The organism is Zwartia vadi, from assembly GCF_030410375.1.
GTDB classification, from domain to species: Bacteria; Pseudomonadota; Gammaproteobacteria; order Burkholderiales; family Burkholderiaceae_B; genus Zwartia; species Zwartia vadi.
In genome coordinates, this window is the sequence record NZ_JAUHHE010000001.1 from 1 (window position 1) to 228,647 (window position 228,647).

Genomic DNA, 228,647 nt, shown 5'->3' on the forward strand with positions numbered 1-228,647 from the left:
AATGGCTAATCCAGGCAGTCCTAGGATAGAATCGATGTGGGACATCGGTATGATCTCCATTAAAAAATGTTTCTTCGCAAAAACAAGTTTAATGAATACCGTTGTCCCCCGTTAATGATGTAGAGCCCAGAAGGCTAGCTCTACCGTCTGTACCCCATTATCGGGGGATAGCAACAATCAAAAAACAACATCCGAAATTAAGAATATTTTAAGATGCAAAATCAATGACTAAATTTAATTTTCCTTGTATTTTGAATATATAAAATTTAAAATGCAAGGATGTTTGATCGAATTGCTTTCTCTAAAATAAGTGACCATCTGGAATGGAGTCCTGCAGTTGGGATCCTTGGTCCTCGTCAGGTTGGCAAAACCACCTTGGCGAAAACTTTTGCATCTGATCCTAATCAATCAATCTATTTAGATTTAGACTCAGCCGAGGCATTAGCTAGACTTGCGAATCCATCTGCGTTTTTTCTAGAGAATCGTCAGCGATTAGTCATTTTGGATGAAATCCAAAATTACCCTCAATTACTAAGCGAGATGCGCGGTGAAATAGATGCTGATCGTCGACCAGGACGGTTTTTAATCTTGGGCTCAGCATCCTTCAAACTACTTAAGCAATCACAATCCCTTGCCGGACGCTTATCGCTCGTAGATATGTCCCCTTTAGTGCTGAGTGAGGTGTACGAAAATTTTTCTGATACTCAGTCTCTTTGGTTGAAAGGTGGTTTTCCGAACAGTTATTTGGCCAAGAGTATCAACTCTTCATGGGATTGGCGCTCAGCGCTTATCCGACATTTCTTGAACACTGACTTACCTAGTTTAGGTATAAACGTCGATCCACAAGTTATGCATCGTTTTTGGAGAATGGTTGCTCACCTACATGCACAAATATTCAACGCCTCGGCGGTTGCAAGCTCACTGGGCATCTCGGCACCGACGGCGACTCGCTACTTAGATCACCTTTGCGACACGCTGATGGTGCGACGACTTGAGCCTTATTTCATTAATCTAGGTAAAAGACTAGTCAAATCACCTAAAATTTACGTCCGGGACAGTGGACTACTGCACAACTTGCTAGGTATCCGCGAGGTCAATGATTTGCTTGGTCACCCGAGCACGGGGGCTTCTTGGGAAGGATTTGTGGTTGAGCAGATCGCAGCTCACCTCCCGGAAGGAGCATCCATGTCGTTTTATCGCACGGCAGCTGGTGCAGAATTAGATGTAGTGGTTGAAATTGGCTTGAAAAAAATTGGTTTTGAAGTGAAGTTTTCCAGTGCTCCAAAAGTAACTAAAGGCTTCTGGCAAGCATGCGAAGACGTAGGAGTGGTAAAGGCTTACATTATTTCACCTGTCGAAACTGGCTGGACCGTTCAGCAAGACGTTGAGGTTATTGGAGTAAAGGACATTCCAACTTGTTTAAAGTAATGAGATATGTTGATTTTATTCACTCTGCGCTCTTGCTCTAACCTAGAGAGAAACACAGCATGGCAACCAAAATAAATATGATCAATCCCACAACGGGACTCACCAAGACAGGCTTTTACGGTTTTTCTTGGACAACGTTGTTGTTTGGAGCCTTTCCAGCGCTCTTTCGCAGCGACTTCCTGACATTTATTGGTTTCTTTATCGTGTTGTGCATCATCGCGTTTGCCACTGCCGGATTTGGCGCTTTTGTAGCGATGATTATCTGGGCATTCATGTACAACAAATACTACACAAGAAAGTTAATTGAGAGCGGTTTCAAATTTAACGGAACATCAGAGGAAAATGCCGCAGCGTCCAAAGCATTGGGTGTGAGCATCTGAACACTGCCATATGCGCCCGCGCCCAACCCCTAGCGCGGGAGAATTTGGGCGCCAATATCCTTGACCAACTTTTGAAAGGCCGGCGAACTCAAAAGGATTTTGTCGGCTGCGGTACGGAGGCGATCGACGTCCTCGGGCTCGAGCTTAAAGGACGTTGGCAACTGATTTAAATACTTTCGCTCCTCGGCATCATCAAGTGCGGCGAAAGATACATCGATCGGATATATCTCAGCATTTGGTATGTTTTTGACGTACTTCTCAGCAACGATCCGATCGCCACTTTTACCCCTGTTAAATGTGGCAGTATCGCGTATCTGTCTCAAGAGTTTCCAACGTGCTTCGATATCTTTAAGCTGATCAATCTGCTCACCAGAATATCGATCAATCGGTACACCTGCCGCTTTGACCAAAACAGAAATTGCTCCGGGAGCGTCTTCTTGCTTAGCCCAACCCGTCGTAGGTACTGATAACGAATTTACAACAATCACTACTATTCGTTTAACGTGATCAAGTGGAGTGTTGCGCCCTGCTTCACGTAACGCTTCCATCAAGTTGATTGTATCCAACACCCCACGCAGTCCGATGTTGTCGGACACGCCGCCATCCACTAAATGTAAATAGGGCTCCGCACCATTGGAAAGCGTTTGAAGTTCTTTGACTCTCGCAAGAACACGTGACGCTGGACGAGGGGGCTCTGGATTATTGATAAAGGGATTCGCCCATTCCGGCTGTACATAATTGCAACTACCACCATAATTATTGATTGTCACCGGAGATAACACCACCGGAACGGCGGAGGACGCAGCAGCTGCACGCGCAATCCTAATCGGCCCCATATCTGAACACAAAATATCAAAATTTTGCTTGGTAAACACTAGACGCGAGCCACTGGTGATATCTGTGGCACTGACCGCGATGACCGGGCCAGGCTTCTTAGCCAAATCAGCAAAGGTCGCGCCATTGAACAAAATCTCATCGTACAAGTCAGCCGCCATTTCCGATCGTCCCCACCCGGTTGACGATAAGGCACCCCAATTAATCGGATTCAGTGTCCGCGCAATGATTTCGCCCTGAACGTTGCGTTTCAGAAAACGCGACTCGTACTCTTCAAAAAGTTGATCGCCGTACAATTTATACGCAAGCGCAGTAAAGCTGCCTCCGGAGACACCTGTAATCACATCGATCTGGTCTAGTAAACGTCCCTTCTTGCCATCTTTACGAATGAATTCAGTTCTTTTGAGAGACTCTAGAATCCCATAGGAAAAGGCAGCGGCGCGCGTACCGCCTCCTGAAAAGGCTAAAACGACTAGGGTTTCAGACTGCTTGCTATCTTGATCTTTGCGTTCTACGCTATAAGGATCGTCGTAGTTGACTTTCTCGAGACGAGGATTGACCGGCCGAGTCGCGCATCCCGCGAGGAACACAAGAAATAGACATGCTGCGAAAAATCGAAACTGTCGAACCATGTCTGTGCTCAATGTTTTGTACGCTTTAACTGCAGGATGCATGTTGAATATGTATCAGTGATACATAATATTAACCTTGGCAAGGATATTTCGTTTTACTTTCTATCGCAAAAGGCCAGTTCAAATATGAACTGGCCTTTTGTTTTCACTCAAACAATCACTTAAACATCAAAGCGATCAGCATTCATCACCTTGGTCCATGCAGCAATAAAGTCCTGAATGAACTTTTCTTTATTGTCGTCTTGCGCATAAACCTCTGCATACGCCCGCAAGATAGAGTTTGAACCAAACACTAAATCTACACGCGTGGCCGTCCACTTCGTCTTGCCGGATTGACGCTCAACGATTTCATAACTGTTGCGACCAGTTGGTTTCCATGAATAACGCATGTCGGTGAGATTCACGAAAAAGTCGTTTGATAATACGCCTTCCCGCTCTGTAAAGACGCCGTGTTTCGTTGCGCCATAGTTTGTGCCCAACACGCGCATGCCACCAACCAGAACAGTCATCTCTTGTGCCGTTAGACCCATCAATTGCGTGCGATCGAGCATCAACTCCTCGACGCTCACGGCATAGTCTTTTTTGACCCAGTTGCGATAACCATCATGGATGGGTTCGAGTACAGCAAAAGATTCCACATCCGTTTGCTCAGGCGTTGCATCACCCCGGCCAGGTATGAACGGGACCGTGACGGCATGTCCAGCGGCCTTTGCGGCCTGTTCAATCCCGACGCTACCGGCCAAAACGATCACGTCCGCAATGCTTGCGCCAGACTCTTTGGCAATGCCTTCCAGCACACCCAGTACCTTGGACAAGCGCTTTGGTTCGTTACCTTCCCAGTCTTTCTGAGGCGCCAGACGAATACGCGCGCCGTTGGCACCACCACGCTTGTCGGAACCACGGAAGGTGCGTGCACTATCCCACGCTGTCGAGACCATCTCGCTCACAGACAAACCACTTGCTGCGATCTTGGCTTTGACAGCATTGACGTCATAAGCTTTATTTCCAGCTGGAACAGGATCTTGCCAAATCAGATCCTCTTTCGGCACTTCAGGGCCGATATAGCGCACCTTGGGACCCAGATCACGATGTGTCAGCTTGAACCAGGCGCGTGCAAACACTTCAGTAAAGTAGGCAGGATCTTTATGGAAGCGCTCAGAAATCTTGCGGTACTCGGGGTCCATTTTCATGGCCATGTCCGCATCGGTCATCATGGGATTCAGGCGAATAGATGGATCCTCGACATCGACCGGTTTGTCTTCCTCTTTAATATTGATGGGCGCCCACTGCCATGCTCCAGCGGGGCTTTTTGTAAGCTCCCACTCATAGTTCAACAGCAGATGAAAATACCCGTTGTCCCATTGCGTAGGATGCGTGGTCCACGCGCCCTCGATGCCGCTCGTCACAGTATCGCGTCCAACACCACGAGTCGTGTGATTCATCCAGCCAAGACCTTGCTCTTGAACATCCGCGCCCTCGGGTGCAGGTCCCAGATTTTTTGCATTGCCATTGCCATGCGCTTTACCAACCGTGTGTCCACCTGCGGTCAGTGCGACCGTCTCTTCGTCGTTCATTGCCATGCGGGCAAATGTCAAGCGTATGTCTTGTGCGGTACGAAGCGGATCGGGCTGCCCATTGACGCCCTCTGGATTTACATAGATCAAACCCATCTGCACGGCGGCCAGAGGATTTTCAAGTGATTGACGATTATCACCGTCATAGCGACTCGAGCCCAGCCACTCTTTTTCTGCTCCCCAGTAAATATCGATCTCAGGCGCCCAAATATCCTCGCGACCAAAAGAAAAGCCATACGTCTTCAAACCCATCGACTCATAGGCCACATTACCAGCCAGGACGATCAGGTCTGCCCAGCTCAGTTTGTTGCCATACTTCTTTTTAATTGGCCACAACAAACGACGCGCTTTGTCCAAGTTGGCGTTATCCGGCCATGAGTTCAAAGGTGCGAAACGCTGATTGCCTGTACCTGCGCCACCACGACCATCAGCAATCCGGTATGTGCCCGCTGCATGCCAAGCCATGCGAATCATCAAACCACCATAATGACCCCAGTCAGCAGGCCACCAGTCCTGACTGTCTGTCATCAGGGCGGTCAGATCTTTTTTAAGTGCCGCGACGTCAAGCTTTTTGACTTCCTCGCGATAGTTGAAACCTTTGAGCGGATTCGTCTTTGTGTCATGCTGGTGCAAAATTTCCAGCTTCAATGCATTGGGCCACCACGCCATGGGAGACTTGCTTTCGGTAGTGTTACCGCCGTGCATCACGGGACATTTTCCTGAATTTGACATAATTGACTCCTTAATCTGCCGAACTGTTAGATTAAAGCTATTTAAAACAAAAAACTAATTGTTTTTATTGATATATGTCATAGCGAGCGTCTTTATGCATAGTCATACCGGGACGCAGCGATAATTTGTCTCATTAATCGGTTTGAATCTTCTGTCGGCGTGAGGTCTTTCACCAAGGCCTCAACATCCACCCCAATCTGCTTCAGTGCCTCAGACCTTCTCACTATGCACGCTTTCATCAGCGCAGGCGTGAATTCTGGATGAAACTGGACGGAAATCGCATGATCGGCATATCGGATAATCTGATGCGGATCGTGATCAGAGTGCGCCAAGACAACCGCACCGGGAGGTGGCGCGATAACCGTTTGCTCATGCGAAAGATTGGCGTAAAAAACATCAGGAAAACTCGCCAGTACTGGATCTTTCCTGGCAGCGGCCAAAAGCGTGACCGCTTTACGTCCGATCTCTCTGCCATTCGGGTGATAGTCCACAACCCCTCCAAGCGCATCAGCCATCAGTTGATGGCCATAGCAGACACCGAAGAGTTGTTTCTTCTGTTGAAACATGTCAATGATCCATTGACGGGTACGCTCACTCCACTCTTCTCGATCTGTGACCATCGACCACGAACCTGTCAAGATGGCCAGATCAAAGTCTTCCGCGGCAGGTAGCTGCGCTCCACTAGAGGGGCTACTTATCGACAGCTCGATATTTTCCCCTGACAGCGCGTGCCGAAACCACTGCCCTTGGGCACCGAAGACCTCAGTCATGTCTTTAGGAGGACTACCCATCTCCACCACAAGCACTCTTCGAGCGGTGGCCATGCTATGCCCTCTTTGGCGGCGCTTCGCCCATGTCCCAGAAAATACCCGTCATCATCTGAAGACCTTCTTTGATAATGAAATCAAGCACATGCTCATTGGGTGCATGCTGTGAACAACTCGCATAGGAGTGAGGCACCCAGATCGTTGGCACGCCAATGATGTCAGTGAAAACATCGTTGGGCAGGGAACCGCCAAGGTTTGGAAGCACAGCGGGCTTTTTCCCCATCGTTTTAGTAATCGAAGCCACTGCCCATTGCACAGCCGGGTGATCCGGGTCGATACGCGTCGCATTCATCACATCGTGACTGGGTCCCACAACCTTGACTGCAGTAAAACCTTTCGCATCCAGAAATTTTTGGAGGGCAGGTAAAAAGGTGTCGGGATCCTTATCCACGGTAAAACGAATCTGACAGTGTGCCTTCGCACGAGGAGGTACCGCATTGACAGGTCTCTCGGGATTACCAGACACCATCGCCAGCACTTCAAAGGTATTCCAGCCAAACACTTTTTCTGCTTGAGTCAGGCCGCGGGCACCCCACCAGTCGTTGATTTCAGGACCATCTGGACCTGGATCCACCACAACATCCGCAAGCGCACGCTTGACCGAAGCGGGCATTGCGTCAGGCATTAAATCCGAGGCATTGACATGACCTTTTTCATCGATGATCGCTGCAATCGCATGGCACAGGATCACTGCAGGATTTGCCAGCAGGCCACCCCAGTTACCCGAATGGTGTCCACCCTCTCTAAGCTCCACCACAAGGTCAAAATTCAGTGCGCCGCGGGTACCCATAAAAATGGTCGGCATAGTGGGCGCCAATCTTGGGCCATCCGATCCAATCAATACATCGGCCTTGAGCAACTCCCGGTATTGTCTGGCAAAGTCATGCAGCCCAGGAGAGCCAATCTCCTCGCCTGTATCGATCATGATAGTGGAATTAAACCCAAGCTTCCCGCGTGTCTGCAGGACTGCTCGTAGCGCAGCGATATTGATGGAATGCTGTCCTTTGTTATCAGCAGTTCCACGGCCGTAAAAGCGCTCGCCCACTTGTGTCAGTTTCCAGGGGTTACGGCCCTCTTGCCACTGTCCTTCGAGCCCGCGAATCACATCGCCATGACCATAAGTCAGGACTGTCGGCAAGCTCGGATCCTCGATTCGTTGCGCAACGAGGAATGGTGCAGCCACACCGGAGGGGTTTTCCAAAATTTGAACTTTGTAGCCCATCTCCGCCAAAACCGGACCAATCTCATCTGTCAGATACGTACGCAAAAAAGGATGAGACTCAGGAACCTGACTTTCTGTTTTGATGGCAACGCGTCTGGCAAGGTCAGCCATAAAGGCGCCACTGTCAAAGTGCTGGTTGATGGTTGCAATGGCCTGCTCACGTGACATAACGATGACCTCATGAAAAACGAGAAATATTGGCAAACATGACTGCTACAGTCACAGCTAATATACTCGCCAGCACATCAAATAACCATGAAATGATGCACAAAATGCTCAGGCCGAACTCATGGATGCTAGATCGTATTTTTCGAATGAGTAGTATGGCCTAAACTTTTCAATAATCGATCTCACACTATTGTGTAGTGGTTTAGGCTCAATCTCGCAACGATCCAGTTCCCTCACTAGACCGAGGTAATGCGCATAGTGTTTTAAAAAAAAATCGTGCGCGACTTGAACGGCCATCGCACGCTCAGTGAACGCCATGAAACCAGGTCGACGCTGCTGTAATTCATCCAAGGAAAACTCAACATAACGATGAAGTGTTGCGTATGCCTCGTCGTACAAAGTCACAATCGCGGCAGAGGAAACCTGGCTGTAATCAGGCACGACCGGGCACGTGGAGAAAACGTCCTGACTGAGCAAAGAAAATAAATTTTTAATCATCTATTTGAAAAACGGATAACAATCTTGCTTCACTGGAGTAGGATCTGTCAGGATCTTACAACGGCTTTTTTGACGTATATCCATTGGTGTATCAATCACTTTTCAATGTATATCTATTAGCGTATAAAACATGTCTTTACACATGTCAGAGCACACTATCTAATGGTTCATTAAGCGTTGATAAATTGACCTTCACCGGTGGAGACAACATGAAAATTAGCCAAGTCCTGGCAACCCTGGCAATCAGTCTCATTGCAAGCTTTGCCGTGGCGCAGCCCTATCCAAGCAAACCCATCAAAATGGTCGTGCCCTATCCTGCCGGTGGAAATGCGGACATTACTGGACGCGTGCTGGCAAAGAAAATGTCAGATATTTTGAGTGTGCCTGTCATTGTTGAAAACCGCGGTGGCGCAAATGGCGGCATCGGTACGGATATGGTTGTGAAATCTGCACCGGACGGCTATACATTGTTACTTGCAGCGAGTGGCCCGATCGTCATCAATCCCGTACTCTACGCAAAGGTTCCATATGATCCGATCAAAGATTTGCGACCCATTAGCCAGGTTTTGACTTTCCAGTACGTACTCGTCGTCCCGACGACTTCATCCATCAAAAGCATTCAGGATATTGTGACCCAAGCACGTAACCAGCCTGGCAAACTCAGCTATGGGTCAACCGGAATCGGTGGCGGCGGCCACCTCGCCGGAGAAATGTTTGCCATGTCTAGCAATACTCAATTCAATCACGCGCCATACAAGGGCAGCGCGCCAGCGCTGGTAGACTTATTGGGTGGCCAACTGACGTTCACCTTTGACACTGTTTTGACGGCTTCTCCTCTCATTCAGGACAACCGTTTGCGCGCCTTTGCGGTCTCAGGCCCCGCACGCGCACGCTCGTTGCCCGATGTGCCCACGATGGCTGAGGCAGGCTTCAAAGACTTCGACGTGACTCAGTTTGTCGGACTATTTGCTCCAGCAAAAACTGACACAGCAATCATCCAAAAGCTCAATGCGGTTGTGGTGCAGGCGATCAAAGATCCAGAGGTCATCCAAGCCTTGCAAACAAAGGGTGGCAACGACTTAGTCGGCAACTCTCCAGAACAGTTTGCAGCGATTATCAGTCGCGAACTCAAGATGTATGATGCGCTGATTCAAAAAGCAAAAATCAAACAAGAATAAGATAAGCGCATCAACGATGAGAGCGATCCTGACTATCGGGATCGCTCTTTTTATTTCTGCTCACCAGAATGAATGGTGGCAACACCAACAGCCAAGCAATACGCGTCTGATAACGATAATGCGGCTTGGATAGAGCGCCGGTTGCAAAGGCATTCGCAAGTACGCCGAGCCAAATCATGACAATGAGGCCCAGCGCCAGCGTGTCCCGCGTGCGTAACCCACGCAGGAAAAAATAAATGCTGAGTAAGAATCCAAGTAAAACAGCGTAAGTGCCCACAGCACTGATAAACGACACGCGCTCGAGCATGGTGCCCTGCACTTGATGAGCATTTTTATAACGTTCAAGCTCGGCGGCAGGAAAAAATTTCTCAACGCTTTTGAGCACAGTCAAATCCAGCCAGTCCGAATGGATAGTATCTCCGAGTTTGACCATGGACAATTGCGTAACGGTATTTTGAATGGCAGACCACAATAATTGAAAGGGTCGGTGGCGCACGGTCAGCGCCACGATTTCCGACGCTTCAGGTGCAAGGCCAATTGGCCCTCCGGGATGACTCCATACCGGGCCTTTTGCATCCCACATAAATGAATCGCTGTCTTTGGCTAATCGATCCGTCCATGCGCAGAGGTGCCAAGACTTCTCGGGACAGTATTTTTCCAAAATGCTTTTCACATTTCCGTCGGCGGACATGCGTGCCACCATAAATACCGAACCAAAGGGCGAGACAGCGACCTTCTGAAAGGCATACATTGTCGTGCCGACCAGAGCGGTCAGTGCGATCACCAACGGCAATACTGCATAGTGAATGCGACGCCATTTGAAAGCAAGCACCACGAGCAAGCAGGCAGCGGCAATCACGAGGTGAGATAAATGCACAGCGATCGCCAGTGCACCAAGCAGACTCACCCATACAAGCAATCCCCTGCTGAGCTGCCTGGCAAAGCCGAGTATAAAAATGCTCAGTACCACCATGCCAGAAAAAATATCAGGCATCAGCAGCGAAACAAACCAGGACGCACCTGTCAGAACCGATAGCGCAAGGCAAATCAACAGATGGCGGACAGGGTTGACCGTGCCAACAGTCTGTTGAGTCAACCAGACCAAGTGCGAGAGCAGAATACCCTGAACAAGTACTACACCCCAAAGAGATTGCCATGCATGAAAGGGCAACATCCAAGGGCCGTAAATAAACGGCTTGTCCCAGTTGAAGTAACCGGGAGTCGGTTGTGTGATAAAAACGTGGGTGTCGCTATAGAGGAGCGGGTAGCCATTCCAGAGGGCGGGCCAAACGAATAGCGCGCCCCCGACAACAATAGCCAACAGATTGAACGTGCGCGAGGACTTCAATAAGTCCACGCGCTTAGACCAACCGCTTGAGCCAACCGTGGCGGTCAGGCTGACGTCCATATTGAATGTCGGTCAGCTCTTGGCGCAAGGACATGGTGAGCTTGCCGGCGGGTGCATTCTCATCACCTTCGACAAAGCCACGCCCCTTCAGGGCCGCGATCGGAGCGACCACGGCAGCAGTCCCACAGGCAAAGGCCTCGACGTACTCACCTGAGGCCATGCCCTGGCGCCACTCGTCAATCGAAACTTTGCGTTCTTCGACCCGATGGCCACGATCTTTTGCGAGCTGGATGATGCTCGCACGCGTCACACCTTCGAGGATGCTGCCCGTCAAATCAGGCGTCACCAGCGTGCCATCTTTTTTGACTAGGAACACATTCATGCCGCCTAATTCCTCGAGATATTTTCCCTCTTGAGAATCAAGAAACAATACTTGTGAACAACCATTAGCATAAGCCTCTTGCTGAGGTAACAGTGACGCGGCATAGTTACCGCCACACTTTGCCGCGCCCGTACCACCATGGGCGGCACGCGAATAGCCCTCAACCAGCCAGATCGACACAGGGGCGACACCTTTTGCAAAGTAAGGTCCAACCGGGCTGGCGATCACATAATAGGCCGCTTTCTGTGCGGCGCGCACACCCAGAAAATTTTCGTTGGCGATACTGAACGGACGCAAATACAAACTGGTCTCAGGCGCCGATGGCACCCAGGGCTCATCCATCTTCACGAGTTGTTTGATGGACTCGAGAAACAGGTCGGTAGGCAACTCGGGCAATGCCAGGCGATGCGCGGAACGCTGCATGCGTGCCGCATTGGCTTCGGGACGAAAGGTCCACACGGAGCCGTCAGCATGACGATAGGCTTTGAGACCTTCAAAAATTTCTTGTGCGTAGTGCAAAACCGACGCAGCAGGATCCAGAGACAGCGGACCATATGCTTTAACCTGTGGGTCGTACCAACCCTTCTCGACTGTCCAGTCGATCGAGACCATGTGATCCGTGAAGTACTTGCCAAAGCCGGGATTCGCCAGAATTGCCTCGCGCTCGGCAACCGAGCGGGGATTCGAAGAGCGGGTCGCCTTGAAAACCAGAGATGTGTTCGCAGTCATGGAGGGAGTCAAGTGGTTAAATGAATGTTGGTTGATTATAGCCATGCCGGGACGCGCTGTTTATGGCGCGCACGGCAACCAGAAATTACTCTTGGCGGTCTTGCAGACGCCTCAGCAAGGCCTCTCGCTCACGCCGGGTTTCTTCGATTTCGTGTATCAGACCGTCCATGTCAACAGGCTTCGTATCCGCCTCAAAATGTCCCGTCAAGACGTATTCAGGTGTTAGTTCGCCCGCCTCATAAATTTTCCAGATCTCTTTGCCGAAATCGGTTGCTAATAAATCAGGAGCAAACTGCCCGAAGTAGACAGCGAGATTTTGGACATCTCGCAGCAACATCGCACGCGCCTCATTATTGCCCGCTGCATCGACAGCCTGAGGTAAATCAATAATGACAGGGCCATCCGCCGCCATCAGAATGTTGTATTCAGACAAGTCCCCATGAATGATGCCAGCACACAACATGCGCACGACCTGATTAATCAAGTAAGCATGGCATTCGCGTGCGCGCTCTGGGATCAACTCAACATCATTGAGCCTGGGTGCGACATCTCCCTGTTCATCCGTGACGAGCTCCATAAGCAACACGCCATCCGTACAGATGTAAGGCTGAGGCACCCGGACACCGGCATTTGCGAGACGAAAGAGTGCGTCAACCTCTGCGTTTTGCCAGAGTTCCTCTTGCATTTGACGACCATAGCGCGTGCCTTTTTCCATCGCACGGGCTTGACGACTGTTTTTAACTTTACGTCCTTCGGTATACGACACGGCATTTTTAAAACTACGCTGCTTCGCATCCTTGTAAACCTTCGCGCAGCGAATGTCTTCCCCGCTGCGCACAACGTAGACAGTCGCTTCTTTACCGCTCATTAACTGGCTCAAGACCTCATCCACTAAACCCTCTTCCACAAGGGGCTTGAGCCTCTGGGGAACTTTCATCGGTGGGTACGCAAAGTGTCTTCGACCGCAAGCGCCACAGCTGACAGACTCGCGTCATCCCCGTGTGTAGATGACAGCATCAAACCAACCGGAAGCTCGCCTTCACGATGGCAAGGCAGGCTATAAGAGCAGCCGTCCAATAAGTTTATGGTGAAGGTGTTGCGCAACATCTGACCATTGGCTTTAAAGAAGGCCTCATCCGAAGCGATTAATTTTTCAAGTTCGGGCGCGATAGTCGGGACAGTGGGACAAATCAAGGCGTCATAGCCTTCAATCGCTCGCTCGACGCTGGCGATCCAGGCGCGTCTTTTATCCAGCAAAGCGATGTATTGTTGCGATGTGATTGGGGCACCCATCATGATCCGGGCCGCGACACGCTGATCGAACTGAGCCTGCGCACGCGCCAAGCGTTCATGATGCACTGCATAAGCTTCAATCGGCGACAAGCCGCCAGGCGCGTTGACCTTTGGAATCTCCGCAAACTCTGTCAACGGGATCTCAATAATCTGCGCGCCAGCACCCGACAGGATTGACAAACTCCGGTCAAACGCTTGGGCGACAGTTGTATCCAAACCATCCAACACCAAGGTCTGCGGGACGGCCAAACGCATCCCTTCGATGGAACGGCGCCGAATCCGCAGCATCGCTCCGGACAACACAGCATCTACAGTGATGCAATCCTGTACGCTGCGTGTCATCGCACATGCCGTATCCAGCGAGCGTGAAAGTTCGAGTGCGCCTTCCAAAGGCACACGCTTTTGCGTGCTCTTGAAGCCAACGATTCCACATAATGCAGCGGGAATGCGGATCGAGCCTCCGGTATCCGAGCCTAATCCTGCAACGGACAAGCCCAAGGCCACAGAAACTCCGGCACCAGAGGAAGAGCCACCCGGCACTCGGGCGATATTCTGGTCGGTAGGATTGACGGGCGTACCGTAATGCGGATTGATACCGATCCCAGAAAATGCGAACTCGGTCATGTTGGTTTTACCAACGATGGCTGAACCCGCAGAACGCAATCTGTTCACCACTGGTGCATCTTTCGTCTGCACAGGCTCACCTTTGCAAGCGATCGAACCAGCCATGGTTGTTTCACCCGCCACACCAAAAAGATCTTTAATTGATACAGGCAAGCCAGCCAACGCAGGCAAGGCCACTCCAGCGCGGTGCGCCGCGTCGGCTGCACGTGCAGCAGCAAGCGCCGCCTCTGGGTATAACTTGGTAAAGACACTTTTAGCCGCAGGGTGGGAAGCTTTTTCCAATGCGCCGGCGACCAAGGCTTCGCGTGTGGTCTCGCCGCGCAAAAGGCGCTGATTCAATTGATCAATGGTTTCGGTGATGTGGATCATGTAAGGACTCTTGAGGATGGAAGCCAAAATACGTGACTAAGCTGACAATGTAAGGAACAGTAGACGTGGGGTCAAGCAAGCAATGCACGCGAGCCCCTTCTATCCCCTAACAAACCAAGCCTATTCGGGCATCCCTCAAGTGGAAGGGGGATAAAATGGACTTTGCATCGATGGGATGCAACCCTTTTACAGGATATGGACATGCAATCATCACGCCGCCAATTCATCATTTACTCAACCGCCGGTTTAGCCTCTCTGACCATGGCTAGCCAGGCGCAAGCCCAAGCCATGCTTGGTGAAGCCGAACCCACAGCGGTCGCTTTAGGCTACAAAGCGGATGCCAAGACAGTCGACAAAGCAAAATGGTCTAAGTATGCTGAGGGCCAGGTTTGCACGAACTGCCAGCTCTATGCCAGCAAAACAGCTGATGCAGGTACCTGTAGCATCTTCCCCGGCAAATTGGTTGCTGGCCCTGGCTGGTGCAATGCCTGGATCAAAAAGGCTTAATCTGTTTTTGCCTGATCCTTGTGTGACAGCGCAGACCGATCGTCAGTGCTGTCCAAATAAAAAACGCTGCAACTTCATTGAGTTGCAGCGTTTTTTTATTGACAGCTGATTACTGAGCCACCACGCGCGCTTCAGTACCAGAGCCTTCAATGTAGACCTTTTGGCCAACACGCAAGTTGCTGGTGGGCTGAGTCACGCTCACCAACACGCCACCACTTGTGCGCACAAAAATCTGTTGACCCTCAACAGGCTTGTCGTAGTGCTTTTGAATCTCATTTCCAGCCACTGCACCACCAATCGCACCCAACACCATGGCAACCGTCTTGCCAGTACCGGCACCAATCAGGGCACCGATACCCAGGCCGCCCAAGCCACCGACCACAGCGCCTACGCCTGTGTCATGGTTGCTTTTGATCTGGGTCGCGGTAATTTGCTCGATCACACCTGAGCGAATCTCCATGGGCGCACTTGGTCCAGTCGGCGCGCAGGCCACCAAACCAAACATCACCAAAAGGGATAGCGCAACTTTAGAAACTTGTCTTAACATGTTGACTCTCATTAAATTTGTTAAGCTTTGAAAAAGCTGTAGTCGAAGTGTAACGCTAAGCTGGTCGTTTTAACCATCTTTTCTTCCACCCAGACACCCTGACTAATCCATTCTGAGGAGACTCATATGAAATTGAAATTTGCAGCAGCAGGTGCCTGTGTGGCATTGTTAAGCGTAGTGGCACCCGCCTCTGCCCAAGCCCCCAAAGCATCGACCTCGACTCAGGAATTTGTGGCCATGTGCAGCAAAACGGGCGATGTTTCTGCACAAAACTTTTGCCACGGTTTTAGCCAGGGCGTATACGAAACGTATTTGATCACTCGCCACCCTAAAAAAGCCCCGGCCTTTATTTGTGCTGACAATTCAAAAGCCACTCGCCAAGACTACATTAACGGTTTTGTGAAGTGGTCCGCCTCCAATCCTAAATTCAACCAAATGTCGGCTGCCGACACGATCTTGCGCTACCTGGCCGAAGTCCTGCCATGTAAGAAAGGCTAATTTAAATAAAGTCTTTCAGCACAATCCCGTTTGAATTCAAGTATTACAGGAGCCTTATCATGAAAAAAACTCTTCTCGCCCTCCCCCTCGTCGCAGCGCTCGCCTTGACTGGCTGTTCAAACATGACGACCACGCAACAGCGTGAACTTTCTGGTGGTGCAATCGGCGCCGCTGCAGGTGCGGGCATTACTGCCATCGCTGGTGGCAACCCCATTTGGGGTGCGATTGGTGGCGCCGCCGCTGGTGTCCTGGGTGGTTACATCTATGACAAACACGAGCAGGGTCAGTAAAAGCTGAAACACTCGTTCCGAGCTGAATCTCTCGCTCCGAAAAGCCCCGCTACTTGCGGGGCTTTTGGTTTTTCCAGCGGCGATGTACCCACCACCACTGCTCCGGATGCCGCACGATTGAAAGTTCTAGTGCCTGATTGTAGGCACGAGTATTTTTGATAATTTCCTGACCGACATCGTCATCGAGGACAGGTGCGAGCGCAGGAAAAAATTTGAGCACGTGCGTGCCATCGGGCTCGCGCCAGGAGGCCGCAGGAATGACGGGGGCTCCAGTCGCCATGGCGATCACGGCCATACTTTTATAAGTACCCGCAGCGTGTCCGAAAAACTCGACTTCAATACCTTCCGGTCGGCGCGCATACTGGTCAAAAGGAAACACAATCGCATCACCGGACTCGATCGTTGAAACGATCTCTTCGAGTGAACCACGCCGTCCCACCACACCGAACCCTGCTTGATTAAAGCGGCGCGTTAATAAATCACTCAACCATTTGGGCTTAATCGGACGCCGAAGAAAATGAATCCGTCCTTTGACCTGAGGAAAATGCTCAATGCCCGCAACCGTGGAAACTTCGAAATTTCCGAAATGTCCTGTCAGAATCAAAATACCCTTACCTGCCTCGAATGCCTCGATCATGCCCGGAACACCCTCGACGCGCACGATTGATTTTTTACGCGCCTCGGATAAGAACCGAAACAAAATGAGCTCTTTGAGTAAGGTCAACAAATGTCCGTAATGCGCTTGGGCCAACTGAACGATTTGCGAATCATCCACATTGGCACCAAAAACGCGCTTAAGGTTTTCCAGGATGACTTTACGGCGGTACGGCAGCCACCGAAAAATAAAACGTCCGCCACGTGAGGGTTTGAAACTGCGTTGAATACGCAAAGCCACTGCAGTAGCCGTGGTTTCACTGTGCGTCAGCGAAATTTTAATTTCTTGTATGAGGTGACGACCCAATACGATCTCGGCCGCGGGCGTGACGGCAATATGCGGGGCGCCGTACTCATCTTTGAAAACCGAAAAATCCATCGCCGTGATGGTATTTAAAGCCGTCTCTTTTGGAAAAAGCTTCAGGCATGCTTCTTTTGCGGCGAATCTCGCTGCAAGGCTCGCCATTCGGCCTGGCCCGTCACCAGCCTCCTGAATCTCTCGTGCAGAAAAGAGTTTTTCAAGCTCACCCGGCATGGCCTCAACCAGTCGTGCAACCCGGGCGATCTCAACCGTATCGACCGCGCAACCATCTGGTAAAGGGCGATCCTCTGCAAGGGACTTCGACGCATCGTTTGGCTGCATCACGCCACTCAACGCTTAGCGTGCTGCACGCAGCAGCACGGCAGCGTTCGTTCCCGCAAAGCCTCGACACAACACGAGTAATACATCGCTGCGGGCTGGACGATTTTCTTTGCTGACATTCAAGCCTGCGCACTGTGGGGCAAGTTGATCAAGCGTTGCGATACCGGGTACAACATTGCGTCGACACGCCTCGAGCCCCAGTGACACATCAATCGCGCCAGAAGCGGCAAACAGATGACCAAGAGACCATTTAAAGCCTGTGACCGGTGGCATATCGGAACCAAACACATGTAACAGTGCAGCCGCCTCGGAGCAATCCGAACCTTGCGTGCCATTGGCGTGAGCAACGATCATGCCGACATCGGCAGGTTTTAAACCCGCATCAGCCAAGGCGCACTCAATCGCCCGACTCAGACCGTCGCCATCCGCCCGAACATCGAAGAGTCCTTCACCCTCTGAGGCATCGCCTCCACCGAGATATTCACCTAAAACCGTCGCACCTCGCTCACGAGCGGAAGCCTCCGTCTCAAGTACGAGCGATCCGGCGCCTTCACCAAGCAGGCAGCCATCGTGGCGCGTGTCATACGGACGCAATAAATCCTTGGAAATCAAACCTACCTTATCCAGATAAAGCAGTGTTTGCGGCTCGATCGGCGCATCGTGGCCGATTGCCACCACGCGCTGCGCATCACCCTCCCGCAAAGCCCAGGCACTCTCAATGACTGCAAGCAGACCGCTGGTCGTATGGTTCGTAATACAGCCATTAGGACCTTTAAGCTGATTGCGAATACTCACATGACAGAGCACGTTGTTTGGCAAGGAGCGCAACAACCACATAGGGTTGACCATATTGGAGAGCTCTTGACCAAACTTGGGCAAGCTGCCTCCAGTCTCGGCCATCAGCGGAAAGAAGTCGTAATTGACCTCGAAGGCGCCACCGCCCGAGCCCACATAACAACCCGTCTGATCGGCATAGTCGTTCGCTGTTTTTTCATCTAGCGTCTCACGCCAAGCGGGCAAGCCTGCTTGCTCGATGGCCTGCGTTCCGGCGTATATGCCAAACACATCCGAACGTCTGACTAATTTAAGCAGTTTGCGATCGCCCAACAGCTTACCGCCGTTGTAGTCCTTGACCTCGGCGGCAAGTTTGCCTGTCCATGTCTGGGCATCCCAGGCCGCGATGGGCGCCAATGCTGAATGCCCTGCAAGCAAGGCATCGACGATGCTAGCGGGATCTTGGCCCGCTCCACAAATCGCGCTATTTCCAGTGATCACGATACGGGTCATAACTATTACCGTCCTGCAGCAATCAATGCTGCGGTTTCTTCGGGGTGTCGGAAAGCCAGACAACTATTGCTGCCGCCGAAACCAAGTGAGTTTGAAAGCGCCATTCCGATACGTGCCGAACGCGGGACATCACGCACAATGTCAACATCGCAGTCTGGATCAAGTTCGCGCAGGTTGGCGCTAGGTGGCATCAATCCGTCGCGGATCGCCAACGCGCAAAAGCCCGCCTCAACAGCGCCCGCCGCAGCGATCAGGTGGCCCGTTACGCTCTTTGTTGAACTCACACCTACTTCTTTCGCGCGCTCACCGAACACCGCATGTACGGCCGCACACTCGCTGCGGTCGTTCATAGGTGTAGAGGTGCCATGCGCATTTAAATAATCGATATCGTTTTCGGTCGCACCCGCATCATAAATGGCGCGACGCATGGCTTGAATCGGTCCATCGCCAGAAGGATGTGAATCAGTGATGCGGTAAGAAGAAAGGGAATTTCCATCGCCAGCTAATTCGGCATAGATGGTGGCGCCACGCTGAACGGCGCTATTCCACTCTTCGAGCACAAGAAAGCCCGCACCTTCACCGAGCACAAAACCATTGCGCGTCAGATCAAATGGTCGGCTCGCGCGCTCAGGGGCATCATTGTCAGGAGACACAGCTGAAAGTAAACAAAAGCCAGACAAGCCAACTGGGGAAATCATCGAGTCAAAACCACCAGTCAAGACGCGATCCGCCACACCTCGACGGATTAACCGCAATGCGGTACCGATTGCCTGACCACCCGATGCACACGCGGTGTGAACAGTCGAGGCATAGCCTCGAATCCCAAAGCGGCGCAACAGCAACGAGACGCCGGCTGTGGAAAGGCTTCTGCTAAAGGCCATCACATCGTTGGCAACCGGCTCGGCCAGAATGGCGGCAGGTTCAAACTCGCCCTGAGGGGCAGCGGCTTGCTGAATCGCTGCGATTTCTTCGTGTGCGACGGTCATCATACCCGCACCGACCACGCAGCCCCAACGTGCGGCATCTTGTTGAGTCGGTCGGATGCCGGCATCGGCAATGGCTTGGTCCGCTGCACCAATCGCAAAACGATGCGCACGGCTAGCGTACTTCAGCAGTTTGCGATCATCCAACGGTGGCAGGTCATCAAACCCTTTGACTTCTGCAGCAATACGTGTGGAAAAACCAGACGCATCAAAAATGGTGATTGGACCGGCGCAGCCTTTAGCGGCTTTGATGCGCGCCCAAGTAGATGCCACATCCAAACCCGCCGGTGTCACCAGCCCAATGCCTGTTATCGCTACGCGACGTCTTGCGGTCATGCGGTTTCTCCGGTGTCAGGCACAAAATACATCTTTGCGCTTGCAATCGTGCGGCCCTCAGCTTGAGCACCGACTTTAATCAAAATAGTTTCGGCATTGTCCCGGCTAGCTTCCGCACGCTCGGCAAACAAAACAAGCGTGGCACCAGGGGCCGTGAACGCACGAACTTTTACATTCGTAATGCTTTGGACTCTGACAGGTCGCTCGGCTTGCGAGAGTGCCAAACGCTGCGCCAGTTGTAATTGAGCATCGAGCAAAAGCGTAGCGGGAAAAACCGGACGAAGCGGAAAATGGTCCAGAAAAAAATCGGCCGCTGCGGGTACAGATAAGTACGCCTCGCGTCGCAAGGGATCAGAACCTGAAAGATCCTCAAGAACCGGCGCCGGCACGCCTTTGAAAGCACCCGGCGTACGACCTGTCGTGGTTAACAACTGAAAATCTGCTCGCAAGGCATCCGGTGCATCAAACTCGTTGATGTCCAGCATTGACCCCAAGGTGTCACTCAACTCAAGGATCAACTGACCGTCGACCATTGCGCGCCCACGGTACTGGATTGACTCGGCATCGCAGGACTCAATGTCAACGATCAGCTCGAGCATATCACCTGCCCGCGGCAAACGATGCACACGCGTGTCACCGGCAAGTGCGGCAACAGGTCGATGTGTGAAGTGGACAACCGACATCGCTACCCAGGCAGCGAGCTGGCCGATCGCTTCGGCGACCAGACTCACTGGAAAGCGGGTAACGCCTAAAGGGATTGTGTAGAGGCCACGGACTCGTGTGATCCCTTCGATTTGAGTGATGCGATCAACAAACGAGAAAGCCGCGAAACGACCGGATTGACCTGCGCCGCTTTGATTACCTGTTGGCGAGGCCTCTGAGGCCCGCGCCATGGGCTCAACCATATCAGCCAGCGGCTTGTGACTCACGCTGAGCGCGGATCACGAGCTTGCAGAAGGTTTCGGGGGTGTACAAACGAGCGATGTGATCCACACGCATCGGTGTTTTAAAACGTGAGGCATCGATCTCGGACAAATATTCACGCAGACGGGCCAAACCCTTTTCGGTCAGAACGCCATTTTCCTCGAACTCGGAAACGGGCATGTCGCCACGCACATCCTCGATGATCTTGCCACGGGGAACTTTGATTTTGAACGCACGCTCAAGACGGAAAACCATATCGAGAAAGTCGATAGACTCCGCATCCAGTCCCTCAATGAGGGAAACATCCAGCTTGATGTCATCGACATCACAGCCAAGTGCATCGGCCATCGTTTTTTGGACGGTTGGAAAAACCGCCATGATTTCTTCTTTCGAGATGACTGCTTCAGCCATGATTTACTCCGTATGTGTGTCAGCGCGCGCTATTTTAACCCAACTATCAGGGAAATCCCGCCCTGCAAAACTGCTGTAGCAGGAGCAAGCCCCCTGCTTCAACCCATTTTAAAACCGCCATCGACATAGAGAATCTGTCCGGTGACGTATCCAGCCATGTCTGAAACCAAGAATGCTACTGCATTTGCAACATCTTGCGCCGCACCGTACCGTTTTAACAGAATGTTGCCTTTTACCTCGTCTTCGGCCAAATCACGCACTTGTTGGGACATCTCAGTCTCAATGACACCCGGGGCAACCGCATTGACCAAGATCTTGCGGGGCGCAAGCTCCACTGCCATCGCTCGCGTCAAGGCGTCAACCGCGCCTTTACTCGCGGCGTAATTCGCCTGACCGCGACCAGCTTTGGCGCCTGCGACCGAGGATAGATTGACAATTCGCCCGGCCCGCTGGGACATCATGTAGGGAATCACCGGACGGGTCACGTTAAAAACGCCACCGACATTGGTGTTCAGAACAGAGGAGATTTCCTCGTCTTCCATTGCGGCCATCAAGTTGTCGCGCACAATACCCGCGTTATTAACAAGGATATCGATGCGCTCACAACGGTCCGCGGTGGCCTCGACAGCTGCTGCGCAGGCCGCAGCATCGCTCACATCAACCTGCAAGGCGGTCACCTGACCGCCCGCAGCTGTGACTGCAGCCACCACTTCGTTGGCGGCAGCCTGATTGCCCTTATAGAAAAAAGTCACATTCACGCCCTCGGCGGCGAGTGTTTCAACAATCGCGCGCCCAATTCCGCGAGAGCCACCCGTCACGATCGCGACTTTTCCCGACAAACCTGATTTAAAAGTCATGATTTATTTAACCCGAAATGGCAAAACCACCGTCAACCACCAAAGTGTGGCCATTGACCCAGGCAGCTTCTGGCAAACACAACAGATAGACGGCATCCGCCACATTGGCAGGCAACAAGCTCGGACCTGCCGGGGTGCGGGCAGCAAACTCTGACAACACCTGATCCCGGTTGGGAAAGTGGCTCAAGGCATCCGTGTCAACCACACCGGCAGAAACCGTGTTGACGCGAATACCGCGTGGACCGAGCTCCTGCGCAAGCGTACGCACGAGTGACTCGAGCGCCGCCTTGGATGCACCGATAAATCCGTAATGCGGCATCGCACGCTGCGCACCAAGACTGGACATCGCAATGATGCGTCCCCCATTTTTCATGAGTGGCGCGGCGTGCTGGGCCAACAAGTTCACAGCGAAGGCATTGGTTTCCAGACACCAGCGAAAGTGCTTGAGCGTCATGTCCATCGCTGGCTTTAGCACACCTGAGGCCGCATTACTGATGACAATATCCAAATGACCAAACTCTTTGGCGATGACTTCAAACATTTCAGCCACACTGTCTGGCACGCCCACGCTCGCCTGAACGGCGATCGCTCGACGGCCCATCGCCCGCACCTCAGCGCAGACCGCCTCGGCCTCGTCAGAGCTGTTGTAGTAATTGGCAACAATATCGCAACCCGCGGAGGCCAATTTCAGGGCACACGCGCGACCGATGCCACGCGCGGCGCCGGTGACCAGGGCAACTTTTCCGGACAGAGGCAGACTCATATTTGGGATTTCACTTGAGGAAGAAAGTCAAAGTTTAACCAAGATCACAAAAAGCGACCAACAAGCACCTCAGAGAGGGTCAAGCCATCTTACAATGAAGGATTAGTTTGTCTATCGCTCACGCCAAAGGAATACGCATGTCCAAGCAGCCTCCAATGCCTACTATCCCCGCTGTGGTTTCCCAGTGGATTCACGGTCAGGCCGTCACTCACCCCGGTGCACGCACTCAGGACGTGTTCAATCCGGCGACCGGGCAAGCCACCCGCAAGGTCGAGCTCGCCAGCCTTGAGACTGTCAACGAGGCCGTCGCCAGCGCAAAAGCCGCCTTCCCCGCCTGGTCTGATACGCCCCCGATCCGCCGGGCGCGCATCATGAACAACTTTTTAGCCCTCCTCAACACACACAAAGACGAGCTTGCCTCGATCATCACGCAAGAGCATGGCAAAGTCTTTACCGACGCGCAGGGCGAAGTCATGCGCGGAATCGACATCGTTGAGTTTGCTTGCGGGATGCCACAGTTGCTCAAAGGCGACTTTACCGATCAGGTTTCCACAGGGATCGATAACTGGACCTTGCGCCAGCCTCTTGGTGTGGTTGCCGGCATTACCCCCTTTAATTTCCCATGCATGGTGCCTTGCTGGATGTTTCCCGTGGCGATCGCAGCTGGAAACTGCTTTGTACTCAAACCGAGCGAACGCGACCCGTCAGCCTCGATTTTCATGGCCAAGCTCTTTAAAGAAGCCGGTTTACCTGACGGCGTGTTTAACGTTGTCCAGGGTGACAAGGTCGCTGTCGATGGGCTGCTGGAACATCCTGACGTCAAGGCGATCAGCTTTGTCGGCTCAACGCCGATTGCTCAATACATTTACCAGCGGGGTGCCGACCTCGGCAAACGCGTACAGGCCCTGGGTGGCGCGAAAAACCACATGGTTGTCATGCCAGACGCCGATATCGAACAAGCTGTGGACGGATTGATTGGTGCGGCCTACGGTTCTGCAGGCGAGCGCTGCATGGCGATTTCAGTCGCGGTACTGGTTGGCAATGTTGCAGACAAAATCGTTCCCTTGCTTGCGGATCGTGCCAAAAAACTCAAAATCAAAAATGGACTTGAGCTTGATGCGGAAATGGGCCCGATCGTGACGCGCCAGGCCCTCGAACGCATCGAGGGTTATATCGACATCGGTGTCAAAGAAGGTGCCAAACTGGTCGTTGATGGCCGTGGTCTCAAGGTTCCCGGTCACGAGCAGGGCTTCTTTACCGGTGGCTCACTGTTTGACCATGTCACCCCCGAGATGCGCATCTACAAAGAAGAAATCTTCGGCCCCGTCCTGAGTTGCATTCGCGTCAAAGACTTTGCTCAGGCCGTTGACCTGATCAATGCCCACGAGTTCGGCAATGGCGTGTCTTGCTATACCCGTGACGGAAACGTGGCGCGCGAGTTCGGTCGTCGCATCCAAGTCGGCATGGTCGGCATCAACGTGCCGATTCCTGTGCCGATGGCTTGGCATGGCTTTGGCGGCTGGAAAAAGAGTTTGTTTGGCGACATGCACGCATACGGCGAGGAAGGTGTGCGTTTCTACACCAAGCAAAAGTCGATCATGCAACGCTGGCCCGAAACAATCGGCAAAGGTGCCGAGTTTGTCATGCCCACTGCCAAGTAATTGACGGGATCCGGGATGACAAAACGAGCAGTATGTTTGCTCAGCGGTGGTCTGGACTCGACCACCGTGCTGGCGATCGCACAACATGAGGGTTACGAAGTCTTCGCACTGAGCTTTCGTTACGGCCAGCGCCACTCTGTTGAGCTTGAAAAGGCAACGGAATTTGCGCGCGTCAGAGGAGTCTCCAGGCACGTCATCCTTGATTTGGATTTACGCAGCTTTGGCGGCTCAGCGCTGACAGCAGATATTCCTGTGCCCAAAGGGCACTCTGTCGATGACATCAGCACGGGGATCCCGATTACTTACGTCCCCGCTCGCAACACCATTTTTTTAAGTCTGGCGCTAGGTTGGGCCGAGGTTCTTGGCGCACAGGATATTTTTGTCGGCGTCAATGCGATGGACTACAGCGGCTACCCTGACTGTCGGCCTGAGTACATTGAGGCTTTTGAGCACCTGGGCAACCTCGCGACCAAAGCAGGCGTCGAAGGCAGACAACACCTTAAGATTCGCGCGCCGCTGGTCAAGATGACCAAAGCCGACATCATTCGGCGCGGCATGGAACTAGGCGTGGACTTCGCAGAAACGACGAGTTGTTACGATCCAAGTCCAGCGGGTGCGCCGTGCAAACAATGTGACTCTTGTTTGTTGCGGGCCAAAGGTTTTGCCGAACTCGGCTTGACCGATCCGCTTGACCTCAAGTTTCCTGGCTGAAATGAAATACATCCTTGCACTGGACCAGGGCACGACAAGTTCACGCGCAATTCTTTTTGATGCAAATGGGTCGATCGTCGACTCTGCGCAGTGCGAGTACGCTCAACATTTTCCTCAGCCAGGCTGGGTCGAACACGATGCCCGTGATATCTGGCGCACTCAACTCGACGTCGCACGCACACTGATCGAACGTTGTCCAGCGCCAGACAGCATTGCAGCGCTTGCGATCACCAACCAGCGGGAAACGTCACTATTGTGGGATCGACGAACGGGACAACCGATCGGTCCCGCAATTGTCTGGCAAGATCGTCGCACAGCCGATCAGTGCGCCGCCATGCGTCAACAAGGACTCACCGAACTGATCCAGGCCAAAACCGGACTTGTGCTGGATGCCTATTTTTCAGGGACAAAACTGGCCTGGCTGCTCGACAACATCGAGGGAGCCAGAATTCGTGCCGAACGGGGCGAACTCGCCTTCGGGACCATTGATAGCTGGCTCGTCTGGAACCTGACCGCAGGCGCCTCGCATATTACGGACGTCAGCAACGCTTCACGGACACTCTTATTCAACTTGCACTCACTGGAGTGGGATGAGGCGCTGCTCAAGCTCTTCAACATTCCACGCGCCGTGCTTCCAACCGTTGTGCCGAGCGCTGGTCAGCTTGCGCAAGCAGATGCCTCTGTGCTCGGTCTTTCGATTCCAATCACCGCGATGATTGGCGACCAGCAAGCCGCAACGTTTGGTCAGGGCTGTTTTGAACCCGGTATGGCTAAAAACACCTACGGCACAGGCTGCTTTATGTTGCTCAATACCGGCTCACAACCTGTCGCCAGTCGCAATCATTTACTGACAACCGTTGGCTGGCAACGTTCTGACGCACCTCACAACACGTTGCAAACAACCTACTGCCTTGAGGCTTCGGTTTTCATGGGTGGTGCGACAGTTCAATGGCTGCGCGACGGCCTGAACATCATCCAGAGCGCGCAGGAGGTTGAGGCGCTGGCACTGAGCGTGCCAGATGTAGGCGATACGTATCTTGTCCCTGCTTTCACGGGTCTTGGTGCGCCGCATTGGGACGGTCATGCGCGTGGCACCCTCATTGGAATGACGAGAGGAACGACTAAAGCACACATTGCCCGCGCAGCGCTTGAGGCGATCGCCCTTCAAGTCGCGGATGTGTTTGAAGCGATGGAAAAAGATGCTGGTTTGACCTTGAAAGAATTACGTGTCGACGGTGGAGCTTCAAAAAACAATCTGCTGTTGCAGATGCAAGCTGATATCTTGGGGGTACCCGTTGTGCGTCCGCAGATCGTTGAAACGACTGCACTGGGTGCGGCCTACCTCGGTGGTTTGGCTGCAGGACTCTGGTCAAGTACGGATGCGATCTCCAAGCTTTGGCAAGAAGACAGACGTTTCCAACCACAGTGGTCCAGCCAAGAGCGTCAGGTCAAACGTGCGCGCTGGCGCCAAGCACTTGAGCGTGCCAAATCCTGGTCTCAGGACTAAACTGTGCTGATGACTACACCCGAAATCACGTCATCAGACAAAAGCCCCTCCGACGGCTATCCCTCTATTGCGCCCATCGCGACAGAACGTGCCAAGATGCTCTCAGGGCTGGAGACCAGTCAACCCTTCGATCTGGCAATTATCGGAGGTGGCGCGACTGGACTGGGTCTTGCACTGGATGCTTCAAAACGCGGTTTTTCAGTCGTTTTAATCGAGGCGAATGACTTCGCCAAGGGGACCTCCTCGCGCTCCACCAAGCTTGTCCATGGCGGTGTGCGCTACCTCGCGCAAGGCAACATCTCGCTTGTCTACGAAGCGCTGCATGAACGCGCCACTTTGCTTCACAATGCACCGCACCTCGCGCGTGCCTTGTCGTTCATCATGCCATGCTACCGCATCTGGGAACAGGCTTTTTATGGCGCAGGCCTACTGTTGTACGATCTGCTTGCCGGGCGGCGCAGCTTGGGACGTACACGCTTTCATGGCGTGGCCGCCACGCAGTCAGCCTTACCCAACATTAAGCCAAACGGGCTGAAAGGCTCAGTGCAATATTGGGACGGACAGTTCGATGACGCAAGACTCGCCATCGCCCTAGCCCGGACAGCCGCACAACACGGCGCCACGGTTCTGAACTACTGTCGCGCGGTTGAGCTGCTCCATGACACGGATAATCGGGTGAACGGGATTCTGGCACAAGATGTCGAAACCGGACTGCCCTACACCATACAAGCGTCATGCGTCGTCAATGCCACAGGGGTCTGGGTCGATGAAATTCGTCAACTTGATGACGAGGCCCGTGGCCAAACAAGCCAGGCCATCGTCGCTCCCAGCCAAGGTGTGCATATTGCGGTGGATCGCGAGTTTCTGCCTGGCGATCAGGCGCTAATCGTCCCGCACACCAGCGATGGGCGCGTACTGTTTGCAGTGCCATGGCTGGGCAAGGTGATATTAGGCACAACGGATACGCCCAGGCACGACTTAAGTCAGGAGCCAGAGCCTTTTCATGAAGAGCTCGCTTTTATATTGCGTGAAGCCGGACAATATTTGCAGCGCGCGCCCACACGTGCGGATATCAAAAGTATCTGGGTGGGGTTGCGCCCGCTTGTCAAACCACCCTCCGATGCCGCCGGCAACACTAAAAAAATCAGTCGCGAACATACGGTACTGATCAGCCCAAGTCAGCTTGTCACTGTAACGGGTGGAAAGTGGACAACCTACCGCGCTATGGCAGACGATGTCATCAAACACTGCATGCAGGCAAAGCTTCTTGAACCCAAAGCATCTTGTTCGACAGAACACCTCACTCTAGTCGGCGCGCAAACCGGACAAACTGTCGAGCATTCCCTGCATGAAGCACCCGGACTGGCTGCCTATGGTGATGAGGCCTCCTTTTTGCAATCACTGCCAGGTGCGGACCGCATGCTTGGCGGTGGTCTCACCGCCGCCATGGTTCGGTTTGCTGTCCGTTACGAATATGCGCGCACAGTCGAGGATGTGCTTGCCAGACGCTCGCGTCTCTTGTTTCTGGATGCGCGTTTAGCCGCCTCTGTAGCGCCCCTTGTCAGCCAAATCATGGTCGAGGAAACGGGTCAAGACGCAGGCTTGTCAGACTTCCTGACGCTTGCGCAACACTACCTCACCTTGCCGGACGATAAACGCTCGCTCACGCCTCAGTGACGTTCGGCATCCTCAAGAATCAGATCCGACCCGCGTTCGGCAACCATCATGACGGGAGACTGTGTATTGCCCGAAACCATCGCGGGCATCACTGAAGCATCGACAATTCTCAAGGCTTTGAGTCCATTGAATCTCAGTCTGACGTCGACAACAGCTTGCGCATCCGAGCCCATGCGACAGGTACCGATCGGATGATAAATGGTTTGCCCATTGGCCCGTCCAAACTCCAACCACTGTTCGTCCGTTTGGACCTGAGGCCCCGGACTCATTTCAAAATCTATGTAATGCGCAAGCGCAGGTCTGCTAATAATCTGTCGCGCGATTTTCATTCCATCGATCAAGGTTTGTCGATCCTCCTCGGTTGCAAGGAAGTTGGGACGGATCGACGGTCCCTGCAGGGGATCATTAGACTTGATATGAATACTACCTTGAGAGGTCGGGCGTAAACCTGCCACGCCCAGCGTCATCCCGGGGGCATGATCCAATTTGCGGATCGCCGCATTCGCATAACTCGCATGCATAAAGAAATATTGCACATCAGGCGTTGCAAGTTGCGGCTGTGTTCTGACAAAGCCATGCACCAGACCTGTTCCAAGCGTCAATAAACCTTTACGGCGCAGAAAGTACTGAAGCGCGGCAATACCCACACGCCAGCCTTGCGCCAACTCATTTAATGTCTGTGTGTTTTTAACGCGCCAGTTCATCCGGGTGGCATAGTGATCAATGTAGTTTTCACCCACACGCGCAGCAGCGTGAACCACCGGAATGCCCAGTTTATGCAACAAAGCAGGATCGCCAATACCGGATAACTCAAGCAGCTGTGGTGTCTGAACAGCACCCGCAGCAAGAATCACTTCGCGTTGCGCAAAGACTGTATGGGTACCCGAAGCGTCACGGTAGGTCACACCCGTACAGCGTCCCTCTTTCACGTTGAGTTTGGTCACCAGGGCTTGGGTACGAATCGTTAGATTTTTGCGTTGACGAGCCGGGTTGAGATAGCCCTCGACCACGCTCCAGCGTTGCCCGTCCTTTTGAGCCACCTGATAATAACCAAAACCCTCTTGATAGCGACCGTTGTAGTCCTGATTGATTGGTTGCCCATCCTCGGCAGCGGCCTGCAGCAAGGCCCGCGTCAGTGGATAACGCTCGCTCACCTGATGGATATGCATCGGTCCAGTTTTACCCCGAGTGTCTCCACCGGGCAGATAGGTTTCCATCTTTTTAAAATAGGGCGCAACGTCTTGAGCTGACCAACCTGTCGCCCCAAGCTTAGCCCAGTGGTCATAATCTTGGGGCTGACCATGCACATAGATCATGCCATTGATCAAACTCGAACCACCCAGACCCTTGCCGCGCGGAATCGCGATTGTCCGCCCATGCGTGTTTTCCTCGGGCTCTGTTTCAAAACGCCAGTTGTAGACAGGATCATTCAGCAATTTGGTGAAACCAGCTGGAATCTTGATCCACATGCTTTTGGGCTCACCCCCGGCCTCGAGCATCAATACCGTGTAGCGACCATTCGCCGACAGACGATTCGCCAGCACGCATGCTGCCGTGCCGCCTCCCACGATCACATAGTCAAATTGTTCCATTACTTCGCGACCCCCATGAAGTCCGCCATTAATTCAATCTGACACTCCAGCATAGGCAAACCATACTGAATCCTGCATCCTTTGGCTTGTGCCGCCTGCAACAGAGGCGTCAGCGCGGGCGTCATGATGATTTCCGCCACGATTTGTTCCGCGTGTAAATCACTTACCTCAAACGGCAAGGGATCGTTCGGTTTCATCCCCAGAGAGGTGGCATTGATCACCAGATCGTAGCCGAGAGGACTTGCGCCTACGGCAGCCATCGCGACTTGTGGGTAAACACCTTTTAAGCGTGTGATGATGTCTTGTGCTTTAGATTCGGTCCGGTTGTAAATGTCCAGGCAGGCGACACCTGCATCGGCGAGCGCGAAGGCAATCGCTTTGGCAGCACCACCGGCACCACTCAGATACACTCTCAAACCGGCTGGCTCGATCCCATGTTGACGCAAACCGCCCACAAACCCTTTGCCATCCAGAATGTCGCCAGAAAGACTGCCGTCAGGATTGCGACGTATGATATTCACGGCTCCCACCAAGCGAGCGGCCGGCGACACATCATCACAAAGATCCACCATTGCCGTTTTATGTGGAACAGTGGCGATCATTCCTCCAAAATTCAACACACCTCTCAAAGCCTGCACAAAAAGGGGTAAATGTTCAGAGGCAACATGCATGGGAACAAGAACGCCATCGGTCCCTCTTTTCTGAAAAACTTTGTGCATCGTCTGGGGAGTCTTCACCTGCGAGACTGGATCGGCCACGATGCCATAGAGTCGCGTATTACCTGTAATTTCCATCATAATGTCAGCTAGTTATTGCTTTTCAGACTTTGATGACGAAGTGTACCCATGAATCGACTCCAGCGACTCGCGCGTTTCCTGTCACTTGCACTCTGGCCGGCTTTTTGGCCTGCGCTTGGGCTCACGGCACCCGTTCAACACCACACGTTCACAACATCCGACGGCGTGCGTCTGCACTACATCGAAGCGGGGCGCGGCAACCAGACGATCGTATTGATACCGGGCTGGCTGATGCCTGCAGCCGTATTTGAGAAACAGTTCGAGGCCCTCTCTGGCCGCTACCGAGTGCTCGCCCTCGATCCGCGATCACAAGGCCTTTCCGAGGTCACTACCCGCTCGCATGCCCCCAAACGGCGTATCCAGGATATTGCAGAGTTTTTAAAGGCTGCGCATGTGCGTGAGTTTGTCCTGGCCGGTTGGTCTCTAGGCGTGCTCGAATCACTGGATTACGTTGCCAATTACAAGCCCAAAAATCTCCGGGGTCTGATTTTGATCGACAACTCTGTTGGCGAGGGCCGTCCGCCAGCAAGCCGTCGTTCAAATTTTGCCCAAACCATGAACGATCCGGTCAAACGCGAACAGTACATGCGCACCTTTAGTCAGGATATTTATCGTAAACCGCCCCCGCCGGTGCTCGCTCAGGCTGTTCTGGATTCCGCGCTTCAGGCTGCCCCGGACGTTGCGATTCAGCTGCTGAATCAGCCCTACCCGCGCACGTACTGGAGTGAAACACTCCAAAAACAGCAGGTTCCCGTGTTGTATGCCATCAGACCCTGGCTCAAAGAGCAAGGTGATGCACTCCAAAAGAAACGTGCCCGGGACCTGATTACCGTCGAAATGTTCGACAAGGCCGGGCACGCTTTATTTGTGGACGAGGCTGAAAGCTTTAATCAGGCCGTCCTTAAGTTTTCTCAACAAGCTTTTGCCCGCAATAAATAGTTTGCTCTTTAGCTCTTTAGCTCTTTAGTTTTGTCGCTTGACGATCTGAACGCTTCGACGTTCATTGGTTTTGTTGTAGCTAAACGCGAAGGGCAAAGGTTTCACATTGGTCGACTCTCGGTATGCTTTACCCAGGGACTCTTGTTTTTTACGATTAAAGAGTTCGTGGGGGTATAAAAAACCACCGTATAAATCAACCTGTCCGATTTTGGACAAATAGCTATAGTCCAGGCCTGTTTCATCCTGAACAACCAACGTGGCATTGGCGACGAGAATATCTCTCAAGACAGAAAAATAAGTCTCTTGCAGCAGGTGCGAAGCGGCTTTGATCAGCACTGGATTGTGGGCCTCGCGTGCGAGCCATTTGCGCATCGGTTCGTTTTTGCTCAAGCTGGCGTCTGACAAATCCAGACTCACGTAATCAAGGGTCACGGGTTTGCCGGCTTTGCTGAGCACCAAGCGTACTGAACGCCATGGCCCTGCTGCGCTTTTGACAAAGGAATCTGATTGCTCGTCGTAAACGATTGGATAGATATCCATCACATCAAAACCTGAGTACAACGCAAACGTCGATAGAATCGTCGTCACGCCAATCGGGGCGAACTGATCACGTTGATCTTCGTTTAAATCATCCGTGCGAAAAAATGCCAAGCGACTGAATTTCATCCATTCGCGAATGAATTTTGCTTGAAAACCTTGCGCACGCGCGGGTGGCATTGTTGCAAGCGTGACCGGTGCACCGGCCGCCTGCATCGCAACCATTACGTATTTATCTGCGTCTGGAAAGGCATGCGAGACGGTCACAAAATCAGGACCTGAAAAGGGATAAAACACCGTACCGCCCGCTTTGGGAGCAATCTCGGCCGCCGACCACTTTGACAGCGGCTGACCAATCGATTTTTGATAGAAAGCCCAAGCATCGTCAGCCTGAGTTTTGAGCGACCCAGTCAAAAATGGAAAGGCCGGCGCGGGTTGCTGCGCGGTGGGCAAGTACAACCCCATGGTCTGGGAGGCTGAAGCAGGACTGAACACTACTAAAGAGGTGAGTAGCGCGAGTAACGCTCTGGCCGCCAATTTTTTCGTCAGATTCATCGACCAAGCATTCATTGCGCATAAACCTCTTGAAAACAAAAAATAAAAATCAGCATGATTTCAGCACGCTCATGCCACCCATGTAAGGGCGTAAAACTTCGGGCACAACAATACTGCCATCTGCTTGCTGATAATTTTCGAGTACTGCGACCAAGGCACGACCGACTGCCAGACCGGAGCCATTGAGGGTATGGACAAACTCAGGCTTGCCTCCCTCGCTACGCGTACGTGCCTGCATCCGGCGCGACTGGAAACTTTCGCAGTTGGAGACAGACGAAATCTCACGCCATGTATGTTGAGCAGGCAACCAAACCTCGAGATCGTAGGTCTTGGTGGCGCCAAAACCCATGTCACCCGTGCAAAGCAGCATGACACGATAAGGTAAGCCCAGCAACTGCAAAACCTTTTCAGCATGGCCGGCCATTTCTTCAAGCGCCTGATAAGAGGTCTCAGCCGTAACAATCTGCACCATTTCAACCTTGTCAAACTGGTGCTGACGAATCAACCCTCGGGTATCTCGCCCACCACTGCCCGCTTCCGAACGAAAGCAAGGTGTGTGAGCAGTCAGGCGAATCGGCAACTCGGCCGCGGGGACGATCGTATCGCGCACCATACTGGTCAAAGTGATTTCAGAAGTTGAAATCAGGTATTGCTCCTCGCCAGCCACGACATTGCCTTGTGCATCGAGTGTGGGCTCATCACCGCCTCGTGTCACCCAGAACATATCGTTCTTGAACTTTGGTAGCTGGCCGGTTCCCATCAGAGTGGAAGCATTGACGATATAAGGGGTGTAGCACTCGGTGTAACCATGCTGCTCTGTCTGAAGATCCAACATGAACTGAGCAAGCGCGCGGTGCAAACGCGCCATCGAACCACGCATAAAACTAAAACGCGCGCCAGAAAGCTTGGCTGCCACATCAAAATCCAAACCGATCGACTCGCCAAGCGTGACGTGATCACGCGGTTCGAAACCGAGCGGCTGGGGGTCGCCTGAACCTGGATCAGGGTTGGGCACCCAACGTCGCACCTCAATATTGCCCTCGCTATCCGCCCCCAAGGGAACATCCTCATGGGGCAAGTTAGGGATGGACATCAACATGTCATTGAGCTGGGACTGAATATCCGACAGGTCTTGTTCAAGCGCCTTGAGGCGGGCAGGAATCGACTGGGACTCAGCCAGCACGGCGGAGGCATCCTCGCCACGGGACTTGAGTGCACCAATTTGTTTGGCCAGCGCGTTGCGTTGCGCCTGGAGGTTTTCTGTTTCAGTCTGGACAGTCTTGCGTCGGGCCTCGAGGCTGTTGAAAGCCTCCATGGGAAACTCAAAACCACGGCTTAATAGCCGGCGAACGACGGAGTCGAGGTCTTTACGTAACAGCGCTGGGTCAAGCATGATCGAGGAATAAAAAGACTAGTGAATCGCGTATTGTATCCGCCGAATCAACCACGCCACTGCCGAGAGCGCGCCAACGCTCAACAACCAGATCAACAACAGCCAGCCCCAGCGTTTCATATGTTTATCCTAGTGATAGTCGTGCGTGGGCCCGACCTTGCCGCGAAATACCCAGTAAGCATAGGCGGTATAGGAAAGAATGATCGGAATGAGAAAAACCGCCCCAACTAGGAGGAATTTCAAGCTTTTGTCAGGCGCCGCGGCTTGCCACAAGGTCACAGACGAAGGCACCATGTAAGGGAAGAAGCTAATTAACAGTCCGACGTAGGACAAGATAAAAAGTCCCTCAACGGCCAAAAAAGACATCAACGGCCGGTTTTGATGAATCCCCTTGAACAAGGCGATCGCACACACCAAGACGAGTAAGGGAACAGGCGCAACAAAAAGCATCGCAGGCCAGGCGAGCCACTTTTGCATAAAGTGCTCGTGCAGGAAAGGGGAAATCAAACTCACCAAGCCAATCAATCCCAGCATGACGATCCCAAGCCCAAATGCAGCCCTTTTGGCAAACGCCTCAACGGTTCCAACGGCTTTGAGCATCAACCAAGTGGAACCGAGCAATGCGTAACCCACTACAAGGGCCAGACCCGTCAACAGACTAAAGGCCGACAACCAATCCCACCAGCCTCCCGCGTACGCGCGGCCAGACACTTGTATGCCCTGCACCAACGCACCTAACGCGACGCCTTGGGCAAAGGCTGCAACTAAAGAGCCGCCGGCAAAGGCCCAGTCCCAGATATATTTCCGATTCTGACTTTTCCAGCGGAACTCGAAGGCTACGCCGCGAAAAACTAAAGCGAGCAGCATGATAATGATCGGCGCATACAAAGCCGGCATGATGATGGAGTATGCCAAGGGGAACACTGCAAACAAGCCGCCACCACCCAATACCAACCAAGTTTCGTTGCCGTCCCATACCGGTGCGACTGAGTTCATCATCATGTCACGCTCCTGCTCGGTTTTGACCCAGGGAAACAAAATCCCCACTCCAAGATCAAAACCGTCGAGAACGACATAGGCCAATACAGCGAAGGCAATCAATCCAGACCAAATCAACGCGTAATCGAGTGTCATGAGCGCTCTCCTGTGTTACCCGTCAAGCCTGCCTGGCTACTTTTAGCCGCCAGCGTCGATCCCGGCACAATACCTCCAGCACGGATTGGCTCGTGCGGGGATAAATCCGCCGTATCTGAGCCCACACCTGGCTCAAGCCTCATTTGGCGGAAAATGTAATAAACACCTGCTCCGAATAACGAAAAGTAAACGACAACAAATGCCGCGAGTGAAAACGCGATCGCCGTCGCATCAATAGGAGAGTGCGAGTCTGCTGTTCGCAGCAGGTTGTAAACAGTAAAGGGCTGACGACCCACTTCGGTCACGATCCACCCCGACAAGACGGCGATGAAACCCGAAGGGCCCATCACCAGAGCGAGACGATGCATCATCGGGGTGTCATATAGACGCCCACGATACCGCAGCCACAAACTCCACATGCCGACACAGAGCATTAACATGCCGATGCCCACCATCGAGCGGAATGCAAAAAACACAATGCCAAATGGGGGGCGGTCCTCAGGGGGAAAAGCCTTGAGTCCCGGCACGACACCATCCAGAGAGTGCGTCAAAATCAAACTGCTCAAATAAGGAACTGTGACGGCATAGTCCACACGTGCTTCTTTAGCATTGGGAATACCAAACAAAATAAGCGGCGCCTTGCCCTGAGACTCAGTATGACCCTCAATCGCGGCAATCTTTGCAGGCTGATGGGCAAGAGTGTTCAGGCCGTGCGCATCGCCCGCCATGATTTGAATAGGCGCAACGATCGCAGCCATCCACATCGCCATAGAAAACATCACACGTGTCGCGGCTTGATTATCTGGCGAAGGTACGGCTCCGGGCTGGCGCATTCTCTTGCGCTCTTTAAGCAAATGAAATGCCGCGACACTTCCCACCACAAAAGCAGTGGTCAAGTATGCCGCCAACAGCATATGCACTAGACGATAGGGGAAGGAAGGATTGAAAATCACCTTTAACCAGTCCTCGACAATAAATTGTCCAACATCGTTGATGGCATAGCCAGCCGGCGTCTGCATCCAGCTGTTGACTGACAAAATCCAAAACGCCGACATGAACGTACCGAGCGCAACCATCGCAGTCGCAAAGAAATGCAGTTTAGGTCCGACCCTTGAGCGGCCAAACAACATCACGCCCAAGAAACCCGCTTCAAGGAAGAAAGCGGACATCACCTCGTAGCCCATGAGTGGGCCCAGCACAGGACCCGTTTTATCCGCAAACACACTCCAGTTGGTGCCAAACTCGTAACTCATCACGATCCCGGACACCACGCCCATGCCAAACGCCACGGCGAAAATTTTCTTCCAGTAGTTGAACAGAGTGAGATAGACCGCCTTGCCCGTCCACAAATGCAAACCGTTGAGCACGGCCAAAAAACTGGCCAAACCAATTGAGAATGCAGGAAAGATAATATGGAAACTCACCGTGAACGCAAACTGAATACGGGCGAGCAACACTGCATCTAATGATTCCATCGCACTACTCCTTGATTTTCTTGCGTGCTTGTCGATCCAGTTCCCGCAAGTGCGAGAGCTTCTCGGCAATCTTTATTTCCAAACCGCGCGGGACCGGTCGATACCATGCAGGTTCGGCCATCCCCTCAGGCAAATAGGTTTCCCCGGCTGCATACGCCTCGGGCTCATCATGCGCATAACGATAAGCGTGCCCATGTCCAAGCTCTTTCATCAGCTTGGTTGGCGCATTTCGCAAATGGATTGGCACAGGCAATGAGGCACCTTGTTTAACAAAGGCAACAGCCTGATTGTAAGCTTGATAGCCCGCATTGCTCTTGGCTGCCACTGCCAAATATAAGGTCGCCTGGGCGAGGGCTAATTCACCCTCTGGAGAACCGAGTCGTTCATAGGTCTGCGCAGCGTCATTGGCGATTTGCATCGCTCTTGGATCGGCGAGGCCGATGTCCTCCCAGGCCATCCGTACAATTCTACGGGCAAGATATTTAGGGTCGGCGCCGCCATCAAGCATGCGGGTCAGCCAGTAAAGAGCCGCATCAGGATTCGAACCTCGCACTGATTTATGCAAAGCGGATATCTGATCATAAAAATTATCGCCACCTTTGTCGAAACGTCGCGCGCTCATACTGAGCGCATTTTCAACCAAGTCTGCGTCCACATGGGTGGTATGAGCGTTTTCAGCCGCCACACCTGCTTGCTCGAGCAAACTCAAAAAGCGTCTAGCATCCCCATCAGCATAGCCGATGAGGGTAACAATTGCGGCCTCTTCAAAAATGAGGTCCTTCAGCACAGATTGTTGGGCTCGGGTCAAAAGCTCTCGCAGCTCAGACTCGTCCAAAGACTGTAAAACATACACCTGTGCACGCGACAACAAGGCAGCATTGACCTCAAAGGATGGATTTTCGGTCGTGGCACCGATAAAAGTGACCAGTCCTGACTCGACAAACGGCAATAATGCATCTTGTTGGGCTTTGTTAAAACGATGAATTTCATCAACAAACAAGAGTGTTCGACGCTGATATTGCTCCAGATTCAGCTGCGCTTCGTCCATTGCAGCTCGAATTTCCTTGACCCCCGCAAAAACCGCCGAGATCGCGATGAAGCTACAGTCAAACGCTTGCGCGGTGAGACGTGCCAGTGTGGTTTTCCCCACTCCGGGCGGGCCCCATAAAATCATTGAATGCGGACGTCCGGACTCGAAGGCTACGCGAAGTGGCTTGCCGGGTCCTAATAGCTGTTTTTGTCCAACCACCTCATCGAGCGTGCGCGGGCGCAGCGCTTCAGCCAGTGGTGGTTTTGGCGTGGCTTTAAATAGGTCAGCCATCACAAAAAATCTTCTTTGAGGTGGCTAAAAAACCCATCACTGCATCCGCACGACGTCCGCCCCTTTGGGCGCGACAAAATCGAAGTTACTCGTGGAGAGTCCTGGATTGCGGACCAATGCGGACAACTCCACATGGGTCGTTTGACCAAACGCATCTAGGAGGATAATCCGGTGCGGGATGCCATCTTTGAAAGCCAGATCGACATGCACAAAACCGGCATCGGGTTGTCGGGGCTTGGCGCGTAACCAAACCAGAGATTCTTTGTTGGGCAGTGCTGTCACATCAAAGGACTGTTCAAAAGAGCCCGAACCAAACAAAATCGCCGCAGGTGAGGCGCCAACAGCCTGATCGAATTTTCGAACCGTCACTTGGTTCAGATCAGGGTCGAACTGAAAAACCTCGCGACCGTTAGAAACAATTTGCTGTTCGTAGGGCTTGAGTACATCCCATTTGAAACGACCGGGACGCATAAATAAAAACTTGCCGCGTTGCGCCGGCTTAGTCTGGCCTTGAGGACCCACCGTGTATTGTGCGAAATCGCCACTGGCAGATTGCACTTGCTCAACGAAAGATTTGAGTTGTTCACGCGCTGTTTGAGCATAAGCTGGCGCTGTCAAAACCGCAGCTAAGCAGCCAAGCAGTCCAGACATCCAGAGCATTCGCATCCGAGTCATCGACAACATCCGCATTATTCCTCGCGAGGCACGTTAGGAGCGAGAATTTCACGATTCCCATTGGATTGCATGGTCGAGACCAAACCCGAGTTCTCCATTTGCTCAAGCAATCGCGCCGCCCGGTTGTAACCAATCCGTAAATGCCGCTGCACGAGGGAAATAGAGGCGCGCCGATGTTTCAGCACTACCTCAACCGCCTGATCGTACATCGGATCGGCTTCGGCATTGGCCATGCCGGTTACGCTGCTCAGACCATCGCCGGTTTCGCCCTCGGAGCTGCCCTCTAGCAAACCGTCGATATAATCAGGCTCGCCTTGTGCTTTGAGTGACTCGACCACACGGTGCACTTCTTCGTCAGAGACAAAAGCGCCATGCACACGCACCGGCAAACCCGTGCCAGGCGGCATGTAAAGCATATCGCCCTGGCCCAGCAGTGCCTCGGCGCCCATCTGATCCAGGATGGTGCGGGAATCGATCTTTGACGAAACCTGAAACGCGATGCGCGTTGGAATGTTAGCCTTGATGAGACCCGTGATGACATCTACGCTCGGACGCTGCGTGGCGAGGATAAGATGAATCCCTGCCGCACGGGCTTTTTGGGCGAGACGCGCGATCAACTCTTCGATTTTCTTGCCGACCACCATCATCAAATCAGCCAACTCATCGATCACCACGACAATCGTAGGCAACTCTTTGAGCGGTTCAGGCGCATCTGGTGTCAGGGAGAAAGGATTCGGGATCGGTTCCTCGCGCTTGATGGCCTCGCGGACCTTGTTGTTGTAGCCAGTCAGGTTGCGAACGCCAAGCTTGCTCATCAGGCGATAACGTTTTTCCATTTCACCTACACACCAGTTCAGTGCATTGGCGGCTTGTCGCATGTCCGTCACCACGGGTGCCAGCAGATGCGGGATCCCCTCGTACACACTCATCTCAAGCATTTTCGGGTCGATCAGGATCAGTCGGGTCTGCGAGGCATCGGCCTTGTAGAGCAAAGACAAAATCATGGCGTTGATACCCACAGACTTGCCCGAGCCGGTTGTACCGGCGACCAACAAGTGCGGCATTTTCGCAAGGTCCGCCACAACAGGGTTACCGGCGATGTCTTTACCCAAGGCCATCGTCACCACAGAAGCGCTGGAATGGTAGACCTGTGATCCGAGAATCTCAGAAAGCTTGACCATCTGCCGGCGAGGGTTGGGTAACTCGAAACCCATCAAATTTTTGCCGGGAATGGTTTCCACCACGCGAATACTGACTAAACTCAAGGCACGAGCCAGATCCTTGGCCAGATTGACAATCTGGCTGCCTTTGACGCCCGTGGCAGGCTCGATTTCATACCGCGTGATCACAGGACCGGCCTGAGCCGCAACGACCTGCACCTCAACGCCGAAATCAGCCAGTTTTTTCTCAATCAATCGCGAGGTGTATTCAATCGTTTCATCAGAAACGGTTTCAAACGCCTCGCCAGGCTGATCCAACAGACTCAGCGCAGGCAAATCACCGGTGACAGTCGGCTCAACGAATAGCGATTGTTGTTTTTCTTTTTGAACACGCTCGGATTTTTCTACCACCACAATCGCAGGTTCAATGCGAACAGGCTGTTCATGCACGATCTTTTCGTGCTTGGCCTCTACCTGTTCGTGTCTGACAGCCTGCGCAACTTGACCGGCACGCCGGTCCTGCCTGGCAGAGCGACCTTCTTTGACCTTCAACCACACCCATTCCAGTGCGCCACCCACTTTCTCTGCAATGGCTAGCCAGGAAAAACCAAAAAACAGGCTGCAACCAAAGATGATCAAAGCCAATAAAATCAGGGTACTACCGGAAAATCCGACAGCAGAAGACAAAAAGCCAGACCAGGCATGACCAATCACTCCACCCGCGCCGCTTGTCGTGACAAGCTCCCCGGCAGCGTTCATGGTGTCAGTCCGACCGGGCAACTGAAAACCCCAGGAACTCAGGCGATAGGCTTCGAGTCCCACAGAGCCCAGTAACACCATAAAAAAACCAATTCCCTGCTCCCAGCGAACCCGAGCGAGGGTTTCAGGCTCACCTCGGGTGCGGATTTGATTGGCCAGGCGTAAGTAGCCGGCGCGGACCCGGTGCAGGAGCAACACAACCAGCCACCAGGCTGAAAAACCGAACAAATACAACAAGATATCCGCAATATAAGCGCCTAGTAGGCCCCCACGGTTGCGCAACTCAACCGTATCGCGACCAAAGGAATGCGACCAACCCGGATCACTGCTACTCCAAGTGAACAACACTAGCGTTAACCAGGCGGCCAAAGCCGCAAAGACGATCCAGCGCGCCTCCCGTAGAATCGAGAGTATTCGAGTTTGCATCACCGAGGGCCCGTTTCGGGTGTTTCGGGTCGTTCGCGAAGTCCGCGTTGTGGCTGGGGAAAGTCTAGGCATAGTCGCCATTATAATTTGCTAGTCAATATAGAGGGAAAAACTGATGTCAACGCCTAAACATGCCAAAGTTCTCATTCTCGGTTCGGGACCTGCAGGCTACACTGCCGCAGTCTACGCTGCCCGGGCCAACCTCAACCCCGTCATGATCACAGGACTTGCCCAGGGCGGTCAACTGATGACCACAACCGAGGTCGACAACTGGCCTGCCGATGCGAATGGCGTTCAGGGACCCGAACTGATGCAGCGTTTCGCAGCCCATGCCGAGCGGTTCAATACCGAAATGGTGTTTGATCACATCGCCAGCGTGGATTTCACCTCGCGTCCCTATCGCCTGACCGGTGATGGCGGTGCACAATACACCTGCGACGCTCTGATCATTGCGACGGGTGCTTCAGCCAAGTACTTGGGGCTACCCTCCGAGCAAGCCTTCATGGGCCGCGGAGTCTCGGGTTGCGCGACTTGCGATGGTTTTTTCTATAAAAACCAAGACGTTATCGTTGTCGGTGGTGGTAATACCGCCGTCGAAGAAGCGCTCTACCTGTCCAACATCTGCCGCACGGTGACCGTTGTGCATCGCCGCGACAAGTTCCGCGCCGAACCCATCATGATCGATAAAATGATGGACAAGGTCGCCAATGGGAACATCAAGCTTGCCACTTTCCGCGAGCTAGACGAGGTGTTGGGCGATGACACAGGTGTCACGGGCGTCCGTTTGCGTGCCACGGACTCTGCCAAGACCGAAGAAATCGCGGTCACCGGCGTCTTTATCGCCATTGGTCATCAGCCAAACACGTCTATCTTCGAAGGCAAACTCGACATGGCCAATGGTTATATCGTGACACGCAGCGGTTTGGCGGGTCTGGCCACAATGACTTCAGTCCCCGGTGTCTTTGCCGCAGGCGATGTGCAGGATCACGTCTACCGTCAAGCCATCACAAGCGCAGGCACGGGCTGTATGGCTGCGCTCGACGCACAGCGCTGGTTGGAGAATGCGGAACAGTAAATCAGGGCTCGCTGACCTGAAGCGGCTGCACCAAACAGCGCTTGAGGCTCGGCGCGTCCAGCAAGAGCAAGAGCAGGCTAGACTGCAAGCTCGACAACAGTCTGGCCTACGTGCGCCTGCCTCAGTGACTTCGGCCGAGGAAGTGAAATTATTCAAGCGCGCCACACAGGCCGTGACCCCCCTGCAGACCGCCGCACGGGTCACGCATCGTCCCAGTGACGCACAACCCGCGGACTTAATGGCACAACGCCGCCAACGCGCACTGGGTGCTGACACGCCAAAACCCGCCCCCCTTTCCGATACTTTTTCGCCTTTTACCGATACAGATCAGGATTTAGCTTGGCTGGCGCCGGGCATGGGGCCTGAAGTACTCAGGCAACTTCGACGGGCCTTCTGGCCAGTCGGCGCGCATCTTGATTTGCACGGGCTCAACAGTGATGAGGCCAGACAAGCGCTGACCAGCTTTATCGAAGCCAGCCAGACGCACGGCACGCGCTGTGTGCGCATTGTGCATGGCAAAGGTTATGGCTCCGCGGATGGTCAGTCTGTTTTAAAAGCGCGTGTGGCCCAGTGGCTCACGCAACTCAGTGCAATTCGTGCATTTACCAGCGCCCCGCCCGCCCATGGTGGGCGGGGCGCACTTCTTGTTCTACTGCGGACCCAGGCCTAATCAGGCTCTCGTAAATATTCGACGAGCCGATCCGTCATCTCACCCTGTTTAGGCGTCAGCCAAGACACGAGCACAATCACGACAAACGCCACAGGTGCGCCGAACACTCCCGCCGCGATTGGCTGAATGCCCCACCACAATTCGATCGGCTCACTGCGCGAGACGTTCAATACCAACTCGCGCAGCCAGGGCTGGGTCTGTACCATATAAAAAATGGTCATACACAGTCCTGCCAACATGCCCGCTGTCGCGCCCCACTGATTGGCGCGTTTCCAAAAAATACCCATCACGAGAACAGGAAAAAAAGTAGAGGCTGCGAAAGAAAACGCTGCACCGACTAGAAATAAAATATCCGCTGGTGTTCGCGTCGCGACCCATGCTGCGGTAAACGCAACCACCAATAACAACACTTTTGACAAAATGACTCTTCGGCCATCCCCTATGCGCGAAGGCACGACACGTAACAACGTATCATGCGACAAGGCGTTTGAGAGTGTGAGCAAGAGTCCATCTGCTGTCGACAACGCAGCGGCCAACGCCCCCGCTGCGACCAAACCCGATACGACATACGGCAGTCCACCAATCTCAGGGGCCGCCAAGACGATCACATCGCCACCGATCTGAATTTCTGACAACTGGACAATTCCGTCCCGATTGAGATCCAGAATGCTGATCAACGCGCGATCAACTGCAGACCATGCGCTCACCCAAGAGGGCAGATCAATAAAGGGCATCCCGACAAGATTGTTATAAATCTCAAATTTCACCAGAATCGCAAGAGCAGGTGCCGTCAGGTACAAAAGCAAAATGAATAATAAGGACCAAAAAACAGACTGGCGCGCATGCCCGACAGACGGGGTGGTCAAGGAGCGCATCAAGATATGTGGCAAGCCAGCTGTGCCGAGCATCAAGCACAATACGGTCGCTAAAAAGTTATTGCGAACCGCCTGAGGAGACTCTTCAGTTTTGCTGACAAAAGGCTTGGCATGCGGCAATGGAGGCGCGGCACGCGAGGCAAAATCATCGCGCGCTTTTGACCAAGCTGTTCTGGCCGCTTCGGGTGACTTGGGATAATTGGCAAACTCGCGCTCAAGCGAGCGGATTTCCACCATTGGCGCATCGCTTGCGCGAGCGCGCAACAATTTCACGGTCAGCTGCTGTTTTTCAAACTCCCAGGACTCTGGCAATTTGGCAATACGAGACTGCATCAAATCGGCTCGACTTTGCCAAATATTACGGACCTCGAGTTCCGCTTCATCATGCGTGAGCAACTTCTCATGCTCGATGACCTGCGCCAACACAGAGCTTGCTGCGAGTTGAGGAATCGGCTCGCCCGTTTGCTTGACTGCCAACCAGACCACGGGGACGAGGTATGCGATCACCAAAATGATGTATTGCCCGACCTGCGTCCAAGTGACAGCCCGCATGCCACCCAAGAACGAGCAGACCAGCACACCACCAAGCCCGATAAAAATACCCAGCTCAAAAGAGATACCAGTCATCCGGGTCGTGATAATGCCAACCCCGTAGATTTGCGCAACCAAGTAAATAAAGGAACACAACACCGCGCACACAACGCCAACCAGTCTCGTCAAGTTGCCGTCAAAACGAGCGCCTAAAAACTCAGGAATCGTGTAGCCACCGAACTTGCGCAAGTAAGGTGCTAAAAATAAAGCAACGAGCACATAGCCGCCCGTCCATCCCAACACATAGGCCAAACCGTTATAACCGGAGAGATAAAGTGTGCCTGCTATGCCAATGAATGAGGCAACCGACATCCAGTCAGCGGCAGTTGCCATGCCGTTAAAAATCGCAGGTACCCGCCGTCCTGCAACGTAGTACTCCACAGGATCGGAGGTTCGGCACATAATGCCGATGCCGGCATAAAGGGCGACAGTGGACAGTAAAAATGCGTAGCCAATCCATTGGCGTTCAAGACCAAAAACCTCCAACAGCGCAAGGATCAATACCAGCGAGATAAAACCCAGCGTGTAGGCGGTATAACCTCGGAACAGTTGCGCGCCAGAGATCTGTTGCGGCGAGGCGTCCGCAGGATTGGATAAGTTTTTCAAGTCTGGCCTCGTTGTGCTCTGCGCAAACGATCTAGCTTTTCCATCCGCCAGGCATACAGACCAACAATTACCAGGAAAGCTGTTGGAGCCCCGAAAGCCGCGACCCAAAAAGGGAAAGGCCAATCAAAAAACATCACTCCAGAAAGTGATTCTGCGTAATAAGCAGGGACAAAAGTGACAAGCGCCCAGATAGCAAGCAAAATGCAAATCAGGCACAAATTTTTGCGCCAATAACTGTTGTTGATCCTAACTGGGTCAGGCTTCGCAGTCATGAGATTGATTAAAAGCGAGAGATAGAAGCTGCGCCGAATACGACAACGGCCGACACCTTAAGAGTGCCAGCCGTTGCGCGTTTATTTTTATAATGCCGTTGATGCTGGCCTGCCCTTATTGAGCTTTGTCTCCTCACCTGCATGGACTTGATTCTGCACCACAGCTTGGCATCACGCATCAGGGAATGCCCTAATTTAGGGCTAAAAGTATCATTTTCTTTTCACCTTAGAGGTTTTTCGCCCCACTTATGTTCAATCCATCGCGTGATCAAGTCCGTCAGTTTTTTATCGATACTTGGCGCAAACACAAAGAACAGCAGGTACTGACACCGCTGGAAGACATTGCGCTGAACTGGATCGAACAACACCCTGAATACCATGAGGTACTGACGCAACCGGAATCAATGCTGCGCGAATTCAATGTTGAAGAGGGCAAAACCAATCCCTTTTTGCACCTTTCGATGCATTTGGCGATCGCTGAGCAGCTCTCGATTGACCACCCGCGCGGGATCAGACAGGCTTTTGACCGCTTAGCCTCTCGCTCCGATCCTCATCACGCCGCGCATGAGGTCATGGAGTGCCTGGGTCAAGTGGTGTGGGAATCGCAACGCTTAGGCACGGCCTTGGATAGCGACGCCTACATTGAGCTGATAAGACAACGGGTCAGCAGAGACTGACCCGTTCATGTATCGTGCCAAACGCTTGCGGATATTAGCGACGAACAGCCAGAGGGCCAGGTTGCGCGGCAAGCCAAGCTGAAACGTTTTTAATATCTTGGGCAGACATTTGTTTGGCGAAAGCGCCCATCACTGCGTTTTTGCGAACGTTTGCTGAGGCGGGTGCACCAGAGGCGCCACGCTGGTAGGCTTTCAGAGCGTGAACCAGAAAGTCCGCATACTGACCTGCCAGAATCGGGTAGGAGGGATCCACAGATTTCACCGCGTCCGCACCGTGACAGGATGCGCAATTAAGCTTGTCCCAGACGGCTTTACCAGCAGCCAGATCGGCCGCATGACTCAGACTAACGGAACCCAGGAGAAGAGCCCCAGCAAGGGCGATCGTGACGTGTTTCATAAAGGCCCCCGATTATTTGAGATTGGCGTAGTAAGCGGCCAGATCAGCGATGTCCTGATCCGACAGGCTCTTGGAAATCGCATCCATCGTGGGATGGGTGCGCTCACCAGAAGCGTAGGCGCGCAAAGCAGCCTGAATATACTTGTCATTCTGACCGGCAATCTTGGGGACTGAATACACCTCGGGGAAACTAGCGCGATAGCCTGGAATCCCGTGGCAACCGATACACATCGACACCTTGGCCTTAGCGGCTTCGATATTGCCTTTTGGAGGATCTGCGGCGAGGACCGGAAAGGCCACTGCACAGGCAGCGGCAAGTGCCAAATTGGCGATCTTGCCGGATACTGAGGTGCGTGTGGTCGACGCACCAACAAACAGAGACTTCAAATTGTTCGGAAACTTCATAATGGACTCTTGGTCTGGCAGGGAAAAGTCCCGGGAGCAACTCCCGGCCGCAAAACGTTAGGATTGTACGATAATTGAGAAAAATAGACTGCAAATCTCAAGCAACCGACTTCGATCACTTTAATTTTGGCAAACAATGACCTCCCAGACACCCTCCTCCACCGCACAAGCCGCCCGCTTTGACGGCACCGAGCGCTATGTCGCCACGGACGATCTCAAGCTGGCGGTGAATGCCGCGCTCACCCTGCAACGTCCTCTGCTCATCAAGGGCGAGCCCGGAACCGGTAAAACCATGCTGGCCGAAGAAGTGGCCCAGGCGCTTGGCCGGCCCCTGCTCCAATGGCACATCAAATCCACGACCAAAGCGCATCAAGGACTCTATGAATATGATGCCGTCTCGCGCCTGCGTGACTCGCAGCTTGGCGACGAAAAAGTCAAGGATATCCGTAACTACATCATGCAAGGTGTACTCTGGCAGGCCTTTGAATCGCCCGAACCAGTCGTGTTGCTGATTGATGAAATCGACAAGGCTGACATTGAGTTCCCGAACGATTTGCTTCGCGAACTCGATCAAATGGAATTCCACGTCTACGAGACGCGCACGACAATCAAGGCCCGCCACAGACCGCTGGTCATTATTACGTCCAATAACGAAAAAGACCTACCCGACGCTTTCTTGCGCCGTTGCTTTTTCCACTACATCCGCTTTCCGGATCGCGATACGCTGCGCAGCATTGTGGAAGTGCACTTTGCAAACCTGCACGCCGACGTGCTTCGCGCAGCACTTGATACCTTTTTCGCGCTCCGCGAGGCGCCCGGCCTCAAAAAGAAACCCTCCACCTCTGAGTTTCTTGACTGGCTGCGCCTCCTGATTGCGGAGGACGCTACGGCAGAGCAAATCGATGCGCATGCGGCAACCTCCATTCCAATGTTGGCTGGAGCGCTGCTGAAAAACGAACAAGATCTTCAACTGCTGGAGCGTCTGGCAGCTGTGACGCGTTCCACTCGTCGTCCTCCAGGATCCTCAAATGCCAGCTGACCAAGGTTTTAAACAGTCCCCTCAGCCCTGTACGCTGACTGGGCATGGTGTTCGTCTCGAGCCCCTGTCACTGCAGCACGCCGAAGCGCTCGCGCGCGCGGCCCGTGACGGTGAGTTGTGGAACCTGCGCGTCACATCCGTGCCGGAACCGGAACAAACTGCCGGCTACATCCAGGCAGCATTAGACGGACAGGCTGCAGGACATATGCTGCCCTTCGTGGTGATTCACGCGGGCACTGAGACCATCATCGGTTCCACACGCTATCACGACATCATTTCTCCGGTCGCGCGTCTGGAAATCGGCTACACCTGGTATGCGAAAAGTCATCAGCGCAGCCATGTCAACACCGCCTGTAAGCTTTTACTGATGACGCACGCCTTCGAGACGCTCGGGGCCGGTGTGGTGGGCTGGAGAACCGACAACTTCAACTTCGCATCCCAGCGTGCCATCGAGAGACTGGGTGCCAAGCGTGACGGCGTGCTGCGCCACCATGCCCTGCGTCGGGATGGCACAGTCAGGGATACAGTGATGTACAGCGTCAGCGCGGGAGAATGGCCCGAAGTGCGTGAGCATCTCAATTACCAACTCAAACGCCATGCTTGTTGACTTCTTCTATCACCTGCGTTCGCAAAAACTCCTGGTGTCCGTCAAGGAGTACCTGACACTGCTTGAGGCGTTATCAAGCCCCATCATGCCGCCCACGCTCGAGGATTTTTACTACCTCGCACGTACGACCCTGATCAAAGACGAAACGCTGTTTGATCGTTTCGATCGCGCGTTTGCGAGCTATTACCGTAGCCTCGAACAAAAGCTGCCACCCGGCAAGAAAATCCCGCTGGACTGGCTTGTCGCTGAACTGGAAAAACGTCTGACCCCGGAACAAAAGGCCGAGCTTGAAAAACACGGCTGGGACAAATTGATGGAGATGTTCAAAGAACGTCTCGAGGAACAAAAGGGTCGTCATCAAGGGGGTAACAAATGGATTGGCACCGGCGGCACCTCCCCTTTTGGCAATAGTGGCGTCAATCCGGAAGGCATTCGCGTAGGCGGCACCGGCGGCAGTCGTTCCGCGATCAAAGTCTGGGATGAACGCAATTTCAAAGACTACGACGACTCGATCGAACTCGGTACGCGCAACTTCAAAGTGGCACTGCGACGGCTCAGACGCTTCGCGCGCGAAGGCTCCGACCTCGAGCTTGATCTGGGCGACACCATCACGAGTACGGCGCGAAACGCGGGCTATCTCGACATCAAAATGGTGCCCGAACGTCACAACAACGTCAAAGTCCTGATGTTGCTGGATGTAGGGGGTAGCATGGATGACCACATCTCTCGCGTCGAAGAGTTGTTTTCAGCAGCGAGCAGCGAGTTCAGAAATCTTGAGGTGTACTATTTTCACAACTGTCCTTACGAACATCTTTGGAAATCGAATCGTCGCCGTCAGATGGAACGCTTTGAGACCTGGGATGTACTGCGAAAATTCAATGCCGACTGGCGATTGATTTTTGTAGGAGATGCCACGATGAGCCCTTATGAGATCTTGCAACCAGGTGGCTCGGTCGAACACTACAACAAAGAGCCTGGAGCCGAATGGTTGCAGCGGATGGTTAACGCCTGGCCCAAGTCCGTCTGGCTCAATCCCGAACCCCAGGCATCCTGGCAGTATCGTCAGTCCATCTCCATCATCCGAAATATCGTCCAGAACAAAATGTTCCCTGTGACCGTTGCCGGCATTGAGCAGGCAATGCGCCTGTTGTCCAAGTAGCTTTTCAAAAGTGAACCATTTTGAGCCGGAGTGCTCCAAATGGTTCGTTGTTTCTTTCAGGACTCCCACATGCCGCTGTTTACTGATGCCCTGAAGCGCGCCATTCTCGGCGCCGCACTCGCCTTCATGAGTAGCCACACTCTGGCCGCTGCCATCCCCGCAGGAGTCACCAAGGTGACAAGCGTGGAAGGGATTACCGAATACCGCCTCGACGCCAACGGCTTGCGCATCTTGCTCGCTCCCGACGATTCCAAACCCACCACGACAGTAAACATGACCTATCTGGTGGGTTCCCGCCATGAAAATTATGGCGAAACTGGCATGGCTCATTTGCTTGAACACATGTTGTTTAAAGGCAGTCCGTCAATGCCAAATGCTTTGGGCGAGTTTTCAAAGCGCGGACTGCAAGCAAACGGCACGACATCCGTTGATCGCACCAATTATTACGCCAGTTTTGCGGCAAACCCCGAGACGCTGGCCTGGTATTTGAACTGGCAGGCAGATGCCATGATCAATGCCAGCATCAAGCGCGAGGACCTTGACACTGAAATGACGGTTGTTCGCAATGAAATGGAAAGTGGCGAGAACAACCCGTTTCGTATCTTGTGGCAAAAAATGCTGAGCATCGCCTATGAATGGCACAACTACGGCAAGACACCCATTGGCGCGCGTTCAGATGTTGAAAATGTCGATATCGCCCAGCTCCGCGCCTTTTACAAAACTTACTATCAGCCCGACAATGCTGTGCTGATCGTGACAGGAAAGTTTGAGCCCGCCGTCGTGCTGAACGACGTGGTCAAGTCGTTTGGGAAGATTCCTCGACCGACCCGCACCCTGCCCCCCGAGTACACCGTTGATCCAGTTCAGGACGGCGAACGCAGCGTGATTTTGCGCAGAGTAGGTGGTGCTCCGCTCGTTGCGGCGATGTACCACGTGCCTTCAGCGGCTCACAAAGATTTTGCCGCAATCGATTTAGCCAGCATGATTCTCGCTGACACACCCTCTGGCCGCTTATACAAAGCAATGGTCCCCGACAAAAAAGCCGCAAGCGTGTTTGGTTTCACGATGGATCGTACCGCGCCCGGCACCGTGATGTTTGGCGCCAGCCTGCAACCCGGCATGGATCAGACCGCCTCACTCAAAACCCTCACCGACACACTCGAGTCAATTGCCAAGCATCCGTTTACCCAGGAGGAGCTTGATCGCGTCCGCAATCAGTGGCTCAAGTCATGGGAACAAATGTTCAGCGACGCTCAGAAAGTCAGTTCTGGATTGTCTGAGGCTGTCGCGGTCGGTGACTGGCGTTTGTGGTTTTTATCACGCGACCGCATACGTGCCACCACACTTGCGCAAGTGCAACAGGCTGCAGAACAGTATCTGACTCAATCAAATCGCACGGAAGGTCAATACATTCCCACTGAAAAGCCTGTGCGTGCGCCTGTCTTTACCAAGCCTGATCTCGCGGCCGAACTCAAGGACTATGTGGGTGATGCGCAACTCAAGCAAGCCGAGGCCTTCGACCCCGATCCCAATAATATCGATCAACGCACACAACGTAAAACGGTCAAACTCTCGAACGGTTCGCTCAAACTCGCCTTGCTACCCAAAGAGTCACGGGGCGAGCGCGTCCACGCGGTCATTCAGTTACAGTTTGGTGATGTTGACACGCTCAAAGGTCAACGTATCGCCTCGATCGCCACGCCAGACTTGTTATTGAGTGGCACAGCTCTACTAACTCGCCAGCAAATCAAGGACCGTATCGACGCACTCGGCGGCACAGTCGGCATTTCCGGCTCTGGCACCACCGTCAACATCAGCCTGTCCACGACACGTCCGAATATCGATCCGCTTGCGCGCTTTATCCTCGATGTCGTGCGCGAGGCGAACTTTCCTCAAGCTGAAGTCGATGAGTACAAAGGCAAGTTGCTGACTTCGATCAAAAGCTCGATGACAGAACCGACTGCGATTGCATCGCGCATGCTTGCGCGCCATGACAATCCTTGGCCTAAAGACGACATCCGCTATCAGCCCAGCTTTGAAGAGTCGATTGAGGCGGTCAATACGCTCAAACGCGAAACGCTCGTGGCTTTCCATAAAAAGTTTTATGGTGTCTCTCATGCCACGGCTGCAGCAGTGGGAAGTTTTGATCCCAAAGCGTTTGAGAATACGCTGACACAAGCACTGAACACTTGGGCGACTGGAGCAGCCTACTCGCGTATCCCGAATCCCTATCGCGCGATCAAGCCCGTTCAGATGCAGGCACTGACACCGGATAAAGCCAATGCTTTTTATACGGCTGCGATGCCCTTGAAGATGCAAGACACCGATGCGGACTATGCCGCACTGACGCTGGCAAACTTTTTACTCGGCACCTCTGAAACTTCGAGACTGTGGCTGCGTGTCCGGGAAAAAGAAGGCCTCTCCTACAACGTGCGCACGCGTCTGAACGTCTCTGCTTTCGAACCTAGCGGCTCGTGGGGGGTGTATGCGATCTTCTCTCCAGAGAACCGCAGCAAAGTCGAAGCGGCGATCCGCGAGGAATTTGAACGCTTGCTCAAAGACGGTTTCAGTCAGACAGAAGTTCAAGATGGCATCAAAGCTTTACTGAACTATCGCAAACTTGCACGCGCACAGGACGCAAGCCTGACAGGCGCGTGGGTCAACTATCTCGACTTGGATCGCAGCTTCGCCTGGGCCGCAGAGCTTGACCGTAAACTATCCAGTCTGACTGCGGACCAGGTCAATGCAGTCGTTCGCAAATATCTCAAGCCAGCCGAATTCAGCAGCGTGGCAGCCGGAGATTTTGAGAAAAAGAAATAGCGGACAGTCACTACGCAACACCTGCCATCCCTGATGGCAAGCGGAAGGGCCGATTCAATGATCGAATCGGCCCTTCGTTTTTACAGCAAGACGGATGCGCAGTTGGCTTAGGAGAAAAAGTCCTTGACGCGATCAGTCCAGGATTTGCTCTGAGGAGAGTGACGCTCACCCCCATCGGTCAAAGAAGCCTCGAACTGTCGCAAAATTGACTTCTGTTCTTCGGTCAGTTTGACAGGCGTTTCAACAACGACATGGCAATAGAGGTCGCCCGGATAGGCACCCCGCACGCCTTTAATGCCTTTGCCACGCAACCTGAAAGTCTTGCCCGATTGGGTGCCATCAGGAATCGTGATTTCCGCCTTGCCATTCAAGGTTGGAACCTGGATATCGCCGCCAAGAGCTGCCGTGGTGAATGGAATGGTGAGCTCGCAATGCAAGTCATCATTTTCACGCTGGAAAATCTTGTGCTCCTTGATGTGGATTTCAACGAACAGATCTCCCGGAGGTCCACCGTTAATCCCTGGCTCGCCATTGCCCGAGGAACGGATGCGCATGCCGTCATCGATCCCAGCGGGGATCTTGACCTGCAAGGTCTTGTTTCGACGCGTACGTCCCACACCATCGCAGGATACGCAAGGGTCAGTAATTTCCTTTCCACTACCGTGACAGGTCGGGCAGGTTTGCTGCACGCTGAAGAATCCCTGCTGCATGCGCACGGCACCCGAGCCTCCGCACGTACGGCAAGTCTTGGGCGTCGTGCCTGGCTTGGCGCCGCTGCCTTTGCAGACCTCGCAATTTTCCCAGCTTGGAACGCGAATTTCAGTGTCGAAACCACTCGCGGCCTGCTCAAGCGTGATTTCCATCGCGTACTTGAGATCCGCTCCGCGATAAACCTGCGGTCCACCGCCACCGCCGCGCCGTCCGGCACCAAAGATTTCACCAAAAATATCGCCGAACGCATCGCCGAAACCTGCGCCACCTGCACCACCCATGCCTGCCGCATTGGGATCGACGCCGGCGTGCCCGTAACGATCATAAGCTGCACGCTTATTTTCATCGGACAAAATTTCGTAAGCCTCTTTGGCTTGCTTGAATTTTTCTTCGGCTTCCTTACTGTCCGGATTGCGATCCGGATGGTATTTCATCGCCAGCTTGCGATAGGCTTTTTTAAGCTCATCATCCGAAGCGTTTTTAGCCACGCCAAGGATTTCATAAAAGTCACGTTTTGCCATGATCTCAGGCTCGTTAAGTCAAACAAAATGAAGTAAGGCAAAAAAATGCGCCCGGGAAGCTCTAAAAGAGTCCCGGGCGGATCGCATCGAAGACTAGGCGATCACTTTTGATCGCGCTTGACTTCTTTGAACTCAGCGTCGACGACGTTGTCATCGGCTGGCTTTGCGCCACCCTCCGCACCTGCGCCGCCTTGCGCTGCAGCCTGAGCGGCCTGGGCATCGGCATACATCTTTTCACCGAGCTTCTGCGAAGCCGTTGAAAGGGCTTCAACTTTGGCATCGATGGCTGCTTTGTCCGCACCGCTCTTCAACACTTCTTCGACTTCAGCAATCGCTGCTTCAATCGCTGATTTCTCTGCTGCGTCCAGCTTGTCGCCATACTCGGTCAACGACTTGCGTGTTGCATGCACCAGCGCATCGGCACTGTTGCGCGCCATGGCAAGCTCGGCCATGCGGTGATCTTCCTCAGCATTGGCCTCGGCATCCTTGACCATGCGCTGGATTTCTTCTTCGGTCAAACCGGAGTTCGCCTTGATGGTGATCTTGTTTTCCTTGCCTGTGCCCTTGTCTTTCGCGGACACGTGCACGATACCGTTTGCATCGATATCAAAGGTCACTTCGATCTGCGGTGTCCCACGTGGAGCAGGTGGGATCCCCTCAAGGTTGAACTCGCCGAGCGTCTTGTTGCCGGCAGCGATTTCGCGCTCGCCCTGGAACACTTTGATGGTCACAGCAGGCTGATTGTCATCGGCCGTCGAGAACACCTGTGAGTGACGGGTCGGAATCGTTGTGTTCTTTGTAATCATCTTGGTCATCACGCCACCAAGCGTTTCAATACCAAGTGACAAAGGCGTCACATCCAGCAATAACACGTCTTTACGATCACCAGACAGGACCGAACCCTGAATCGCGGCACCAGCAGCCACAGCTTCGTCGGGGTTCACGTCTTTACGTGGGTCACGACCAAAGAACTCTTTAACCTTTTCCTGCACCTTGGGCATACGGGTCATACCACCCACCAAGATGACATCGTCGATATCACTGACTTTGACACCTGCGTCCTTGATGGCGATGCGGCAAGGCTCGATCGTGCGGGCGATCAGCTCCTCGACCAGAGACTCCAGCTTGGCACGGGTCATTTTCAGGTTCAAGTGCTTGGGACCTGAAGCATCAGCCGTGATGTAAGGCAAGTTAATCTCAGTCTGCTGGCTGGAAGACAACTCGATCTTGGCTTTTTCAGCGGCTTCTTTCAATCGCTGCAAAGCCAGAACGTCTTTGGAAAGATCCACGCCCTGCTCTTTCTTGAACTCGGCAATCACATACTCGATGATGCGCTGGTCAAAGTCCTCGCCACCCAGGAAGGTGTCGCCGTTAGTGGACAGGACTTCGAACTGCTTCTCACCATCGACATCGGCGATTTCAATAATCGAAATATCGAACGTACCGCCACCCAAGTCAAACACTGCGATCTTGCGATCGCCTTTTTCCATCTTGTCCATGCCAAATGCCAGCGCGGCAGCGGTCGGCTCGTTAATGATGCGCTTGACATCCAGACCGGCGATACGACCTGCATCTTTGGTTGCTTGACGCTGGCTATCATTGAAGTAAGCAGGCACCGTAATCACGGCCTCAGTCACCTCTTCGCCGAGGAAATCCTCAGCGGTCTTTTTCATTTTGCGCAGCACATCGGCTGCCACCTGGGAAGGCGCGAGCTTTTTGTTCTGAGCTTCGACCCATGCATCGCCATTGTCAGCTTTGACAATTTTGTAAGGCATCAGATTGATGTCTTTTTGAACGGCGTCTTCGGTGAACTTGCGACCGATCAGGCGCTTGACGGCATAAAGTGTGTTGGTTGGATTTGTCACTGCCTGACGCTTGGCGGGTGCGCCAACAAGCGTCTCGCCGTCATCCATGTAGGCAACGATCGAGGGAGTGGTCCGGGCGCCTTCGGCGTTTTCGAGGATTTTGACCTGGCCGCCTTCCATAACGGCTACGCAGCTGTTCGTGGTGCCAAGGTCGATACCGATAATCTTGCTCATGGTGAAAGTACCTTTAAAGAATCAGAATTGGATGAAATACTTGGATGAATAACAAATGGGGCACAAAACGGTGATTTCAAGCCCAAATCAACTGTTTTCATCCAAAAAATTAAGAAAATGGTCGTTTCCGTCTGCGTTATGCCGCGACCGTTACGAGTGCGGGTCTCAGCACGCGATCCGCAATCAGATAACCTTTTTGCAAGGTCGCCACCACCGTATTGGCCTCCTGCTCGGCCGGAACCGTCGCAATCGCCTGGTGGTGATGGGGGTCAAATTTGGTGCCTGGCTCAGGCGCAATTTCCTTGAGGTGGTTGCGCTCAAATCCACTCACCAATTGCTTGAGGGTCATTTCAATCCCGGCACGCATGTCTTCCTGGGACTGTTCGGACTGGGCCAACGCAGCCTCAAGACTATCTTTGACAGGGACCATACTCTCGGCAAAAGACTCAATCCCGAACTTGCGGGCTTTAGAGACTTCTTCCTGGGCGCGTCGGCGGACGTTTTCCATCTCAGCATGGGCACGCAAGACTTGGTCCTTGTGCTCTGCAACCTGGACAAGGGCTGCCGCCAACTCCGCCTCCAGGCGTGCGACAGGATCGAGTTGCTCGACACCCTCAGCCTGCGTGGCTTCGGTGCTCGAGGCTTGGTTGTCCTTAGGGGCTGTGTCGGGCTTGGAATCAGCCGAACCGTGTTGAGCCGTCATTAAACTTCTCCAGAAAAGTGCTTCAATAGTTTTGCACTTGGGGTCAAAATCCCCAGATTCAAGAGAAAGTTGAAAATATTTAGCTCAATCCTGGCGAATCGGCCACCCTTGAAGGTGTTCCAGCACCAATTCAGCCAAAGCATTCAGCCAGGCTGGATCATCATTTAAGGCTGGGATATAACGAAACTGCTTGCCACCGGCATGTTTGAAGGTTTCGCCAACCTCAATGGAAATTTCCTCAAGGGTTTCGAGACAATCGGCCAAAAAGCCAGGGCACACCACATCCACATCGGTAATGCCTTCTTTAGCTAGACGCTCCAGCGTTGGTTCTGTGTAGGGCTCCAACCACTTGGCGGGACCAAAACGGCTCTGAAAGGTCACCAGATACTGGTCATCGCCAAGGCCCAAGTGTGCGGCCAACGCGCGGGCCGTCTCGTAACAATCCTTGCAGTACGGATCGCCCTGATCGACACACTGGCGGGGCAAACCATGAAAGCTCATCACCAGTTTTTGTGGTCGGCCATGCTCGGCCCAAAAGGCGGCGATTTTGTCACCAAGCGGTTTGATGAAGGCGGGGTGAGTGTGAAAGCGCTTGATAAAGCGCATCGCCGGTTGATTACGCAAACGTGCAGCGACCTGTGTGACGGCATCGACAACAGTCGCCGTTGTACTGGACGCGTACTGTGGATAAAGCGGAACCACCAGGATGTTTTCGCATCCGCGATCGCGCAAGGACAACATCGCGTCCTGGATGGACGGATTGCCGTAGCGCATCGCCGTCTCAACCTCGATCGTCAGGCCGCGCTCGGCAAAAATCTTGCGCAGGCCCTCGGTCTGTCTCTCGGTGTAAACCAATAAAGGAGACCCCTCCTCCAGCCAGATGCTTTGATAACGAGGCGCGAGCTTGCGCGGACGTGCCAACAAGATCGGACCATTCAGAATCGGCCACCACAATAGTTTGGGAATCTCGATGACACGTGGATCGGAGAGGAATTCCCTCAGATAACGCTTGATCGCCGGTGCGGTGGGCGCATCAGGCGTCCCCAGGTTGACCAGCAACACCCCTACACTGGCCGTTGTGAAAGGCTTGGGCCAAGGCACAAAGCGTGAGGCGGGCGCGCTTGCACGCTTGGGTTCTGACCAAAATCGCATATTAGGAACGCTCAGAAGAGTTGTGGCTCAGCGCGTTTGAAAGCAAGCGCGCCGTAATGTCGACAATTGGAATCACACGCTCGTAAGCCATGCGGGTCGGACCGATCACACCTAAGGTCCCGATCACACGACCATCGATGCTGTAGGGCGCGGTAATCACAGACAGATCGGAGGTTGGCACGAGTTCGGAATCTCCGCCGATATAAATCTGGACACCTTGGGCGCGACTAGAAACCTCTAGCAGCTGCATCAAGTCGGTTTTTTTCTCAAACAAAGAAAAGGTCTTTCTTAAACGATCCATATCCGAAGCAAGCTCATTGACATCAAGCAGTCTACGCTCACCGGAAATAACCATCGTTTCAACCTCGTCCGCAGCCTGGGCGCCTGCCTCGACAGCGGCCTGCATCAAGCGCGACATGTCCTCCTGCAGGCGGGCCAGATCCTGTGAAAGGGTCTGCCTGACCTCGGCGAAAGATTTGCCGGCGAAATTGTGGTTGAAAAAATTAGCCGCTTCGATCAGTGCGGTACTGCTGTAATCCCGGGGAGTCAGCAAAATGCGGTTTTGCACATCACCGTCCGGGGTCACAATGATCAGGAGAATACGCTTTTCTGATAGGCGAATGAACTCGATCTGACGAAAAACCTGAGCGCGCCTAGGGGATAGCACCACGCCAGCGAACTGGGTCAGATTCGAGAGCATCGAGGCTGCAGCATTGACCGCCCGCGAAGGATCCGAAGCCGATTGCAAATCTCGCACATTGGAAGTCGAGGCAAGCTCGAACGGCTTGGCTGTCAGCATGGTGTCGACAAAGAGCCGATAACCTTTCGGGGTAGGGACACGTCCGGCCGAGGTGTGGGGGCTATGGATCAAGCCGAGCTCTTCGAGGTCGGCCATCACGTTACGAATTGTCGCAGGCGACAAATCGAACAATTTCGAGAGCGTACGGGAGCCGACGGGCTGGCCGTCATCAATGTACCGCTCGATCAAAGCTTTTAACAGGGCGCGCGCACGATCATCCATCATGCTCCTATTTTACCTTCCTCACCCCTATAATCGAATAGTTTTTCGTTCAATGAGCCTTGCATGCATTTTCCCATCATCGCTTTAGTTGGCCGCTACCAAGACTCGGGCTTGCATGCTCCGCTTCGCGCCTTGGCGACCCTGCTGACTCAAGCCGGCCGTCAAGTCCTGATTGAGGCTGAAACAGCCCGCCACACCGGGGTGTCCGAATACCCTGCGGCCGACTTTACGGAGATCGGCACACGGGCAGCGCTCGCAATCGTGATGGGCGGCGATGGCACCATGCTCGGGGCAGCCCGCCAACTCGCCCCCTATGGTGTCCCCGTTGTCGGAATCAACCACGGCAGACTCGGTTTTATCACTGACATACCTGTCCATGACGCGAGTGCGGCACTGACAGATCTGCTGCAAGGCCGCTTTGAAACCGAGGATCGCATGTTGCTGAGCGCTACGGTTTGGCGCGGTCAGGAACAAATGTATGCCGCCACCGCCCTCAACGACGTAGTCCTCAACCGAGCAGGAAGAGGCGGGATGATCGAGGTGCGCGTTGAGGTCAACGAGGCCTTCATGTATACGCAACGCGCGGATGGCCTGATTGTGGCGACGCCCACCGGATCGACCGCCTATGCGCTCTCCGCGGCGGGTCCGATTTTGCATCCGTCCGTGAGCGCGATGCTGCTTGTGCCGGTAGCACCCCAGACACTGTCAAACCGACCGATCGTGATCCCGGCCGACAACGTACTCAACATGACACTGCGCTCCATGAGCCGTGTCGAACTCGGCGCGAGTGTTCACTTTGACATGCAGACGTGGTCCGACCTAACCACCGGCGACCGCATTGTTGTCCGTCGCGCGCCCCATACCATCCGCTTTTTGCACCCTCAAGGCTACAGCTTCTTTTCAACCTTGCGTCGCAAGCTCGACTGGAACCGACTTCCTCAGTCTGGCAACGACGGAGAGTAAGCGATGTTACGTGCGCTCCACATCCGCGATTTCGTCATCGTGACCGAAGCTGAAATCAACTTTGAAAAAGGTTTCACCGTTTTTTCCGGTGAAACGGGCGCCGGAAAATCAATTCTGATCGACGCACTCGCCTTGACACTAGGCGAACGCGCCGACTCTTCGGTGCTTCGCAACGGTGCGGCACGCGCGGAAATCAGTGCCGTCTTTGACGTACCCCCACAGCTCACACAATGGCTCACCGAACACGACTTGAGCAGCGACGATGCACTCGTTTTGCGCCGCGTCGTCGATGCCCAAGGGCGCAGCCGCGGTTACATCAATGGTTCGGCCGTCACCATCGCGCAACTTCGCGAGGTGGGAGAGCATTTGGTCGATATCCACGGTCAGCATGCGCATCAGAGCCTGCTGCGCACGGACAGTCAGCGCGATATGGTTGACGCGCACGGTGGTCTGCAACCTCAACGACAGCAGGTTGCACAGGCCTGGAAAGCCTGGCGCAAAGTTGAACGTCAGCTCGCCTTGTCTGAGCAGGATGCCAGTGCGCTCAAGGCGGCGCGCGAACGTCTTGAATGGCAATTAACCGAACTGGATCGGCTGAGCCTTGGCGCCAGCGAGTGGGAGGAAGTGTCAGCCGAGCAGACGCGTCTGGCGAACGCTCAGTCCTTGCTCGATGGGGCCGCCTTGGCGCTCGGAAGCCTGGATGAAAACGAGGATTCCGCCCACCATCAAGTTGTGGCTGCGATTCACAAAATATCCCAATTGCTGCGTCATGATCCCAGCCTGCAAGCTGTCTACGAATCGCTCGAGTCGGCCCGCATCTCCATCAGCGAAGCCGTTTCAGACCTGAATGCTTATTTATCGCGCGTCGAACTCGATCCGGAACGACTCGCGATTGTTGATGAACGGATGCGCAACATTTTCGATCTGGCGCGTAAATTCAAAACTGAACCCGAACAACTTTATACACTCCATGCAAGTCTGCGTCAGGAACAGGAAGCCCTGGCTGCCTCCGCAGATATCGAAACCTTGCGCGCCTCAGCGGTCACGCTCAAAGCAGAGTATCTGACACAGGCCAACGCACTTTCATCGGCACGCCGCAAAGCCGCTGTTGATCTAGGCAAGCAGGTCAGTCAAGCCATGCAGACGCTCGCGATGGAAGGGGGTCAATTCAACGTCTCACTCACCGAGTGCGCGCCTTCCGCACAAGGCCACGACCTCGTCGAGTTTTTAGTGGCAGGCCATGCAGGCACCACGCCCAAGCCTTTAGCCAAGGTCGCCTCCGGCGGAGAGCTGGCACGTATCTCCTTGGCACTTTCAGTCATCGCCAGCCGTGCGGCGCGCGTACCAACCTTGATTTTTGACGAGGTGGATAGTGGCATCGGCGGCGCTGTCGCCGAGGTCGTTGGCAACCTTTTACGTGAGCTTGGCCAACGCCATCAGGTACTGTGCGTGACCCATCTGCCTCAGGTCGCGGCGCGCGGCCAGCATCATTTTCAGGTCAGCAAACAACAAAACAAAGGAACGACAGAGTCCTCTATCGCAAAGCTCGATGACCCGGCTCGGATCGAGGAAGTCGCCAGAATGCTTGGCGGCATCAAAATCACCACGACTACCCGCAAACACGCACAAGAATTACTTGGTTATTAGTTTTTGCTGCAATTTTTGCAAACGCCGTACAACACCATGTCATGGCTTTCAAGTGTGAAACCATTATCACGGGCGATTTTGTGCTGTCGCTTTTCGATCTCGGCATCGTTGAACTCCGTCACAGAGCCACAATGCGTGCAAATCAAATGATCATGATGGTCGCCATCATTCAACTCGAAAATCGATTTGCCACCGTCAAACTGGCTGCGGGCCAGAATACCCGCCTGTTCAAACTGCGTGAGCACTCGATAAACCGTCGCCAAACCGATATCGATGTTTTCCGCGATCAGAGAACGGTAGACGTCTTCGGCACTTAAATGGCGCTCATCAGACTTGCGGAAAATATCCAGAATCTTCAAGCGCGGAAACGTCGCTTTCAAACCAACGTTTTTGAGATCGCTTTGATCATTTTCAAGATCCACGGGCTGTCCTGTAAGGTGAAGACTTCGGCTCTGTAAAGCTTTATGATAACGTCTTTGGTCTCTAACTCCAGAGGTTCGCATTGTTTATGCTACGTCAATACACCTCTTGTCTGCGCACTACCCTCACGGCCCTCACTCTGGCCTTCGGAATTGTCACCTTGGCTGGCTGTTCCTCCAGCAAGTTCGGCTTTCCCTACAGAGTCGGTGTCCAACAAGGAAACTGGATTACTAAAGACCAAGTCGCGCTGCTTCGCCCCGGCATGACGCGTGAACAAGTGCGCTTTGCGCTCGGCACCCCCACTCTGACGAGTGCATTGCATGCCAATCGCTGGGATTACCCTTATTACTACCGCTCCGGAAATGGCAAGGTCGAAGAACGGGTCTTCACGGTCATGTTTGATGGCGGTCAGCTAACTTCCTGGAAAGGCGACGAACAACCCGAGATGCAACCTTTCCAAATTGCGCGCGAGGAAGTTGGCATTTCCAAGCGAGAGGCGGCTCAGGATGCGCTCTTCAAAGAGCGTCAGGCCAATGATGCGGGCTTGGGTGCGCCGATCGAAATGGCGCCGGGCTTGTCTCTGGGACAAACGCTTGGCGATACTTCCGTCTCTGATCCCGCCGCCATTCCGGGAGCGCCAGACGATGCACCGGCTCCCCTGCGCTAATTGCGCGCGCACAATCTGACCACGCGTAATCTGACCACACTGAATCCGATCAGACGCTATCAGGTCCGGTCGATCCAAACAAAGACACTCGAAACGACATTCGATAAACAGTTCAACAAAAGAGTTCATGATGCGAATTGCAATTGCCGGAGCCAGTGGCCGTATGGGTCGAATGCTCATCGAAGCAGTCTCTCAATCCACCGATTTAAAATTGACTGTTGCGCTCGATATCGCAGGCGCTCCCATGCTGGGTCAAGACGCCTGCGCTTTTCTCGGGCAGCCAAGTGGCATCCTGATCACCGACCAACTCTCAGCGATCCAACAGGCCGACTGCCTGATCGACTTCACCCGCCCCGAAGGCTCCTTGCAGCATCTTGCCGCTTGCGTGCAATACGGCGTCAATATGGTTATTGGCACCACCGGTTTTGATGAGGCTGGTAAAGCGGCTATTTCAAAGGCCGCAGATAAAATCGGCATTGTGTTCGCACCAAATATGAGTGTGGGCGTCAATGCCACCTTGAAACTACTCGACATGGCCGCCCGCATCCTGAACTCTGGATATGACGTGGAGGTGTTCGAGGCCCATCACCGCCACAAAGTTGACGCGCCTTCAGGCACTGCACTCAAAATGGGTGAGACGATTGCCCAAGCCTGGGGCAAACCGCTTGATGAAATCGCCACATGGACACGCCATGGCCACACGGGCCCACGCCAGACAGGCGAAATCGGCTTTTCAGTCGTGCGCGGCGGCGATATCGTTGGCGATCACACGGTTTTTTTCTGTGGAACGGGCGAACGCATCGAAATTTCGCATCGCTCGAGCAGCCGCGCAGGGTACGCCGAAGGCAGCCTGCGCGCCGCCCGATACCTCAAGGATAAACGCGCTGGTCTCTTTGATATGCAGACTGTTTTAGGTCTCTGACACGATCACAGGCTCGATTTCGAGCTCGACGCCAAATTGCGTGCGCACGGCAGCTTGCACATCGTGTGCAAGCCCTAATAACTCGGCAGCTTGCGCGCCACCATGATTGACCAGCACCAACGCCTGACGATCGTGGACACCCACGGCGCCTTGGCGCCTGCCTTTCCAGCCGCAACGTTCAATCAACCAACCCGCAGCGAGTTTGAAAGTATTCTCGGGCTGCGGATAAGCAACCAGATCAACGAATCTCTCTTTGAGCAACAGGTACTGAGAGGCTGGTACGACCGGGTTTTTAAAAAAACTCCCTGCATTCGCCAGTACAGCGGGATCGGGAAGCTTGGCGCGGCGTATCTCGCACACCGCCTCCATGACGTGCTCGGCTGTGATGGCGTCAGCCGGGATGGTGTTGAGCACTGGATGTTGACGCAAGTCGGGGTATTTCAGAACGGGTTCCCAGCGCTTGGGCAGTAAAAACCGCACAGACACGATGAGCCAGGTTCCGGGTTGCGCACGTTTAAAAATACTATCCCGATACGCAAATCCGCAGGCCTCTTTCGAGAGCGTGACGAGTCGTCCTTCGGGGATATGCCACGCGGTCACAGACTCGATTCGATCCTGAAGCTCAACGCCATAGGCACCGATATTTTGTACAGGCGCCGCCCCTACCGTTCCGGGAATGAGGGCCAGATTTTCAAGCCCGGACCACCCTCTTCTCGTTGCAGTCTCCACCCAATCGTGCCAGTTTTCGCCTGCTGCAACCTCAACGCGCCAGGCGGTTGGACTCTCTAATTGCTCAATACCTTTCAGTGCGACCAGAACCACTGGGCGATCAAGCTTGGCTGGCAGCACGACATTACTGCCACCACCCAGTATCCACACCCCGCCTGAGTCACGCGCCCACACTGAGACCGCGGGCAACTGCTCTCGTGACGTCAGTGTCAGCACACGATTGGCCAGGCAAGGCAAACCCAGCGTGTTGTGTGGAGTCAAAACGAGTGACTGCAGAGATTGCTCGAAATCAGGGGGAAACCGGGTTGGATTTGACATGCAGGTGGGTAGTTATGATATAGTTTTGGTCTTCACGCAAAACACTGTTGTTTTAGTGAAGATAGTCACCAAGCGGGAGTAGCTCAGTTGGTAGAGCGCAACCTTGCCAAGGTTGAGGTCGCGAGTTCGAGACTCGTCTCCCGCTCCAAATTTGGCAAAAAAGCCTGACACAACTCATTTGCGTCAGGCTTTTTTCTTTCTTGCACCAATTAATCAAGTTTGGCGCCAGAGATTTTGACAACTTCTGCCCAGCGTTTGATCTCGCTATCCACAAAGGCACCAAACTGCGCACCCGTTACGTCCGGAAACTCCGCACCGTTGGTCGCCCAGACTTTGACAATGGTGTCATCTTTTGAAGCTTTTTTGATTTCATCAATCAGCTTAGCTTGGACAGCTGGTGGAGTCCCTTTCGGGGCCCAGATGGCATACCAGGTACTCACCGTGTAATCGGGCAAACCGAGTTCGGCTGCACTCGGAACATCAGGGATCGCCGGATTGCGTGTTGCACCCGCCACCATCAGAGGCTTGATCCGACCAGATTTGATGTGTGCGGACGAGGAGCCCAGACCATCAAACATGACGTCCACATCGCCAGCCATCAAACCTTGCAGAGCAGGACCTGCACCTCGGTAAGGAATGTGGGCGATATCTGATTTAGACTGGATTTTGAACAATTCGCCTGCCAAATGATGGGAAGTACCACTACCAGCCGAACCATAATTGAGCTTGCCAGGGTTGGTTTTAGCCTGATTCAGAAAGGCCTTGAAGTCGCCAGGGACCTTTTGCGGGTTGACCACAACGACTTGCGGTACGCGCGCGACCAAGGCGATCGGCACGAAATCTTTTTGGAGATCGTAGTCAAGCTTTGGATACATCGAAGGTGCGATGGAATGATGCACCGCGCCCATAAAAAGCGTGTAGCCGTCAGGTGCGGCTTTGGCTGCAACACCAGCACCGAGGTTACCACCCGCGCCACCACGATTATCAATCACAATTTGCTTACCGAGCGACTTGCCTAGCACAGCCGCCAAGGGACGTGCGAACGCATCAGTTCCACCGCCTGCTGGAAAGGGCACCACTAAAGTCACCGGCTTGGTCGGCCAATCGGTCTGCGCGTAGACACCGGTCGCTGACAAGGTCAAAGCACATAATCCCACTTGCATCAGTATCCGACGCTTAATGATTGTTTTCATGGATGTCTCCAGATTTGATGTTCAATTGAACCGTTGCACAGGTTTTGCTCTCTGCAACCCCCACGCGACAGGCGTGTGTGTGAGTATAGTTTGTTGTCGCCTCTATTAAAAAGCGCTTTTGTAGTATGATCTGCGCCTGCGTAATGCTTCGTGTTGGCGCAATGGCAGAGTGGTTATGCAGCGGATTGCAAATCCGTGTAGCTCGGTTCGATTCCGGGTTGCGCCTCCAACACCCAAAAAACGACTCGCGCATGGCTTGACACGCGCATGGCTAACAAAGCGCCATATGGATCAATCGCCTGCCCACCCCGCCCCGCACTCTACTCCGACTGGCTTTGCGGCCTTCAGGATTATCCTTGTTTTCGCCTGCGGTTACTTTTTGTCCTACGTGTTGCGCTCGGTAAATGCTGCGATTGCACCGCTGCTGGCCCAAGACCTGAACTTGTCTCCCGGTGAGTTAGGCTGGCTCACCTCCGCATATTTCCTGGCGTTTAGCGCAGTCCAAATCCCGGTGGGTATCTGGCTCGACCGCCATGGTGCGCGGCGCACTGAATCACTCCTGCTATTAGTGGCTGCGTTTGGCGCGGCGCTCATGGCCACAAGCGAGTCCCTGTGGCTGCTATCTGTCGGTCGCATGCTGATTGGCGTGGGAGTGTCTGCCTGCCTCATGGCTGCCTACTCATATTTCCGACGATGCTTTCCCGCTGAGCAGCAACCTAGACTGGTCATGTATATGCTGATCGCGGGCACGTCCGGTGCCCTGGTGGCGACTCAGCCCGCGCTCACCTTGGCCGAGTGGATCGGCTGGCGCCATTCTTTTGGTTTGATCGCTGTTTTATTGGTACTGAGCGCATTGGCTATTTTCCTGTTCGCCGGCGACTTGGATCGTCAGCATGCGCCAACGGTGACAGCCCATCCCGGCGAAGGCAGTTTTCTCACGCTGTGCAAACACCCGCTGATGATTCAGGCGATTCCGCCCACGATTTTCATTGTGGGCGGTTTTGGCGCACTGCAAACACTTTGGGCAGGACCCTGGTTTACCGGTGTGCTGGGCATGACCGCAGACCAAGCGGGCCAGACCCTGCTGTATCTCAACGCGATGATCCTGGTCGCCTATATTTTGATGGGAACCATCAGCCCATGGCTGATCAAACGCGGCGTCGCCCTCCTGACACAGTCCCTCTGTGCGCTGATCTGGATTCCACTTTGTTTTGCAGTCATTGTTTTCTGGCAAGGTCAGTCGTCCTGGATCGTCTGGCTCATCCTCTCACTTATGGTGCCAGCAATGTTTTTGTTGCAGACCCAAATCGCGCTGGCTTTTCCCAAGCACATCGCAGGCCGCATCCTGACGACCTATAACCTGATGGTTTTTGTGGGATCCTTTGCTGTGCAATGGGGGTTTGGTTTGCTCACTGACATGTTCATCGCCTTTGGCTATGCGTCCGCTCAGGCACTGACCGGAGCCATGGGCTGTCTTGTCATATTGCAATTTCTCAGCCTGTTCTGGTTTTTAGCGAGAAAACCTGATGGATCAATCCGTACTTGATGCAGTCAAACGCTGGCCGGATGTGCCAGCGGTGTATGGATGGCTCTCCTTGACTGCCCGCGGCGAATGGAAACTACACCCGCTAGGCGATGCCCGGAGTGGTGGCGCAGGTCAGGGGATCAGTAATACCCAGATTCTTGGCTTTATTAGCCGAAATTACGCTCGTCAGCAGGACGGGGCGTGGTTTTTTCAAAATGGCCCCCAACGCGTGTATGTGCGCCTCGATGCCGCGCCCTTCATCTTGCACCTTGACCCGCACTCCCATACGCTCAAGACCCACAATGGCCTGGTCGTCGAACACGTCATGAATTGGTATTGCGACCAGACAGGTCAGGTATATGCCCAAACAGACCGAGGGGCTGCACGTCTGGATGACAGAGATCTCCATCTTCTCGCTGAAGTGCTGCGCTCACCCTCCAACCAGTCTTTGTTTGACCTGTTCGAACAAGCCGGGACGCAGACTCAGGGCGCTCGACACGCTGCTACGCATGAAATGTCAGACAAGATATTGCTGGATCCGGGCAATCAATACCCCGCCTTGTCTAAGCCTGCATCTTTTAGATTGATAGCAGACGCTGACATCCCGCTTGCGCTGGACTTTATCCCTAACCCTGGCCCTGCCTCTGTGACGACCTCGCACCTTGGTCGTAAAATAGAACCATGAGCCACGATCCCAGTTTTTACTTTCCTGCCCCGCGCGAACAAAAGTTCTGCAGCCAGTGCGGCACCCCCAACACCAATCGTTTACTCGAGGGGGACAATCGCAAGCGCGATGTGTGTGAAAACTGCGGAGCCGTCCATTATCAAAACCCCAGACTCGTTGTTGGCACACTGCCAGTCTGGGAGGACAAAGTTCTCCTTTGTCTGCGTGCGATCGAGCCGCGCGCCAACACCTGGACCCTGCCCGCCGGCTTTATGGAACTCAGCGAAAGCATGGCACAAGGTGCCGAACGCGAGACGCAAGAAGAAGCGGGCGTCAAAATCGCCTTGGGTAAACTCTACACTGCCATCGACATCCCGCAGGTTGATCAAGTGCATGTCTACTTTTTGGCGGAAGCTCTGGGACCCGAAATCGATCCGGGTCCGGAAACTCTCGAAGCCCGCTGGTATGGGCTTGATGAAATCCCTTGGGACAATCTTGCATTTCGATCAGTATCGACCACGCTCAAGCACTACATCCGAGACCGCTCGCACGGGCACTTCGAAATGCATCACTACTCGATCGCGATTAACCGCTAGACGCGTCGCGTTGCGCACGCCTCGGGCCATGCCGTGAATCTGACCTGGCTAGACATCGACACCCCTTTTCCACCTGTCACACAGGCCTTGACAGACCCTCCCGGCTTGCTTGCCGCCGGTGCGGATCTGTCCATTCCTCGTTTGCGCGCGGCGTACTCTCAGGGCATCTTCCCCTGGTACTCTCAAGACGAGCCTCCCTTATGGTGGTCTCCAGACCCCAGGATGGTTCTCAAATGTGACGACCTGCACATCTCCCACTCACTGGGCAAACGTTTGCGTCAAATCGCACGCGCGCAAGACCAGGGGGATTTCAGTGTCTTTGTTGCGGTCGACACCGCTTTCGGCTCGGTGATTCGTTCTTGTGCCAGATCTTCAGCAGACGGACAGCCCGGCACATGGATTACCCAAGAAATGCAGTTGGCGTATGAAGCCTGGCATCTGATTGGTCAGGCGCACAGCATTGAAACCTGGAGCAACGGCGAGTTGGTTGGAGGGTTGTATGGTGTCAGCCTGGGCAAGATGTTCTTTGGCGAGTCCATGTTCAGCCGCGCCAATGACGCCTCCAAAATCGCATTTGTCCACTTGGTCGCCTTTTTAAAACAACGTGGTGTGGACTGGATCGACTGTCAAATGAAAACCGATCACCTCGCCTCTCTCGGGGCACAACTCGTCCCGCGGGCTGTCTTTCTCGAACACGTCCATGCTCGCGTCCGGCAGCCTGATCTTGCTTGGTCTCCCGGAATCCTTGATCAGAAAGGTCAGTTACACCCTCTCCCCGCCGATCTGTAATATTCTGGAAATAATATATTTCTGTGAACCTAGGTGGCGCACGCATGAGCCAGATCAAGGAACTCCCCTTTGCCACGCTGCAGTTTTACGCCACAGCGCCATACCCCTGCAGCTACCTGCCGGGTAGACAAGCGCGTTCTCAAGTCGCCGCCCCCGGCCATCTCATTCACTCGGATACCTACTCTCATTTAATTGACCAAGGCTTTCGTCGCAGCGGCTTGTTCACCTATCGGCCACATTGCGATGACTGCAAAGCCTGCATCCCCGTGCGCGTCAATGTCGAGCAGTTTGAGCCAAATCGCACTCAAAAGCGCGTACTCAAGCGTCACCAGGACTTACGGCCTCTGGTCGCTGAACTCGCCTGGTCCGAAGAGCACTATGCACTCTATACGCGCTATCAGGCGCAGCGGCATCCCAACGGCGGGATGGACGACGACAGCCGCCAACAATACGGAGAATTTTTGTTAGCCAGTCGCGTCAACACACGACTCGTCGAGTTCCGCAATCAAGACGGCGCGCTGCTCATGGTGTCCATCATCGATGTGCTTGAACAGGGTCTGTCCTCCGTTTATACCTTTTATGAACCCGAGGCCGCAGGAAGCCTGGGAACATATGGCATTTTGTGGCAAATCAATCAATGTCGACAACTCAAGCTGCCTTGGCTTTATCTTGGATACTGGATCGAAAACAGCGAAAAAATGGCTTACAAAGCACGTTTTAAGCCCGCTGAATACCGCTTTGACGGACAGTGGCAACCAGCCCGTTAAAATATCTCCAACAATTACAACTTCACCGTCACGATACCGCCAAGGCAACGAGTCAAATGTCTCTCTTATTTCAAGCCTATCCCCTCGCACGACACGCACTGTTTGCCATGGATGCGGAAACAGCACACGAAGCGACGCTAGGCGCCTTGCAGCGCGCATACGACTGCTCCCTGACGCGAGGCCTCATGCACAGCCAGGTGCTAGTCCCCACGAAACTGATGGGTCTGACACTACAAAATCCAGTCGGTTTGGCGGCGGGTCTGGACAAAAATGGCGCTCATATCGATGCGATGGGTAACCTGGGCTTTGGTTTTATCGAGGTCGGGACAGTCACGCCGCGCGCCCAACCCGGCAACCCAAAGCCACGCATGTTTCGACTGCCCGAGTCCGAGGCCTTGATCAACCGTCTCGGCTTCAACAACAAAGGGCTTGAGGCCTTCATCGCAAACGTCCAGCGCAGCACGTGGCGTGAGCGTGGCGGAGTCATCGGACTGAATATCGGAAAAAATGCCGATACTCCGATTGAGCACGCAGCGGATGACTATCTGATCGGTTTATCCGGCGTTTATCCGCATGCCGACTACATCACAGTCAATATTTCTTCTCCCAACACCAAAAATCTCAGGGCGCTTCAAGGCGAGCACGAGCTTGACCTGCTGTTGTCCCAATTAGCCACGCGTCGCTCAGCTTTAGCCGAGCAATATCAAAAGCGCGTTCCACTGGCCGTGAAAATCGCGCCGGATCTGACTGAAGAGCAAATCGATATCATTGCCGAAGTGCTGCCTCGCCATGGCATTGACGGTGTGATTGCTACCAACACGACCTTGGCGCGCGATGCCGTACAGGGACAAAAGCATGCTGAGGAAGCCGGCGGACTATCTGGCGCTCCTCTGCACGCCCGCTCGCTCGAGGTCATCCGACGCTTGCGTGAAAAGCTCGGCGCGGACTTTGCCATCATCGGCGTCGGCGGGATCATGTCCGGCAAGCACGCCGCTGAAAAAATCGCTGCGGGCGCGAATGCTGTGCAGCTCTATACCGGTTTGATTTATCGCGGTCCGAGCCTAGTGGGCGAATGCGCAAAAGAAATTGGTCGGCAGCGACGTTGAGCGTGCTGCAATTTGAGTGACCACAAAAAAAAACCGCCGAATGTTGAAATCGGCGGTCTTTTTACTCTTTAAAACTACGCTTTCAATTTTAAGTTGAAAACTTGTACTGCTTAGGCTGCGCGGCGACCACGTGTAGCGGACTTAGCTGCTTCAGCGGCCTCGCCAGCTGCTTTGAACGTGGCGGTTGTTGCGGCAGTCAGATTTTTTTCAGCGACTTCGGCGGCCTGCTTAGCTGCTTTGGTCATTGATTCAAAAGCGTTGTTTGCCTGAATCAGACTGCTTTTGATCATCGCAACAGCACTTTCGGAACCAGCTGGTGCATTTTTTGTGAACTGCTCAACCGCATCGTGCATGTGCTTTTGGCCTTCGGCGAGATGGGCTTCGCCGAGCTTGGCCAAATCAGCCTGCACCGAAGTGACGATGTCATAGACATGTTTGCTGTAAGCCATTGCCTTGTCGGCGCTAGGCTGCACCAGGCTTGATGTCATCGCAACAGCTTCTTGAGCATCTTTGACGCTGGCGACTTGTTGTGACTTTTCCGAAACTTCGTCGAGTGTGGCTTTGATAGCCTTGAGGTTCAAATCGACCAGCTTTTCAAAACCACCAAAAACTGAAGTCTGAATGGAAACCAGTGCTTCAATTGCTGCTTTCTGGCTGTTTAAAACTTGCTGAGGAATCGCTGACATAGTGTTCTCCTAAAATAAGGGAGCATTTCTGCTCGGTATCGCTGAGAAGTATCGCGTTTCAATATCGGGAATCAACATTGCCGCTCAGCGATTTGTTGCACTGCACAAGTCACATTGTAGGCCTTTGAATTGCCCTGTCAACACTTTTTTGTTGCGCCGCACCAAATAAACAACAAATTCTTAGCGATCCTCAGGTCACAAGCCCTGAGTCGTAACCCAACGTCTCGGAAATCCGGGCAGCTGTGGCAACCAGCTGAGGAATCCAGGCATCCTCCAGTCGACCGGAAGGTGCTGAGATAGAGAGACCCGCGACAAGCTTGCCGGTGTCATCGTAGATACCGGCTGCGATACAACGCACGCCCAGCTCCAGCTCTTCGTTGTCACGCGCATATCCATTCTGGCGCACCAGCGAGAGTTCCCGCTCAAGCGCATCGAGGGCGGTAATACTATTGACCGTGCTGCCTGCCAGTTGGGTGCGAGCGGCGTAGGCGCGCACTTGACGCATATCCACAGCCGATAAAAAAAGCTTACCCGTCGAGGTCAGATGCAAAGGCGCACGCCCGCCAATCGCTCGAACCACTTGCATCCCGGAGCGTTCGCTCCACGCCCGATCGATATAGACAATTTCGTCGCCCTGCTGAACGGAGAGGTTGACGGTCTGACCCGTCAGATTATGAAGCGCTTGCATCGCCTCGATCGCCGCCTCGCGAACGTTCAAACGCCCTTTGACTAGTGAGCCCAGCTCAAGCAGACGCATACCCAATTGATACAGACCGCTATCGACACGGTCGACATACCGCCCGAGAACCAGATCGTTCAAGATGCGGTGCGCAGTCGAGACATGCAGGCCTGTCGCTTTGGCTAAATCTTTCAGTGGAACGGGATCCGGCTGCGCAGCCAGAGCATCGAGCAAGGCTGTCGCGCGCTCCAGAACCTGGATTGCCATCCCGAGACCGGAGCCTGATTCGCTGGACGAGGCCACTGGAGGTGTTGGAACCGCCTGCAGCCGCAAAGGATTTGATGAATTCACGGAATACGACCTCTATTGCGATGCAACAGAGAATATTCTATCCCATATTATGAAAAATCATAATATTGGCGATCGGTCCATTTATTGCACTGGAGGATCGTAGCGTCCACCGAGGCGTAAAGCTTCGGTACGCAAAAACTCAAGCGCCTGCGCCGCGTGATCCGCCTCGCCTTTGACACCTAGTTCAATGTGCGGGACGCCGCCGCCATCTCCGACAGAAGGCAAACTAAACGCGCGGACACCGGGCCATTTTTTCTCAAGCGCCTCGAGTGCAGGCGTAATCCTCGACTCAGGCATGCTGTAGACAATGAATGAGTGCTCGGTATGATCTTCTTTGTTGTGCAAATGGGCATAACGGCTATCGAGAGTCGCCTCAAGCATCGGCCAGGCCATCACGGGAAAGCCAGGCACAAACGTGTGGTTTTGAATGAAAAATCCAGGGATGCGATTGAAGGGATTCACGACAGCCTCGCAACCCTCGGGAAAATAGCCCATTTGCAACCGCTGCATGTTTTCAGGAGCGGTCATATCAGCCGTCCCCTGGCCTTTGGCGGCATTTTCCTGACAACGCAGCGTGATTTGCTCTTTGGCGAAAGGGTGCAGCACCAAGGGTCGACCCAATGCGGCCGCGGCAGCTTGTCGAGTGTGATCATCAGGCGTGGCACCAATGCCACCACAACAAAACACAATATCATTTCCGGCAAAACTACGGCTCAGTGCTTCGGTGAGCGCGGCACGATCGTCGGAGAGAATCTCGACCCAGGAAAGTTGCAAGCCGCGGGCACCCAGCAACTCGACGACCTTGGGAAAATGCTTGTCCTGACGGCGACCAGACAAGATTTCGTCACCAACCACGATTAAACCGAAACGGGCTTTGCCTTGAGAGACCGACATGTGATTTCCAGTAAACATTCAAAGAGTAATCCGATATTTCAGCACAAAATGACACGCCTCAGAGCGGCTCAGGCTGGTTTTAATGCCTAAACATCTAGGGTCCTTTCGGCCCGCAGTCTTTGCAAAGCTTCCAAACCGTAATGTGTGTAGACCAGTCCTGAGAATACCGGCAAGAAAATCCAGGCGGGCGGAACCAAATTCATCACGGCACACAACAAACCAATGACCCAGAAGCCCGTGCCATGGCGCTCAATCAATACGGTTCGCTCTTGAGTCGTGGCGTGTTCAACAATCGCGTCGATTCGCATGATGCGTGAAAACGCGAACGTCCACCAAAGCAAAGAAACCAGCAGACCAAGCGGCGGAAACAACCAGAAAGGGAGCGTTAGGACCCAGCCCAGCACAAACACCGCGGTCACCCACACTGCATTCCAGACACTGACGACCAAAGAGTTTTGGCCCTTCAGTGCAAGCCCGGGAAACTGTTGGCGAGAAACGTGCGTCACCACCATTGGCATGACAAAGATCGCCGCCACCGTCAAACCCAAAATACCCGATACGGGAAGTAAAACAATCGCCACGACAAAAGGCACAAGCCAAGCTTTGAGTCCGGCCAGTGAGAACAGGCCCATCGATACCATCCACTCGTTGGCAGCAATCAGCATGGTGGACTCGCTGAGTTGCTGATTCAGCCAATCAGTCAGGGGGCCGAGCGCCAACACCAGCAATAAAATCGCGCCAACCAGCATGATCAAAAAAGGCAATAACAATGCAAACAACATGCGTGGATGAAACTGCGACACCAAGGCGCGCCAAAAGGCCTGACCCACACCGCTCAAACCTGCCGACATCGCGCCGGAATCTTGATACTGCGAAACTGAATACCGCTCTTGCATGGTGTACGTCCAATAAAGGGCTAAAAAAGCCAACCTGAAACCTGTCCAATCCCGGCTATCATAGACAATCATTTTGTCTCGTGCCGCCATGACTTGCTATCTACCTGACACGCCCGCGCTTACCCAAAGGCTCGAATATCCGAACACTGCAGTCGTGCTTTGTTTTTGCGCGGCCTGGTGCGATACCTGTAAAGAGTATCAGCCTAAATTTGAAAAACTCGGCGCCCAACATCCTGACGCGTGTTTTGTTTGGGTCGACATCGAGGATTTTCCAGATCTACTTGGTGAAGAAGATGTGGAAAACTTTCCCACTATTGCGATCCTTGAGTCAGACAAGGTGCGGTTCATGGGCACGGTATTGCCTCATATCGAGCATCTTGATCGCCTCATCACGGCCATGCAAGCTCCAGGCAAGCCTCAAGCCACTGGCTTGCCGGACGACCTCTTGCGTATGTTGAAGGGCGATCAGCCTTAAGGTCCGCCCCAAGCGCTCGAGATCGTTATTCCGGCTTTTTCTTGACGCCACCCAGCAACAGACCGACCGCACGCTTGGGAGGTGTTGTGGTTTTTTTGCTGGCGGTTGCCGAGCCTTGCGCAGCCGCGGCAACCGCCGCGGGCGATGGTTCATAGGGCTTTAGAAAAAATTCGTCGATCGGCTTGGCCGGAGCGCTGTAACGACTGGGTCGGGCACCGCGCTCGTTTGAACGGTCGCTCCCTCCACGTGAAGGTCGCTCAGTGCGCGCATGCTCGCGAACAGGCGGGCGCACAAGCAACTCGCCCGGAATCTGCAACACTGCGCGCGTCACAGGCGACTTGGTGAGCTTTTCAATATCCAGCAAATATTTTTCTTCGGCAGGCGAAAAGAAAGAGATTGCCTCGCCGCTCGCGCCCGCGCGTCCAGTGCGACCGATACGGTGGACGTAATCTTCGGCGCTGTGGGGCAAGTCGTAATTAATGACACAAGGCACACCTGCGACATCCAGGCCTCTCGCTGCGACATCGGTAGCGACAAGCACCTCTAGCTCGCCGGCTTTGAAAGCCTCAAGCGCTTTCATCCGGTCGGCCTGCGATTTATCGCCATGAATGGACTCGGCACGGACTCCGTCGAGCTCAAGCTGACGCGCCAAGCGGCTCGTGCCGATCTTGGTGTTTGAAAACACGATCACTTGTTTGAGACCACGGGATTTGACAAGGTGCACGACTGCCGCGCGCTTGGACTCACCGGACATGGCGTACGCAATCTGCGTGACAGTGTCGGCGGTCGCATTACGCTTGGCCACTTCAATCTCAACGGGATTTTTTAAGTAAGTCCGGCCAAGTTTGCGTATTTCATTACTAAACGTGGCGGAAAAAAGTAGCGTCTGACGTTGCGCTGGCAGCATGCGCATGATGCGATCGAGGTCGGGTAAAAAACCCATGTCCAGCATGCGATCCGCTTCATCAAGGACCAAAATGCCAACCTGACTGAGATTGACCGTGCGCTGTTCGACGTGGTCTAGCAAACGTCCCGGAGTGGCAATCAACACCTCACAACCATTGCGCAACGCTTCCTTTTGCGGGCCGATATCCACGCCACCAAACACGACTGTCGAACGCAAAGGCGTTTTCAAACCATAGCGCTTGACGCTCTCATACACCTGATCGGCCAGCTCGCGTGTAGGCGTCAAGATCAACGCACGCACAGGATGGCGAGCAGGCGATGCACTCGTGTTGGCCATCGGCATCAAGCGATGCAAAATCGGCAACGTAAACGCGGCGGTCTTACCCGTTCCCGTCTGAGCAGCGCCCATCACATCGTTGCCTGCCATCACAGATGGTAGGGCTTGTGCCTGAATCGGTGTCGGGACGGTGTAGCCCGTGTCGGCTACAGCTTGCAAAATATAGGGGTGCAGTCCGATTTCGGCAAAGGTGGGAACGACCGGCGCCACTTCGTCTGTAGAGACCGCAACAGGCTGACCTGAGGGAAGAGCTTGGTGGGTCACCTGCTCAGGAGAAATCTGCCCGCTTTGAGGCTGTCCCATGGGGGGCTGATCGGTAATTTGAGAGTTTGAAGTCATTGAATTATTTAGAGAAATCACCCACCAGTGTAACGCAGCCTCGGCAACTTAAGGGGCTTTGTCTCAAATGCGGGGGCCGGAATCCAGCCTAGAGTGAGCGGACCTTACATCCAGAGGCCGAACAGCCAGCGCGAAATCCATAAGGCCGCCATGCCCGAAACAATCAGTAAAAAACCGTTGCGGGTCCATAAAAAGACCCCTGTTGCAATCACCGCAGCCAATAGTCGCAGATCAACTTGGGGGCCCTCGACGGCATGCCAAGGTAACAGTTCGGGAACCACGATAGCCGTCAGCGCCGCGAGCGGGGCATAGCGCAGTGCGCTGCGCAAGCCTTCTGGCAAGGGCAGGTGATGACCAAACAGAAAATAACCGGCACGACTAATCGCCGTGCAAAGCGCCAGCAAAACGATTGCCGTATAAAGATATTGGCTATTTTCCATCAGCGTATCACCTTCGGCTTCAGGCGTTTTTCAGTCCACATCCCTGCGGCGATCCCCACAACGACTGCCACGAGCAAGCCGAGCCTCAGTGGCCACGACTGGGTCAGCCAGGCCGTCAGGCCCGAGGCAACGACCGAAAAAAACACCGGTCGAGTGGTGATATGGGGCAACATCATCGCCATGAGTGCCAGTACAGCACCGAACTCAAGCGACCAGGAAACCGGCACAACGGATCCTAGGGCAATACCGACCATAGAAGATGCCTGCCACAGAATCCAGGCAGGCAAAATTGTTCCGATAAAAAACCAGTGCTGCTCAAACGTCCCTTTTTTAGGGGCATCTGCAAATTTGGACATAAAGACCACGAAAGAGACATCGACGCTCAGATATCCCAAAAATAGGCGTTTGCGCCAGGACAAATCCCGGAAAAAAGGATGAAGGGCTGCGCCAAAAATGATGAAACGCAGGTTCACAATAATGCCCGCGGCAAAAATCAGCCAGAGGGGGGCGCCCGCCGCCATCAAAGGCAAAGCAGTCAGCTGCGCCGAACCCGCATACACCAGGAGCGACATCGCCACCGCCTGCGGCTCTGTGAGCCCGGCCTTGACCATAGCGACACCGGTCACAACGCCCCAAATCATGAGAGCAATCAGGCCGGGGCCGACCGCGGTGAAACCCGCTCGCATGGCTGCGCGGCGCTGATAAGTCAACGATGGTGAGACTTGAGGAGTAGACGACGGATGAGACAAGTTGGTTGAGATATTCAGTCAAACATCAATAATTTTCAGTATTGTAGACCGCTTGCATTGCTACAATGTCGTGATTGAATTCGAGTGTTGAGAAGACTGATGACCCAAGCATCCAACTCAGGAAAAAACCAAAGCCCCGTACTCGTCACTGCGGAGGATTTGCCGCTGCACTGCCCAGGGAGCAAAGCGCCCCTCTGGAGCATGCATCCACGCGTCTTTCTTGACATCGTCGATACCGGCTCGGTCAAATGCCCCTACTGCAGCACTGAGTACAAGCTCGCAGAGGGCACTATCGTGCACGCCCATTAAAACTTGAAGTCACCTGTGCCCAACATCTTTGCTACCGCCGAAGAAGCAGAACTCGCGTTTTATGACGCCCTTGAGCGCGCCGATTTGTCCAGACTGATGCAAGTCTGGGCCGACGATGAGGAAATCATTTGTGTACATCCGGGTGGCTTGCGTGCGGTCGGTTTACACGCGGTCAAAGAGTCGTGGCAGGAAATCCTCGCCAACGGAGGGCTCGCGATCCGACCCTCCACCCCTGCCGTGCTGCACAGCATGATGGGCACTGTTCATTCCCTGGTCGAAGAAATCACCGTACACGGCACAGAGCGCACTGAGGTCGCATACTGCTACGCGACAAACGTCTACCACAAAGGTCCTACGGGTTGGCGTCTTGTGATGCATCACGCTTCAGCTGCTCCGGCTCAGGTAGACGCATTTGACAGACACGACACTCCGGGACTTCTTCACTGACCCCTCGCTTGCCGTGACCGCAGCCCCTTTAAACGACACTTCGCTCAACGCTGACCAATTTGATCGCGCACCTTTGACTGCCGCGCTCGACCTGGCCGCTTGCCCTGTCCCCGCGTGGCTGCCCGACAAACAGTCCCAGACACTTTTTGGCGCCCTTGCAGCGCCAGTCAATCGCATCGGCTTTGTCCGCGAGCGTGTCGACACGCCAGATGGCGACTTTATTGATCTGGACTGGAATGCACCCGCCCTGCATTTGCGCGCCAGGCGCAAACAGGACCCAACGCTTGCCCACACCGCAGCTGTTCGCTGGCTCACGCCCTCTGACCAGGAACTGATTCATCAAACAAGCGCGCAACCTGCGCTTTTGTTATTGCATGGACTTGAAGGCAGCAGCCAAAGTCGTTACGCCCAAGCCATCACGCAATTTTTTCTGGCATCAGGCTGGCTTGTCGTGGTGGCGCACTTCAGAGGTTGTTCAGGTTTTCCCAATCGACTGGCACGCGCTTATCATTCCGGCGATTCCGAGGAAATCACGTTTATCCTCAACGCGGTCCGCCAGCGTGTACCTGACGCGCTGTGGCATGCGGTTGGGGTATCCCTCGGCGGCAATGCGTTATTGAAAAGTCTAGGCGAAACACCCGCGCAATTCAGTTGGCTCCATGCCGCCGCGGCAATCTCCGCACCACTCGACTTGGTCGCAGCCGGTAACCACTTGTCAGACAATCTCTTTAATCGCGAAGTGTATTCAAGACATTTTTTGCGCACGCTCAAGCCCAAAGTCCTCGAAAAGTCCCGCAGATTTCCCGGTGTCATTGATGTGATGCGTATCAATCAAGCGCGCGACTTGCGCGACTTCGATAATGCCTACACTGCGCCGATGCATGGTTTCAAGGACGCCAACGATTACTGGCAGCAGTCTTCCAGTAAGCCTTGGCTCAAAGCGATTCAGACACCGACGCTTGTACTGAACGCGCGCAACGATCCTTTCCTGCCCGAACACGTACTACCCGGTCCGGACTATGGCAGCCCGAAGGTTGTCTTTCATCAACCCGCGCTGGGTGGGCATGTTGGCTTTGTGACGGGAATGTGGCCAGGCAAACTGACGTGGCTCCCCAGCAGGCTCGCCAATTTTTTCAACGCCCTCAAGACTTGAAACGTTCGAGTAGTTTGCGATCCTCTGCAATACGAGCCGAGAGTTCACGCATTCTGACGTCAATTTGCGACTGAACATAAAAGTCTTTGGACATTGCCCGCGCTTGCTGCAACTGACTAAACGCGGAAGGTAAGGCACCGAGTTGCTCGTAGTAGGTTGCCATGGTCTGACGGGACTCGACGCGTTCACCGATACGATCTTCACTTACCGCCAGCATTTTGTAGAAGTCGGGTTCCTGCGTCGGCCAACGCTTGATTTGTGCTTTCAAAAATGTAATGGCCTCTGCATCGCGGCCCAGCGCTTGCTGACTTTGGGCAATGCGCAAAACAAAGGAACGGCGCTGTGGCCAGCGCTTATGCGCAGCTTGGGCCAAGCTCAACGCTGTCGCAACCTGTCGTCGCGCCAACTCGATATCAATACGTTGCAATTCAATATAAGGCGAGTTGGGCATCAGCGCCTGCGCTTGCGCGAGCGCTTGTGCCGCAGCACCTGGATCTTGTCGAGCTAGCGCCGCGAGCGAAACTCCATACCAGGCGGCGGCACGACGGGCGGGACTCGGTGGAGCGCCTTCACGCTGTGTCGGCGCGCGCGCCTCGTCTTCAAGTTGCTCTTGCGCCTGTCGCAGCACACGCGGCTCTACGGCCTGGATCACTCGGGATTTGGCCCGAATGAACCAGTACTCATCCTCGTTCTGCACACCCGCTGCGCTGAACTGGCGAATCCGATTTTGCATATCGGTCATACGCTGGAGGCTCAAGGGGTGCGTCGACACATACGCGCCGCCGCCTCGACCTTCGTTCAGGCTGGACGCCTTGGCCAGTCGACCGAACATGGCCGACATGCCATTTGGGTCATAACCGGCTTTGCGCAGCATCTCAATGCCGTAACGGTCCGCCTCTTGCTCGGCTTCACGGGAAAAGCCCAACTGACGATCAATCGCCGCCGCCTGTCCAAATGCCGCAATGCCCATGGCGGCTTGACCACCACCCGGAATCAAGGCCGCCAACATCGCAGCCGCGATCGATGCCAACGCGATGTGACCGCTTTGGCGTTGCTGGGTCAACCCACGGGCGATGTGTCGTTGTGTCACGTGCGCGATTTCGTGCGCCACGACCCCGGCAACCTCGGACTCAGATCCCGTGCCGACAATCAACCCTGTATGAACGCCGATAAAGCCACCCGGCATCGCAAAGGCGTTGACTTCAGGATTGCGCACGCCGAAGACCTCAATCTGTGGTGCACCACCTGGCGCGAACCGACCAAGCTTGCGGCCCATATTTTCAAGATACTGACTCATGTCGGGATCGCTGATGTACTCCGGGTCGCGACGACCCTGCACCATGATGGCCTCGCCAAGCTTGCGTTCAAGGGCCGGAGACAGCTCGGCCGACGAGGTCGAGCCCATTGAGGGCGCAGACGATGGTTGCGCCCAAACCGGGATAAAAGCTGGAGTGAAAGCAAAACTTAGGGATAACACGCACGCCAGGCCGCGTGTCAGCCCAGCCGCACCTTGACGGGGTGACAGGAATCTGCAAACAGAGCTCAAGGGGGTCAATTTTGGATATTGTCTAGCCATACGCTTATGATAGCGGGAGTTGAGATTGGTTCCGCTTCCCTGGCGGTATGCTTCAAGGATGATTTAAGTTATGCGCCCTGTTCGTAAAGCTGTGTTTCCCGTTGCGGGTTTAGGCACGCGTTTTCTCCCTGCAACCAAGGCGATGCCCAAGGAAATGCTGCCCGTCGTAGACAAACCACTTATCCAGTACGCAGTAGAAGAAGCCATCGCCGCCGGCATCACAGATCTCATTTTTGTCACGGGGCGCCACAAGCGCGCGATTGAAGACCATTTTGACAGTGCGCCTGAAATGGAAGCCGAACTGGCCCGCAAAGGCAAAACTGAGCTACTAGCGATCGTTCAAGAGGTAATTCCTTCTAACGTCAGTTGCATTTATATTCGCCAATCCGCACCTCTCGGACTTGGACATGCCGTGCTGACCGCGGCACCCATTGTGGGCGACGAGCCCTTTGCTGTTTTGTTGGCAGATGACTTGATCGATGCCGACCGGCCCGTGATTGGCCAGCTCATCGATGCCGCGCTGACCCATCAAGGCAGCATTCTGGGTGTCCAGGAAGTGCCCTTAAGCGACACGGACAAATACGGAATCGTGGCGACCGATCCCGTGTCCACACTCACTGAGCGTGTCAGGCATATCGTGGAAAAGCCCAAATCAGCGGTTGCGCCCTCCACTCTCGCCGTAGTGGGTCGTTATGTTCTGGATGCGAGGATTTTCGCGCACCTACGTCAAACGCAAGCCGGAGCGGGCGGCGAGATCCAGCTCACAGACGGTATTGCCTCACTACTGAAAGAGCAGGCTGTTTTTGCGCACCGCTACGAAGGTATTCGTTACGACTGCGGCAACAAGGAAGGCATGTTCAAAGCCACTGTCGCGTTAGGTCGCAAATATCACGGCCTGATTCCCTGAGGCTGACGCTTAGGCTTGAGGACCCTGGGTTTTGGGGAACCCCAGCGACCCTTAGCAGACAACCTCATGAGGGTTCTCAACGCGACCAACAACCCAATCACCTCGGTCATTGCCGCTGGGATCCACATCGTCAGACCGCCAATCATCTGGTCCGTCTGAGGGCTCATGGCGATCGCGCGACCACACAAGTCAAAAAGTGGGTAAAGGTCGCGCTCGGTGAACGCGATGATGGCGCCGGCCACCATCTGGGGTGCCATGGTCAAAATGGGCGAAATCACCCGGCCGCCTGGAGTCATCGCAGCGGGCGGATTGGGGCGCCGATCAAGAATCAGATTCCAGTACATGAAGCCCGTGATCACTACGGACCAGTTCATTAAGCGATACAGGCGCCAATCGAGCATGGAGTAAAACTGCACGGAGGGCACCAGCCAGATGATGACCAAAAATACAAACAACGTCGGAACAATAATAGGGTTGGTGAAAATCGAAATGATCGCCCGACCAGTTGTGGTTTGATTAAACCGATGCAAACGCACACGCCAGGAAAGCGGCAAACCCGCGCGCATGACAGAGCCGGGATAGGCGGCCATCACGACCAACGGCCCCAAGTGATGCAGGACAAGATGTTGGACGCGATGGATAAAAAACATCCTTTCCGCGTAATAATCCAGCATAGTGTGCATCGAAAAATAAAGCATGCCCCAACCCAGCCAGAAAAAAACCTGACGCGAGCGGGAAATGGCGTGCACGCGTTGGCCGCGCACGAAGAGCCATGCGCTAATGAGAAAACACGCCACCAGTACGGGTGAGACTTCCCAGGGCTTGAGCCAGCTGAGCCAATCCATCGATGCAGCCTTTTGAGAATACGCTTTTCAAAACAAATTGATCTTTCAATTGTAGTATGTTGTGCAAGGCGCCACGCACATCACCTTATCGGTATATGGTGCTTTCATATGGTGCTTTGCTTGCACGCTCCGATCCACATCTCTTCGGCTCCATTTTTTTATGCCTGTTGTGAAAACCCCTCTGGAAAGCTTTCAATCTCGTCGACAAAAATTGCTGGCCTGGATACGTTCGCAAGGCGGTGGCATCGCGATTCTGCCAACCGCTGTGGTGCGTCACCGCAATCGCGATAATCACTACACCTTTCGCCATGACAGTGATTTTTTTTATTTGTCCGGCTTCAAGGAAAGCGAAGCTTGGCTCGTCTTGATCTCTGGCGATTCCGAACAAAGCATCTTATTTTGTGAGGACAAAAATCCCGAGTATGAAATCTGGAATGGCAAGCGCTGGGGTCCGCAGGCGGCGGCCGAGCAATTTGGGTTTGACGCAGCGTTTAACGTCGCTGAGCTTGATCAGCGTATGCCTGAGATGCTGATTGGACATAGCCAGCTTCTCACCCCTCTGTCTAACTTTTCAAATCCACAACTGTTGGCCAAAGTGCATGACTGGGTCGGTGCCGCACAACGCAAGGCGCGAGGTGCCAGAGCGACCCCGAGCAAGTGGCTCGACTTGTGCGAGCCCCTCTCTGAAATGCGTCTGATAAAAGATGCCTCTGAGCTTGAGATCATGCGCGCAGCAGGCGCCATCTCGGCACGTGCGCATGTGCGTGCCATGCAAGCTGTCCGTCCCGGCCTGCACGAATTTGAACTTGAGGCCGAATTACTCCACACGTTCCGCATAGAGGGCGCGCAAGGTGTGGCATACGACAGCATCGTCGCGACGGGGGCGAACGCATGCGTGTTGCACCACCCTGCTGGTGACAGCGTCATGCGCGATGGTGAGCTTGTCCTGATCGATGCGGGCTGCGAATTAGAAGGTTACGCCTCTGACATCACACGCACCTTTCCCGTCAATGGTCGCTTTTCTGGGGCCCAACGCGCTTTGTATGAAATTGTGCTGGATGCCCAACGTGCCGCCATCGCGCATACCTCGCCCAAGCACCATTGGAATGCTGGACACGACGCCGCAGTCAAGGTCTTGACCCAGGGGCTACTGGACGAAGGTCTCCTGACGGGGACGCTTGAACAGGCTCTGGAAAGCACCGCCTACACGCGCTTTTACATGCATCGCACAGGACACTGGCTTGGCATGGATGTACACGACGTCGGGACCTACCGTATGCCGCCTCTTGGGGCGGGGGATCGACCCTGGCGGATGCTCGAAGCTGGCATGGTGCTGACGATCGAGCCTGGTTTATATGTCCGCCCCGCGGACGATGTACCGGAAGACTTTTGGAACATCGGCATTCGCATCGAAGACGATGCCGTGGTGACTGAGCAAGGCTGCGAACTGATTACCCGCGGAGTCCCCGTGGAGATCTCTGAAATAGAAGCGCTGATCAAGCCTTGATTGCAGCGCGATCTAACCCTTTATATTTAATCCATCCAGCCATCCGAGCGCCGTCCAGATGTAAATCACGATCATCGCGATGCCAAACATGAAGGCGACGGTGCCAATCAGGAGCGTAAAGGATGCCACCAATACCGGCCCCCATCCACTCGGCTGCTCTCTCTTGAGCCCGGGATTAAAGCGGGCGTCAAACCGGGCGTCGCTCATCAAGCACCAGATGATGGCTTCGATGAAACCATTGAGAATAGGGATGAATAAGAGAAAAAACGCCGGATTCTCCCACCACACCTCTGCAAAGGCGCTCACCACCATCAGGACCAAACTGTAAGTCGTGACAAGCCAGGCGTAGGGCCGCTTGAGATACCACCAGTGTGCACCCACCACACCCAACAGGGCCGCTAGCAGTCCGACGGTGACTTTATGACGAAACTGAGGTTGAGAATGGGAAGAGGACATGATCAAGATGTAAGCAATGGTGTTTCAAAAGATGAAAATATAGCGTTTCAAGTTATCGAGCATACCCGATTCAAGGGCATCATCCAGTCCGGAAAGCCTCAGCGCTAAAATACCCACATGTCACGACCAGATTTCGACGTTGTCATTATTGGGGGCGGGCCAACCGGCTGCGTACTGGCTTTGCTGTTGACGCGCTACTGTGCGCAACCTGCACGCATCGCGCTGCTCCAGTCCGGATCGGCCTCAGCCTACGGCTATGCGCCTGAAAACGATCCGAGAGTGCTTGCACTGAATCACGGCAGTCGCGTGCTGCTGGAGTCTCTAACAGCCTGGCCGACGCGAGCGGCCTCGATTCAGACAATCCATGTTTCACAGAAAGGCCGTCTGGGTCGCACGGTCATCCGGCACAGCGATTTTAAGGTCCCGCAGCTCGGCTCAGTGGTGCACTATGCTCATCTGCAAAACAGTCTGATGCAAGCTGTGCAGGCGTCTGGCGTGCAGGTCATTTCCGGTCTGGCGGCTCAAATCACCTCGCAAAATGCCGAGTACGTCAGTATTGTCCAGGATGGTCAACACCTGACCGCAGCACTTGTCGTGCAAGCGGATGGCAATCCAAATACCCCTCTCAAGCGTGAATACTCTCAAATGGCTCTGCTCGCCAGAGCCCGAGTCAGTTTGCCTCGGCCAGGCTGGGCTTTCGAGCGCTTTACGCGGGAAGGTCCCTTGGCTGTCTTGCCGCACCCCCTTTCCAGCGACTCGCAATCCATCGTGTGGTGTTGCGCGCCAGAGCGCGCCAACATGCTTCAGGCGCTCACTCCCCGGGCATTCTCGAACGCACTGGGAGAAACCTTTGGTACCCGCTTAGGATCTTTTGCTGTCGAGGACGCTGTGACGCCGATCCCTCTGCGCCTGAATGTGCGGGCCCAAACAGTCGATGGCCGCTGTGTCGCCATTGGCAATGCGGCACAGACGCTTCATCCGGTCGCAGGTCAAGGGTTGAACCTCGGCCTGCGAGACACCGCTGCTCTAGCGATTGCCCTGCGTGAATGGCTCGCCGATCCTGGCCAGAGCTTGGATCCTGCTCTGACACGTTTTCAAAAAATCAGGCTTCCAGACCGGCAACTAACCGCTTTGCTGACCGACAGCATGGCTCGAACGTTTACAAGCGGATACGCACCTGTCGAGCATCTCGCAGGCCTGGCTTTGCTCGGAATGGATATGTGTCCAGGCTTGCGCGAACCGTTGGCGCGGCACCTCTTGCAAGGCATGCGCGGCTAAATCAGGCGAGCGCCTGCGAGCGATTACAATTTCGGAATGAAAATTGGCGCCTGGTCCCTTCCGAACAATGTTTTTGTCGCCCCGATGGCGGGTGTGACGGATCGTCCGTTCAGACAATTATGTAAAAAACTGGGTGCCGGCTATGCCGTCTCAGAAATGGCGGCCAGCAATCCCCAGCTCTGGAAGACCGTCAAATCATCACGCCGTTTGAATCACGATGGTGAAATCGATCCCGTCGCGGTGCAAATTGCAGGGGCAGATCCCGAAATGATGGCCCAGGCTGCTGTTTTTAACATCAGCAAAGGCGCCCGCATCATCGATATCAACATGGGTTGCCCGGTCAAAAAAGTCTGCAATGTCGCCTCAGGCTCCGCACTCCTGCGCCACGAGGACTTGGTCGCGCGCATTCTTGAGGCCGTTGTTCAAGCGTGCCACCCGCATGGCGTACCCGTTACCCTCAAAACCCGGACCGGCTGGGACAGAGAGCACCGCAATGCGCTGCGCATTGCCAAACTTGCCCAAGACTCAGGTATCTCGGCACTGACTCTGCACGGACGCACACGCGCCGACCTCTATCTTGGTCAAGCCGAATACGACACGATTCGCGAAGTAAAAGCCAACCTATCCATCCCGGTCGTCGCCAACGGTGACATTGACAGCCCCAGCAAAGCGCTCGAGGTGCTAGCTTACACGGGCGCTGACGCGGTCATGATTGGACGAGCCGCCCAAGGTAGACCCTGGATATTCAGAGAGGTGGATCATTTTCTGCGAACGGGCGAAACGCTCTCTCCACCAACCTGGCTCGAGATGCGGGACCTGCTTCTGGAGCATCTCGCCGATCACTACCAGTTTTATGGCGAATTGCCAGGTGTGCGGACGGCCCGCAAACACATCGGCTGGTACGTCAGCAGCCTACCCTCAGGGAAACGCTTCAGCGATCAAATCAATCAAATCGAGACCACCAGTGAGCAGTTCGAGGCGGTCAACCAATGGTTTACGCACCAACACCAGATTTCGCCAGACAGCCTGACGGCAACCTGCGACAATCATGACCTTGGCTCAAGCCATCTTCAAGCTGCCTAAGCCTCGCCTTGCTCAATACCCATGAAAAAAAACAACCTTCTCGAAGAAGCCGTCCGTCTGAGTCTAGAGCAATATTTCAGCGACCTGGGCGACACGAATCCGAGTGACATGTACGAGATGGTCATCCGGTGCGTCGAACGGCCTCTGCTCGAGGTGGCCATGACACACGCGCACCAGAACCAGTCCAAAGCCGCCCAAATGCTGGGCATGACACGCAACACCCTGCGTAAAAAACTTATTTTTCACAAACTTATCCCTCAAGACTAATCACGCAATGAATATCCAAACCGCTCTGCTCTCCGTTTCCGACAAAACCGGTATTGTCGACTTCGCCAAAGCGCTCGCTTCACGCGGTGTGCGACTGCTTTCGACCGGAGGCACCGCCAAACTGCTGGCCGAAGCAGGACTCGCAGTGACTGAGGTTGCGCAACACACCGGTTCACCAGAGATTCTGGATGGTCGCGTCAAAACGCTTCATCCCAAAATTCATGGCGGTCTGCTCGCGCGACGCGACAGTGCCGAGCATTTGAAAACGATTGAACAACACGGCATCGACCGCATTGATTTGCTCGTCGTCAACCTCTATCCTTTCCGACAGGCCGTTGCCAACCTCGCCTGCTCTTTCGAGGATGCGGTTGAAAATATCGATATCGGCGGTCCCGCCATGCTGCGAGCAGCCGCTAAAAATCACGGAACAGAAGCGGGCGGTGTCACGGTGGTCATCGACCCCGCCGACTACGCCGCGGTGCTCTCGGAGATGGATCAAACTGGCGGCACCTCTTATGGCTTGCGCCTGAAACTGGCGACCAAAGTCTATGCCCACACCTCGGCCTATGATGGCGCCATCGCCGGTTATCTGAGCAGCATCAGCGAAGCCGAGCCCGCCCAAACTGTCGCCCCCGCCCGCAACACCTGGCCTGACATCCTGACTCTGCAGGTCTACCAGAGACAAGTGCTGCGCTATGGGGAAAACGCTCAGCAGCGCTCCGCTTTTTACGTGGATCCATACTGCCCCGCTGGCTTGCTCGCCAACTTCAAGCAATTGCAAGGCAAAGAACTCTCGTACAACAACATCGCCGACTCCGATGCGGCATGGGATTGCGTACGCAGCTTTGACGAACCCGCATGCGTGATCGTTAAGCACGCCAATCCCTGCGGCGTGGCAACCGCCGCCAACGCATGCGATGCATACCTCAAAGCATTTAAAACAGACCCAACCTCGGCCTTCGGCGGGATCATCGCATTCAACCGTACTGTCGATCTCGCAACCGCTCAAGCGGTCAGCGGACAATTCGTTGAGGTGTTGCTCGCCCCCGCTTACGATCACGATGCGCTCGCACTGCTCGCTAGCAAAAAAAATGTCCGTGTGCTCGAAGTACCGATGGGCGAAGGGCAGAACGATATCGACGTCAAGCGAATCGGTGGAGGCTGGCTGGTCCAAACGCCTGATTTTGAAACGACCAAAGCCCAAGACCTGCGCGTCGTCACACGCAAACAACCAACGTCCGAGCAGATGCGCGATCTAATGTTTGCCTGGAAAGTCGCCAAGTTCGTCAAATCAAACGCGATTGTCTTTTGTGGTGACAGCATGACGCTTGGTGTGGGCGCAGGCCAGATGAGCCGCATCGACTCGGCACGCATCGCCTCGATAAAAGCCGAAAACGCCGGTTTGACACTCAAGGGTTCGGCAGTAGCTTCGGATGCGTTCTTTCCGTTTCGCGACGGGCTGGACGTGGTGATTGATGCAGGTGCGACCTGCGTCATCCAGCCTGGCGGCAGCATGCGCGACGATGAAGTGATCGCCGCAGCAAACGAGCGGGATATTGCGATGGTTCTGACAGGTATGCGACACTTCAGACACTAAATAAGGGGCAAGGCTCATGCGCATTCTTGGTGTCGATCCGGGACTTCGACGAACAGGCTTCGGAGTGATCGACGTCAAGGGTGCCAAGCTGACTTATGTCGCCAGTGGCACGATCGTTGTGCCATCCGACATCACCCTGCCCCTCAGGCTGAAAGTCATACTGGATAACCTTCGCCAAGTGGTCGAAGATACGCAACCAGATGTCGCTGCCCTGGAAATCGTTTTTATGAATACCAACCCGGCCAGCACCCTGCTGCTGGGTCAGGCTCGCGGAGCCGCCCTTTGCGCGCTCGCGGACCGAAATCTGGCCGTACACGAATACACTGCCCTCCAGATCAAAAAATCTGTTGTCGGTGCGGGACGGGCGGCCAAGGAACAGGTCCAGCTGATGGTGCAACGCCTGTTGATGCTCGATGGCGTCCCCTCTCCCGACTCAGCCGATGCGCTGGCGTGCGCGATCTGTCACGCACACGTCGCGCCGCTGACCGAAAAACTCAGTCAAATGAATTATCAGACACGCACCTCGCGCGGACGCACGCGTCTGCGTGCAGGCAGATTGCTAGGCTAAAGCGAAAAGGACTCAGAATGATTGGTCGACTCACCGGAACGTTGTTTGATAAAACGCCACCGCGCATCGGGCTCGATGTGCAGGGCGTCGGTTACGAGCTCGATGTGTCAATGACCACCTTCTACGCACTGCCGGAAATCGGTGCGCAGGTCACGCTGCTCACGCATTTAACGGTACGGGAAGATGCCCATATTCTCTTTGGATTTGCCAGCGCCCAGGAGCGCGCAACGTTTCGCGAACTCATCAAGGTCAGTGGAATTGGTGCGCGCACTGCTCTGGCCGTATTGTCGGGCATGTCCGTCGAAGAGCTTTCACAGGCGATCACCATGCAAGAACCTGCGCGTCTGATGCGCGTGCCAGGTATCGGTAAAAAAACGGCCGAAAGACTGTTGCTTGAAATGAAAGGCAAACTTGGTGCCGACCTGGGTCATTCGCTAAATGCGCAGACTGCAGCAGGCTCCAACACGCAAAACGATGTCATGCACGCGCTTACCGCACTCGGCTACTCCGAGCGCGAAGCGCTCGCTGCAGTCAAGGGCTTGCCAGAAGGTCTAGCCATCTCGGATGCGATTCGCCAAGCACTTAAGGGGTTATCAAAATGACGCACATCATTCACCGCTCGTTACGCCAAACGCCACGCGTCGCGGCCAGTTCCTGCGGCATCTACATCACCGACGAACACAATAAGCAATACATCGATGCAAGCGGTGGCGCCGCCGTCTCGTGTCTGGGTCACGCACACCCCGATGTGCTCGCCGCCATGCATGCGCAAATAGACAAACTCGCTTACGCACACACAGGTTTTTTTACCTCGGAAGTCACTGAAGCGCTTGCGGATCATTTGATTGAACACGCACCCGGCGATCTGAGCGAGGTGTATTTCGTTTCGGGTGGTTCCGAGGCGGTTGAAGCAGCGCTCAAGCTTGCGCGACAGTATTTTCTGGAAATCGGTCAGCCCGAACGCACTGTTTTTGTATCGCGCCGACAAAGCTATCACGGCAATACGCTCGGCGCGCTTGCGGTAGGCGGTAACGAGTGGCGGCGTCAACCTTTTGCTCCCCTGCTCATGGAGGTACCAAGGGTATCGCCTTGTTTTGAATACAGGGATCGGCTTGCTCACGAAACTCAAGATGACTACACACGTCGATTGCTTGATGAAATCGAACAGACCTTTCTTGCGACTGGTCCAGAACGAATCATTGCTTTTTGCGCGGAGACTGTCGTCGGTGCAACGACTGGAGCTGTACCGCCCACCCCAGGTTATTTAAAAGGTGTCCGTGCGCTCTGCGACAAATACGGCATTCTCTACATCGCCGATGAAGTCATGTGCGGGATGGGTCGTACCGGCACGCTCTATGCGTTTGAGCAGGATCAGGCACTTCCTGACATCGTGGTGATCGCCAAAGGACTGGGCGGCGGATATCAACCAATCGGCGCGCTTCTGGCTCGCACACACGTAGTCGAAGCGCTCCGTCAGAAAAGCGGCATGTTTCAGCACGGACATACTTATCTAGGACATCCGATCGCTTCAGCCGCCGCGCTGGCTGTACAACGCGTCCTCCAGCGCGACCAATTACTGCCTCAGGTTCGCGCGCGTGGCCAATATTTGACGCAGGCACTCAAATCCGCGCTGGGGGACCACCAGCATGTTGGAGACATACGCGGTCGCGGACTCTTCATGGCGGTTGAACTCGTGCGCGACAGAGAGGATCGCACGCCGTTTGATCACAATAAAAAACTACATGCCGTGATCAAACAACAAGCGATCAACAATGGCCTGCTGGTGTATCCAATGGGCGGAACGATTGATGGAAAAAGCGGCGACCATGTGTTGGTGGCGCCGCCTTTCATCGTGAGCGAAGCTGAAATCGACCAAATCGTCGATCGACTCAGACAATCGATCGACGAGAGTCTCAACATGATTGCCTAGTCGACGCGTGCGCCTGACAGTCTGACAGCTTCGGACCAATTTTTGACCTCAGAAGCAATCACTTTCTGGAAGGCCTCGGGCGAACTGTTGTTGACTTCGCCCCCCATTTCGCGCAAACGCTGAGTCATCGCGGGATCAGCCACAATTTTCTGTATATCTGCGGATATTTTCTGACTCAGTGCATCGCTCATCGTTCCGGGACCATAGATACCAAACCAGGTCGCCGCAGTGAAATCGGGCACGCCTGCTTCAGCCATCGTTGGCACGGAAGATATCGCCGCAACACGTGTCGGATGCGCCAAAGCAATCGGCTTGAGTTTGCCAGAATTGATGTAAGGCAACGCAGCAGACAAGGTCACAAAGGCGACTTGTACCTGACCACCCAACAAATCAGTCAGCATTGGCGTATCACCTTTGTAAGGCACATGCGTCAAGGGTGTGCCGGTTTTAGCCTTGAACAACTCACCCGCTAAATGCTGAGGTGTTCCATTTCCGGGCGAAGCCATGGTGAGTCCATTCTTTTGAGCCTTGGCATACTGAATCAAGTCGGCAAGCGAGTTCACCGGCAAACTCGGATTGGCCACCATCACCAGTGGGATCGTGGAGATCAAGGTGATCGGTGCGAAATCTTTGATCGGATCGTACTTGAGCTTGCCATAGAGACTCGCGCTGATGGTATGGGCGGCCGTGGTGATGTACAGGGTATAGCCATCACCCGGAGCGCGTGCAACCGATTCGGCCGCAACCGTTGTTCCAGCCCCCGGACGATTCGTGACAACCACGGGCTGTTTCCATTGAGCGGGAAGTTTTTCAGCGACCATCCGACCAATCACATCGGTTGCCCCACCGGCCGGATACGGCACGACCAGCGTGACGGTTTTTTCGGGAAAATTCTGCGCGGCAGTTAAGGCAGAAAAACCTGCGCCCACCAAAAGCGCAACACTGACCATGATTCGATTCATTGATATTTTCATATGGTTCACTTCTCCTTTTTCTCTTGTGCCTCGCGCCATGCCAGTAAGCGTGTGACGCCTTCACGCATCTGCACTTGAGGTTTCCAACCAATCCGCTCACCCGCCTTGTCGTGCGGGATATGAAATGCGCCACCCGAGGTCAGGCGCACTTTACCGGGTGGATCGGGACGCACTTCGGGTTTGAGACTGCTCTTGCAATACTCGAGTACCAGATTCACCAGCTCACCGGTTGTGATGGGGGCAGGACCGGAAACGTTGACAGCCACGTCGGTTGCCGAGCTTTGGAGCGCCGCGAGATTGGCGCGCGCGACATCAGAGACATGCACAAAATGTTTGGTGTCCGTACCGTCACCGGGCAAAATCGGTGGCTGCCCTTTGCGCACCAAGTCGTACGTTTCCATGATGTAAAGGGAGTTCGCAGCGCGATAGTGTTGACGCTCGCCGTAGACTGTCGAATAACGCAACACGACATAGTCCTGACCAAAGGTCTGGTGATAATGACGGCAGAGCTGTTCGCCCATGATTTTGGAGGCGCCGTACAAAATCGCAGCGGGTGGCGCACCAACCGAGTGGAAAGGAATGTCTTCGGACAGTGCACCGTGAATACCGGGACCATAACCATAGACGGCATTCGACGAGGCGAAGATGAACTTTTTGACCTTGTTGACACGGCACGCTTCAAGCATGTTTTGCGCACCACGAATATTCACATCCACAGCCTGCCAGGGTGTTTGGGAAAAGCCCAAGGTCATGTAGGCCGCCAAATGTACAACGCCATCGATCCCTTCGGTCGCCATCAATAAATCGGGCAAGCGCATCAAGTCCGCACGCACGATTTTTACTCTGGGATCATCCTGCAGGTGCTTGATCGCCTCCATTGAGCCAAAAGCAAAATTGTCCAACAGCAAGACTTCGCGCGCGCCTTCCTTGAGCAGGAGATCGGCGGTATGCGAGCCCACGAGACTCGCGGCACCGGCGATCAAAATTCGGGAGTCTTTAATGTTTAAGGCTTGACCTGTTTTGTGCATTGTCATGTTCGGGAATCTCAGGCATGAGGCTTCAAATAAACAGGCGCGATCGACTCAAGCGCCGTTGGAACGACTCCGAGCAAAGGGTCGATGGGTGAGGCGCTCGTGTTGTCGACAGTCAGCGATGCGAGATTGTCACGGGACATCAGGGGCTCGCCCGGAAGACACTCGAAAAAGAACGCTTGCATGCGCCCAATTGACATGGGTAGCGATATCACTTTGCGAGGATGACCGCTCCAGCGTGCGGCAAGCTCAACCAGCTCGCCAAGCGTATAGACGCGGGGACCAGCCAGCTCGAAGGTTTGACCGCAGGCCCAGGGCTGCGACATGGCATTCAGAACGGCCTCGGCAACATCCATGACATAAACGGGCTGCATCTTGGCCTGCGCGCCGGCAATCGGCAGGACAGGGAAAAAGCGCGCCAAACGGGCAAACATGTTCATGAACTGATCTTCGGCTCCAAAGACCACGGACGGTCTAAAGATGGTGAAGCCCTCATTTTTTGCCGCGCCGTAAGCGCTTCGAATCGCCTGCTCGCCGGCGGCTTTGGACCGCAAATAGCCGCTGGGAGCCTGCGCATCCGCGCCCAGCGCGCTGATGTGAATGAAACGCTTGGTCCCCTGAGCCAAGCAGGCCTGTGCCACCCGTTTGGGTAGCTGAACATGCGCCCGGTCAAAATCAACGCCATAAGGTTGACCCGCAGGGCTATGCAAAATACCGACCAAGTTGATGACCACATCGCATCCCGCCACTAACCGGTTTAGCATCGCGTCGTCATGCATATCGGCTTGCATGACCGTGACCGTGGGATGAACCAAGAGCGCGCGACCATGTTGATACTGCCTCGTTGGCACATGCACCACATGCCCTTGAGCTACCAGACGACCGACAATCTGTCGGCCCAGAAACCCTGCACCACCAATCACCAGTACACGCATGGATGACTCCGAAAAATTAGGCTTGCGTCAAAAATCCCGCATAAGCCTGCAAGTCTACATTACCACCACTAATGATCACGCCAACACGCGCGCCCTTTTCCACCGGCAAGATGCCCTGCAACAGTGCCGCGGCACCCAGACAGCCTGTCGGCTCGACCACGAGCTTCATGCGCTCCGCGAAAAATCGCATCGTTGCCAGCAACTGGGGATCCGTCACCGTCAAAATATCCGTCACACGTTGTTTGATGACCCCAAAGGTCAGCTGGCCAAGATAAAGCGTGAGCGCACCGTCCGCAATCGAGCGTGGAGGCTCGATGTGCACCACTTCGCCCTTGCGCAGGGACTGCTGACCATCATTACCGGCTTCGGGCTCTACGCCATACACCTTGCACTTGGGGCTCAGCGCATGGGCGGAGAGCGCACTCCCTGCGAGCAAGCCGCCACCGCCCAAGCAGACTATCAAGTAATCCAGCTCGCCAACGTCTTCGAGTAATTCTTTGGCCGCAGTTCCCTGTCCAGCGATCACATGCAAGTGATCATAAGGAGGAATCAATGCCATACCGGTCTTTTTTTGCATCTCGCGGGCAATATCGTCCCGGTTTTCTTTGTAACGGTCATAGCTGACAACCGTGGCGCCATACTCTTGGGTCGCCGCCTTTTTGGCCGCAGGTGCATCCAGTGGCATGATGATGGTGGTCGCGACACCGAGCAGCTTGCCGGCCAACGCGATCGCTTGCGCATGGTTGCCGGAGGAGAAGGTCAGGACGCCAGCGCGACGCTGTTCAGGCGACAGATTGGCAATCGCATTGAATGCCCCGCGGAACTTGAACGCCCCCATACGCTGCAGATTGTCACATTTGAAAAAGACGCGAGCCCCAGTCATCCTATCCGCAGTGGCCGAAGTCATCACGGGAGTTCGATGGGCAACGCCTTTCAGCGTTTCAGATGCACGGACCACATCTTCGTATGTTGGCAACACAATAGACATTGCTTTCCTCTTATTAACAGATACAAGATGCTGGATAGTGTACGATTGTCCGGGCATCATTGTGTAGTCTGCACCTCTATTGGATTATTTTTTTCATTCATGGCTATTCAGTCGGATTCCCTGAGCTCCCGCGCCGAGGCCTCTCGTCTCGTGACGCCACAAGCAACGACCCCCAACGAAGAGACCATCGAGCGGGCGCTGCGCCCGCGGGCGCTCGAGGAGTATGTTGGTCAGCAACGCGTGCGCGAGCAACTTCAGATTTTTATTGCTGCGGCGCGTAACCGTCAGGAATCGCTGGATCACGTCCTGCTGTTTGGGCCGCCCGGACTCGGTAAAACGACCCTTGCCCACATCATCGCCCACGAAATGGGTGTCAATATGCGCCAGACCTCTGGTCCCGTCCTGGAGCGTCCGGGTGATCTCGCCGCCTTGCTGACCAATCTCGAACGCAACGACGTGTTGTTTATCGACGAGATCCACCGTTTATCGCCTGTAGTCGAGGAAATCCTTTATCCCGCGCTCGAAGACTTTCAAATCGATATTTTGATTGGCGAAGGCCCGGCCGCACGTAGCGTCAAACTCGACTTGCAGCCCTTTACCTTGGTTGGGGCGACCACCCGTGCCGGCATGCTCACGAATCCACTGCGCGATCGTTTTGGTATTGTGTCCCGCCTCGAGTTTTACACGCCTGATGAACTCACGCGCATTGCCACACGCAGCGCGGGCTTGCTACAAGTCCCGATCACACCGGACGGTGCCGCCGAAGTCGCCAGACGCTCACGCGGCACACCCCGCATCGCCAACCGCCTATTACGTCGCGTGCGCGACTATGCGCAAGTCAAAGCACAAGGCACGATCGATGCGACCGTAGCCAATGCGGCGTTGTCCATGCTCGAAGTCGACCCTGAGGGCCTGGACCTCATGGATCGCAAACTACTCGAAGCGATTGTGCATAAATTTGACGGAGGGCCGGTCGGCGTCGACAGCCTGGCAGCCGCGATCGGCGAAGAACGCGACACCATCGAAGATGTGATCGAACCCTACTTGATCCAGCATGGCTACCTGCAGCGCACACCACGTGGCAGGATGGCCACACAAACGACCTGGCGACATCTTGGCTTGACACCGCCCAAAGCGCCTCCTACGGATGGGCCGCTTTTTAGCTGACTGCTCAGCGCTCAGGAAAGTCGGCAATACATGCCAGGATCGACTCGCCATAGGATTCCAGCTTGCGTACGCCGACACCATTGACGTGCTCAAGATCCTGAAGACTCCGAGGACGCGCCATGGCAATCTCGCGTAGCGTCGCATCATGAAAGATGACATAGGCAGGCACACCATGGCTGCGAGCAATCTCAGCTCGCCAATTGCGTAACGCTTGAAAAATTTCTTGTGCGCCAGAGGGTAAATCGGGCTGTAAAGTTTTTGATTTAGGCGTGGAGAGTCTTGTTGAACGCTCCGCCTCCCGACGCAGCATCAATGTGCGCGCGCCCTTCAAGACGGCACGGCTTTCTTCGGTCAGGGCAAGGGTCCCGTAGCCCTCTTGATCGACTACGAGCAATCCATGGGCGAGCAATTGCCTCAGCACACTTCGCCAAGCCTGCTCCGACAAGTCCTGACCAATGCCAAACACAGTCAGTGTTTCATGTTCATTTTCAAGTACGCGGGGCGTCGCTTTGCCTCGCAAAATATCGATCAGATGTCCGGCACCGTAACGCTGGCCTCGCTCTTTCATTAGACGATAAATGGCCGATAACATCTTTTGTGCCGCGACGGTTCCGTCCCAGGCTTCAGGAGGCTGCAAACAGTTGTCACAATTGCCGCAGGGCTCGATACGTTGACCAAAATACTGAAGCAGGCGCTGACGCCGACAGGCAATCGCCTCGCACATCGCCAGCATGGCGTCGAGTTGGGCGCCGAGTCGACGTCTAAAGGCATCATCCCCTGTGGATTCGTCGATCATGCGGCGCTGCTGGACCACATCTTGCAAACCGTAAGCGAGCCATGCGGTGGCTGGCAGACCATCGCGTCCTGCGCGACCCGTTTCCTGGTAGTAGCCCTCGACAGACTTGGGCATATCGATGTGCGCGACAAATCGTACATCAGGCTTGTCGATGCCCATCCCGAAGGCGATCGTTGCAACCATCACAATACCGTCCTCACGCAAAAATCTGGACTGGTTATGCGCGCGCACCTGTGCACCAAGGCCCGCGTGATAAGGCAGGGCCTCAATCCCTTGCGCGCAGAGAAATGCTGCCGTGTCGTCAACCTTGTTGCGAGACAAGCAATACACAATCCCGGAGTCTCCGGGGTGCTCCTGCTTTAAAAGTTGCAGGAGCTGTTTACGCACATCTTGTTTTTCAACAATGTTGTAGCGGATATTTGGACGATCAAAACTCGCGACGAAATGACGAGCCTCTCCAAGCGACAGACGCTCGGCAATTTCGCGACGCGTCACATCAGTGGCAGTAGCCGTCAGCGCAATACGCGGAACCGTCGGCCAGCGCGCATGGAGCATGGACAAGCCGAGATATTCAGGACGGAAATCATGTCCCCATTGGGATACGCAATGCGCCTCATCGATAGCAAACAGCGCGATCTGACCACGCGCCAACAATTGCAAACAGCGATCAGTCAGCAGGCGTTCCGGTGCCACATACAATAAATCGAGCTGACCATTTAGAAACGCTTGCTCAACGTCCTTGGTGTCTTGCCAGTCCTGGGTGGAATTCAAAAATGCTGCACGCACCCCAAGCTCAGTCAGAGCATCGACCTGATCTTGCATCAGGGCAATCAGCGGAGAAATGACGATTCCGGTGCCCGGACGCACCAGTGCGGGGACCTGATAACAGAGAGACTTTCCGCCGCCCGTCGGCATGAGTACCAAGGCGTCGCCGCCCTGAATCACATGCTCGACAATCGCCTGCTGATCACCCCGAAAAGACTCGTAGCCAAAAACCCGCGCCAGCACCTCCGAAGCGTCCAGTTTGCTGGCGTTCGAGGATGGGTGTTGCGCAAAGGGAGGATCAGACGCGAAGGGGCTAGGCTCAAGCATGAGCGGTTTTAATTAACAACATTCGTGGATTGTAGAGGATCAAATTGAGGGTATTTACCTCGCACCCAAGAACTTGGGTGCGCCTCATGGCAAAATATGCCCTTACCGCTTGCTCTGGCCGCCCAAAATCCTCGTATGACCTCTGAAACGAACGCTCCCGTTACGACTAACTTTCTGCGCAACATCATCGATTCCGACCTCGCTTCTCAGCGATTTGCCGGTAAGCGATGGGCGGGCCGTCCAGGACCCGCACAGGTTCAAGCCGCGGGCGAGCTTGACTCGGCACGGATTCGCACGCGCTTTCCCCCCGAGCCCAACGGCTACCTGCATATTGGCCACGCCAAAAGTATTTGCCTGAATTTCGGCTTGGCTCGGGACTATGGCGGCATCTGTCATTTGCGTTTCGACGACACGAATCCCGAAAAAGAAGAGCAGGAGTATGTCGATGCCATTATCGATGCCGTGAAATGGCTGGGTTTTGACTGGACAGCCCAAGGCAAGGAGCATCTCTATTTCGCCAGCAGCTATTTCGAGGACATGTACAGCTTTGCGGAGGCGCTGATCGAGGCTGGTCACGCCTACGTGGACGAACAAAGTCCCGAAGAAATGCGCGCCATGCGCGGCACGCTGACCGAGCCCGGCCAAAACTCGCCCTATCGCGACCGGCCAGCCTCCGAGTCTCTGCGCCTGTTGCGCGAAATGCGCGAGGGTAAGCACCCCGATGGCAGCATGGCATTGCGCGCGCGCATCGACATGGCCTCGCCCAACATCAACATGCGCGATCCGGTGCTCTACCGCATTCGCCATGCCGCTCACCATCGCACCGGCACGCAGTGGTGCATCTACCCCATGTATGCCTACGCCCATCCAATCGAGGATGCGCTCGAGGGCATTACCCACAGCATCTGCACCTTAGAGTTTGAAGACCAGCGGCCTTTTTACGACTGGACGCTCAATCGCCTGCAAGAGCTCGGCAAGTTCTCGCTGCCTTTGCCGCATCAGTACGAGTTCGCACGGCTGAACGTCAGCTACATCGTCACCAGCAAACGCAAGCTGCTCCAGTTGGTCAAAGAAGGTCACGTGAGTGGCTGGGATGATCCCAGAATGCCCACCCTTGCCGGTTTGCGCCGTCGCGGCTACACCGCCGCGTCACTGCGTTTGTTCTGCGAGCGCACGGGAGTCTCGAAGTCTAATTCCCGCATCGACTACAGCTTGCTGGATCAGGCATTGCGTGAGGATCAGGATCCCCTGGCCCCCCGCTCGGTCGCGATTTTGGACCCCCTCAAGCTGGTGATCACGAATTTCCCTGAAGGTCACGCCGAGCCTTGTCATGCGCCGCGTAACCCGCACGATCCTGAGGCGGGGCAGCGCGAATTTCCGCTCATGCGCGAGGTGTGGATCGAGCGCGAAGATTTTGCCGAAATTCCACCTAAAAAATACTTTAGACTCTTCCCTGGCAACTCAGTGCGCTTGAAATACGGGTATGTCGTGACATGTACCGGCTGTGTGAAAGATGAACAGGGCAACATCATCGAGGTGCATGCTCAATACAATCCTGACACCAAGAGCGGCACACCAGGTGCCGATGCGGTCAAGGTCAAGGGAAACGTCACCTGGATCAGCTGCGCTGCCGCGGTGCCTGCCGAAATCAGACTGTACGACCGTTTGTTCACCGAGCCCTTTCCGGACGCGGGCGATCGGGAGTTTTTAGACTACCTCAACCCGCTCTCCATACAATCCGTCCAGGCTTGGCTTGAGCCCGGCACCTCACTTGAGCCTGGCATCGTGTCGCAATTTGAGCGTCTAGGCTACTTTGTAATCGACACTCGGGATTCGACTGCTGAGCGTCCGGTGTTCAACCGGGTTACGACACTCAAAGACACCTGGGCGAGTGCCACCTAGGTAAGGTATGATCCTCGCCAATGACGACTGAACTCTCTCCCCTGGAATTCAAAAGCGCCACACTGTATGCCATCCGTGTGGTGCTCCAACACGCCGATACGAAAGACCTGATCAAGGCCCTCAAAAAACGCATGGCCGATGCCGGTGCATTTTTTGAAAATGAGCCCGTTGTGATTGATGCGACGCGCTTGGACGATGTGATAGATTGGCCCCCTTTGATCGAGGCCTTTAAAAAACACAAGCTTCCTGTCATCGGCGTGGTGGCCCAAGGCGATAATCTTGCCCGGGCCCAGGCTTGCGGCCTCACACCTGTTGATCTTTCTGCCGCGCCTGCGCGTCATGCCTCCGACACCCAAACGGCGGCTTCGGTCGCCGAGCCTGTGACAGCCAGCTTACCCACGCCCGCGGCGTCCGCGGAAGACACCGCAGCCAAGGACACGGACAATAAAGCCACCACGACCGAAGCGCTTGAGCGCGCTGCGGCCTCACCCGAGGCACAGCCCGTCAAGGAGACTTCAGCCGCACCGACCATGGTGATCAAGGGGCCCTTGCGCTCTGGTCAACGCGTCTACGCGCGCAATAGCGATCTGATTGTCATGGGTGTGGTGAGCCGAGGCGCCGAAGTGATCGCCGATGGCAATATCCATATCTACGGTCCCTTGCGTGGCAAAGCCATGGCAGGCGCTCGCGGTGATATCGCCGCGCGGATTTTTACGACTGGCTTTGATGCCGAGCTCGTTGCCGTAGCGGGTATTTATCGCGTGATCGACACTAAACTTTCAGCCGAATTGCATCAAAAACCTGTTGTGATCCAACTTGAAAAAGATGCACTTCATATCAACGCCCTTGGGCAGTAAAATTAACATTTCCATTTAAAGGTTCTCGCGTCATGACTCGTATTGTGGTGGTGACTTCAGGCAAGGGTGGCGTTGGCAAGACCACCACGAGTGCCAGCTTTTCTTCCGGTTTGGCCATGCGTGGCTTTAAAACAGCAGTCATCGACTTTGACGTCGGCCTGCGCAACCTCGACCTCATCATGGGTTGCGAACGTCGAGTGGTCTACGACTTTGTTAACGTGATTCAGGGTGAAGCCACTCTGAATCAGGCGTTGATCAAGGATAAAAACCTCGAAAACCTGTTCATTTTGCCTGCCTCCCAGACGCGCGACAAAGACGCATTGTCCCTTGAGGGCGTCGGCAAGGTCATTAACGACCTGAAAGACATGGGTTTTGAATACATCGTGTGCGACTCACCAGCCGGGATCGAAACAGGTGCATTGCTGGCGGCTTATTACGCAGACGATGCGCTGGTCGTGACCAACCCCGAGGTCTCTTCCGTACGTGACTCAGACCGTATTTTGGGTATTTTGGCCTCCAAATCCCGTCGCGCGATCGAGTCTGACGAGCCCATTAAAGAGTACCTTTTACTCACACGTTACAATCCAAAGCGCGTCGAAGACGGCGAAATGCTGTCACTTAAAGACATCGAGGATATTTTGCGGATCAAACTGATCGGCGTGATTCCCGAGTCCGAGTCGGTCCTGCAAGCCTCCAACCAAGGCTTGCCCGCCATCCACATTGAAAAGAGTGATGTTTCCGAAGCCTACCGCGATGTCGTGTCGCGCTACCTTGGCGAGGAAAAGCCCCTGCGTTTCGTCGACTACGAAAAGCCAGGTCTGCTCAAGCGCTTATTCGGAGGTAAGTGATGTCATTTCTGTCGTTTTTGCTTGGTCAGAAGAAAACCTCCGCCAACGTCGCGAAAGAACGTTTGCAGATCATTCTGGCCCACGAACGTGTCGGGGGCGGTAACAATTCACCCGATTATTTGCCTGCGCTCCAAAAGGAGTTGATGGCCGTGATTTCGAAATACGTTCAAATCAATCCCGAGGACATCAAGGTACAGTTTGACAGACAGGACCACCTAGAGGTCCTTGAAGTCAAGATCGAGATGCCTCAGCGTTGATCGGTTAACGCAGCGCCTGGTTAACGCAGCGCCTTATAGCGAATCCGCTTGGGTGCTGCGCCCGCCTCACCCAGGCGACGCTTCTTGTCCGCCTCGTATTCCTGATAGTTGCCATCAAAAAATACTAGCTGAGAGTCGCCTTCAAAGGCGAGGATGTGTGTGGCGATGCGGTCCAGGAACCAGCGATCGTGGCTGATCACCATCACAGAACCGGCGAACTCCAATAACGCATCTTCAAGCGCGCGAAGCGTTTCAACGTCCAGATCGTTGGAGGGCTCGTCCAGCAGCAAAACGTTGCCGCCCGTAATCAATGTTTTAGCCAAGTGCAAACGGCCACGCTCACCACCAGAGAGCTGACCGACCGTCTTGCCCTGGTCCGCGCCTTTGAAGTTAAAGCGCCCAAGATAGGCACGGGCTGGCATTTCAAAGCGACCCACCGTCAACAGATCCGCTCCATCGGAAATGGTGTCAAACACTGTTTTGGCATCGGGCAAGGCATCGCGGGACTGATCGACAAAGGCAATTTTGACGGTTTGACCGATTTTGACCTCACCGCTGTCGGGCTTGTCCTGTCCAGCGATCATGCGGAACAAGGTTGATTTACCCGCACCGTTTGGTCCGATGATGCCAACGATCGCGCCGGGCGGCACACGGAAGCTGACGTTATCCATCAGCAACTTGTCACCAAAGGCCTTGCTCACGTTGTCGAACTCGATGACTTCATTGCCCAGACGCTCTGCGACAGGGATAAAAATCTCCTGCGTTTCATTGCGCTTTTGATACTCATGCGAGGATAGCTCTTCGAAGCGCGTCATACGTGCTTTGGCTTTAGCCTGGCGACCTTTAGCGTTTTGACGCACCCACTCAAGTTCTTTCTTGATCGTTTTCTGGCGGGCCGACTCGCTGGCTTCTTCTTGTTTGAGTCGATCATTTTTCTGCTCCAGCCAGGAGCTGTAGTTACCCTTCCAGGGAATCCCATGACCACGATCGAGTTCAAGAATCCACTCCGCCGCGTTATCAAGGAAGTAGCGATCATGGGTCACGCCCACTACAGTTCCTGGAAATTTGGCTAAAAACTGTTCAAGCCACTCGACGCTCTCGGCGTCCAAGTGGTTGGTCGGTTCGTCCAGGAGCAACATATCCGGCTTGGAAAGCAACAAACGGCAGAGGGCCACGCGGCGCTTTTCTCCACCCGAGAGCTTGCCAACATTGGCGTCCCACGGGGGCAGGCGCAAAGCATCCGCTGCGATTTCCATCTGAGTCTCGGTATCATCCGAACCACTCGAGGCCGCGGCAGAAATGATGGCCTCCAATTCCGCCTGCTCTGCAGCGAGCACATCAAAATCGGCGTCGGGCTCTGCGTAAGCGGCATACACCTCATCGAGGCGTTTTTTGGCCGCGACGACAGGGCCCATGCCCTCCTCGACAGCCTGACGCACGGTGTGATCAGGATTAAGCTTGGGCTCTTGCTCAAGGTAGCCAATGTTCAGCCCTGGCATCGGGATAGCTTCGCCCTCGATCTCCTTGTCTACGCCGGCCATGATTTTGAGCAGGGTCGATTTGCCGGAGCCATTCAGACCCAGCACGCCGATTTTGGCGCCAGGAAAAAATGACAGGGAAATGTCACGCAGAATCTGTCGCTTGGGAGGAACAATTTTGCCCACGCGATGCATTGTGTATACGTATTGAGCCATAGGTCCATCTAAGAATAAAAAACGATACGCTATTGTAGGGGCTTAGCGACGCTCAAGGGAGGATCTGGTGCAATCACCCGGGCCTGAAAGGCTATGATGAGAGCTCAATCGACTTTTACACGCCTGAACCAACTGCTTATGACGACTCCCGATCACGCTCTGCGTTTTACCGAACAAGAACTTGCCATGCTGGGCAAAACCGCTGATGGCCTGAGTGCCTACATGGGCAAGTCCGTTTTGGCTGAAGTCGGCATGGATGATGACGCAGAGTGGGTCATTTTCGCCATACCTCTTGGTGTGGATGAGACACCCGACGAAAAAGCGACGCATGTTCAGATGGGAGGGCCGGGTGCGCGCTTTGTTGGTAATCGTGGCGGTCTCGAGCTTGATACGGAAGTCTATGACTGCCAGTATCTCTGGGCGATCCAGATCACCGACGATCCAGAGGCAAGGTTTGTACGCCTGGACCAAAATGGTGATGAGTTTGATTATGCAATGGAGCTCGCAGAGCTTTTGCCTTTTGACTATACCGACGAAGCTTTGCCCGATCCAGATCTGGAGTTGCTTGAGGATCTGGATGATGAGGAAGATGATGGGGACGATCCATCTGACGGTTTAACGGGCAAGCCCCCCTCAATCCACTAAACAATGCCTCTTGACTTTAATTGCTCGAATTCACTTGGAGAAACACCCAGTGCTGCAAAAAAGTCTGCATTATGTTCTCCAACCGCGGGTCCACTCCGATGCGACATGGGAGCGGCGTCTTTCACTCTGGGCACCACGCAAGGTGCAGGGATAGATCCTAAATCGGGATCTTCGATCCGCATGACTGTCTGACGATATTGCACCTGCGGATCAGATAAAACATCTTTGATATTAAACACCTTGGTATAGGGAACATCCGCCTGACCCAAGACCTGTTCGATTTCGCTGAAGTCGTGGCTGGCAAACCATTGAGAGATCCCCTCATCAATCACCTCGACATGACGGCATCGCCCGGGGTTTGTTTCAAACCGCGGATCGGAGAGCCACTCCACATGACCGATTGCATGACATAGTCGACTGAAAATAGGGTTGGACGAAGCCACCAAGGTGACCCAGATATGATCTTTGCTCCGATACATATTCGAGGGCGCGGTGTAATCCGCTCGATTACCAACATGACTGCGCGTGTAGCCCAATACCTCCTGTTCAACTGCAAGCGGATCCAATAAACGAAAAATTGCCTCTGTCGCGGACAAGTCAATTTCAAAACCACCCTGTTCGGGGCGCGATCGCATCGAGGCGATCGCTGAAGCGATGCTAAAGGCACCAAAGACGCCCGTAATCAAATCACCGATTGGCAAGTTGGGATGCTGAGGACCACTTTCAGGCGTACCGATCAAATTCGTCAGGCCACTCATGGCTTCGAAGATTCTGGCAAAACCGGGACGCTTTGCATACGGACCAGTTTGCCCGAATCCTGTAATACGCAACACCAAAAGTTTTGGATTGGCCACAAGCAAAGTATCGAGATCAAGTCCCCATTTATCCAGCGTACCCGTGCGAAAGTTTTCGACCAACACATCGGTGTGGGCAATGGCTTTAAGAAACAAGTCACGTCCTTCTGGCTGACGCACATCCAAGGTGATGCCTTGCTTATTACGATTGACGACTTTCCAGTACAGCGCATGTTCGGGCGTGGTCGGTGCCAAGCCTCTCAAGGCATCCGAGCCATCGGGTAACTCGACTTTCGTCACATGCGCGCCAAGATCGGCACACAGCGTGGCAGCGAAGGGGGCTGCGAGGACCGTCGACAAGTCGAGAATACGGACACCCTCAAGCATGGGGGGGCGAACGGGCGAGTGATCATTTTCTGGTTGCATGGAAACATTTGAGCAGATTCGGCAATCTCTGAGTCGATTGTTTCGCCTAGCGAAACGCTAGTAAATTTAGGTTGTCCCCCTTTGAACAATCCCTCAACATATGGATATGAACAAGACGCCCAACTCTCTGGAGACAGATCGTCAGTTTGCAATCAACCTGAGCCGTGGGCTGCAGGTGCTTCGGGCATTCACGCCCTCTGAATACCTACTGGGCAATAGAGAACTCTGTGAAAAAACCGGTCTGCCCAAAGCAACCGTTTCGCGTTTGACATACACGCTCGACCAACTCGGTTATCTCACCCGTATCGATCGTTTACAAAAATATCGGTTGGGTCCGGGCGTGTTGATGCTGGGCTACCCGATGCTGGCCAGCATGGAAATACGCCATCTCGCACGTCCCCATATTGAAAAACTAGCCGCCAAGACAGGCTGGACAGTCAACCTGGGGATGCTTGGAAAGCTTGAAGTTGTTTATATCGATGCACTGCGAATCGATCGCGGAAATTATTTAAAACCTGATATTGGTAGCGCGCGTCCTTTGCTCACGACAGCGCTGGGGCGCGCCTTACTGCTCGCGAGTCCCTCAGCGGAGCGGGCATCCATTCTCAATCGGCTCAAGGTAGATGATCCCGCGCAGTACAAGGCCGATCTGCCTTATTTCGAAAAAGACAGCGCGTTTTATGCCAAAAATGGATTTTGTCTGAGCAGGGGCGACTGGAAGCGCAACGTGCTGGCCGTGGCCGTGCCACTCAGTGTCGGATCCGACGATCACTTGCAAATCGGCATGAACTGCACAATCAGTACGGCAAAACTTACCAAGGCCGAGCTTCTTAAAAACATCATTCCACACTTATTCGAAGCCCGTCACAACATCGAACGCGACAGCGGCAAGATACTGACCACAAGCGGAACATCCTTATGATTATTGATACTGAACTCAATCACGCACGTCTGGAGGACATTCGTCAGTTTGTCCGTGAGATCGCCATCCCCGCGGAGGCACAAGTCGTCCGGGACAACGAAATCCCGGCAGAGATTGTGCAGATCATGAGAGATCGCGGCTATTTTGGCTGGAGCATTCCGCGCGAGTATGGCGGCGCTGGCATGACCACCGAGGAACTCGCACTCGCCAATATGGAGCTCTCGAAAGCCGCGACAGCGTTTCGCGCGCGTGCGGGCACAAATACCGGCATTGGTGCCGAGTCGATTATTCAGGATGGTACGCCCGAGCAAAAACAAGAGTGGCTACCCAAACTCGCCAGCGGGGAAGTCACAGGTTGCCTCGCACTGACAGAGCCCGACGCGGGCTCTGATGCGACGGCACTGAAAGCTTCCGCCATCCCGGTGACTGCTGCGGGTTCACAGCAATGGCGTATTAACGGCACAAAACGCTATATCACCAACGCACCCATAGCAGAGCTCTTTACTGTTTTCGCCAGGACAGATCCGGAGGACTTGTCGCATCGCGGCATCAGTGCCTTTTTAATCCCACGTCAAACACCAGGTTTGAGTACGGGTCCAGAGCACCGAAAAATGGGTCAGTCTGGTTCGCCTGTGTCTGAGGTGTACCTTGAGGATGTCCTGGCAAGCAGCGCGCAGATCGTGGGCGGAGTGCCAGGCAAAGGCTTTGCCACAGCCATGAAGACTCTCAATAAGCAGCGCATCAACTTGGCGGCACTCTGCATCGGTCCCGCGATGCGTCTGCTTGACGAAGCGCTCGCGCATGTCAAAAAGCGTGAGCAGTTTGGTAAACCCATCGCTGAGTTTCAACTTGTGCAAGCCATACTGGCAGAAAGTCAGGTCGAAATTTCGGCCGCGCGCAGTCTGGTGCTAGAAACTGCGCGGGCACGCGATAACGGCGAGGATGTCACGACACAAGCGTCCATCTGCAAGTACTACGCCTCAGAAATGTGCGGCCGGGTCGCCGATCGCGTGGTGCAAATTTTCGGCGGCGCAGGCTACTGCGCCGACATTGGTGGACCGATAGAAATGCTGTATCGGGACGTCAGGCTGTTCCGTTTGTACGAAGGCACCAGCCAAATCCACTTGCTCAACATCGCAAAGCGGATCATGAAGTAGTTTCTTTTTATCAGCAGGTTAAATAGTTCTCTGGAGGTAGACATGAAAACAATTACCCGTATCGCTCTAGCCATCGGCTTATCACTTGGTCTGACAGGTTTGACACTCGCGCAAGAATGGCCTTCCAAACCTATCAAACTCATCTCGCCTTTCCCCGCGGGCGGCTCCAACGACATCGCCACACGCGTGATTGGTGAGCGACTGGCTGTCAGACTGAAACAGCCTGTGGTCGTGGAAAACAGACCAGGAGCGAATACCCGCATCGCTTCTGCGCAGATCGCCAAAGCCGATCCGGATGGTTACACGCTGCTGATGGCTGCAGCGCCACACACCACCAATCCGGCATTGTTTGGTCAGTTGCAATACGACACGATCAAAGACTTCACACCAATCGTTCAAGTCGTACGTGCCCCTCTGTTTTTGCTGGTACCTGCGGCTTCGCCGATCAAGACCACCAAGCAACTACTTGAACTCGCCGCCAAACCTCAAGCGGTCAATGTTTCAAGCCCAGGCAACGGTACAGGTCCGCATTTGGCGATCGAGTTGTTTAACTATCTGGCCAAATCGAACATGACCCATGTGCCCTATAAGGGCGATGCACCTGCGATGACGGATCTCGTCGGAGGCCAACTGACAGCAGGTGTGCATCCTATTGTCGCGCCTTTGCCTTTTATCAAAAACGACAGACTGCGCGCCATTGCTGTCTTTGGCTCACAGCGTTCGGCCCTGCTGCCTGATGTACCCTCGCTCGGCGAGCAAGGCTTCAAGGATACGGATGTCTACACCTGGTTTGGCCTGGTTGGTCCCGCCAAACTGCCCGCTCCAATCGTGAATCGCCTGAACAAGGAGATCAACGAAATCCTGGCGCAGCCCGACGTGAAGGAACGCTTTGTTTCGATCGGCATGGAGACTGTTGGCGGCACACCCAAGCAGTTTGAGCAATTCGTGGAAACCGATATCAAGAAGTGGAACGAGCTTGTCAAGGTCCGTAATATCAAAGCGAACTAAACCTGCATCGGCCAGCCTTCCGCGACACCGTGGCAGGCGATTTCCACGCCTTTAAAGTTTTGTGTCGCGGGCGCTTCAGTCTTGCAGCGCTCGCGGGCAAACGGACACCGCGGATGAAAGGTACAGCCCGAAGGTGGATTAAGCGGGTTTGGCACCTCTCCAGCGACTGGCGTACGCGTGCGGCCTTGCCCTGTCATGTCTGGGATCGCAGATAGCAGCATCCGGGTATAGGGGTGCTGCGGGTTGGCAAAGAGCGTGTCCCGATCGGCGATCTCAACGATACGTCCGAGATACATCACACCGACGCGATCGGCGACATGATGCACCACAGCCAGGTTGTGCGAAATAAACAGATAGGTTAGACCGAGATTTCTCTGCAGGTCTTTCATGATGTTGAGCACTTGCGCCTGAACGGATACATCCAACGCTGAAGTCGGCTCGTCACACACGAGAAACTCGGGATTCACTGCCAGCGCTCTCGCGATCGAGATGCGCTGTCTTTGTCCACCAGAAAACTGATGCGGGAACCGTGACTTGTCAGACGGATGAAGACCCACCTGCGTCAACAAAACATCGACACGCGCATCACGCTCCTGCTCAGTCATGTCAGTATGCGCCAACATCGGCTCTGCAATAATGCGTCCAACCCTCCAGCGGGGATTCAAACTGGCATAGGGATCCTGGAAAATCATCTGCAGGCGCTTGCGCAGGGCCAAGCCTGAGCGGCCCTGCATATTGGCAATCGGTTGGCCATCAAAGGTGATCGTCCCGCGTGTCAGTGGATAGAGTCCGACCAACATGCGTGCAATCGTCGACTTGCCACAACCGGACTCCCCGACAAGTGCAAGGGTCTCGCCCTTGCGGATACCGAACGACACACCGTCGACCGCACGCAAAATACTGCGGGGCTTTCGAGACAGCACGCGCTCGAGCCAGGGCGCCGACACATCAAACCATCTAGCCGCATCGTGCACCTCTACCAAAGGACGCTCTGTGCTCATGACGCCTCCTTTGATTCATGCAACCAACACGCTGCCTGGGAGCTGCCGACTTGAATGATTTCAGGGCGCTCCTCCCGACAACGATCCATGACTTTAGGGCAACGTGGATTAAACGCGCAGCCCTTGGGAATGGCGGTCAGTCTTGGCATCGTCCCATCAATTTGCACCAGGCGCTCGACATGATGATGAATCGACGGAATCGAACCCATCAAGCCCACCGAGTAAGGATGGCGAGGTGAATGAATCACATCGCGCACTTTGCCGATTTCAGCGACACGTCCTGCATACATCACCACCACACGGTCAGCCGTTTCCGCAATCACACCCATATCATGCGTGATGAGCATCACGGCAGCACCTTGTTCACGACACATCTTTTTCAACAGTTCGATAATTTGCGCCTGAATGGACACATCCAACGCAGTGGTCGGTTCATCCGCAACAATCAACTTGGGCTGGGCAGCCAGGGCGAGGGCGATGACGACGCGCTGACGCATGCCGCCAGAAAACTGGTGAGGATAATGATCAATCCGCTCGCGCGCAGCCGGAATGCCTGTCGACTCGAGCAGCTCGATGGCGCGTTGACGCGCCTGCGACCAAGTCATCGGCAAATGGGTCACAATTGTTTCAGCGATCTGGTGGCCGACGGTATAAAGAGGGTTCAGAGACGTCAACGGATCCTGAAAAATAGCGCCAATCTCACGACCGCGAATCGTACGCATCTGATCGTCAGACAGATTATCAATACGCCGACCTTCAAGCAGAATCTCGCCACCAGAAATACGTCCCGGCGGTTCAAGCAAACCGATGATGGCAGCACCTGTCAGAGATTTGCCGGCACCCGACTCGCCCACCACACCCACGACCTCACCCGCCGCGATTGAAAACGATACATCGTTCAAAGCTTTCAAAGTGCCTCGTCGCGTGGGGAACTCGACACTGAGGTTTTTAATTTCCAAAATATTAGACATGTCGGTCCTCAACTCAAACGAGGATTCAAGGCATCACGCAGCCAATCCCCAAGCAGGTTGACGGACAACACCAGCAGCACAAGCGCCGCACCGGGAAAAATAGTGATCCACCACTCCCCTGAGAATAAAAAGTCATTCCCGATACGGATCAGCGTCCCCAGAGAGGGAGAGGTCGGCGGCACGCCCACTCCCAAAAACGACAAGGTCGCTTCGGTAATGATTGCAGTCGCGAGATGAACAGTTGCCAACACCAGAACGGGACCCAGGACATTGGGTAAGACGTGTCTGAACATGATGACTGGCGAGGAAATACCAATCACACGCGCCGCCTGGACGTATTCTCGATTTTTTTCAACGAGGGTCGATCCTCGCACCGTTCGTGCGTACTGGGGCCAGCCGGCAAGGGCGATCGCCCCCACCAGCACAGGAAAGGCAATGACCTCGTGCATATCACCCGGCACCACTGCGCGCGCCACACCATCGATCAACAGCGCAATCAAAATGGCCGGAAACGATAGCTGCACATCAGCGACCCGCATAATCAAGGCATCAATACGACCGCCTGCATAGCCGGAGATCAAACCCAGCACAACGCCCAGGAGCATCGCGCCGGCAACAGCGGCCAAGCCAATCAAAAGGGATACTTTCGTACCGTACATCAAGGCCGAAAGTAGATCGCGACCCTGACTATCCGTGCCGAGCAAATACTTTGCCGTGCCATCCTCATGCCAGACCGGCGGCTTGAGCGCATCGAGCAAATCGATCGTCGCCAGATCAAAAGGATTATGCGGTGCAATCCAGTCCGCACCGAAAGCTGCGATCAACATGACCAGCAAAATAAAAGTCGCGGTAATCGCTACAGGTGTGTGACGCCACGACCAGGCAAGATCACCATCCCAAAATTTCGATAGAGCGGCGCGCATCAGTGGCCCCCTCCCGACTTGCCCAGACCGACACGCAAGCGTGGGTCCACTAAAAAATACAACAAATCGACAATCAGATTAATCACCACGAAAATAAAAGAGATGAGGCAGAGGTAGGCAGCCATCACCGGTATGTCGGCGAACTGGACGGCCTGAATAAAGAGCAGACCCATACCCGGCCACTGAAACACCGTTTCGGTCACGATTGCGAATGCGATGATTCCGCCAAGTTGAAGACCCATGATGGTGATGACCGGCACAAGCGTATTTTTGAGTGCGTGACCGAAATGAATCGCTCGCTTGGTGAGACCTCGGGCACGCGCGAACTTGATGTAATCGGCGCGCAACACCTCCAGCATTTCGGAGCGCACCAGGCGCAGGACAAGCGCGACTTGAAAGAGCGAAAGTGTAATGGCCGGCAGAATCAAATGCTTCCAGCCGCTGGCCGTTAACAATCCTGTCGTCCACCAGCCTAGACGGACCGTTTCACCTCGACCGTAACTCGGTAGCCAGCCTAGCTGGACGGAGAACACCAGAATCAACAAGATACCGATCAGAAATGTCGGTAAAGAAACGCCTAGTAATGAAAATGCCAGAAAAGCCTGCGAGAGCTTGCCGTTGCGCTTGAGTGCCGTGTAGACACCAAGCGGGACGCCGACTACCAGGGCGATCAACGCTGCGGCAATGGACAACTCCAGCGTGGCGGGCAGGCGATCGCTCAAGAGTACGGAGACCTTTTGTCCTTGGCGAAGTGACAAACCGAAATCACCCTGAACAGCATTCACAAGAAAATGATAGAACTGTACGATGATCGGATCGTTCAGCCCGAGATCCTGACGCAATTGCTCACGCTCGGCGGGCGTACCCTCCTGCCCCAACATGATCATGACGGGATCGCCGACATACTGAAACAAAATAAAAGCCAACAGCGCGACGGTTAGCATCACGCCTATGGCCTGAAGCAACCGGCGAATAATAAAAGCGAACATGCAATCTCACAAAGATGCAAGCCTCCATTTGGAGGCTTGCTTAAGAAACATCGATTACTCGATGCGCACCCACTCGATCACGGGACGGTTGTCCGGACGGTGAATCATCTTGACGTTTTTCTTCATCGCCCAGGGGATGATCTGATCATGCAAAGGAATGGCGCCAAACTCCTTGGCATGGATACTCAGCGCTTCCTGAATCATGGCGGTGCGTTTGGCATCGTCAGTTTCAGTCTTGATCGCGTCGATCAACGCATCGACCTTGGGGTTAGAGTAACCGCCGTAGTTGAAGGCACCCGCAGCGCCCGTTCCCTTGGTGCGAATCAAAGACTCAAGCGTATAGAACGCATCAAAGGTTGGCACACCCCAGCCGAACAAATAAATGCTTGTGTCACCATTTGCCACTTTGGGAAAGAAAGTCGCGCGTGGCATTGCATTCAGTTTGGTTTTCACGCCAATCTTTGCCCACATCGCAACGACCGCTTGGCAGATCGCTTCGTCGTTAATGTAGCGATTGTTCGGGCAATCAAGCGTGAACTCGAGGTTATTGTCATAGCCCGCCTGCTTGAGCAACTCGCGAGCCTTGACCGGATCATAAGGCACCCGCTTGCCCAACTCTTCTGAGTAGCCATTGACTTGCGGGGAAATCATGGCACCCGTTGGCAAGGACATGCCGCGCATCACGGATTTTTTGATCGCCTCGATATCAATCGCACGGTAGAGTGCCTCACGCACGCGGACATCGGCAAGAGGATTCTTATCCTTGACATTGCTGTATTTCAGCTCAGGACTTTTAACATCCATCGCGATGTAGATGGTGCGATATTCATTACCATCCAAAACGTTCACCTGCTTGCGCAAACGGTCCAAGTCTTGAGCGGGCGGATCCAACACGAAGTCCACCTCACCAGACAACAGCGCAGCCGTACGTGTCGCGTTTTGCTTGATTGGTGTGTAGACAATCTCAGTCACGTTTCCAGTCTTAGTGGGCTTACCCCACCAGTCAGGATTTTCAACGTAAACTGTTTTGATGTCGACTTCGCGCGACTTGAGCTTGTATGGACCCGTTCCCATCGCATTACGGGCAGCAAAACTCTCTTCTTTTTTATTGAAGTCCTGAGGTTTTTCAGCATTGTTCTTTTCCGCCCAGGCTTTGCTCATAATGCCGAGCGAAGGCAGCTGGCGAAGCAGAACAGGATTAGGACCTGCCGTAATGACATCGACAGTCAGGGGATCAACGGCCACCACATCACTGATACCCGCAACGTAAGATTTAAATTGTGATGAGGGTTGCATGGCGCGCTTAAGCGAAAACACTACATCATCAGCCGTAAAGGGTGTGCCATCCTGAAACTTTACGTTTGGGCGCAATTTAAAACGCATCGTAGTGGGGTTGATGCGCTCCCAAGAAGTTGCCAGTGATGGCACGACTTCGTACTTCTCGTTGTATTTGACCAGCGGGTCATACACCCACAAGTTGGCGGCAATATTGAGCCCTTCGTTTTGGGAATGAGGATCCAGAGTCAGGATATCGCCTTGACTCGTCCATTTAAACGTTTTGGCAAAGCCCATTCCGGGCAACAATAAAGCGGCTGATAAAGCCGCGGCAATAAAGGTACGGCGCATGGCACGCTCCTGAAATAGTGAAATAACGAAGTCATATTGCCCCACTCTCGTCGACTGAGTCAACCATAAGCTTATTCAAGCTTTCATCAAACTTACAGAGTCAAGAGTAGGGTTTTAAAACGTTTAAACAGTTGCGACGGCAGTGGCAGGTGAACCAACCGCACCAGGGAGTCGAAGCGGCGGCGCAGTCAACAAGAAACGGTTGCGTCCGTTTTTCCGCAGCCACTGGGCCAAGGGCGTCAGATAGAACATCTCGCCCAGATGCACGCCCAGCTTGAACAAGCAATGCTCATGCAAAGGCAGCGTGGCACAGCATCCGATATGGCTGGTAGCCGGGTAGGTTTCCACCGCATAGTTGTCGGCCATCAACACAACCAACTGACTATCCGTGATCCATTTCAGGAGTTTTTGATCACGGCCATCCAGTGCCGCACAACTGTTCTCCAAGGTATGCAGATCGGGATTGCCCTTCATGTCCATCAGCAACTGGGCAAAACCGGTGTGCAAACACACCATATCACCGGGCTCAACGACCACTTTGTCCTGTTCCATCACACGCATCAAGGTGTCGTAGCCGATGATTTCGCGCTTGTTACCAAAATGTGCGTGGAAGTCGATCATCACGCCGCGCCCCTGCACGCAGGACTCGGCCATATTTTGAATGCCAAGCGCCATTGCATTTGAGGTGGACTTGTTTTCACCTGGACCGGGAACGCCCGCGTCCTTGCCATCTGTCGGTCCGATGATGTGTTCGCCCGCGCGGTATCCGTTGTAATAGACAGACTCTGGGATGCCGTCGCCGTTTGCGTCAAAACGTGAGCCAACATGCGCAAGACTGTCCCACTGGGTTGAATATTGCAGGTGCATCACCACCAAATCATCGCTGATCACGTCAGTTTGCTGGTCGTTATCACGAAACAAACCGTAATTCATGTTGGGGCGATCGCCGCGCAGCGTGGGTCGGATAACGGGCGGAAAACGTCGCGGATTCAACAAGTTACCGCCAGGAAGGTCCAAAGGCAGGCTCAAGCAAAACGGCTGAAACTCCTTGACCTCGGCGATGCCTTGCTTAAGCTTTTCAGGGGTGAGCAGGTTGATCCGACCGCGCTGATCGTCCTCCCCGAAATCCCCCCAAGTAGAACCCTCTGGACGATTGACCCAACGCTTATTACCACTCATTACTGTTCTCCCGGTTTTAGTCATTTTCTCAATGATATACGAGAGTGATACTGAGGGAGGCGCGTCGGAGAACAGGGCGCGAAAAAGTAAAGAGGCTTAAAAAAATAAAAGGCCGTAAAAAGTAAAAAAGGCTACAAACTTGTGAGTTTGTAGCCTTTTACTGAATCAGGTCGCCAATACTCAGGCTTTCTTGACTTTTTCCAGCATTTTGAACACGCCTTTCGGTGCGTTGACGAACAGGCGCTTGAAGGCCTTGCCCAAACAACGGCGCTCGAGTGTGTTGCGGCGCGTGCGTTTTGTTTCTGAAGCCATAGCAATTCTCCGGTAACGAGCCTCGTATATTAACCTATATCCGGCCAGATTATTCGTCTGGTTTTCCCTCCCGCCTGACAGCGGCGGCTCTATGATTACGGTATGAATCCAACTATACGCATCACTGGCGCTCGCCAGAACAATCTCAAAAACCTCGATTTGACTCTCAATACGGGCGAATTGACCGTGGTGACCGGTGTCAGCGGCTCAGGCAAAAGCTCGCTGGCGTTTGACACGCTCTACGCCGAGGGCCAACGACGCTACGTCGAGACTTTTTCGCCCTATGCGCGACAGTTTCTGGACCGGATGGACAAACCGGTTGTGGACCGTATAGAAGGCATCTTGCCGGCAATCGCGATTGATCAGACCAACCCTGTCCGTAGCTCGCGCAGCACTGTCGGCACCATGACCGAGCTCAATGATCACCTCAAGTTGTTGTTTGCGCGAGGCGCCCAGTTGATGTGCCGTGGATGCGGGCAAGCCGTATGCCGTGACAGTACCGCCTCCATTTTTGCGGCTGTCAAAGAACGCGCCGAGCAAGCCGATGACCCAAGACTGGTGGTGACTTTCCCGATTCAAGTCCCGCTCAACTTTACCGAAGACGAAGTACGTGGATTTTTGGAGCAACAAGGCTACACCCGCGTGCATGCCGATGAAAATCCAACAGGACCTGCCAGAGCACAGCATGCTGAAGTCGTACCCGCCTCCAAAGCTGCGAAAAAGAAGTCGGCCACGCTATCGCCGGCGTTGAGAACCTTGCGCGTCGTGCAGGACCGGTTTCGCTTTTCAAGCGCCGAACCCTCCCGCGTCATGGAGGCCTTTGATATCGCCCTCAAAATGGGGAATGGATTGATCTCCGTGCATGCGATCGATCAGGACGGTACTGACACGGCAGTCTGGAAATTCAGCGACAAGCTTCATTGCGCGGATTGCAACATCAGCTATAGCGATGCCTTGCCAAGTACCTTTTCTTTCAACTCGCCTCTCGGGGCCTGCGAAGCCTGTCGTGGTTTTGGACGCGTGATCGGGATTGATTTCGGTTTAGTCATTCCGGACGAAAACAAAACGCTTGAAGGCGGGGCGATCAAGCCCTGGCAAACGCCCAGCTATAAAGAGTGTCAGGTCGAAATGGAAAAGTACGCCAAGCGTGCCAATGTTTCGATCAATACACCCTGGAAATATCTCCCTCCTGAACATCAAGAATGGGTGCTTCATGGCGACCCGCTCTGGAAAGGGGGCAACCAGGCATGGAAAACGCAATGGTATGGCGTGCAACGTTTTTTTGACTGGCTCGAAACCAAGTCATACAAAATGCATGTTCGCGTACTGTTGTCGAAATATCGCAGCTACACGCCTTGCCCGACTTGCAAGGGCGCTCGCCTGAAGCCTGAAGCGTTACTCTGGCGCATTCAAGGCAAGTCGATTCAAGACTTGATGCTGACCCCAATCGTCCAGCTACGCGCCTTTGCCGACCAACTGCATTTTCCGGGCGCGATGGATGCGGCAATGGATCTGGTGTTGACCGAGGTGCGCGCGCGACTGAAATTTTTATGCGATGTCGGTTTAGGCTATCTGACGCTCGATCGACAAAGCCGCACACTGTCGGGCGGCGAAGTTCAGCGCATTAACTTGACGACCGCCTTGGGGACCTCTCTGGTCAACACTTTATTTGTGCTCGATGAGCCCTCCATTGGCTTGCATCCGCGAGACATTCACCGTGTCGTGGAGGTCATGCATAGATTGCGTGATGCAGGCAATACGCTAGTGGTGGTCGAGCATGACCCTCAGGTGATGATCGCTGCTGATCGCGTCATAGACGTCGGCCCCGGCCCCGGAGAGCGTGGCGGACAGATCGTGTTTGACGGGACGCCTGCCGAGCTTAAACAAGCCACCACACTGACAGGTCAATACATGGGTGGGCGACTCAAAGTCGAAGCACCGCGCCCACTGCCCGTCTCGAACAATACACCCAGATTGCTCCTTGAAGGTGTCACAGCCAACAACCTCAAGAACGTTTCCATCGAGATTCCACTGGGGCGTCTGGTTTGCGTCACGGGCGTGTCGGGCTCCGGCAAATCGACTCTCATCCAAGACGTTTTATATCCGGGTCTGCTAAAGATCATGGGCAAACCAACCGAAGCGCCCGGCGCATTTGATCGCATTCTGGGTGCTGAGCAACTCGCCGATGTAGTGATGGTCGATCAGGCCCAAATCGGCAAGACCACACGGTCCAACCCCGCAAGTTACGTTGGCGCTTTCGATCCGATTCGCAAACTCTTCGCGCAAGCGCCGGTAGCGCGTGAGCGTGGCTACACTGCGGGAACCTTTAGTTTCAATAGCGGCGATGGACGATGCCCAACTTGTGGCGGCACAGGTTTTGAACACGTCGAGATGCAGTTTTTGTCGGACGTTTATATTCGCTGTCCGGATTGCGATGGCAAACGCTTTCGACCAGAGGTACGCGAAGTTCAAATCGAGCATCTGGGTCGTCGCGCCTCGATTGATGCCGTGCTCGACATGACAGTGTCCGAGGCACTCGAGTTTTTCAAAGGATTGCGCGATGTGCAGCTCGGTCTCGCACCGCTCGCGGATGTCGGCCTGGAGTACGTCAAGCTCGGACAACCTGTTCCAACATTGTCAGGTGGTGAAGCACAGCGACTCAAACTGGCAGGACATCTCGCAGAAGCCGCGCGCAGCGGGATTTCGACTGCCAAGGTAGCAAAAAAGGGCAGTCTGTTTTTGTTTGACGAACCGACCACAGGCCTGCACTTTGATGACGTGGCGCGTTTGATGCGGGCCTTCCGCAAGCTGCTGGGCGCGGGACATACTTTGTTAATCATCGAGCACAATCTGGATGTGATTCGAGCCGCGGACTGGGTGCTTGATCTGGGACCTGAAGGCGGCGATGGAGGTGGTGAGCTGGTGGCTGCCGGCAGTCCGGAAACCATCATGGCCAATCCGATTTCGCATACTGGTGCGGCTTTGCGCGAATACGCGGTCGCCATGACACCTGATGCGATTGGTAGCAAGCTTGAAGCCACGCAACCAGCTGGCATCCCGACAAGCGCACGGGTCGCAGAGGGATCAGGACGTCCGCTGCAAAGCGTTCTAAAAGAGCGGCGTCGAGCGCACAGCATAGATATTTTGCACGCGCGTGAGCACAACCTTAAAAATATCAACGTCAGTATTCCCCACGACAAATTCACCGTAATCACTGGAGTTTCGGGCTCGGGTAAATCGACTCTCGCATTCGACATTTTGTTCAATGAAGGACAGCGTCGTTATCTCGAATCACTCAATGCCTACGCGCGCGCGATCGTGCAACCCGCAGGCAAGCCTGATGTCGATGCGATTTTTGGCATTCCGCCTACCGTGGCGATTGAACAGCGCACCAGCCGCGGCGGACGAAAATCCACCGTGGCCACGATGACAGAGATCCATCATTTCTTGCGATTGATGTACATGAAGCTGGGCACCCAGATGTGCCCAGCTTGCAAGGTGAGTGTCGAACCACAAAGCGCCGATCAAATTGTCGCGCGTATCATGCGTGATCACAAAGGCGAGCGGATCGGCATCATGGCGCCGCTTGTAACCGCGAGAAAAGGGTTTTATACCGATCTGGCCAAATGGGCCTCGGGCAAAGGCTTTACGCACTTACGAGTGGATCAGGAATTTATTGGCACGGCCAAATGGCCGCGCCTCGATCGTTTCAAAGAACACACGATTGAATTGCCAGTCGCGGATCTGATTGTCAATAACAAGGATGAGGCGCCTTTGCGTGAGGCTGTCCGCAGCGCGCTCGAACACGGTCAAGGCGTCATGAGTGTGCTGTGGCCTTTGGACAAACTTGAACAAGACATGTCTGCGCAGCTTGAGCAAACGCATTTTTCAGTCAAGCGCGCCTGCCCAAGCTGTGGCACCAGCTTTCCAGAGCCAGACCCAAGGATGTTCTCTTATAACTCCAAGCATGGATGGTGTCAGGGCTGTTTTGGGACCGGTCTGCAACTGCAAGGCTTTGACGCTGAACAGACAGGCGAAGAAACCTCCTGGAACGCCTCGTATGAGGGTGAAACACAAACCTGCACAAGCTGTCATGGCGCGCGCCTCAACCCGATCGCGCGCGCGGTGTTGTGGCGAGACAAATCAATCGCAGAGCTCGCTTCGCTGCCCGTCTCGGATGCGCATACATTTTTTACCGGGCTTGTCCTGCGCGGTCGCGATGCAGAAATCGCGCGCGATATTCTGAGCGAAATCCGCGGCCGACTGCAGTTTATGCAGGAGGTCGGTTTAGGATATCTGGCGCTTGATCGTGCCGCTCCGACTCTCTCGGGCGGGGAAGCACAACGCATTCGTCTGGCTGCGCAACTCGGCTCGAACATGCAAGGTGTCTGTTACGTATTGGACGAGCCCACGATCGGCTTGCACCCTCGTGACAATCGCATCCTGCTGGGCGCACTCTCCAAGCTTGAAAAAAATGGCAATACCCTGGTTGTTGTGGAGCACGATGACGATACGATACGTCGCGCCGAACACATCATCGATATCGGACCCGGCGCGGGTGTGCGCGGTGGCCGCGTTGTGGCCCAAGGTACATTACAAGATCTGATGGCTGCACCTGAATCGACGACGGGACATTACTTACGTCATCCGCTTTCTCATCCACTTCAACCAAGACGTCCTATTGCCAAAGATACGCCAATGATCACGGTCAAAGGCGCCTCCCTGCACAACCTGCGTCACGTCACCGCGCACTTCCCGATCGGGAGACTGAGTGTCGTCACAGGCGTATCGGGCTCGGGCAAGTCAACACTTGCCCGTGAAGTTTTGCTCGACAATCTCTCCGCTGCGATTGCCGCCCGAGGTGCGCAGCCCTGGCATGGATGCGACGACATCACAGGATGGGACGTTCTGGATCGCGTGCTTGAAGTCGATCAGACACCGATTGGAAAAACGCCACGCTCCTGTCCCGCCACCTATATTGGATTTTGGGACGACGTACGAAAACAGTTTGCCGAAACCAATGAAGCGCGCATACGCGGCTGGGGGGCAGGCCGTTTCTCTTTTAATACTGGTGATGGTCGCTGCCCGCTCTGCGAAGGACAAGGCATGCGCACCCTGGAGATGAGCTTCCTGCCTGACGTCAAGGTACCTTGTGACGCTTGTCATGGTGCGCGTTTCAATACAGACACCCTTGGCGTGCGAATGCGTGACAAACATGCCGGCGACGTACTCTCCATGGAAGTCGATGATGCCATTAATTATTTTGCGGCGCATCCCCGGATCCGTCATCCTCTTCAACTCATGCAGGATGTAGGCTTGGGTTATTTGACCTTGGGACAACCCTCTCCCACCCTTTCCGGAGGTGAAGCCCAACGCATCAAACTTGTGACTGAGCTCGCAAAAGCCAGAATGACAGAAGGTGTCATCACGACCGGACGAGCTTCGCGCCTTCCCCATACCCTCTATGTACTGGATGAGCCGACTGTTGGCTTGTCAATGGCGGATGTGGAAAAACTGATTCGCGTCCTGCATCGTTTGGTCGAAGCGGGCAACACTGTCGTGGTGATCGAACACAACCTGGACATCATCGCTGAAGCCGACTGGTTGCTGGATCTCGGTCCAGAGGGTGGCTCGGGCGGCGGGCAACTTGTGATTGAAGGTACGCCTGAGGAAGTGGTGGCCGCGCGTCAAAAGTCGCATACTGGTGAAGTGCTGCACGAGTTTTTAAATCACCTATGAGTCACTGCCGCTTCGAAGACCGCCTCTCACAGCACGCACGCGTTCTGATGGGTCAGTGTGGCCGTATCGTGGCCCATCAGGCCAATGAGCTCGAGACTGCTTTTGAAAAAATCGAGACGGCACGTCAGGCCGGTTATTGGATCGCCCTGATTCTCGAGTACGAGCTAGGGGAGTGGCTGGAGCCAGCGTTAGCGTCCAGCGCCAAATCACACCTTGCTAGAGCGGGTCACAAGCACCCCAGGCTCACCGCTCTCGTGTTTGAACAGATGCACGTGCAGCAGCCCTGGTCTCTCGAGGCTGAGACTGCGAGCGAGACCGCTGCCGCAATCACCTCAGTAGAAGCCGGTATCACCAAAGAGGCCTACCTCTCCCGCATCCATCAGATTCGTGAATGGATTGCTCAGGGTGAGGTCTATCAAATCAACTCAACTTTCCCACTGAACGTCAAAATCAAGGGTGATCCCGCTCAATTATTTCGTCAAATCGCAACCCGTCATCCTGTCGCGCATGCAGCGTTTATCGAAGATGAGGGCAGAACCATTCTCTCCTTCTCTCCAGAGCTTTTTTTGGAGCGGACAGGGACCACCCTGATCACGCGACCAATGAAAGGAACAGCCCCGCGGTCCTCTGACCCCGAAACCGATCGTCAGCTCGGTGAAGCCTTGCACAAGAGCGAAAAAAATCGTGCTGAAAATTTGATGATTGTCGATTTACTCAGAAACGACTTGGGACGTTTAGCGCGCCTCGGCAGCGTCCGGGCAGAGCCGCTGTTCTCACTGGAAAAATATCCGTCCGTCTGGACGATGACCTCCACGGTCAAGGCTGACATTGCACCGCAAACCACTCTCGCGGAAATACTCCGCGCGCTGTTCCCCTGCGGTTCTGTGACCGGTGCGCCAAAGATCGCGGCCATGAAAAGGATTCAAGAAACAGAGCCACAACCGCGCGGCATCTATTGCGGCAGCCTGGGCTGGCTCGCCCCCAACGGAGACTTCTCACTGAATGTCGCCATCCGTACGCTTGTGTTGGATGAAGAGGGACATGGTCGCTATCATGTTGGTGGCGGTATCGTCTACGACTCGGATCCCGAACAGGAATGGGATGAGTGTCATTGGAAAGCGCGGATTCTGCACACAGGTCTATGAATCAAACATCCCAACCCAGCTTGATAGAAACAATGAGGGCGCAGGCAGATAGGCAGATCCCTTTGCTGCCCTACCATTTACGGCGCCTGGAGCATTCAGCTCTAGCCTTGGGTTACGTCTATCCCGGACGCGATGCAATTGTGTCCGCGCTCAGCGCAAGCTTGGAGGCCACTGCGCCAGCTGGGATCGACTCGCGCGTCCGCCTCCTGCTCAATCCGTCAGGACAACTGAGCATTGAAACTGCAGCGCTTCCTGCTCTGCAGGGGATCCCTTTTATCGCCCTCGCACGCGCACCACTCGAGAGCGCGGAACCACTCTTGCAGCACAAGACGACGCATCGTCCCTGGTATGACGAGACAACTCAATGGCTCTCGCACCATCCAGACTTTTTTGATTTGATTTTTTTAAACGAAAAAGGGGAACTCTGCGAAGGCAGTCGCTCAAATATTTACGTCTTTAAAAATGGAGAGTGGCTCACACCCCCCCTCTCTTGCGGACTGCTGGGTGGAGTGCGGCGCACACAGTTAATCGAGACGGGGCAAGTCAAGGAGGCGATCCTCACCCCCGCTGACTTGGCCGCGGATCAGACTGGCAAGACGCCGATCAGACTATCGAACGCCCTGCGCGGCTGGTTTGACGTGCAACTGAGCCCCTCAGTCCTTCCAGGGCATTTCCTTCCATAACTGACGCAACTGCTTGTCAGTATTTTCAAGTTCGACCGCATACTCCTTGGGCGCGAGGTAGCGGATCGGTGCGTACAACTCACCCGCTTTCTTGATGTACTCAGGGTCAGCAGCAGCCTTGGCGACAGCGGAAACCAGCTTTTCACGAATGTCGGCTGGTAGCCCTTTCGGCGCAGCCAAACCTCGCAGAGAAGCGCTTTCGATGTTGTAACCCTGTTCTGCGAAAGTCGGGGTATCAGGCGCGAGTACGGTTCTCTTGGCGGACATCTGGCCAATCATCTTAATCGGAGAACCGCCCTTTATATAGGCAAGCGCCTCGCCAACGTTGATGGCCCCCACCATCACTTGACCGCCTACAACCGCTGCCCGAGTCTCGCCCGACCCCTTGTACGGAATGTGCGTCATCTTGACGCCAGCTGCTTTCTCAAAAAACAGCATGGCGATATGGTCATCGGAGCCCACCCCGGTTGAACCAACAGTGACTTTGCCCGGGTTAGCTTTCGCATACGCGGCAAGTTCTTTAAGATTGTTGATCGGACTTGAGGTATTCAAGGTAAAGGCGCCGGGATCATCAATCAAATTACCGATCAGGTCATAACTCTGCCAACCAAAAGTTGAAGGACGCTCAATCGGAATGGACAGCATATTGGGTGTATTGACAAAACCGATGGTGTAGCCATCGGGTGTTGCCTTGGCGATTTCAGCAAAGCCGATGCCGCCCCCTGCACCCGGACGGTTTGTCACGATAATGCGCGCATTATTGCCCAGATGTTTTTCAATATACGGGGCAATCAAACGCCCGATCAGATCGGTGCCACCGCCTGGTGCGAAAGCAATAATCATCGTAATGGGCTTGGTTGGATACTGAGCGGCCGCCGAGCCGGACCAGGCAGCCGCGGCCAGTAACGCCACGCCACTCAGGCGACCCAACTTGTTCATGATTTTCTTCATACTCACTCTCCTCGGTTTAGTGCTGTTTTAAGTATTGTTTTAAGTACAACTGTGTTGACGTATTGAGCAAACTTTTAACCAAACATCTTTTTATATTTTTCCAAAAATACTGGAAATACCTCAGGATTCACCAAACGTGGCGGACGCTCTCCACGCAGGATCACTTCGATTTGAGCTGCACCCATCGCTGCAGCATTGCCGCGCGCCTCATGTTTCACACCCGCAGTGTGATAAGTTGCGGTGACATTTGGCAGGCTCAGTAAAGGATTGTCCGGTGCGGGGGGCTCGACAGACCAGACATCAAGGCCCGCCCCGGAAAGATGCTGATCGCGCAGAGCTTCGTAGAGCGCATGCTCATCATGGATCCCCCCGCGAGCCGTCGCGATAAACACCGCGCCTTTTTTCATCGCGCGGAACTCTTTGGCACCAATCCAATTCAAGGTCTCAGGCGTACGGGGACAATGGACAGTCACAACATCGGAGCGGGCCAATAACTCCTCAAAGCTCACAGGCGTCGCGCCGCGACGCTTGATTTCCTCTGGCGACAAATAAGGGTCATAGCCCAATACCGTCATGTCAAAAGCACGAGAGAGCTCGGCCATCCGGGTGCCGATATTACCCACACCCACGATGCCGATTGTCAAGCCGCGTATATCATTGCCCATCAGGTCTTCGCGGGTAGTATATGCATTGGCGCGCATGACACGATCAGACTCGGTGATTCGATGTTTAACCGAAAGCAAGAGACCTAGCGCGTGCTCGGCAACCGAGTTGGCGTTACAGCCGGACTGATTGACCACCAAGACACCATGACGATTGCAGGCCTCGACATCAACGGGATCGTATCCGGCGCCCGACGTGGATGCACACAATAAATTAGGCATCTTGCTGAGCAAGGCATCATCTACCCGCCATTGAGATGGCACCTCATCACGCGCTGCGCAGATATGGTAGACATGCGCCTCTTTAAAAAGCGCGAGCGTCTTTTTTTCCTCATCCGAGTACTGGCAGACAGAGACGTCAACGTCCTTGAGTCCGCTCATATGGCGATCAAACGCCGGGTTCAACCAGAAATCAAAACGCACAACCTTTTTTTTCATTGTCTCCGTCCAAGAAGGCTCTGCCCACCGTAGTGGGCAGTGTGACTGATTTTTATTGATTCAGCGCATCCTGTGTATCAGGGTATGCGCTTATAGCGATCAATGTTTACTTGAGAACGCCTTTCGCACGCAAGGACTGATCGACCCAGCTGCGGTCCAGCGTGCCTTTGGCGATTTTGGCGAAAATCTCTTTTTCTTTCTTTTCGATCTCGGCTACAACTTTTGCCAACTGCTCCGCCATGTCGGGACGAATCGCAAAAACGCCGTCATGATCGCCCACAATGATGTCACCGGGATGCACCACCATACCATCCACACACACCGTCACATTGATCTCGCCGGGACCTTCTTTGTAAGGACCGCGGTGCGAGATGGAGCGTGCGAACACAGGGAATTTCCCCTTGCTCAACGCATCGAAGTCACGGATCGGGCCATCGATCACGAAACCGGCAATCTTGCGGCTTTCAGCCAAAGTCGACATGATCTCGCCGATGATCGCGTTGCGCTGGGGACCACCCGCATCGACCACGATCACGTCGCCTGGCGCAGCCATATCAATCGCTTTGTGCACCATCAGATTGTCGCCAGGCGCAGTCTTGACAGTGAAAGCACGTCCGAGAATGCGGCCGCCTTTATGGATGGGTCGCAAATCAACCGTACCATTTGTGCGACTCACCGCATCGCTGATATTGGCCACCGCGAATTTTGCGAATTTTTTCAGCGTTGCATTGCTGACAGTGTGCTTGTGTGTGTTGACTGCAAATCCCAGGTCTGCCATGTTGACTCCGTATTTAAAAAAGGAAAGCGCGAAAGAACTGCAAAAAAATATCGGGGTACTGCAAAACAATTAAGAACGTCCGACGTGAATCAAAGATTCGGGAGAGAGTTCGTGGAGATGGTTGATACCCATCATCGCCATGTTGCGTGAAATCTCTTGAGACAGCAAGGAAATGGCGTGATCCACACCCGCCGGACCACCCACAGCTGCCGCATAATTAAAAGGCCGGCCCAAAAACACACAACGCGCACCAAGCGCCAAAGCCTTTAAAACGTCCGTTCCACGCCGCACACCACTATCGAGCATGACGGGACCGTCTTTGAACTCCTCGAGGATTTGCGGCAGCATGCGCAAAGGCGCCACGGCACCGTCGAGCTGACGGCCGCCATGGTTAGACACAATCACGCCATCCATGCCATACTGCCTCGCCAATGCTGCATCGGCAGGATGCAAGATACCCTTGATGACCATCGGGCCCTTCCAGCGCGCGCGAATCTCTCGCACGTGCTCCCAATTCAGATGACCTCTTGACGAGAAATCTCGCATCACATTGGCAGACATGATTGGTGCGCCGCGCGTGGCGAAAGAATTTTCAAAGTGCGGCATACCGTGCCGCATTAGTGTTTTTAAAAATGTCCCGAATAACCATCGAGGATGACTGATCCCCTCCCAGGCCAGACGCAGACTCGGACGCAAGGGGGTTGAAAAACCAGTCCTCACATTGTTTTCACGGTTCGCCGAAGATGGTGTGTCCACCGTAATCACCAAGGTCTTGAAACCCGCAGCGGCCACGCGATCGATCAAGGGAGCAATCTGATCGACCTTACCAGGAAGATAGGCCTGAAACCAGGCGTCGGGGGCGACGGCAACCAGTTCTTCCATCCGGATCAAGGATGAACCACTCATAATCATGGGGATGTTGGCGCGCTTGGCAGCCTCGGCGAGCACGATATCGCCACGATACGCCGACATCGCGGTGATGCCCATGGGCGCCATGCCAAATGGCGAGGCGTACTGTTTACCAAACACTTCGACCGTCTGCGTGCGCTGTGAAATATCGACCAGGATACGAGATACAAATTCGTATTCGGCAAAGACGTCTCGATTGGCACGCAAAGAGTGGCAGTCCTCGCAGGCACCTGATACATAGCCATATATCGGCTTAGGTAAACGTTTGGCCGCAGCCCGTTCGAAATCAGCCAAGGAAAGGATCTTGGATAAAGCGCGTGTCTCAGTCATATTTTTATTTTGCTTGCGTGTGAATAATCTTGCTGACGGCCTCCGCTGCCGCCGCAAGGCCCATGGATGCCGTGACAGTAACGCTAGAGCCGTACCCTGCGCAAGAGAGTCCTTGCAATCCCGGCGATGCTTGATCGATATCCTGAGTCCGCTCGCTGTCAACCTGGTTGTCAAGCTGGCGGTCATTCTGACTGACATGCTTTGACGGACTGGTGAGCCAAGCCTCGGGCAAAATCGTCGGCTGATCAAGCCACAGCACGCGCACCCCCATTTTGGGTACGCGTTTGCGCGGTTTACCGGCCTCATTGGAGGCGCGCGCATAGCCATGCTGTTTTCTCAACACGTTGCGTAAACGCGCAAGAAGCGCGTCATGGGTTGCCTCGGAGAGATCCCCAGCGCGCAAGGACAGCAAATCGGTTTTCCCACCGGCACCGCCGCAAACAATGAGAGGCTGATGCCGGGCCCGAGCCTGCAAGACCATGGCGACCTTGGCGCGCATCTGATCCGTGCAATCGATCACGATATCAAGGTTTCCCGGCAAAACATGGCTCACATTTTCAGGGGTCAGGAAATCATCCACCAGAGTGACCCGACAAGCCGGGTTGATCCCCTGAATGCGAGACGCCATGGCCTCGACCTTGGATTGTCCAAGGGTGTCCGATAGCGCATGAACCTGACGATTGATATTGGACTCCGCGATATGGTCGAGGTCGATCAGGGTCAAGGCACCGACCCCATGGCGTGACAACGCCTCTGCGGCCCACGAGCCCACGCCCCCAATCCCAACAACACCAACGTGCGCATGGCGCAGCGCATCATAGGCGCGGGGGCCGAACAGGCGCGCCAAACCGCCGAAACGACGTTGCGTATCGCTCTGAAGATCTGACTGATCAGGAACCTGACCATCCACCTGAAGTCCGTGCATCAAGTATCCTAGGGTCTGCTGAATGATGCATTTTTGCATGATCCAGAAAAAAAATAGTGCTCCGCTCTCGACAAGTGCCGTGTTGAGGAACACAATTTACCTATATCACCGTGAGCATGTCGTCCCCACCCGCCCCATCTTCTGCCAAATTGTCCGCTTTCGCCGGGCCGATTGCTTTGTGCCTGCTCATCATGATGATCCACATGGCGATTTCGGGTGGTCGCGTAGCAGTCTCCTTGACTGCGCTTGAGCTCAAACGCTCGACCTTCGAAGTCGGGATTTTGATTGCTGTGTTCGCACTGCTACCCATGCTGCTTTCTGTGAAAGCCGGTCGACTGCTCGATCAGATCGGACCTTGGCGTCCGATGCGGGCCAGCGCCTTCGTTGTAGTGTTTGGCATCATTTTGCCTTGGATCTGGCAAGATTTCATTGCTTTGATCATCTCGGCCGCCTGTGTCGGCATCGGGCACATGATCTTTCAAATCGCTGTGCAGCGACAAATGGGCCTCAGCGCCGGCGAAGAGCGTCTGCGCAACTTCTCCTGGCTGTCGCTTTCCATGGCGACCTCCGGTCTACTTGGACCGCTTTTGGCTGGTATCTCGATCGACCTGCTCGGCCACCGGGCAGTGTTTGCATTGCTTGCGATCTCGCCAGTCCTCTGTGTGTTTGGACTGTATCGTGTCCGTACCTATCTCAAAACCTCCCACACCCCACCGAGCGCGGTCAGCCAAGCCAAGCAAAGCGTGACCGACCTGATTGCGAGCCCAAAGCTCAGACGTGTCTACACCGCAAACATGTTGCTCTCCAGCGCCTGGGACACCCATATGTTTGTCGTACCCATTTTTGGTGTGATGGTAGGTTTGTCGGCCACCACCATCGGCTTGATTTTGGCCTCCTTTGCAGCCGCCACCATTGTCGTGCGTCTGGCGCTCCCACTGCTGCAGCATCGCGTGCGCCCCTGGCAACTGATTCATTTCTCACTGATCACAACCGGTCTGAACTTTGTTTTGTATCCATTTTTCGAACAAGTCTGGATTTTGATGACGCTTTCTTTTGTTCTGGGACTGGGTCTTGGTTCCACGCAGCCAAGCATTCTGGCGCTATTGCAACAAAACGCGCCCAATGGCCGCGCTGGTGAAGCCTTTGGTCTGCGCATGGCATTAATCAACGGCTGTCAGGTCACCCTGCCACTGGCCTTTGGTGCGCTGGGTGCAGTCATCGGCATCATGCCGCTTTTTTGGCTGACTGCAGCGGGCCTGGGCGCCGGAAGATGGTTCACACGTCATGCGGGAAAGGACAACAAGTCAGAATCATGAGCACGTCTTCGCACATCCCGGCAGCCCCGCCAGTCAGTAGCTTTGCGCGCTGGTCTGAAGAGCGCTTAAAAGCCTCTCGAGAGGACGCCCTCAAGAACCGCCAACCCGGGCAAGACGTATGGATATTTGGTTATGGTTCGCTCATCTGGAAACCTGAATTCGACTTCCTTGAGCAGCGTCCGGCACTGCTGCCCGGTCACCATCGTGCGCTGTGTCTCTGGTCGCGCATCAATCGCGGGACACCGGAACTCCCGGGTTTAGTGTTTGGACTCGAAAAGGGCGGTGAGTGCCATGGCATGGCGTTCAGGCTGGCTGACAATTTAGTCGAGCCGGTTTTTGAAGCACTTTGGCGTCGGGAAATGTCTACCGGCGCCTATCACCCGCGCTGGATTGATTGTCAAACCCCCCAGGGTTCAGTGCGTGCGCTTGCCTTCATCATTGATCAATCTGGTCCGGCCTATGTGCCTGAACCAGAAGATGATGCCCTGATCGACATCGTGCTCAGAGCCTCGGGAATATATGGCACATGTCTGGAGTATGTGGCCCAAACCGCCGAAGCACTTGAAGCGGTGGGTATCCACGATGCCCGGCTCACCGCACTGGTGGCACGTTTAAAAAACAAAGCTCACCAAGCGCAGCGCTCCCTTTCCTGAACACAGGTCTCTCAGCGCAACGGTGCCGATGTCACGGTACACTCAAGGTTACATTTCAACCAGTTGACGGTCCTTATTTAACCTAACAGGCCCGTATCGGATCCGAATCATGTCTATTGCCGATATTCGACAAAGCTACGAAAAATACACACTGCTGGAAAAAGACGCGAAAGCCTCGCCCTACGATCAGTTTTCAGTATGGTTCGACCAGGCCTTGAGTCAAAATGTGCCCGAGCCGACTGCAATGACGCTTTCAACCGCCGATGCGAAGGGTCGTCCTTCTTCCCGCATCGTACTGCTCAAGGGCGTAGACGAAACAGGTTTTCTTTTCTTCACCAACTACGAATCACGCAAGGGTCTCGAGCTTGCCGTGCAACCTTGGGCAAGCTTATTGTTTTTCTGGCAACCGCTCGAACGCGAAGTCCGTATCGAAGGGATTGTGGAAAAAGTCACCGCTGCCGAGTCCGACGAGTATTTTCAAACTCGCCCAGTTGGTTCGCAAATCGGCGCCTGGACCTCACCGCAGAGTCGACCCATCACGCTGGAGCAACTCGCGGCGACAGAAAAAGCGCTTAAAGAAAAATATGGCGACAACAAGCCACCCCGACCACCACACTGGGGGGGCTACCGACTCAAGCCAGAATATTTTGAATTCTGGCAGGGACGTCCTTCGCGTCTGCACGATCGCTTGATTTATCAACCAGATGTTGCGGGGAAGTGGACGATTGGACGTATTGCGCCCTGACATGAACACGACCCCACCCTCTTTTGATTCGTCTTTTTTCAGAGCAGCACTCGGCAGATTTCCAACAGGCGTAACGGTGATTACCGCATCCGCTGACGGCATGCCGCCGGTTGGACTGACCGTGAGTTCATTCAACTCTGTCTCGCTTGAACCGCCTCTGGTTGTCTGGAGTCTGTCTCGTCGTTCCTCCTCGCTTCAGACGCTTGAGCGTTGCGAACGCTATGTCATCCACGTTTTGGGCTCCGACCAAATGTCTGTCTCCCAACGCTTCGCAAGCGGCACGGCGACCGAGCGCTTCAATGGCATCCCACTGACGCAAGCACCGAACGGCTCTCCCAGACTCGACTTGCAGTGTGCCGCGTGGTTTGAATGCGCCAACCATCGACGCTACGAAGAAGGTGATCACATCATTTTCATTGGCGCTGTGGAGCATTGCGCACGCAGCGAAGCACTTCCCTTGGTCTATCACGCTGGTGGCTACGACTTGACGCCCTCTAGCGGACTCAAATAAGAGAATTGAAAGAGACATCATGAGTACAGATATTGATTGCATCGTCGTCGGAGCCGGTGTCGTCGGCTTGGCGATCGCACGCGCGCTTGCGCTGTCGGGGCGCGAAGTCATGGTGGTTGAAGCCGCCGAAGGCATTGGCACCGGCACCAGCGCCCGCAATTCCGAAGTCATTCACGCAGGGATTTACTACCCGGCTGGCAGTCTTAAAGCGAAACTCTGCGTGCAAGGCAGACATATGCTGTATGCCTATTGCGCGGAAAAAGGCGTCGCACACAAAAAAATCGGCAAACTCATCGTTGCGACAAGCGAAGAGGAAATCCCCAAGCTCACGGACATCCTTCAAAAAGCCAGAGTCAACGGCGTCGAGGATATGGAACTGCTCTCCGCCTCTCAAGCACAAGCACTTGAGCCTGCGCTGTTTTGCACGGCAGCTTTGTTATCCCCCTCCACAGGGATCATCGACAGTCATGGTTTGATGCTCGCCTATCAGGGTGATGCCGAAAACGCTGGAGCTCAGTGCGTCTTTCATACCCCCCTTCTCTCTGGCAAAGTTCGCAGCCAGGGCGGCTTTGACTTGCAGTTCGGTGGCGCTGACGCCATGAGCTTGTCATGCAACGTCTTAATCAATGCCTCGGGATTACATGCACCCACCCTGGCTCGTCGCATCGAAGGCATTCCCGAGTCCTCGATTCCGACCGAGTATTTATGCAAGGGGAGCTACTTTACGCTGCAAGGTCGTGCGCCCTTCACGCGCCTGATTTATCCCACACCTCATCATGCCGGGCTGGGCGTCCATCTCACACTGGACCTTGGCGGTCAGGCGAAATTTGGTCCCGACACAGAGTGGATCGACCGAGTGGATTACGACATCGACCCCAGCCGTTGCGAAGGCTTTTACGAAGCGGTTCGCAGCTACTGGCCGGGCATGCAGGACGGCACGCTCTCTCCGGGATATACAGGGATCCGCCCCAAAGTTTCAGGCCCCCATGAACCCGCAGCAGACTTCATGATCGTAGGCCCCGCCACGCATGGCATTCCCGGGCTCGTCAACCTGTTCGGCATCGAGTCGCCCGGACTCACCTCCAGCCTCGCCATCGCTCAGGAAACACTCGCGCGCCTCAACCCATAAGCAGGAAACAATCAAGATGTCACACCCAGTTCCAGACGCTCACGGTATCAACCTCTTTGCGGCAGACTCGGGGCGCGACCTCTTGGCTTGCTATTTACCGAAAGACCTTCACGCACACCTGTTACCTCATCTTGAACGACTCGGAGCACTCGCAGGCTCCCTGATCGATGATCTGGCGGGTGTTGCAGACAAACATCCTCCCACGCTTTCCGTGCGGACGCGCGCAGGCATAGACACCAATCAAGTCAACAAACATCCCGCCTACGTCGAACTCGAGCGTTTTGCCTACAGCGAGTTTGGGTTGGCAGCGATGTCCCATCGCGCAGGTGTCCTGGGATGGCCCGAACCCATGCCACCCGCTGCCAAATACGCCTTGACGTATTTGTTTGTTCAGGCGGAATTCGGGTTGTGTTGTCCGGTCAGTATGACGGACTCGCTGGCCCGCACCTTGCGCAAGTTTGGCGACCCCGCTCTTGTTCAACGCGTGCTCCCTCTGGTGACCACACAAGATTTTGACGCCCTCCATCAGGGGGCGATGTTTATGACAGAGCAAGGTGCTGGCTCGGACGTCAGCGCCACCGCCACCGAGGCGACACTTGGTCCCGATGGTCATTGGTTACTTCACGGCGACAAATGGTTTTGTTCCAATCCGGATGCGGGGTTCGCCATGGTGCTGGCGCGCTCAGAACCATTAGACGGACTCAAGGGCGTCTCGTTATTTCTCTTGCCTCGCACCAAGCTTGACGGCACCCCGAATGACTATCGAATTTTGCGACTAAAGGACAAACTCGGCACTCGCTCGATGGCAAGTGGCGAAATCCGTCTCGAAGGTGCGTTTGCATGGCTTGTGGGCGAACGGGGCCAAGGCTTCAAGCACATGGCGGATATGATCAACAATTCGCGACTATCAAACGGCGTACGTGCCGCCGGACTCATGCGACGCGCCCTCACCGAAGCGCTCTTCGTCGCCAAGCATCGTATGGCTTTTGGCAAAAGTCTGAACCAGATGCCGCTCATGCAGCGCCAGCTCAGCAAAATGGCCATGCTGACCGAACAAGCCCGCACGATGGTTTATCAAACCGCACAAGCACTGGCCGCTTCGGACGAAGATTCTTCAAAGCGTCCGCTGATGCGCATCATGACACCTCTTATCAAGTTTCGAGCCTGTCGCGACGCGCGTAAAGTCGCGGGCGATGCGATGGAAGTGCGTGGCGGTTGCGGCTATATCGAAGAGTGGAGCGATCCACGGATCCTGCGCGATGCACACCTGGGGTCGATTTGGGAGGGCACGAGCAATATCGTGGCACTTGATGTGCTCAGAGCGATTCAGCGTGAGGACTCCTTGCCTGCCCTGCGCGCGCACGTGGAAAAATTGCTCGCCGAGGGTACGCCCGTGCGGCCGGAGCTTGCCGGCCTGCAAGCGGAGCGCATCGAGCGCGCTTTTGCCTTTGCCCAAACGGCCAGCTCGTCCAATGCATCGGAACAGGCTCGCCAAGTCGGCACAGCCCTTTATAACGTCGTGACCATGGCAGGCATGCGCTGGGAGGCCAAACAGGCAAATATGCCGATTCGCAGCCTTCTTGCCGACATCGTCCTGCAAAATCGCTTAGCCCCCCGAGATCCGATTGCCGACCCCCTCCTGGCGGATAGCCGCTTGATCGAGTGGCTCTCTAAATCTGTCTAACCCTCCATCAGAGGAAATACCCTTCTCATCGGGATATGATTAGACATATCTTTATTTTCTTTTAAAAAGACCCAAAAAAATGAGCCAAGCACCCTCCCCCAGCAAGCCTCGTACCGGTGGTCAGATCCTAGTCGGCCAACTTGTCAGTCACGGTGTCAAACACGTTTTCTGTGTACCGGGCGAAAGTTTTCTGGCGGTGCTTGATGCACTAGTGGATGTCAGCATCGATGTCACGGTTTGCCGCCAAGAAGGTGGAGCCGCCATGATGGCGGATGCGTATGGCAAATTGACCGGCGCGCCCGGCATTTGCATGGTCACGCGCGGTCCGGGCGCATCCAATGCCCTGGCTGGCATTCATATCGCCAAACAAGACTCCACCCCCATGATCGTGTTCGTCGGACAGATTGAACGCGGCATGCGTGAGCGCGAGGCCTTCCAAGAAATGGATTATCGCGCTGTATTCGGGCAAGCCGCCAAGTGGGCGACAGAGATCGATGACGCGGCGCGCATTCCTGAAATTTTGTCACGCGCGTTTCATGTCGCCACGTCCGGTCGTCCCGGTCCCGTCGTGATTGCCTTGCCAGAGGACATGCTGGTCGAGACTGCCACAGTCGCAGATGCCCCGCATTACGAGGTGATCGACTCCGCACCTGCCGCCGGTCAAATGGCTGCATTGGCCGAGCGTCTATCAAAAGCCAAAGCACCCGTTGCGATTCTGGGTGGCGCACGCTGGAATGCGCAGGCGGTTCAACAATTTACACAATTCGCCGAGCGGTTCAAGCTGCCCGTCGCAGTCTCATTCCGCCGTCAAATGCTGTTCCCCGCCAATCACCCATGTTTCATCGGTGATGTGGGCATCGGTTTAAACCCCGATTTGCTCAAGCGGGTTCAAGACGCCGATCTGGTGCTGCTGGTCGGTGGTCGCATGTCTGAAATGCCCAGTCAGGCCTACACGCTGTTTGATATTCCCGTGCCCAAGCAGGAGCTGGTTCACGTCCACCCTGACAGCGGTGAGCTCGGGCGTGTCTACCGTGCCTCGATCGCGATCAATGCCTCACCGATCGCCTTCGCGGCCGAGCTGGCGGCACTGCCCACCCCTAAGGCCACGCCTTGGGCCGAGGGCACCGCCTCCATGCACCAAAGCTACCTTGCCTGGAGCAACCCCGCGCCAATCAAAACACCTGGTGCGGTGCAGATGGGTGGCGTGATGGAATACCTCGAAGCACATTTGCCTACAGACGCCATCATGACCAATGGCGCCGGCAACTTTGCCACGTGGTTGCATCGTTTTCATCGCTTTACACAATACGGTACACAACTTGCGCCCACCTCTGGCTCGATGGGGTATGGCTTGCCTGCGGCCGTCGGTGCCAAACGTTTTTCACCCGACAAGCTGGTGGTGTGCTTTGCCGGTGACGGTTGTTTCATGATGCATGGCCAAGAATTCGCCACGGCAGTTCAATACAACCTGCCCATCGTGGTTGTCATCATCGATAACGGTATGTATGGCACCATCCGTATGCATCAGGAAAAGCACTATCCAGGTCGCATCTCCGCCACGCAGCTCAAAAACCCAGATTTCGCGGCCTACGCGCGCGCGTTTGGTGGTCATGGCGAGCGTGTCGAGAAAACAGACGAATTCGGTCCCGCTTTCGAGCGCGCTGTCGCAAGCGGCAAGCCTGCGATCCTGCATTTGTTGATTGACCCCGAGGCGATCACCCCCACCACCACCATTTCAAAGCTCAGAGCCGCTGCCCAGAAAGCCTAAGGTTTTCGGACTCGCCCGAGCAGGTATTTTGTACACTTTTAAATAGTTTTTATTTTGGAGCATGACATGGCTGAAGCCTCTTTCAACTGGGAAGACCCACTCTTGCTGGATAGCCAGCTGACCGACGAGGAGCGCATGATTCGCGATGCGGCGCGCTCATATTGTCAGGACAAGCTGGCCCCACGGGTGCTCGAGGGTTTTCGCCATGAGAAAACCGACGCCAAAATTTTCCCTGAAATGGGCGAGCTTGGTTTGCTGGGCCCCACCATTCCGGTCGAATACGGTGGTTCCGGACTGAACTACGTGAGTTATGGCCTGATCGCCCGCGAAGTCGAGCGTGTGGATTCAGGTTACCGCTCGATGATGAGCGTGCAGTCCTCTTTGGTCATGGTGCCGATCAATGAGTTCGGTAGCGAAGCGCAAAAGAAAAAATACTTGCCCAAACTCGCACGCGGCGAATGGATCGGCTGTTTTGGTTTGACTGAGCCCAACCACGGCTCAGACCCGGCCGGCATGGAGACTCGCGCAGTCAAAACGGCTAACGGCTACTCCCTGACCGGCAACAAGATGTGGATCTCCAACTCCCCGATCGCCGATGTATTCGTCGTGTGGGGCAAGTGCGTAGGCGGGGATCATGATGGTCGCATTCGTGGCTTTATCCTTGAAAAAGGCATGAAAGGTTTGTCGGCTCCGGCCATTCATGGCAAAGTCGGCTTGCGCGCCTCCATCACCGGTGAAATCGTGATGGACAACGTCGAAATCAGCGACGAGCAAATGCTGCCGGGCGTGACTGGACTGAAAGGCCCCTTTACCTGCCTGAACTCAGCGCGCTTCGGTATCGCCTGGGGCGCACTCGGCGCGGCCGAGTTCTGCTGGCATATGGCTCGTCAGTACACGCTGGATCGCAAACAGTTCGGTCGTCCTCTCGCAGCGAACCAGTTGATCCAAAAGAAACTGGCGGATATGCAAACCGAAATCACGCTCGGCCTGCAAGGTTGCTTGCGTTTGGGTCGCATGAAGGACGAAGGCACTGCAGCCGTTGAAATCACCTCGATCATGAAGCGCAACTCCTGCGGCAAGGCACTCGACATCGCACGCATGGCGCGTGATATGTTGGGCGGCAACGGTATTTCGGACGAGTTCGGTGTGGCACGCCACCTGGTTAACCTCGAGGTTGTGAACACTTACGAGGGCACACACGACATCCACGCTTTGATTTTGGGTCGTGCTCAAACAGGTATCCAGGCTTTTTTCTAAATCCTGACCATCTGTGATTGTTAGACATAATCGCGCTCAACGAAGCGCGATTATTTTTTAAAACGCCGCAGCGGCGCGTACAAGCCGGTCCTGAATACCCAGCCACTCGAGACTGTCTGGAACAGCTTCCCAGACCATCTGCCCGTATCCACCCTGGTCCAGGGCGCGCAAAGTCGCATAGAGTGCATGGCTATAGACTTCCGCATGTGCGGACATTGTCACCCACTCTACGCCAGGTCGTCTGGGTAATACTTCCTGAGCAAGCGAGTAGGTCACAAAAACAGTCGGCTTTGAAACATCGTGAGCAGTCTGACTCGCCGCTGTCAGCATTTCAGCAGCGTTTGACAGTCTGATCGGCGTATGGGGGGCGTAATGCGATTTCAAGGCGCCGGAGACCCTGGGCGCCTGCGCATCGGCGTCTTGAACGGTTCTGTTCAACACCGCGGATATTTGTTGCGCAGTGATTTTTCCGGGACGCAAAAGGACTGGGCCGATGCCCTGAGCCAAACGTGACAAATCAACAATGGTCGATTCGATTCCCACTTCGCTCGCCCCACCCTCCAGTACCTGCATACCCTGCGCGACAAGCTCAGGGAACTCATCTCGCACATGCGAAGCCTGAGTAGGAGAGACTTGTCCAAACTTGTTGGCCGAAGGGCCAGCGATACCGCCCTGACCGGACGGTTTACCCGCGGCAAAGGCTCGAATCAACTTTTGCGCAACGGGATGCGAAGGGCAGCGAACCCCCACGCTATCTTGTCCGCCACTGACTGCCTCAGTGATGTGCGCGGCGCGCTTGAGAATGAGGGTCAACGGACCAGGCCAAAACGCATCGATCAAGGCACGCGCTTCATCGGGGACGGTCGCGGCCCAGTAGGACAAATCAGCCTCTGGTGCGACATGGACAATCACGGGATGATTGGCAGGACGACCTTTAGCTTGATAGATGCGCTCGACGGCTTCGCGACTCTCTGCATCCGCACCCAGTCCGTAGACTGTCTCGGTTGGAAAAGCAACGAGACCGCCTTTGAGTAATACTTGAGCAGCCTGGTTGATTTCGTTATCTGAAGAAGTCGTCACTTCACCACCAACTCAAAGCTTGGCCGCGACGGGCAAACGCAAAATCTGGACAACTTGATTGGCATGCTGCACCGCCTCGGCGAGTGATGTTCCCGTGCAGTTGACGTGTCCCATCTTGCGAGCACGACGGGCCTCGCGCTTGCCATACAAATGCAAAGAGGTGCCCGACACAGCCAATACACCCGCCCAGTCAGGCTCGGTTTGAGAATCTCCAGCACCTGTGTACCAGACATCCCCCAGAATATTGAGCATCACAACCGGTGCGAGTAAACGCGTACTGCCTAACGGCAAACCAGCCATGATTCGTGCCTGCTGTTCGAACTGACTTGTCACGCAGGCATTCATGCTGAAGTGACCGCTATTGTGCGGACGTGGGGCAATCTCGTTGACGAGCAACTGGCCGTCACCCAATACGAAAAACTCCACGCACAACACGCCCTGGTACTTTAAGCCGCTTGCGATTGCCAGCGCGGCTTCGGTGGCGCGAGCCGTCATCGCGGCTGGCTGCATATCGACCGTTGTCACAGCAAGAATGCCTTGCTCATGGACGTTTCGGGCAACGGGAAAAACCGCGCACTGTCCATCGAGCCCGCGCGCCAATACAACTGACAGCTCTTCTTTGAGATCCAGCATGGCTTCGAGCACACATGGCACGCCACCGAATTCAGAAAAAGCAGTGAGTGCCTCATCAAGAGAGCGCACCCGCGCCTGACCCTTGCCGTCGTAACCCAGACGGGCAACTTTTAAAATCCCTGGAAAAAGATGCGTACCTGCCGCACGCAAATCCGACTCTGAACGAATCGCCGCATAGGGCGCAACGGCGACGCCCTGGCTCACGATAAAAGCTTTTTCTGCAATCCGGTCCTGAACAATCTCGACCGCATGCGAACCAGGCGTCACGCGACTATGCGCGGCCAAGGTCAACAGACTCTGCGCTGGAACGTTTTCAAACTCGGTCGTCACGGCGCGACAGCGTTGCGCCAACTTGATCAATGCGGTTTCATCGTCGTAATCGGCCTGGATATGCGCATCGGCCACAGACGCAGCCGGCCCCTCAGGCGCAGGATCCAACACGGCCACACGATAGCCCAGCGACTGTGCGGCGTGACAAAACATGCGGCCCAACTGACCGCCCCCCATCAAACCCAACCACTCACCCGGTGCGATCACAGCGGCACCTTCATGGCGCGCGCAGCCTCTGTCTGACGGGCGCGAAACGCCTTGAGCTTTTCACGCAACACCGTATCGGTCGTTGCGAGATTGGCAATCACATGCAGTGCGGCATTTGCTGCACCGGCTTCACCAATCGCGAAGGTGGCAACCGGGATACCCTTTGGCATTTGGACGATCGATAAAAGAGAATCCTCACCCCGCAAATATTTAGACGGGACAGGCACACCAAACACGGGCACTTCAGTCAGCGCAGCCATCATGCCAGGCAGATGTGCCGCGCCACCCGCACCGGCGATAATGCCACGCAAGCCGCGCGCCGCAGCCTGTGCGCCATATTCAGCCATGTCATGTGGCATACGGTGGGCAGAGATGACGCGCGCCTCACAAGGCACGCCAAACTCACCCAGCATATTGACTGCATGCTGCATGACATCCCAATCACTGGATGAACCCATGATGACGCCGACGACCGGCGTACCAGCAGAAGATAAAGAGGTCATAACAGAGACTCGCAAATAGTGGATCAGCGGTTAACTGCCCGGAAATCGAGGCAATTAAGCGGTTAAGCAGTTAAGCGATCAAGGGCTTCGCGGTACTTGGCTGCCGTTTTAGCAATCACTTCAGCAGGCAGTCGAGGCGCGGGTGGTGTCTTGGCCCAATCCTGCGTCTCGAGCCAGTCGCGCACAAACTGTTTGTCAAACGAAGGTGGACTGATGCCTTCACGATAACCCTCTGCAGGCCAAAATCTCGATGAATCCGGCGTCAGCACCTCATCCATCAAGTGCAACGTGCCATGCTCATCCAGCCCAAATTCAAATTTCGTATCCGCGATCATGATGCCCTTGGTTGCTGCATAGGTCGCAGCCTCAGAGTACAAACGCAAGGTCACTGCACGGATCCGCTCAGCCATCTCCTGACCCACTTCCTTGATCACATGCGCAAAGTCTACATTTTCATCATGCAAACCCATCTCGGCTTTGGCGGCAGGTGTGAAAATCGGCTCAGGAAGTTTCCCTGCTTGCTTCAGGCCGGGAGGCAATTTGATCCCGCAAACAGAACCCGTTGCTTGATAATCCTTCCAGCCGGAACCAATCAGATACCCGCGCGCCACCGCCTCAACCATGATGGGTTTCAGACGCTTGACCACCACAGCACGGCCAATCACCTGATCGCGCTCATTTGGAGCGACCACATCCTCCGGGCGGATTCCCGTTGAATGATTGGGCAGCACGTGCGCGAGCTTTTCAAGCCAGAAGTCGGTGAGCTCCTTGAGAACCTGCCCCTTACCGGGAATGGGATCGTCAAGAATCACATCAAATGCCGAAATGCGGTCAGTCGCGATGATCAAAAGCTTGTCATCGCCCACCGCATACATATCGCGAACTTTACCGCGTGCAAGCAACGGGAGGGATTGGATACTGGATTGATAAAGCGCTGTAGTCATAATGTTTACTGAACGACCTGCGACAGTTTGCCCGCAGCATACTGAGCCGCCATGTCCTTGAGTGGCACGACCTTGATTTTGCTGGCGTTGCCAGCAGTACCAAATTGCTGGTAGCGCGCCACGCAAATTGCTTTAGCCGCCTCACGAGCAGGTTTAAGGTATTCGCGGGGATCGAACTTGCCAGGATTTTCTGCAAAGAAACGGCGGATCGCACCGGTCATCGCCAAACGGATATCCGTATCGATATTGATTTTGCGCACACCAAACTTGATGGCCTCTTGAATCTCTTCGACAGGTACGCCGTAAGTTTCTTTCATGTCGCCGCCAAACTGACGAATCTCAGCCAACAATTCCTGAGGCACGCTGGAACTGCCATGCATCACGAGATGGGTATTGGGCAGACGTTTGTTGATTTCCTTGATACGGGAGATCGACAGGATATCGCCTGTGGGCTTGCGTGTGAATTTGTAGGCGCCGTGGCTTGTGCCAATCGCGATCGCCAAGGCATCGAGCTGAGTGCGACGGACAAAATCAGCGGCCTGCTCGGGATCCGTCAACAACTGATCCATCGTTAGTTTGCCATCGGCACCGTGACCGTCTTCTTTGTCGCCTTGCATCGTCTCAAGCGAACCTAAACAGCCCAGCTCACCTTCAACAGTGACGCCTAGCTTGTGTGCCATGTCCACAACCTGCTTGGTCACGGCAACGTTGTAATCGTAATCAGCGATCGTCTTGCCGTCTTCTTTGAGCGAGCCGTCCATCATCACGCTGGAAAATCCCAAGTCAATCGCACCCTGACAGATTTTGGGAGACTGGCCATGATCCTGGTGCATCACGACAGGAATGTGTGGATAGGACTCAACCGCTGCCTGAATCAGGTATTTCAAAAAGCCCTCGCCCGCATATTTACGCGCACCAGCAGAGGCCTGCATGATGACAGGGCTATCAGTTTGCGCGGCCGCTTCCATGATGGCCTGCACTTGTTCCAGATTATTCACGTTAAACGCGGGAATGCCATAACCATGCTCGGCGGCGTGGTCAAGAAGCTGGCGCATGGAAACTAAAGCCATGAGAGATCCTTTTTAGAGCAAAATGTCGGGGTTGTTAGGGTATTTTCCGAGTATTTTACGGCAGCACGACCGTATTTGCCCTATGCCCCCCAAAATCGGGGGCCCAAGCTCTTCTGACCCTCTATTGAGAAGCCTCCATGCCGCACGGCAAATCCTTTCCAAGCAGCACAAACCAGACTATTTCATGGCTTGCCGGGGAGCAAACTCTCACCGCTTCCTGGCGCTCCGAAAACGGCTGGGCCGCCCCAAAACGTTCGGTCCTGGCCGACGACACCATGAGTGCGGACAGCGCCTACAGGCTGGCAAGCGAGGGCGTCGCACTGATCTGGACAGGAGACTTTCAAAATGCCCGTCTGTTGCTGCAGGCGCTTGCGCGACGCGCAGCGAAGCGGCGCCCGAAATACCTCGAACTCCCCTACCCGGAGCGCTTTCACCAAGTCAGACTGGCACGTGCGCAACGCGCCCGCACGCTCGGAATGCTCTGTCTGCCCTTTGAGCCGCACCACCACCTCGCGCATCGTCGGGCACCTGATGTCAAAGCGGCCTGCCTGGCTGCTCATGGAGACACTTCTTCAGGTTATGTGATGCCTCTGACGGAATTGCTCGGTTTAATCAGCGCCTACGAATGGCGTAAAAACGGGATCGAAATCCCCGCGCTCGGTGCCCGCATTCACCCACATTATGGTGTTTTTGCCCCCACACGCTCTGAGTATTTGGCATTGATCGCGCGAGCACCCTTGCCGCAAGGACCGGGTGTACAGGGCCGTGCTTTCGACATCGGAACAGGGACAGGTGTCATTGCCGCCATGCTGATCAAACGCGGGCTCAGACACGTCACAGCAACGGACACACAAGCGCGCGCGCTCGACTGTGCACGTGAAAATATCGAACGCCTGGGGCTCTCTGCTCGGGTTGATTTTGAACAAACAGATTTATTTCCTGCCGGCCGCGCGGATTTGGTTGTTTGCAACCCGCCTTGGTTACCCGGTCGTCCGGCCTCGGTGCTTGAACATGCCATCTACGATCAGGATCAGCGCATGTTGAATGGTTTCCTGAACGGCCTGGCCGAGCATTTGACCCCTCAGGGAGAAGGTTGGCTCATCTTGTCGGATCTGGCCGAGCACCTCGGCTTGCGCAAGAGGGAAGACCTCTTGGAAAAAATAAACGTCGCAGGACTTCGGGTGATGGAGCGATTGGATATCCGTCCCACACATCCGAAAACAAAGGATGACGAAGACCCTTTAGCCGATGCGCGACGCGCCGAAATCACCTCTCTCTGGCGATTACGAGTTTAAGACGCGCGACGAGCGGACTTGGGTCTAAAGGCTTTGACAACGTCCTCATTCGTCTCGATGTACGGCCCGCCAATCAAATCGATGCAGTAAGGCACGGCAGCGAAGATACCCGAGGCGACCACCGAACCATCATCTCGCTTCAGTCCTTCGAGCGTCTCGCTGATTGCCTTGGGCTGGCCCGGCAAGTTAATGATCAAGGCGGCGTGATCCTCGATTTCTCTGAGGACGGCAACCTGACGCGACAAAATAGCAGTCGGCACAAACTGAAGGCTAATCTGACGCATTTGCTCGCCAAAACCCGGCATCTCGCGTGTCGCGACTGCCGTGGTGGCCTCAGGCGTCACATCTCGACGCGCAGGACCGGTCCCACCCGTCGTCAACACCAAATCGCAACGTTCACGATCGACCAATTCGATCAACGTAGCGGAGATCGTCGCGGCGTCATCCTGAATCAAACGCGTCACACACTCGATTGGCGTCGCGACCGCTTTTTTAAGCCAGCTTTCCAAAGCAGGAATACCCTGATCCTCGTATACGCCTTTAGAAGCGCGATCTGATACTGAGACAAGTCCAATCCGAATCGTATCGGGGTGACGTTCAGGATTGGCTGCGGGGGTAGGATGATTCATGATGCGTAAAAACCTCGAGCTGCGCTCTTAATTGTCTGACTTCTTCCATTAAATCAACCATCAATGCGGCTGCGTCCAGATTGACCTCAAAATCCCTCTGGATTCGAGCGATCTGACGTGCGCGCGCCGCCGCAGCGCTGGCAAAGACCCAGCTCTCGGGCGAAGTCTCGGCAGGAATCATATTCCGTTCGACGCCCACCAGTCCCTCGCGCACCAGCGTCACGACCCAATCGATTTGCTGCTCACACAAGCAGGCCATTTCATGCAGAGAAAGCGGCGCAGCATCATCGACCATCACCGCAGAATAAATCGTCACCGCTTTCATCCTTGTACTCCCAAATGACGGCGCGGATTAAAAGGGGCGGCCTTGGCTAAAGCTTGATAAGCAGCCTTGGCAGCGTCCGTCGTCGCAGGTGGCCAAACGACATCCAGCACAAGATACAAATCGCCAGCAGGATCGCCCGGCAAGCCCTTGCCACGGAGTCTGAGTTTGCCGCCGGGTTGACTACCCGCGGCAATACTGACCTCCACCTCGCCTTGCAAGGTTGGCACACGCACCTGCCCGCCACAGGCGGCCTCCCAGGGCGTGACTGGCAGTTTCATGCTCAAGTCTCGACCCTGCACCTGATAAATGGGGTGTGGTGCAAAATGTACAGTCAAAAATAAATCACCCGCAGGCCCACCTGCCTCGCCTGGCATCCCTTGACCAGACAAACGAATCATCTGGCCCGCACGCACACCTTTTGGGATTTTGACGCTCAGTGTGCGATTGACCAAGTGAGGCCGACCCTGAGCATCGAGTTGAACAGCGCGCAAACCGAGCTCGCGTGTCGCACCATGCAGGCTATCCTCGAGCGTAATCTCGATCTCTGCGTGATGATCTTCGCCCTTGTAAGGCTGCCCACCCGTTTGCCGCGCATCCGCACCTTGGCTACGGCGCTGTCGCTCAGCCTGCTTGAACAGACTCGATAAAAAGTCATGAAACTCTGCGTCACCGGCGGCCTGACCATCGCCTCCCGCAAACTCAAACCCGCGATCCCAACCTGGTCCGGGCGCAGCGCCTCCAGCTGAGACATTCGCTCTGAGCTGATCATAAGCGGCTCGCTTTTCCTCATCCCGCAACACATCATTGGCCTCATTGACCTCACGCATGCGAGTTTCAGCGTCTTTTTCCTTACTCACATCCGGATGATATTTACGCGCGAGTTTGCGATAGGCTTTGCGGATGTCATCCTGCGAAGCCTCGGGGGTGATTTCTAAAATTTTGTAGTAGTCTTTGAATTCCATGTGTGTGGCCAAAAATTTTGTGCCAAAAAGGTGGATATGTCTTCACAATGGGGGCAAATTCACAAAAATACAAGTCCAACCGCAGCAAATACCATGCAAATCAATCATATTCCTTTTGGCACGACTGACTGGTCCAGCATTCCTTCGACTGAACATCACGGCACAACGGGCAAGGCATTTTGGCGCACCCAGCAGTTTGGCAGCATCCGCGTGAGGATGGTCGAATACACACCAGGCTATCTTGCCGATCACTGGTGTGAAAAAGGCCACATCTTGTTGTGTTTGAGCGGATCGTTGCGCACAGCGCTCAAAGATGGTCGCGTCTTTGATTTGCAACCCGGCATGAGCTACCAGGTTGCCGACGGGGCAGAGCCCCACCAGTCCTCAACAGAGACTGGTGCGACACTGTTTATTGTGGATTGACTGGGTGCGCTGCGCGCTTTTGCAAAATATCCACGGCAGGCAAGGTTTTGCCTTCGAGGAACTCTAGAAAAGCGCCGCCACCCGTCGAGATATAACCAACCTTGTCGGTGATCCCGAACTTGGCAATTGCTGCCAGAGTGTCACCACCTCCCGCGATTGAAAAGCCGGCCGATTGTGCAATCGCATGAGAAACAGAGGCCGTTCCATGACCAAATTGCTCAATTTCGAACACACCCACAGGTCCGTTCCAAACAATCGTGCCGGCATTTTTCAAGATGTCAGCCAATTGCGCTGAAGTTTGCGGACCGATATCGAGAATTAAATCATCCGCAGAGACATCTTTAGCAGCCTTGGTTGTGGCTGTCGCTTGCGCGGAGAACTCTTTCGCACAGACGACATCAGACGGAATAGGAACCGCTGCGCCACGCGCCTGCATTTTTTGCATCACGGCACGCGCCTGGTCAACCTGGTCTGGCTCTGCCAAAGACTTGCCAATCGGCAAGCCAGCAGCCAGCATAAAGGTATTGGCGATCCCGCCGCCCACAATCAGTTGGTCGACTTTGTCGGCCAACGACTGGAGGATGGAAAGCTTGGTCGAGACTTTTGAACCGCCAACAATCGCGACCAACGGGCGCTTGGGGGCCAACAAGGCACGTCCAAGTGCTTCGAGTTCGGCCTGCAGCAGAGGGCCCGCACAAGCAATCGGCGCGAACTGAGCCATGCCATGTGTAGTGGCTTCTGCGCGATGCGCCGTACCGAATGCGTCGTTGACATACACATCGCACAGCGCAGCCATTTTCTTGGAGAGCTCTGGATCGTTTTTCTTTTCGCCTTTGTTCACGCGACAATTTTCGAGCAATACAACTTGTCCGGGAACGACCTTGACACCGTCCACCCAGTTTTGCACCAGCTCTACAGGCATCCCCAACAACTCGGAGAGTCGTTTAGCAATCGGCGCCAACGAGTCTTCTTGCGTCAGCGTCCCCTCGGTCGGACGACCGAGATGCGAAGTCACCATCACAGCGGCACCCGCCTCCAAAGCCAGGCGAATACCTGGCACAGAAGCGCGAATCCGGGTGTCTTCGGTGATGTGGCCCGCATCATCAAAAGGAACGTTCAGATCAGCGCGAATAAACACGCGCTGACCTTTCAGTTTGCCAGCCTGAGCCAGAGCAGTAAGGGTGTGAACGGTTGTCATGATCAGCTTTTAGGGCAAACAATTATTTTGCGGACATCAAGGCGATAGTCGTGTCGAGCATGCGGTTGCTGAAACCCCACTCGTTGTCGTACCAGGAGTTGACTTTCACCAGATTGCCCGAGACCTTGGTCAAGGTTGCATCGAAGTTGCTCGAAGCTGGGTTATGGTTGAAGTCAACCGAAACTAGCTGCTCCGTGTTGTAAGTAAGAATGCCCTTGAGCGGACCGGACTCGGCCGCACCTTTCAGGATGGCATTGACTTCTTCGACGGTGGTGTCACGCTTGGCGGTAAAGGTCAAATCAACGATCGATACATTGATGGTGGGTACGCGCATCGCAAAACCATCGAGTTTGCCATTGAGCTCAGGCAATACCAGACCAACGGCAGCGGCAGCGCCAGTCTTGGTGGGGATCATGCTCATCGTGGCCGAACGTGCGCGACGCAGATCTTCATGATAGACATCGGTCAAGACCTGATCGTTGGTGTAAGCATGGATCGTTGTCATCAAACCTGTGACCACACCCAGCTTTTCATGCAGAGGCTTGACAAGAGGGGCCAGACAGTTGGTGGTGCAAGAGGCGTTAGAGATCACCGTGTGCTCTTTTTTGAGCACATCCTGGTTGACGCCAAACACAATGGTTGCATCAACGTCTTTGCCGCCAGGCGCGGAAATAATAACTTTCTTTGCACCGCCCTTCAGGTGAGCCGATGCTTTTTCCTTGCTGGTAAAAAAGCCTGTGCACTCGAGCACCACATCGACTTTCAAATCGCCCCAGGGTAATTCGGCGGGATTACGATTAGCCAGCACGCGAATCTTGTCACCGTTGACAACCATGTAATCGCCTTCGACACCGACTGTGCCGGGAAAGCGACCATGCGCCGTGTCGTATTGAGTCAGGTGGGCATTCGTCTTGGGATCGCCCAAATCATTGATAGCCACGATTTCGATGTCGTGCTTTTTGCCACCTTCGTAGTGTGCACGCAAGATGTTGCGACCAATACGACCATAACCGTTAATAGCGACGCGAATTGTCATGAGACTCAACTCCTAAGTTTGAGAAATTTATAAGACTTGCTTGACTGCCTGAGCAACCTTTTCTGCCGTCAGACCGAAATGTTTGAACAACGCGCCGGCAGGTGCCGACTCGCCATATGTATCGATACCTACCACCGCACCTTCGAGTCCGACATACTTGTGCCAGAAAGCCGTCACGCCAGCCTCCACAGCTACGCGTGGCATACCCTTGGGCAAAACCTGCGCGCGCCAGGCGGCATCTTGTTTATCAAACACATCCGTGCTGGGCATCGAAACCACACGTACTGCAATGCCTTCGGCAGCGAGCAGTTTTTGCGCTTCGATTGCAAGCGCCACCTCGGAACCCGTTGCGATGATCGCTGCTTTTGCATTCGCCGCGTCTTGCAGCACATATCCACCGCGCGCGACGTGCTTGAGGGTCTCAGGGCTGCGCGGGATAAAAGGAAGGTTTTGTCTGGACAGCAACAATGCGGTAGGACCCCCAGCATGCACATCCATGCCAATACTGCTTGGGCGCTGAACCGCCGCTAACCAGGCCGCCATTGTCTCGACCGTATCACAAGGACGCCAGACTGATAAATTGGGAATGAGACGCAAACTGCTCGCGTGCTCGATCGACTGATGGGTCGGTCCATCTTCGCCCAGACCAATGGAGTCATGGGTAAAGACATGCACGACGCGCTGTTTCATCAGCGCGGCCATGCGCAACGCATTGCGCGAATAGTCTGAAAAGGTCAGGAACGTTCCACCGAAGGGCAGATAGCCACCATGCAGTGCCATGCCGTTCATGATTGCAGCCATACCGAACTCACGCACACCATAGTTGATGTGGCGTCCAAACTGAATGCCTTGCGCACCGGCACGAACAGGCGCCACACCCTTCCAGTCAGTAAAGTTTGACCCCGTCAGATCCGCGGAGCCACCCAGCATCTCGGGCAATATTTCAACCAAAGCTGTAATCGCTTGCTGGGAAGCCTTGCGTGATGCCACGGTCTCGGCTTTGTCATTTGTAGCGGAGAGAAGCTTTTCAGCGACAGAGGCAAAATGAGCGGGCAATGCGCCTGTCATTCGACGGGTGAATTCAGCGGCCTCGACCGGAAACTTGGCTGCGTAAGCATCAAAGGTTTTTTGCCAGGCCGCTTGAGCTTGCGCACCGACCTTGCGTTGATCCCAACCCGCGTAGACAGCCTCGGGAATTTCAAAAGGCGCGTGAGACCAACCTATCGCGGCACGTGTCGCGGCAATTTCGTCCGCACCAAGCGGGGCGCCATGCACCTTGTCCGTACCCGCAACCGTTGGGGCACCCTGACCAATCACTGTCCGGCAAATCACCAGCGTCGGCCGACCGTGTTGCGCACCAAGCTTGCGCGCCTGTCCCAGCGCATCATGCACGGCTTCGACATCATGACCGTTCGCGACACGCAAAACATTCCAGCCATAGGCCTCGAAACGCTTGGCGGTATCGTCCGCAAACCAGTTCTCGACATTGCCGTCGATTGAAATACCGTTGTCGTCATACAGCACGACGAGCTTTGAGAGGCGCAAGGTACCAGCGAGCGAGCAGACCTCGTGGGAGATACCTTCCATCAGACAGCCATCACCGACGAAAGCGTAAGTATGGTGATCGACGATTGTATGACCCGGGCGATTGAACTCCTCAGACAGCAAGGCTTCAGTCAACGCCATCCCCACTGCATTGGCCAATCCCTGACCGAGCGGACCTGTCGTAGTCTCGACTCCGGGAGTGATGCCCACCTCCGGGTGGCCAGGCGTCTTTGAGTGCAATTGACGGAACTTGCGAAGCTCGTCCATCGGCAGATCGTAGCCAGTCAAGTGCAGCAAAGCATAAATCAGCATTGAGCCGTGACCATTGGACAAAACGAAGCGGTCCCGGTTTGCCCAGGCGGGATCGGCTGGATTGTGCTGCAGATGTCGCGTAAACAAGGCTTCGGCCATTTCGGCCATCCCCATCGGGGCTCCGGGGTGGCCGGAATTGGCTTGTTGGACAGCGTCCATGGCAAGGGCGCGGATGGCATCTGCCAGTTTGATGGGGGCGGCGATAGTTGAGCTCATGCGATGGGTCCCGACCGGACAATCACGGGATCAGAAAAATGGGTTACAAAACGTAGGAGTTTAGCACCCGTATAACCACGAAGACATCACCGAGCACCCCGCATGGCTGACCCCCGCTTTTACTGTCCAGAACCGATTTCCGCCCAAGAAACACTTGCCCTGCCCGATTCGGTCGCCCACCACATTCGGGTCCGCAGACTGGAGGCGGGTAGCACGATCGTTTTGTTTGACGGGCGCGGGGGTGAAGTGCCGGGAACCCTTGATTTCAAAGGAAAAACCGCCTATGTCTCCCTAGGGGACTTACACCCTAAAGAGTGTGAGCTCGCTGGCGAGTTATGCCTGGTTCAAGGGCTGCCCTCAGGCGACAAGATGGACTGGATCATCGAAAAAGCGGTCGAGCTTGGAGTCAGCCGCATCGTTCCGATCAGTGCGCAGCGCAGTATCCTGAAGCTTTCTGGTCCACGGCTCGAAAAGCGCCTGGCCCACTGGAGTGGCATTATTGAGTCGGCCTCTGAGCAGTGCGGCCGCAACCGCCTGATGCAAATCTCTCCCCCACAGTCTTTGGAAGAGGCGCTGAATACCCGGGCGATTGGAGAGCGTTTACTGTGCGACCCTTCAGCGACCGAAGATCTGGAAACGCGCCTCTCCAATCCTTTATGCCCCGCAAAAACCGAGCGCGCCCTGACTCTTTTGGTCGGTCCCGAAGGAGGCTGGAGCCCGGAAGAAGTCCAGAGTTGCCTGCGCAACCAGGCGCAAGCTATTCGATTTGGTACTCGCGTGTTACGCACCGAAACGGCTGGACTTGCGCTAGCAGCCGCCGCAACAGCCATCTTGCGGTGGTAAATACAGGCTGGCTCATCATTCAGGCCGGCTCATCGCTCCAGGCGTTAACGACGCCAGGTGTCGCTTCGGGATGCTTGCCTGCATGGTGAATGCCATAAATGAACACCCGATTGTTTTCGTGCGCGAACTCGACCGCATCGTTGAGCACCTGCAAAAACTGCTCGCCATCCGTCACAATGGCGGGATCAGCTGAATGCAGGTTGTTCATGACCAAGACAAAACCACCCTCTTTTTGATCAAGCAAGGTATCGCATAGGCAGTCGTAGAGCCCGTCAAAATCCGCGCCAAAAAACTGCGGATAATCGACGGCTTTTACAATGGCGCGAAATACCGCTGAGCGACTGCGCGCTTTGTCGCAATCCGCCTCAAACCATGCTAGCCCCGCTTCTTTGGCAGCTGCCGCAACAACGTCTCGATCACTCAGGGGATCGAAGGTTCCGCCGCGCTTTAAAAGCTGCCGTAATTTTGGCTCAAGCGTCTTACCCATACTAATGGCTCCTTCAAGCAGGCCACTCTATTGGATCACTTCATCATAGCTTGCATAGTGAACAAGTCACTCTATAGACTCTTCCTTGAGTTTTTATACTGTAAATATCGCGAACAGTCACGACAATAAAACTGTTATTTACGGCGATCGTGATGCAGTGCAAGATTTAATTAAAGAAGTTTCTTTTGAAGATCATCATAGCGAGCGTCATTTGCCTCTACAACAGTAAGCGCTGTCATGTTGACGATTCTGCGGACCGTCGCACTTGTGGTGAGAATATGCACAGGCGCATTCGCACCCAACAGGAACGGTCCGACTGCGACGTTACCGCCCGCGGCAGTCTTGAGAAGGTTGTACGCGATATTGCCAGAGTCCACGTTTGGACATACCAACAAGTTCGCAGCACCTTTCAATGTGGACGAGGGCAGGATCTTCAAACGCAGCGCCTCGTTCAACGCGCAGTCTCCGTGCATTTCACCATCAATCTCTAAATCAGGCTGTTGCGCACGAATCAGCTCCAGTGCTTTTTGCATTTTGCTACCAGAAGCGGAACTGCCCGAACCAAAATTCGAACGCGACAAGAGTGCGACTTTAGGAATCACATTCAAACGACGCATTTGATCGGCCGCCGCAATCGTGAACTCGGCAATCTGCTCAGCAGTCGGGTCATCATTGACATGCGTATCAACCAGAGCAAGTGTCTGCTCGGGCAACAGCAAGATATTCATTGCGGCATAGGTTGAGGCACCGGGACGCTTGCCGATCATTTGATCAACATAGCGCAAATGATCGGCATAGCCGCTCACTGTGCCGCAAATCATGCCATCGGCATCACCCATCCTGACCATCGTCGCACCGATCAATGTCAGCCTGCGACGCATTTCAATCCGCGCCATTTCCTTGGTAATACCGTGACGGCACATTTTTTCCCAATAAGCTGTCCAGTACTGATGAAAACGCTCATCAAACTCTGGATTCGTAACCTCGACATCTTCACCCAGGCGCAAACGCAAACCGAATTTTGTAATGCGATCGGCAAGCACAGAAGGGCGTCCCACCAGAATAGGCTTGGCGAGCTTTTCATCCACAATCACTTGGACCGCGCGCAACACACGCTCGTCTTCGCCTTCTGTAAAAACGATGCGCGACTTGGCGCCCGCACGCACGAGCGCCTTGGCCGCAGAGAACATTGGGCGCATAAACGCACCCGAACGATAGACAAATTGCTCAAGTTGCTCGACGTAGGCGTCGAGGTCAGCGATAGGCCGTGTCGCCACCCCGCACTCCATCGCCGCTTTGGCAACGGCAGGCGCGATGCGCACGATCAAACGGGGATCAAAAGGCTTGGGTATAAATGACTTGGGACCAAAGGAGACGTCATAGTTGCCATAGGCAGCCGCCACCACCTCGCTTTGCTCCTCCTGGGCCAAATCACCGATCGCGATGACAGCGGCCTTTTCCATTTCACGCGTGATTGTGGTGGCACCCACATCCAATGCACCGCGGAAAATATAGGGAAAACACAAGACGTTATTGACCTGATTGGGATAGTCAGAACGACCCGTTGCCATCACGACGTCATCGCGTACAGCATGGGCTTCAGCTGGCAAAATCTCTGGATTGGGATTCGCCAAAGCCAGAATCAGAGGTCGCTTGGCCATCACTTTGACCATTTCAGGCTTTAATACGCCGCCCGCAGACAAACCTAGGAATACATCTGCGTCTGCAATGATATCGGCCAACTTGCGCGCATCGGTTTTTTGAGCAAACCTTGCTTTATCAGGATCCATCAAAACGGTGCGGCCTTCGTAGACCACTCCCTCGATGTCCGATACCCAAATATTTTTCAGCGGCAGGCCGAGATCCACCATCAAATCAAGACAAGCCAGTGCCGCAGCTCCGGCCCCGGACACGACAACCTTGACCTGATCAATCTTTTTATCAACAACTTTCAAACCATTGATGAAGGCTGCCGACACGCAAATGGCAGTCCCGTGCTGGTCGTCATGAAAAACCGGGATACGCATGCGCTCACGCAGCTTGCGTTCAACCGTAAAACACTCGGGAGCCTTGATGTCTTCTAGGTTAATGCCGCCAAAAGTCGGCTCTAAGCCCGCGATGATTTCAACAAGCTTGTCAGGATCCTGTTCGTTGATTTCAATATCGAACACATCGATGCCCGCGAACTTTTTAAACAATACCGCTTTACCTTCCATCACGGGCTTAGAGGCCAGGGCACCGATGTTGCCCAAACCAAGCACCGCTGTGCCATTGGTAATCACACCCACCAAATTGCCGCGCGCGGTGTAGCGAAACGCATTGGCGGGATCGGAAACAATCTCCTCGCACGCTGCCGCCACACCGGGCGAGTACGCCAAGGCAAGATCGCGCTGATTGGATAACATCTTCGTTGGCGCGATCGAAATTTTGCCGGGGCGACCCTGCTCGTGATAATCAAGAGCGGCTTGGCGAAAAGTTTTTTCCATGTTTTTGATGGCCCTTTGTCAGGTCAAATGAATTGAAGGGGATTCTAGCCCTTTTGCGGCAGGAACTTGACCAAATACCCCAGTTGGATCTAGGGTCTGTTTGATTGCCTGATCAAGAGTCATAGCCATGTGTTGTATATCGCCTGTCAAGGGCTGCGCAGCCGATCTTTGCAAGGATGACAACGACTCCGGACTCAACTGCTCTGTACTCGGCATCTGCAGCCAAATCGTCTGCAACCATGCAAGACTACCACCATGCCCCAGAAACAACCAAGCCAAATTCAGCGAGTCTCCCGACTGAGGCATCAACGCATCCAGACGATAGCGCAGCGGCCAGCTTGCGCCCTGCACACAAAGCGCCGCCTCGTTGGACTGCGCAAGCTCGAAGAGCTTTGGGATTTTTTTTTGAAGGGAGAGACTTCGCAAAGGGCTGCTGGCCTGCGCGCCAAAGGGACCGAGTAGCTCGAGCGTTCCGTCGGCCAGCAAGACCTCTGCCTGGACAATACCTGTTTGCATCAAGTTACCCGCAAAGGGGCGTGCAAACCACTGTGCAACGGTCAGATCCGAGTCCTTCAGCGCATCGTCCTCTGCAAAAATACCCACCCGCTTTTGATGGAGCGTAGCAAGCGTCACGCCCGCATCCACTCGCCACAAACGCGCACCGGGATCCTCTAGCTCGGAATGGGCCCAGTCCGCGCGTGAGTCCACCCATAAAATTGGACGCACAGGGTCCGGACAGGCGTCACTATTCAACAATATCAATTGCACGCCCAGCTCGCTGCACAATGCTTGGGCATGCATCACATCGATTGCGCGCGCAGGCTCCAGCCAGGCCTGAGAAAGCTGCGACGCCTGATCCCAACGCACACGCCCTTCGCACACGCGAGACAAGCGGGCGCACAACTGACCCCAAGGCGTCGCAGGTGTTCTGCGCCCAGTGAGAAAAGCCCTTCTGGAAGGTTGAGTAACCACTACAATTCCGCTCCTAGAGGGAGAATGGCAAAATGACGGCACTTGCAGCACGAACGAACGATACAGTCACCTTTCACGCGGTCGAGCTTCTAAAAGAAGCCTCGGCGCTTACCCGTGCCGGTATCGACATTATCAGCCTTGGTGTCGGAGAGCCAGACTTTACAGCACCGCCGGCCGTTGTGGCAGCGATGGAACAGGCTGCGCACGCTGGTAAAAGCGGCTATTGCCCGCCTGCCGGATTACCAGAGCTGCGTGAGGCAATCGCTGGATTCTACGCCACCCAGCTTGGTGCTTCTGTTGACCCGAGCCGTGTCATCGTTACCTCAGGCGCCAGCGGGGCTTTAATGCTCGCCGCCATGGCGCTGATCAATCCAGGCGATGAAGTCCTCATGCCTGACCCCTGCTACCCGCCCAACCGCAATTTTGTGGGTTCGGCCGGTGGCATAACGAGACTGATACCCACTTCAGCCGCCTCGCGTTTTCAACTCTCCGCGAAAGACATTGCTCAGCACTGGGGGCCACACACTCGCGGCGTACTCATCGCATCACCAAGCAATCCAACCGGTACCTCCATTGAGCGAGACGAGCTCGCCCGTATTTTCAAAGAGGTGCGCGCGCGCAAAGGCTTTGTCATGATGGATGAGATCTATCTGAGCCTGTCTTACGATGGGCAGCGGCAAACTGCGCTAAGCCTTGACGATGATGTGATCATCCTCAACAGCTTCTCCAAATATTTCAACATGACAGGTTGGCGCCTGGGCTGGATGATCGTGCCACCACACCTCGTTGCCCCGATCGAAAAGATGGCAGCAAGTCTGGTGATCTGTGCGCCGACACTCGCACAGTACGGCGCACTAGCCTGCTTTGAGCCGGAAACACTTTCGATATATGAACAGCGTCGCGAAGCGTTTCGTGCGCGACGGGACTTCATTGTGCCCGCGCTGGAAAAGCTCAATATTTCCGTTCCGGTCAAGCCCGATGGCGCTTTTTATGTTTATGCAGATATCTCCGCGCACTCACCGAACAGCAGCGACTTTTCGCAAGCATTGCTGCACGGCGCGCGCGTCGCCGCTGTTCCTGGACTTGATTTCGGTCCCGCCCATGCCGCGCACACCATGCGCTTTGCTTACACAACCAGCCTTGAGCGCCTGCAAGAAGCCATGCAGCGCATCAAGACCTTCCTCGGTTAACAAGGACGTTCATCTTGAAATACAAAGACCTGAGAGACTTTATTGCGCAACTTGAGAAAAACAACGATCTCAAGCGCATTGACACTCCGATATCCAGCAGCCTCGAGATGACTGAAATTTCAGACCGCGTTCTGAAAACCGAAGGACCTGCCCTCATTTTTGAACATGCCCTGCATCACGGTAAAAAAAGTGACATGCCGGTGCTGACCAATTTGTTTGGGACACCCACACGCGTGGCGCAAGGCATGGGCGCGACCGACACCGCGGCGCTTCGCGACATTGGAGAGTTGCTGGCCAGTCTGCGCGAGCCGGAGGCACCTAAAGGCTTTAAAGACGCTCTGGCGAAAGTCTCGATGCTCAAAGCCGCGCTATGGGATATGAGCCCCAAAAATGTGAGAGGCGCCCAATGCCAGGATATTGTTTGGGAAGGGAACGATGTGGATCTCGACAAACTCCCCATTCAAACCTGCTGGCCAGGCGACGTCGCGCCACTGCTCACTTGGGGACTCGTGATCACACGGGGACCCAACGCGCGACGTCAAAATCTCGGCATTTATCGTCAGCAAGTCATCGGAAGAAACAAGCTGATCATGCGCTGGCTCTCCCATCGCGGGGGCGCTCTTGACTTTAGGGATCACGCACTCGCTCACCCAGGCACGCCGTTTCCGATTGCTGTCGCGCTCGGCGCGGACCCCGCAACAACGCTCGGTGCGGTCACCCCTGTTCCCGACTCACTATCTGAGTACCAGTTTGCAGGACTTCTGCGAGGCGGACGCACAGAGGTGACGTCAGCGATTGGCAGCAGTCTGTCAGTACCCGCCACAGCAGAAATCATTCTCGAAGGACATTTGCTGCCAAGCAGCGATCCGCGCGCCATCCGTCCTGTTGTGCCCGAAGGCGTGAACCCACCCCCCGCCTCCGATTACGAACTCGCTCTAGAAGGTCCCTACGGAGACCACACCGGTTACTACAACGAACAAGACTGGTTCCCAGTTTTTACTGTCGATCGCATCACCATGCGACGCAACCCTATTTATCATTCCACTTATACAGGCAAACCCCCCGACGAACCCGCGGTGCTCGGCGTTGCACTCAATGAAGTCTTTGTGCCCATTCTGCGTCGACAGTTACCCGAGATCGTTGACTTTTATTTACCCCCGGAAGGCTGCAGCTATCGATTGGCAGTCGTATCGATTCGCAAACAATATCCGGGTCACGCCAAACGTGTCATGTTTGGTCTGTGGAGCTTGCTCAGGCAGTTCATGTACACCAAATTCATCGTGGTCGTCGATCAGGACATCAATCCACGGGACTGGAAAGAAGTCGTCTGGGCCATGACGACGCGCATGGACCCTGTACGCGATACTCTTTTGGTCGAAAACACCCCCATCGACTATCTTGACTTTGCCTCGCCCGTCTCGGGCCTGGGTGGAAAAATGGGTATGGATGCAACCAACAAATGGCCTGGTGAAACACAGCGCGAATGGGGTGAACCCATTCAAATGGACGCCGCGACAAAGGCGCGCGTCGATGCAATCTGGGGCTCGCTCGGGCTCTAAGATCTTTGCGCGCTGCGCAACAGCAGCCACAGGAAAAAAGGACCACCCACCAGACTTGTGATGACGCCGACCGGTAACTCGGCAGGCATCACAAGCGTGCGGGCCAGCCCATCAGCCAGCAGCAACGCTATCGCGCCCCCCATCCAGGACATCGGCAAAAGCAAGCGATGACCTGCTCCAAGCCAGAGTCGCAACATATGCGGCATGACAAGACCAATAAAAGCAATACCTCCCGTCACGGCGACCAGCGGCCCGACTAGCAAACAGATCACGACAATCAACTCGCGCCGAACACGCTGAAGCGCGAATCCAAGATGCAGCGCCTCTCTCTCCCCCAACAGTAACGCATTGAGCACACGCCAGCGCGATACTAGCCACAATGATAGAAGGACAGTCCAGGGCAAGAGCCACACGAGGCTCGACCAACTGGCGCGCGTCAAACTGCCAAGCGACCAAAACGCAAAACTTCGAAACTGCGTGTCAGAGGCAAACGTTACGAGCAAGCTCACAAGACTCAGCGCAAACGCATTAATCGCGATACCCGCCAACAATAATCCAGCGACTCCGGGAACGCGGCGGCCCACCACATACGCGATAGCTGTTGCAAAGATCGCGCCAGAAAAACCAGCCACTCCGGTTGCGAGCACACTCCCCATACCTAGCAACAATGCAATCACTGTACCCAGAGATGCGCCTGCTGAAATACCAACCAAAGTCGGTTCGGCCAAAGGGTTTCGAAACAACGCCTGCATCACCGCACCGCTCAAGGCCAGTGCGCCTCCCACGATCACAGCCAACAAAACACGCGGCAAACGCAAATCAAACAACACCGTTTGCAACAATGGATCGTCCAAGTGTCGGCCGAGCATCAGAGCAAAAAAATCGTGCCAGCTTAAATCGATGGCACCGGCCCGCAAAGATAAGAGCGCCAGGGAGCACAGCGCGATCATGCCGCCCGACACCCACAGCGCAGTTGATCGTCCGTCCGATCTTGCCTGACTACTCATCAGCGTATCGACTTGACTTCTATGACTGAGCGTTGACCTGATTGCATGATCTCTTGCTTCATGACGAGATTCAGACTTGGACAAAACCAGTCCGTCACCTGCGACTGTATAGTCGGCAAGGGAATCATCGCGCCCCGCACCTGAATCAAGGTCGGATCCGTGCCCCGTGAGTATCGAACCGGCCAGCAATTTTGCTGACCCACCGCGGTATCAATACGTTGTTGTGCGCCCACTGTTTTTTCACCCATTCGTACCGTTAAAGGGGTAGTGGGCCCTCTGCGCGGATCGCCAATTGCGAGACGAAAAGATTGTGGAGCAAACCGCTGTCCTGCCGCAGTCACAGGCGCACCATAACCAAACAGACTCAGCATTTGCATGTCAACGTCTGGATCACCGGGTTTTCTGACTTCGCCTGGTTTGGTCAGACTGGTTTTGACGCCCTCGATCCGCATCAAGTGATCAATATCCGTTTCGCCGGACAGCATCCCCAGCAAGGCATAGTTGGCATAGCCCTTTACCATTGCCTGACATTGTCGGGCAGAGGATTTTTGGACTTGACTGAAATTGAGCTTGGCGGAAACTTGTACTAAGCCCGAGCCAACGATTTCAATCTCACCACCGTTGTGAAAAAACTTTGCCTGACAAACCTCGGCAGATGCAGCATGGGTAAAACCAAGCAAGGCCAGGATCGGCCAGAGGTATTTCATTTTCATGATGCGTTCTCCCGACTACTTAGCGGTGAGCCAGGCAATCAATGCGTTTTCAAAGGTACGTGCTTCATGGGCACGCTCGTGATTCACCATACTGACCACCACATAACGCTTGCCACTTGTCGACCAGACGTAGCCAGCCACGGAGCGGACATCGCGCAACGCACCGGTTTTCAAATGTGCGAGTGATTTGGTCGCGGGGTCACGCAAACGATAACGCGTTGTACCGTCAACGCCCAGAATAGCCAGCGAAGACACAAACTCAGGCATGACAGGCGAGACCCAGGCCCGGTTCAGCATTTGGGTCAGACTATCCGCCGAAACCACACCATTTCTGGAGAGCCCTGAACCATTATCAAGCACCATTCCTGTCATCGGCAAGCCTTGCTGGGCCAACACCTCTTGAGCCACTCTTACGCTTCCTACGACAGTTGCCGGCTTACGCCCCGCCTCGGCACCAAGCGTCAATAACAACACGCGCGTCATCACGTTGTTGCTTCGCTTGTTGATCAAACGAATCACTTCAGACAATGGCGGAGACTGATGGGAAGCCACCGCCACCGCACCGCTCGGAATCGAACCGGAGCGTACCTGGCCAGTCATCGTGCCTCCCACCTCACGCCAGATTTCGCGCAACACGCGGGCGCCGAACTCCTGCTGGGACAAAGCCAGACGAAACACGTCAAACTCTCCACAGGAACCCGCGCCTCGACCCGTGACACGAATGCGTACCTTGTCACCGGAGATCGTTGTATCAGTCGTGACGGAAGGCGAGCCCGGACACTGTCCATCCAGCCACGCCACATTCGCCTCAAGCTCTACACCCGGGATCGGCGGATCAACAAAATGCTTCCAGGTCTTCGTCGCGGGATCTGGTGAAAAAACCAGACGCATGGCGCCAAAGCCGACCATAAACGCATCAGGACTTGCGTTGTAGGGACGATCAGCTGAACCATCAAAGGTCGCAGGGTCAATGGTGACGTCCCCAAAAATCGAGCGATCAATCACAATATCGGAGATTTCTTTAATGCCGCGCAAGCGCAAATCACGCATCAGACGCCAGACATCAGGCAACATCAACACCGGATCACCGCCGGCACGCAAATAGAGCGGCCCACTGAGCACACCTTTTTCATTGACGCGAGACTCGGCATCCATCATGAAATTAGTGTGCCAGACGTAATTCGGGCCCAAACGGGACAATGCGGCATAGGTTGTGACAAGTTTCATCACCGAGGCCGGGTTACGCAAAGTGTCGGGTGCGACCGACATGAGACGGGAACCACCTACCTCCTGGACAACCAGGGACAGAGAAGAATCAGGCAACTTTGTCTGAGCCCAGGCGCGCGCAAGCTCAGCAGGCATAGGAATAGAGGCCGAAGAGGCCGCAGAAACAGGTGACTGCGCTTGCGCTCTGGTCTGAGCCTGAACCGAACCACTTGTCGCCAGCAGCGCACATCCCAACAGCAGACCAACCGAAACAAAGCACTTCTCAGCAACGTTGCGCCACGTTCTCAGTTCATCACCTTTCATTCGCTCACCTATTTATGGGTTTAAGTCGACAGCATACAAAAAAAGCACGCATACAAGCTTAAAATAAGCGGTTGTGCCACTTGCAAATTTTTTCGCATGGCATGTTGCGGGTCCGTTTGGCACCCTTTTCTAAGTTTGGTTATAGGTTGCAAGCGTGTCCTCCTCCCTTTCCTTGTCCGATTTTGACTACGAACTTCCCTCTGAGCTGATCGCGCAGACCCCGGCTGCCGAGCGGACGGCTAGCCGTCTCTTGCATGTCGACGCAAGCGGCGGCTTGCATGACAGACAGTTTGCTCAACTGACAACATTGCTCAAACCAAACGATTTGTTGGTTTTCAATGACACCCGAGTCATGCAAGCAAGACTGTTGGGACATAAAGCCACAGGCGGCAAGGTCGAGGTGTTGATTGAGCGCATCATTGCAACGGATCAAGCACTCGCGCATGTGCGCTCGAGCAAATCCCCCGGCGCAGGCAGCGCACTCAGACTGGCTGATGCCGTGGATGTGACCGTGCTTGGCCGTGCGGAAGACTTGTTTATTCTGCAATTCAACGCACCCGTACTGGAAATCCTCGAACAATACGGCTCCGTCCCGCTGCCTCCATACATTACCCATCAACCCGATGCACAAGACCTGCAGCGCTATCAAACGGTCTATGCCCGGGAACCTGGCGCCGTTGCAGCGCCCACGGCCGGGCTGCATTTTGACGAGGCCATGTTTGAACAACTCGATCAGCTTGGTATTCAGCGGACATTTGTCACCCTGCATGTCGGCGCGGGCACTTTCCAGCCCGTTAGGGACGGCGACCTCGCCAAACATGTCATGCACGCCGAGTGGTACACCGTTCCCGACACGACCATCCAGGCCATCGCCCACGCACGCGAAAAAGGGGCACGTGTCATCGCGGTCGGCACAACGAGCGTGCGGGCACTTGAATCGGCAGCCCTGATCGATCCAGCGATGCGCAGCCCCCAGTCAGGCGATACACGACTGTTTATTCAACCAGGCTTTGAATACAAAGTCGTTGACGCGATGATCACCAACTTTCACCTCCCCCAATCCACGCTCTTGATGCTGGTGGCCGCTTTTATTGGTCTGGATACGATGAAGCGCGCCTATCAGCACGCCATCAACGAGCGCTATCGCTTTTTCAGCTATGGTGACGCCATGTTTTTAGAACGGACGACTTGAAATTGACACCAACTGACGCACCGATCACGCCCGAGGCAAAATCCGGACTGAACTTCGAGTTGCTCGCCAAAGATGGCCAAGCCCGTCTTGGTCGGATGACCCTCAACCACGGTGTGGTGCAAACGCCGATTTTCATGCCGGTCGGGACATATGGGACCGTCAAGGCCATGTTGCCACACGAGCTCCTGGAGGTCGGCGCCCAGATTGTGCTGGGCAATACCTTCCACCTGTGGCTGCGTCCCGGCACCGAAGTCATCGCCAAACATGGCGGCTTGCATGGTTTTATGCAATGGAACAAGCCCTTGCTCACCGACTCTGGCGGCTTCCAAGTCTTTAGTCTGCAAGGTATGCGCAAAATCTCCGAAGAAGGCGTGAAGTTTGCGTCTCCAATCGATGGCGCGAGACTTTTTCTGACACCTGAAGAGTCAATGCGGATACAAACGGCGCTGAATTCAGATATCGCCATGGTGTTCGATGAGTGCACGCCCTACATGATCAACGATCGCCCTGCGACCACAGAAGAAGCCGCCCGCTCAATGCGCATGTCGCTTCGCTGGGCCCGACGCTCGCGCGAGTCCTTCGATGCGTTAGGCAATCCCAATGCCCTGTTCGGGATTGTGCAAGGCGGGATGTTCGAAACGCTGCGCGATGAGTCCCTCGAAGGCCTCAAGGATATCGGTTTTCATGGCTATGCCATTGGCGGACTGTCTGTGGGCGAACCCAAAGCGGACATGCTGCGCATTCTCAATCATGTTGCCCCGCGCCTGCCCGAACACTCACCACGCTACTTGATGGGCGTCGGCACGCCAGAGGATTTGGTGGAAGGCGTGGCTCAAGGCATCGACATGTTCGACTGCGTCATGCCCACCCGCAACGCCCGAAACGGCTGGTTATTCACCCGTTTCGGCGACGTCAAGATCCGAAACGCTAAATACCGCGATGACACGCGACCACTCGACCCGAGCTGCAGTTGCCATACATGCCAGAATTTCTCTCTGTCCTACCTGCATCATTTACAGAGGGCGAATGAAATCACAGGTGCGCGACTCAACACGCTACATAACCTGCATTTTTACCTGACCATCATGTCAGAGATGCGCGAAGCCATCGCGAACGGTACATTTCAGGCATGGAGAAAGCAGTTTGCGTTGGATCGCGCCTCCAAGTCGGTACAATAGCCACCACCTTACTTTTTATAAAGGAGACCTTAATGTCTGCTCAAGCAATATCCGGCCTCGTGCTGGCACAGGCTGCTGATACAGCTAGCTCGCTCATGGGAATGGCTCCCATTCTCCTGATGTTTGTCGTGCTTTACTTCCTGATGATTCGTCCTCAGATGAAACGTCAAAAAGAACACAAAGCACTGTTGGCTGCGTTAGCCAAGGGTGATGAGGTGATTAGTGCAGGTGGTTTGCTGGGTAAAGTCACAAAAGTCAGCGATAACTACGTCACAATCGAAGTCGCTGAAATGGGTGATAAGCCCGTTGAAATCATGATGCAAAAAGCATCAGTGTCCGCAGTCCTGCCTAAAGGCACGATCAAAGCACTGTAATCACGCTTGAATATCGCCCCGCTGCGCGTTGCACGGGGCGCAATCCTTTTGATCCCCGTTGGCAATGAACCGCTATCCTCTCTGGAAATATCTGACGGTACTGATCGCGGTTGTGATCGGCCTGCTCTACACACTGCCCAATTTTTTCGGCGAGTCGCCTGCTGTCCAGGTGTCAAGCGCCAAGGCAACGCTCAAAATAGATAACAGCACGCTGGATCGGGTTGAAACCATCCTGAAACAAGCCGGCATCCAAAATACTGGTGCGACGTTTGAACTCAACGGCACGGTTGGAACTGTTCGCGCACGCTTCAGCAGCACAGACGTACAACTTAAAGCTCGCGATTTGCTCGAAAAGACACTTAATCCCAATCCAGCAGAGCCGTCTTATACCGTCGCACTGAATCTGCTGCCTGCCTCTCCCTCCTGGTTAAGCGCGATCGGCGCCAACCCCATGTATCTGGGCCTGGATTTACGTGGCGGGGTGCATTTCCTGCTTCAGGTCGATATGCAAGGTGCACTGACCTCTCGCTATGATGCGCTTGTCACGGACTTGCGCGTCGCATTAAGAGACCAACGCATCGAATCCACCGGCATCGAGCGCGACGGCATGTCAGTCGTTCTGTCCTTTAACAATGCCGCAGCCCGCGACCGGGCCATCACTGCCTTGCGCACGCGCAATCCAGATTTGCAAATGCTCGAGCGCACCGAAGGGGGCCGTTTGCAAATTGTGGGTCGCCTGAGCCAGGCTGCCATCACCACCGTGCAAGCCAGTGCACTTAAACAAAACATCACCACGCTGCATAATCGCATCAACGAGCTTGGTGTTGCCGAGCCGATCATTCAACAACAAGGCGCAGACCGTATCGTTGTGCAATTGCCAGGCGTACAAGACGTTGCCAAAGCCAAGGACATTCTTGGCCGTACCGCTACGCTTGAAATCCGCATGGTGGACGACTCGCCCGCCGCCGCAAGTGCCTTGGCCGCCGGAACAGTTCCGTTTGGCCTGGAGCGGTATCTCGATCGCGATGGCCGCCCCTTGCTTGTGCGTCGCCAGGTTGTGCTTACAGGTGAAAACCTGCAAGACGCACAGGCGGGTCGCGATAGTCAAAACCAGCAACCTGCTGTGCATCTCACCTTGGATTCCAAAGGCGCGCGGATTTTCCGTGACGTCACGCGCGACAACGTCAATAAACGCATGGCCATTTTGTTATTTGAAAAAGGGCGCGGCGAGGTTGTCACGGCACCAGTGATTCGTGGTGAGATTCCTGGCGGACAGGTTCAAATTTCAGGCAGCATGACCGCCGAAGAGGCAGCCGACACGGCATTGCTCTTGCGTGCGGGCTCGCTTGCCGCACCAATGGAAATCATCGAAGAGCGTACGATCGGACCGAGCCTCGGTGCTGAAAATATCGAAAAAGGTTTTAACTCGACACTCTACGGATTTATTGGCATCGCCATTTTCATGGTGATTTATTACCACCTGTTTGGCGCCTTCTCGACAGTAGGTCTGGCATTAAACGTTTTATTACTCCTTGCCTTGCTATCCATGCTGCAAGCCACACTGACCTTGCCAGGTATTGCCGCGATCGCGCTCACGCTTGGTATGGCCATCGATGCCAACGTGCTCATTAACGAACGAATACGAGAAGAACTCCGCAACGGCGAGTCGCCGCAAAACGCCATCAATCTTGGTTTCGATCGCGCGTGGGGCACGATCCTAGACTCCAACCTCACTACACTGATCGTCGGTGTTGCACTGTTGGTGTTTGGCTCCGGACCGGTACGAGGCTTTGCAGTGGTGCACTGCCTAGGCATTCTCACCTCGATGTTCTCTGCGGTGGTGGGCGTTCGCGCACTGGCCAACCTCTGGTACGGACATAAGAAAAAGCTCCAGTCGATCTCGATTGGAACGGTCTGGAAACCCAAGGACTGATAATGGAACTCTTTCGAATCAAACGCACCATTCCGTTCATGCGTCATGCGTTGGTGCTGAACATTATCAGCGTGCTCGTTTTCGTTGCAGCTGTATTTTTTATCATCACGCGCGGCTTCCATCTGTCGATCGAATTCACAGGTGGTACCGTGATGGAAGTAAGCTACACGCAAGCCGCCCCTCTGGATCAAATCAGAAGCTCGGTCTCAGGACTTGGTTATTCCGATTTTCAAGTCCAAAACTTTGGCACGTCCCGGGACGTCATGATACGACTGCCGGTTGCGGCCGGTCAAAGTTCCGCGGCACAAAGTGAAACGGTCATGAAGGCACTCTCTGCCGCAGATCCCGGAGTCGAACTTCGCCGCGTTGAGTTTGTTGGTCCGCAAGTGGGTCGCGAACTGGTCGAAAACGGCTTGCTCGCATTACTCTTTGTGGTCATCGGTATTGTGATCTATCTGGCAATCCGTTTTGAATGGAAGTTTGCGGTCGCTGGTGTGCTCGCCAACTTGCACGACGTGGTGATCATTCTCGGTTTCTTCGCTTTCTTTGGCTGGGAATTCTCACTCTCCGTTCTGGCTGGTGTGCTCGCTGTTTTAGGTTACTCGGTCAACGAATCCGTGGTGATTATGGATCGTATCCGTGAAAACTTCCGCAAAGAGCGCGATGCCTCGGTAGTGGATGTGATCGACAGCGCCATCACCCAGACAATCTCCCGCACGATTATTACGCACGGCTCGACTCAGATGATGGTGTTGACCATGCTGATTTTTGGCGGTCCGACGCTGCATTATTTCGCACTGGCACTGACCATCGGCATTTGGTTTGGTATCTATTCTTCCGTATTTGTTGGCGCCTCGATTGCCATGTGGCTCGGCATTACGCGCGAAGACATGATCAAGCCGATCAAGAAAAAGGACGAACTCGAAGAGGTTTACGAAGAGTAAACATCTTCTTTATCCACACAGCGCATCAATTTCCCGCTGTGAACGATTGACAAATGGGCGCCTCAGCGCCCATTTTTTTGTCGGCACGGTAAACTATGTCTTTATTTTCAATATTGCCCACGGGATCAACACCCGCTCCGGCACCATCATGCAAAAAACAGACAATCCCAAAAAAGTATTCATCCGCACCTTTGGCTGCCAGATGAACGAGTACGATTCCGACAAAATGCTCGATGTACTTGGTCAAGAGCGCGGTGTTGTCGTGACCCAGACGCCTGAAGACGCAGATGTGATTTTGTTTAACACCTGTTCCGTTCGTGAAAAGGCGCAAGAAAAGGTTTTTTCAGACCTGGGACGCATCAAACACCTCAAAGCCCTGAACCCTGATCTTGTGATCGGTGTAGGTGGTTGCGTGGCCAGTCAAGAAGGTTCTGCCATTGTTGATCGCGCGCCCTATGTCGATGTGGTGTTTGGTCCTCAAACTCTGCATCGCCTGCCAGAGCTGATCGCACGTCGGCGTTCCGAGGGTCGCTCACAAGTCGACATCAGCTTTCCCGAAATCGAAAAGTTCGATGCCATGCCGCCCGCACGCGTGGAAGGCGCCACCGCTTTTGTCTCGATCATGGAAGGCTGCAGCAAGTACTGCAGTTTCTGCGTTGTACCCTACACCCGTGGCGAAGAGATCTCGCGTCCTTTTGAGGATGTCCTGACCGAAGTGGCAGACCTCGCCGATCAAGGTGTCAAAGAGGTCACACTGCTGGGTCAAAACGTCAACGCTTACCGCGGCCGCATGGGCGAAGGCAACGATGCTGAGATTGCCGACTTTGCGACCTTGCTCGAATATGTCCACGAGATTCCCGGCATTGAGCGGATACGCTACACCACCTCACACCCCAAAGAAATGACCACGCGCATGACCGAGGTCTATGCGCGACTTCCCAAACTCGTATCCTTTCTTCACCTTCCTGTTCAAGCAGGCAGCGACCGCGTCCTCGCAGCCATGAAACGCGGCTACACCGCGATCGAATTCAAATCAGTCGTGCGTAAATTACGCGCTGCACGCCCCGGCTTGACGCTGTCCTCTGACTTTATCGTGGGCTTTCCCGGCGAAACCGAAGAAGATTTCGAGAAAACCATGAAACTCATTGAAGAGGTCGGCTTCGATACCTCATTCTCGTTCGTGTACTCACGTCGTCCCGGTACACCTGCAGCCGACCTCGTTGATGACACGCCACAGACCGTCAAGCTCCAGCGCTTGCAACGTCTGCAAGCCCTCATTAACGAGCAGGCTCACGCGATTGCGCGCAGCATGGTGGGCTCGACGCAACGCATACTGGTTGAGGGTACCTCCACAAGAGATCCGAACGAACTCAGTGGTCGCACAGAAAATAACCGTATCGTTAATTTTCCCGGTCATCCTCGTTTAATTGGCCAGATGATTGATGTTGTGATTACGGATGCAATGACCAATACCTTTAGAGGTCGGGTAGCAATACAAGATGATGCGGATCACACACCAGTCGAGGCATCACAATGAGCCGTCCTCCCGTCAAAACCAGCCCGCGCGGACGTCCTCTGCCTGTCAAGATGACGCTTGAGGGGAGTAATCAACAGCTTGCGAATCTCTGCGGCCCATTGGATGTCAATCTACGGCAAATCGCAGATGGGCTCGATCTTGAGCTGACACGACAGGGCAACAAGCTCACCATCCATGGCGCTCACGCTGAGGCCGCCAGCAAAATGCTGTTTGCCTTTTTTGACCGCGCGGCCCAACACGCTTTATCTGTGGATGATATCCAACTGGGTCTCGTCGAAATTGGCGTAGGCCGTTCAGTCACCCCCTCAATGCCAAGCTTTGATCCGACGGAGTTTCCGCCACTGGATGACGAAAGCGGGACGATCGCCTTGCGCACCCGACGCAGCGACTTGCGTCCCCGCACCCCACGACAGCGAGACTACCTCAACAACATTCTCAAACACGACATTACTTTTGGAGTGGGACCCGCAGGGACCGGTAAAACCTGGCTGGCTGTCGCCTGCGCCATCGATGCGATGGAGCGCGATACCGTGCAACGCATCGTGTTGACACGCCCCGCCGTTGAAGCGGGCGAGCGCCTGGGCTTTTTACCGGGCGATCTCGCACAGAAAGTCGATCCGTATCTGCGTCCACTCTACGATGCGCTCTACGACTTGATGGGTTTTGAGCGTGTGCAGCGCCTGTTTGAAAAGCAAACAATTGAAATCGCACCTCTAGCGTATATGCGGGGCCGCACACTCAATCATGCATTTGTGATTTTGGACGAAGCCCAAAACACCACACCCGAACAAATGAAAATGTTTTTGACACGCATTGGTTTTGGTAGCAAGGCCGTGATTACGGGCGACCCGTCCCAGGTGGACTTGCCAAAAGGTCATAAAAGCGGCCTGGCCCATGCGGTAAAAGTCCTGGAGGAAGTCAAAGGCATCGCTGTGACGCAATTCACCAGTCGCGATGTTGTGCGACACCCTCTTGTTGCACGCATTGTCGATGCCTATGAACAAGCCGAACAAAACGCCAGCTGAACTGTCGCTCAGCATTCACTATGCTGTCGAGGCACCAAGCCTGCCGCGCTGGAAATTGCGTCGCTGGGTGCAGCGTGCCATGCTCGCCGCGCAGGAGGACGGTCGTGTTTCCTTTGGGCGCTTGCAAGTGGGTTTGCGCCTGGTGGGTCTCAAAGAGGCGCAACAACTCAATTCCGGCTATCGCCACAAAAATTACGCCACCAATGTTCTCACCTTTGAATACGGTGTTCAACCTGATGGCACAGCCTCAGGTGATATTGTTCTCTGTGTGCCCGTACTGAAACGCGAAGCCAAAGAGCAACGTAAAGACTTTCTTTGTCATGCCACGCATTTAACGATCCACGGTACGCTGCATGCGCTAGGTTACGACCACATACATACGCGCGATGCCAAACACATGGAGCGTTTAGAAACGCGAATCCTTGCATCGATGGGGATCGATAACCCTTACTTGATTCAAGAGAAATGACAAACGTTTTTGCTTTGAAGACGTCACTTTCAGGTTATCCTTATCTCTCCTAAACTCTGTCTCTGGACAATGTCAGATCCCTATCCTGCTGCTGAATCCTCAACATCTTCGGCCAAGCCCAACCGCCCCCGTCTACTTGATCGCCTGTTATCGCTCGTTCGCCGCGAACCCGAGGATCGCGAAGGCATCATGGCCGTACTGGATGCCGCACGTGAACGTGAACTCATCGATGCGGATGCCTACTCGATGCTAAAAGGCGCCCTGGCGGTGTCTGAACAAACCGCAGTCGATGTGATGGTCCCGCGTGCCCGCATGGATATGCTTGATGTCTCGCAGTCCATCTCGACACTGATGCCCGAGATCATCGAAACAGCGCATTCCAGGTTCCCCGTCTTCGAAGGATCGCGCGACAACATTATCGGCGTGGTGATGACAAAAGACCTGCTCGGTCATCTCCTCAATCCCGAGTTGACCTTGCGCGACCTCGTGCGACCCGCAGTCTTTATCCCCGAGTCGAAACGCCTGAATGTCTTGCTCCAAGAATTTCGACGTAACCGTAACCACATCGCCGTTGTCATCGACGAGCATGGCGGCATTACAGGTCTGGTCACACTCGAGGATGTGCTTGAGCAAATTGTCGGCGCGATTGAGGACGAATACGATGTCGAAGGTGCCAAAACAATTTTTCCTGACGGCGTACGAGCTTGGCGCATTCTGGCTACGACTGAGATAGAAGCTTTTAACGAAGCTCTGGGTGCGAACCTGCCTACTGGTGAATACGACACCGTCGGAGGTTGGCTGGCCCATGAGCTCGGACATATCCCCAAACGCGGCGATGCCTGTCAACATGGCGATCTGCGAATCGAAGTCATGCGTGCAGATGCCAGGCGCGCGCTCTGGTTGCGCGCCAGAGCACGCGGCAAAGCCGAACCCATACGCGTGACACCCTCAGCGTGAACAAGCTCTGGCTCAAATGGCGACTCGCCTTTGGGTTGTTGGCGGCAGGCGCACTCCACGCCCTGAGCTTCGCACCCGACCCGCTCCCGCAGTGGGCGCTCAGCCCTCTTCAGTTGTGCGCCATGGCATGGCTAGTGACCTGCGTCTGGCGCGCGCCCAGCGGCCTCTACGCTGCGCGCAGAGCCTGGTTTTTCGCGATCGGGCACTTTGTCGTGGGCTTGTACTGGCTGACGATCAGCATGCACGTCTATGGCTTCATGCCGATGCCCCTTGCAATCCTCGCGCTGCTCGCACTCAGTGCGTATCTGGCCTTATTCGCTAGTCTTGCAGCTTGGCTGGCCCACGCGGTAGGCGCCCTACCCGGACGCAGCATCTCGTCAACAATCTGGGCCGTTGCCGTCTGGGCAGGTGCATGGACAATATCCGAATGGTTACGCGCGACCCTTTTCACCGGCTTTCCCTGGCTCAATATCGGCTATGCACATGTCGACAGCTGGTTTGCGGGATGGACGAGCGTTCTGGGTGTCTACGGAGTGAGCTGGATGGCCGCCTTCAGTGCGGCAGCCATTGCTGCGCTGGTGGGCAGGAAACATGACGATGCGAAACAGGCCATCATCGGCGTGCTTGCACTGGGCTTGGCACTTGGCGGTCTTGCGCTCAAGCAATACGCATGGACCACCCCCTCGGGGACACCACTGGTGGCGCGCCTCGTTCAGGGGAACATTGATCAAGGTGTGAAATTCACACCCGATCACCTCTACCGCGTCATCCAAGAACATCTCACACTCGCTGCCACGCCGACACCGGCAGGCAGCCCTTCACCAAAGATCGTCTTGCTTCCCGAGACCGCGCTCGCCGTTTTCCAGCACCAGATCGCACCCGCCGTCTGGTCAGCCTGGCGAGAACTAGCCGAAACACAGCAAAGCACTATTCTCATGGGTGCAGCCTTGTTTGACACCAAAACAGGCACCTACACCAACAGTGTCATCGGCATTGATAGCAAAACGACTGTGCAACAACTCAGAGATGCCACGATGGCACAGCGTTACGATAAAAGTCACCTGGTACCTTTCGGCGAATTCGTCCCCTTCGGTTTCCGATGGTTCGTCAACTTGATGTCCATCCCGCTTGGTGACTTTTCGCGCGGAACCGCGACGCAACAACCTTTTGCGATCGATGGTCAACGTATTGCACCCAATATTTGCTACGAAGACGTGTTTGGCGAAGAGCTGCTACCCGCCGTGCGCGGGACCGACGGTGCAAATGGCGCCACGATTTTGGCTAACTTCAGCAACCTGGCGTGGTTTGGTGATTCCTGGGCACTCAGACAACATTGGCAAATGTCTCGGATGCGCGCAATTGAAACAGCGCGACCGATGTTACGCGCAACCAACACAGGCTCCACAGGTGCAATTGACCACCGGGGTCGAGACATCGCTCAACTTCCTCCTAACCGGGTGGGTGTACTCGACACCACCATACAAGGCCAGCAAGGACTGACACCGTACGTACGATTTGGGAACGGCCTGATCCTCGGTCTCGCGAGTGTCGTTCTCGTCGCGGCCTGGTTGCTGCGCAGACGTGATCCTCAACCATGAGCACACTTAGACTTCAGGCGATCGAACACATCTCGGACATTGACGCGCAACGCTGGGATGCGCTTGTCTCCGAAAGCGGTGGTTCCGTTTTAAGTCAACACGCCTTTCTTCAAGCCTTTGAGACCTCGGCAAGCGTCTCCCCTGAAACAGGCTGGCAACCCCGCCATCTTTTATTGTGGGACAACGAACAACTCGTTGGCGCCATCCCGCTGTACGCCAAAGGACACTCCTACGGCGAGTTTGTGTTCGACTGGGCCTGGGCCGATGCCTATCAGCGCAACGGTCTGGAGTACTACCCCAAATGGCTGGCTGCCATCCCCTTTACACCCGTCCCGGGCGCCAGACTTCTGACCACCACGCCCTATCGTGCGCTGGCCGCTGCAGCACTGTTGCAATGGACTAAAAAAAGCGGACTCTCCTCGCTGCACGTCCTGTACACCACACCTGAAGATACCGACGCGCTTGTGCAGGCTGGCTGTCTGCGCCGCACCCACACACAGTTCCACTGGTTCAACCGTGGCTGGCCCGATTTCGACAGTTTTCTCGCGAGTCTGACCCAGCCCAAACGCAAAAAAATCCGCGCTGAACGTCGCAAGGTTCGCGAAGCGGGCGTCACAACATGCGTGCGCTCTGGGCCTGAAATAAGCGCGAATGACTGGGCGTTCTTTTACCGTTGTTACGCAAATACCTATCATGTGCGCGGGAATCCGCCCTATCTGACCCCAGAGTTTTTTTTAACCGTTGGGGAAAAACTCTCAGAGCATTGCGTGATGGCCATTGCAACCCGTCGTGAGCAACCCATTGCCGCTTCATTGCTATGGCTTGACACCGTCAATGGACAACGCAAGCTCTACGGTCGCTACTGGGGCGCGCTCGAACACGTTGACTGCCTGCATTTTGAACTGGCCTATTACACACCCCTCGAGTGGGCACTCGCCCACAATATCGCCGTCGTCGAAGGCGGTGCACAGGGAGAGCACAAACTCGCCCGCGGTTTTGAACCGATCCAAACCCAATCCGTCCACTGGCTGGCACATCCCGGCTTCGCAAATGCTATAGAAAAGTTTCTGGAGAGAGAACGAGCTGGAGTCGATCAGTACGTCGGAAGCTTGAACTCGCCTTTTCGAGGCGAGGTGGGGGATTAAGTTTCAAACTGAGAACGCGAACTCTAGGCTTACGCAGCCAAACGCCAGCCTGATCGAGTGTCGGACAAAATCAACTTCTCACTTTGACGGAAATCAAGCTCAATTAAACGATTAATGATTTCCTGAATCTTGACGTTACCGTCTATTTTTTCAAGATATAGCAACCTTATGAGTCTGTCGTATCCTTTAGGCATGCGACCACGACGCTCCCAGAGAGAAACAGTTTGCTCAGTGCTTCCTAATAGGTCCGCCATGCGCTTTTGCGAAAGCCCAAGCTCTTTTCTTAAAAATCGAATTTCTGATGCACTCAAGTTGGACTTTGCAGCAATTGACCTTCCAATAACCTCATGTAGTTCTTCAACATCGCTAATCGAGACAGATGTCTCACCATCGATCTCACAAATGTCGTAGCCATTTGTCAGCCAGACATTCTTCAAACCACACTCAGTGTAGTGATACATATGACTTTTTTCCTTTCAAAACACCGTGATCACAACGATCATCCTGCCACGAGTACCTTGCTTTAGTGCAACGGCAACTTTTACGTCATCACCAGCTACAGAGTGACGCATCGTTAACCTCCAATCACCTTTGATATCTAGATGTGCGCTTTCCAAAATAAAACCTGACCTTAGGCGACACAAAACTTGTTTCAACGTAATGTTTCGCTGTTGCATACGAAGCTTTGCGTGCGATGAAGCATAAATATTTGCACTCACAGCAGCGAGAGCACGGACAATTCGTAATGCATTTGCATCATTAAGTCGAAGAGGGATGACATTGATCATACCCATAATTATTATGGGTATTGTATAAGAATGCGAATACATTTACACAATCAAACAGCCGTTACATTTAGATTAAGCTTCACGCTAAAGAGTGAGTTGCCACAGCGGTCGACTTGCAAGAAACCTAAAATTTGTGCATAATCCCGTTTCTTCGCTGTCGACACATTCAGTTTGAATTAATTGAATGCCAAGATTGAAGTCTGTACCTCCAAAGTTCTCTCAGTTCGGTTCTTTTGCGGTCTGTACTGAAATTTTTGGGGGTATAGCTCAGCTGGGAGAGCGCTTGCATGGCATGCAAGAGGTCAGCGGTTCGATCCCGCTTACCTCCACCAGTTAAAGCGAAGAGTTGTTGTTAGTCCTGTCCCCTTCGTCTAGAGGCCTAGGACATCACCCTTTCACGGTGAGTACAGGGGTTCGAATCCCCTAGGGGACGCCAGTTTTTTGGGCTGTTAGGGTAGTTTTATTACTAGTTTTTTACCGCTGCGGAGCGGTAGTTCAGTTGGTTAGAATACCGGCCTGTCACGCCGGGGGTCGCGGGTTCGAGCCCCGTCCGCTCCGCCAAGCACTCACTGTCCGTTCTGGACACAATTTTTAGATTGTATTTTGTTGCCAAGCGCCTTTTAGGCGCTTTTTGTTGCTTTTACTACAAAGATCAAGGGCTAGAACCCCAACAAGCATCTTATGTATTACATCCGACAGCGCTGACTTCTGCCTCAAGTAGGAATCTACCAAACCCACCATAATCTCTTTGCATTTCCTAGTAGCTCGGCACTAAAAACCTAAACATTCATACTCAATTGCGCGGTTTTTTCTTTCTAGCTTTGTTTTTTCTACATAGATTGAGTGCAGAAAACCTCCCATGCACTAACAAAATTCTCCACTTTGGCAATCAAAGTTGTGAAAGTTACAAAACAACTAAAAACCTCATAATAAAAACAACTTGAGTTGCCAAACAACGCCCAAATAATCGATAGGATATGTGCAAGTAAAAAAAATAATTAGTCGTTCATTGAGGCGCAAACCAATGTACCGGCACGAGAATGATCGAATCTACAAGCAATTAGAAAACGGTGAAGAAAGATTTTCACCAAAACCCTCTAGGCAGAAACAACTCTTTGCCCAATGCATGAATGCATGCATCAAACGCGCCTATGGCGGCAAAATACCTTCATATGCAGTCATTGCTAGAGACTTCAGCCTTCGTTACCCCGAAGATGGCTCAATCAGTAGTGAATCTATTCGAAAGTGGATGACTGGTCGGGCATTGCCTCAGTCTCATAGACTGAGTGCACTCATTGATTGGCTAGGTGCTGACATCGCAACAGCTTTGAGTCTGCACGCAGAATTGTTAAATACCAAAGAAAATGATCGTCCCGGTGACCCTTCCCACACTAGCTCTCTCTCTTCACGAAGAAAACCTCAGTCTTCAAGCGATGATCAAATTTTTAATTTAATTCAAAACCTCTCGTTCCGCGATCGCAAAATCATTTTATCGATATTGCGCATTCTGCAGAGTAACGGAAATACATGATGAAAAGTAACGACAAGACAGATCTGGAACAACACCCGCGAGAAGATGGGGACGAAATCAGTATCTCTGACCTTGTTGGCCGGGTATCAAATTGGGTTAGAGCGCATTACAGAGGTTTACGCCTGATTTTAATATGTCTGGCTGCTCTCGTTGTGTTGATCACAGCAGGCTACTCAATCAAAAAGCCGCCTTTGATGGCTTACTCGATGGTACTTTCCCTGACTTTTCCTCAAGCAGAAAAAAATCAGTATCCGAATCAGTCCCCATTTAGTATCACCGACATTGTGACACGCAGCGTCATCGAACAAGTGTGGCGCGACAATGATCTTGAAAAACAAAATATTAGTCTGAAAGACCTATCAAACAGCATCTCTATTATTCAATATTCTGACAATGCTGACTTTATACGCGCACGTTACCAAGCAATGCTCTCACGAAAAGGCCTCAGTCAAACTGATATCTCGGCTCTTGAGAGAGACTACAAAACAGAATTGGATTCTGCGTCTAAAAAACAAGTGCTCATTACCTTGACCGCTCCGTTTTCATCACCTTTATCTGGCGCGCTCGCGAGAAAGATCTTAGCCGACATCCCGAGCGTATGGTCACACCAATCAATTAACAAACTTGGTGTTGTATCAATTCCAAATATCGAATCTGAAAATGTCAGTATAAGTAATTTCAACCGCTACACCCCCTTTCAAATTGCGGACTACTTTTATAAATCAGTCGACAACCTCGAACGCACACTCAATACCATCGAAAGTTTTCCAGGAGGCAAAACATTGCGAGATCCTGAAACTGGCCGGACAGTTGAGGACTTAAAGAAAAAACTTCGCGAAATCAACCGTTACTGGATTCTTGATTTTGACAACTACGCGCAAATCAATTTCCGGCCAAATGAAATTGAAAGTCGTTCTGCTGAAATTCAACTTAAAGAGCTGAAAGTTCGCCAGAACGAATTGCTTGCTCAAGCTGCTATTTATAGAAAGTCCCTTAACGACTACGATTCTCTTAAAGATCAAAAAGAATCGTCAAACTACTCAGGAATGGATACAAGAGGCAATCAGTCTTCAAATAGTCTACAACTACAAGGAGATGCTATTCAGCGACTGATCAGTCTGGGCAGTCAAAACAAGGATGCTGAATTTAGACAAGAGTTAACGCTTAAACGCGTTGATGCGGAAATCAAAGCCACTAATCTAGAAATGGAAATTTCACGATTGACTCGACGAATCAGCGGCATTACAAACTCTGTCGCTAAAGAGCAAAAAACAAATAGTGGGGTCGAGGACTTAGCAAAAGAGATCCTGACTCAGCTGCAAACCGTCTCTGCAAGTGTAGAAAGAATTCAAACCGTGCAAATGAGCAAGTTCACGGATGATGATGGTCTTTTATATATTGGCAGTAACATTAACAAACGCCCCGCTAGTAGCTTAACAAAATGGATTGCAGTACCCGGCGCACTTCTGGCCATCATTTTTGCGCTGTGGATGATACTTGTAGGTTTGAGACGTTTTTCGAAAAATTAGAAACTAATAATAAGTTTTAAACCTTATTTTGAAGCTAAGCGCCTTTCAGGCGCTTTTTTTTCGCCCGTCACAATTGCATTCGCGCAAAGATCGATTTCTTGTACTCCGCCACGCAACCTTACTTGACCAAAAATCTAGTAAGCATTTTGAAATCAGGTTTTTTGCAAAATGATTTTCAACTGATTAACACCTCTTCTGTAAACATTTGCATAGACTCATCAATACCCACAATGCCTCTGAATCAAGCACGGCGGGCGGTGTTGTATATCTAAAAACGCAAAGGATTGTTAGTGATGGGGCTGATAACTAAATTTGAAATAAATATGCTAAATTCTGACTATTCTAGTCAGAATTTATATGGGGAGCTAAAAATGCACTCATGGCAAATACAAGAAGCTAAATCGAAGCTATCCGAGCTGATTAAATGTGCTGAAAGTGAAGGCCCGCAAGGAATCACCTTGCATGGACGATCAGTGGCTGTTGTGATGACACGCTCACTCTTTGACCAACTCACTGGCAACGAGCGCTCGTTTGTGGAATTTATGCGCCAGTCACCACTCTTTGGGCTTGAAGACGTCAATCTTGAAAGAGACCAAAGCTTGACTCGCGAGGTCTCAATTTGAGTTACCTCTTGGATACGAACGTCATATCTGAACTTCGCCGCAACTCACCAGACCCCTCTGTCATTGAATGGTTTTCTAAAAGACCGGCGTCCACACTTTATTTGAGTGTGTTGACATTAGGCGAACTTCGCAAAGGTATCGAAAACGTAAAAAATTTAGAGAGACGCTTAGTTCTAACTGATTGGCTGGAAACTGAATTGCCAGCTTTTTTTACTGGGCGCATCCTGCCTATAGATATAAAGGTGACTGACCGGTGGAGTAGATTATTAGCCGCAGCAGGACGACCCTTACCCGCAATTGACAGTCTGTTGGGAGCAACTGCTGCTCAATATGGTTTGAGCGTCGTCACACGAAACAGTAGAGACTTTGACAACCTTGGCCTCAGTATCATTAATCCTTGGACAGGTCCCTCGTTCTGACGCCCTACCCCCGCACCGGATTCCGTGGCAAGGTCATCGATATCAGCCCCGCGGCAATCAGCAACCCACCTGACATCCCGAACGCAACCCAGTGGGTCCCGAACGTCTCGTATCCCCAGCCGCCGAGCCAGGAGCTAAAGGTCGCACCGAACTGGTGTCCTAAGTACGCCAAGCCATACAGCACACCCACTAGCCTCACGCCATAGGTATCGGCCAAAATCGCGGAGGACATTGCGATACTGCCGGCCCAGACCAGGCCGCCGACGACGGACGCGGCGACAAGCTCGACGTGCGTGCCGACCATCACCAGCGCAAAAAAACCGAGTCCGCGGACAAAATAAATGACCGCCAAAATACTCCGGCGCTCGAGCTTGTCCGCCAAACGCCCCAAAATCAAGGTCCCGAAAATCGCGACGATACCGATAATACTGACGCCCATCGCGCTAGTAGCCGAATCAAACCCATGGTCCATCAGCATGGGCATCCCGTGCGTCCCCAACAGATTCATACTAAAACCACAGACAAACAAACCGAGACAGATTTTCCAGAACACGACTGTGCGAACCGCATGCGAGAAAGTCATCGCAGAAGCAGCCGCCGCTCTCTTTTTATTTTCGGCATTAATCTGCGAGGGCAGCAAATCAGAGTTTTCAGGTGCTTGATCTTTGATGATGAAAAGCGCTGAGGGAATAGTCAGCAACGCAAACACAATCGCAAAGCCAAGCAAAGTAGTTTGCCAACTATAGGTCTCAATCGCCCAGGTCATCAACGGCGTCATGATAGCGATACCGGCCATCGAGCCTGTTGACAAATAAAACAGTGCCATCCCCCGCTGACGTGTGAACCAGCGACTGATCACAGGCGTCAAGGCGACCGGACTGGTAAAGGCCAAACCCACCGACATCAGTACACCGAAGGACATCATAAATGACCAGGGTTCGCGTGCGACGATGGCCCAAAGCACCGAACCCATGACGATCGCCGTACCGACTAACAATACAAAGCGTGTGCCATAGCGGGCGACCAGCATACCGGCCACAGGCATTCCGATTCCGTAGAACAACATACCCACAGCGACGATCGTGGCGAGCAAGGTTCGGCTAAATCCCAGATCCTCGGCCATCGGGATAAAGAAGGGACCGATACCCAACCTCATGCCAACCGTGAGCAAGGTCACAAACGTCGCGGCCGCGACAATATTCCAACCGAAATACCACCTACTTGGTCTTGCCTGCACCTGAGTCAATCTCGCCCCCTCTATTTTTTATTGGATACCCGCAACGTTCTAACTGTACATCCTGAATGGTGCGTCCGGCATGATCGGCAGCAGGCAACGGTATATTCTGGCCCTTGAGACGCGTCCAGAGCCAGGGCAAGGCGGAAGCAATGTCCGGTCGCTGGCCAACCGCACGCGACACGATTTCGCGCTCCTGACCGGCACTCTGGTTCGTGCCCTGAGTTGCATCTCGCTCAGCCTGACCCACATCGAACTTGAAAAAATAGTAAGGCTCCTGGCCCATCCGCAGATCCATAACAGTCAAGCGCCCATCTTGTTGGCCCAAGCTGTAGAAGCCATGGCTAAACTTTGCGATCGCGGCCACGCCGGGATGATCGGAATGTATGCGTCCCAGCGCATCACATCTTGGATACTGTCGCCAAGTGATCTGAGATTGATCGTCCAGCAGCGAGCGAAAGCCTTCGTAATAAGCATCCGGCGTCATCGCCACCAAACGCCACAAGACTGAGTTAAAGGCAGTGGGATTCACCAACAAACGCTCAGCCTGAATACCGGACTCTTTCAAGGATGCCTGGGCGATCTTAGTGATATGGGCTTGCACGGCGACACCCCATACTAGATACAAGGTACTCACCGCGAGACCCACTGCATTCCACTTCAAACCGCGTCCGGACTTGAGCACAAGCGCCAGGACTAGACCTATCAAAAGCGGAACGGTGTACAGCGGGTCGATAATAAAAATACTGCCAACACCATACGGATGATCTGTAAACGGAATCAACAATCGCGTGCCGTAAACGGTCATCACATCGAGCAGCGGATGCGTAAAGAGCACCAGCCAGAACACGAGCGTCCATCTTTTCCAAAGACCTGTATTTCCCTGAAGACGCGACAAGCCCCAGCCCAAGAGAGGCGCGAGTAAGGTCAAATAAAGTAACGAATGACTCTCTGCCCGATGGCGGATCATATTTAAAATAGGATCACCATGATTGATGACTGCGTCGAGGTCTGGCAACGTCCCTGCAATGCCACCCCAAAGTGCGGCTTTCCATAAAGCAGTGCGTCGTCCCATCACGGCAACGCTGATCGCCGCACCCAGTGCAACCTGACTTACCGAGTCCATTTAGGCCGCCACATCAACAAAACCAGTGTCAACGCGCAAATCGAACTAAAGACATACAACATGTTCGAACCACCCGCGCGCATCAAGGCACCGGCGATCATCGGTCCGATCGTGGCGCCCACGCCGTAAGTCATCAGCACCACTGCAGCGAGACCCACACGCTTATCAGGTGACACACGGTCATTGGCCAAGTTGGAGGCGAGCGCGTAAAAAGTAAACTGGATTACCCCGAACACCGCTGCGAAAATCAGCATCAGCCAATACGGCCAGGTCGTCCAGCCCCACATCATTACGGCGGTGATTGTGAAAATCAGAGCATTGATGCGAATCAGCTTTGCGCGATCCTTGCGATCCGAGAGCCATCCCATCGGCCATTGCGCCAAAAGCCCCGCGATCACACTGGTTGCCGTGTAGAGGGCGATCTGAGGTGTACTCAAGCCTTGACCAAGGGCAAACACTGCAGCTAAGCCATAGAACGAGGCGGAAATATTACCTGCCAAAAACACAGTGAATAATGACTGTGGCGCAGCCTTGAAAAAATAAGGAAAATCAATTGGTGCCGGAGGCTGGGGGATAGGCAGTTTGCGCTGCGTCAATACGACAGGTAGCAAGCTCAGCGCCTGACAGACCGCGACAAAAATCAGCGGACGAAGATCAAGCGTTGGATAAAGCGTAATAGCAAGTTGACCCAGTGCCGTTCCAGAACCCGACATCACCATATAGACTGACATGACGCGTCCGCGATGACTGTTTTCTGTTTGCTCGTTCAGCCAACTTTCAATCACGATGTACTGCACCGACATCGCCACACCGACGACTAAACGCAAACCGATCCAGATCGGTAAAGAATCGTAAAGACTTTGGGACAAGACCGCGCAGATCGAGATGATCGCAGCCGTGGCGCAGGCACGAACATGGCCGACGCGGATAATCAAACGATGGCCGACACGCGCGCCAAACACTAATCCAAGGTAGTACGCGGAAATCATCGTGCCGATCCAGAAGGCACTGACTGAATCGGCCGACAGTTTCAACGCGATATACGTGTTGAACAATCCCGTACTCACCAGCATCAATAAGGTGGCGAGGTAAAGAGAGGGAAACGCGCCGAGTGTTGAAATCATCTGGATATGAAAACATCCCGCCCACAAGGACTAAAGCCTTGTGCGTGCGGGATCAATGGACACACTCAACTAACAATCACTGTCAGAGAGTTAGATCGCCTTGAGCATCGAGGCCGCGTCGCTGACCTCGTATTTGCCGGGACCTTCAACATGCAAGACCTTGACAACGCCGTCAACAATGTAGGCAGCATAACGCTGCGAACGGATACCCATGCCGCGTGCATTGAGGTCAAGTTCCAAACCAAGCGCGCGCGTCCACTCTGCCGAGCCGTCACCCATCATGCGAACCTTGCCTGCGGCTTTCTGGTCACGGCCCCAGGCGCCCATCACAAATGCGTCATTGACAGCCACGCACCAGATTTCATCCACGCCCTTGGCTTTGATGGCATCGTAATGCTCGACATAGCTGGGAACGTGTTTAGCGGAGCAAGTAGGCGTAAAGGCGCCAGGCAAGGCAAACACCAAAATTTTCTTGCCCTTGACGAGATCGGCGACTTTGAAAGCGTTGGGGCCAACGGTGCAGCCTGCTGTTTCAGTTTCGATGAATTCAGTGAGTGTGGCATCGGGGACCCGATCACCTACTTTGATAGTCATATGCGCTCTCCTGAGGCATCACGGGCAGCGACGGCTGCCACACTTGAGCCTAGCGTGGCCTCTATCATAAGCCAGCGAACCCTCTAGTGCGAGAGCAAATCGAAAACAACCTCACGCCCGGCGGCAATCACCACAACGGGCGCATGGGTTTAGGCTTCGTCTTTAACGCGATAGACAAGAACAGCCGTATGCGTAAGCGCGAGCACTTTGGTTGTCACACTACCAAGCAGGAGGCGAGACAAGCCGCTACGGCCATGACTGCCAATGAATATCATATCGCAGTGATAGTCCGTGGCGGCCTGCACGATGCCGTCTGCAATGTTGAAATTGGACACGGCATGTGCGGTGGCTTTGACTCCAGCAGTTTCTGCGCGATCCACCACGCTTTTGAGATACTTTTTAGCCTGCTCGGCATTCGCCTTGTCATAGTCCTCGTCCGTGATCGCATAGGCGGCCGACATACCGTCAAAGCCCATGGTGGCGGCAAAGGGCTGTGAAACATGGAGTGCCACGATCTCGGCTCCCGTCGAGCGGGCATAGGAAATGCCTGCGTTGGCGGACTGCGCGGACAGAGCAGAGCCGTCGGTTGGAATCAATATTTTTTTAAACATGATGATCTTGCCTCCAGAAAGAACTACGAAACCGCATACTAGATCTTAATCTGCGACCGACCAAGAGACTTTAAACAGACTATTGATCCAGATCAAGAGTTGCCAGTCGCGGCCCGATACAACACAGTACAACGCGTACCTGTCCGACAATACGCCAAAATAGGCTTGGGCAAGGTGTTCAACAGCTCGGTAAAGCGCTCGACATCCTGGGCGGTCATCCCGCCGCTGACGACTGGCTGGTACTCGACCGCGAGCCCAGCTGCCTTGGCGGCTGCAATCACCGACGCTGCGGTCGGTTGATCCGGACCAGCCTCATAGTCAGGGCGATTGATGATGACACTTTTAAAACCCGCGGCGGCCACCGCTGCCATGTCACCCGGCTGCAACTGCGGCGCGACGGCAAAATCGGGATTCAAGGCATTAATGGGTGTGGACACAGGGATCTCCTAACAAGTCATCAAAAATCAAAGTCATCTTAATTGAATCAGCTAAATAATATTTGCACTCTAGTATACGTACAGAAGCGCAAATCCAAGCTTCAAATCCAAGCTCGTCATTCAAAGCTAGTATACGCAGCGAAAACCTATGTAAACCACATACACATCATCCGGCTTGTACTGCATGCCTTCCAGACGCATTTGCGAAGGACCATACCACCAGGAGCCCCCCGCCGTCAGATGGGTCTTTCCCTGCGCATCAAGCAACCATTCCCAGACGTTTGCGCCCATGTCATAGAGACCGTTTACTCCGGCACGCGTACGACCGACCGGCGCATGACGCTCCCAACCGTCACGGCCACCTTTTACATTGGCACCTTCGCCCGTATCACCCGTCGGATATTCGTAAGTCTTGCCTTTCACAAACGGGGCGGGGGGATTGTCGCGTTGCTCGGTATAGGCTGCACGTTGCCACTGGGCCTTGGTCGGCAAATCTCCTCCGGCATCCCGGCAAAAAGCGCGCGCCTCCGCCCAAGTCAGATGCACTGCTGGCTCCTCAGGTTGCGCGGGAGAGCCGAAGGGGCTGCGCCAATTCCAGCCTGGGCGCTTTTGCCATCCCATCACATATTCAAAGCCGCCACCGCTTCGCTCAGCTTCCGTCTGAATACCCTTGCGTTGAGCATATTCCGCGAAACGGCCGACACTGACCTCGGTCAGATCGATTTTGAAGTCCCCCATGTCAACCCTCGGACTCGAGGCGAGACTTGGACTGCTCGCCATCATGATCGTCGCAAAAAGGAGGAAGGACGCCTTACACATCACTTTTGATCGAAGGTCTATTTTCAGGGTCATGTTCTTGATCTCTTGGTGCAAGTACAAAATTGAGCGATACTCGACTGTAAACTTTATATCAACAAATGATGTCAATACACACTGGAGATGAAAATGATTTTGGTTGGTCGCTACGTATCACCTTTCGTTCGCCGCGTCGGCGTCGTTCTGCAAACCCTAGGGATGCCTTACGAGCATAAAAGCCTGTCGACCGCCAAAGACGTCGAAGCCATCAAAACCTTCAACCCCATCGCTAAAGTGCCTGTCCTCGTGCTGGACAATGGTGAACACCTGGTTGAAAGCTCTGCGATCATCGATACACTTCTTGAAATGCGTCCAGGCCAAACACTGCTGCCCGCCAGCGGAGCCGAACGGCGCCACATCCTGCAACATTGCGCGCTGATGACTAGCGGTCTGGACAAGGCCATTCAGATTTTGTATGAGCCCCTCAAACGCCCCGCTGAAAAGGTTCACCAGCCCTTCATTGACGGCCTGGGTGCTCAAGTACGCGCCAGCCTGGTGATGCTCGAAGAATTAGCCGCCCAAAACACCTTCCCGGGTGGTGACAAAGCAAGACTGGACTGCTTAACCGTCGCTGTCGGTTGGTTCTTTCTCAACAAAATGCTCCCAAAGGTAGCCGTGGCAGCAGACTTCCCTCACCTCGTCGCCCTCTCAGCGCGGTGCGAAGCTTTGCCGGCCTTCAAGGCTTGTCAGCTCGAAGGTTAAATCCATGCCACAGGCAACACCAGCCATGAAACAAAAAGTTTTTCATGGCTGGTGGATGGTCGCGGGTTGCATGGCTGTAGCGACTGTCGCATGGTCCTTCGGTCTCTACGGACCGAGCGTGTATCTCCACACCATCAGTCAGATGCATGACTGGTCGATCGGTTTGGTCTCTTCTGCATTGACCATCGCCTTTTTAGTGAACGCATCCATACTCAGCTTTGTTGGGAGCGCGATCTCAAAGTTCGGGCCCCAACGAATCATGGCTCTAGGCGCGGCAATCATGGCAAGCGGCTTTCTCGCCATGAGCGGCATCACTCAAGTCTGGCATGTTTACGCAAGCTTTGCCCTCATGGGGTTGGGCTGGGCATGCCTTTCCACCACCGCGATAACCTCCTCTCTGGCACCCTGGTTTGATCGCTACCAGGGTCGAGCCGTCTCCACGGCGATGTTGGGCGCCAGCATCGGCGGGATGGTTGGCGTCCCTTTTTTGCTCGCAATCATCGGAGGTTTCGGATTTTCAAATGCCGTGATTATCGTTGCCTTGATTATCCTGGCAACCGTTTGGCCAATCAGCTTCTTCATCCTGCGACGCAGACCTCAGGATCTGGGTCTGTATCCCGACGGGATCGTGCCAACTGAAAACGAACAAGCAACCGCTCCTCGCACTTGGACGCGCGCAGCGGCACTGAGTACAAAAGCTTTACGTACCATCATGCTGGCTTTTGGTCTAGCACTCATGGTGCAAATCGGATTTCTGACGCATCAGGTTTCTTTGCTGCTCCCGGCGATCGGCCCCTCTGCCACGGCACTATGCGTAACATTGGCCGCAGTACTGGCTTTTTGCGGACGCATTTTGCTGGCACGTTTTTCAGATGGTCTGGACGTCAGAGTGATTGCGTGCGGCGTCCTTCTGAATGCTGCATTCAGTCTGGGTCTCGGCGCACTCTTTCATGATCACACTTGGGCACTGATCATTGCGGTCTTGGGTTTCGGACTTTCGGCTGGCAGCATCACCACCCTGCCGCCGCTCATCGTGCGCCGCGAATTTGGTGCCGCCTCATTTGGCGCGATTTTTGGCGTGGCGGCGATGCTGATGCAACTACTTTCCTCAGTCGGACCCGCATTTTTTGGAGTGTTATACGACTTCAGTGCAGGTTATCAGCTGCCGCTCAGCCTCGCTGCAGGTCTAAACTTTTTTGCCGCTGCAGTCATCATGCACGGCCGTCATCTCGCACCATCACCCACTATGAGTCAGACATGAAGACAGAGCCCTCCATCGAACAACGCCTGACTGATCTTGAAATCAAAACAGGACTGGCCGACGACATGCTCGACCAGCTTAATCAGACAATTTTTCGCCAGCAGCAACAGATCGACGCGCTCGCGAGAGAGCTCAGTGTGCTGCGCCAGCAATTACCGCAAGATCGGAATGTCGGCACACAAAATCTGCGTGACGAACTTCCACCGCACTACTGAGTATTTGAAAGCTGAGCCATCAGATGGATGAATTCGGTTTGGCCATGATTTGCTTGAATAATTCACTTTCGATCCAAGTATTCAACCATCCCCGAGTGGCGACATAAGGACTCTGGGCGAACCACACCGCATCGACCGCTGCAAATTGCCTGACAAAAGGAAATAGTGCGACATCAGCAAGCGCTGCAGTTTGTCCGCCTAAAAATGGCTGTCGAGATAACGCAGCCTCAAGCGCATCCAGCTGACAAGATAAAGCCTCTTGCCGATACTCTGTCGCGAGACGTTCAGGATAGCGTTCAGCATATTTGTACCGATCCAGCCAATGCTTGAATGTCGTGTCATTGCAAGTAATCAGTGACTCCTGCAAAGCATAAGCCTCGGAGCCGGGCAATAAGCGCAACCAACCCTGCGGATCGTTTTGCGCAAGTGCCCAGTGCATGATGTCCAGACTCTGGTCAATCACTTGACCCTCCGCCGTATGCAAAACCGGCACGGTCCCTTTGGGTGATAACGCCAGCATCTCGGGCGGCTTATCGCGCAAACTAATCTCGCGGATTTCCACAGGGATTTCGGCGCACCGCAAAGCCATTCGGGCACGCATTGCGTAAGGGCAACGTCGATAAGAATATAAAACAGCAGACAAAGCTGTCTCCCCTTCAGTCAAGGATTCAAACGCTGCCGACGGATGCTGACGCAGCGACAAAAAAATCCATTAAAGCTTTGGAGGGAGTATAGATCGGTACGTAGCCGCGCATGTAGACCTGGGTATTACGAGTGTAGGCGGCCCATGGTATAGCAGCCCCATCATCGGATAAAGCACCCCGAATGCGGGCGCGCAAAATTCCAGCTGGATTTTCCATATCAACAACGATTTCTGCTTCATCTGCCTTGAAAGTCGACAGATTCAGGACCACATCGTTGGCAACGGTACCGGGCAACAAACAAGCGGTCGCTAAACAACATCCCCCCGTGACGGCTAGGGATTGATGCGCAGACTGAGGGGTGAAATAGCGCACAGTGATGTGACCGCCGCGCTGTGGTGGCGATACCATACAAATTTTTGGAATCGTTTCACTTTGTTCCAACTCAGTGCGTGTCATGCTTGCGCCGTTTCGCTTTTTTAGGCCCATTTTCAAACCTGCCTCAACCCAGATCTGACGCAAACGGTCTTTTAGGGCTTGATCTTGGTTGAGTGCTTCGGGGGACTCATCACCCTGTTTGCCCAGGTCGGCTGACTTCACAATCACCATCGGAACCGCGACATCGAGACAGCTCGCTTCCACCCCGGCAAACATATCTTTGCGGTGACCCGTTGGAAAAAGCTTGCCCGTCTTGGCGCCAATCGGGTTTCGCAGGCTGAGTTCCACACCAGGAAAAGACCCCATGACGCCAGGGATTTCCGTGTCGGCCGGTACGTTCGCATTTCCTTCTGGGGTATTCACACGCGCATCCGTGATGACCTGCGTGTTTGTATTGAAAATTCTTAAACTGGTCAGAGGTGTTTGCGCCTGAATCAAACCGGTTTCCAGCGCGTAGAGCGGCAAAGCGGAAGACATGTTGCCACAGTTGACGCTCCAGTCAATCGCAGACTTGTCCGCAGCGAGCTGAGCGAGTGTGCTGCTCAATTCGGCCTCGGAACCTTCGTGGCGATTGAGCATGAAAACTTTGTTGCTGGTGGCCGGTCCACGTCCCAGTCCACTGATTTGCTTGTTGCCTTTGGTCTCGCCCTCAATGGGTACGCCCATCACGCGACGGATCAGCTCCTCTTTGAGCGGCAGAGACTCTGGCAAATGCGGCTCCCAAATCACCACGCCCGTCGAAGTCCCTCCACGCATGTAATACAAAGGGAAATGGGCGACACCGTTCAACAGTCTGGGCGAGAAACTTGAAAATCCGGGGGGAAGCGGTGCAGTGAGGGCCTTGTTATTCGACATATTTACTCTTAGGTGAGCGAACGACATCACGCTCGCTCACGATTAGACGACTGTATTTATCTGAGAATCATGACCTTGATTTCCTCAAGGGTCACAAAACCATCTTTGTTGGTATCGATTGCATTGAAATTAGAAGCAATGCGAGGCATACCGGCTTTGGCTTCCTCAAGTGTTAATTTACCATCCGCATTTTTATCTGCAGCAGTAAAGCGCTCCTGTGCCTCGTTGATTTGCTTTTGCTGACTCGAAGTCGGCGTCTGCGCATGGGCGCTCAGCGTCACGGCCACGAGGGAAGCAGCAAAAAAACCTGAAAAAATATGACGTACAAACATGGGAATCATCCTGGTGAGTCAAACTATAAAAACAATGCGCGGACTATGAAAATCCTGCACGGACTGTAGCACCCTCATCGTCGACCCTCTCCAAATTTACTCGCAAATACTGACAAACTGCGATGGCCATCGTCATGTGCGACGCTTATCCGCGAGCCAGGGCAACACGATGTTTGCGAGTTGCTCAGGCTCTTCCATCGGCATCATGTGACCACAATGCTTGAGTACAACTAGAGGAGCGCGCGCCGCTTCAGCCATCTCCGTCGACTCTTCCATCGTGCGTAAACGATCCTGATCTGCAGTCACGACGAGCACCGGACATTTGATGTGTTTCATTTGCTCAAGATCAGACTTGCGCTCAAGTGCCGAGAGTCGGGTAAACACCTCGGCACCGAGACGCTCGCCCATGTCCTTGAGTCGGGCAATCAACGTCTCGTCGTTTTCACGATCTACATGCACGGCTCGCTTGAGTGCGCTTCGACTCATCCCACGAAACATCTTTGTCGCAGACCCATCGGTGACCGGCGGAACGGAAGGACGCGTAGAGGTGCCAATCAGCACAAGGGCTTCGACACGCTCTGGCGCCTGATACAACATATGTCGCGAAATGTACCCGCCCAAAGAAAAGCCAATCAAAATGAACCGCTCTGGACAACGGCTTAAATTGCTCGCGGCCAACTCCTGTAATGTTTGACCCTCCCTAAAGTCTGCATAGATCACGTTATAGTCTTTGAGAAAGGGGACAAAATCCCGCCACATGTCATAGTCCGTCATGAAGCCGGGGGCCAGGACAATAGTTGGTTTGTTCATAGGCTGATCACTTTTCATTGCATTCATACCGCATCCAAAACTTGCTGAATCGTTTCAATCATCAAAGGCACATCTGCGTTGGGATTGGCTGCAGTATTACGCAGCCATTTGTTCTGTTCAATCGTGACTGTCGAAGTCATACCGACAGGCAAATGCTTGAGTAGTCGTTCAAATATCTGCGGGTCACGCGCTCGCCAGACAACAATGCCAGTCATCGGCTTGGCATACAGCTCAAGCCTGTTATCTGCACGAATAAAGTCAGCCAGCTTTTCGGCCATGGCCATGCAGCGCTCAATTCTTTGAGCGACCCCTTCTCTTCCCCAGCTCATCAACATGGCGAGCAAAGGGATCGCTGTCGCACCATGAGAGCCCAGTAAACCAATATTGGGCTCAGTCAGATATGCACCTCCAAAACTAATCGCTTCAGTCGCTTTGACAGAATCACGAAAGAAAATGAGTGCGGACTCTTTAGGTTGAAAAAGCCATTTATGTGAAGAAACCGCGACAGAATCTGCCTGTTCAATCCCGACAAGTCGGTCAGAGAAGCGAGTCAAACGCAAAGGTCCGCCCCAAGCGGCATCGACATGTGTCCACGCGGCCTGACCGATCAGCCCAAGAGGATCCAGCGCCCCCACGCTCGTCGTGCCAGCGGTCAACACCAACGCCGCACGGGACAAGTCTGCGGGCAAAGCATCAGCACGCAACACACCCTGCTCATCTGTCGGCACCAGCGTGCAACGCAAACCAAGTATGTGCGCGGATTTTTTGATTGATAAATGTGCCGCATCTGATGCAACCACCTCTTGAATACCGGCGCACTCCCGAGCGGCCCAAAGCGCGGTCAAATTGGCAGCCGATGAACCCGGTGTCATATGCCCGCCCGTCATACCGAAGTACGGACAGAGCCACTCAACGACTTTTTCCTCAAGCTGACGCGCAACGGGTGCAGTGGCGGGATGCAAAAGATTCTGATTGAGTGAGGCATTCCAGAGCGTTGTCGCCCAAGTCACCCAGGGCGTTGGCGGGTCCTTGTGGGCAAACGCAGTTGGCGATCCGAGCCGTGCAGCCTGACCGAAGACGATTGGCGCGAGCTGCTCCAGCGTCGCAACGGAACCCAGCCCCTTTTCTTGCAGACTCGAACCGAGCAGAGCTGGGTCGAGAGGCTCAAGCGTCTTACCCATCAGAGCAATCGCCTGGTGCAAGGCATGCGAGTCGAGCAAAAACTCCTGATCCGGTTCGCGCGGCATGAAACATCAACCCCAATAGATAAAATATTTGATCACAGACAATATCGTTATTATCGCCGAGCTTAGCCACAGATCGTCCGCCCCCGCAAGGCACGAGCCTCATGCACGTCCTCTGTTATTCTTGACCCATGCAGATACTTCAACTCAACCTTGAAAAAGGCTGGCGAGGCGGTGAGCGTCAAACGCTTCTCACCGCCTGCGCGCAACGCGAGCAAGGCCATCATGTCGAGCTCGTGGCTCGCGGTGACGCCGAGCTTGTTCGCAAAGCGCAGGAGCGGGGTTTTACCGTTCATCACGCACGCAATGCGGTGTCTCTGGCGAGATGGCTCGCTTGTCACGGGTCGCGTTTCGATGTGCTGCATGCACAAACCGCGGGAGCGGTCACAGGTGCCGTACTGGCTAAGCCTTTTCACCGACGTCCGATTGTGTTTTCACGTCGCACTGAATTTCCTGTCAAAACAGGACAACTCTTCACCCGACTGAAATGGAAAAGCGTTGACCAACTGGTCGCGATCAGTCAGGCAGCCGCCGCCGAGCCTCGGCGTTTTGGCATAGAGCCCGTCATTATCCCAAGTGCGACACCCGCAATTACCCCGGATACCAATAGAATCCACCAACTCATCCACACACACGGACTTCAAGGCAAGCAACTGATCGGCACCAGTGCGGCACTCACCTCAGAAAAAGATCCACTCACGCTCATTGAAGCCGCTTCGCTCGTTTGCAAAGACCATCCAAATGTCGTCTTTGTCCATTGGGGTGGGGATGGCGCATGTTCAGAAGCTTCGCGCGCCCTCATTTCAAAACTTGGTCTCGATCAGCAATATTTGCTCTTGGGTTTTCAAAAAAACCCTGAGCAGCTATATCCCGCCCTCACCGCGTTCTTATTGTGCTCAAAGTTTGAAGCACTCGGCAGCAGCCTGCTCGACGCCATGTCGCTCGGCATTCCTGTCATTGGCACGCAAACGGGTGGGATTAAGGAAGTGCTGGCGGATGGTCGAGGCTTACTCGTTCCAGTCGGTCAGGCCCACGCTATTGCACAGCGCATAGACTGGATCCTCAGCCACCCCGAGCAAGTCCGACAAATGACCGCCCGGGCTGCTGATTATGTGCGCACCGAGCACGATGTCGGTGTCATGGCACAAAAATACCTGACCCTCTACACCCAGTTAAGCCGTTAAAGCCCGCTGAATGAATTGCTCGAGCGCAGCGGCGGGCAAGGCACCGCTCACACGATTGGTTTCCTTTCCACCTGCATAGGCAGCGAGTGTCGGAATAGAACGGATATTCAGTCGCTGAGACAACATCTGATTATCTTCAGTATTGACTTTGATGTGGAGTACGCGGTTTGCGTGCTTGGCAGCGCTCGCTTTGAATGTAGGCGCAAACATCTGACAAGGTCCACACCACGAGGCCCAAAAATCCGCCACAACTGGCAGAGGTGAGTGCGCCAACAGCTCGTTAAAAGACCATTCATCCACATCGACAGGGGCAGACAACAAATCTTGTTTGCACTTGCCACAAACCGGTGCGCTGTCTAGCCGCTCAACAGGGAGCTGATTTGTTTGATGACAATGGGGGCAAGTCAGTCTCATATGCTTCTCCAGGAGTGGGCGTTTAACCGACCCCTGGTGCGCCACTCACACCGCCACTCAGAGATCGTCTTTCGACACCTTTTGCCAGGTGCTATCAGGATTGAAAGTCGTGATTTGTTTCGCCAATCGTTCCGTTGCTGGACCCAGGTTCTTTTGATACACCTGGCCCGCCTGATTCACCATAAAGGTCATCACACCCGTTTCACCATAGGAGACTGGCCAGGCCAACAATGCATACCCGCCAATCATACGACCATTTACAACATAGTCGAGCGCTCCACCTGGCGCTGCCGATCCTTGCGAGGTCAAAATGCGGAATAAATATCCATGAAAACCACGCTGATCGATGTCATCAATCGACTTGGATTGCGCAAAATACTCGCCAATCGGACTGCGAGGCTCATCCGCATTGGTGGGCCAGTACAAACCATCTTTAGTGCCCGGTGTGCTTTGCAAGCGTTGTGCGTATTGCAATACGCCATCACCCATGCGATCTTTCTCGGCGTATTCCATCTGTGCGTCACCGTAGGCAAGCATCGCTTTGATCGCAGCGATTTCGTTTGAGCCTATTGTCCGCGCCCTCATTTCCTGCATCGCGAGATCAATGTCGAAGCGCCAATCATTACCTTGCTTGACCAAAGGAATGGGCAACGTCCAGCCTTTCTCACCCACACCAATATGTGCCAGCTCAGGATTATCCATCACGATGGTGTGCGCTTTGTCCCAGGCCGCCACAAACCGCTGATATTCCTCTTTGGTGGGAGCTGGAATAAAGGTCTTGTAATCGTCGCCCAGCATCAAACGAAACAAGAGATCATCCTTATTTTTCACAGCATAGCCAAACTCCTCCATCGCCGCCTGAGGTGTTTTAAAAACTTGCTGAATACGTTGCGCCTGAACCGTCGCCGAACCCAACAACAAGCCAAGCGTCATAAGCACTACTGAACTGATGCGTGCAATCATAGTGGTCTCAATAAAAGTCTGAATAATGTTTTATTTAGAATGGGGTGCGCTGTTGATCAATGCGCTTTTATGAATGAGCATGCTTAGCCACGGCCATGTCCCCTCACTCCACCACCGCCCCCGCCAGGACGGCCCCCGCCACCGCCATGTCCGACGTTCGGACGCGAGGCAGCTGCCGCGCTTGCACGACCTCTATCAATGGATTGTCTCCCAGCATCCACGCCCCTGAAAGCATCCGCGCGAGCCGCAGGCTGAGCTTGTGCTGCACGATTTTGTAAAGCATCGCGTTGGGGTGCTGCAGGGCGATTTTGCAAAGCATCACGCTGCGGTGCTGCAGGACGATTTTGCAAAGCATCGCGTTGCGGCGCTGCAGCAGGTCGCGCCTGACCCGCACCACCACCTAAGCCAGCGCCATCCCGCGCAGGCGTGCGATCGCCGGGGCGCCCGGCACCCTGCGCCGGACCATGTCCACGCAAATCATTTCTTGCGTTGACTGCACTCGCATCCCTGGTCGAATATCGCTGACGCGAACCATTGTCGCGATACGCGACCGCTCCGCGGTGTTGCGGATTGTGCTTCCAACTGCTGTTACCTTGACCGGAATAAAAATTGTTGCGATTGATCCGATTGAAATTGTTGACGTTGATATTGACGTCACGATTGTTCCAATTGAACCCACCAAAAATCGCACCCGCTGCCGCAACACCCGCACCCCACATCAGACCATTCACAACAGCCTGACCAGGATACCAACTCATCACACCGGGGTAATAAACAGGAGGGTATGAAGGATACGCCCAGGCTCCATACACAACAGTCGGGTTATATGCCGGAACATACACTACGTTTGGTTGCGCAGGTTCAATGATGATGGTCTGACCTTGCGTGGAAACATTCTGCTGTGTGTTGGAGGTCAAATTACCCGCTTTCTGCGCCTGCTGTCGCAAACGCTGAATAGAGTCCATGACGTCGCCCTGCTGGGCCAGAAACGCATCGCCTAATTTTTGCGTCCAATCAAGTTGATCACTCATCATTGTCAGCACTTGGGGAAAAGCAACGAGCGACTGCACGCTCGGGTCCCAAGTTTGATCACTCACTTTGCTCAGGGCTGCTTCACCACCAGTGTTACCCGAGGATTTAGACCAGCGCGCCGCCTGAACAATTTCAAGCGGATACGTAGCTGCCATGAGCACTTGTGAAAGCAATGCATCTGGATAAAGCGCAATCGGTGCGACCATCGCATCGATTTCCTGCGCTGAAAAAACAGGTGCATTGGCATTTTGCGCTTGGGGTGCGGCAGTGCCATCACCTGCAGATTGCCCAACTGTCGGCGCGGCCCAAACAACAGTTAGAGCAAGAACAATCATCGACAATCGGTATGGGGTCTGCATATGTCATCCTCTGTGGAGTCAAGCTTGCGTGAACAGCGGCGATCAGTTTTAAATCGTGCTGACGAGATGTAAATATTACAATCGTTGCCTATCGCTTAATGACTGCGAAAGCATTAATCTTCTCGTTTATTTAAATAAATCTCTCTATATATATTCGGCGTACGCCATTGGGTTTATTTGATTCGCTGATTATGAAGTTTTTAAACAACATGCTTAGAGCTTGCATCGCCGCCAACGTGTTCGCTCCATTATTTGCTTTGCTTTTATCTCTCATTGCATCGCCTCTAAACGTCTCGCACGCGCAAGGACGGGGCTTGCTGCCGGCTGCCAAAATCAAAGAAAGCGCGGATGAAGTATTGGCGATGATGTCTTACTCCGTTGTGCCTGACTTAACGAGTAGTTTTCTTTCGGTGCGTGACGATCAGGTCGGTCAGAATCGATTATTCATGACACAGTTTGCAGGCGGTGAAACGATCAGTAAAAAAGTTCCTGTCTACCTCGAAGGCTCTGCCGCCTTGATGCGATTCGATCCCGTATTTGTTACTGAGCGTGGTCAAGAGTTTCGTTCTGTTCCCGCACGCTGGAACTCGATCGCTTTATCCGGAGGAGTGGGTTATGACTTTCCTATTGCCCCGAATCTCGTACTGCGACCCATCTTTAATTTTTCACTCGCACATCTTGAGTCAGATGCATCTGTCGCCGGTCGTTTTTTGGACGACAAGTTCGACCCCTCATTTGATTTCCTTAAAAGAGGCCGACTGAATGCATACGGTCTAGGCGGTTCAATCATGCTTGACTACACGCTAGTCAAACCAGAGCATGAAATCGACCTCGAATTACGTTACACCAACATCCGACTGCGAACATTTGATTCTTCCGAAGTGGTCAGCGGCTCAGCCTCCGCCGAAGCTGCAAGCGTCTACGCCAGATATCGCGCACCAACAGGTTTGCAAATGATGGACCGCCCCCTTCGCTACGTCCTTGAGGCCGCCAACACGGTCTATCTTGGTGACCAGAGAGGTTTACTAGGCTTTAACAACTTAACGTCTGTAGGCGTCGGTATTGAATTCGACTCCAGCAAATACAAAGCAGTCGTCACACGCACGCGAGTCGTAGCAAGGTATGCCTTTGGAGATAATGTGCGTGGTTTTGCGATCGGCCTGGCTGTCAGCTTTTAGGAGGTAATTTTCAGGAAAATTGGCGCATAATGGTTGATGAGCCAATAGTTACTATCCAGTTGCCAAGCTGCCATGCCGTCAAACAGACAAAAGAATCAAGATCCCTCTATCATTGCCCATTCGGTCAGATCACTCGTCCAGGAGATCGTCGACTGGAAGAGATTGATTCGTACTGAATGGCCGATGCTTTTGCTGTTAATTGGCGGTATCTCTATTCTACTTCTTGCCTCTGATCCGCTTCCACCACGCAACATCTACTTAGCGGTCGGACAGCCAGGGTCAAGCTTTGAACAGCTGGGCAAGAAATTCCAACCCTATTTTGAAAACGAGGGAATTACGCTTCATCTTGTCAACACAAACGGCTACACAGAGAGTATTCAAGAGATCAGTCGTTCTGGTTCCGAAGTGACAGCAGCCTTCTCTTTAGCAGGCATAACCCCGAAGGGACTCTACCCGAATCTGCAGACGCTTGGCAGTGTTGAGTACGTTCCACTTTGGTTATTTCATCATGGTGAGCCTCTCACATCCCCCGAGGTCATTTCCGCCTTCAGGAACAACAAAGTATCCGTCGGGCCGATTGGAAGTGGTACTGAAATTTTAAGTGAAAGAGTGCTTTCTCTCACAAACACGCGTATTCAAAACAATCCGAACTTTATTCACCTGACCAATGCCGAAGCGATCAAGCAATTGCTCAATGGTGAAATATTTGCGATGTTTATTGCGGATGCGGAAACTGGACCTGTTTTACAACAACTACTCAAGCGTCAAGATCTCCAACTGTTCAACTTTGAATATGCGCAAGCGATCTCGAAAAAACTTCCTTTCCTGAATCCGGTTGTTTTGCCCAAAGGTTCGCTGGACTTGCTTCATCGTCGACCCTCAAGCGATGTGAATATGCTGGCAACGACCGCAACATTGATGATTCACAAAGACACCCACCCCGCTGTTCAATACATATTCATGTCTGCGGCTGAACGCATCAGCCGCAGCCTTGAACCACTTTTCAGCAATCCCGATTTTTTTCCTGCTTATCTCGATCACAACATCCCTTTGAGCCCTATTGCCGCCCGCTATTATGACAAAGGTGCGCCAGCACTTGAAGGGCAACTGCCCTTTTGGCTGGTAAGCTATTTGGACAAAATATGGTTACTACTCGTGGGTATGTTTGCTGTCGTCTATCCACTTTTCAAACTTTTTCCCAACTACCGACATACCCGTGCAGTGCTTCTGATTTCCAATCTTTACGCTGAGCTCATTGAAATTGAACGCCAGGCAGATGTTGCCAAGGACGTTAAAACCTTGCGAACTTTACTCGATCGTCTCAGCGAGATGAATACCGAAACCCTTGAAGTATCCATCCCCACTGACGAGATGAATCGGCTGTATTCCATGAAAGGTTCTCTCAACACTGTTCGCCAATTGATTTTGAACAAGATCAGGGAGATTGAAAAGATTTCGTAAAGGCGCGTATCCAATAGTAAAACCGCCCAAGATATTCACGCACCAGCACATCCGTCATGCGCAAGGCACGCGGATCCGGCATAAAGTCCATCGGCGTCAATGCCTTGGCCCTGACCTTGAAATCCACTGGAAATGCTTCAACCTTGAAACCTTCACGCTCAAACAAAGCCTGCGCCCGAGGCATGTGATAGGCAGAGGTCACGAGCAGAATTCGAGGTTGAGATTGCTCAAAGAGCCGCTTCACGACACGAGCTTCCTCTTCTGTGTTGTAGGCCTCAGCTGAAACACTGATCGCTCGGGCAGGTACGCCGAGACGTTCGGCATACTGTTTCAGCATCGCTCCCTCTGACAACTCGGCTCTCTCCCAGGGTAGTCGTCCACCCGTGAAAATCAATCGCGGTGATTTGCCTGCCTGATATAAATCCACACCTGCAAAAAATCGGTCCGCATCATCCCACTCCTGCATGGGCCCTGTCGATCCTCTCACACCCATCATCATGCCGCTGAGCACCACAATACCGTCCGCCTGGCCAACTGCATCCACCTGGATGTCTCGGCCCTTTCCCTCAAGTCGTTCGAATAAAAAATCAGCCACGAAAAATGTGCTCGCACTGTACAAGACGAATAGTCCAAACAGGCCGTAGCGGCCTTTTTTACTCAGCAGCCCATACAAGATCAGCCCCATCGCAATCACTAGGGGCGAAAGGACAAAGGGCAAAATCTTGTGCAGATAAATCATATCGGGCCTATAAAAACAGTACGACTATTTTCGCCAAGCTCCAATCCGACCGAGTCTAGGATCGAACTTTGATCCGCGCGGCAAAACATGCAATCGAATGCCTGACGCGCCAAACGAATCCACATCGTTCACAACGTAAGCCCGCCTGGCGTCATAAATTTTTACGTGACCGTTTCCCATCACCTCCCAGCGTCCTTCAGGCCGGACAATGAGTGCGGTCTCCTCATCAATCCCAACGCCCAGTAGATGGGGATGATCCAATACCGCACTCACCAAACGATTATCCCGCGACCGTCTGCTGAAATGCTGATCCACAATTGCACCGGGCAACAAACCAAAGCCTTGTGCAACCTCAGAGCTTCTGGGTGCGACCGCATTAGGATCTTCGTTAATGCGACCAGAGCTCGTGCGTCGCTCACCAGTCAGCATGGTGGCCGTCATCACTGCGGCACCGGCTGATGTCCCCCCGACCACCGCGCCCTGTTCGTATAGCTTTTCGATGGTCCACAATGCTCTTGTTCCCAAAAGAGAGTTTGCTAAAAGATTCTGGTCACCACCCAAAAACCAAAATCCGGTGAATCCCTTAAGAACTTTGTCCAAGGCGGTTGACTGAGCTTGCTCACGATCGATATTGAGTATCTCGACGTCGGCACCCAGGGTTTGAAATTCCGCCCTCACTTCATCCGCCTCTTCATCGTATTCAGTCGTCGCCATTGGAAATACAGCGATCTTTGCCCGACCCGAGCCGCCGGCTAATTCAATGAAGCGCTTTTGAACCAGATACGGCGTGTCACCCCCTCCAACAATTATCAGCGTCCCGCGGACGATAGGCTCAACAAAAACCTCAGCCCGGGCAGTCCAAACAACAGTGAACAAGGCGATACATAGGCTCACTCTGATACGCCAGAGTCCAAACAAAAAATTATCTACAGCTTTCATCAATTACGCTTCATTTCTTTTTGAATATGGGCTTTAAAGGCCGTGGCAATAGGCGACAATTTTTTACTGGCCGGATGCACGATATGCCAACTCGACAAAATTGGGAAGCCAGAAACATCGACTACCGCTACACCATGCTCTTTTTGATGGCCATGCAAGGCGTGACGAGAAACGACCCCAATGCCTAGATCTCCAGCCACCGCCTCCTTGATCGCTTCATTGCTGCCAAGCTCCATCCGGATATCAGGGTGAAATTTATTTTTCTTGAAAAACTGATCGACTCCCATCCGCGTACCGGACCCTTTTTCTCTCAGGATAAAACGATATTTTGATAGACTCGCCATGGTAATGCTTTTTAGCTTGATCAGTGGCGCGCGGGTCGCTGCGATCAACACCAAAGGATTATCCATGAATACTTCATCACTCAAGTCAATGTCTTTGGGTGGTTGCGACATGATGTAAAGATCATCGAGATTGTCGCGCATGCGTTGGACAACGCCATCACGATTGAGTATTTCCAGCGACACATCAATCTCTGGATGTCTTTTACAAAATGAACCGATCAGACGCGGCATGAAGTATTTCGCTGTACTCACCACCGCGATCCTGAGTTTGCCGCGCGCAAGCCCTTTGACACCATCTACGCCCTGTTCAAAAGCGTCCCATGTCTGAACCATTGTGCGGGCGGTTTGCTCAAGTTCCCGCCCCATGTCGGTGAGATGCACCTTTTTAGAAATCACCTCATACAGAGGCACGCCGATCGCGAGCGTGACTTCCTTTAGCTGCATGGATGCGGTCGGCTGCGTCACGTGCATCATTCGCGCCGCACCGCTGACGCTGCCAGTTTCCGCTAAAGCAAGAAAAAGCTTGAGCTGTCTGAACGTTATATTCATAGATATTTATCTATATATCAACACACAATAATCGATTTTACAATGAAACCCGAGGAGCTCTAAGATTGCACAAAAGGACGCTCATGCAAAATCTTCTCGACCCCGCCATACTTTTTTTCATTTTCGGTGTGCTCGCCGGCTTCGTTCGCTCCAACCTGGAGATACCGCCCGCTATTTCCCGATTTCTATCGCTCTACTTGCTAATGGCGCTCGGCCTGAAAGGTGGCTTTGCGCTTGCACAGTCCGGCCTGACCTACGAAGTCGCCGCCAGCCTCGGTGCGGCGATTCTGCTAGCACTGATTGTTCCCGTGCTCGGCTATTGGTTGTTGAAACGTTTTTTATCGGGTTTTGATGCAGCGGCCATTGCGGCCACCTACGGCTCAGTCAGCGCCGTGACTTTTGTCACAGCCGTGCAGTTCCTGGAAAATCAAGGGATCGAATATGGCGGCCACATGGCTGCCGCCATGGCGCTCATGGAATCTCCAGCCATCATTCTGGCCGTTGTGCTCGCCAACACTCTTCGGCAGCAATCCTCCGTCCCGGTCGGTAAAATCCTGCACGAATCCTTTACCGATGGTGCCCAGCTCTTGCTGCTTGGCGCGATGGTCGTGGGTCTGGTAACAGGCGAGGCGGGTCAAGCCGCCATGCAGCCATTCTCTGGCGACCTCTTTAAAGGCATGCTTGCATTCTTTTTACTCGACATGGGCCTCATGACTGCGCGCAATCTGCCTCAGCTCAAGGGCATTTCGCCCGGCCTGATCATTTACGCCATTGTTGGACCGCTCCTGCATGCCATGATAGCGTTAGGATTGGCCCTCGTGCTCAATCTGTCACCCGGCAATGCCACGCTGCTCATGGTGCTCGCCGCCAGCGCATCCTATATCGCCGTGCCTGCCGTGCTGCGCTACGCTGTCCCCGAAGCGAATCCCTGTCTGTACTTTGGACTTTCACTCGGCCTGACGTTTCCGTTCAATCTTATTGTTGGCATACCGTTATACGCCAAGGTAGCCGCATACTTTTTAGGATGAGTGTTTTTTGTCGCGCAGTGGCCTGTTCCCCATCAGCCACTGCCGACTCACTCTTTTATCAGAGGTTATCTGCCAGCCAGTCCGCCACCAAGTTAGCGCCGACTTGACGATTGTCTTCCTGACAATGCTCGCTACCGCCATCAAAGGGTGTCAACACTTTAAGCGTTTTGTTCTTTGAGCCAACAGCTTTGTAAAGTTTTTCTGCAAACTCGACAGGAACGATTGTGTCATTTTCACCGTGCAAACAATAAAAAGGACAGGTCATTTTTTGGGCGACACCCTCGAGGTTATAGTCCTCGAGTTTTTTCATGCAGGCATCCATGTCAGGCATACCCAACACCCAGGGCAATTGAAAGCCAGGCGCTGAAATCTTGGTCCCGCCAGACTCCATGATTTTGCGTCGACGCACCCAAGCTTCGTGGTAACTGAAGTGTCCGCCCCAAGCCACACACGCCGCAAAGCGCTGGTCAATGGAAGCTGCGCGCGGCGCATAATAGCCACCCATTGAAAAACCCATCACCGCCACACGCTTAGGATCGACCTCTCGACGGGTTGACAGATAATCATATGCAGCCCCCGCCGGAACTTCGTAGTCATAACGGCTCGGAATTTTCTGAAGTCTGAGCGCTTCGCCCTGTCCCGGACCATCAATCGCCAAAACGTGAATTCCGCGCTTGGCAATTTCTACTCCACCGAACAGCACACTCATTTCTTTTGCATTATCGAGGCCGTCGAACATCACGACCGTCGGCGCGGGTCCCTCGACATCCGCCTTTAAAAACCAGGCGGGCAACGTTGTGCCCTCGTAAGGGACGTCCACACGTTCAATCTCAGGAAAGCGTCGCTCAATACCCTTTTTAAAACAGCTCAAGCACTTTCTGTAGGTGTCCCATTTCTTTTCCGAAGGAGGCACAAAACGCTCTCCACAGAAATAATAAATCGCAGCGCGCAAATAATAGGCACCTGCGGTGAGCTTATGGCCCTTGGCTTCCTCAGCATCGGCAAAGCCCTCGATTCGCTGGGCCATCTTTGTCCACTCTTCCCACCACTTTTCGTTATTACCGACATGGGCTTTTAATTGCTGACCAATCTGATCGATTTCACTAATCGAAGCAGCGCCCCAAGCTTGCATTTCGATCCCAAACATCATGCCTTGGGACCACATGTGATTTTCTGGAAAATACTCAAACCAATGACTCATGAATTTCTCTCTTTTTTAGTCATAATAAAAAACAAATCAAGCTTCCTAGCCCGGATAAAAGGCAAGCTTGGTTTGATCAATTTTGAAAATATCCGCCAACCAGTCGAGCATCAATTCCTGGCCGAGTGTTGGGTTGTCATGTTGACAGTGCTCTGCGCCAGTCTCTTCTTCGGAGGTTAAACGCAGGGTCGCTTGAACGCCATGTTGAGTCGCATAGTCATAGACGGTACGAACGGTTTCGACACCTAACACGTCATGGCCGCCATGAATGATCAGATACGGACACTTCATGTTGTTCAGCACGCCTTCAAGCTTGAAAGGCTTGGCGATTTCGGCGGCTTCAAGCATCGTTTTCGCGCCAAACACCCATTTGATGTGGCCTGCGAGCCCATGGTTATCATCGCGCGCTTTCCATCGCTCATGAATGTCCCAAATCGCGCCGTGAGAAATACAAGCTGCCAAGCGATGATCCATTGATGCCGCGCGCGCCGCATAATAGCCACCCAAACTTGATCCACTGACGGCAATTCTCGATGTGTCCACATCATTTCGCTTGGAAAGCCAGTCAATGCATTTTCCAATCGGCACCTCGTAGTCGTAACGCGTCGTCAGATTATGTCGCCTCAGCGCGCCACCTTGTCCCGGACCATCCACCAACAGCACTGACATCCCGCGCTGAACCGCTCCGCGTCCTGTCATAAACCACAACTCGTCCTTGTAAGAATCCAAGCCACCGACCGAAATCAGCACAGGCTGCTTGTCTCCGCCATTTGCAGACCGAATGAAATAGCCAGGCAAGGTCTTACCGCCCTCATAAGGAATCTCCACGATTTCCGCAGCGGGTTGCATACGCGTAAAACACTTCGCCGAAGCGTTCTCGGCATGCGTGAAGGTATCCAGTCTTCTGGGGTCCTTCGCATCCAGCCAGAACTCGGCCTCACGGTAATAATTTGCTGCGCGCAACCAGCAATTCATTGCTGTGCGGACGTGGCCGAGTTTGATTGCCTCATCGCCGCGCGTATTATTGCGATCAGCGATATGTCTCCATTCCTTGTACCAGCTCTCAAGGTCTCCCGCCTTGATTTTGCTAGCGGCTTGAAACACTTCACTGACCGCGCCCCCGCCCTCCTGTGTCTCGCCTAGACCGCGACGAAACTGATAAGACATCCAAAAGTCGTCGGGCCAGTGATGCCACCCGAACGGTTCATATTTTGGTGGTGTCGCATTTGTCGTTTTCATGTCAGCCAACCTTTAAGTGAGACTCTTTTATTTCTTGTTATCCAGATTGAGGCTTTTGATGATTCCAGCCCATTTGTCATAGTCTTGTTGCCATGTTTTTGCAAACTGCGCGGGTGAACCGGGATCTGCGACAAGACCCAGCTTTTTAGCTTGTTCAAGCACAGCAGGCATCGCCAAGGCTTTATTCACTGCATCATTGACCACCTTGATCCGATCATCCGGAGTATTTTTAGGCGCGATCAAGCCAAACCATCCCAGGGATTCATAGCCCTGCACTGTTTCCCCGATTGTGGCGACCTCCGGTGCAGTCGCAGGACGATTCTTGCCTGTCACGGCAATAGCATTCAGGCGACCAGCCTGCACTTGAGGATACAAACTTGAAAAGCCAAGCACTGTCGCCTCGACACGACCCGCAATCAAGTCGGGCATGATCTGACTGCCCCCTTTGTAAGGGATGTGGTCGTAATTGAATCCCGCTTTTTGTTTAAGCAGCTCAACGGTCAGATGAGGAAATCCGCCTTCGCCGTTTGTCGCCACACGGACTTTGCCAGGGTTCGTTTTTGAGTAGGCAATCAACTCAGATAAAGTCTTCGGTGGAAACTGCGCATTGGTCACGAGCATCATGTAATTGGTAAACGTCATCGCAACAGGCTTAAAGTCCTTAAGCACATTGATCGTCCATTTATTCGTGATGGGAGCGACCGCCAAACTTCCCATTTGGCCCATCGCAAAGGTATAGCCATCAGGCTCTGTTTGCGCAAGCGCTTGCAAACCCAATAATCCTGATGCACCCGGTTTGTTTTCAACCACAATGGACTGCTTGAGCTCAGCACTGATCTTTTCACCGATTAATCGTGAAATGACATCCGCAAGATCCCCTGCAGGATAAGGCACGATGATCTTGATCGGCTTATTGGGATAAGTCTGGGCGCCTGCCACGGAACTCATCGCCAACATCGTCAATGCCGAGAGTGCTGTAACAATCGTACCTAACAGTTTTGCTTTCATTTTCATGCTCCGATAAGAACTAGACAGAAGAACAACTAAGTCACGTTATTTCAATGCATACGGAAACTACTTTGCTTGGTGCTTGCTGCTTTCGTACCAGCCCAAGATTTGCTCACCCGTCATAAAACTCACGTTCTGATGACCAGCGATGTAATCAAGAGCCTCTTCAAAATATCGAATGCGATGGGGGACACCGCTCAAGAAAGGATGAATCGCAATACCCATGATGCGAACGCTTTGCTCACCTTCCTGGTAGAGTCGATCGAAGGAGTCTTTGACGCGAGTCAAAAACACATCCGATGCGTGATGCTGTACCGCCATCATCGGTATATCGTTGAGCTCGACGGGGTAAGGCATCGCGATCAGTTCGCCATGCTTTGTCTCAATCGGAATCGGCTGATCATCCAACACCCAGTCTCCGATGTAACGCACACCCGCCTGCTTGAGTAGATCGACACTATCGAGCGTCTGCGTCAGACCGGGGCCCAACCAGCCTTTAGGACGCCTGCCGGTAAACTGTTCAATCGTATCCAGAGTCAATTTGATCATCGCCGCCTGATCCGGGACTTGATGGGTGGGCGTCTGGATAAAACCGTGCCCCATAAATTCCCAGCCAGCCTCATGCGCCGCTTGTGCCACACGAGGGTATTGGAGACAGACGCTACCGTTAATGGACAAGGTGGGCACAATTCCCCGCCGGTCAAATGCTTCTTTCAGACGCCAGAAACCCACCCGCATCCCATACTCATGCCAAGCCCAGTTCGGGATGTCTGGCAAGGTCGTCACACCCGTTGGAGGCGGCAACACTTGCCTGGGCATGGGGCGCTCGATCGTCCAGTGCTCAACATTCAGAATAGGCCAGACAATCACGCGCTCCCCGTTGGGCCCTTTGAGAGGTGGACGGTCAATGATTGCCGAATACGTTAAACGGTCTGCTGGATTCATTTTTATTCAAGAGTTTGTCAGCGTTGATTCAATTTATTGACGGCCCAGATACCTGTCAATGCATCTTTAAATTTTTCCCATTTAGTGAAACAAAATAACGATTATTTAGTGTTAAATTAATTTTCGTCCCACTATTTGAAAAAAATTCGAGAATGCCTACCGATAAGTCTGCCAGCACTGTTGCCAAAGCCATACAGCTTTTGAAGCTCGTTGCGTCAAGCCATCACCGCAACGCCAGACTGACGGATCTCGCCGAGGTTGCGGGCTTGGAACGCTCGACCGCACATAGACTGCTCCAGCGTCTAGTCAAAGAAGAACTGCTCGTCCGCCCCAACGGACAAAAAGGCTATCGACTTGGCCCCTTGTTACATGAGCTCGGCATGGGCGCGTTACCCCGCACAAACCTGCGGACCCTCTGTCATCCTGCCTTGCGACTGCTCGCTGAACAAACAGGAGACATGGCCTTTCTCGTTGAGCGAAATGGTTTTGAATCCGTGTGCATTGACCGCATTGCCGGAGATTTTTTGATACAAACCCTCACCTCCGGGATTGGGGACAGACATCCATTGGGCGTTGGGGCAGGCGGGCTGGCTATTCTTGCCGCACTCGCAGACGAAGAAGTCGAACATATCTTGTCGAACATCCGTACTCGACTGAATCACTACGAAGCATTCACCACAGACTCCATCAAACAAGCCGTCATGGAAACCAGACTGAGGGGCTACGCCAAAGATACGGGGCATGCCGCCTCGGGGGTGAGTGCTATTGGGAAAGTGCTTCGCTTAAAAAATGACACACCCATCGCAGCGGTTTTTGTCGCTTCAATTTCAAGCAGAATGGATGCCGCCCGCTTGGCCAGTATTGAAAAAAGGCTCACTGCGTCAGTGGCAATGATGGAAAACAGCCTAGGTACTTCGGGAACCTCAGGCGCCTCTGGCACAACACTATAATATTTCTTTCTTCTCCACGATCACCCCAAAATGGAATCCCTCCTCGTCTCAACGGGTGTCGTTGCCCTTGCCGAAATCGGCGACAAAACGCAGCTGTTAGCTTTTATTCTTGCGGCTAGATTTAAAAAGCCTGTTCCAATTATCCTCGGCATCCTGGTCGCCACCATTATCAATCACGGCCTTGCTGGCGCGCTCGGCGCATGGATCACCTCCGCCGTCACCCCTGAAATCCTGCGCTGGGTGCTGGGTCTTTCTTTCATCGGGATGGCGATCTGGACCATGATCCCCGACAAGATAGAAGACGAGGAGACTAAAGTCGCCCAAAAGTTTGGCGTATTTGGTGCGACGCTCATCACATTCTTTCTCGCTGAAATGGGCGATAAAACCCAAATCGCCACAGTCGCCATGGCTGCGCACTATGCCGCCCCCCTCATGGTAGTGATCGGCACAACACTCGGCATGTTGATCGCGGATGTCCCGGCAGTCTTTATCGGCGATAAATTAACCAACAAAATCCCGATGAAGCTCGTTCATTCGATTGCGGCAGCGATTTTTGCCATACTTGGCATCGCGACACTATTCGGGGCCGGTGCTGGATTCGGGTTTTAATAAAAGCCTTTCAATCGAATATTCACCTAGAACCACTCAGAAAAAACACCCAAACTGAAATGGGTCATGTATAAACATACCTCTAACAAAAATACCGGAGATCTGTATGCGCTTAATTTCGACCATGACCCGTGCCCTAGTCACGAGCGCCGCCCTTGTCGCAATGGCGCATGGCACTGCCTCGGCACAGGCCGACTACCCGAACCGCCCCGTATCCGTCATCGTGCCTCAGGCAACAGGCGGTGCGAACGACACAATCGCACGAATTGTGACTGCCAAGCTGAGTGAAATCCTCGGCCAGCAATTCGTGGTGGAAAACCGCCCAGGCGCGGGCGGAAACATCGGCACTGCCATGTCTGCCAAGGCTAAGCCCGATGGCTATACCTTGATGCTCACCACCAACAGCGCGCAGGTGATTAATCCTTGGCTCTATAAAACCACTGGTTTCGATCCGATCAAGGATTTCACACCAGTTGGTCTTGTTGCCAGTGCAGGCTATGTGCTGGTAGCCCACTCCTCCTTTCCAGCCAACAATGTCAACGAACTGATCGCTCAGGCTAAAGCCAACCCAGGCAAGATCAATTACGCCTCGGCTGGCAATGGCACACTCAACCACCTGATCATGGAAATGTTCAAACAACAGGTTGGTATTGATATTCAGCATGTCCCCTACAAGGGCGCTTCTGCTGCTGCTACTGACGTTGCTGGCGGCACAGTGCCCGTTTCTGTTCAAAGCGCACCGTCCTCACTCGCTTTAATCAAGGCTGGCAAGATCAAAGCGCTCGCCGTCACTAACGAAAAGCGCATTACCGCTTTGCCTGATACGCCCGCCGTCAGCGAGACCATCCCTGGATTTGGCTCGACACCTTGGTATGGCATTTTGGCACCTGCCGGCACTCCCGCTGCCATTGTAGACAAGCTCAATGCGGCAATTAAAACAGCCCTGGCTGACAAAGATGTACAAGAGCGTCTGCTCAAGCAGGGTTGCGAACCCTTGCAAAGCACGCCTCAACAGTTCGCCACGCTGATCAAAGATGATTTGGCAAACTGGCAGAAAATAGTCAAAAGCTCCGGTGCACGCGTAGACTAAACCCTTCCAGCGCTGGGCAAGCCGCTCCCATTGGGTGCGGCTTTTTTTTGCCTGCTGTGTTTTTTGCTTAGACAAACCCGTAGCAATAATCAACTTTAAGCTGATTGTATGTGGGATTAAGCGATGATTAAATCTGAACATCATAGTGAACACAGGAAACACAGCAGATGAAAAAAATTTCTCACATCATGAGCGCGGTTGATTTTTCAGATCCCGCTGTGATTGCCCTCAACCGGGCAGGCTTGATCGCCAGGGAGCGCGAGGCTCACCTACTCGTTTGCCATGTGATGAATGAAAGTTTTTTTGAGTCATGGCCGCGAGGCTTTGACCCTTTGCTGTCAAACATCTCCAGCAATCTGAACACCGAGGTTCAGCAACGCCTAGAGGCCTTGGCAGACACGCAAAAGAAACTTGGTACCAAGCACGTGAAAACTTTGCTGGCCGAAGACGAGGGCATGAATGGTTTGGTTAGCGAAGCCAAAAAAAACAAGACCGATCTAGTTGTCGTGGGCGCGCACGGATCTGGTTATTGGCACGATTTATTTCTGGGCTCTTTCCTCACCAAACTCATTGCCCACAACCCGCTCCCAACCCTTGTGGTCAAAGACCAGAAACTAACCTCATACAAAAAAGTTCTCGTGCCAGTGGACTTTTCCGCCTCGACCCCTTCATTGATCGACGCCGCAAAAGCCATCGCTCCAGATGCCGCGAAAATTCTTTTCCACGTTGTACACACCCCTCACGAAGGGATCATGCGGCTTAAAAAAGCCAGCAAGGACCAAATCGAGCAATATCGGCAAGCTTGCTTTGACGAAGCAAAAAAGAAACTTGATGATCTGGTTCAATCTACCCAAGACAGCACCTTTACCGGCACAGTCGTGGAACTCGGCTACGCACCCGCACAGATCATTTCGTATCAGAGAGAAAACGGCTGCGACCTCGTCGTCATCGGCAAGCACGGCACCGGCTTTCTGTCGGATTTGCTTGTAGGCAGCGTGACCAAATTAGTGATGACCAATACGAGTTGCGACATGTTGATCACTGTCGGCCACTAGAGGGGCAATTATGCCCATAAATCCCCGGATTTATTGAATGATATTTGCTTTGCCTCGCAAATTCGTCACGTATTTACCGAGAGCCTCACGAGCAGCGGCTTGCCGTAATTGAACTTCAATATCCTTCATTGGCGGAGGTGTATAACTACGAATATCCTCTAGTCGAATCACGTTCCACCCACTGGGCGTTTGTATAGTGACCTCCTCCCATGAAGTGGACAGATCAGACCTAGAAAATCCGGCTGGGTTTGACCTCCTCCCATAAAGTTGGACACCCGTCCAGCCTTTTGGGGTCAGTTCAAAGAAGGCGCTCATCTAATTACTGGCGGACAGATTTACATCCCAATTGCCACGCCCACCTCGCTGCTTTGAAGCCAACACCAGTTACCACGTCACCCTGCGCTGTAATAATCGAGCGTTCGATTTACGCAGCCCCCTCAGGCCCGAGGTGATGGCATAGATTTCTAGGTTTTTACGAACGAGCCAGCAGGCCTAGCCAACTCGCAATAGCTCACAAATCATGCGATTATTTATTGACGACAGTCAAATAACCATCATATAAGTGTGAGGCGTTCTTAAGATACTTACCTGTTGGCTTCAGGTAGCTATTGCTGACAGCAAACACACACCTACTTGGGCGTGGGTACTCGACCTTGGAGTCTGCTATGAATATTGAACTTGAAGAAGTCGTTGTACAGGATATATCTGATGATGCACTGGAGCTGGCTGCCGGCGGTGCGCAGGGGGATACATGGACCCTCCCGACCGCCTCTGGCTGTCTAGGATGTGGAGCTGTTTATGACTAACCGAGCTGGCTGAGCTGAGCTGAGCCGCCGTTTGGGGGCCTCGGGCTGCTCTGATTGAACTTAAGGGACGTCTACCGCCGCCGTTGGTGCTGTTAGGTAACTATTGCTAAACGGTAACCCACCACCCACTTGGGTACTAGCCACCTTCGGGTGGCTTTTTAGAGGCCGTTTATTAAGGATGCGACAGACGTTTGTGTTAACGCTAAGACATTGAGTAAAGGGGCGGTTAGGCACTTTTATGATGCTCTTGAACAAAGAGCCGTAACAACTGATGTACTGCCTGATGATAGTGAGAGCATTGAGGGCGGTAGGGTTGCCCTGATGTTGGGCGCAAAATTACGTGGCTTTTACATTTACAAGGCATTTGCAATCCTTCAGACCGGTACGACCTTGTACCACGCCTACGGCGGGATGTCGGTTTAAGATCGTTTTACTAACCGTCATCAAGCGTTGATCGAAAGCTCGGGAATACCAAAGATCAAGATCATTTGAATTTTTTAGTAACAGAATACGCTGGTGGTTATGAGGGCATCAACCCAGCGTTATGTCATTTGTATCGAGAAGCCTATAAAAAGCGAACAGGCATTCCGGATATCACCCCCTAAGGTATCAACAAGCAATTGTCGATCCCCAGCTGTTCGTATTTGATTATGCTTCACAACAGCTAGTTAATAGGTCAATGCAGCCTATTCATTTCTGACGAAAAATAATACTTACATAGCATATATGTCAGGCCAAGCTACCGGGGTAGCCTGTCTTTAAGTGAAAGATGCGGCTCGGTCTCGACCATCACCAGTCACCCTAGGGAAACATACATGGCATTTGATTTACAACACATACTTACAAACGCAGCAACCATTGACGAGTTGCTCGGACCTAATTATGAGCCACAGATCGGTCAGAAAGACAGCACGGATCGCGCAGCCTTAAGACTTGCTGCATGGTGTCGCTCTGCGTCAAGCGGAGATTGGGGTTTATTTTTTAAACGTATCAGTCGTGACAAGCTTTCTATTGATCAGATCTTATCCCGATTCGCTGATGTCAGACATTCGCCGGATGCACCGAAACCCGCATGGTTTCTAGATGCTCAATGGACGTATCAAGCGTTAACTAGTGAATTTGGGAGCAGTCAACTTTTTTTTGTTGATGGTGCAGACCCTCGGCCATTTGAGAAGCTCTTTTATGCGTTGATAGAGCGCGCAGAAATCTACGTAATCGACAAGACAGAGCCACAAGCACTCGCATTGTTTAACGAGTCGGCCAGATTGGATTTACGTATTGGGCTGTTAAAACTGCTCACAGATCTATATGCCCCGTTGTTATACAGCAAGTTTGTGGCAATCTTAAAAAAACATAGTCCAGATGGTAAATTGCCTGCGTCAACTGCAATGGAAGGCGCAGATCAAGTTGATCGAATGGTTGAGGATCTGAGATCCACTGAGTTGGCGGCGCTCTTTGCAGAAAAACCAGTCTTAATGCGCTTAACGGCTACGATCGTCAGGCAGTGGATAGACACGACGGCAGAGCTAATTACTCGTCTGCATTCTGACATCACAGACATTAGGGCACTCATCACGCACTCTGCGCCCGATGTCAAAGTGCAGGCGATTGTCGGCGATTTGTCTGATCCGCATAACTTTGGTCATTCGGTGCAGATCCTTACCTTTGCGGATCAAACCAAACTTGTCTACAAACCTAAAGATTTGCGTTTGGATGTTGCGTGGCACGATCTGATCGTAATCTTTAACGCTAGTTTGCCACCCGTTGATCTCAAGCCCGTCAAAGCCATTGCATGCCATGAATATGGGTGGACCGAGTTTATCTACCACATCTCGTGTGAGTCCGCACAAGATATTAAGCTGTTTTATCGTCGCTCGGGTGCATGGTTAGCCGTGTTTCACTTGTTTGTTAGCACTGATATGCACTTTGAAAACATCCTAGCCCATGGTGCACATCCAGTTCCAATTGATCTCGAAACGATTTTACAGGCCTCTACGCCTGAAGCAGAGCAAGCAACACCTGAGACAGCAGCCATCATCGAGGCAAACCGCAGTATAGTGAACTCGGTGTTGATGGTGGGGATGCTGCCGTCATACACTAAAAGCCCCAACAATAAGATTTTTGATATGAGCGGGCTCAATGCAGTTAAAAGCAGTGCGCCCGTTGGCGTGTGGAAAAACGCTAATACAAATGGTATGCGCTGGATGCAAGTGCCAAATGACTCAACAGAGTCGCCCAATATTCCGCACTTCAAAGGGCAATATGCGCAACTAGGTGATTACTTACCTGCCTTCATTGAAGGCTTCGAGCAGTACTCGTATTTCTTACTCAAACAGCGCGATGCGATGGGCGTCACGACTATGCTTAATCCCTTTAAAAATCTTCCTGTACGCAAGGTGATTCGAAACACTCGTTTTTATTACATGCTGTTGCAACGACTCAAGGAGCATCGCAACATGGGCGATGGGGTGACGTGGAGTGCACAAGCAGAGTTTTTAACCAGACTCGCTGACTGGGACGCTAAAGATGATTTGCTTTGGCCGCTTCAAGAGGCAGAACGAATAGCGTTAGTGAATTTAAATGTACCGCACTTTTTTTCACTAAGCGATGAAGATTTAGTAAGTGCGATTACTGGCCAACAAACTCAAACAGGGTCGCAATCTGGACTTGAGCGAGCAATAGAGCGCTTTACCCAGTGGTCAGAATTAGAGATTAAACGCCAAATTGAAATCATTAAAGTCAGTACGAGTTTTGTGTCGCGATCCGATAGCGACAGCAAGGAAAAATATCTATTTAATCGTAAACTCAAACAATCGGCTCCAAGTTTAGACCAGCAATCGTTATCCTCGGAGGTCGCTCGCATCGCCGGAAGTATCGCGCAGCATGGCAAGATCAAAGAAAAAAGCGTAGCTTGGGTCGGTCTTGACTGGTTAGGGGATTCAGAAGTCGGGCAGCTCGTCACGCTTGGCGCGAATTTATATAATGGCACCAGTGGCATCGCACTGTTTCTAGCTGCCCATACCCACTATGCTGATGATTCAGTCAGTCGTGAACTTGCACTCAAGGCTCTTGCTGCAACGCGGCTCCAAATTGCACAACCCTCCGCACCAAGATGGGCTAGAGGGTTAGGCATTGGAGGTACAAGCGGACTTGGCTCAGTTGTCTACGCACTGACAGTTATCTCAGAACTACTTTCTGAACCGTCTTTATTACAAGAAGCCCTGACGGCATCGAATTTATTCTCTAACGAATTGATCGCAGCTGATCGTTCCTTGGATGTAATTGCCGGTAGTGCTGGGGGCATTCTTGGGCTATTGGCGCTTTACCGAAAAACCCTGTCAAAGGAAGTATTAAGCAAAGCAATTGCTTGTGGTGAGCATTTATTGCGACAACCTCGGTTGGGTGAGGTCGGTAAACGCAGCTGGGCAATACTTGAAATAAGTAAATCACCTTTAACGGGCTTCTCGCATGGTGCTGCTGGGTTCGCTTATGCACTATCAAGTCTGGCAAAAGTCAGCGGTCGTGAGGAATTCGAGGTGGCAGCACAAGAGTGTTTGACTTACGAAGCCCAATGTTACAAAGCAGACTTATTCAATTGGTCTAATTTAGGTAGCGCTGAAGGCGAAGTAGTTTTGCCGACTCAATGGTGTCACGGAGCAATAGGCATTGGACTTGCTCGTATTGCAAGCAGTCGTCTTGGTCAGGTCAAGTCAAAATCAATTACTGACGATATCACCTACGCAGTAAAAAATTCATTGACTAACTGGCCCCAGCATTTAGATACGCTGTGTTGCGGCACACTCGGTGCGATTGAGTTTCTAGCCGAGGCAGGTAAATTATTAAACCAACCCACTCTTGGACATTTATCGGATCAACGTCTGAAGCAAATTATTGCGAACCGCCAAGAGCATGGTGACTACGCTTGGAATGCTGATGGCACGGCTTTTAATCTTGGTTTATTTCGTGGTTTGTCTGGGGTCGGCTACACCATACTAAGGAAATTGGATCCGCAGTTGCCAAATGTTTTGATATGGGAATAACCCCGACGAAAATGAAAAATTATCGGTACATTAAAAAGTGACGAGGGGTGTTTTAAAAAAGTGGTAGCCGTTCATGCAGAACAAGGTGTAAATGTAGCCGGATGGGACCCAAATGGATTTTTTTTTGGGGGGGGTATGGCGGGTGTCGATTGGCTCAAATCGACAAGGGGTGAGGTCAGTTTTTTTAACGAAGGAAACGAATGTGATTTGTAGTGACTACGCGAGCAAACCGATTGAGAGTCTTGCCGCGCCTGCGAGCCACGGAATCTTATCGTCTGGAGGTGTTTGAAGCCCATGATGGCGGTGTCAGCCAACGCAAGCTCTCTGTCACGCATCGTATCGGTAGCGCCACTATTGAACGCTGGTATCAACAGCAGATCAAACGATGCGTATCGGAGCTCTCTGGTCGATCATGTCCACGGGTGCTTGGCATTGATGAACATTTCTTTACGCGTAAGCAAGGCTTTGCCACAACCTTGGTCGATCTTAAAAATCATAAGGTCTTCGATGTGGTGCTTGGACGCTCAGAACTCAGCCTGAGGCAGTATTTAAGCCGCTTACCGGGTAGGGAGAAGGTACAAATCGTTGTGATGGATTTATCAGAAACCTATCGCCAAATCGTACAAAAGTACTTTCCAAATGCCAAGATCGTGGCCGACCGCTTTCATGTCATACGCCTGGTCAATCAGCATTTTCTCAATCTGTGGAAACAGCAAGATCCGGTTGGCAGAATGAACCGTGGCCTCTTGAGCTTGATGCGTCGACATCAGTGGAACCTCTCCAAAGAGCAGCGCGATAACCTTGCAAGGTATTTGGAACCATTCCCAGCGCTAAAGGCTCTGTACTTTGCAAAACAACGACTCAATAAACTGTTACGTCTTAAGAACTTAACAGCCAGACATGCTCAGAATTTAGGGGTGAGGTCAGCTTAAGTTGATTACGCAGTTTGCTCAGAGTCCGGCAAAGACATTAGCCAATACACTGAAGTCCTGGATTGAGCCAATCGTCAGGATGTGGCGCTTCTCAAAGTCAAACGGCATTACCGAAGGATTCCACACTAAAATGGAAATGATGTCCCGAAGGGCATATGGATTTAGAAACTTTGAAAATTACCGGCTGAGGGTCTTGGCCCACTGCGGTTGGAACGGCGTATTTAGCCGTGTTTGATGAGTACTGATATTGAATGAATACTGCTCATCCCCCGATAATGGGGTAGAGCCCTTTTTTATTGGCGGACAGAGGGGGATTCGAACCCCCGATACGCTTTGAACGTATACACGCTTTCCAGGCGTGCGCCTTCAACCACTCGGCCACCTGTCCGTTTTACTGCAAGCCCGCTATTCTAGCATCAACGAGTAAGAGACAGCTCCCTAGGGCACAATCATCTAAATATTATAGGGATGCGCCAGGTACGACCTATGAATCAGCTTGAATTACTGTGCCTGTCCTTCCAAGCGGCGAACTCCAGAGGCCGAATACCAAAACGAACGACGTTGCCCGGATGCAAAGTTTTAAATTCGCCAAGTACCAGTTGGATGAAATGCTCCTGATCTTCGCTTTTTACAACTAAAGGTGTTCTATAGCGAATGGTTTCAACTTTTGCGGACTCATCGTTTCGCACAATGGCCGCGACAACTTCGCTCAATGCTTGCCGATAACGGAGCCGAAATATATCAGGCGGCACGAGATTCTGTTTCACAGCAACGTACTGTTGACAAGACCTCTCATAGGCCCATACGAATACGTCTCGAAGTAATTCGATGCGATTCAACTCATAAACGCCGAGCATGGCATCCACGTACGACTGCTGCGGTACATCTATGAACGATAACGGACACAGGTTATGGCGAATGAACGGTATATTAGCGGCCAACCTCGAGACTCGCTTATTCACATCCTCGAAAGGTTGTAAATAGGATAAGTGCACCATTAGGAAAAAAGCCTGTTCAAATGGATCATCTATTTCCGAAGCCATCTGTATAACGATGCCGAACAGCTCCTCCAATCTTTGAGGCAAGGCAACTGGCAAATAGACACTCCCCCCAATTTCTACCGCCCTGTTGCGAATGCTGCCGCAGGACAATGGGTCGGCCATCAATCCATCTGAGAGAAATGCATGAAGTGAAATTATGACTTCCTTCGTCAAACTTGCATGCTCGGTATTGCGAACTAAAAATTCAATGGCATCTTTATGATTCAGGATCATCTGCGTTTCCAGGGCATCTTTACCCTCAGCAGCTTGGCCGTATTCAATTAAACGTTCAGTATCGAGTCGACTGTAGGTATTCCCCTCAAGTTGTGACGAGGCCCAAGAAAGGTCTACTAGCAAGCGATTAAGGATATCCCGTGCAAAGGTACCGGCAGGAGTTTGCTCTGCTGGCGAACGTCCTAGAGCGTGTAACTGATCCCGGAGACCTTTCGGCAGGTACTCCGTTTGGTTAGGGTGATATTGTTCTAGAAATTCCAGCTTGTAACTAACAGGTGAGCGAAACTGGCGAGGTTGACGAACATAGGCCTTAATCTGTTCTCCCTCCAATGAGGTAGGCACATAAATCTCGGCAGTAATGTGATCCTTTGCTTTGATCCCCTCTTCAACAGATACATTGAAAGAGTTTGAAGTGGCGCGATATCGCACTGAGCGAGCCTCACCAAACATCTGTACTCGCCCTTGCTCAATCAACCTAGACAGACGTCGCTGCAAACTTCTGCGCTGCAAGCTGCCCCCCAGGGACTGCAACAGCGCATCAATGCCTAAACCATCATGATGTTTCGAAATCAATTCGACCAAGTGATTCAAATCTTCTTTTGATGTGAGTCGCGGCATATGTTTCACTCCTTTAGACGGGGCAGTGCCAGTATCGCGTCACTTTAAATGATGCGCAACAACTATTGCGACAAATAAAGTGACGCGATATGGATTATTGCGACAAAATAAATGGCAAGCAAGACGCCCTAGGCGCTACACCCGCATTACCATCAAGATTGGAAGGTATTTTGGTAGCGAAGCATTCTTTCGCAGTAACGCGCGATCGTATCGACCTCGAGATTCACGCGTTGACCGATCTTCAGGTGCTGCAAGGTCGTGACGGCAATCGTGTGCGGAATCAGATTAATACTGAATTGTGTACCGTCTGCGCGGTCCTCTACCCGATTCACGGTCAAACTGACACCATTGACCGTGATCGAGCCTTTATAGGCTAAAAAAGGCGCCAATGACGCAGGGGCTTGTACGATAAGCTCCCAAGACTCACCCACAGGTTCAAACTTCACAACCTCGCCCAGGCCATCAACATGACCCGAAACGATGTGCCCGCCAATCTGATCACCGACGCGGAGTGATTTTTCGAGATTAACCGGACCCTCAGAGTCCAGACCCATTGTCAGCCGCAAACTTTCACGCGAAACGTCAACAGCAAACCCCTCGGCATGCTTGGAGACCACTGTCATGCAAGCACCTTGAATCGCAATCGAATCACCAAGCCCCACATCACTCAAATCCAGGCCACCCGCATGAATGGTCAGATGCACCCCCGCGTCAGCTTGTCCGCCCGCTAGGGGCTCGATTTTTTCGATACGGCCCACCGCCGCGACAATACCTGTAAACATCAGAGCGCCTTACCTGTTGTGAATTCAGTCAAATGAATGTTCTGCATGAGCTCGCGCCAGTGTTCTGGCAGGCGCGCGCGCAACCGGACATCCGCACCAAGTTGTTTGAGCTCGGTAAACTCAAAACGCTGCACACCGTCAAGTTTGGTCAAGGCAGGCAACTGTGCCATCCCCATGCCCTCGCCCAATAAAACCGGCGCAAGATAAACCAGGAGCTCATCGACGCAATCAGCGTTCAACAACGCGCCATTCAAGCCCGAACCTGCTTCGATATGCACTTCGTTTACATCGTTCCCACCAAGCCATTTCATCATGGCACGCATATCGACGCGACGGCGCGCCCGACCGGTTGAAGCAGGCGAGTCTTCCGGTACATAGACCACCTGAACACCACGATCCTCAAGGCGCGCGCTTTTTTCAGGGTTTTGATCGCCCGTGAATATCATTGCGCCCTCACCCTTCAGGATGGCAGCATCCTCGTTGATCTCAAAACCCGGATCAATGACAGCACGACGCGGCTGACGGGCGGTTGCCACATGCCGCACATTCATTTGTGGATCATCTGCGCGCACGGTCCCAATTCCAGTCAGCACCAAACAGCTTCGTGCGCGCCAGTGATGTCCATCGGCACGGGCTTCAGGCCCGGTAATCCACTGGGAAACCCCGTTTGCAAGCGCAGTGCGGCCATCCAGCGAGGCGGCTATTTTCATCCAGACGTACGGAACGCCACGCGTCATGCGCGACACAAAGCCGGGATTGATCGCCAGCGCAAGATCCGCGCAGACTCCCACATTAACCTCGATACCCGCCTCGCGCATCAGACGCATGCCGCGTCCCGCCACATGAGGGTTTGGATCAAAATGCGCGAATACGACGCGCTCGGGTTTTGCTGCGATTAACGCGTCGACGCAGGGCGGTGTACGCCCGTAGTGACTACACGGCTCAAGAGTGATGTAAACGGTCGCACCCTCCGCGCTCAACCCACGCGCCCGCATATCCTGCAGCGCCATGATTTCCGCATGATGGGAACCAACGGCTTGCGTGGCACCGCGACCAATCACCTGCGCCTCACGGACAATCACACATCCCACGCGCGGATTGGGAGATGGCACATAAAGAGCCTCCTCGGCAAGTACCAGCGCCTGACGCATAAAAAACACGTCTTGGTCAGGGTTACGCACTTCGAGGGAATGAGAAGGTTTCATATTCAAGTTTTGCGCTGCGCGGGCGGACCCTGCATTTCGCGTATCGCCTCGACAAACTCACCGATGTCTTCGAAACTTTTATAAACGGAGGCAAAGCGCACGTAGGCAACCTTGTCGAGCTTTTTTAATTCATTCATCACAAGCTCGCCCAAAAACTCGGTCGAGACCTCGCGTTGACCACTGGTCAGCAAACGCTCTTCGATTCGCGCGACCACAGCATCTACCTCTTCAGTACTCACAGGACGCTTACGCAAAGCAAGCGCCAAACTCGCGCGTAATTTTGAAGCGTCATAGTCATTACGGCTACGGTTTCGCTTGACGATCGTTGGCATCTCAAGCTCGGCACGCTCGTATGTCGTAAAACGACGATCGCAAGCCGGACAACGGCGACGACGGCGAATGAAGTCACCCTCATCCGCGCCGCGAGAGTCCACTACCTGCGTATCAGCATGCCCGCAAAAGGGACACTTCATGAGGTCGCCTCGATCAAAACGCAGAGGGCAACGCGTTGTGCGTTGCCCCTTGCTTAACGATAGACAGGAAACGCGGCAGTCAACGCATTGACGCGCTCGCGGACCGATGCGATATTTGCTGGGTCACGTGGATTGTCAAACACGTCCGCAATCAGATTGCCTGTCAGCTCGGCTTCGGTTTCTTTAAAGCCGCGCGTGGTCATTGCAGGCGTACCCAAACGGATACCGCTTGTCACAAAGGGCTTTTCCGGATCGTTTGGAATCGAATTTTTGTTGACCGTGATGTGTGCTTCACCCAGAACGGCTTCGGCTTCTTTGCCCGTGATGCCCTTGGCACGCAGATCGACCAGCATGACATGGCTCTCGGTACGGCCCGACACAATCCGCAACCCGCGCTTGACCAACGTTTCGGCCAATACCTGGGCATTCTTGACGACTTGAGCGGCGTAGGCTTTGAACTCGGGCGTCGCAGCTTCGCGGAAAGCCACAGCTTTGGCCGCAATCACATGCATCAGGGGTCCGCCTTGGATACCGGGGAAAATCGCGGAATTAATCGCTTTTTCAAACTCCGCTTTCATCATGATGACCCCGCCACGAGGGCCACGCAGTGACTTGTGGGTTGTTGACGTCACAAAATCGGCATGTGGGACGGGATTCGGATAGGCACCGCCGGCCACCAGACCAGAGTAGTGCGCCACGTCCACCAACAACAAGGCGCCGTTATCTTTGGCAATACGAGCCAACCGCTCAAAATCCATGCGCAGGGAGTACGCGGAAGCGCCTGCGACGATCAACTTGGGTTTTTGCGTTTTAGCCAGTTGCTCGACCTTGTCATAGTCGAGCACTTCATTTGCATCGAGGCCGTACTGATGAAAGTTGTAGAGCTTACCTGAGGCATTCACGGATGCCCCATGCGTCAAGTGTCCACCTTCTGCCAAACTCATTCCCAATACGGAATCACCCGGCTTTAAGACAGCCAGATAGACAGCTTGGTTGGCCTGTGAACCCGAATTCGGCTGTACGTTGGCTGCTTCGGCACCAAACAAGGACTTCAGCCGATCAATCGCAAGCTGCTCGACCACGTCGACATACTCGCAGCCACCGTAATAACGCTTGCCGGGGTAGCCCTCGGCATATTTATTGGTGAGCTGAGTGCCCTGTGCCTGCATCACTGCGGGACTGGCGTAGTTTTCGGAAGCGATCAGCTCGATATGCTGCTCTTGGCGCTTGTCCTCTTTCTGGATAGCGGCCCAGATATCGGGGTCCACGCGGTCTAATGTGAGTTTGCGATCAAACATAGGAATCCTGGCGAAAGTAAATGCGGTAAATGCGAAAATTGAATGCTGATAGTGTACTGCGCCTCGCACCCCCCGATGACTCAACATCTATAGGGTGTCTTGCGTGGTGTGACAAATGGTGTGACAACTCAAGAAACGGTGACGCGGGCGAACTTGCGCTTGCCGACCTGCACCACATAGGTACCGGCACTGACTTGCAAGCCTTTATCCTCGACACGATCGCCATCAATACGCACCCCGCCCTGTTCAACATTACGTTGTGCCTCAGCGCCGGAAGCCACCAGTCCGGCCTCGCGCAAGAGTTTCAAGATCCCAACCGGCGCACCAGCGAGGGTAACTTCTGGCATATTTTCAGGAATGGCGCCATCCCGGAATCGTGACTCAAAGGCTGCCAAAGCAGTCTCGGCCGCCGACTGCGAGTGAAAGCGCGCCACGATTTCCTGGGCAAGCATGACCTTGGCATCCCGGGGATTGCGCCCGGCATCGGTCTGCGCGCGCAACGCCGCAATGTCCTCCAAACTCCGGAAGGACAGTAAATTGAAGTATTTCCACATCATCGTGTCGGAAATCGACATGATTTTGCCAAAAATAGACTCTGGTGCTTCGCCGATGCCGATGTAGTTATTTTTGGACTTAGACATCTTTTCGACGCCATCCGTACCCTCAAGCAGAGGCATTGTCAAAATGCACTGAGGCTCTTGACCATATTCCTTTTGCAGCTCTCTGCCGACCAGCAAATTAAACTTCTGGTCAGTCCCGCCAAGCTCCAGGTCCGCCTTCAGGGCGACCGAGTCGTAGCCCTGCATCAGCGGGTATAAAAACTCATGAACCGAAATCGGCACACCAGCCTTGAACCGCTTGGTAAAGTCATCGCGCTCCATCATGCGCGCCACGGTATAGCGCGAAGCAAGCTGGATCATGCCGCGTGCGCCCAAGGGATCGCACCACTCCGAGTTATAGCGAATCTCTGTTCGTGCGGGATCGAGCACCATACTGGCTTGCGCGTAGTAGGTGCGGGCATTCTCCTCAATCTGCTCGCGCGTGAGGGGCGGACGAGTCGAATTGCGTCCGGACGGATCGCCAATCATGGACGTAAAGTCGCCAATCAGAAAAATGACTGTGTGACCGAGGTTCTGCAGCTGACGCATTTTATTGAGCACAACGGTGTGCCCAAGGTGAATATCAGGCGCAGTAGGATCCAATCCCAGCTTAACTCTCAGCGGTATCCCCGTCGCTTGACTTCGCGCAAGTTTTTGCGCAAATTCCGAGCGCACCAGAAGCTCTTCGCACCCGCGCTCAACAATACGCAAGTTAGCTTCTATTTCTGGGGTAATCGTGTATTTTGACGTAGACATAAAAGAAGTAAGCCAATTTGATCGGTGAAAGTGACAAAAAAAGCTGTTGGATCGCTCGAAATCGGCTAACATACTTTTTTACAAGACTGACATCATACGCAAACTAATCTTGCTCTGCCACGCAAAATCCGGCATGAGTGTGGCGTATAAGCATCGTTTTCTAACCGAATGATGCTGATGCTCAGATGTTGTCTCAGCAATGCTGTTTCTTTATATCAGTACATAGGATCTCTACCTGATGCGTTTGAACAATCACCCGACAACCAAGCCCGCCCTCGCCCCAACAGCCCTTTCGCTGTCCGGTCAAAAAGAAGGACGCTCTGGCTTGTTGCGTGGCGTGGTCGTCAGTACAGTTCTAGTATTGGGTCTAGGTGCAGTCGCACTGGGCCTGATTCAACCAGCAAACGTGGACGCGGCCGATGGCCAAGCGGCCGCAGCGCGTGCAAACGAACCGATCCCTGAACAGCGCCTCGTTCTGAACGTAGTACCCGTGCCCGCACCCGACCCTGCCGAGGCCATTCCAGCCGAGCAGGCCCCAGAAGAAACACCCTACATCACAGAAACGCGCATTCGTTCTGGTGACACGCTAGCCACGGTTTTAAAAAGGCTGGATATTTCTGATTCAAATCTACTCAACTATTTGACTCGTGAGCCTAAGGCTCGCTCCGTTTACAAGTTGATCGTCGGCCGCTCGATGCAAGCCGCTACCAACGATGACGGCGATCTGCTGTGGGTTCGCTACTATCACACCCCCAACGCGGATGCGAACGGTAACGGCACCGCCAAGACCCTCCAGATTACCGCCACGAAAAATGGTTTTGAAGCCGAAGAGCTACTCCAGCCCCTCGAGACACACATAGAGGTTGCAGTCGGAACGATTCGCTCCTCCCTCTTTGCAGCCACAGATCTTGCCGGCATTCCCGACGGCATCACCTCGCAGATGGCCGAAGTCCTCAGCAGCAAAGTAGACTTTTTGCGTGGCCTTCGGACCGGAGACCAATTCCGAGTCGTTTACGAGACCCGAACAATCGGTGGCCGTAACGCTGGCACAGGTCGCGTTCTGGCACTCGAATTCATTAATGACGGTAAAACACACAATGCAGTCTGGTTTAGCCCCGATGGCAAGACGGGCGGGTATTACAACCTCGAAGGCGAAAGTCTGCGTGGCGCCTTTTTGCGTAGCGCCCTGAAGTTCTCCCGCATCAGCTCGACGTTCGGCATGCGCAAGCTCCCCGGTCTGCAAGCCTGGTCTGGCCATCACGCGGGGGTCGACTATGCGGCGCCAACCGGCACACCTATCCACGCCACAGCTGACGGCACCGTGGATTTCATCGGTTGGAAAAACGGTTATGGCAACACAATCGTTCTGAAACATCACAGCCGAATCACCACCCTGTATGCACACCAGAGTCGGTTTGCTCCCGGCCTCAAAGCTGGCAGCAAAGTCTCCCAAGGCGATTTGATTGGCTACGTTGGCTCCACAGGTTGGTCGACTGGGCCTCACTTGCATTATGAGTTTCGCGTCGCTGACAAGCCAATCGACCCCTTGACCGCAACGGCAAACATGCCGGCTTCCCAGCCTCTGGCACCAGAACATCGCGAACTATTCGCACAGGTCGTGGCACCTTACAAACAGCAGCTGCAAGTGCTCGCCAAGTTTCAGGAAGCCGTTCCCGAAACGAGCAACGTTGCCAGCCGCTAAAAGCCCGCCCTTCTCTTGTCTGAGACCTCGCTTTATATCGGGCTGATGTCCGGTACAAGCTTGGATGGCGTGGATGCCGTCCTCGCGCGCTTTGACCAGCAGGGTCGACCCTTGATCCTCTCGCATGCCGCGGTGGATTTTCCTCCATCACTTCGCACCGAATTTCTCAGTTTGAACGCTGCCGGCAACGACGAACTTGAACGCGCCGCACGTGCGGCAAACGAATTAGTTGATTTATACGCACAAGCTGTGCAAGAGGTTTTAGCGCAAACTAAAATCGCCTCAAGTGAGGTAGCGGCACTGGGCGCACACGGACAAACTGTCAGGCACAGACCCGAACGTGGCTATACGATTCAACTTAATGCCCCAGCTAGACTTGCCGAATTGACAGGCATTAGCGTGATCGCCGATTTCCGTAGTCGGGATGTCGCTGCTGGCGGCCAAGGCGCGCCGCTTGTCCCGATTTTCCACGCAGGTGTGTTTTCTGCCCCCCACACGCGCGTTGTGCTCAATCTGGGTGGTATCGCCAACATCACCATTCTGCGTCCTCAGCACCCACCTCAGGGCTTCGATACGGGGCCTGCGAATGTACTGATGGATATGTGGTGCGCGCAGCATACAGGGCACGCCTTTGACCGGGATGGCGCTTGGGGCGCATCTGGCGAGCCAGACCTGAAGCTATTGGCTTATCTCATAGACTCCGAGCCTTGGTTTAGCCTCGCAGCGCCAAAATCAACCGGCCGTGACCTGTTCAATCGTTCCTGGCTCGACAAGCGGCTTGCTCAGTTTTTTTCTGAAAATCAAACGTCAGAAAACTCCGGCTCTAAAAACTTTGACGCTCGCACCGCATTAAATATCCAAGCAACGTTAAGGAACCTGACTGCGCACACCGTCGCACAATGCATCCTGAACGAGGCGAGCGACACAAAGGAGCTATTGGTGTGTGGCGGTGGTGCGCGCAATCTCGCTCTGATGGCGGAGCTACAAAAACTGATGCCCTGCCCCGTCAGAACGACGGATAGCGAGGGCATTGGTACTCAAGATGTCGAAGCGCTTGCGTTTGCTTGGCTAGCCTGGGCACACCAGCATGGCGTGCCGGCCGGTCATCCGTCTGTCACGGGCGCAAGGGGCCCGCGCATTCTTGGCGCTTGTTGGCCAGCCTAAACGACTAGGCCAAAGTCTTAGACTGAGAACGAAGATCCGCAGCCACAGGTCGTTGTCGCGTTGGGATTGCGAATCACAAACTGTGAGCCTTCGATGTCTTCTTTGTAATCAATCTCGGCGCCGACGAGATACTGAAAGCTCATCGGATCCACCAGCAAGGCTACGCCATTCTTTTCAAGTGTCGTGTCGTCTTCGTTGACGTCCTCGTCAAACGTGAATCCATACTGAAAACCCGAACAACCACCGCCCTGCACAAAAACGCGCAGCTTGAGATTGGCGTTACCTTCCTCGATGAGGAGATCTTTGACCTTGGCGGCCGCAGAGTCCGTAAAAAGGATAGGCGTCGGAGGGGCCTGTAAATCAACAGTTTGGCTCAATGTGCTCATTTTTAGCTCCTGCCCTGGTTCAGGGCGACTTTCGCGATCAATCTGATGTAAGCGTCGGAGATACCCGACTAAGTTGCTCAACTATACCGCAAACGGGGTGCCTAATTAAAGATCAACCTTGCGCGAAGCAAGGACAATGTCACCAGACAAAATGCTGACCGTAACCGAGGTCGGTTCAAAATCAACGGGCATGGCGAGGACGCCCTGGCTGCGTTGAAACTGGTCAAAACTTAATTTGAGGCTGTCTTGATCCTGTGTCGCAGCCCCCAGGGTATTGACGGGCGAATTGGAGTTGCTGTTTTTAACAACAACGCTTTGGGATGACTGCAACACTGCCGTCATCTCTTTTCCGTCTTTCATTCCAGAGGCAACAAATTGCAAACGACCATTGAATCGCTCACCCGGCTTGCCGCTGCGCATCAGAAGCACTCTAAACCTGAGGTCTTGATTCTGTCGCTCCAACTCAACCGCTCGCACCGCAATCGCACCCTGCGGACCAGGCGGTAACAGTTGCTCATAGAAAGCCAGATGATCTTTGTTGCGACCCAGCTCTTCTTGAAGCGCGGCGAGACTTTTTTCCAACTCCGCACGAGCAGCTTGCTCGATCGTCAACTCTTGTCGAATCTGCTGCGCACGCGCGTTGGCATCATTGATTTTCGCCTCAAGTTCCATGCGAAGCTGTGCCTGAGCGGCCTGCTGGGTGCGCAACTGTATTGCCAGCGCATCCGGACCCGAGTGTTGAGCCAAATACACACCCGCCCCAATACCCGCAGCGATCAACAACAGCGCACCAAGCACCCAGAACACAAGTGTTTTAAAAGGGGACTTGGGGCCGGATAACTCGCTCAACAGAACCCCCTCAAGGCAAAATCGCGACTTGATTGAGGCCGACGGTATCAGGCAGACCAAACATGAGATTCATATTTTGAATCGCTTGGCCTGCAGCCCCTTTGACAAGGTTGTCCTGCACAACCAGAATGATCAGACGGTCACCGTTACCGGGGCGATGCAAGGCGATACGCAACGCATTGGAGGCGCGCACAGAGCGTGTGTCCGGCAAACTGCCTGCGGGCATCACATCGACAAACGCCTCTTTGGCATAACGCTGCTCGAACAAGGCTTGAAAATCTGTGTCTCGCGCCTCAGGCAAAATCCGCACATAAATCGTGCTGAGCATGCCGCGAATCATCGGCACCAGATGCGGAACAAAGGTCAAGCCAACCGAGGTGCCCGCGAGGCGGTCAAGCTGGGCCTTGATTTCAGGATGATGGCGGTGACCCGCGACACCATAAGCTTTGAAATTGTCACCCGCCTCTGAAAACAGCATCCCCACTTCGGCTTTGCGACCTGCACCGCTCACGCCGGACTTGGAGTCGGAAATGATGTCGGAGGTATCGATCATAGGCTTGCCCCCAAGCAATGGAGCCAAGCCCAGCAAAATCGTTGTGGGATAACATCCTGGATTCCCGACCACGCGCGCACGCGTAATGGCTTCACGATTGAGCTCGACCAATCCATAGACGGCTTCCTCGAGTACTTCAGGGCAGGTATGCGGGATTTTGTACCAGTGCTCAAACGTCGCGATATCTTTTAGACGAAAGTCTGACGCCAGATCAATGATGCGCACACCAGCGGCGAGCAACTCTTTGGCTTGGCTCATCGCCACACCATGCGGTGTCGCAAAAAACACCACATCGCAACCCGTCAGCGGCGCTTTCTCAGGCGAGGAAAACGCCAACTTTACATGCCCTCTCAGGTTGGGAAACATCTCAGCGACAGGCATGCCATCTTCTTTGCGCGAAGTAATGGCGTGAAGATCGACCTGGGGATGCTGAGACAAAATACGCAGCAGTTCGACACCGGTATAACCTGTGCCACCCACGATACCAACCTTGATACGCTTTGATGCTGTTTGTGCCATGAGAGTGTGCTCCTGAGAGTCCGCTGCAAGCGGATGCACGATTTAAATGATGTCCACATTATCCCATGCGTTCAAATTTCGATGGGGGCAAAACAAAAGGGACTCAAAGTTGAGGCGCCAAAACAAACAGGCCGCTTGCGCGGCCTGTTTGTTTCGAGATCCCGAAGGATCTCGCGCTTGAGTCGTCAGCGCATGCGTAATTAACGCTTGCTGAACTGCTTGCGACGACGGGCTTTGTGGAAACCGACTTTCTTACGTTCGACTTCACGGGCATCGCGTGTGACAAAGCCGGCTTTCGACAGCGCGGACTTGAGCGTTGCGTCGTAGTCAATCAGCGCACGGGTGATGCCGTGACGCACCGCACCCGCCTGGCCGCTTTCGCCGCCACCGTGCACGTTGATATGAAAATCAAACGAAGCAGTATGGCCAGTCAGCTCAAGAGGCTGACGAACCACCATGCGACCAGTTTCACGGGCGAAGTACTCGTCAACGGGTTTGCCGTTCACGACGATCTTGCCTGCACCTTTTTTCATGAAGACACGAGCCACCGAAGTCTTGCGGCGGCCGGTTCCGTAATTCCAATTACCGATCATGGCCTGTCCTTAAAATTCGAGGGGCTGTGGCTGTTGGGCAGAGTGCGGATGCTCGGCACCAGCATAGACCTTCAGCTTTTTAATCATCGCGTAACCCAAAGGACCTTTGGGCAACATGCCCTTGACGGCCTTCTGAACTGCGCGACCCGGAAAACGCTCTTGCATTTTTGCAAAGTTCGATTCGCGAATACCACCTGGGTATGTCGTGTGACGGAAATATTTTTTGTCTTGCGACTTATTACCGGTTACGACGATTTCAGCTGCGTTGATAATGACGATGTAATCGCCAGTATCAACGTGAGGCGTGAATTCTGGTTTGTGTTTACCGCGCAAACGACGTGCGACTTCGCTGGCCACACGACCGAGGACTTTGCCCTTGGCGTCAATCACGAACCAGTCACGCTTGACTTCATGCGGCTTGGCCACAAATGTCTTCATGATTGGATCCTAATAAATTCTCTCTGGGACCATCCCGGAAAGACTTCCCCTGATTGTTAGTCCAGCATTCATTGCCAAAGCGTTGTTACCCGCCCGTGCAGTTTGAAATACAGAAAACGCCGGCACTAAAAACCAAAGTTTTGACCCCAAAAAGGTGTCATTACTCGGGGAAAGCCTTTGATTCTACAACAAAATCCAGCTTCAAGCCAACTAGGTCCCAGCAATGGCCATCCGCTCAATCAAGATCGAGCCGGTCGTCTTGCTGCCACGGGTGATGGTGTCGGCGCCTACCGCCACAATCTGGGCAAACATCTCCTTTAAATTGCCTGCGATCGTAATTTCCTCAACCGCATGCTGAATTTGCCCGTTTTGAACCCAGTAACCGAAGGCGCCACGTGAGTAGTCGCCCGTCACATAGTTCACGCCCTGACCAATGAGTTCAGTCACAAGCAAGCCCGTACCCATTTTGCGCAACATCGCCT

Annotated in this window: 219 protein-coding genes and 6 tRNA genes (1 of these 225 running past the window's edge); 103 read left to right on the forward strand and 122 right to left on the reverse strand. The window is 53.8% G+C overall.

Going from position 1 to position 228,647, the window contains the following annotated elements:
- Positions 1–279: 279 nt before the first annotated feature.
- Both QWY27_RS00005 and QWY27_RS00010 read left to right on the forward strand, forming a co-directional pair.
- Positions 280–1,428, forward strand: coding sequence for an ATP-binding protein (locus tag QWY27_RS00005; RefSeq protein ID WP_290193722.1), 1,149 nt, complete (start codon positions 280–282; stop codon positions 1,426–1,428).
- Positions 1,429–1,487: 59 nt separating this feature from the next.
- A complete protein-coding gene (locus tag QWY27_RS00010) occupies positions 1,488–1,808 on the forward strand; it encodes a hypothetical protein (RefSeq protein ID WP_290193723.1) in 321 nt (106 codons plus the stop codon).
- A gap of 29 nt (positions 1,809–1,837) precedes the next feature.
- On the opposite strand, the gene QWY27_RS00015 is transcribed toward QWY27_RS00010, so the two are convergent.
- The 5 genes from QWY27_RS00015 to QWY27_RS00035 all read right to left on the reverse strand — a co-directional run bounded on the left by QWY27_RS00015 (position 1,838) and on the right by QWY27_RS00035 (position 8,238).
- Positions 1,838–3,274, reverse strand: coding sequence for a patatin-like phospholipase family protein (locus QWY27_RS00015; protein ID WP_290193724.1), 1,437 nt, complete (start codon positions 3,272–3,274; stop codon positions 1,838–1,840).
- A 161-nt stretch (positions 3,275–3,435) separates the two neighbouring features.
- Positions 3,436–5,580 carry a catalase/peroxidase HPI gene (gene katG / locus QWY27_RS00020; RefSeq protein WP_290193725.1) on the reverse strand — a complete coding sequence of 715 codons (2,145 nt, stop codon included), beginning with the start codon at positions 5,578–5,580 and terminating at the stop codon, positions 3,436–3,438.
- 92 nt (positions 5,581–5,672) lie between these two features.
- Positions 5,673–6,404, reverse strand: coding sequence for a glutamine amidotransferase (locus QWY27_RS00025; RefSeq protein ID WP_290193726.1), 732 nt, complete (start codon positions 6,402–6,404; stop codon positions 5,673–5,675).
- A 1-nt stretch (position 6,405) separates the two neighbouring features.
- Complete coding sequence (locus tag QWY27_RS00030) at positions 6,406–7,797, reverse strand: M20 family metallopeptidase (protein WP_290193727.1); 1,392 nt, start codon at positions 7,795–7,797, stop codon at positions 6,406–6,408.
- A gap of 108 nt (positions 7,798–7,905) precedes the next feature.
- On the reverse strand, positions 7,906–8,238 hold the full coding sequence (locus tag QWY27_RS00035) for a hypothetical protein (protein WP_290193728.1): 333 nt from the start codon (positions 8,236–8,238) through the stop codon (positions 7,906–7,908).
- Positions 8,239–8,504: 266 nt separating this feature from the next.
- On the opposite strand from QWY27_RS00035, the gene QWY27_RS00040 reads away from it, so the two are divergent.
- Positions 8,505–9,473, forward strand: coding sequence for a Bug family tripartite tricarboxylate transporter substrate binding protein (locus QWY27_RS00040; protein WP_290193729.1), 969 nt, complete (start codon positions 8,505–8,507; stop codon positions 9,471–9,473).
- A 10-nt stretch (positions 9,474–9,483) separates the two neighbouring features.
- Here the strand turns inward: QWY27_RS00040 and QWY27_RS00045 are convergent, their stop codons facing one another.
- The 4 genes from QWY27_RS00045 to QWY27_RS00060 all read right to left on the reverse strand — a co-directional run bounded on the left by QWY27_RS00045 (position 9,484) and on the right by QWY27_RS00060 (position 14,218).
- Positions 9,484–10,881, reverse strand: coding sequence for a hypothetical protein (locus QWY27_RS00045; RefSeq protein WP_290193730.1), 1,398 nt, complete (start codon positions 10,879–10,881; stop codon positions 9,484–9,486).
- Complete coding sequence (locus tag QWY27_RS00050) at positions 10,835–11,932, reverse strand: branched-chain amino acid aminotransferase (RefSeq protein WP_290193731.1); 1,098 nt, start codon at positions 11,930–11,932, stop codon at positions 10,835–10,837. The genes QWY27_RS00045 and QWY27_RS00050 overlap by 47 nt, the downstream gene beginning before the upstream one ends.
- An 85-nt stretch (positions 11,933–12,017) precedes the next feature.
- Positions 12,018–12,869, reverse strand: a complete 852-nt coding sequence (locus tag QWY27_RS00055) for a PA4780 family RIO1-like protein kinase (protein ID WP_290193732.1) — start codon at positions 12,867–12,869, stop codon at positions 12,018–12,020.
- On the reverse strand, positions 12,866–14,218 hold the full coding sequence (locus QWY27_RS00060; protein ID WP_290193733.1) for an amidase: 1,353 nt from the start codon (positions 14,216–14,218) through the stop codon (positions 12,866–12,868). The genes QWY27_RS00055 and QWY27_RS00060 overlap by 4 nt, the downstream gene beginning before the upstream one ends.
- Before the next feature lie 201 nt (positions 14,219–14,419).
- On the opposite strand from QWY27_RS00060, the gene QWY27_RS00065 reads away from it, so the two are divergent.
- The gene (locus QWY27_RS00065) at positions 14,420–14,725 is read left to right on the forward strand and encodes a high-potential iron-sulfur protein (protein ID WP_290193734.1); all 306 of its coding nucleotides are present in this window, start codon (positions 14,420–14,422) and stop codon (positions 14,723–14,725) included.
- Positions 14,726–14,834: 109 nt separating this feature from the next.
- Here QWY27_RS00065 and QWY27_RS00070 read toward each other — a convergent pair whose 3' ends face one another.
- The gene (locus tag QWY27_RS00070; RefSeq protein WP_290193735.1) at positions 14,835–15,272 is read right to left on the reverse strand and encodes a glycine zipper 2TM domain-containing protein; all 438 of its coding nucleotides are present in this window, start codon (positions 15,270–15,272) and stop codon (positions 14,835–14,837) included.
- 126 nt (positions 15,273–15,398) lie between these two features.
- Here QWY27_RS00070 and QWY27_RS00075 point away from each other — a divergent pair, with 126 nt between their 5' ends.
- Entirely contained in the window at positions 15,399–15,770 is a 372-nt protein-coding gene (locus QWY27_RS00075; RefSeq protein ID WP_290193736.1) for a Rap1a/Tai family immunity protein, read from the forward strand.
- Positions 15,771–15,829: 59 nt separating this feature from the next.
- Positions 15,830–16,060 (forward strand): YMGG-like glycine zipper-containing protein, encoded by a 231-nt coding sequence (locus tag QWY27_RS00080; protein ID WP_290193737.1) that lies wholly within the window; start codon positions 15,830–15,832, stop codon positions 16,058–16,060.
- Between the two features lie 49 nt (positions 16,061–16,109).
- On the opposite strand, the gene QWY27_RS00085 is transcribed toward QWY27_RS00080, so the two are convergent.
- From QWY27_RS00085 to fabL, 7 genes are all read right to left on the reverse strand, one after another.
- Complete coding sequence (locus QWY27_RS00085) at positions 16,110–17,357, reverse strand: LpxL/LpxP family acyltransferase (protein ID WP_290194056.1); 1,248 nt, start codon at positions 17,355–17,357, stop codon at positions 16,110–16,112.
- A 15-nt stretch (positions 17,358–17,372) separates the two neighbouring features.
- The gene (locus tag QWY27_RS00090; protein ID WP_290193738.1) at positions 17,373–18,644 is read right to left on the reverse strand and encodes a beta-ketoacyl-[acyl-carrier-protein] synthase family protein; all 1,272 of its coding nucleotides are present in this window, start codon (positions 18,642–18,644) and stop codon (positions 17,373–17,375) included.
- Between the two features lie 5 nt (positions 18,645–18,649).
- Positions 18,650–19,963 carry a beta-ketoacyl-[acyl-carrier-protein] synthase family protein gene (locus QWY27_RS00095; RefSeq protein ID WP_290193739.1) on the reverse strand — a complete coding sequence of 438 codons (1,314 nt, stop codon included), beginning with the start codon at positions 19,961–19,963 and terminating at the stop codon, positions 18,650–18,652.
- A complete protein-coding gene (locus QWY27_RS00100) occupies positions 19,960–20,892 on the reverse strand; it encodes an ApeI family dehydratase (RefSeq protein WP_290193740.1) in 933 nt (310 codons plus the stop codon). The genes QWY27_RS00095 and QWY27_RS00100 overlap by 4 nt, the downstream gene beginning before the upstream one ends.
- Positions 20,870–21,298 (reverse strand): acyl carrier protein, encoded by a 429-nt coding sequence (locus QWY27_RS00105; protein ID WP_290193741.1) that lies wholly within the window; start codon positions 21,296–21,298, stop codon positions 20,870–20,872. Before QWY27_RS00105 ends, QWY27_RS00100 begins: the two co-directional genes overlap by 23 nt.
- Positions 21,299–21,396: 98 nt before the next feature.
- Positions 21,397–22,155, reverse strand: a complete 759-nt coding sequence (locus tag QWY27_RS00110) for a 3-oxoacyl-ACP reductase family protein (RefSeq protein ID WP_290193742.1) — start codon at positions 22,153–22,155, stop codon at positions 21,397–21,399.
- Positions 22,156–22,162: 7 nt separating this feature from the next.
- Positions 22,163–22,918 (reverse strand): enoyl-[acyl-carrier-protein] reductase FabL, encoded by a 756-nt coding sequence (fabL, locus tag QWY27_RS00115; protein ID WP_290193743.1) that lies wholly within the window; start codon positions 22,916–22,918, stop codon positions 22,163–22,165.
- 155 nt (positions 22,919–23,073) lie between these two features.
- Here fabL and QWY27_RS00120 point away from each other — a divergent pair, with 155 nt between their 5' ends.
- The 4 genes from QWY27_RS00120 to QWY27_RS00135 all read left to right on the forward strand — a co-directional run bounded on the left by QWY27_RS00120 (position 23,074) and on the right by QWY27_RS00135 (position 28,474).
- Positions 23,074–24,579 carry a CoA-acylating methylmalonate-semialdehyde dehydrogenase gene (locus QWY27_RS00120; RefSeq protein WP_290194057.1) on the forward strand — a complete coding sequence of 502 codons (1,506 nt, stop codon included), beginning with the start codon at positions 23,074–23,076 and terminating at the stop codon, positions 24,577–24,579.
- A 15-nt stretch (positions 24,580–24,594) separates the two neighbouring features.
- Positions 24,595–25,290, forward strand: coding sequence for a 7-cyano-7-deazaguanine synthase QueC (queC, locus tag QWY27_RS00125; RefSeq protein WP_290193744.1), 696 nt, complete (start codon positions 24,595–24,597; stop codon positions 25,288–25,290).
- A 1-nt stretch (position 25,291) separates the two neighbouring features.
- Positions 25,292–26,797 carry a glycerol kinase GlpK gene (gene glpK / locus QWY27_RS00130; protein WP_290194059.1) on the forward strand — a complete coding sequence of 502 codons (1,506 nt, stop codon included), beginning with the start codon at positions 25,292–25,294 and terminating at the stop codon, positions 26,795–26,797.
- Between the two features lie 96 nt (positions 26,798–26,893).
- Positions 26,894–28,474, forward strand: a complete 1,581-nt coding sequence (locus QWY27_RS00135; protein WP_290194062.1) for a glycerol-3-phosphate dehydrogenase/oxidase — start codon at positions 26,894–26,896, stop codon at positions 28,472–28,474.
- Here the strand turns inward: QWY27_RS00135 and QWY27_RS00140 are convergent.
- Positions 28,468–30,066 (reverse strand): GMC family oxidoreductase, encoded by a 1,599-nt coding sequence (locus tag QWY27_RS00140; protein ID WP_290193745.1) that lies wholly within the window; start codon positions 30,064–30,066, stop codon positions 28,468–28,470. The two genes, QWY27_RS00135 and QWY27_RS00140, sit on opposite strands and share 7 nt — an antisense overlap.
- Entirely contained in the window at positions 30,066–30,863 is a 798-nt protein-coding gene (locus tag QWY27_RS00145; protein ID WP_290193746.1) for a shikimate dehydrogenase family protein, read from the reverse strand. The genes QWY27_RS00140 and QWY27_RS00145 overlap by 1 nt, the downstream gene beginning before the upstream one ends.
- Positions 30,864–30,911: 48 nt before the next feature.
- Here QWY27_RS00145 and QWY27_RS00150 point away from each other — a divergent pair, with 48 nt between their 5' ends.
- Positions 30,912–31,802: an alpha/beta fold hydrolase gene (locus QWY27_RS00150; RefSeq protein ID WP_290193747.1), complete on the forward strand. Its 891-nt coding sequence runs from the start codon at positions 30,912–30,914 to the stop codon at positions 31,800–31,802.
- A 24-nt stretch (positions 31,803–31,826) separates the two neighbouring features.
- Here QWY27_RS00150 and QWY27_RS00155 read toward each other — a convergent pair whose 3' ends face one another.
- The 8 genes from QWY27_RS00155 to QWY27_RS00190 are packed head-to-tail and all read right to left on the reverse strand — an operon-like array spanning position 31,827 to position 41,309.
- Positions 31,827–32,894 (reverse strand): hypothetical protein, encoded by a 1,068-nt coding sequence (locus tag QWY27_RS00155; protein ID WP_290193748.1) that lies wholly within the window; start codon positions 32,892–32,894, stop codon positions 31,827–31,829.
- Between the two features lie 49 nt (positions 32,895–32,943).
- Complete coding sequence (gene serS / locus QWY27_RS00160; protein ID WP_290193749.1) at positions 32,944–34,287, reverse strand: serine--tRNA ligase; 1,344 nt, start codon at positions 34,285–34,287, stop codon at positions 32,944–32,946.
- A gap of 18 nt (positions 34,288–34,305) precedes the next feature.
- On the reverse strand, positions 34,306–34,407 hold the full coding sequence (locus QWY27_RS00165) for a DUF2474 family protein (protein WP_290193750.1): 102 nt from the start codon (positions 34,405–34,407) through the stop codon (positions 34,306–34,308).
- 9 nt (positions 34,408–34,416) lie between these two features.
- A complete protein-coding gene (gene cydB / locus QWY27_RS00170; protein WP_290193751.1) occupies positions 34,417–35,421 on the reverse strand; it encodes a cytochrome d ubiquinol oxidase subunit II in 1,005 nt (334 codons plus the stop codon).
- A complete protein-coding gene (locus QWY27_RS00175) occupies positions 35,418–36,896 on the reverse strand; it encodes a cytochrome ubiquinol oxidase subunit I (RefSeq protein ID WP_290193752.1) in 1,479 nt (492 codons plus the stop codon). Before QWY27_RS00175 ends, cydB begins: the two co-directional genes overlap by 4 nt.
- 4 nt (positions 36,897–36,900) lie before the next feature.
- Positions 36,901–38,217, reverse strand: a complete 1,317-nt coding sequence (locus tag QWY27_RS00180; RefSeq protein ID WP_290193753.1) for a replication-associated recombination protein A — start codon at positions 38,215–38,217, stop codon at positions 36,901–36,903.
- Positions 38,218–38,253: 36 nt separating this feature from the next.
- Positions 38,254–38,892, reverse strand: a complete 639-nt coding sequence (gene lolA, locus QWY27_RS00185) for an outer membrane lipoprotein periplasmic chaperone LolA (protein ID WP_290194065.1) — start codon at positions 38,890–38,892, stop codon at positions 38,254–38,256.
- Between the two features lie 14 nt (positions 38,893–38,906).
- Complete coding sequence (locus tag QWY27_RS00190; protein WP_290193754.1) at positions 38,907–41,309, reverse strand: DNA translocase FtsK; 2,403 nt, start codon at positions 41,307–41,309, stop codon at positions 38,907–38,909.
- Positions 41,310–41,352: 43 nt separating this feature from the next.
- Here QWY27_RS00190 and trxB point away from each other — a divergent pair, with 43 nt between their 5' ends.
- Positions 41,353–42,312 carry a thioredoxin-disulfide reductase gene (gene trxB, locus QWY27_RS00195; RefSeq protein ID WP_290193755.1) on the forward strand — a complete coding sequence of 320 codons (960 nt, stop codon included), beginning with the start codon at positions 41,353–41,355 and terminating at the stop codon, positions 42,310–42,312.
- Positions 42,299–42,982 (forward strand): Smr/MutS family protein, encoded by a 684-nt coding sequence (locus tag QWY27_RS00200; protein ID WP_290193756.1) that lies wholly within the window; start codon positions 42,299–42,301, stop codon positions 42,980–42,982. The genes trxB and QWY27_RS00200 overlap by 14 nt, the downstream gene beginning before the upstream one ends.
- Here QWY27_RS00200 and QWY27_RS00205 read toward each other — a convergent pair.
- Positions 42,979–45,054 carry a sodium:solute symporter family protein gene (locus QWY27_RS00205; RefSeq protein ID WP_290193757.1) on the reverse strand — a complete coding sequence of 692 codons (2,076 nt, stop codon included), beginning with the start codon at positions 45,052–45,054 and terminating at the stop codon, positions 42,979–42,981. The genes QWY27_RS00200 and QWY27_RS00205 overlap by 4 nt on opposite strands.
- On the reverse strand, positions 45,051–45,326 hold the full coding sequence (locus tag QWY27_RS00210; RefSeq protein ID WP_290193758.1) for a DUF4212 domain-containing protein: 276 nt from the start codon (positions 45,324–45,326) through the stop codon (positions 45,051–45,053). Before QWY27_RS00210 ends, QWY27_RS00205 begins: the two co-directional genes overlap by 4 nt.
- Positions 45,327–45,574: 248 nt before the next feature.
- Between QWY27_RS00210 and QWY27_RS00215 the strand changes: the two genes are divergently transcribed.
- Positions 45,575–46,003, forward strand: a complete 429-nt coding sequence (locus QWY27_RS00215; protein WP_290193759.1) for a DUF1841 family protein — start codon at positions 45,575–45,577, stop codon at positions 46,001–46,003.
- A 34-nt stretch (positions 46,004–46,037) separates the two neighbouring features.
- Here QWY27_RS00215 and QWY27_RS00220 read toward each other — a convergent pair whose 3' ends face one another.
- Together QWY27_RS00220 and QWY27_RS00225 are read right to left on the reverse strand one after the other, a co-directional pair.
- Positions 46,038–46,400: a c-type cytochrome gene (locus QWY27_RS00220; RefSeq protein ID WP_290193760.1), complete on the reverse strand. Its 363-nt coding sequence runs from the start codon at positions 46,398–46,400 to the stop codon at positions 46,038–46,040.
- Between the two features lie 12 nt (positions 46,401–46,412).
- On the reverse strand, positions 46,413–46,805 hold the full coding sequence (locus tag QWY27_RS00225; RefSeq protein WP_290193761.1) for a c-type cytochrome: 393 nt from the start codon (positions 46,803–46,805) through the stop codon (positions 46,413–46,415).
- Positions 46,806–46,941: 136 nt separating this feature from the next.
- Between QWY27_RS00225 and QWY27_RS00230 the strand changes: the two genes are divergently transcribed.
- From QWY27_RS00230 to QWY27_RS00245, 4 genes are all read left to right on the forward strand, one after another.
- A complete protein-coding gene (locus QWY27_RS00230) occupies positions 46,942–47,844 on the forward strand; it encodes an AAA family ATPase (protein WP_290193762.1) in 903 nt (300 codons plus the stop codon).
- Positions 47,834–48,451: a GNAT family N-acetyltransferase gene (locus QWY27_RS00235; RefSeq protein WP_290193763.1), complete on the forward strand. Its 618-nt coding sequence runs from the start codon at positions 47,834–47,836 to the stop codon at positions 48,449–48,451. The genes QWY27_RS00230 and QWY27_RS00235 overlap by 11 nt, the downstream gene beginning before the upstream one ends.
- Entirely contained in the window at positions 48,441–49,610 is a 1,170-nt protein-coding gene (locus QWY27_RS00240; protein ID WP_290194067.1) for a vWA domain-containing protein, read from the forward strand. Before QWY27_RS00235 ends, QWY27_RS00240 begins: the two co-directional genes overlap by 11 nt.
- 69 nt (positions 49,611–49,679) lie before the next feature.
- A complete protein-coding gene (locus QWY27_RS00245) occupies positions 49,680–52,430 on the forward strand; it encodes a M16 family metallopeptidase (protein WP_290193764.1) in 2,751 nt (916 codons plus the stop codon).
- 107 nt (positions 52,431–52,537) lie between these two features.
- On the opposite strand, the gene dnaJ is transcribed toward QWY27_RS00245, so the two are convergent.
- The 5 genes from dnaJ to hrcA all read right to left on the reverse strand — a co-directional run bounded on the left by dnaJ (position 52,538) and on the right by hrcA (position 58,577).
- Positions 52,538–53,662, reverse strand: coding sequence for a molecular chaperone DnaJ (dnaJ, locus tag QWY27_RS00250; protein WP_290193765.1), 1,125 nt, complete (start codon positions 53,660–53,662; stop codon positions 52,538–52,540).
- 101 nt (positions 53,663–53,763) lie between these two features.
- A complete protein-coding gene (gene dnaK, locus QWY27_RS00255) occupies positions 53,764–55,701 on the reverse strand; it encodes a molecular chaperone DnaK (protein WP_290193766.1) in 1,938 nt (645 codons plus the stop codon).
- A 136-nt stretch (positions 55,702–55,837) separates the two neighbouring features.
- Positions 55,838–56,404: a nucleotide exchange factor GrpE gene (gene grpE, locus QWY27_RS00260; RefSeq protein ID WP_290193767.1), complete on the reverse strand. Its 567-nt coding sequence runs from the start codon at positions 56,402–56,404 to the stop codon at positions 55,838–55,840.
- 84 nt (positions 56,405–56,488) lie between these two features.
- Positions 56,489–57,556, reverse strand: coding sequence for a ferrochelatase (gene hemH, locus QWY27_RS00265; protein ID WP_290193768.1), 1,068 nt, complete (start codon positions 57,554–57,556; stop codon positions 56,489–56,491).
- A 1-nt stretch (position 57,557) separates the two neighbouring features.
- Positions 57,558–58,577: a heat-inducible transcriptional repressor HrcA gene (gene hrcA, locus QWY27_RS00270; protein WP_290194069.1), complete on the reverse strand. Its 1,020-nt coding sequence runs from the start codon at positions 58,575–58,577 to the stop codon at positions 57,558–57,560.
- A 63-nt stretch (positions 58,578–58,640) separates the two neighbouring features.
- On the opposite strand from hrcA, the gene QWY27_RS00275 reads away from it, so the two are divergent.
- Positions 58,641–59,540 carry an NAD kinase gene (locus tag QWY27_RS00275; protein WP_290193769.1) on the forward strand — a complete coding sequence of 300 codons (900 nt, stop codon included), beginning with the start codon at positions 58,641–58,643 and terminating at the stop codon, positions 59,538–59,540.
- A gap of 3 nt (positions 59,541–59,543) precedes the next feature.
- On the forward strand, positions 59,544–61,187 hold the full coding sequence (gene recN, locus QWY27_RS00280) for a DNA repair protein RecN (RefSeq protein ID WP_290193770.1): 1,644 nt from the start codon (positions 59,544–59,546) through the stop codon (positions 61,185–61,187).
- Here recN and fur read toward each other — a convergent pair.
- The gene (gene fur, locus QWY27_RS00285) at positions 61,184–61,609 is read right to left on the reverse strand and encodes a ferric iron uptake transcriptional regulator (RefSeq protein WP_290193771.1); all 426 of its coding nucleotides are present in this window, start codon (positions 61,607–61,609) and stop codon (positions 61,184–61,186) included. The genes recN and fur overlap by 4 nt on opposite strands.
- An 86-nt stretch (positions 61,610–61,695) precedes the next feature.
- On the opposite strand from fur, the gene QWY27_RS00290 reads away from it, so the two are divergent.
- Both QWY27_RS00290 and dapB read left to right on the forward strand, forming a co-directional pair.
- Positions 61,696–62,274, forward strand: coding sequence for an outer membrane protein assembly factor BamE (locus QWY27_RS00290; protein WP_290193772.1), 579 nt, complete (start codon positions 61,696–61,698; stop codon positions 62,272–62,274).
- Positions 62,275–62,404: 130 nt separating this feature from the next.
- Positions 62,405–63,196 (forward strand): 4-hydroxy-tetrahydrodipicolinate reductase, encoded by a 792-nt coding sequence (gene dapB, locus QWY27_RS00295; protein WP_290194070.1) that lies wholly within the window; start codon positions 62,405–62,407, stop codon positions 63,194–63,196.
- Here dapB and murB read toward each other — a convergent pair.
- Complete coding sequence (murB, locus tag QWY27_RS00300; protein ID WP_290193773.1) at positions 63,185–64,243, reverse strand: UDP-N-acetylmuramate dehydrogenase; 1,059 nt, start codon at positions 64,241–64,243, stop codon at positions 63,185–63,187. The two genes, dapB and murB, sit on opposite strands and share 12 nt — an antisense overlap.
- Positions 64,244–64,315: 72 nt before the next feature.
- Between murB and QWY27_RS00305 the strand changes: the two genes are divergently transcribed.
- Positions 64,316–64,391: transfer RNA gene (locus QWY27_RS00305), tRNA-Gly, on the forward strand.
- A gap of 61 nt (positions 64,392–64,452) precedes the next feature.
- On the opposite strand, the gene QWY27_RS00310 is transcribed toward QWY27_RS00305, so the two are convergent.
- Complete coding sequence (locus tag QWY27_RS00310) at positions 64,453–65,436, reverse strand: Bug family tripartite tricarboxylate transporter substrate binding protein (RefSeq protein ID WP_435433425.1); 984 nt, start codon at positions 65,434–65,436, stop codon at positions 64,453–64,455.
- Positions 65,437–65,591: 155 nt separating this feature from the next.
- Here QWY27_RS00310 and QWY27_RS00315 point away from each other — a divergent pair.
- The 7 genes from QWY27_RS00315 (at position 65,592) to QWY27_RS00345 (ending at position 70,883) form a co-directional block, all read left to right on the forward strand.
- Positions 65,592–65,665: transfer RNA gene (locus QWY27_RS00315), tRNA-Cys, on the forward strand.
- Between the two features lie 57 nt (positions 65,666–65,722).
- Positions 65,723–66,982 carry an MFS transporter gene (locus tag QWY27_RS00320; RefSeq protein ID WP_290193774.1) on the forward strand — a complete coding sequence of 420 codons (1,260 nt, stop codon included), beginning with the start codon at positions 65,723–65,725 and terminating at the stop codon, positions 66,980–66,982.
- Positions 66,963–67,646, forward strand: coding sequence for a DUF2946 family protein (locus QWY27_RS00325; protein WP_290193775.1), 684 nt, complete (start codon positions 66,963–66,965; stop codon positions 67,644–67,646). Before QWY27_RS00320 ends, QWY27_RS00325 begins: the two co-directional genes overlap by 20 nt.
- Positions 67,643–68,221, forward strand: a complete 579-nt coding sequence (locus tag QWY27_RS00330) for an NUDIX hydrolase (RefSeq protein WP_290193776.1) — start codon at positions 67,643–67,645, stop codon at positions 68,219–68,221. Before QWY27_RS00325 ends, QWY27_RS00330 begins: the two co-directional genes overlap by 4 nt.
- Before the next feature lie 33 nt (positions 68,222–68,254).
- Positions 68,255–69,010 carry a leucyl/phenylalanyl-tRNA--protein transferase gene (gene aat, locus QWY27_RS00335; RefSeq protein WP_290193777.1) on the forward strand — a complete coding sequence of 252 codons (756 nt, stop codon included), beginning with the start codon at positions 68,255–68,257 and terminating at the stop codon, positions 69,008–69,010.
- A 44-nt stretch (positions 69,011–69,054) separates the two neighbouring features.
- Positions 69,055–69,777 carry an arginyltransferase gene (locus QWY27_RS00340; RefSeq protein ID WP_290193778.1) on the forward strand — a complete coding sequence of 241 codons (723 nt, stop codon included), beginning with the start codon at positions 69,055–69,057 and terminating at the stop codon, positions 69,775–69,777.
- Positions 69,778–69,833: 56 nt separating this feature from the next.
- Complete coding sequence (locus tag QWY27_RS00345; RefSeq protein WP_290193779.1) at positions 69,834–70,883, forward strand: quinone-dependent dihydroorotate dehydrogenase; 1,050 nt, start codon at positions 69,834–69,836, stop codon at positions 70,881–70,883.
- Between the two features lie 110 nt (positions 70,884–70,993).
- Here the strand turns inward: QWY27_RS00345 and QWY27_RS00350 are convergent, their stop codons facing one another.
- The 4 genes from QWY27_RS00350 to QWY27_RS00365 all read right to left on the reverse strand — a co-directional run bounded on the left by QWY27_RS00350 (position 70,994) and on the right by QWY27_RS00365 (position 74,389).
- Positions 70,994–71,569 carry a phasin family protein gene (locus QWY27_RS00350; protein WP_290193780.1) on the reverse strand — a complete coding sequence of 192 codons (576 nt, stop codon included), beginning with the start codon at positions 71,567–71,569 and terminating at the stop codon, positions 70,994–70,996.
- Positions 71,570–71,759: 190 nt separating this feature from the next.
- A complete protein-coding gene (locus tag QWY27_RS00355) occupies positions 71,760–72,515 on the reverse strand; it encodes an IclR family transcriptional regulator (RefSeq protein ID WP_290194074.1) in 756 nt (251 codons plus the stop codon).
- Between the two features lie 165 nt (positions 72,516–72,680).
- Positions 72,681–73,493, reverse strand: a complete 813-nt coding sequence (locus QWY27_RS00360) for a competence/damage-inducible protein A (protein ID WP_290193781.1) — start codon at positions 73,491–73,493, stop codon at positions 72,681–72,683.
- 86 nt (positions 73,494–73,579) lie between these two features.
- The gene (locus QWY27_RS00365) at positions 73,580–74,389 is read right to left on the reverse strand and encodes an EI24 domain-containing protein (protein WP_290194076.1); all 810 of its coding nucleotides are present in this window, start codon (positions 74,387–74,389) and stop codon (positions 73,580–73,582) included.
- A gap of 88 nt (positions 74,390–74,477) precedes the next feature.
- Between QWY27_RS00365 and QWY27_RS00370 the strand changes: the two genes are divergently transcribed.
- Entirely contained in the window at positions 74,478–74,864 is a 387-nt protein-coding gene (locus QWY27_RS00370; protein WP_290193782.1) for a thioredoxin family protein, read from the forward strand.
- 25 nt (positions 74,865–74,889) lie between these two features.
- Here QWY27_RS00370 and QWY27_RS00375 read toward each other — a convergent pair whose 3' ends face one another.
- From QWY27_RS00375 to QWY27_RS00385, 3 genes are all read right to left on the reverse strand, one after another.
- Positions 74,890–76,410, reverse strand: coding sequence for a DEAD/DEAH box helicase (locus tag QWY27_RS00375; RefSeq protein WP_290193783.1), 1,521 nt, complete (start codon positions 76,408–76,410; stop codon positions 74,890–74,892).
- A 140-nt stretch (positions 76,411–76,550) separates the two neighbouring features.
- Positions 76,551–76,886: an AzlD domain-containing protein gene (locus QWY27_RS00380; protein ID WP_290193784.1), complete on the reverse strand. Its 336-nt coding sequence runs from the start codon at positions 76,884–76,886 to the stop codon at positions 76,551–76,553.
- Positions 76,886–77,572, reverse strand: a complete 687-nt coding sequence (locus tag QWY27_RS00385; protein ID WP_290194078.1) for an AzlC family ABC transporter permease — start codon at positions 77,570–77,572, stop codon at positions 76,886–76,888. Before QWY27_RS00385 ends, QWY27_RS00380 begins: the two co-directional genes overlap by 1 nt.
- A gap of 162 nt (positions 77,573–77,734) precedes the next feature.
- Here QWY27_RS00385 and QWY27_RS00390 point away from each other — a divergent pair, with 162 nt between their 5' ends.
- From QWY27_RS00390 to QWY27_RS00400, 3 genes are all read left to right on the forward strand, one after another.
- The gene (locus QWY27_RS00390) at positions 77,735–77,944 is read left to right on the forward strand and encodes a zinc-finger domain-containing protein (protein WP_290193785.1); all 210 of its coding nucleotides are present in this window, start codon (positions 77,735–77,737) and stop codon (positions 77,942–77,944) included.
- A gap of 24 nt (positions 77,945–77,968) precedes the next feature.
- On the forward strand, positions 77,969–78,391 hold the full coding sequence (locus QWY27_RS00395; protein WP_290194080.1) for a YybH family protein: 423 nt from the start codon (positions 77,969–77,971) through the stop codon (positions 78,389–78,391).
- 73 nt (positions 78,392–78,464) lie between these two features.
- Entirely contained in the window at positions 78,465–79,544 is a 1,080-nt protein-coding gene (locus QWY27_RS00400; protein ID WP_290194082.1) for a YheT family hydrolase, read from the forward strand.
- On the opposite strand, the gene QWY27_RS00405 is transcribed toward QWY27_RS00400, so the two are convergent.
- On the reverse strand, positions 79,534–81,120 hold the full coding sequence (locus QWY27_RS00405; protein WP_290193786.1) for a M48 family metalloprotease: 1,587 nt from the start codon (positions 81,118–81,120) through the stop codon (positions 79,534–79,536). The two genes, QWY27_RS00400 and QWY27_RS00405, sit on opposite strands and share 11 nt — an antisense overlap.
- A 70-nt stretch (positions 81,121–81,190) precedes the next feature.
- On the opposite strand from QWY27_RS00405, the gene galU reads away from it, so the two are divergent.
- The gene (galU, locus tag QWY27_RS00410) at positions 81,191–82,027 is read left to right on the forward strand and encodes a UTP--glucose-1-phosphate uridylyltransferase GalU (protein WP_290193787.1); all 837 of its coding nucleotides are present in this window, start codon (positions 81,191–81,193) and stop codon (positions 82,025–82,027) included.
- On the opposite strand, the gene QWY27_RS00415 is transcribed toward galU, so the two are convergent.
- Positions 82,009–82,872 (reverse strand): cytochrome c oxidase assembly protein, encoded by an 864-nt coding sequence (locus QWY27_RS00415; RefSeq protein ID WP_290193788.1) that lies wholly within the window; start codon positions 82,870–82,872, stop codon positions 82,009–82,011. The genes galU and QWY27_RS00415 overlap by 19 nt on opposite strands.
- 160 nt (positions 82,873–83,032) lie before the next feature.
- Between QWY27_RS00415 and QWY27_RS00420 the strand changes: the two genes are divergently transcribed.
- Complete coding sequence (locus QWY27_RS00420) at positions 83,033–84,379, forward strand: aminopeptidase P N-terminal domain-containing protein (protein WP_290193789.1); 1,347 nt, start codon at positions 83,033–83,035, stop codon at positions 84,377–84,379.
- Positions 84,380–84,391: 12 nt separating this feature from the next.
- On the opposite strand, the gene QWY27_RS00425 is transcribed toward QWY27_RS00420, so the two are convergent.
- A complete protein-coding gene (locus tag QWY27_RS00425) occupies positions 84,392–84,835 on the reverse strand; it encodes a TM2 domain-containing protein (RefSeq protein WP_290193790.1) in 444 nt (147 codons plus the stop codon).
- 117 nt (positions 84,836–84,952) lie between these two features.
- Between QWY27_RS00425 and QWY27_RS00430 the strand changes: the two genes are divergently transcribed.
- Genes QWY27_RS00430 through QWY27_RS00460 form a run of 7 tightly spaced genes read left to right on the forward strand, consistent with a single transcriptional unit; the run spans position 84,953 to position 91,558 of the window.
- On the forward strand, positions 84,953–86,113 hold the full coding sequence (locus tag QWY27_RS00430; RefSeq protein WP_290193791.1) for an FAD-dependent monooxygenase: 1,161 nt from the start codon (positions 84,953–84,955) through the stop codon (positions 86,111–86,113).
- 36 nt (positions 86,114–86,149) lie between these two features.
- The gene (gene dusB, locus QWY27_RS00435; RefSeq protein ID WP_290193792.1) at positions 86,150–87,196 is read left to right on the forward strand and encodes a tRNA dihydrouridine synthase DusB; all 1,047 of its coding nucleotides are present in this window, start codon (positions 86,150–86,152) and stop codon (positions 87,194–87,196) included.
- A gap of 21 nt (positions 87,197–87,217) precedes the next feature.
- A complete protein-coding gene (locus QWY27_RS00440) occupies positions 87,218–87,463 on the forward strand; it encodes a helix-turn-helix domain-containing protein (protein WP_290193793.1) in 246 nt (81 codons plus the stop codon).
- Between the two features lie 7 nt (positions 87,464–87,470).
- Positions 87,471–89,060 (forward strand): bifunctional phosphoribosylaminoimidazolecarboxamide formyltransferase/IMP cyclohydrolase, encoded by a 1,590-nt coding sequence (gene purH / locus QWY27_RS00445; protein WP_290193794.1) that lies wholly within the window; start codon positions 87,471–87,473, stop codon positions 89,058–89,060.
- A 16-nt stretch (positions 89,061–89,076) separates the two neighbouring features.
- Entirely contained in the window at positions 89,077–89,628 is a 552-nt protein-coding gene (ruvC, locus tag QWY27_RS00450) for a crossover junction endodeoxyribonuclease RuvC (RefSeq protein WP_290193795.1), read from the forward strand.
- A 17-nt stretch (positions 89,629–89,645) separates the two neighbouring features.
- Positions 89,646–90,230 carry a Holliday junction branch migration protein RuvA gene (ruvA, locus tag QWY27_RS00455; protein WP_290193796.1) on the forward strand — a complete coding sequence of 195 codons (585 nt, stop codon included), beginning with the start codon at positions 89,646–89,648 and terminating at the stop codon, positions 90,228–90,230.
- Entirely contained in the window at positions 90,227–91,558 is a 1,332-nt protein-coding gene (locus tag QWY27_RS00460) for an aspartate aminotransferase family protein (RefSeq protein ID WP_290193797.1), read from the forward strand. The genes ruvA and QWY27_RS00460 overlap by 4 nt, the downstream gene beginning before the upstream one ends.
- On the opposite strand, the gene QWY27_RS00465 is transcribed toward QWY27_RS00460, so the two are convergent.
- The 4 genes from QWY27_RS00465 to QWY27_RS00480 are packed head-to-tail and all read right to left on the reverse strand — an operon-like array spanning position 91,555 to position 95,486.
- On the reverse strand, positions 91,555–92,532 hold the full coding sequence (locus tag QWY27_RS00465) for a Bug family tripartite tricarboxylate transporter substrate binding protein (protein WP_290193798.1): 978 nt from the start codon (positions 92,530–92,532) through the stop codon (positions 91,555–91,557). The genes QWY27_RS00460 and QWY27_RS00465 overlap by 4 nt on opposite strands.
- Before the next feature lie 5 nt (positions 92,533–92,537).
- Complete coding sequence (locus tag QWY27_RS00470; protein ID WP_290193799.1) at positions 92,538–93,566, reverse strand: NAD-dependent epimerase/dehydratase family protein; 1,029 nt, start codon at positions 93,564–93,566, stop codon at positions 92,538–92,540.
- Between the two features lie 11 nt (positions 93,567–93,577).
- Positions 93,578–94,498: a complex I NDUFA9 subunit family protein gene (locus QWY27_RS00475; RefSeq protein ID WP_290193800.1), complete on the reverse strand. Its 921-nt coding sequence runs from the start codon at positions 94,496–94,498 to the stop codon at positions 93,578–93,580.
- A 16-nt stretch (positions 94,499–94,514) separates the two neighbouring features.
- Entirely contained in the window at positions 94,515–95,486 is a 972-nt protein-coding gene (locus tag QWY27_RS00480; protein ID WP_290193801.1) for a threo-3-hydroxy-L-aspartate ammonia-lyase, read from the reverse strand.
- Between the two features lie 99 nt (positions 95,487–95,585).
- Between QWY27_RS00480 and ruvB the strand changes: the two genes are divergently transcribed.
- Positions 95,586–96,653, forward strand: a complete 1,068-nt coding sequence (gene ruvB, locus QWY27_RS00485) for a Holliday junction branch migration DNA helicase RuvB (RefSeq protein ID WP_290193802.1) — start codon at positions 95,586–95,588, stop codon at positions 96,651–96,653.
- A gap of 4 nt (positions 96,654–96,657) precedes the next feature.
- On the opposite strand, the gene recQ is transcribed toward ruvB, so the two are convergent.
- Positions 96,658–98,541, reverse strand: a complete 1,884-nt coding sequence (gene recQ, locus QWY27_RS00490; RefSeq protein ID WP_290193803.1) for a DNA helicase RecQ — start codon at positions 98,539–98,541, stop codon at positions 96,658–96,660.
- Between the two features lie 135 nt (positions 98,542–98,676).
- On the opposite strand from recQ, the gene QWY27_RS00495 reads away from it, so the two are divergent.
- From QWY27_RS00495 to minE, 4 genes are read left to right on the forward strand one after another with little or no spacing between them, the layout of a single operon-like run.
- Positions 98,677–100,443 (forward strand): glutamine--tRNA ligase/YqeY domain fusion protein, encoded by a 1,767-nt coding sequence (locus QWY27_RS00495; RefSeq protein ID WP_290194084.1) that lies wholly within the window; start codon positions 98,677–98,679, stop codon positions 100,441–100,443.
- A gap of 20 nt (positions 100,444–100,463) precedes the next feature.
- Positions 100,464–101,300, forward strand: a complete 837-nt coding sequence (minC, locus tag QWY27_RS00500) for a septum site-determining protein MinC (protein WP_290193804.1) — start codon at positions 100,464–100,466, stop codon at positions 101,298–101,300.
- A 32-nt stretch (positions 101,301–101,332) separates the two neighbouring features.
- Entirely contained in the window at positions 101,333–102,148 is an 816-nt protein-coding gene (minD, locus tag QWY27_RS00505) for a septum site-determining protein MinD (protein WP_290193805.1), read from the forward strand.
- Complete coding sequence (minE, locus tag QWY27_RS00510) at positions 102,148–102,405, forward strand: cell division topological specificity factor MinE (RefSeq protein ID WP_290193806.1); 258 nt, start codon at positions 102,148–102,150, stop codon at positions 102,403–102,405. The genes minD and minE overlap by 1 nt, the downstream gene beginning before the upstream one ends.
- A 20-nt stretch (positions 102,406–102,425) precedes the next feature.
- Here the strand turns inward: minE and ettA are convergent, their stop codons facing one another.
- Positions 102,426–104,099, reverse strand: coding sequence for an energy-dependent translational throttle protein EttA (ettA, locus tag QWY27_RS00515; RefSeq protein WP_290193807.1), 1,674 nt, complete (start codon positions 104,097–104,099; stop codon positions 102,426–102,428).
- 93 nt (positions 104,100–104,192) lie between these two features.
- On the opposite strand from ettA, the gene QWY27_RS00520 reads away from it, so the two are divergent.
- Positions 104,193–104,744: a hypothetical protein gene (locus QWY27_RS00520; protein WP_435433426.1), complete on the forward strand. Its 552-nt coding sequence runs from the start codon at positions 104,193–104,195 to the stop codon at positions 104,742–104,744.
- Here the strand turns inward: QWY27_RS00520 and QWY27_RS00525 are convergent.
- Positions 104,741–105,964, reverse strand: coding sequence for a CaiB/BaiF CoA transferase family protein (locus tag QWY27_RS00525; protein ID WP_290193808.1), 1,224 nt, complete (start codon positions 105,962–105,964; stop codon positions 104,741–104,743). The two genes, QWY27_RS00520 and QWY27_RS00525, sit on opposite strands and share 4 nt — an antisense overlap.
- Positions 105,965–106,070: 106 nt before the next feature.
- On the opposite strand from QWY27_RS00525, the gene QWY27_RS00530 reads away from it, so the two are divergent.
- Genes QWY27_RS00530 through QWY27_RS00540 form a run of 3 tightly spaced genes read left to right on the forward strand, consistent with a single transcriptional unit; the run spans position 106,071 to position 109,051 of the window.
- Positions 106,071–106,886, forward strand: a complete 816-nt coding sequence (locus tag QWY27_RS00530) for an IclR family transcriptional regulator (RefSeq protein WP_290193809.1) — start codon at positions 106,071–106,073, stop codon at positions 106,884–106,886.
- Complete coding sequence (locus QWY27_RS00535; RefSeq protein WP_290193810.1) at positions 106,883–108,043, forward strand: acyl-CoA dehydrogenase family protein; 1,161 nt, start codon at positions 106,883–106,885, stop codon at positions 108,041–108,043. The genes QWY27_RS00530 and QWY27_RS00535 overlap by 4 nt, the downstream gene beginning before the upstream one ends.
- Before the next feature lie 42 nt (positions 108,044–108,085).
- Complete coding sequence (locus tag QWY27_RS00540; protein ID WP_290193811.1) at positions 108,086–109,051, forward strand: tripartite tricarboxylate transporter substrate binding protein; 966 nt, start codon at positions 108,086–108,088, stop codon at positions 109,049–109,051.
- On the opposite strand, the gene QWY27_RS00545 is transcribed toward QWY27_RS00540, so the two are convergent.
- From QWY27_RS00545 to QWY27_RS00575, 7 genes are all read right to left on the reverse strand, one after another.
- On the reverse strand, positions 109,048–110,052 hold the full coding sequence (locus QWY27_RS00545) for an ABC transporter ATP-binding protein (RefSeq protein WP_290193812.1): 1,005 nt from the start codon (positions 110,050–110,052) through the stop codon (positions 109,048–109,050). The genes QWY27_RS00540 and QWY27_RS00545 overlap by 4 nt on opposite strands.
- Positions 110,049–111,023 carry an ABC transporter ATP-binding protein gene (locus QWY27_RS00550; RefSeq protein WP_290193813.1) on the reverse strand — a complete coding sequence of 325 codons (975 nt, stop codon included), beginning with the start codon at positions 111,021–111,023 and terminating at the stop codon, positions 110,049–110,051. The genes QWY27_RS00545 and QWY27_RS00550 overlap by 4 nt, the downstream gene beginning before the upstream one ends.
- An 8-nt stretch (positions 111,024–111,031) precedes the next feature.
- The gene (locus tag QWY27_RS00555) at positions 111,032–111,946 is read right to left on the reverse strand and encodes an ABC transporter permease (RefSeq protein WP_290193814.1); all 915 of its coding nucleotides are present in this window, start codon (positions 111,944–111,946) and stop codon (positions 111,032–111,034) included.
- Complete coding sequence (locus QWY27_RS00560; RefSeq protein ID WP_290193815.1) at positions 111,946–112,935, reverse strand: ABC transporter permease; 990 nt, start codon at positions 112,933–112,935, stop codon at positions 111,946–111,948. Before QWY27_RS00560 ends, QWY27_RS00555 begins: the two co-directional genes overlap by 1 nt.
- A gap of 54 nt (positions 112,936–112,989) precedes the next feature.
- Positions 112,990–114,561 (reverse strand): ABC transporter substrate-binding protein, encoded by a 1,572-nt coding sequence (locus QWY27_RS00565; RefSeq protein WP_290193816.1) that lies wholly within the window; start codon positions 114,559–114,561, stop codon positions 112,990–112,992.
- Positions 114,562–114,684: 123 nt separating this feature from the next.
- Entirely contained in the window at positions 114,685–115,740 is a 1,056-nt protein-coding gene (locus QWY27_RS00570) for a cyclase family protein (protein WP_290193817.1), read from the reverse strand.
- 180 nt (positions 115,741–115,920) lie between these two features.
- On the reverse strand, positions 115,921–116,052 hold the full coding sequence (locus tag QWY27_RS00575; RefSeq protein ID WP_259662067.1) for a hypothetical protein: 132 nt from the start codon (positions 116,050–116,052) through the stop codon (positions 115,921–115,923).
- A 102-nt stretch (positions 116,053–116,154) separates the two neighbouring features.
- Here QWY27_RS00575 and uvrA point away from each other — a divergent pair, with 102 nt between their 5' ends.
- Genes uvrA through QWY27_RS00590 form a run of 3 tightly spaced genes read left to right on the forward strand, consistent with a single transcriptional unit; the run spans position 116,155 to position 123,619 of the window.
- Positions 116,155–121,791 carry an excinuclease ABC subunit UvrA gene (gene uvrA / locus QWY27_RS00580; protein WP_290193818.1) on the forward strand — a complete coding sequence of 1,879 codons (5,637 nt, stop codon included), beginning with the start codon at positions 116,155–116,157 and terminating at the stop codon, positions 121,789–121,791.
- On the forward strand, positions 121,788–122,936 hold the full coding sequence (locus QWY27_RS00585) for an aminodeoxychorismate synthase component I (protein WP_290193819.1): 1,149 nt from the start codon (positions 121,788–121,790) through the stop codon (positions 122,934–122,936). The genes uvrA and QWY27_RS00585 overlap by 4 nt, the downstream gene beginning before the upstream one ends.
- Entirely contained in the window at positions 122,933–123,619 is a 687-nt protein-coding gene (locus tag QWY27_RS00590) for an aminotransferase class IV family protein (RefSeq protein WP_290193820.1), read from the forward strand. Before QWY27_RS00585 ends, QWY27_RS00590 begins: the two co-directional genes overlap by 4 nt.
- On the opposite strand, the gene QWY27_RS00595 is transcribed toward QWY27_RS00590, so the two are convergent.
- From QWY27_RS00595 to QWY27_RS00615, 5 genes are all read right to left on the reverse strand, one after another.
- Positions 123,590–124,570: a tripartite tricarboxylate transporter substrate binding protein gene (locus tag QWY27_RS00595; protein ID WP_290193821.1), complete on the reverse strand. Its 981-nt coding sequence runs from the start codon at positions 124,568–124,570 to the stop codon at positions 123,590–123,592. The genes QWY27_RS00590 and QWY27_RS00595 overlap by 30 nt on opposite strands.
- Before the next feature lie 74 nt (positions 124,571–124,644).
- The gene (locus QWY27_RS00600; protein ID WP_290193822.1) at positions 124,645–125,670 is read right to left on the reverse strand and encodes a hydroxyacid dehydrogenase; all 1,026 of its coding nucleotides are present in this window, start codon (positions 125,668–125,670) and stop codon (positions 124,645–124,647) included.
- 106 nt (positions 125,671–125,776) lie between these two features.
- Positions 125,777–126,448 (reverse strand): RraA family protein, encoded by a 672-nt coding sequence (locus tag QWY27_RS00605; protein WP_290193823.1) that lies wholly within the window; start codon positions 126,446–126,448, stop codon positions 125,777–125,779.
- A gap of 69 nt (positions 126,449–126,517) precedes the next feature.
- Positions 126,518–127,687 (reverse strand): alpha-hydroxy acid oxidase, encoded by a 1,170-nt coding sequence (locus QWY27_RS00610; RefSeq protein ID WP_290193824.1) that lies wholly within the window; start codon positions 127,685–127,687, stop codon positions 126,518–126,520.
- A 4-nt stretch (positions 127,688–127,691) separates the two neighbouring features.
- Positions 127,692–128,612, reverse strand: coding sequence for a tRNA threonylcarbamoyladenosine dehydratase (locus QWY27_RS00615; RefSeq protein ID WP_290193825.1), 921 nt, complete (start codon positions 128,610–128,612; stop codon positions 127,692–127,694).
- 110 nt (positions 128,613–128,722) lie between these two features.
- Here QWY27_RS00615 and QWY27_RS00620 point away from each other — a divergent pair, with 110 nt between their 5' ends.
- From QWY27_RS00620 to QWY27_RS00655, 8 genes are all read left to right on the forward strand, one after another.
- A complete protein-coding gene (locus tag QWY27_RS00620) occupies positions 128,723–129,928 on the forward strand; it encodes an MFS transporter (RefSeq protein ID WP_435433427.1) in 1,206 nt (401 codons plus the stop codon).
- Complete coding sequence (locus QWY27_RS00625) at positions 129,925–130,581, forward strand: gamma-glutamylcyclotransferase (RefSeq protein WP_290193827.1); 657 nt, start codon at positions 129,925–129,927, stop codon at positions 130,579–130,581. The genes QWY27_RS00620 and QWY27_RS00625 overlap by 4 nt, the downstream gene beginning before the upstream one ends.
- A gap of 109 nt (positions 130,582–130,690) precedes the next feature.
- Positions 130,691–131,326, forward strand: coding sequence for a pyridoxamine 5'-phosphate oxidase (gene pdxH, locus QWY27_RS00630; protein WP_290193828.1), 636 nt, complete (start codon positions 130,691–130,693; stop codon positions 131,324–131,326).
- Between the two features lies 1 nt (position 131,327).
- Positions 131,328–131,837 carry a flavin reductase family protein gene (locus QWY27_RS00635; protein ID WP_290193829.1) on the forward strand — a complete coding sequence of 170 codons (510 nt, stop codon included), beginning with the start codon at positions 131,328–131,330 and terminating at the stop codon, positions 131,835–131,837.
- A gap of 19 nt (positions 131,838–131,856) precedes the next feature.
- Complete coding sequence (locus QWY27_RS00640) at positions 131,857–132,966, forward strand: NAD(P)/FAD-dependent oxidoreductase (RefSeq protein ID WP_290193830.1); 1,110 nt, start codon at positions 131,857–131,859, stop codon at positions 132,964–132,966.
- Positions 132,967–132,982: 16 nt separating this feature from the next.
- A complete protein-coding gene (locus QWY27_RS00645; RefSeq protein WP_290193831.1) occupies positions 132,983–134,650 on the forward strand; it encodes an acyl-CoA dehydrogenase family protein in 1,668 nt (555 codons plus the stop codon).
- Between the two features lie 79 nt (positions 134,651–134,729).
- Complete coding sequence (locus QWY27_RS00650; protein WP_290193832.1) at positions 134,730–136,418, forward strand: thiamine pyrophosphate-binding protein; 1,689 nt, start codon at positions 134,730–134,732, stop codon at positions 136,416–136,418.
- A 66-nt stretch (positions 136,419–136,484) separates the two neighbouring features.
- The gene (locus QWY27_RS00655; RefSeq protein ID WP_290193833.1) at positions 136,485–137,675 is read left to right on the forward strand and encodes an acyl-CoA dehydrogenase; all 1,191 of its coding nucleotides are present in this window, start codon (positions 136,485–136,487) and stop codon (positions 137,673–137,675) included.
- Between the two features lie 57 nt (positions 137,676–137,732).
- Here QWY27_RS00655 and QWY27_RS00660 read toward each other — a convergent pair whose 3' ends face one another.
- The 5 genes from QWY27_RS00660 to fba form a co-directional block, all read right to left on the reverse strand.
- Positions 137,733–138,755 (reverse strand): L-threonylcarbamoyladenylate synthase, encoded by a 1,023-nt coding sequence (locus QWY27_RS00660; protein WP_290193834.1) that lies wholly within the window; start codon positions 138,753–138,755, stop codon positions 137,733–137,735.
- 12 nt (positions 138,756–138,767) lie between these two features.
- A complete protein-coding gene (locus QWY27_RS00665; protein WP_290194088.1) occupies positions 138,768–139,895 on the reverse strand; it encodes a 5-(carboxyamino)imidazole ribonucleotide synthase in 1,128 nt (375 codons plus the stop codon).
- Between the two features lie 26 nt (positions 139,896–139,921).
- Positions 139,922–140,428, reverse strand: a complete 507-nt coding sequence (gene purE / locus QWY27_RS00670; RefSeq protein WP_290193835.1) for a 5-(carboxyamino)imidazole ribonucleotide mutase — start codon at positions 140,426–140,428, stop codon at positions 139,922–139,924.
- 62 nt (positions 140,429–140,490) lie between these two features.
- Positions 140,491–141,372 carry a phosphoribosylaminoimidazolesuccinocarboxamide synthase gene (locus QWY27_RS00675; protein ID WP_290193836.1) on the reverse strand — a complete coding sequence of 294 codons (882 nt, stop codon included), beginning with the start codon at positions 141,370–141,372 and terminating at the stop codon, positions 140,491–140,493.
- 5 nt (positions 141,373–141,377) lie between these two features.
- Positions 141,378–142,442: a class II fructose-bisphosphate aldolase gene (fba, locus tag QWY27_RS00680; protein ID WP_290193837.1), complete on the reverse strand. Its 1,065-nt coding sequence runs from the start codon at positions 142,440–142,442 to the stop codon at positions 141,378–141,380.
- A gap of 137 nt (positions 142,443–142,579) precedes the next feature.
- Here fba and QWY27_RS00685 point away from each other — a divergent pair, with 137 nt between their 5' ends.
- On the forward strand, positions 142,580–143,737 hold the full coding sequence (locus QWY27_RS00685; RefSeq protein WP_290193838.1) for a class I SAM-dependent methyltransferase: 1,158 nt from the start codon (positions 142,580–142,582) through the stop codon (positions 143,735–143,737).
- On the opposite strand, the gene mog is transcribed toward QWY27_RS00685, so the two are convergent.
- From mog to QWY27_RS00700, 3 genes are read right to left on the reverse strand one after another with little or no spacing between them, the layout of a single operon-like run.
- A complete protein-coding gene (gene mog / locus QWY27_RS00690; RefSeq protein WP_290193839.1) occupies positions 143,734–144,366 on the reverse strand; it encodes a molybdopterin adenylyltransferase in 633 nt (210 codons plus the stop codon). The genes QWY27_RS00685 and mog overlap by 4 nt on opposite strands.
- Complete coding sequence (locus tag QWY27_RS00695) at positions 144,335–144,691, reverse strand: chaperone modulator CbpM (protein WP_290193840.1); 357 nt, start codon at positions 144,689–144,691, stop codon at positions 144,335–144,337. The genes mog and QWY27_RS00695 overlap by 32 nt, the downstream gene beginning before the upstream one ends.
- On the reverse strand, positions 144,688–145,653 hold the full coding sequence (locus QWY27_RS00700) for a DnaJ C-terminal domain-containing protein (RefSeq protein WP_290193841.1): 966 nt from the start codon (positions 145,651–145,653) through the stop codon (positions 144,688–144,690). Before QWY27_RS00700 ends, QWY27_RS00695 begins: the two co-directional genes overlap by 4 nt.
- A gap of 93 nt (positions 145,654–145,746) precedes the next feature.
- On the opposite strand from QWY27_RS00700, the gene QWY27_RS00705 reads away from it, so the two are divergent.
- A complete protein-coding gene (locus QWY27_RS00705; protein ID WP_290193842.1) occupies positions 145,747–146,076 on the forward strand; it encodes a DHCW motif cupin fold protein in 330 nt (109 codons plus the stop codon).
- On the opposite strand, the gene QWY27_RS00710 is transcribed toward QWY27_RS00705, so the two are convergent.
- The 3 genes from QWY27_RS00710 to tkt are packed head-to-tail and all read right to left on the reverse strand — an operon-like array spanning position 146,063 to position 150,383.
- On the reverse strand, positions 146,063–147,274 hold the full coding sequence (locus tag QWY27_RS00710) for a phosphoglycerate kinase (RefSeq protein WP_290193843.1): 1,212 nt from the start codon (positions 147,272–147,274) through the stop codon (positions 146,063–146,065). The genes QWY27_RS00705 and QWY27_RS00710 overlap by 14 nt on opposite strands.
- A 22-nt stretch (positions 147,275–147,296) precedes the next feature.
- Positions 147,297–148,310 carry a type I glyceraldehyde-3-phosphate dehydrogenase gene (gene gap / locus QWY27_RS00715; RefSeq protein ID WP_290193844.1) on the reverse strand — a complete coding sequence of 338 codons (1,014 nt, stop codon included), beginning with the start codon at positions 148,308–148,310 and terminating at the stop codon, positions 147,297–147,299.
- A 27-nt stretch (positions 148,311–148,337) separates the two neighbouring features.
- Positions 148,338–150,383: a transketolase gene (tkt, locus tag QWY27_RS00720; RefSeq protein ID WP_290193845.1), complete on the reverse strand. Its 2,046-nt coding sequence runs from the start codon at positions 150,381–150,383 to the stop codon at positions 148,338–148,340.
- Between the two features lie 102 nt (positions 150,384–150,485).
- Between tkt and QWY27_RS00725 the strand changes: the two genes are divergently transcribed.
- Positions 150,486–151,226 carry a 16S rRNA (uracil(1498)-N(3))-methyltransferase gene (locus QWY27_RS00725; protein ID WP_290193846.1) on the forward strand — a complete coding sequence of 247 codons (741 nt, stop codon included), beginning with the start codon at positions 150,486–150,488 and terminating at the stop codon, positions 151,224–151,226.
- A 19-nt stretch (positions 151,227–151,245) separates the two neighbouring features.
- Here the strand turns inward: QWY27_RS00725 and QWY27_RS00730 are convergent, their stop codons facing one another.
- The 3 genes from QWY27_RS00730 to QWY27_RS00740 form a co-directional block, all read right to left on the reverse strand.
- A complete protein-coding gene (locus QWY27_RS00730; protein WP_290193847.1) occupies positions 151,246–151,713 on the reverse strand; it encodes a barstar family protein in 468 nt (155 codons plus the stop codon).
- A gap of 170 nt (positions 151,714–151,883) precedes the next feature.
- Positions 151,884–154,199 (reverse strand): NADP-dependent malic enzyme, encoded by a 2,316-nt coding sequence (locus QWY27_RS00735; protein ID WP_290193848.1) that lies wholly within the window; start codon positions 154,197–154,199, stop codon positions 151,884–151,886.
- An 18-nt stretch (positions 154,200–154,217) separates the two neighbouring features.
- A complete protein-coding gene (locus QWY27_RS00740; RefSeq protein WP_290193849.1) occupies positions 154,218–155,171 on the reverse strand; it encodes an FAD-binding protein in 954 nt (317 codons plus the stop codon).
- 32 nt (positions 155,172–155,203) lie between these two features.
- On the opposite strand from QWY27_RS00740, the gene QWY27_RS00745 reads away from it, so the two are divergent.
- Positions 155,204–156,361, forward strand: coding sequence for a pyridoxal phosphate-dependent aminotransferase (locus tag QWY27_RS00745; protein WP_290193850.1), 1,158 nt, complete (start codon positions 155,204–155,206; stop codon positions 156,359–156,361).
- 14 nt (positions 156,362–156,375) lie between these two features.
- Complete coding sequence (locus QWY27_RS00750) at positions 156,376–157,920, forward strand: UbiD family decarboxylase (RefSeq protein ID WP_290193851.1); 1,545 nt, start codon at positions 156,376–156,378, stop codon at positions 157,918–157,920.
- Here QWY27_RS00750 and QWY27_RS00755 read toward each other — a convergent pair.
- Genes QWY27_RS00755 through dacB form a run of 3 tightly spaced genes read right to left on the reverse strand, consistent with a single transcriptional unit; the run spans position 157,917 to position 161,170 of the window.
- A complete protein-coding gene (locus QWY27_RS00755; protein ID WP_435433429.1) occupies positions 157,917–158,870 on the reverse strand; it encodes a FecCD family ABC transporter permease in 954 nt (317 codons plus the stop codon). The genes QWY27_RS00750 and QWY27_RS00755 overlap by 4 nt on opposite strands.
- Positions 158,871–158,926: 56 nt before the next feature.
- On the reverse strand, positions 158,927–159,640 hold the full coding sequence (locus QWY27_RS00760) for a hypothetical protein (protein ID WP_290193852.1): 714 nt from the start codon (positions 159,638–159,640) through the stop codon (positions 158,927–158,929).
- Positions 159,641–159,655: 15 nt separating this feature from the next.
- A complete protein-coding gene (dacB, locus tag QWY27_RS00765; protein ID WP_435433428.1) occupies positions 159,656–161,170 on the reverse strand; it encodes a D-alanyl-D-alanine carboxypeptidase/D-alanyl-D-alanine endopeptidase in 1,515 nt (504 codons plus the stop codon).
- Between the two features lie 154 nt (positions 161,171–161,324).
- On the opposite strand from dacB, the gene queA reads away from it, so the two are divergent.
- The 11 genes from queA (at position 161,325) to QWY27_RS00820 (ending at position 173,522) form a co-directional block, all read left to right on the forward strand.
- Positions 161,325–162,362: a tRNA preQ1(34) S-adenosylmethionine ribosyltransferase-isomerase QueA gene (gene queA, locus QWY27_RS00770; protein ID WP_290193853.1), complete on the forward strand. Its 1,038-nt coding sequence runs from the start codon at positions 161,325–161,327 to the stop codon at positions 162,360–162,362.
- A 2-nt stretch (positions 162,363–162,364) separates the two neighbouring features.
- Positions 162,365–163,540, forward strand: a complete 1,176-nt coding sequence (tgt, locus tag QWY27_RS00775) for a tRNA guanosine(34) transglycosylase Tgt (RefSeq protein WP_435433430.1) — start codon at positions 162,365–162,367, stop codon at positions 163,538–163,540.
- A 32-nt stretch (positions 163,541–163,572) separates the two neighbouring features.
- A complete protein-coding gene (yajC, locus tag QWY27_RS00780; protein ID WP_290193854.1) occupies positions 163,573–163,914 on the forward strand; it encodes a preprotein translocase subunit YajC in 342 nt (113 codons plus the stop codon).
- A gap of 64 nt (positions 163,915–163,978) precedes the next feature.
- The gene (secD, locus tag QWY27_RS00785) at positions 163,979–165,847 is read left to right on the forward strand and encodes a protein translocase subunit SecD (RefSeq protein ID WP_290193855.1); all 1,869 of its coding nucleotides are present in this window, start codon (positions 163,979–163,981) and stop codon (positions 165,845–165,847) included.
- 2 nt (positions 165,848–165,849) lie between these two features.
- Positions 165,850–166,791: a protein translocase subunit SecF gene (gene secF, locus QWY27_RS00790; RefSeq protein WP_290193856.1), complete on the forward strand. Its 942-nt coding sequence runs from the start codon at positions 165,850–165,852 to the stop codon at positions 166,789–166,791.
- Between the two features lie 148 nt (positions 166,792–166,939).
- A complete protein-coding gene (miaB, locus tag QWY27_RS00795; protein WP_290193857.1) occupies positions 166,940–168,328 on the forward strand; it encodes a tRNA (N6-isopentenyl adenosine(37)-C2)-methylthiotransferase MiaB in 1,389 nt (462 codons plus the stop codon).
- Positions 168,325–169,353, forward strand: a complete 1,029-nt coding sequence (locus QWY27_RS00800) for a PhoH family protein (protein WP_290193858.1) — start codon at positions 168,325–168,327, stop codon at positions 169,351–169,353. The genes miaB and QWY27_RS00800 overlap by 4 nt, the downstream gene beginning before the upstream one ends.
- Positions 169,325–169,822: an rRNA maturation RNase YbeY gene (ybeY, locus tag QWY27_RS00805; protein ID WP_290193859.1), complete on the forward strand. Its 498-nt coding sequence runs from the start codon at positions 169,325–169,327 to the stop codon at positions 169,820–169,822. Before QWY27_RS00800 ends, ybeY begins: the two co-directional genes overlap by 29 nt.
- A 69-nt stretch (positions 169,823–169,891) precedes the next feature.
- Positions 169,892–170,779, forward strand: a complete 888-nt coding sequence (locus QWY27_RS00810; RefSeq protein WP_290193860.1) for a CorC family transporter — start codon at positions 169,892–169,894, stop codon at positions 170,777–170,779.
- Entirely contained in the window at positions 170,776–172,377 is a 1,602-nt protein-coding gene (gene lnt, locus QWY27_RS00815; RefSeq protein WP_290193861.1) for an apolipoprotein N-acyltransferase, read from the forward strand. Before QWY27_RS00810 ends, lnt begins: the two co-directional genes overlap by 4 nt.
- Positions 172,374–173,522 carry a GNAT family N-acetyltransferase gene (locus tag QWY27_RS00820; protein WP_290193862.1) on the forward strand — a complete coding sequence of 383 codons (1,149 nt, stop codon included), beginning with the start codon at positions 172,374–172,376 and terminating at the stop codon, positions 173,520–173,522. The genes lnt and QWY27_RS00820 overlap by 4 nt, the downstream gene beginning before the upstream one ends.
- A gap of 29 nt (positions 173,523–173,551) precedes the next feature.
- On the opposite strand, the gene QWY27_RS00825 is transcribed toward QWY27_RS00820, so the two are convergent.
- Positions 173,552–173,983, reverse strand: coding sequence for a helix-turn-helix domain-containing protein (locus QWY27_RS00825; protein ID WP_290193863.1), 432 nt, complete (start codon positions 173,981–173,983; stop codon positions 173,552–173,554).
- A gap of 15 nt (positions 173,984–173,998) precedes the next feature.
- Positions 173,999–174,352 (reverse strand): DUF4258 domain-containing protein, encoded by a 354-nt coding sequence (locus tag QWY27_RS00830; RefSeq protein WP_353958754.1) that lies wholly within the window; start codon positions 174,350–174,352, stop codon positions 173,999–174,001.
- 214 nt (positions 174,353–174,566) lie between these two features.
- On the opposite strand from QWY27_RS00830, the gene QWY27_RS00835 reads away from it, so the two are divergent.
- From QWY27_RS00835 to QWY27_RS00865, 7 genes are all read left to right on the forward strand, one after another.
- Positions 174,567–174,642, forward strand: a tRNA-Ala gene (locus tag QWY27_RS00835).
- A gap of 28 nt (positions 174,643–174,670) precedes the next feature.
- Positions 174,671–174,746 (forward strand) — tRNA-Glu (locus QWY27_RS00840).
- Between the two features lie 48 nt (positions 174,747–174,794).
- Positions 174,795–174,871, forward strand: a tRNA-Asp gene (locus tag QWY27_RS00845).
- A gap of 418 nt (positions 174,872–175,289) precedes the next feature.
- Entirely contained in the window at positions 175,290–175,841 is a 552-nt protein-coding gene (locus tag QWY27_RS00850; protein WP_290193865.1) for a hypothetical protein, read from the forward strand.
- Positions 175,838–177,370 carry an AAA family ATPase gene (locus QWY27_RS00855; RefSeq protein WP_290193866.1) on the forward strand — a complete coding sequence of 511 codons (1,533 nt, stop codon included), beginning with the start codon at positions 175,838–175,840 and terminating at the stop codon, positions 177,368–177,370. Before QWY27_RS00850 ends, QWY27_RS00855 begins: the two co-directional genes overlap by 4 nt.
- Positions 177,371–177,741: 371 nt before the next feature.
- On the forward strand, positions 177,742–177,993 hold the full coding sequence (locus QWY27_RS00860; protein ID WP_290193867.1) for a type II toxin-antitoxin system Phd/YefM family antitoxin: 252 nt from the start codon (positions 177,742–177,744) through the stop codon (positions 177,991–177,993).
- A complete protein-coding gene (locus QWY27_RS00865) occupies positions 177,990–178,412 on the forward strand; it encodes a type II toxin-antitoxin system VapC family toxin (RefSeq protein ID WP_290193868.1) in 423 nt (140 codons plus the stop codon). Before QWY27_RS00860 ends, QWY27_RS00865 begins: the two co-directional genes overlap by 4 nt.
- 4 nt (positions 178,413–178,416) lie before the next feature.
- Here the strand turns inward: QWY27_RS00865 and QWY27_RS00870 are convergent, their stop codons facing one another.
- From QWY27_RS00870 to QWY27_RS00900, 7 genes are all read right to left on the reverse strand, one after another.
- Positions 178,417–179,658, reverse strand: a complete 1,242-nt coding sequence (locus QWY27_RS00870; RefSeq protein WP_290193869.1) for an MFS transporter — start codon at positions 179,656–179,658, stop codon at positions 178,417–178,419.
- A complete protein-coding gene (locus tag QWY27_RS00875; protein ID WP_290193870.1) occupies positions 179,630–180,772 on the reverse strand; it encodes a metal-dependent hydrolase in 1,143 nt (380 codons plus the stop codon). Before QWY27_RS00875 ends, QWY27_RS00870 begins: the two co-directional genes overlap by 29 nt.
- Positions 180,760–181,896 (reverse strand): MFS transporter, encoded by a 1,137-nt coding sequence (locus tag QWY27_RS00880; protein WP_290193871.1) that lies wholly within the window; start codon positions 181,894–181,896, stop codon positions 180,760–180,762. Before QWY27_RS00880 ends, QWY27_RS00875 begins: the two co-directional genes overlap by 13 nt.
- Positions 181,897–181,986: 90 nt before the next feature.
- Complete coding sequence (locus QWY27_RS00885) at positions 181,987–182,490, reverse strand: peroxiredoxin (RefSeq protein WP_290193872.1); 504 nt, start codon at positions 182,488–182,490, stop codon at positions 181,987–181,989.
- 149 nt (positions 182,491–182,639) lie between these two features.
- Entirely contained in the window at positions 182,640–183,101 is a 462-nt protein-coding gene (locus QWY27_RS00890; protein ID WP_290193873.1) for a universal stress protein, read from the reverse strand.
- 92 nt (positions 183,102–183,193) lie between these two features.
- Positions 183,194–183,538 carry a protein tyrosine phosphatase family protein gene (locus QWY27_RS00895; RefSeq protein WP_290193874.1) on the reverse strand — a complete coding sequence of 115 codons (345 nt, stop codon included), beginning with the start codon at positions 183,536–183,538 and terminating at the stop codon, positions 183,194–183,196.
- A gap of 126 nt (positions 183,539–183,664) precedes the next feature.
- Positions 183,665–184,321 (reverse strand): formylglycine-generating enzyme family protein, encoded by a 657-nt coding sequence (locus QWY27_RS00900; protein ID WP_290193875.1) that lies wholly within the window; start codon positions 184,319–184,321, stop codon positions 183,665–183,667.
- Between the two features lie 162 nt (positions 184,322–184,483).
- Between QWY27_RS00900 and QWY27_RS00905 the strand changes: the two genes are divergently transcribed.
- From QWY27_RS00905 to QWY27_RS00915, 3 genes are read left to right on the forward strand one after another with little or no spacing between them, the layout of a single operon-like run.
- Positions 184,484–185,095, forward strand: coding sequence for a glutathione S-transferase family protein (locus tag QWY27_RS00905; protein WP_290193876.1), 612 nt, complete (start codon positions 184,484–184,486; stop codon positions 185,093–185,095).
- Between the two features lie 25 nt (positions 185,096–185,120).
- Positions 185,121–186,356 carry an MFS transporter gene (locus QWY27_RS00910; protein ID WP_290193877.1) on the forward strand — a complete coding sequence of 412 codons (1,236 nt, stop codon included), beginning with the start codon at positions 185,121–185,123 and terminating at the stop codon, positions 186,354–186,356.
- A complete protein-coding gene (locus tag QWY27_RS00915; protein ID WP_290193878.1) occupies positions 186,353–186,571 on the forward strand; it encodes a SlyX family protein in 219 nt (72 codons plus the stop codon). Before QWY27_RS00910 ends, QWY27_RS00915 begins: the two co-directional genes overlap by 4 nt.
- A gap of 19 nt (positions 186,572–186,590) precedes the next feature.
- On the opposite strand, the gene QWY27_RS00920 is transcribed toward QWY27_RS00915, so the two are convergent.
- From QWY27_RS00920 to QWY27_RS00940, 5 genes are all read right to left on the reverse strand, one after another.
- Positions 186,591–187,214, reverse strand: coding sequence for a glutathione S-transferase (locus QWY27_RS00920; protein ID WP_290193879.1), 624 nt, complete (start codon positions 187,212–187,214; stop codon positions 186,591–186,593).
- 25 nt (positions 187,215–187,239) lie between these two features.
- Positions 187,240–188,505 carry a PrpF domain-containing protein gene (locus tag QWY27_RS00925; protein WP_290193880.1) on the reverse strand — a complete coding sequence of 422 codons (1,266 nt, stop codon included), beginning with the start codon at positions 188,503–188,505 and terminating at the stop codon, positions 187,240–187,242.
- A gap of 56 nt (positions 188,506–188,561) precedes the next feature.
- Positions 188,562–188,837 carry a CREC-EF hand family protein gene (locus QWY27_RS00930; protein WP_290193881.1) on the reverse strand — a complete coding sequence of 92 codons (276 nt, stop codon included), beginning with the start codon at positions 188,835–188,837 and terminating at the stop codon, positions 188,562–188,564.
- A gap of 132 nt (positions 188,838–188,969) precedes the next feature.
- Positions 188,970–189,647 (reverse strand): alpha/beta fold hydrolase, encoded by a 678-nt coding sequence (locus QWY27_RS00935; protein WP_290193882.1) that lies wholly within the window; start codon positions 189,645–189,647, stop codon positions 188,970–188,972.
- A gap of 23 nt (positions 189,648–189,670) precedes the next feature.
- Positions 189,671–190,894 carry a pyridoxal phosphate-dependent decarboxylase family protein gene (locus QWY27_RS00940; RefSeq protein ID WP_290193883.1) on the reverse strand — a complete coding sequence of 408 codons (1,224 nt, stop codon included), beginning with the start codon at positions 190,892–190,894 and terminating at the stop codon, positions 189,671–189,673.
- 128 nt (positions 190,895–191,022) lie between these two features.
- Between QWY27_RS00940 and QWY27_RS00945 the strand changes: the two genes are divergently transcribed.
- Positions 191,023–192,075, forward strand: a complete 1,053-nt coding sequence (locus QWY27_RS00945) for a glycosyltransferase family 4 protein (protein WP_290193884.1) — start codon at positions 191,023–191,025, stop codon at positions 192,073–192,075.
- On the opposite strand, the gene trxC is transcribed toward QWY27_RS00945, so the two are convergent.
- The 3 genes from trxC to QWY27_RS00960 all read right to left on the reverse strand — a co-directional run bounded on the left by trxC (position 192,064) and on the right by QWY27_RS00960 (position 194,843).
- Positions 192,064–192,489, reverse strand: a complete 426-nt coding sequence (gene trxC / locus QWY27_RS00950) for a thioredoxin TrxC (RefSeq protein WP_290193885.1) — start codon at positions 192,487–192,489, stop codon at positions 192,064–192,066. The two genes, QWY27_RS00945 and trxC, sit on opposite strands and share 12 nt — an antisense overlap.
- Positions 192,490–192,546: 57 nt before the next feature.
- Positions 192,547–193,452, reverse strand: coding sequence for a DUF2950 domain-containing protein (locus tag QWY27_RS00955; RefSeq protein WP_290193886.1), 906 nt, complete (start codon positions 193,450–193,452; stop codon positions 192,547–192,549).
- Positions 193,453–193,535: 83 nt separating this feature from the next.
- Positions 193,536–194,843, reverse strand: a complete 1,308-nt coding sequence (locus QWY27_RS00960; RefSeq protein WP_290193887.1) for a DUF3300 domain-containing protein — start codon at positions 194,841–194,843, stop codon at positions 193,536–193,538.
- A 209-nt stretch (positions 194,844–195,052) separates the two neighbouring features.
- On the opposite strand from QWY27_RS00960, the gene QWY27_RS00965 reads away from it, so the two are divergent.
- Positions 195,053–196,021, forward strand: a complete 969-nt coding sequence (locus QWY27_RS00965; protein ID WP_290193888.1) for a hypothetical protein — start codon at positions 195,053–195,055, stop codon at positions 196,019–196,021.
- A 72-nt stretch (positions 196,022–196,093) separates the two neighbouring features.
- Positions 196,094–197,482, forward strand: a complete 1,389-nt coding sequence (locus QWY27_RS00970) for a TAXI family TRAP transporter solute-binding subunit (protein ID WP_290193889.1) — start codon at positions 196,094–196,096, stop codon at positions 197,480–197,482.
- Here QWY27_RS00970 and QWY27_RS00975 read toward each other — a convergent pair.
- Genes QWY27_RS00975 through QWY27_RS00985 form a run of 3 tightly spaced genes read right to left on the reverse strand, consistent with a single transcriptional unit; the run spans position 197,457 to position 200,053 of the window.
- Positions 197,457–198,221 (reverse strand): YdcF family protein, encoded by a 765-nt coding sequence (locus QWY27_RS00975; protein ID WP_290193890.1) that lies wholly within the window; start codon positions 198,219–198,221, stop codon positions 197,457–197,459. The genes QWY27_RS00970 and QWY27_RS00975 overlap by 26 nt on opposite strands.
- Positions 198,222–198,245: 24 nt before the next feature.
- Positions 198,246–199,160 carry a cyanophycinase gene (locus QWY27_RS00980; RefSeq protein WP_290193891.1) on the reverse strand — a complete coding sequence of 305 codons (915 nt, stop codon included), beginning with the start codon at positions 199,158–199,160 and terminating at the stop codon, positions 198,246–198,248.
- A complete protein-coding gene (locus tag QWY27_RS00985) occupies positions 199,160–200,053 on the reverse strand; it encodes a LysR family transcriptional regulator (RefSeq protein WP_290193892.1) in 894 nt (297 codons plus the stop codon). The genes QWY27_RS00980 and QWY27_RS00985 overlap by 1 nt, the downstream gene beginning before the upstream one ends.
- An 83-nt stretch (positions 200,054–200,136) precedes the next feature.
- On the opposite strand from QWY27_RS00985, the gene QWY27_RS00990 reads away from it, so the two are divergent.
- The gene (locus QWY27_RS00990) at positions 200,137–201,081 is read left to right on the forward strand and encodes a sodium-dependent bicarbonate transport family permease (protein ID WP_290193893.1); all 945 of its coding nucleotides are present in this window, start codon (positions 200,137–200,139) and stop codon (positions 201,079–201,081) included.
- Positions 201,082–201,139: 58 nt separating this feature from the next.
- Here the strand turns inward: QWY27_RS00990 and QWY27_RS00995 are convergent, their stop codons facing one another.
- From QWY27_RS00995 to QWY27_RS01010, 4 genes are all read right to left on the reverse strand, one after another.
- Positions 201,140–202,282, reverse strand: a complete 1,143-nt coding sequence (locus QWY27_RS00995; RefSeq protein ID WP_290193894.1) for an alpha/beta hydrolase family protein — start codon at positions 202,280–202,282, stop codon at positions 201,140–201,142.
- Between the two features lie 45 nt (positions 202,283–202,327).
- Positions 202,328–203,521, reverse strand: a complete 1,194-nt coding sequence (locus QWY27_RS01000) for an alpha/beta hydrolase family protein (protein ID WP_290193895.1) — start codon at positions 203,519–203,521, stop codon at positions 202,328–202,330.
- Between the two features lie 27 nt (positions 203,522–203,548).
- On the reverse strand, positions 203,549–204,529 hold the full coding sequence (locus QWY27_RS01005) for a Bug family tripartite tricarboxylate transporter substrate binding protein (RefSeq protein ID WP_290193896.1): 981 nt from the start codon (positions 204,527–204,529) through the stop codon (positions 203,549–203,551).
- Positions 204,530–204,595: 66 nt separating this feature from the next.
- Complete coding sequence (locus tag QWY27_RS01010) at positions 204,596–205,474, reverse strand: polysaccharide deacetylase family protein (protein ID WP_290193897.1); 879 nt, start codon at positions 205,472–205,474, stop codon at positions 204,596–204,598.
- Between the two features lie 152 nt (positions 205,475–205,626).
- Between QWY27_RS01010 and QWY27_RS01015 the strand changes: the two genes are divergently transcribed.
- The 8 genes from QWY27_RS01015 (at position 205,627) to QWY27_RS15325 (ending at position 215,191) form a co-directional block, all read left to right on the forward strand.
- On the forward strand, positions 205,627–206,424 hold the full coding sequence (locus QWY27_RS01015) for an IclR family transcriptional regulator (protein WP_290193898.1): 798 nt from the start codon (positions 205,627–205,629) through the stop codon (positions 206,422–206,424).
- Between the two features lie 30 nt (positions 206,425–206,454).
- Positions 206,455–207,033 carry a TMEM165/GDT1 family protein gene (locus tag QWY27_RS01020; RefSeq protein ID WP_290193899.1) on the forward strand — a complete coding sequence of 193 codons (579 nt, stop codon included), beginning with the start codon at positions 206,455–206,457 and terminating at the stop codon, positions 207,031–207,033.
- Positions 207,034–207,139: 106 nt separating this feature from the next.
- Positions 207,140–208,123 carry a Bug family tripartite tricarboxylate transporter substrate binding protein gene (locus QWY27_RS01025; protein WP_290193900.1) on the forward strand — a complete coding sequence of 328 codons (984 nt, stop codon included), beginning with the start codon at positions 207,140–207,142 and terminating at the stop codon, positions 208,121–208,123.
- Between the two features lie 167 nt (positions 208,124–208,290).
- On the forward strand, positions 208,291–209,178 hold the full coding sequence (locus tag QWY27_RS01030; protein ID WP_290193901.1) for a universal stress protein: 888 nt from the start codon (positions 208,291–208,293) through the stop codon (positions 209,176–209,178).
- Between the two features lie 665 nt (positions 209,179–209,843).
- Positions 209,844–209,984 carry a hypothetical protein gene (locus QWY27_RS01035; RefSeq protein ID WP_290193902.1) on the forward strand — a complete coding sequence of 47 codons (141 nt, stop codon included), beginning with the start codon at positions 209,844–209,846 and terminating at the stop codon, positions 209,982–209,984.
- 815 nt (positions 209,985–210,799) lie between these two features.
- Positions 210,800–214,024: a type 2 lanthipeptide synthetase LanM family protein gene (locus QWY27_RS01040; RefSeq protein ID WP_290193903.1), complete on the forward strand. Its 3,225-nt coding sequence runs from the start codon at positions 210,800–210,802 to the stop codon at positions 214,022–214,024.
- A 212-nt stretch (positions 214,025–214,236) separates the two neighbouring features.
- On the forward strand, positions 214,237–214,956 hold the full coding sequence (locus QWY27_RS01045; RefSeq protein ID WP_290193904.1) for a transposase: 720 nt from the start codon (positions 214,237–214,239) through the stop codon (positions 214,954–214,956).
- Position 214,957: 1 nt separating this feature from the next.
- On the forward strand, positions 214,958–215,191 hold the full coding sequence (locus tag QWY27_RS15325; protein ID WP_353958755.1) for a transposase: 234 nt from the start codon (positions 214,958–214,960) through the stop codon (positions 215,189–215,191).
- A gap of 62 nt (positions 215,192–215,253) precedes the next feature.
- Here QWY27_RS15325 and QWY27_RS01050 read toward each other — a convergent pair.
- The 7 genes from QWY27_RS01050 to tyrS all read right to left on the reverse strand — a co-directional run bounded on the left by QWY27_RS01050 (position 215,254) and on the right by tyrS (position 221,961).
- Positions 215,254–215,344 (reverse strand) — tRNA-Ser (locus tag QWY27_RS01050).
- A gap of 103 nt (positions 215,345–215,447) precedes the next feature.
- The gene (locus tag QWY27_RS01055; RefSeq protein WP_290193905.1) at positions 215,448–216,848 is read right to left on the reverse strand and encodes a Fic family protein; all 1,401 of its coding nucleotides are present in this window, start codon (positions 216,846–216,848) and stop codon (positions 215,448–215,450) included.
- Between the two features lie 152 nt (positions 216,849–217,000).
- Positions 217,001–217,630, reverse strand: coding sequence for a riboflavin synthase (locus QWY27_RS01060; RefSeq protein ID WP_290193906.1), 630 nt, complete (start codon positions 217,628–217,630; stop codon positions 217,001–217,003).
- Complete coding sequence (ribD, locus tag QWY27_RS01065) at positions 217,630–218,835, reverse strand: bifunctional diaminohydroxyphosphoribosylaminopyrimidine deaminase/5-amino-6-(5-phosphoribosylamino)uracil reductase RibD (RefSeq protein ID WP_290193907.1); 1,206 nt, start codon at positions 218,833–218,835, stop codon at positions 217,630–217,632. Before ribD ends, QWY27_RS01060 begins: the two co-directional genes overlap by 1 nt.
- A 2-nt stretch (positions 218,836–218,837) precedes the next feature.
- Complete coding sequence (gene nrdR / locus QWY27_RS01070; RefSeq protein ID WP_290193908.1) at positions 218,838–219,308, reverse strand: transcriptional regulator NrdR; 471 nt, start codon at positions 219,306–219,308, stop codon at positions 218,838–218,840.
- 53 nt (positions 219,309–219,361) lie between these two features.
- On the reverse strand, positions 219,362–220,606 hold the full coding sequence (glyA, locus tag QWY27_RS01075; protein WP_290193909.1) for a serine hydroxymethyltransferase: 1,245 nt from the start codon (positions 220,604–220,606) through the stop codon (positions 219,362–219,364).
- Positions 220,607–220,734: 128 nt separating this feature from the next.
- Entirely contained in the window at positions 220,735–221,961 is a 1,227-nt protein-coding gene (gene tyrS / locus QWY27_RS01080) for a tyrosine--tRNA ligase (protein WP_290193910.1), read from the reverse strand.
- Between the two features lie 238 nt (positions 221,962–222,199).
- Here tyrS and QWY27_RS01085 point away from each other — a divergent pair, with 238 nt between their 5' ends.
- Together QWY27_RS01085 and QWY27_RS01090 are read left to right on the forward strand one after the other, a co-directional pair.
- The gene (locus QWY27_RS01085; RefSeq protein WP_290193911.1) at positions 222,200–223,663 is read left to right on the forward strand and encodes a M23 family metallopeptidase; all 1,464 of its coding nucleotides are present in this window, start codon (positions 222,200–222,202) and stop codon (positions 223,661–223,663) included.
- 15 nt (positions 223,664–223,678) lie between these two features.
- Positions 223,679–224,827, forward strand: a complete 1,149-nt coding sequence (locus QWY27_RS01090; protein WP_290193912.1) for an anhydro-N-acetylmuramic acid kinase — start codon at positions 223,679–223,681, stop codon at positions 224,825–224,827.
- Between the two features lie 17 nt (positions 224,828–224,844).
- On the opposite strand, the gene erpA is transcribed toward QWY27_RS01090, so the two are convergent.
- The 6 genes from erpA to pmbA form a co-directional block, all read right to left on the reverse strand.
- Complete coding sequence (gene erpA / locus QWY27_RS01095) at positions 224,845–225,213, reverse strand: iron-sulfur cluster insertion protein ErpA (RefSeq protein ID WP_290193913.1); 369 nt, start codon at positions 225,211–225,213, stop codon at positions 224,845–224,847.
- A gap of 105 nt (positions 225,214–225,318) precedes the next feature.
- The gene (locus QWY27_RS01100; RefSeq protein WP_290193914.1) at positions 225,319–226,062 is read right to left on the reverse strand and encodes a DUF6776 family protein; all 744 of its coding nucleotides are present in this window, start codon (positions 226,060–226,062) and stop codon (positions 225,319–225,321) included.
- A 10-nt stretch (positions 226,063–226,072) separates the two neighbouring features.
- Positions 226,073–227,134 (reverse strand): N-acetyl-gamma-glutamyl-phosphate reductase, encoded by a 1,062-nt coding sequence (gene argC / locus QWY27_RS01105; RefSeq protein WP_290193915.1) that lies wholly within the window; start codon positions 227,132–227,134, stop codon positions 226,073–226,075.
- A gap of 200 nt (positions 227,135–227,334) precedes the next feature.
- A complete protein-coding gene (gene rpsI / locus QWY27_RS01110) occupies positions 227,335–227,727 on the reverse strand; it encodes a 30S ribosomal protein S9 (protein ID WP_290193916.1) in 393 nt (130 codons plus the stop codon).
- Between the two features lie 9 nt (positions 227,728–227,736).
- Positions 227,737–228,165, reverse strand: a complete 429-nt coding sequence (gene rplM, locus QWY27_RS01115; protein ID WP_290193917.1) for a 50S ribosomal protein L13 — start codon at positions 228,163–228,165, stop codon at positions 227,737–227,739.
- Between the two features lie 210 nt (positions 228,166–228,375).
- Positions 228,376–228,647: the final stretch of a metalloprotease PmbA gene (gene pmbA / locus QWY27_RS01120; RefSeq protein WP_290193918.1), read on the reverse strand. The gene runs 1,096 nt beyond the window's last position; only the last 272 of its 1,368 coding nucleotides appear in the window; its start codon lies off the right edge, out of view; the stop codon is at positions 228,376–228,378.

What these genes read in the sequence shown, in the direction of transcription:
- QWY27_RS00005 (WP_290193722.1), top strand. Translation starts at nt 280, where the DNA reads ATGTTTGATCGAATTGCTTTCTCTAAAATAAGTGACCATCTGGAATGG.
- QWY27_RS00010 (WP_290193723.1), top strand. Translation starts at nt 1,488, where the DNA reads ATGGCAACCAAAATAAATATGATCAATCCCACAACGGGACTCACCAAG.
- QWY27_RS00015 (WP_290193724.1), bottom strand. Translation starts at nt 3,274, where the DNA reads ATGGTTCGACAGTTTCGATTTTTCGCAGCATGTCTATTTCTTGTGTTC.
- katG (WP_290193725.1), bottom strand. Translation starts at nt 5,580, where the DNA reads ATGTCAAATTCAGGAAAATGTCCCGTGATGCACGGCGGTAACACTACC.
- QWY27_RS00025 (WP_290193726.1), bottom strand. Translation starts at nt 6,404, where the DNA reads ATGGCCACCGCTCGAAGAGTGCTTGTGGTGGAGATGGGTAGTCCTCCT.
- QWY27_RS00030 (WP_290193727.1), bottom strand. Translation starts at nt 7,797, where the DNA reads ATGTCACGTGAGCAGGCCATTGCAACCATCAACCAGCACTTTGACAGT.
- QWY27_RS00040 (WP_290193729.1), top strand. Translation starts at nt 8,505, where the DNA reads ATGAAAATTAGCCAAGTCCTGGCAACCCTGGCAATCAGTCTCATTGCA.
- QWY27_RS00045 (WP_290193730.1), bottom strand. Translation starts at nt 10,881, where the DNA reads ATGGACGTCAGCCTGACCGCCACGGTTGGCTCAAGCGGTTGGTCTAAG.
- QWY27_RS00050 (WP_290193731.1), bottom strand. Translation starts at nt 11,932, where the DNA reads ATGACTGCGAACACATCTCTGGTTTTCAAGGCGACCCGCTCTTCGAAT.
- QWY27_RS00055 (WP_290193732.1), bottom strand. Translation starts at nt 12,869, where the DNA reads ATGAAAGTTCCCCAGAGGCTCAAGCCCCTTGTGGAAGAGGGTTTAGTG.
- QWY27_RS00060 (WP_290193733.1), bottom strand. Translation starts at nt 14,218, where the DNA reads ATGATCCACATCACCGAAACCATTGATCAATTGAATCAGCGCCTTTTG.
- QWY27_RS00065 (WP_290193734.1), top strand. Translation starts at nt 14,420, where the DNA reads ATGCAATCATCACGCCGCCAATTCATCATTTACTCAACCGCCGGTTTA.
- QWY27_RS00070 (WP_290193735.1), bottom strand. Translation starts at nt 15,272, where the DNA reads ATGTTAAGACAAGTTTCTAAAGTTGCGCTATCCCTTTTGGTGATGTTT.
- QWY27_RS00075 (WP_290193736.1), top strand. Translation starts at nt 15,399, where the DNA reads ATGAAATTGAAATTTGCAGCAGCAGGTGCCTGTGTGGCATTGTTAAGC.
- QWY27_RS00080 (WP_290193737.1), top strand. Translation starts at nt 15,830, where the DNA reads ATGAAAAAAACTCTTCTCGCCCTCCCCCTCGTCGCAGCGCTCGCCTTG.
- QWY27_RS00085 (WP_290194056.1), bottom strand. Translation starts at nt 17,357, where the DNA reads ATGCAGCCAAACGATGCGTCGAAGTCCCTTGCAGAGGATCGCCCTTTA.
- QWY27_RS00090 (WP_290193738.1), bottom strand. Translation starts at nt 18,644, where the DNA reads ATGACCCGTATCGTGATCACTGGAAATAGCGCGATTTGTGGAGCGGGC.
- QWY27_RS00095 (WP_290193739.1), bottom strand. Translation starts at nt 19,963, where the DNA reads ATGACCGCAAGACGTCGCGTAGCGATAACAGGCATTGGGCTGGTGACA.
- QWY27_RS00105 (WP_290193741.1), bottom strand. Translation starts at nt 21,298, where the DNA reads ATGGCTGAAGCAGTCATCTCGAAAGAAGAAATCATGGCGGTTTTTCCA.
- QWY27_RS00110 (WP_290193742.1), bottom strand. Translation starts at nt 22,155, where the DNA reads ATGACTTTTAAATCAGGTTTGTCGGGAAAAGTCGCGATCGTGACGGGT.
- fabL (WP_290193743.1), bottom strand. Translation starts at nt 22,918, where the DNA reads ATGAGTCTGCCTCTGTCCGGAAAAGTTGCCCTGGTCACCGGCGCCGCG.
- QWY27_RS00120 (WP_290194057.1), top strand. Translation starts at nt 23,074, where the DNA reads ATGCCTACTATCCCCGCTGTGGTTTCCCAGTGGATTCACGGTCAGGCC.
- queC (WP_290193744.1), top strand. Translation starts at nt 24,595, where the DNA reads ATGACAAAACGAGCAGTATGTTTGCTCAGCGGTGGTCTGGACTCGACC.
- glpK (WP_290194059.1), top strand. Translation starts at nt 25,292, where the DNA reads ATGAAATACATCCTTGCACTGGACCAGGGCACGACAAGTTCACGCGCA.
- QWY27_RS00135 (WP_290194062.1), top strand. Translation starts at nt 26,894, where the DNA reads ATGCTCTCAGGGCTGGAGACCAGTCAACCCTTCGATCTGGCAATTATC.
- QWY27_RS00140 (WP_290193745.1), bottom strand. Translation starts at nt 30,066, where the DNA reads ATGGAACAATTTGACTATGTGATCGTGGGAGGCGGCACGGCAGCATGC.
- QWY27_RS00145 (WP_290193746.1), bottom strand. Translation starts at nt 30,863, where the DNA reads ATGATGGAAATTACAGGTAATACGCGACTCTATGGCATCGTGGCCGAT.
- QWY27_RS00150 (WP_290193747.1), top strand. Translation starts at nt 30,912, where the DNA reads ATGAATCGACTCCAGCGACTCGCGCGTTTCCTGTCACTTGCACTCTGG.
- QWY27_RS00155 (WP_290193748.1), bottom strand. Translation starts at nt 32,894, where the DNA reads ATGAATCTGACGAAAAAATTGGCGGCCAGAGCGTTACTCGCGCTACTC.
- serS (WP_290193749.1), bottom strand. Translation starts at nt 34,287, where the DNA reads ATGCTTGACCCAGCGCTGTTACGTAAAGACCTCGACTCCGTCGTTCGC.
- QWY27_RS00165 (WP_290193750.1), bottom strand. Translation starts at nt 34,407, where the DNA reads ATGAAACGCTGGGGCTGGCTGTTGTTGATCTGGTTGTTGAGCGTTGGC.
- cydB (WP_290193751.1), bottom strand. Translation starts at nt 35,421, where the DNA reads ATGACACTCGATTACGCGTTGATTTGGTCTGGATTGATTGCCTTCGCT.
- QWY27_RS00175 (WP_290193752.1), bottom strand. Translation starts at nt 36,896, where the DNA reads ATGGAATCATTAGATGCAGTGTTGCTCGCCCGTATTCAGTTTGCGTTC.
- QWY27_RS00180 (WP_290193753.1), bottom strand. Translation starts at nt 38,217, where the DNA reads ATGGCTGACCTATTTAAAGCCACGCCAAAACCACCACTGGCTGAAGCG.
- lolA (WP_290194065.1), bottom strand. Translation starts at nt 38,892, where the DNA reads ATGACTCGGATGCGAATGCTCTGGATGTCTGGACTGCTTGGCTGCTTA.
- QWY27_RS00190 (WP_290193754.1), bottom strand. Translation starts at nt 41,309, where the DNA reads ATGCCTAGACTTTCCCCAGCCACAACGCGGACTTCGCGAACGACCCGA.
- trxB (WP_290193755.1), top strand. Translation starts at nt 41,353, where the DNA reads ATGTCAACGCCTAAACATGCCAAAGTTCTCATTCTCGGTTCGGGACCT.
- QWY27_RS00200 (WP_290193756.1), top strand. Translation starts at nt 42,299, where the DNA reads ATGCGGAACAGTAAATCAGGGCTCGCTGACCTGAAGCGGCTGCACCAA.
- QWY27_RS00210 (WP_290193758.1), bottom strand. Translation starts at nt 45,326, where the DNA reads ATGACTGCGAAGCCTGACCCAGTTAGGATCAACAACAGTTATTGGCGC.
- QWY27_RS00215 (WP_290193759.1), top strand. Translation starts at nt 45,575, where the DNA reads ATGTTCAATCCATCGCGTGATCAAGTCCGTCAGTTTTTTATCGATACT.
- QWY27_RS00220 (WP_290193760.1), bottom strand. Translation starts at nt 46,400, where the DNA reads ATGAAACACGTCACGATCGCCCTTGCTGGGGCTCTTCTCCTGGGTTCC.
- QWY27_RS00225 (WP_290193761.1), bottom strand. Translation starts at nt 46,805, where the DNA reads ATGAAGTTTCCGAACAATTTGAAGTCTCTGTTTGTTGGTGCGTCGACC.
- QWY27_RS00230 (WP_290193762.1), top strand. Translation starts at nt 46,942, where the DNA reads ATGACCTCCCAGACACCCTCCTCCACCGCACAAGCCGCCCGCTTTGAC.
- QWY27_RS00235 (WP_290193763.1), top strand. Translation starts at nt 47,834, where the DNA reads ATGCCAGCTGACCAAGGTTTTAAACAGTCCCCTCAGCCCTGTACGCTG.
- QWY27_RS00240 (WP_290194067.1), top strand. Translation starts at nt 48,441, where the DNA reads ATGCTTGTTGACTTCTTCTATCACCTGCGTTCGCAAAAACTCCTGGTG.
- QWY27_RS00245 (WP_290193764.1), top strand. Translation starts at nt 49,680, where the DNA reads ATGCCGCTGTTTACTGATGCCCTGAAGCGCGCCATTCTCGGCGCCGCA.
- dnaJ (WP_290193765.1), bottom strand. Translation starts at nt 53,662, where the DNA reads ATGGCAAAACGTGACTTTTATGAAATCCTTGGCGTGGCTAAAAACGCT.
- dnaK (WP_290193766.1), bottom strand. Translation starts at nt 55,701, where the DNA reads ATGAGCAAGATTATCGGTATCGACCTTGGCACCACGAACAGCTGCGTA.
- grpE (WP_290193767.1), bottom strand. Translation starts at nt 56,404, where the DNA reads ATGACGGCTCAACACGGTTCGGCTGATTCCAAGCCCGACACAGCCCCT.
- hemH (WP_290193768.1), bottom strand. Translation starts at nt 57,556, where the DNA reads ATGCGATTTTGGTCAGAACCCAAGCGTGCAAGCGCGCCCGCCTCACGC.
- hrcA (WP_290194069.1), bottom strand. Translation starts at nt 58,577, where the DNA reads ATGGATGATCGTGCGCGCGCCCTGTTAAAAGCTTTGATCGAGCGGTAC.
- QWY27_RS00275 (WP_290193769.1), top strand. Translation starts at nt 58,641, where the DNA reads ATGCATTTTCCCATCATCGCTTTAGTTGGCCGCTACCAAGACTCGGGC.
- recN (WP_290193770.1), top strand. Translation starts at nt 59,544, where the DNA reads ATGTTACGTGCGCTCCACATCCGCGATTTCGTCATCGTGACCGAAGCT.
- QWY27_RS00290 (WP_290193772.1), top strand. Translation starts at nt 61,696, where the DNA reads ATGCTACGTCAATACACCTCTTGTCTGCGCACTACCCTCACGGCCCTC.
- dapB (WP_290194070.1), top strand. Translation starts at nt 62,405, where the DNA reads ATGCGAATTGCAATTGCCGGAGCCAGTGGCCGTATGGGTCGAATGCTC.
- murB (WP_290193773.1), bottom strand. Translation starts at nt 64,243, where the DNA reads ATGTCAAATCCAACCCGGTTTCCCCCTGATTTCGAGCAATCTCTGCAG.
- QWY27_RS00310 (WP_435433425.1), bottom strand. Translation starts at nt 65,436, where the DNA reads ATGAAAACAATCATTAAGCGTCGGATACTGATGCAAGTGGGATTATGT.
- QWY27_RS00320 (WP_290193774.1), top strand. Translation starts at nt 65,723, where the DNA reads ATGGATCAATCGCCTGCCCACCCCGCCCCGCACTCTACTCCGACTGGC.
- QWY27_RS00325 (WP_290193775.1), top strand. Translation starts at nt 66,963, where the DNA reads ATGGATCAATCCGTACTTGATGCAGTCAAACGCTGGCCGGATGTGCCA.
- QWY27_RS00330 (WP_290193776.1), top strand. Translation starts at nt 67,643, where the DNA reads ATGAGCCACGATCCCAGTTTTTACTTTCCTGCCCCGCGCGAACAAAAG.
- QWY27_RS00340 (WP_290193778.1), top strand. Translation starts at nt 69,055, where the DNA reads ATGAGCCAGATCAAGGAACTCCCCTTTGCCACGCTGCAGTTTTACGCC.
- QWY27_RS00345 (WP_290193779.1), top strand. Translation starts at nt 69,834, where the DNA reads ATGTCTCTCTTATTTCAAGCCTATCCCCTCGCACGACACGCACTGTTT.
- QWY27_RS00350 (WP_290193780.1), bottom strand. Translation starts at nt 71,569, where the DNA reads ATGTCAGCGATTCCTCAGCAAGTTTTAAACAGCCAGAAAGCAGCAATT.
- QWY27_RS00355 (WP_290194074.1), bottom strand. Translation starts at nt 72,515, where the DNA reads ATGGCAATCCAGGTTCTGGAGCGCGCGACAGCCTTGCTCGATGCTCTG.
- QWY27_RS00360 (WP_290193781.1), bottom strand. Translation starts at nt 73,493, where the DNA reads ATGTCGGTCTCTCAAGGCAAAGCCCGTTTCGGTTTAATCGTGGTTGGT.
- QWY27_RS00365 (WP_290194076.1), bottom strand. Translation starts at nt 74,389, where the DNA reads ATGCAAGAGCGGTATTCAGTTTCGCAGTATCAAGATTCCGGCGCGATG.
- QWY27_RS00370 (WP_290193782.1), top strand. Translation starts at nt 74,478, where the DNA reads ATGACTTGCTATCTACCTGACACGCCCGCGCTTACCCAAAGGCTCGAA.
- QWY27_RS00375 (WP_290193783.1), bottom strand. Translation starts at nt 76,410, where the DNA reads ATGGGACAGCCTCAAAGCGGGCAGATTTCTCCTGAGCAGGTGACCCAC.
- QWY27_RS00380 (WP_290193784.1), bottom strand. Translation starts at nt 76,886, where the DNA reads ATGGAAAATAGCCAATATCTTTATACGGCAATCGTTTTGCTGGCGCTT.
- QWY27_RS00385 (WP_290194078.1), bottom strand. Translation starts at nt 77,572, where the DNA reads ATGCGAGCGGGTTTCACCGCGGTCGGCCCCGGCCTGATTGCTCTCATG.
- QWY27_RS00390 (WP_290193785.1), top strand. Translation starts at nt 77,735, where the DNA reads ATGACCCAAGCATCCAACTCAGGAAAAAACCAAAGCCCCGTACTCGTC.
- QWY27_RS00405 (WP_290193786.1), bottom strand. Translation starts at nt 81,120, where the DNA reads ATGGCTAGACAATATCCAAAATTGACCCCCTTGAGCTCTGTTTGCAGA.
- galU (WP_290193787.1), top strand. Translation starts at nt 81,191, where the DNA reads ATGCGCCCTGTTCGTAAAGCTGTGTTTCCCGTTGCGGGTTTAGGCACG.
- QWY27_RS00415 (WP_290193788.1), bottom strand. Translation starts at nt 82,872, where the DNA reads ATGGATTGGCTCAGCTGGCTCAAGCCCTGGGAAGTCTCACCCGTACTG.
- QWY27_RS00420 (WP_290193789.1), top strand. Translation starts at nt 83,033, where the DNA reads ATGCCTGTTGTGAAAACCCCTCTGGAAAGCTTTCAATCTCGTCGACAA.
- QWY27_RS00425 (WP_290193790.1), bottom strand. Translation starts at nt 84,835, where the DNA reads ATGTCCTCTTCCCATTCTCAACCTCAGTTTCGTCATAAAGTCACCGTC.
- QWY27_RS00430 (WP_290193791.1), top strand. Translation starts at nt 84,953, where the DNA reads ATGTCACGACCAGATTTCGACGTTGTCATTATTGGGGGCGGGCCAACC.
- dusB (WP_290193792.1), top strand. Translation starts at nt 86,150, where the DNA reads ATGAAAATTGGCGCCTGGTCCCTTCCGAACAATGTTTTTGTCGCCCCG.
- QWY27_RS00440 (WP_290193793.1), top strand. Translation starts at nt 87,218, where the DNA reads ATGAAAAAAAACAACCTTCTCGAAGAAGCCGTCCGTCTGAGTCTAGAG.
- purH (WP_290193794.1), top strand. Translation starts at nt 87,471, where the DNA reads ATGAATATCCAAACCGCTCTGCTCTCCGTTTCCGACAAAACCGGTATT.
- ruvC (WP_290193795.1), top strand. Translation starts at nt 89,077, where the DNA reads ATGCGCATTCTTGGTGTCGATCCGGGACTTCGACGAACAGGCTTCGGA.
- ruvA (WP_290193796.1), top strand. Translation starts at nt 89,646, where the DNA reads ATGATTGGTCGACTCACCGGAACGTTGTTTGATAAAACGCCACCGCGC.
- QWY27_RS00460 (WP_290193797.1), top strand. Translation starts at nt 90,227, where the DNA reads ATGACGCACATCATTCACCGCTCGTTACGCCAAACGCCACGCGTCGCG.
- QWY27_RS00465 (WP_290193798.1), bottom strand. Translation starts at nt 92,532, where the DNA reads ATGAAAATATCAATGAATCGAATCATGGTCAGTGTTGCGCTTTTGGTG.
- QWY27_RS00470 (WP_290193799.1), bottom strand. Translation starts at nt 93,566, where the DNA reads ATGACAATGCACAAAACAGGTCAAGCCTTAAACATTAAAGACTCCCGA.
- QWY27_RS00475 (WP_290193800.1), bottom strand. Translation starts at nt 94,498, where the DNA reads ATGCGTGTACTGGTGATTGGTGGTGCAGGGTTTCTGGGCCGACAGATT.
- QWY27_RS00480 (WP_290193801.1), bottom strand. Translation starts at nt 95,486, where the DNA reads ATGTCTATTGTGTTGCCAACATACGAAGATGTGGTCCGTGCATCTGAA.
- ruvB (WP_290193802.1), top strand. Translation starts at nt 95,586, where the DNA reads ATGGCTATTCAGTCGGATTCCCTGAGCTCCCGCGCCGAGGCCTCTCGT.
- recQ (WP_290193803.1), bottom strand. Translation starts at nt 98,541, where the DNA reads ATGCTTGAGCCTAGCCCCTTCGCGTCTGATCCTCCCTTTGCGCAACAC.
- QWY27_RS00495 (WP_290194084.1), top strand. Translation starts at nt 98,677, where the DNA reads ATGACCTCTGAAACGAACGCTCCCGTTACGACTAACTTTCTGCGCAAC.
- minC (WP_290193804.1), top strand. Translation starts at nt 100,464, where the DNA reads ATGACGACTGAACTCTCTCCCCTGGAATTCAAAAGCGCCACACTGTAT.
- minD (WP_290193805.1), top strand. Translation starts at nt 101,333, where the DNA reads ATGACTCGTATTGTGGTGGTGACTTCAGGCAAGGGTGGCGTTGGCAAG.
- minE (WP_290193806.1), top strand. Translation starts at nt 102,148, where the DNA reads ATGTCATTTCTGTCGTTTTTGCTTGGTCAGAAGAAAACCTCCGCCAAC.
- ettA (WP_290193807.1), bottom strand. Translation starts at nt 104,099, where the DNA reads ATGGCTCAATACGTATACACAATGCATCGCGTGGGCAAAATTGTTCCT.
- QWY27_RS00520 (WP_435433426.1), top strand. Translation starts at nt 104,193, where the DNA reads ATGATGAGAGCTCAATCGACTTTTACACGCCTGAACCAACTGCTTATG.
- QWY27_RS00525 (WP_290193808.1), bottom strand. Translation starts at nt 105,964, where the DNA reads ATGCAACCAGAAAATGATCACTCGCCCGTTCGCCCCCCCATGCTTGAG.
- QWY27_RS00530 (WP_290193809.1), top strand. Translation starts at nt 106,071, where the DNA reads ATGAACAAGACGCCCAACTCTCTGGAGACAGATCGTCAGTTTGCAATC.
- QWY27_RS00535 (WP_290193810.1), top strand. Translation starts at nt 106,883, where the DNA reads ATGATTATTGATACTGAACTCAATCACGCACGTCTGGAGGACATTCGT.
- QWY27_RS00540 (WP_290193811.1), top strand. Translation starts at nt 108,086, where the DNA reads ATGAAAACAATTACCCGTATCGCTCTAGCCATCGGCTTATCACTTGGT.
- QWY27_RS00545 (WP_290193812.1), bottom strand. Translation starts at nt 110,052, where the DNA reads ATGAGCACAGAGCGTCCTTTGGTAGAGGTGCACGATGCGGCTAGATGG.
- QWY27_RS00550 (WP_290193813.1), bottom strand. Translation starts at nt 111,023, where the DNA reads ATGTCTAATATTTTGGAAATTAAAAACCTCAGTGTCGAGTTCCCCACG.
- QWY27_RS00555 (WP_290193814.1), bottom strand. Translation starts at nt 111,946, where the DNA reads ATGCGCGCCGCTCTATCGAAATTTTGGGATGGTGATCTTGCCTGGTCG.
- QWY27_RS00560 (WP_290193815.1), bottom strand. Translation starts at nt 112,935, where the DNA reads ATGTTCGCTTTTATTATTCGCCGGTTGCTTCAGGCCATAGGCGTGATG.
- QWY27_RS00565 (WP_290193816.1), bottom strand. Translation starts at nt 114,561, where the DNA reads ATGCGCCGTACCTTTATTGCCGCGGCTTTATCAGCCGCTTTATTGTTG.
- QWY27_RS00570 (WP_290193817.1), bottom strand. Translation starts at nt 115,740, where the DNA reads ATGAGTGGTAATAAGCGTTGGGTCAATCGTCCAGAGGGTTCTACTTGG.
- QWY27_RS00575 (WP_259662067.1), bottom strand. Translation starts at nt 116,052, where the DNA reads ATGGCTTCAGAAACAAAACGCACGCGCCGCAACACACTCGAGCGCCGT.
- uvrA (WP_290193818.1), top strand. Translation starts at nt 116,155, where the DNA reads ATGAATCCAACTATACGCATCACTGGCGCTCGCCAGAACAATCTCAAA.
- QWY27_RS00585 (WP_290193819.1), top strand. Translation starts at nt 121,788, where the DNA reads ATGAGTCACTGCCGCTTCGAAGACCGCCTCTCACAGCACGCACGCGTT.
- QWY27_RS00590 (WP_290193820.1), top strand. Translation starts at nt 122,933, where the DNA reads ATGAATCAAACATCCCAACCCAGCTTGATAGAAACAATGAGGGCGCAG.
- QWY27_RS00595 (WP_290193821.1), bottom strand. Translation starts at nt 124,570, where the DNA reads ATGAAGAAAATCATGAACAAGTTGGGTCGCCTGAGTGGCGTGGCGTTA.
- QWY27_RS00600 (WP_290193822.1), bottom strand. Translation starts at nt 125,670, where the DNA reads ATGAAAAAAAAGGTTGTGCGTTTTGATTTCTGGTTGAACCCGGCGTTT.
- QWY27_RS00605 (WP_290193823.1), bottom strand. Translation starts at nt 126,448, where the DNA reads ATGGCAGACCTGGGATTTGCAGTCAACACACACAAGCACACTGTCAGC.
- QWY27_RS00610 (WP_290193824.1), bottom strand. Translation starts at nt 127,687, where the DNA reads ATGACTGAGACACGCGCTTTATCCAAGATCCTTTCCTTGGCTGATTTC.
- QWY27_RS00615 (WP_290193825.1), bottom strand. Translation starts at nt 128,612, where the DNA reads ATGCACGGACTTCAGGTGGATGGTCAGGTTCCTGATCAGTCAGATCTT.
- QWY27_RS00625 (WP_290193827.1), top strand. Translation starts at nt 129,925, where the DNA reads ATGAGCACGTCTTCGCACATCCCGGCAGCCCCGCCAGTCAGTAGCTTT.
- pdxH (WP_290193828.1), top strand. Translation starts at nt 130,691, where the DNA reads ATGTCTATTGCCGATATTCGACAAAGCTACGAAAAATACACACTGCTG.
- QWY27_RS00635 (WP_290193829.1), top strand. Translation starts at nt 131,328, where the DNA reads ATGAACACGACCCCACCCTCTTTTGATTCGTCTTTTTTCAGAGCAGCA.
- QWY27_RS00640 (WP_290193830.1), top strand. Translation starts at nt 131,857, where the DNA reads ATGAGTACAGATATTGATTGCATCGTCGTCGGAGCCGGTGTCGTCGGC.
- QWY27_RS00645 (WP_290193831.1), top strand. Translation starts at nt 132,983, where the DNA reads ATGTCACACCCAGTTCCAGACGCTCACGGTATCAACCTCTTTGCGGCA.
- QWY27_RS00650 (WP_290193832.1), top strand. Translation starts at nt 134,730, where the DNA reads ATGAGCCAAGCACCCTCCCCCAGCAAGCCTCGTACCGGTGGTCAGATC.
- QWY27_RS00655 (WP_290193833.1), top strand. Translation starts at nt 136,485, where the DNA reads ATGGCTGAAGCCTCTTTCAACTGGGAAGACCCACTCTTGCTGGATAGC.
- QWY27_RS00665 (WP_290194088.1), bottom strand. Translation starts at nt 139,895, where the DNA reads ATGGGGGGCGGTCAGTTGGGCCGCATGTTTTGTCACGCCGCACAGTCG.
- purE (WP_290193835.1), bottom strand. Translation starts at nt 140,428, where the DNA reads ATGACCTCTTTATCTTCTGCTGGTACGCCGGTCGTCGGCGTCATCATG.
- QWY27_RS00675 (WP_290193836.1), bottom strand. Translation starts at nt 141,372, where the DNA reads ATGACTACAGCGCTTTATCAATCCAGTATCCAATCCCTCCCGTTGCTT.
- fba (WP_290193837.1), bottom strand. Translation starts at nt 142,442, where the DNA reads ATGGCTTTAGTTTCCATGCGCCAGCTTCTTGACCACGCCGCCGAGCAT.
- QWY27_RS00685 (WP_290193838.1), top strand. Translation starts at nt 142,580, where the DNA reads ATGCCGCACGGCAAATCCTTTCCAAGCAGCACAAACCAGACTATTTCA.
- mog (WP_290193839.1), bottom strand. Translation starts at nt 144,366, where the DNA reads ATGAATCATCCTACCCCCGCAGCCAATCCTGAACGTCACCCCGATACG.
- QWY27_RS00695 (WP_290193840.1), bottom strand. Translation starts at nt 144,691, where the DNA reads ATGAAAGCGGTGACGATTTATTCTGCGGTGATGGTCGATGATGCTGCG.
- QWY27_RS00700 (WP_290193841.1), bottom strand. Translation starts at nt 145,653, where the DNA reads ATGGAATTCAAAGACTACTACAAAATTTTAGAAATCACCCCCGAGGCT.
- QWY27_RS00705 (WP_290193842.1), top strand. Translation starts at nt 145,747, where the DNA reads ATGCAAATCAATCATATTCCTTTTGGCACGACTGACTGGTCCAGCATT.
- QWY27_RS00710 (WP_290193843.1), bottom strand. Translation starts at nt 147,274, where the DNA reads ATGACAACCGTTCACACCCTTACTGCTCTGGCTCAGGCTGGCAAACTG.
- gap (WP_290193844.1), bottom strand. Translation starts at nt 148,310, where the DNA reads ATGACAATTCGCGTCGCTATTAACGGTTATGGTCGTATTGGTCGCAAC.
- tkt (WP_290193845.1), bottom strand. Translation starts at nt 150,383, where the DNA reads ATGAGCTCAACTATCGCCGCCCCCATCAAACTGGCAGATGCCATCCGC.
- QWY27_RS00725 (WP_290193846.1), top strand. Translation starts at nt 150,486, where the DNA reads ATGGCTGACCCCCGCTTTTACTGTCCAGAACCGATTTCCGCCCAAGAA.
- QWY27_RS00730 (WP_290193847.1), bottom strand. Translation starts at nt 151,713, where the DNA reads ATGGGTAAGACGCTTGAGCCAAAATTACGGCAGCTTTTAAAGCGCGGC.
- QWY27_RS00735 (WP_290193848.1), bottom strand. Translation starts at nt 154,199, where the DNA reads ATGGAAAAAACTTTTCGCCAAGCCGCTCTTGATTATCACGAGCAGGGT.
- QWY27_RS00745 (WP_290193850.1), top strand. Translation starts at nt 155,204, where the DNA reads ATGACGGCACTTGCAGCACGAACGAACGATACAGTCACCTTTCACGCG.
- QWY27_RS00755 (WP_435433429.1), bottom strand. Translation starts at nt 158,870, where the DNA reads ATGATCGCGCTGTGCTCCCTGGCGCTCTTATCTTTGCGGGCCGGTGCC.
- QWY27_RS00760 (WP_290193852.1), bottom strand. Translation starts at nt 159,640, where the DNA reads ATGAAAATGAAATACCTCTGGCCGATCCTGGCCTTGCTTGGTTTTACC.
- dacB (WP_435433428.1), bottom strand. Translation starts at nt 161,170, where the DNA reads ATGAAAGGTGATGAACTGAGAACGTGGCGCAACGTTGCTGAGAAGTGC.
- yajC (WP_290193854.1), top strand. Translation starts at nt 163,573, where the DNA reads ATGTCTGCTCAAGCAATATCCGGCCTCGTGCTGGCACAGGCTGCTGAT.
- secD (WP_290193855.1), top strand. Translation starts at nt 163,979, where the DNA reads ATGAACCGCTATCCTCTCTGGAAATATCTGACGGTACTGATCGCGGTT.
- secF (WP_290193856.1), top strand. Translation starts at nt 165,850, where the DNA reads ATGGAACTCTTTCGAATCAAACGCACCATTCCGTTCATGCGTCATGCG.
- miaB (WP_290193857.1), top strand. Translation starts at nt 166,940, where the DNA reads ATGCAAAAAACAGACAATCCCAAAAAAGTATTCATCCGCACCTTTGGC.
- QWY27_RS00800 (WP_290193858.1), top strand. Translation starts at nt 168,325, where the DNA reads ATGAGCCGTCCTCCCGTCAAAACCAGCCCGCGCGGACGTCCTCTGCCT.
- ybeY (WP_290193859.1), top strand. Translation starts at nt 169,325, where the DNA reads ATGAACAAGCCGAACAAAACGCCAGCTGAACTGTCGCTCAGCATTCAC.
- QWY27_RS00810 (WP_290193860.1), top strand. Translation starts at nt 169,892, where the DNA reads ATGTCAGATCCCTATCCTGCTGCTGAATCCTCAACATCTTCGGCCAAG.
- QWY27_RS00820 (WP_290193862.1), top strand. Translation starts at nt 172,374, where the DNA reads ATGAGCACACTTAGACTTCAGGCGATCGAACACATCTCGGACATTGAC.
- QWY27_RS00825 (WP_290193863.1), bottom strand. Translation starts at nt 173,983, where the DNA reads ATGTATCACTACACTGAGTGTGGTTTGAAGAATGTCTGGCTGACAAAT.
- QWY27_RS00830 (WP_353958754.1), bottom strand. Translation starts at nt 174,352, where the DNA reads ATGTATTCGCATTCTTATACAATACCCATAATAATTATGGGTATGATC.
- QWY27_RS00855 (WP_290193866.1), top strand. Translation starts at nt 175,838, where the DNA reads ATGATGAAAAGTAACGACAAGACAGATCTGGAACAACACCCGCGAGAA.
- QWY27_RS00860 (WP_290193867.1), top strand. Translation starts at nt 177,742, where the DNA reads ATGCACTCATGGCAAATACAAGAAGCTAAATCGAAGCTATCCGAGCTG.
- QWY27_RS00875 (WP_290193870.1), bottom strand. Translation starts at nt 180,772, where the DNA reads ATGGACTCGGTAAGTCAGGTTGCACTGGGTGCGGCGATCAGCGTTGCC.
- QWY27_RS00880 (WP_290193871.1), bottom strand. Translation starts at nt 181,896, where the DNA reads ATGATTTCAACACTCGGCGCGTTTCCCTCTCTTTACCTCGCCACCTTA.
- QWY27_RS00885 (WP_290193872.1), bottom strand. Translation starts at nt 182,490, where the DNA reads ATGACTATCAAAGTAGGTGATCGGGTCCCCGATGCCACACTCACTGAA.
- QWY27_RS00890 (WP_290193873.1), bottom strand. Translation starts at nt 183,101, where the DNA reads ATGTTTAAAAAAATATTGATTCCAACCGACGGCTCTGCTCTGTCCGCG.
- QWY27_RS00900 (WP_290193875.1), bottom strand. Translation starts at nt 184,321, where the DNA reads ATGATGGCGAGCAGTCCAAGTCTCGCCTCGAGTCCGAGGGTTGACATG.
- QWY27_RS00905 (WP_290193876.1), top strand. Translation starts at nt 184,484, where the DNA reads ATGATTTTGGTTGGTCGCTACGTATCACCTTTCGTTCGCCGCGTCGGC.
- QWY27_RS00910 (WP_290193877.1), top strand. Translation starts at nt 185,121, where the DNA reads ATGAAACAAAAAGTTTTTCATGGCTGGTGGATGGTCGCGGGTTGCATG.
- QWY27_RS00915 (WP_290193878.1), top strand. Translation starts at nt 186,353, where the DNA reads ATGAAGACAGAGCCCTCCATCGAACAACGCCTGACTGATCTTGAAATC.
- QWY27_RS00925 (WP_290193880.1), bottom strand. Translation starts at nt 188,505, where the DNA reads ATGTCGAATAACAAGGCCCTCACTGCACCGCTTCCCCCCGGATTTTCA.
- QWY27_RS00930 (WP_290193881.1), bottom strand. Translation starts at nt 188,837, where the DNA reads ATGTTTGTACGTCATATTTTTTCAGGTTTTTTTGCTGCTTCCCTCGTG.
- QWY27_RS00935 (WP_290193882.1), bottom strand. Translation starts at nt 189,647, where the DNA reads ATGAACAAACCAACTATTGTCCTGGCCCCCGGCTTCATGACGGACTAT.
- QWY27_RS00940 (WP_290193883.1), bottom strand. Translation starts at nt 190,894, where the DNA reads ATGCCGCGCGAACCGGATCAGGAGTTTTTGCTCGACTCGCATGCCTTG.
- QWY27_RS00945 (WP_290193884.1), top strand. Translation starts at nt 191,023, where the DNA reads ATGCAGATACTTCAACTCAACCTTGAAAAAGGCTGGCGAGGCGGTGAG.
- trxC (WP_290193885.1), bottom strand. Translation starts at nt 192,489, where the DNA reads ATGAGACTGACTTGCCCCCATTGTCATCAAACAAATCAGCTCCCTGTT.
- QWY27_RS00955 (WP_290193886.1), bottom strand. Translation starts at nt 193,452, where the DNA reads ATGATTGCACGCATCAGTTCAGTAGTGCTTATGACGCTTGGCTTGTTG.
- QWY27_RS00960 (WP_290193887.1), bottom strand. Translation starts at nt 194,843, where the DNA reads ATGCAGACCCCATACCGATTGTCGATGATTGTTCTTGCTCTAACTGTT.
- QWY27_RS00965 (WP_290193888.1), top strand. Translation starts at nt 195,053, where the DNA reads ATGCTTAGAGCTTGCATCGCCGCCAACGTGTTCGCTCCATTATTTGCT.
- QWY27_RS00970 (WP_290193889.1), top strand. Translation starts at nt 196,094, where the DNA reads ATGCCGTCAAACAGACAAAAGAATCAAGATCCCTCTATCATTGCCCAT.
- QWY27_RS00975 (WP_290193890.1), bottom strand. Translation starts at nt 198,221, where the DNA reads ATGATTTATCTGCACAAGATTTTGCCCTTTGTCCTTTCGCCCCTAGTG.
- QWY27_RS00980 (WP_290193891.1), bottom strand. Translation starts at nt 199,160, where the DNA reads ATGAAAGCTGTAGATAATTTTTTGTTTGGACTCTGGCGTATCAGAGTG.
- QWY27_RS00985 (WP_290193892.1), bottom strand. Translation starts at nt 200,053, where the DNA reads ATGAATATAACGTTCAGACAGCTCAAGCTTTTTCTTGCTTTAGCGGAA.
- QWY27_RS00990 (WP_290193893.1), top strand. Translation starts at nt 200,137, where the DNA reads ATGCAAAATCTTCTCGACCCCGCCATACTTTTTTTCATTTTCGGTGTG.
- QWY27_RS00995 (WP_290193894.1), bottom strand. Translation starts at nt 202,282, where the DNA reads ATGAGTCATTGGTTTGAGTATTTTCCAGAAAATCACATGTGGTCCCAA.
- QWY27_RS01000 (WP_290193895.1), bottom strand. Translation starts at nt 203,521, where the DNA reads ATGAAAACGACAAATGCGACACCACCAAAATATGAACCGTTCGGGTGG.
- QWY27_RS01005 (WP_290193896.1), bottom strand. Translation starts at nt 204,529, where the DNA reads ATGAAAGCAAAACTGTTAGGTACGATTGTTACAGCACTCTCGGCATTG.
- QWY27_RS01010 (WP_290193897.1), bottom strand. Translation starts at nt 205,474, where the DNA reads ATGAATCCAGCAGACCGTTTAACGTATTCGGCAATCATTGACCGTCCA.
- QWY27_RS01015 (WP_290193898.1), top strand. Translation starts at nt 205,627, where the DNA reads ATGCCTACCGATAAGTCTGCCAGCACTGTTGCCAAAGCCATACAGCTT.
- QWY27_RS01020 (WP_290193899.1), top strand. Translation starts at nt 206,455, where the DNA reads ATGGAATCCCTCCTCGTCTCAACGGGTGTCGTTGCCCTTGCCGAAATC.
- QWY27_RS01025 (WP_290193900.1), top strand. Translation starts at nt 207,140, where the DNA reads ATGCGCTTAATTTCGACCATGACCCGTGCCCTAGTCACGAGCGCCGCC.
- QWY27_RS01030 (WP_290193901.1), top strand. Translation starts at nt 208,291, where the DNA reads ATGAAAAAAATTTCTCACATCATGAGCGCGGTTGATTTTTCAGATCCC.
- QWY27_RS01035 (WP_290193902.1), top strand. Translation starts at nt 209,844, where the DNA reads ATGAATATTGAACTTGAAGAAGTCGTTGTACAGGATATATCTGATGAT.
- QWY27_RS01040 (WP_290193903.1), top strand. Translation starts at nt 210,800, where the DNA reads ATGGCATTTGATTTACAACACATACTTACAAACGCAGCAACCATTGAC.
- QWY27_RS01055 (WP_290193905.1), bottom strand. Translation starts at nt 216,848, where the DNA reads ATGCCGCGACTCACATCAAAAGAAGATTTGAATCACTTGGTCGAATTG.
- QWY27_RS01060 (WP_290193906.1), bottom strand. Translation starts at nt 217,630, where the DNA reads ATGTTTACAGGTATTGTCGCGGCGGTGGGCCGTATCGAAAAAATCGAG.
- ribD (WP_290193907.1), bottom strand. Translation starts at nt 218,835, where the DNA reads ATGAAACCTTCTCATTCCCTCGAAGTGCGTAACCCTGACCAAGACGTG.
- nrdR (WP_290193908.1), bottom strand. Translation starts at nt 219,308, where the DNA reads ATGAAGTGTCCCTTTTGCGGGCATGCTGATACGCAGGTAGTGGACTCT.
- glyA (WP_290193909.1), bottom strand. Translation starts at nt 220,606, where the DNA reads ATGTTTGATCGCAAACTCACATTAGACCGCGTGGACCCCGATATCTGG.
- tyrS (WP_290193910.1), bottom strand. Translation starts at nt 221,961, where the DNA reads ATGTCTACGTCAAAATACACGATTACCCCAGAAATAGAAGCTAACTTG.
- QWY27_RS01085 (WP_290193911.1), top strand. Translation starts at nt 222,200, where the DNA reads ATGCGTTTGAACAATCACCCGACAACCAAGCCCGCCCTCGCCCCAACA.
- erpA (WP_290193913.1), bottom strand. Translation starts at nt 225,213, where the DNA reads ATGAGCACATTGAGCCAAACTGTTGATTTACAGGCCCCTCCGACGCCT.
- argC (WP_290193915.1), bottom strand. Translation starts at nt 227,134, where the DNA reads ATGGCACAAACAGCATCAAAGCGTATCAAGGTTGGTATCGTGGGTGGC.
- rpsI (WP_290193916.1), bottom strand. Translation starts at nt 227,727, where the DNA reads ATGATCGGTAATTGGAATTACGGAACCGGCCGCCGCAAGACTTCGGTG.
- rplM (WP_290193917.1), bottom strand. Translation starts at nt 228,165, where the DNA reads ATGAAGACATTTGTGGCCAAGCCGCATGAAGTCAAGCGTGACTGGTTC.